We start from the raw sequence: 162,566 nt of genomic DNA, 5'->3' as shown, positions 1-162,566 counted from the left end.
CGATGGCGGTGTGGTCAACATTGAAGCAGGCTGGGGAGCTCCGGCTATCGTAAATGGTAAAATAGAGCAAAAAGTAACCTTATTGCCCGGTAAGTATCGTTTTTTTTGTAACTTATCCTGGACAAATTATGATCAACCGCCAGCAAAACTGGTTGTTAGCAAGGCAAACAGTGGAATTCCAGATCTTGAGCAGATTCAACAGGCAATGGCCCATGCTGATGTTAAATCAGATGGTGTTTATTTTGAAATCAAAGAAAAGGTTACTGTCAATATGGGAATGCTGGTCAATTTTCAACCTGATCATTACATGAAGATCAACGCTTTTCAAATCAATATACAATAATATCAAGCAGAATGAAGACAATTATTTTCGCGCTAAGTTTTATGCTATGTACCTTCATGTTATATGCGCAGCCTTTTCAGGTCAAGAAAAATGGCCTAACGTTGACCTATAACAAACAAGATGGAACATATTCACTAAGTAAAGATCAAGTCGCCTATATCCAACAAGCAAGTGCCTATCTGGCACTTGCTAATGGACAAAAAATTAGTACAGCTAAACTGACAGGAACCCGCAGCGTTACAGAAAAAACCATTCAGGACAATTTGGGCAAAGGTATACAGTATACCATTTCTGTTAAAACCCAGCAGGGCATCACATTGCTGCAGCATTTTTATTTCTACGACACAATAGATGGTGTCATCCTTGAACTGGAAGTTAGAGGTAAAAATATCGCCAGTAATGAACTTGTGCCGATCTGGTCAAATGCCTCAATTACCGGCCTGGGAAAATCCTTGTACCAGCTGGCTGTTCCTTTTGATAACGATACCTTTATTTCGTATGAAAACAATGTCCTTGCAATAAATAGTAAGCGCAGCGCCGAAGTCGGAGTTGTATACGATAAGGACAGCGGAAAAGGTCTGCTGATTGGTTCATTGGATCAATCCGTTTGGAAATCGGGTATTGCGATCAAAGGAGATCAGGGCCAATATACCCACTTAGCAGCACAGGCCGGATTTACAGATGTAACTATCACACGTGATTCCATGGCGCACGGGACGGTGAAGGGGGATGTCATTCGCTCCCCTAAATACCTCGTGTCTTACGACAAGGATTGGCGTACTGGGCTCGAAAACTATGCTAAAATCCACCGGAAGCTATCGCCGGCCTATGTGAAATCGTGGCAAGGAGCTACACCTGTCGGCTGGAACAGCTGGGGCGTGATACAGGAGAAACTTAATTTTCAGAATGCCACAGGCACAGCAGACTATTTCGCAAAAGATATTCCTTATTTCCGGAACGCAGATGGCGAGGCTTTTATAGATCTTGACTCTTTTTGGGATAATATGACGCCGGGAGGTATGTCAGGCGACTACACGCAGCTGAAGCAATTTGTTCGCTATTGTGATTCTTTGGGCCTCAAGCCCGGTGTGTATTGGGCTCCTTTTACAGACTGGGGGCATGGAAGTGGACCCGACCGCAAGGCGGAGGGAAGCCAGTTTACCTTTGGCCAACTGTGGACCAAAACCCAAAAAGGCTACCATAATTTAGATGGTGGACGTGCCTTGGATCCGACACATCCCGGTACCTTGGCCCGTATGGATGTGATCTTGGGGAAATTGGTCGACTGTGGCTTCCGAATGATCAAGGTTGACTTCCTTTCGCATGCGGCAATCGAATCCACAGGTTTTTACGACAAGAAAATTCAGACAGGTATGCAGGCTTATGCTGTGGGGATGAAACATCTCGTCGACGTGCTGCAGGGTAAAATGTTGATCTATGCCGCAATTTCTCCTTCCCTGGCGACAGCCCAATTTGCACACATGCGCAGAATAGCCTGCGACGCCTGGAAGACGATCGACCAAACACAGTATACCTTAAATAGTGTCAGCTACGGTTGGTGGCAGACCTACCTCTACGATTTTATCGATGCCGACCACCTGGTCTTTCATGATGAAAGTCCTGATGTCAATAAGGCACGATTGCTTTCAGGTGTGGTAACGGGTACCATTATCCTTGGTGACGACCTGTCGAAAAAAGAAAACTGGCAGCCTAAAATGAATCAATATCTACAGGATCCCGAAATTCTAAAAATTATAGCCGACGGTAAAAGCTTCCGGCCGGCAGGATTTGTAGAAGGAAAAGCAGCAAATACGTATTATTACAAAAAGATTGGAACCGAGCTGTATGTGGCCGTATTTAATTACAATACAGCCCCGGCAGCAATAAACATAGATTTTATACAGATTGGCCTGGCGCCAAATACAACCTATAAGGCGGTGGAACTGTTTGAAAAAACAGCGCAGGAATTTACTGCTAAAAATCCCATTGCCTTTGAGCAAGCAGGAGCAAAATTATTTAAGATTGCCCTGTTTTAATCACAACATATGAAGATAAGCAAAGAAGAACATTTTAAAGTATTGATCGACCGGATCAAACGGCTGGAAGCATTGAACACACTCTCTAAACATGAATGTATTGTGCAGGGCGTGTTGGATGCCATCGATGCCAACGAACTGGAGGTGCACGCCAGTTTACCTTCTGTCAATAACTTGATCCAATACCTCGGCTATGCACGCGAAACCTTCGCTAAGGCTTACCGTGATCTGATTGCCCATGGAGTCGTGGAATCGAAAAACAGGAAAGGATATTTTGTGGTGAGCAACAATACGCAGATGAAACAGAAAGTTGCGGTCCTGCTGTATGCTTATGATACCTTTCAGGATACCTTGGTGAATGAACTGCGGACCAATCTTCCGGAGGAAGTAACCGTGGACCTCTTTTTCCATCACAACAATATGGAAACCTTTGAAGATATTTTCAACCGTATTCAGGGGCGATATACCGTATATATTGTCGCCCCCATTGAAAATAAAGATTCCGAGATGCTGCTTCGTTCCATCCCGGCTTCCAAATTATTGATTATTGATCGCTTGATGGATCTCGGAGAAGATTATTCTTATGTATCCCAGGAATTTGAAGCAGCCACCTATGCCGTGTTTCAGGAGCTTTATCCAAAGATCAAAAAGTATAAAGAAGTAATCTTCTATTTTAGGGAAAATACAGCCGAACCCAATGAAATCAAAGATGCGTTCTTGCGCTTTCTGAAAGACTATAAGGTAAAAGGGCATATCGAAAAGCAATACCATGTGGGTGACCTAAAAAAGGGAAAACTGTATTTTACCATTCATAATCCGGAGCTCTATCAGATGCTGAAAGAGGTTTTGCAAAAAGGCTGGACCCTGGGAGAGGATCTGGGAATTCTATCGCATAATGATGATGTTATCAAAGAGATTATCAGCGGTGGTATTACCACCTTTTCGACAAGTTTTGCACGGATAGGATCGCAGGCAGCCAAGTTTGTGCTCGAAAGAACATTGATCAAGGAAGTGGTGCCAACGACATTGGCAGACCGCAATTCTGTCTAAAATAGGAAGTTTTGAAGATGATAGTTTTTAGTTTTTGTCTTTTTACCGGTTTGGTTGCTTTGGGATCCTTATGGAAGTTTAAAACCAACTATTCCAATACCTTAAACGGCTTTTTTCTTGCAGGAAAGAGCAATAGTTTTTGGATGGTGGGCTCGGCTTTGCTGTTGACCAACCTGAGCGCCAACCAGTTTATTGGTGAAAATGAATCGGTCTATATCAACAACCTATCGGTCATCGGCTGGGGCGTGAGCTCGGTGGTCGCCATGCTCCTGGTTTCGGAATTTCTGCTGCCTATCTATTTTAAACATGGTTTTCGGACAGTACCTGACTTCCTTGCGCTGCGGTTTGATCCGAAAACTAAAATGTTGGTATCTATCCTGATTCTGATCGGATACATCGTTAACTTATTGCCACCGGTATTATACGGTGGTGCGCTAAGTCTGGCCACGATGTTTGATGTGCCTGGACTGCTTCACATCGGTTATTGGCAGAGTATCTGGATACTGGTCTGGGCCCTGGGGATAATCGGGAGCTTATACAGCATATTGGGGGGATTGAAGTTGATTTCCCTGTCTGACCTGGGCTTGGGCCTCTGTCTATTTTTGCTCGCACTGCTGATTCCGATTTTCGCCTTTTGGCAGCTGGGCAATGGCGATATCTGGACGGGGGTGCTCCAGTTATTTCACGACAAAAAAGAACATCTCAATGCCGTGGGATCCAAACAGGATGCTGTACCCTTTTCGACCTTGTTTACCGGGATGCTCCTGATCAACTTTTACTATTGGGGAATGGAACCCTATATCGCACAGCAGGCATTAAGCGCCAAAAACTTAAAAGAAGCACAGAAAGGAATGACTTTGGCTGCGGGGGGCAAACTCCTGATGCCGCTGCTGATCAATTTACCGGGTCTTCTGGCCGTACACTTATTGCCGCATGTGCAGCCTACAGCTTCTGTTTTTCCAAAACTTATTGTACTTATCTTTCCGGATGTGCTGATTGGTTTTTCCTTGGCACTGGTCTTTGGTGCCGCAATGACGACCTATACTGCTGGCCTTCAGAGCTGTGGCAGCTTATTTATTTTTAATATTTATAAACCTTACCTGGAACGTAAAGAAAGAGCGCTCAGTGAAAGGGAACTGGTCAGAAAAGGGAAACTGTTCGAATTGATCATCTCTATCTCGGCCATGTTTATTGCACCTTTTATCCTATTTGCCCACGACGGGTTTTATACGTACCTGCAAACCGTATCGGGGCTGTTCAACATGCCGATCTTCACCATTATGATCTTGGGGATTCTATCACGTCGTGTGACGCCAAGGATGGCACAAATCGGCCTGTTCCTGTATATGTTCAGCTATTTCATTCTGGTGTTTGTCTGGAAAACAGAGCTACACTATCTGCACTTGTTCGCGCTGTTGTTTATCGCTGTGGCACTGGTCATCTTGGGAGGAAGTAAACTGAGCCGGCCCGACTATCTATCGGAGTATCAATTTGAATTTTCGGGCCAGGACAAAGGCACCTATTGGAAGGGAAGATACCGGATCGGCGCCTTTCTCATCCTGTTGATGATTGTCATCTATTTTGTTTTTTCACCATTGGGCATCGCCCAATAAATTGTATAAGTCGCTATGTTAATGCACAGAAAAATTAAATGCCTCATCTTTATATGCTTGACCCTCTGTTCGGCCACATCGTATGCACAACGCTATTACCTCTGGGATAATAAGCCCGCAACGGATTGGATGACTGAAGCATACCCCATCGGAAATGGACGAATTGGCGCGATGATCTTCGCGGGCGTAAATCAGGAACATATTCAATTTAATGAAAATAGCCTCTGGACAGGTGATGAACAGGAAACAGGTGCCTATCAGGCTTTTGGTGATCTTTTTGTTCGTTTTGACTCCGATATTAATAAATCCTTTACCGCCTATAGCCGGAAATTGAATTTGGATAAGGGCTTACATGAAATAGCCTATCAGCAGGATGGACAGCAAATCAACCGCCGGTATTTTGCGAGTCAGCCCGATCAGGTCATGGTATTTGAGTATGCGAACAGTAAAAAAGGGAAACTCAATGCCCAGATCGCACTTCAGGATGCACATGGGCAGGCGGTGCAGGCAGAAGATGGTCACCTGTGGTTTCAGGGGACGCTCGACAATGGCATGCGGTATGCCGCACAGGTACGCGTGCAGGTCGTCGGTGGTTCACTTTCCAAAACGACAGATGAAAAAGGACAGGCTGTCCTTACCGTAAAATCTGCCGATCGAATTGTTCTGCTGCTGAGTGCCGCAACAGATTATGCCAATACACGGGCTACCAAATGGAAGTCGGCCGAAGAACCGATGAAGGTCAATGAACGTTATCTGCAGCAAGCGGAAAACTATGGCGTAAATAAACTATTGGCACGTCACGTTGCAGATTATACAGCGCTGTTCAGCCGGGTGGAGCTTGATCTCGACCATAGCCAGCTGGACGCCAAGCAAACAACAAAAGCGCTGTTGGAGGCGTATAAAAAACAGCCGATCCCGGCTTTGGAAGCATTGGTATATCAATATGGACGTTATCTGCTGATCAGTTCCTCACGGAAAGGCGGTTTGCCTGCAAATCTACAGGGACTCTGGAACAACAGCAACAATCCACCATGGCGCTCAGATTACCATTCCAATATCAATGTACAGATGAACTATTGGCCTGCGGAAGTCGCTAATCTGCGTGAATCGGCCTGGCCTTACCTCGATTATATCAATAGCATGCGTGAGGTGAAAAAAATAAATACACAAAAGGAATTTCCGGGCGTAAGGGGCTGGACCGTAAAGACGGAAAATAATATCTTCGGTGGGGAGAGCTTCCTTTGGAATACCCCCGGAAGTGCCTGGTATGCACAGGCGCTCTGGGAGCATTATGCCTTTAACAAGGACGAGAAATACCTACGCGAATTTGCGTATCCGATTTTAAAAGAAATAAGTGAGTTTTGGGATGATCGTCTGGTTCGAAGAGCAGACGGAACTGTGGTGGCGCCAAAGGGCTGGTCGCCGGAACACGGCCCCACAGAGGATGCCGTGAGCTATGACCATCAGATTATTTACGATCTTTTTAGCAACTACATGCAGGCGAGCACAATTTTAAAGTTGGACGCCGATTACCGTAAGCATATCACGGCACTTCGCGATGCGCTGCTCAAACCCAAGATCGGTAAATGGGGACAGTTGCAGGAGTGGGAAACGGATCGTGATGATCCACAGGACAAGCATCGCCATGTCTCGCATCTGTTTGGTCTGTACCCCGGTAACCAATTCTCTGTTTTAAAAACACCGGAACTGGCCAAAGCTGCACGAGTTACGCTGACCGCGCGTGGCGACGAATCGACCGGTTGGTCCATGGCCTGGAAGGTGGCTTTTTGGGCCCGCTTGCAGGATGGGAATCACGCCTATAAAATCCTGACTAATTTCATTAACCTCGTTGGCGGCGATGGTATTGACTACAACAATGGGGGTGGCGTTTACGCCAACTTGCTCTGCGCGCATCCACCCTTTCAGATTGATGGCAACCTGGGTTATGTGGCTGCGGTGAGTGAAATGTTGCTGCAGTCGCAAACGGATGTGCTGGAATTACTTCCTGCACTGCCTGATCGCTGGTCGGCCGGAACAGTCAAGGGGCTCAAAGCCCGTGGCAATGTACACATCGAAAAAATGGAATGGAACAACAGCAGCATTAGGCAGCTTATTCTTTCATCGCCGCAGGATCAAACGATTCAGATGTTAAGTCCTTCCCCATTGGCAGGTCTAAGTCCACAGCAGGAAATCAATGGTAAATACCTTTATAAGATTCAATTGAAAGCAAACAAAATAGTCAAGTTCGTTAACAAATCCTAAATCTATTTATATATGCCAACCCATCATTTTAAACATGTTGTACTCGGGCTTTTGATGACCCAGGGGCTTGTCCATCTGGAGGCACAGGCGCAGTCCAAACAGATTCCTATTGAAACTAGATCGAATGCCCTAGTGTTGGAGTACGATTCCACGAAAACACTGAAAATGCTCTATTACGGTGAAAAATTGAGTGATTCTAAAGAGTACTCGACTATTGCAAGTGGTTATAAGCAATTGACCGATTATAGTGGCCTCTCCAATGCGGCGTATACCCCCTCAGGTTCGAAAAACCTACTGGAACCAGCCATCAGTGTTGTTCATGCCGATGGTAACCGTTCCCTGGACCTGCGCTATGAAAAGCATGCGGTGAAAAACCTGGATGCTAATGTCAAACAGCTTGATATCACCCTAAAAGATCCGGTATACGATATTTATGTCGTTTTACACTACAAATCGTTTTTGAATGAGGATATCATTGAGCAGTGGGCAACGATCCAGAATAAGGAAAAGAAAGTCGTCACGCTGGAAAAATTTGCTTCGGCCAATCTGACCCTGCGCTCCAACGCGTATTGGCTACGGCAGTACCATGGCGACTGGGCAAAAGAAATGCAGGTGGACGAGGCTCCGTTAACACATGGCATTAAAGTGCTGGACAGTAAGCTCGGAACACGCGCGAATTTATTCCAGCCATCTTCCTTTATGGTGTCACTGGGCAAGGCGGCATCCGAAGATGAAGGAACGGTACTGATGGCAAGCCTTGGGTATAGTGGGAATTTTAAGGTGGATTTTGAAGTGGATTACCTCAATAACCTACGTATCATTGCCGGCATAAATAACTATGCTTCCAATGTAAAATTAGCCAGCAACCAGGAATTTACAACACCCAAATTGATCTATACCTTGTCAACAAAGGGAAAAGGCACCGCCTCCCGAAATTTGCACAATTGGGCCCGTAAATATCAGCTGCTGGATGGAAATGGCGAACGCCTGACTTTACTCAACAATTGGGAGGCGACTTATTTTGATTTTAATGAACAAAAATTAAAAGGTTTGCTCCAGGATACCAAGAAACTAGGCGTAGATCTATTTTTATTGGATGACGGCTGGTTTGGAAATAAATATCCGCGTAACAGCGATCACTCCAGTCTAGGAGATTGGCAACCGAACCGGACAAAACTGCCCAATGGTATCGCAACACTTGTCGAAGAAGCGACCAAGCAGGGCGTTAAATTTGGAATCTGGGTAGAACCCGAAATGGTTAGCCCCAAGTCCGAACTCTACGAGCAACATCCGGACTGGGTCGTCAAACAGCCGCAGCGGGAAGAACATTACTTCCGCAATCAGTTGATCCTGGATCTGACAAATCCCAAGGTGCAGGATTTTGTTTTTCAGATTCTGGACGATCTGTTTACCAAAAATCCGGAATTGGCCTATATCAAGTGGGACTGTAATGCGGTCATTTACAATGCGCATTCCGCATTTCTAAAAGATCAGGGGGCTTTCTATGTGTCTTATGTGGAAGGTCTTTATAAAGTGCTGGAGCGCATTCGTTCGAAGTATCCGAAAGTGCCGATGATGTTATGTTCGGGCGGTGGTGGACGTGTGGACTATGCGGCACTTCGGTACTTTACCGAATTTTGGCCTTCGGATAATACTGATCCGCTGGAACGTATTTTTATGCAGTACGAGTATTCGTACTTTTTTCCGGCAATCAGCACCTCAAACCATGTGACAGACTGGGGAAAACAGCCCCTCAAATTCCGTACGGATGTAGCCATGATGGGCAAACTGGGTTTTGATATTGTGGTGAGCCATCTGAAAGAACAGGATCTGTTATTCTGCCAGCAGGCGGTAAAGAATTACGACGCGCTTAAAGGGACAATCTGGCATGGGGAGCAGTATCGTTTGGCCGATCCACGTGAAGGTGACTTTGCCGCCCTCAGCTACGTGAATAGCCAAAAAACCGAGGCTGTCATCTTCAACTACCTGGTCAATAACCGCTATGGTATCGGAACAACCGATCCTGTCCGTTTAAAAGGACTGGAAGCCCAAAAGCAATATCGGGTGGAGGAGATCAACTTGTATCCGGGAGCCAAGTCGAGCTTAGGCCAGGGACAAACCTATTCGGGCGACTACCTGATGAAAGTTGGCGTAAATCCAGACCTGAATAGCAACCGTACCAGTGTTTTACTAAAAATATCGGCACTCTAAAAAATAACTGTGGCACATCCGAAGCTCCGACTCTAACAGCCCGGACTTCGGATGCGCCAAATGTATAAACCCAATTGAGCAACAAACTCAAAAATCATGATAAAACCTAAACAATATAAACAGACTTTGTTGGCCCTGCTACTCAGCGTTGCCAGTGGATTTTCTGCCCTACAGGCCAAAGTACAGTTGCCGGCTTTTATTGGCGACAATATGGTGCTGCAGCAGAAAGAAAAGGTCAAGATATGGGGAACCAGTACCGCAGTCGGCAAGGAACTTAGCGTAAACAGCAGCTGGAACAACAAGAGCTATCAGGTTGAGGTCGATCAGCAAGGAGGCTGGCAAGTCTATCTAGAGACGCCGAAATACGGTGGACCCTACCAAATTACCATCAACGACGGTGATCAATTAATCCTGAAAAATATTCTGATCGGTGAAGTCTGGTTTTGTTCAGGACAGTCAAATATGGAGATGCCCCTGGCGGGCTGGGGTAAGATCAATAACTTTGAGCAGGAAATCAAAGCAGCTAACTTTCCCAATATTCGTATTTTGCAGATTCCAAAAGCAACCGCCAATCAACCTACCACAGCAGTGAAGGTGGAGTCTGGTGGATGGAATCTGGTGACGCCACAAAGTATTCCGGAGTTTTCGGCGACAGCCTATTTTTTTGCACGTGAGATCTACGAGAAAACAGGCATTCCCATTGGCCTGATCCATTCCTCCTGGGGCGGAACAATCATTGAAGCCTGGATGAGCCGGGAGGCACTTTCACCTTTTTCAACCTATACGGCGGCCATTGAGAAAATCCAACGTCCGGATGCACAGGAAATCTATGCGAAAGATCTGGCCGAATGGAATCGCGTCGCCGAACAGCAGGATCAGGTGAAGACAGCAACGCAGGGCGACTGGTTTGCGCCACAATTGGATAAAAGCAGCTGGTCTACGATTACTATTCCGAGCTTTTTTGACAAAAACCTGTTTCCTGGAATGGATGGCGTCGTTTATTTTGGCAAAGACGTTGAACTACCGGCACATTGGCAAGGTAAACCCCTCAAGTTGATTTTGGGAGCGATTGATGACAACGACATCACCTATGTCAATGGCACAAAAGTGGGCGAAACTGTCGGTTACGATCAGATTCGGAAGTATGCTGTTCCTGCAACGGCAAACAAAGGCAGCCTATTGCATATCGCCGTTCGCGTATTTGATGGAGCCGGCGATGGTGGAATATATGGCGGAACAGAACAGCCACGACTGGAAGGACCAAATGGTGAACAGATTTCCCTGGCCGGAGACTGGAAATGTAAAGTCGGTTATGATCTTGCGAAGCTGCCCGCAAAACCTAATGCGATGGAGGGCCCCAATAGGCCGACAGTGCTCTACAATGCGATGGTTAAGCCTTTTGTGGATTTTAAAATAAAAGGCGCGATTTGGTACCAGGGAGAAAGTAACGCGGATTCAAAAGACGCTCCCTATCAGCAACTGTTGCCCGCACTGATTCAGGACTGGCGCAAGCAGTGGAACAATGAAAAGATGCCTTTTTATTTTGTTCAACTGGCCAACTTTAAAGCGAAAAGCTTAACACCGCAGCCTTCTTCTTGGGCGAGATTACGGGAAGCGCAGCGCCAAACACTCAAATTGCCTTATACAGGTATGGCAGTCATTGCAGATATCGGCGATGCACAGGATATCCATCCGAAAAACAAGCAGGATGTCGGTAGAAGGCTTGGCTGGATCGCAACAGCGCAGCTGTATGGTAAGAAGATCCCTTATTCGGGCCCTGATCTTGAGCATTGGACGACAGAGGGAACAGCAATACAACTCAGCTTCAACCCCATGGGCAAAAAGCTGGTGCTGAAAGAAACGGATAAACGCAACGGTAGTTTTACAATTGCTGGTGCCGATCAGGTCTTTTATCGTGCAGAAGTCAAACAGGTCGGAAATAAGCTGATCGTATCTGCCAAAGAAGTACCGTCACCCGTCGCGGTACGTTACGGCTGGGCGGATAACCCGGACCTGACCTTATACAACGAAGCCGGGATACCCGGTTCTCCCTTCCGAACCGATGACTGGACAAAAAACTAAAACCACATGAATAGATCATCAAAAATAAACAGTAGGAAAGGTCAGTTACTTTGCACGCTTGTGGTTTTCTTTTTTTCGGGCAACTTATTTGGGCAAGTGCCGGGGGGCAAACTTTGGTATCGGCAGCCCGCAAAACAATGGGAGGAGACTTTGCCCCTGGGCAATGGAAAAATTGGCATGATGCCCGATGGTGGATTGAAGAATGACCATATTGTGCTCAATGATATCACCCTATGGTCGGGAAGTCCTCAGGATGCCAATAATTATGAGGCCAGCAGGTATTTGGATAGTATTCGAAATCTGATCAAAAGCGGGAAAAACGATCTTGCACAGGGCTTGATTGACCAGCATTTTATTTGCAAAGGTCCCGGATCGGGCGGCAAGCAATGGGGCTGTTATCAAATACTCGGCAATCTGATGCTTGCCTTTGACGGACAAACGGATCTCACCGCAGTGCAGAATTATCGCCGGGAACTGGATCTCGATAAGGCGATGGCAAAAACAAGTTATGAGCTCAAAGGAGTCAAGTATAGTCGTGAATATTGGACAAGCTTTGCTGATGACCTAGGCGTTATTCGCCTACAGAGCAGTAAAAAAGGACAGCTTAGCCTGGAAATCAAGATTGACCGTCCTGAAAGGGCAACTGCCAAGACCGAGGATGGTGAGCTTGTTTTGGTAGGACAATTGGACAATGGTGTTGACGGCAAAGGGATGCGGTTCAAAACACGTGTCCGTGCGCAAGTTAAAGGCGGAAAACAGCTTGTGCAGGGACAATCTATTGTTATTCAACAGGCTGACGAAGTACTGATTTACGTGGCGACAGATACTGATTTTAAAGGTAAGGATTTTGAGCGTACGACAGCGGAAACGCTAGCAAAGGCTTTGAAAAAATCCTATACCAAGCAGTATGGTGAACATCTGCAAAACTATTCGACAAAGTTCAACCGTTTGTCGCTCCGATTGGGGCACGCGAAAGATGACTTACCGACCGACGAGCGTTTGGTGGCTTTCGGTAAAGAACCGGATCAGGATCCAGGGCTGGCAGCCTTATTTTATCAGTATGGTCGCTACCTGAGTATCAGCAGTACGCGTTTAGGCCTGCTGCCTCCGAATTTACAAGGCTTATGGGCAAATCAGATCCAGACGCCCTGGAATGGGGACTACCATCTGGATATCAATGTGCAGATGAACCATTGGCACCTCGGGGCGGCCAATCTTGGGGAGCTCAATGAACCCTTGGTGGGTCTTGTGGAAGGCCTTATGGCCCCGGGAGCAAAAACCGCGAAAGCGTACTATAACGCACCGGGCTGGGTGGCCCATGTGATCACCAATGTATGGGGCTATACCGAACCGGGAGAGTCTGCTTCCTGGGGCATTGCCAATGCGGGCTCAGGCTGGCTCTGCAATAACCTCTGGGAACATTACCTCTATACCGAAGACATGGACTATCTAAGGCGGATATACCCGATTCTCTATGGAGCAGCACAGTTTTACTCCAGTGCCCTGACCGAACACCCAACCAAGGGCTGGCTGTTGACTTCGCCCTCTGTATCTCCCGAAAATTCCTTCAAGCTCCCGAATGGGCAGCAGGCAAATGTCACGATGGGACCAACGATAGATAATCAGATCGTACGCGAATTATTTGAAAATATCATCCATGCGGCTGGATTATTGGGCAAACAATCGGATCCTTTTTTAACGCAGGTTGCGGCACAACTGAAACGTTTAGCACCAGTGGTGCAGCTAGCCAAAGATGGCCGTATCATGGAATGGATTGAAGATTATGAAGAGGTTGATCCGCAGCATCGGCATATCTCGCATTTGTATGGCTTGTATCCGGGCTATTTGATCCGTTATGATGAACATCCAGACTGGCAGCTTGCCGCTAAAAAAAGCCTGGATGTGCGGGGGGATGATGGACCGAGTTGGGCCATTGCCCATAAACTGCTGTTTTGGACCAGATTGCATGAAGGCGAAAGGGCTTATAAATTATTTCGGCAGCTGATGACTCCACGTGTGGATACACATATCAATTATGGCGCCGGTGGTGGTGTTTACGCCAATTTGCTAACAGCAGGCCCCCCATTTCAGATTGATGGTAATTTTGGCGGAGCAGCGGGTATCGCCGAGATGCTGGTGCAGTCGCATAAAGACAGTGTATATCTCCTGCCAGCGGTCCCTGAAGCCTGGAAAAAAGAAGGCCGGGTGACGGGCATGCGCATCAAGGGAAATCACACGTTAGATATGGAATGGAAAGACGGTAAAATACTGAACTATCAGATTTATTCACCCAAATCGCAACAACTTATGGTATATCTAGATCATAACTGGATTGCCTATCGTACAAAAGAAAAATAACAAAACATAGCGTCCTCAACTGAATTGGATCATGCAATTTTTTGCATGATGGGGATGCTTTTTGTCAAAAATTTCAGGAGAAGAAACACTTTATAAACAACTACAAGTAAATATGAAAACAGAAAAGACAAGACAATGGCCTTTGATCAAGGTCCTGTCCTTCGGTCCTGAGGCCAGTATAATGGCACTCTGTCTTTCGATGGCTGTACCCTCTACAGCATCATCAGCATCACTGAGGACAACAGATCGTCGTTTTGACCCAACAGAAGAGGCGACTATTGCAGTCAGGGGCATTGCCACCCGTCAACAGCGTACAATAAAAGGAAAAGTGCTGGACAATACAGGGCGCCCGCTATCCGGTGTGACAGTACGGGTCAAAAATACAACACAGGAAACACAAACGGATCAGCAGGGGCAATTCGAGCTCAGCCTGACGGGTGGAACTGCTGTACTGACGTTCTCTTCGCTGGGATTTGAAACCAGGGAAATGTCCGTTGCTGCCAATGCGGGAACCGTGAATGTGCAGTTGAATGACGCTTCGTCAAGTTTGGAAGAGGTCGTTGTGGTCGGTTATGGTACACAAAAGAAAGTAAACCTAACCGGTTCCGTAGCCACAGTGACCGGTAGCGATATGGTAAAACGTCCGGTTGTCAACACAGCATCCATGCTACAGGGGAAGGTACCCGGTGTTCAGATCAACCAGGGCTCGGGTGAACCCGGCAATGAAGGCGTATCCATCCGTATCCGCGGTAAGGGTACTTTTAGTGGTGCCGGATCGGATCCCCTGGTGCTCATCGATGGTGTGCAGGGCAAATTCTCCGACGTCAATCCCAATGATATCGAAAATGTCAGCGTGCTGAAAGATGCAGCCTCCGCAGCAATCTACGGTTCGCGTGCAGCCAATGGTGTTATTCTGATCACAACGAAACAAGGGAAATCAGGAAATACAACTGTTCAGTATGATGGTAATGTGGGTATCTATAAGCCTACGAAAATGTTTGATCTGATCACCAATTCGGCGCAGTATATGGAATTATACAACGAAGCGCGTAAGAATTCCAATCTCAACGATGGCCTATATCCAGCGGATGTGATCGCAGCCTATCGCAATAGCAATGATCGTGTGAAATATCCAAATACGGACTGGTTGGGACTTATTTTTCAAACTAAACCGACTTATACCCATAATCTCGGTATCCAGGGCGGAAACGAGAGGACAACCTTTAATGTTGGCTTGGGCTACGTCAATCAGGACGGAATGATCAAAGGTTTTAACTACGACCGGTATTCCGCCCGACTCAACCTGACGACCAAAATCTCGGAAGGTATTAAATTCGGAACAAATATCTTGCTCAAGACAGGACATACCGAATCTATTCCGGGGGGATCCAAAGACCTATTCCTGTCGGCCATGTCACAGGCGCCAACCTATGGCCCATTTTTGCCGGATGGTAGCGGGCGATATACTTACAAAGCTTACGACTGGGAGTACAACAATAAAAACCCAATGGCGGTATTGGATCGGAAATTCACGTACAATACCGATGACTATGCGGCTAATTTACAGGCCTGGATGGAGGTACAGCTGTTTAAAGGTCTTTCCTGGTACACCAAAGGGGCCTATAATTTCAATATGGACAAGTACAAGGATTATAAATCAACGTTGGATGAATATTACTACCATACGGGCACGCTCGGAACAACATTGGATCTTGGAAAGGGCCTTACGGATCAGGATCAGCAAACGATATACACCAATTTATTTACTTACCTGAACTATGATCGCGCGTTTGGTGCACATCACCTCAAGGCTCAGGCCGGATATAGCATTGAAAAAAGCAAGTATACCTACCTGCAGGGCTTCAGACAGAATTTTGTCGACGATACACTAACGGAATTAAATGCCGGTGGATCGGATATTCAACGGGCAAACGGAACCGCAAACCAATGGGCGCTGATCTCTTATTTCGGCCGACTGAACTATGATTATCAAGGGAAATACCTCTTGGAAGCCAATATGCGTTACGACGGTAGTTCCAAGTTTTACGGTAAAAACCGTTGGGCAGCGTTTCCTTCTTTCTCTGCAGGCTGGCGTGTATCGGAAGAATCTTTTGTCAAGGAATTCGCTTCCGGTTGGTTGGATAATTTGAAGATCCGTGGATCCTGGGGCCAACTCGGAAATCAGAATACCGGCAACTATCCGTATCAGCCCGTATTGGGACTTACCGGAAATTATTCTTTTGACAATAGTACGCTAAATTCAGGTGTTGCTCAACAGGCATTAAACAACCCGATTATTAAATGGGAAACAACAACGATGACCGATGTGGGATTGGACTTAAGTCTGTTTAGAAATTTAGATATCACCTTTGACTGGTATAAAAAGAGAACGACCGATATTCTAAGACAGTCACAGATTACTGCAATCGTTGGTTTGGGAGCTCCTTATGTAAATGATGGAATTGTCGAGAATAAAGGTGTTGAATTGGGAGTTACTTATCGTAATCAGATTACTACGGGAGCATTGGAAGGTTTACGCTATCAGCTAGGTGCAAACCTCGATCGTTTCAAAAACAAGCTGGTCAAATTTGGTGAGCCTGAAATCGGCGGCTATACGATCAAAAAAAATGGCTATGCGATGGACAGCTTTTATACCTACGAAGTCATCGGCATATTTCAATCAGATGCCGAAGTAGCGGGGTCGCCGAAGCAGTTTAATGATAATACACTGCCAGGAGACCTCAAGTATCGGGATGTCAATGGAGACGGAAAAATAGATGCGAACGACAGAACAATTATTGCAGGTGTGGATCCAAAGCTGAACTATAGTTTTAATCTAAGTGCAAGTTTTAAGGGCTTTGACTTTTCGGCTCTATTACAAGGCGTATATGGCGTCAAATCCTATGTTTCGGGCTGGGGCGTAACCCCATTTGTACAGGGTAGCCCGCCGACAAAAGATTGGTTAGACCGTTGGACACCTGAAAACCCCTCGACAACGATGCCCCGTATTTATTGGGGTTGGAGTGCTCCGGAGAAATTCAGCCGTGCTTCCAGCTATTTTATACAGGACGCTTCATACTTCAGGTTGAAAAATCTTGTGTTCGGATACACTTTACCTGAAGGACTGTTGAAAAAATATAAAATTGACCGCCTACGGGTTTATTTTTCGGGTGATAACCTCCTTACTGCGACCAAATTTAAAGGCTTGGACCCTGAACGCTATGGAAATGGTGATCTGGTGCAGTATCCACAAAACAAGATTTATTCATTTGGTGTACAAGTTAACTTCTAAGTGCTATGAAAAAGAAATTTATAACAGCGTTGATGCTATCCGGACTATTTTTGGGTTCCTGTAACAGTGCCTTGGACCTCAATCCTTTGGATCAGATCGCTTCGGACAACTATTTTAGCAAAAAATCGGATTTTGATAATGCATTGGCCGGTGTATATGCCTCGTTGCAGAGTGAGACTTTCTCCTATGGGATGCCTTTCCGGGACTGTCTGACCGACAATGGCTACAATCAGTTCAACTCAGGTAGCGTCAATGAAATCGTAGGAGGGAATTTAAATCCGACCACAGGGGGTTATGAAACCGGAATTTATAACGATGCTTATGTGGGAATAGGACGTGCCAATCGCCTGATCGAGAAGCTTCAGGGCTATAACGGCTCCGATATGAACGATGGGGAGAAGAAAAATATGGAAGCCGAAGCCCGCTTTATCCGTGCTTTTGTGTATTTCCAATTGTACAGTATTTATGGTGAGGTGCCGCTTGTGCTGACTTCCCTCAGTCTGGAGAATCAGCGTCAGCCAAAGGAAAGTGCGGAGAATATCCTAAAACAGATTCGCGCTGATCTGGATTTTGGGATCGCTAACTTAGCGGCTAAACCTTATTTCAATAATGGGGGGCATGCGACCGCAAGTTCAGCAAAAGCCTTGAAAGCACGGGTTTTATTGTTTGCGGCTTATGGTGACAAAGGGGTACCCGATTTAGCAATCTTGAAAGAGGTAAAAGACTTATGCACCGATGTCATGAAAGAGTATACCCTGAGTACGGCTTTTGAAAATGTCTTTCGTGATGCAACACAGAAGAACAATACCGAGATTATCTTTTCGGTCAATTTTCTGGCACCTAATAATACAGCCCCTTGGGACATGTACCTAGGCGATTGGATCGCTGCTTCACCTTTGCAAAATCTCGTAGATACCTATGAATGCAAAGATGGTCTGCCTTATGGTGAATCACCCTTGACTGACCGAGCCAATCCCTTCAAAGATAGGGATCCGCGCTTGAGCAAAACAATTTTTGTGGATCATCCTGACTTTGGCGGCGGTAAGATCCATACTCCGTCCAATCCGCGGCCTACAGGTTATGGCGTGTTGAAATTTCTGGATCCGGCCAACCTACCTTTTGGCTTTTCAACATTGAGCCAACAGGACGCGGTGGTACTGCGGTTCGGGGAGGTATTGCTGATGTATGCCGAAGCACAAAATGAAATCGCCGGGCCAGATCCATCGGTCTACGATGCCATGAAAACCCTACGGAGCCGGGTCCAGATGCCTGCATTTCCTGCCGGTTATACCAAGGAAAAAATGCGCGACCGTATCCGCCACGAAAGAAGGGTTGAACTTGCTTTCGAAGGACTACGGCATTACGACCTGATTCGTTGGCATATCGCAGGCGAAGTACTCAATGCGGTCAAAGACAGTAAAGTGCCCTATCATTTTGAAGACAAATTTTACCGCTGGCCATTACCACAAACAGAAATTGAGAAAAGCGCAGGTGTGTTAATTCAGAATCCAAACTATAAATAATAAGATTATTGCCTTCTTTTAAATCGGCAATTTCCTAAACCAACCACAGCAGCGCGCACGGAGTCCTTTCGATGCGCGCTTTTTTTGCCGATAAAGATTACTGTAAAGGAATCAGGACATTCTGTTCCAAGCGTACAGGGACATGCTTCACCGAGGTAAAACCGTCTTCCTTGGAAATGATGTTGGAAAGATCCAGTCCTCTTTTGGAGAACGTACTGATCAAAGCAGTTCGAAAGGTTGCCTTGGCCGAACCCCAGCCTTGTCCTAAGATAGTGTCGTTGTTGAGCTGTATCAGTTCATCTGTTGAGTAATAACTGAATTTTTCCAGTAAGTGTTGGTAAAGATTTGTTGTTGTAGCCATACAATTTAAAAATTTAAAGGATTAAACCATAAACTGTATCCAGATCTTGTTGGGAAAATAAGCGTTGTGCAACGTTTATTTTGGTCGAAACCCGTATTAATTTACCACCGCGGTGCCTACACTCGGTTGGTATTGCATCATGCAATTCTGAATACTCTACAAATATAGTAGATTATTTTTTATATAAAAAATATTTTTGTTTTTAACGGTAAATGAACATTGATAAGAAGACTAGGGGAGATCAAAATTAGAGGCTGACTGTTGCCTGTGATTTAGTTAGCTGTTGTCTGTGATTTGGTTATGAAGCGGATCGCTGGACCGAAAATTTATCATGTTACTGTAATCTCATTGAAAATACTTTAAAAAACAGCGAGAAGACAATACTTTTGCGCCATGAATAGAATTGCGGAAATTAACGAATACATTGCTGCCGAACGCGAGGTATTATTGCAACACCCTTTGTATCGTAAGATCAAAACGATTAAGAATCTACGTTCTTTTACAGAAGGGCATGTGTACGCTGTATGGGATTTTATGTCTTTACTAAAAGCTTTACAGATTAAGTTGACCTGTACGACTTTACCTTGGTTTGCGAGCGAGCATCCATCGACACGCTATCTGATCAACGAAATTGTATTAGCTGAGGAGTCGGATGAATATATTGATGGCCGCCGTTTAAGCCATTTTGAAATGTATTTGGACGCGATGAGTGAAATGGGAGCAGATCTGCACCTGATCAATAAATTTATTGCCCATGCCAAGAAATCCAAAAGTATTTTCGATGCCATTGCTTTGACAACTTTGGACAAACGGATTAAAGATTTTCTGAATTTTACATTTGAAGTGATCGAAGAGGGACAGGTACATAAAATTGCCGCAGCTTTTACATTTGGTCGTGAGGATCTTATCCCGGGTATGTTTACTTCTATTTTACAGGAACTGAAAACCAACTTCCCCGAATCCGGTCTGGATAATTTTATCTACTATTTCCAGCGTCATATTGATCTGGATGGCGATGAGCATGGGCCTTTGGCAATGCAGATGATTACCGATTTAGCCAAGGAAGATGCGGAAAAATGGGAAGAAATGAAAATCGTGAGTAAAGAGGCGCTTCAAAAACGTATTGAGCTCTGGAATGCCATAGAAGATTCCCTATAGGGAGTCTTCTATTTTTGCTTGGCCTGTCTGTGGGGCAACGTCAAATAGTCTGCCACCGCCTGATAAGCAGGTAGGGAATACCCATCGTTGGCTGAATTGGACGCTATGGGATGAGAGGCAAACCGGACAATCACCATTTCTGCTTTCGGGTCTATATAGATGGTTTGTCCATGGACACCACGTGCACAGAAGGCTCCATCAGCATTATGGCTTATCCACCACATGTTTTTATAACTCCACTGTTTGAGATTGGTGTAGCCAGCTTTTGCAAAAGCAGTCTGACTGCCACCAGATCGGACGGATTCAACGACTTCTTTTGCGAGGATCTGCTTGCCGTTAAAATAACCCTTATTGCGCATCATCTCACCAAACATGGCCATATCACGAAGGTTGGCGCTAAGTCCTCCGCCTGCAAAGCATATACCCGCACCGTCGATCAGGTAATAGGCATCAAAATTGGTTCCCAATGGCTGCCAGATTTTTTCGGAAAGTACTTGCGACAGGGGTTTATTTAATACCCGCGAAATAATCCAGCCCATCACATCTGTATTGACTGTTTTATAGCCGAATGCTTCACCATGCTGACCTTTTTTCTTTACTGTCTTTAAATAATCAAAATAGTTTGCGGGTTCATCAGGGCTTCGTTGGAAGTGGAAGGGATCTCCCGCTTTGGAAAAAGCCCATATTTCTGCATTCGGATCAGCATAGTCCTCACTGAACTCCAGGCCTGTGGTCATGTCCAGTACCTGACGTACCGTAGCATCGCCAAAGGCAGAATGTGCAAGCTCGGGAATGTAATCCCGACAGTATTTGTTTTCATCCAAAACACCTTCGGCAATGAGTTGTGCTCCTAGTGTGCCGGTTAAAGTTTTACTGACGGACATAGCAGCATGCACAGCGTCCTGGGTTAATGCACCAAAATATTTTTCATAAATAATACGGCCCCGATGTAGGATGACAATGCCATCGGTATAATTTTTTTGCAATGAGGCCGCCCAGCTCATTGGTTTTTCATCTCCAAGGGGTTGAAAACTCAGGGCATCGATAGCCGGATCTTCGACTTTGGAAAAAGTATAACGGCTGATCGGATCCGAAGCGACAGCTTTCGAAGGAAAGAATTCACGCATATGGCAAACACTATAACGTAATGCCGGAAACTTAAAAAATGTACCGTCCAATGCTGAAATAATTCGATCCTGTGGCGGCGGAAATCCTGTCATCCACCCCAGTTTACCCGGATCGGAATCTGCCGCGGATGGAAATTCTTGTGCCTTGCTCATGTGTATGAGGAGTAATGGAAGTAATAAGATGGCTTTTTTCATGATTAATTTAGCATGTAAACGATATCATCTAAATGGCTGCTGTGCATACCATATTAATATAATAAACAAAGCCGTCGTAATGTTTTAATTTGCTTCTGTTTTTTGGCTGATTTTACTCTTTTGTTTAAAATTGATTGAAAAATGTCTCTTTTCCATAACATATTGGCGTTTGTGAAGAAATGCATATTCCAATTAGTATCTAAGTTTGCAACGCAAAATAACAGAAAGACATTGAACTTTTTTTCGCCGTATTGGGCAAAAGCAATAAGCACTATCGCAGTGCTCTCATGCTCGGTTTTAGAAACACAGGCCCAGGACTCGCTACGCATCTCGCTCGCTGATTTGATCAGTAAATCGCTGCAAAACAGTAAGTATATTGAACAGTCACATTTGCTGTTACAGGAAAAAGGGATCGCCTTACAGCAACAACGGATGGAATTATTGCCTAAAATCAGTGTCAGGGCTGCTGTAAGTTATGCGAGCAACATGCCTGTTTATGATCGCGGGATATTCGCCAAACCATCACAGCATGATGTTATCCATTATTTATATGACACAGGACTTGATTTTTACCTGAATCTCTACAATGGTCATCGGGACCTAATGAAGATTGAATCAAAAAAGCTGGAACTTGAACTGGCAAACATTGACTGGAAGAGTGCCACCGCAGCGATCAAGCTGGAAATCTCCAACTTATTTTTGGATTTGGATTTAGCCTATCGCAACAGGTCCCTGATCGAACAGGATATCGAAGATCAGCGGACGCAATTGAAAGAGATCGAACATCGTTATACCGCAGGGGTTGTATTACATAGTGATGTATTACGGATTTCTCTTGAATTGTCCAAGCGCGAACTGCTTTTGGTACAGATCACAAATGATATCAGGGCCATTAACCAAAAATTGCAGCTGATCACCGATATACGACAGGAAATTGTTCCGATGTGTATCCCGATGGAAAGTCATCCGCTGAACTATGCGGAGCTTGCGGCCATTGCGAGAAAGCAGGCTTTTGTACTGTTAAAATCCGAACAGGAAGTTGCGTTAAAAAAACTAGGCATCAAACATGCTAAATCAAATTATCTGCCTGAATTAGGGCTGACCAATACATTTACTTTTGCCAATCCGCAGGTGTTTTTATATCCATATAATGCGAGCTGGTACAACTTAAATATAGTAGGTCTTAAATTGAACATCCCGATATCCGCCTTGTACCTCAATAAAAATATTGTTCGGGGAGCTCAGATTGCTTTGAAACGGGAAGAGGTCAGACACCATCATGAAGAGGAAGAGGTGGAAAATGAACTGTTGCAGGCTTATTTGGATTATAATCTTGCATTGGAGCAACGGGCGGTCTGTCAAAAAAATCTGGCGCTTGCCAAGGAAAATGCCCGTATTATAAAAAATAGGTATTTCAAGTCTTCGGCACTGATTACGGATCTATTGGATGCAGATATGCAATGCCTCAAGACAAACTTTGATCTGGAATCCGCTCGGATCGCACTACAGAAACACTATTATTTTATTGAATTTTTGAAGGGTACTATCTAATGAAACCTAAATCAGGCCGGTCAATGACCGATGTACAATTGACCCGCATCACCAATTGGTTTGCTGGGATTGCTTTGTTGGCACTTTTACTATGGGGTGGAAGGGTACTCTGGTTGCGCATACGCTATACATATACCAATGATGCCCAAGTGACCCAGTACATTAATCCCATCATCTCCCGTGTAGGCGGTTACATCATTTCGGTTCACTATAAAGATCACCAATCGGTCAAGCGTGGCGACACCTTACTACTGATCGACAACCGGGAGTATAAATATGAAGCTGATCAGGCTTCGGCTTCAATAAACAAAGAAAATGCAGAAATCAGTGTGCTGGGCAGCCAAAAGGAAATATTGCAGGCCGAACATGAAGCATTGGAAAAATCCATTGCTGCTGCCGAAGCACGGGTGACGAAACAGCAGTTGGAATACGACCGCTACAAGTTTCTATTTGACGAAAGATCTGCTACCGCACAGCAGCTGGAAGATATAAAAGCAACGCTGGAGGTGTACAAAAGTGAGCTCGCCGCATTACAGCATAAGTTGGAGGCCTCGCGGGATCGGGTGAAAGATGTTGATGTGAAAAAAGGGGTGATCAATGCGGAGAAAGCACGCTTGTCGGCTGCAGCAAACCGAAGGCACCTTGATGTGGGCTACACCGTAATCCGTGCACCTTATAATGGCCGGGTAGGTAAGCGTACCATTGAAAAGGGACAAATGGTAAATCCGGGGGAGGTGCTGGGATTTATCGTCAATAGGGAGACACCGATATGGGTAACGGCCAACTTTAAGGAAACACAATTGCGCTATCTCAATCTCGGTGGGCGTGTAGAGGTTGTCGCGGACGCTTATCCAGATGATACATTTTATGGGAAGATAATCTCTATTTCCCCGGCGACAGGATCTTCTTTTTCACTACTCCCACCGGACAATGCAACTGGCAACTTTGTGAAGATCGTACAGCGTGTACCTGTCCGTATTGAACTGGATAAAGGCAAGGAGGGCGCAAAATTACTCTCGGGAATGAACGTCAATGTTTCAGTCTTAAAAAATCAATAGCAGTGAAAGGAATTTTCAAAGACTGGGTGCCCGAATGGCTAATTAAGCTGATTTTATTTAGTGGATTGATGCCGAGTATGGTCTTGTTTTTTCTGCCCGGGGCCAATGTCAATGTCACTGCAGGTTTTTACGGTGCGCAACCTACTGATGTCCAATTTCTCATTATTTTATTCTACGCGGGATTTGTGGGCTTCTATGTGCTGGAACGCCGCTTCTTTCAATATTTTCCGGTCAAACAATACTATATCATTTTTAACCTCCTGCAATTGCTCAATTGCTACCTGATGTACCGTATCAGGGAGATTGATTGGATATTTGGTTTACGTTTTTTTCAGGGTATGTTGTTCGCATCGGCTGTTAATCTCTCCATCTCCATGATATTTTCCAGGTTGAAAACCGAACGTGCAAAGGAGGGAAGTTATGCAATTTTTTTTGGTATGCTGCTTTGCAGTTCGCCTTTCAACACCTTTGTGACAGCAGAATTTATTGACTCATTCAACTTTGATGAACTTTATCTCTATGCTGCCCTCTCTTTTGTCCCCGGACTTCTGCTGATTATGATTACAATGAAGCCTATTCGACATAACAGGCCTTACCCTTTGTTTTCCCTGGACTGGGCCAGTTTCATCCTCTACAGTGTGATCGTCGTGAGTTTCGGCTATCTGATGGTGTATGGTCAGGAGCGCTACTGGTTTTCGGATACTTTCATGTTGAACGTATTGATCGGTGGAATTTTAGCGCTGGGGCTGTTTATAATTAGGCAGAAAGCGATCAAACGTGTCTATATCGAGCTGTCCATCTTCGGAAATAAAAAATTCCTACTTGGAATCCTTGTCCTGTATATGATGTATATTGAACGTTTTTCCCTGACGATTTCTAATCAATATTTTCTTCAGGTTATTCATCTGGATCCCATTCACCTCTCCTATATTCAATGGTTCAATATCCTTGGAATTGTATGTGGTGTGATGCTCTCCCTCTATTGGTTATTAAAACGGCGTACAGTGAAATGGGTCTGGATTGTGGGCTACTGTTGCCTGTTGGGCTTTCATCAATATATGTTTTTTTCATTTGAAAATGAGGGCAATGAAGATCATTTCTGGTTGCCGTTGATATTGCATGGGCTGGGTGTCGGCCTGATCATGGTTCCAACAATTTTATTCGTGATCGCCAGCGTACGGCCCCAATTGGGGGCCTCGGCGGCGGCGGCCTGTCTGGCGGTCCGTTATCTGGGCTATACCAGCAGTATTGGGCTGCAGAATTTCTTCAGATTATTTGAACATGCGCAGCACGGCGAGGTCTTTCGGGATCAGCTCCAGTCGAGCAATCCGATATTTGAAGATTATGTTCAGCAGGAGTCACACCGGCTAATGCATCAGGGACTGCTCTTTAGGGAACATACTGCGGCATTAAAACTCATCAGTGAACGGGTCAATATACAGTCTTTTGTCCGGTATGGCATGGACTACTATGAACTGATGTCCATGATCAGTATCAGCATCTTACTGCTGATACTGATTTCTCCTTCCTTGAAAAGCATGTATAAGAAGCTTAAAAATAATCAGATTTCACCCGTCTGACGGCTTAGAACTTACAGCTGGTCAATATCCCAAATGGCTGCTGCACGCTGCAATTCAACCAATGCAACTGCGTAATTGTAGCGTGCTTCATCGTAGGCCAGCTGGGTTTCATTGTAGGAGCGTTGCGCGTTGATCACTTCCAGCAGGGCGGTTTCGCCCCGATTGTAACTGTAGATCTTTCCTTCCAGGATAGCCTTGGCTTCCTGCAGCATGGTGCCGTTAAATTGCTGCACTTGTTTTTGTGTGGCTTTGTATTGTATATAGGCTTGATTTACCTCATTCTGGATATGTAGCTCCGCTTCTTTATAGGCAAGTTCATCCTGTTGAATCTTGAATTGTAACGACTTTATTTCGCCTTTATTGAAATTTGAAAATTTCAACGGCATGGCAATGCCGGCATTGATGGCATTAAACTGCGGTGTTGGTGCGGTTTCATTTCTGGCCTCCCCATTATAGGTGAAACCGAGGGAAATGCCGAGATCTAACACACGGTTTGCCTTTGCCAGCTGGAGCAAACTATGGGAGAGCTGTTTGTTCTGTAGCGAAGCCCTGAGATCACTACGTTGCTGCAATGCTGTAGCGAGCAGCGACGGTAATAGGAAATTGCGCGCTAAAGAAACATCGGACTCTTGTGGCTGCCAAAGTACTGCGCTGGTATCTCCCATAAGCAGTGCTAGTCCGGTAAGGGCGGAATTGGCCGTCGCTTCAGCGGCTGATAGTATATTTTGAATATGGGCGGCTTCCAATTTTGACTGGCGGTAGTCAATCTGTGGAATTACCCCCAGTTGATAGCGTATGCTGTCTGATGCGGCAAGTCGGGAGAGTTGTTGATAAGCTCGGCGGTAGGTTGCTACCAAAAGCTGATTTTGTCTGGCAGACAAAAAAGCGAGGGTGGCATCGGCACGTAAATTTCGGAAATAATCCTCAAGCAGCAGACGGGTCGTTTCGGCCTCATCGCTGGCGACCCGGCGACGTGCCCGCCGTTTTGCACCCAATTCTAATGTCCAGCTCAATCCGGCGGTATAACCGCGGCCCAGTTGTTTGCTGCTTTCACTGTTATCGAATAACCCAAGGGTGAATTCCGGATCCGGGAAGATACCGGCACTGATAATATTGGCTTCGGCAATCGAAAGATTGAATTTCTCAGCAGCATAATTGAGGTTGTTTTTTCCAACTTGGGCAATAAAGCTGCTGTAGTCCAATTTTTTTTGTACGAAAATTGAATCCATTGGTTGCGCAACTGCATTTCCAACGAGCAGCATAAAGCAAAGAAGAAGTCTGATCTGTGTTTTCATGGAAGTTTTTTCTTGTAATTCCGTTGAAAACAGCACAGCTGCTTTCAACGGAATTCGGTATGTGATTTCAGGAATTTGTCTCCGGTTGTGTTTGATCGGTTGATGGTCCGCCCCCACCTTTTTGCTGTCTCCGCTCCATCAGATAATACAAAGGTGGAAGCATAAACAGTGTCAGCAGGGTCGAAAAGAGCAGACCATAGACGATCACGGTGGCTAAGGGCCGTTGAACATCTGATCCGATACCAGTAGCCAGTGAGGCGGGAAGTAAACCAAGTATGGCCACCGTTGCAGTCATCAGTACAGGACGGAATCTGCTAAATGCGCCTTCGATGACAGCTTTGTCTAATGTCATTCCATTTTTTCGCAGCCCATTGAACTGGGAAAGCATCAATACACCATTTTGTATGGCGACACCAAAAAGCGCTATAAAACCCACTGCAGAAGATACGTTTAACGTCATACCGCGTAGGTTGAGCGCAAGCATCCCCCCAAAGAGCGCCAATGGTACGATACCGATAAGCAGTCCGGCCTGCCCGAAAGAACCGAAGGTACTGTATAGTAGGATAAAAATAATTGCCAGCGTCAGGGGGACGATGACCGCCAGTCGGCTGTAGGCGCGATGCTGGTTTTCGAATTGTCCACCCCATTGCAGCTTGATTTTTTGTGGATCGTATTTCAGCTTTTGCCCGATGGCTTGCTGGGCTTCGTTCAGGAAAGCACCTAAATCTCGTCCTCGTACGTTCAGTCTGACGGTGAGCTGACGGCTATTGCGTTCGCGTGAAATGGTGCTTTCCCCGCTGTTGAGTCTGATGGTGGCAACCTGCGATAAGGGGATGCGCGAGCCGTTATCGGGATACAACATTAGGTTTCCGATTGTTTCAGGTGAATTACGCTCATGCTCAGGATACTGACAGGTAATGTCGTATACTTTAATCCCCTGATAAACCTGAGATACTGGTTTACCACCAATGGCAATTTGAATCAGATCGGTGACGTCCGAAATATTCAATCCATATTGGGCAATTTTATCCCGGTCAACAATGATCTGTAACTGTGGAAGTGGTGGCTCTTGGTCAATGGCCAGGTCAACAGCACCGGCGACCCCTTTTAGTGTGGTGATGAGGTCTTCGGCGGTACGTCGGGTTTCTTTCAGATCATCGCCAAAAAGTTTGACGACGAGTTCGCTGTGTGCGCCAGCGATTTTATCCATGACACCGTCGATCATCGGTTGGGAGAATGCTACATTGTATCCGGGCATCGCGGTATATTCCGCTGCGAGTTCATTAATGAGGTCCGCTTTTGTTTTTCCCCATTTCCATCGGTTGTAGGGTTTTAGTCCCACACTGACTTCAAAATGTGAGGGAGTCCAGGCGTCGGTACCATCGTCATTGCGTCCGGCCTGTACCATGACATAGGAAATCTCCTCGTATTTCAGGGTACGCGCCCGCAGACTGTCGCTCATTTCTTTGGATTTCTCTACAGTGATCCCCGGTGGGAGGGAAACCTGTAACCAGATGGATCCTTCGTCAAGTGTAGGCAAGAAATCTTTACCCACAGTTACTGTCAGCAATCCTGTCGCTAAAAGAACAAGGACAAGGGGGACAAATACCTGTTTGGGGCGCAGCATTATTTTTTTGATCTGCTTATGGTAAAGCGCCGTTAATTTTTCCAGCCATTTATTGTGATAAACTTTTTGTGGCTTGCGATAGATGAGGTAAGCCAGTCCGGGAATCAATAACAAGGATACTGCTAGAGCCCCTAATAGCGCATAGCCGACGGTATAAGCCATGGGTGTAAACAGTTTCTTTTCTACCCGTTCAAAGGCAAAAAGGGGAAGGTAGGCCGTGATAATAATGATGGTGGCAAAGAAAATCGGTTTGGCAACTTCGGCAATTCTGGCTACCAGGCTAAGCTCGGCCAGCTGTACACCTGGTTTTTCTTCCCTTTTTTTTAGGATCGTTTCGAGCATAACAATGGCCCCATCCACGATAATTCCGAAATCGATAGCACCCAGAGACAGCAGATTGGCAGGTATATCTGTGAAATGCATCAGTATAAAGGCGATCAGCAGTGAAAGTGGGATGGTAATGGCAACCAATAGGGCTCCGCGCCAACTGCCCAGAAAAAGGATCAGTACAAGAATAACCAGTACCATACCTTCGAGCAGTGTTTTGGATACCGTATGCAGGGTATTATCGACCAAGCTCGTACGATCTAAGACGACGTGTATTTTGACATCTTTGGGGAGGATTTTACTGTTAAGCTCATCGACGGCAGTATTTACACCTGCGAGTACGGTGGAGGGATTTTCATGCTTTAACAGCAGGACAATCCCTTCAATATTATCGGAATAATTAGCTCCCCGTTTGTCGCTGTAGCCTAAGGCTCCTTTGCGGGCAAGATTGCCGAGTTTTACCCGACCCAGATCCCGCATGTAAATGCGATTTCCATTGACCGATTTGACAACAATATTAGCGAGGTCATCCAATGATTTGACAAGGCCGATGCCCCGGATCACATACGATTGGTCGCCCCGGTTCATCATGCTTCCGCCGGCATTGGCATTATTGGCTTCTATTTTTGCGGTTACTTCGCTTAGAGAAACTTCATATTGATCGAGTTTTTTAGGATCCAGTTCGACCTGAAACTGTGTTGTGATACCCCCAAAATTGGTTACATCGGCAACCCCTGCCACCTGTTTGATTTTGGGGATAATGACAAAGTTTTGAAGTTCGGTCAATTTCCGAAGATCTTGGGTATTGCTTTCAAGAATGTACCGAAAGATTTCACCCGTCGGCGAGGTAAGGGGATCTAGGCCCGGTGCCGCACCGCAGGGGAGGCTCAGATCCGCAAGGCGCTCCTGTATGCGGGCCCTGGCCCAATAGTCGTCAACCCCGTCTTTAAATACAATGGTGACCATGGATAGTCCAAATGTAGTTTTGCTGCGCATGACTTCCATTCCGGGCAGACCATTGATGGCCTGCTCAATGGGAATTGTTATCTGTTGTTCCATTTCTTCGGCGGCCAGGCCCGGCACCTGGGTGACGATTTGTGAGGACACGTCTGCAATATCGGGATAGGCCTCAACTGAAAGCTGTTTCCATGCATAATAGCCGAAAAATGCAATAAGGAGAAAAGCGGCGGCGATAATCCATCTCTTGGCGATGATCTGGCTTACAAGTTGTTTCATTATGATACGATTTTTGGATAAGGATTTAGTTGTTTGCCAGCAGATAAAATGCACCCTCACTGATGATCTGTTCGTCTTCGGACAATCCCTGTACAATCTGAATCTGCTCATTTTCGGTCACACCGGTCTGTACATAACGCTTTATAAATCTATGGGGTGCCAGGCGTACCCAGACGAAGCTTTTGTCGTTATATTGGAGTACGGCTTTGGCGGGAATAAATATACTGGCTCTTGCTGCCTGCTCAAATTGTGTATTGACATACATCCCGGGTTTGAGTAGCCGGTCTTTATTGTCACATTCAACCAGCACTTCGATATTGCGGTTTGCTTCGTCTACAAACTGATTGATATGGACAATTTTTCCTTGCCGCTTTTTGGCGGGTTGACTGTCAATGTGGACTTCCACAGTGCGGATCTGATCTATGGCACTCAGATCTTTTTCTTTGATGTAGGCTGAAACCCATACTTTTGAAAGCTCTGCAATTCGGAGTAAAGCGGGGGCATCTTCTTTATTGTATTGGCCTAGCACGATCGTATTGCTTAAGATTTCCCCCCGAATGGGTGAACGGACAAGTAAGGGCTGGCCAAGTATAGCCTGTGCAGGGTTGTTGTCATATATTCTTAAGGCAGCAGCTGCATTATTGAGCGTTGTGTTGCTGATGGCAAAATTGGTTTCCGCTTCCTCAAGTTCCTTTTGAATACCGACACCATGACTGAGCAAATCTTTTTGTCGTTTTAAGACACTTGCCGCCAGAGTATAGGTCTGCTTGGCATCGAGGTAGGCCCGTTGTGCTTCGAAATAATCGGAAGAACTGATCGAAAATAACGCTGTATTGACAGCTACCTCCTGTCCAAGATTGACATAGGATTTGACAACCCGCCCCGCAAAAGGCATGGGGATTTCAACATAACTGTTGGGAATGATTTTGACCATGGCAGCAGTTTTAAACTTCAATTGATGTGCTTGCTGGACGACAGCAGTACACTTAATCTTAGACAGTAGTGGCGCTTGCGCATTGATTGTCAGGGTATCTCCCGCAAAATGCAGGGCAGCAGAATCTTCTGCAGGCACTGTTGACTGTGGATTGCATGCTTGCATGATCATGAGGACAGTGATCCAACCCATAGATCTAAGGGGGCGGATAGGAATTTTGATAGCACGGTTAACCATTGTTTTTTTTCTAAAGGCCATCGTCTACCTGCTTACGAGTCGTTCATTCGGAAGGGTAGTAGATGACCGGCGTTTCTGTTTCTAAAAAAATATGGTGCAAAGCTATTCATGCCTTTGCTGGAAGGCCGTTAGAGAGGCTTTAGAAAAATATTAGAATTTTATTAGCGTGCTGATGAATGGGGGAGGTTGATCCGAAAGACGCTACCGATATGTTTTGTTGAACGGACAAGGACTTCGCCTTGATGAAGTAGAATAATCTTTTTGGTCAGCGAGAGGCCGATCCCGTTTCCTTCGCTGTACGCTTTGTTGTTGCCCCGATAGAAGGGGGTGAATATACGTTCAAGATCGTCAGGTTCGATGCCTATGCCGTCATCTTTAAATTCCAGCTGTATGGACGTTCCACTGGATTTAATCGCTATGGAACATTTTTGGTTGTCGGAAAATTTACAGGCATTTTCAATTAAATTCACAAAAGCGACCTGGAGCAGGTATTCATTACCGACAGTCGAAATCATGTGCTCGTCCTCCAATACCGGATCAACAAAAATATCGAGCTTATAATTTGGATTGGCCTGCAATATTTGTTGACAGGCGTCGAGCAGAATTTCATCCACACGTAGGGGCTTGAAGGAAATTTCTGAGCTATCGTAACTTGCCTTGGCAAAATCCAGTAAGCTGTTGAATAGTTTTTTGAGTTTTTGGGCGTCGTTTAAAATGTTGTCAATGATGGCTTTATATTCAGCTGTGCTGCGGTCTTTATTCGTGGAAATTTCGAGTTCGGTTATCATTGCGGCCAAGGGGGTACGCAGTTCATGTGAAATATTGGAGACAAAATGCTTTTGCGCGTCGAAGGAGTTTTCAAGGCGGTTCAGCATATCGTTAAAGGTGTTGGCCAGCTCGGATAGTTCATCTTTATTGCCTGTGCTGTGAAGTCTTGCATCTAGGCTGTTGGCCGATATATTTTTGACTTTTCGTGTCATTTCCTGAATGGGGCGAAATACTTTTTTTGAGAAAAATATTCCGGCGGCATAGCTTAAAAAGACCGCAAAAATAAAAACAATAATGATGGTCGATAACAAGTTTTGAAGTTTGTTATACCCATATTGATCATAAGCAGCTGCGGTGATGATAAAATTCGTGTTGTTGTACGCATAGGTGATGCCGATCACTTGCCATTTGTCCTGATAAAATCCAATTTCCTTTTTTTTAACAATATCCCGCAGCATGGTAGGTGTCTCCTTGACAAAATCAATGTCTACAGCATCGTGATACAATAGCTTAAAACTGGTGTCATAGATTGCTACTTCGACCTCATTGAGGATTTTTCGGTTGTTGTGGTAAATATCTTCTAGTGTTTTTTTGTCGACCCGTGCATTTAAAAAAAGATTTGCTTTGGTATAGGCTTCTTTTTTTAGCAGGGCATAAAATTCGTTTTCCCTATTCTCTACGGCAGAAAAATAGACCGTGCAGGCAAATACCATCAGGATGGTCGCCGTGACGACTGTAAACAGTATGGTAATTCGCGTTCTGATTTGCATTAGTCCTGTTTTAAAATAAAGCCCATTCCAGATTTGGTATGGATATATTTTTTATCAAAATCTCTATCTATTTTTTTTCGGAGGTAATTGATATAGACATCAATAAAATTGGTACCGGTATCAAAATGGGTCTCCCAAACTTTTTCGGCAATCTCCATTCTTGACAGTACACGTTCGGGGTGCAGTAACAGGTAGTGGAGTAGTTTGAATTCTTTGGGGGTCAGACTGATTTCAGTCTTATTACGCCTTACATCTTTGGTATGCAGATTCATTTCAAGATCTGCATAACGCAGTATGGTTCCCGTGGTGCTTTCTTGTTTCTGATAGCGTTTGAGCAGCACCCGTATTCGGGCCAATAGCTCACGCATTTCAAAAGGTTTGACCAGATAATCGTCCGCTCCGGCATCAAAACCCTCGATTTTATCATCTGTGGTACCGAGTGCGGTAAGCATGATAATGGGCAGGTCGGGTTTGATATGGCGGATTTCCTTGCAGAGATCGAGGCCATCCATCTTGGGTAATACAATGTCGGTAATGATCAGGTCGAAGTGGTGCTGTAAGGCCATTTTCTTCCCGGAAATCCCATCATAGGCAATTTCGGTCTTAAATTCATTCTCATCCAGGCCGCGTTTTATTAGTCCTGCGACACGGACATCATCTTCGACTAAAAGAATTTTCATACAAAGCGAAAGATTATTCGTTAATACCTCAACCTCAGTAGTGACTTCGACCACAAGATATGGGCCGTGCAAGACAAAGTTATCAAATTTACCTTGGTTTCGTTATTTGACGACTACTCTTTTGTTACCCCGGAGTAGAATTCTTTAAAATTGCCGCGTATAACTTAACCCAAATTGCCGGTTCTGATAAAAAGGCATGACCATGGAAGAGGAGTTCGTTTTATCTTTGAACAGCAGCTGATTGATTTTGGGATGGAGCCAATAGGCGAGTTCGGTCGATAATATGCCGAAGCCGGCCCCAGCGACAACGTCACCTACCCAGTGACGGTTATTGATGGTTCGGTAAATACCTGTAAATAAAGCGAAAGGATAGCCCGATATACTCAGCCAAAAGTTTGTGTCTCGATATTCGTGATACATAAATTGAGCGGAAGAGAATGCTGTAGCTGTATGTCCCGAGGGAAAAGATAGTGCATCGGAACTGTCTGGACGAACTTCTTTTACCAGGTGTTTTAACGGAATCACCATCGCTCCGGAAATCAATTGTGAGGTGAGGTAAATTACCGTTCTGTCTTTAAAATTGTTTTTACCTTTTACACCAAATGCATTGAGTCCGTAGACCATAAGTGCCGGGACATATTGGCTATAATTATCCAAGGTCAGATGGCTCAATCGATGTTCGGCAATCTCATCTTTGGTGGACGAATTTAGCTTTTTAAGGGCATCGCTGCCTAAACTGGCTACACCAAACCCGATGAAGACGGCCGGGACAATAAAATTCGTGTATCGGGGTTGATAGAACGAATTCGTAGGCATCTTTGACGCATTATTGACTATGCTATCGCCCTGTCTTGGCCATAAATTCGCGTTTGATTTATTTTTCCGGAAGGGGACATAGGGGTGAAAATCGTTGACCGTATTTACGTAACGGGGGGCTTTGACCAATGCCAACGTATCTCCAGGTTGTTCGATAATCGTCGTTTTGGGCTCTTTTAATATTTGAGTGATAGCACTGTTAAATGGGAAGAATGCTGCCACAAGCAACAATAAGGCCGGTTTGATCATAGATAAAGTGTTTAATTGATCCTAAAATTTGTAATTGTAACCGATGCGGATAACCTGAGTTTCGTAATAGTCGGCACTGGTATAGCGGAAGCCCATTCCCTGTATTTCGCGTTTGTTGACCATCGTATTGAGAAGGTCTGTGGCATTTAGGAATATTTCTCCTTTGTTGTGCTGTATACTTTTTTTGACTCCGGCATCGATGGAAAACCGTGCAAGCAACTTGCCTTGTGGGATCAGGTCGGGGGCAAGGTAGATCGCTGTCAATTGGGCATCCCAGCCGGATTTGAGGTGAAAGGTATTGTTCCACTTTAGGTTACCGGAAATCAGGGTCTGTTTCTCTGCCGAAAATAGACTGGGTTGGGGATATAGGTTTTCCACCGTAAAGGCATTGATCTGATTGCGGTAGAGATTACCGTTGATATTAAAAGAATAGCTATCACTGACCTTTTGGTTCCAGATTGCTTCCATACCGGTATTGTAGCTGCGACCGGCATTTTGGAATACGGCGTAAATCCAATTGCTACCTGGACTTGTCGTGGAGATTCTACTGATTGTTCCATCGGCAAAGCGGTGGAAAAGCGCTGTGTATAGGTAGCCTTTGGTCCAGTTGCGTTTGTATCCAAGTTCGATGGAATTGGTAAACTGAGGCCTTAAGGCTGGGTTTCCGACCTTGATAATTTCGGCATCATCATACTTTGGGAATATACGGATATCGACCTCATTGGGCCTGTCTACACGACGGTTATAGAAGATGGAAAGCTTATTGTTGTCATCCATTTTGTATGCCAGACGTACATTCGGAAAGGGCTGTGTGTAATTGTATCCATCGCTTTTATACGTAGGATGGTTGGGATTGACATCATATTGGATCCGCACGTATTCAAGCCTTATGCCCAATTCGGCTTCCCATTTCTCATTTTCATAAATGTAGTTTCCGTACCAGGCAGGGATCAACTCTTTATAAGTGGCCCAACCACCTGCATTGCTATCCAATACGGAATTTGTGCCGGGAATAAACTGCATATTGGTAGGTATTTTTCTGTCACGCAATTTGATTCCGGTTTCTATCCGTCCATATTTCAGAGGTTTGATGTAATCGAGGTTAAAATCATATACTTGTTCGTCAGAGAGCAGCTTGAATGCGTCTTTTCCGGTACTATTGGGGAGGTAGTTATCGTAGAAATACTTTTCGTCTTCGCGATGGAAGGTATAATTAAAACCTGCATTGAGCAGATGGCCCGCTTCTTTAAATTTATGCTGGAAAGAGGCTGTCGCCATTGCTGTCGTTTTTAGCTCGTCTTCCAAAAACTGCCAAAGGCGGTTGCGCTGGGATAAATCACCATTAAAAAAAGGTTGATCACCACGATCTATAATTTTTTCGCTACCATACATGCCTGAGATGGTTAGGCTATTTTGCGCATCTATGGTCCAGTCTACTCCGGCTTTTGTGGTCAGAAAATTGGTATTTCTGTTACGTTTTAACTGCGATTTGATCAGGGTGCCATCATCGTAGGTACGTGTCACGTATTCATTCTTGTTTAACGTATGTGTATACAGGTTGTCCGCCTGGACAAAGATGTTGACTTTATCTTTTCGATAATTCAGGGAAAGAGTGGGGTTGATTTTTGGAGTCAGGGTATACTGTGGCCGGATGGTTGGCAGGTTTTCCTTTCTCTCCCAGAGGGAGCCCAGCCCGGTAGTGAAGCCTACCTTACCATTGAATCCCAGCTGTTTGTTTTTCTTCAAAATAATATTGATAATTCCGGCATTTCCATTGGCATCGTATTTTGCTGAGGGGTTATTGATAATTTCAATTTTTTCGATAGCGGAGGAAGGTAAATTGTCGAGCCCTGTCTGACTACCAAACCCAGTCATGGCAGTCTGTCTGCCGTCAATTAAAATAGCGACTTTTTCATTTCCGCGTAACAGTACTTTGCCGTCCTGAACAGTGACTCCGGGCAGCGCTTGCATCTGTTGCAGCGCCGAACCACCACTTTGACTGATGTTGTCAGCGACAGTGTAGGTTTTTTTATCCAATTGTTGGCTAATTCCACTGCGTGGTGCATTTACTTCGACGGTTTCCAATTGTGTAGCAGTCTCCGATAAAACGATTGTGGGCAGTTCAAGAAAAGGAGAAAGTGTTCCGACAAAAACGGACTGTTTGACGGTTTTGAATCCTGTATAGGAAACTTCCAGCGTATAATGGCCACTGGCGACACTACTAAGTTTATACCGCCCTGCATCGTCGCTAACTGTTCCGGTCACGAAGCTGCTGTCTGCTGTCTGTTTGAGGACAAGGTTGACATAAGGTAGCGGGCTGTTGGCTACTTGGCTTTTGACGATGCCCGAAATCGTGGCTTTGTTCACCTGTGCTGTCGTCGGCAGGGATCCTACCAAACACAGTAATATGAAGAGAAATAAACAAAGTTGCGGTCTTGTGCGCGTAGTGGATTTCATAGCTTTCTTCTTAAATAGTACGGCGTAAAGCTGCGAAGCAATTTAGAAGATATTTGGAATTTTTAGAATTGGACAGAAAAAATGTGTCTTTTGTTGTCGAAACGATATTGGACCGTCCATCCTTGATATTGAGCGATTTCCAGCACAATCGCCAGTCCCAGTCCGCTTCCCAGTTTGTTTTTTGAAAGCTTGGAGAAGCGTTTGAATAGCATGTCCGAGTCGAGGGCGACTTCTCCCGGATTGCTGATTTCTAAATGGGTTTTGTTCAGTTGGATGGCGATCAAGTTATTTGATGGGCTATAACGAATGGCATTCAACAATAAATTGTTGATCAGGATCTCGGTCAGGCTGCTATTGCCGGTAGAGAGTACATCCGGCTGAATCTGTTTTTCAACTGTAAGCTGTTTTTGTTCAAAATGTTCGAGCATGGTCGCAATGGACTGTAATAACAGGCTGTCCAGCCGCAGTATCTCTGAATGCTCAAATTGACTATTGTCGATTTTTGCCAGCAAAAGGAGATTTCGGTTAATACGTGCACTCCGGCTCAGTGCCTTGTGCATATCTTCAATTTGTAGGTATTGTTCTGTAGTTAGGTTGGGTGACTGTAGTAGGATATCAAGTTTATTTTTGAGGATAGCCAGAGGAGTCTGCAATTCATGGGAGGCGTTTTCCGTAAATTCTTTTTGGGAGCGGTAAACAGCTACATTTTTTTTGAGCAATTTTTCCAAAGATTGATTCAGCTCATGGAACTCGATGGTATCGGTCTGTTGAAAGGTTATATGATGTTGACTGTTGAGGTTAAACGATTTTAATTTTTCGACAGTATCCCGAAAGGGGGCCCAAACTTTTGTCGATATCCTTCTTGAAAGGATCAGTAGCCCCAAAACAAGCATAATAAAGAAAAAGAGTGTGGTCGCTGCAATTGCGGCGATCGTCTCTATGGACTCTTCAATATTGGTTTCGACAGTAAAACGATAGGGGGCACCATTGATCTGCACCACCGTGGAGAGACATCGGAAACGATCTATATTTTCATGCGAAACATAAGATTTTTGTTTTTCTATCGTGTAAATACTGTCTTTGCCTGAATCGTTTGCCCCGGGCTTACGGATATCTGTGCTGGGCTGTATGCTATTCCAGATGGTGATGCTATGCTGCAATTTTTCGTCGGAAAGCCGTAGGCTGTTTAGTTCGAATGCCGTCTTTTCAACAATAATTTTATTGTGTTCATCTAGCTCGCTTTTCCAGATGCCGTCGATAACAACATAGTAAACGGGGACGCTAATGCCAAGTACGATCAACACATAGATTAGAAAGGGATTGGTTATTTTCCTGAGCAGTGGCTTCATATGCTGGTATCACTTTGATGTTCCCATTTGTACCCTGTACCGTATACCGTTTTTATATACGGATAGGTTCCGGCATCCTGCAGTTTTTTTTTGAGGTTTTTGACATGGGCATAGACGAAGTCGTGATTATCCAGCATATCGGCAATATCGCCCGATAAGTGTTCGGCCAAGGTGCTTTTGGAGATGACCCGGTTTTTGTTTCCGATAAAAAACATCAGCAGATCAAACTCTTTTTTTGTCAAGATCACAGGATGGTTGTTTGCAAGTACTGTTTTCGCTAGCAGGTTAATCTGTATTTCATTGATATTGACAATATTGGAGTTGTTGAATTGTTTCCGTCGCATCAAGGAATAGATCCTTGCGGCAAGTTCTGAAAGGTGAAATGGTTTGGTAAGATAATCGTCAGCGCCGAGCTGGAGTCCGGCAATTTTATCATCTAAGGCATTTTTTGCCGAGATAATAATGACACCATCTTGCTTGTTGTCTTTTTTCAGTTCTTCCAACAGGCGCAAACCATTGCCATCGGGTAGGCCGATATCGAGTAGGATGCAGTCGTACTGAAACAGCTGGATTTTATCCAATGCATCGTGCAGGGTGCTGGCAAACTCACATAAATACTGTTGCTCACAGAGGTATGTTGCTATACCTTCGGCCAGTTCTTCCTCGTCTTCGATGATCAGTATCTTCATGATGCTAAGATAAGCGTTGAAATTTGAAGAAATTTAGAATTTATCCTTTAAACCTACATAAATTCAACTTTATATGCAATGATAGGGGAAATCCATCACTTTTCATATTCTTGTCATAAGGCAAGCCTAACATACGCTAAATCAGCTAACTTTGAAATATAACCAGGTGCCCAGCACCTATAGATCAATGAGCGATGGATAAACCAAAATCAGCAAAATTAGAAGTCATTATTCCTGCGTATCGGATGCACAGTCAGAATTTTATCAATGTTCTGGATGGTATCACGGAGGAGCATGCACGTCAACGTATCAACGGGCAGACCAACCACATGGTGTGGATGGCCGGTAATTTTGTCAATGTACGTTATGGGATGGGATACGTCTTGGGGCTTCAGGATGAAGATCCCTACCACGACTTATTTTTTATGGGAAAAACTTTGGACGAAAAGTTTAATTATCCAAGTTTACAAGAATTGAAAGATAGTTTTTATGCCATTTCACCCAAAGTTTACCAGCGTCTATTAGAAGTGGACGATGCGGAATTGGCAGAAATTTTTAAAATTGACATGAACATTCCTTTTGTCGAGGAGAATAAGCTCAACTTTGTGGGGATGTGCATTGGACGGCAGGATTATCTCTGCGGCCAGATGGCATTGATGCGGCGTATATTCAATTATCCGGGCATGAAATACGAGATGAATGAAAATATGACCTATTAGGAATGAAACAGCCTAAGTGAACGTTTCGTGAAGACTGTGCTTCGCTTAGGCTGTTAACCGTTTTTTAGCTGAGATGTGTCAGAATCTCATCCATACGTTGGAGGGCAATAAACCGCTCGTGTTCTAAATTAATCTCATGCTGTTCATGTGTCCATGTGACGTGATAGGGAATGTGTACCCCAAAACCGCCGAGTTCGAGCACGGGAAGGATATCAGATTTGAGGGTATCGTCTGCATCAAAAGCGATGGTTGTTATCTTATTTTTCATTTGTGTAATTATTTGTCAATTTCGAAATATTCATTTGAACACTTCGAAATCGGTTCATTTAACTGTATAGCTATTTGTTTGTCATCTTTTTTTTAAACGGTATCCCTGATTCTGTGCGCTAGCTTATCCACTGATGGACTTCTTTTTCTGCTTGTTATTCGTGGCATCCATTCGTATACACGTCTCAGCCTGAATAAATCATGCTGGATTCAGCCATACTTTTGTATTTTTATGAAGCTAATTTCTCAAAAGCAAATCACTATTAAAAGGACATTTGTCCCAGATCGTTATGTTAAGAACAAATCAATCGTTTTTGGATCGTACGACAGCGCTTTACAGGCAGCAACAGCGGCAGGAAGATATTGTGATCAGAAAATATATCAAGGGGCAAAACGTATATCATCAAGGGATCGTATCTACCAAAGTCATGGTCATTAGTGAAGGGATAACGAAGTGTTATTTTACCGAAGCCAACGACAAGGAATATATCGTTGAGTTTCTTTCAGCCGGAGAAATTATTGGTGAGATCGAATGCATTCGTCCTATACCCAGCCTGTGCAGTATACAGGCGATGACCGATCTGACTGTGTATGCATTTTCCAAAGCATATTTTAGGATACTATTGGAAAGCGATATTACATGGAGCAATATGTTACTGGATGTTATGGCACAACGTATTGTGCATACCTCGAGCCGTGCGTCTTACCAGCAGTTATACAGCCTGGAACATAGTTTGCGCCGTTTATTGGAAATACAATCACGACAGAATATTGCAATTCAGAAAGAGGATATGGCTGCTTATCTAGGTATTTCAGTCAGAAGCCTCAATAGGGAGCTCAAGAAATTACTGTAATTATGGGAAAAGATCCATCCAGTCTTCTGAAAATAGATGTTGCTCAGAAGACTGGATGAATGGCTGCGTTATTCACTGCCTTTGATGGTGAAGATCACGCCGGAATAGTTATCGTGATCAGAACCTATATAAAGCAGGTCGACACTTTTTTTATTCGGTTCTTTGAGTTGTTCCAGAAATAGTTTATAGTTCATCCGCTCTATTTTTTCTTCCCAATCTGTTTCGGATTTCGGTTTGATGGAACTGATATTGTCCATCTCAAAAAGCGCTTTACTCGTTTCAAGTTGTTTGGAACGTTGAATAAATATTGTGTCAGCGACAATCTTATTAATTTTTATCCAGCCCGAAGGTAATCCGTTAATATTCCCACCGCTGCTGTTGGTAAAAAACGTTACACCATACAGTTGGCCGGCTTCCAGATGCTGTAGATTACTGAATAATTTTTCCTTTTCATTTTCACGTTGTTGGCCAGCGATTTTGTTTTTTACGCCATAAATGGCGGCCCAGATCAAGATAGCCGCAAATACGAAAATAAAACCTTTCCATAACTGAAAATAAGGGATCGGATATCCCTTTTTATAAGTCTTGATCTCTGCTTTTAGTTCGTCGGAGTAATTGCGGGCATGAATGAGTTGGCCGCGTTCATCATATAACCGTGAGATCTTGACAAGACCACCACCAAAGGGAAGGCCAAGGAATTTACGTGCAGGCGTAATAATCTGTAAAGTAAAAGTTCGGACTGAACTTTCATTCTTTAAGGTCGTTGTCACCGTCTTTTCGGCTAGTACAAAGTCGTAGATACTGTAAATAAATAACATAGTTGTTGTGATTTAAGCAAATGAAACAGCAGGATAGGCTGCTGTCCTAACAAAAACCTTTTGAGATAAAGGTGGATGGCAAATTTAAAAGAAAAAATAGAAAACTGGAAAAAGTAGGAACTTAAAACGGAGATTTGAGTATTGCCTAAAAAATGGGTAAATTGAAACCTTTTAAAACGATGTTTTTGACATAAAAACAAATAGAAATGCAGCACTTTAACATCAAGAACCTAAAACTCGTCTTATTTTTTATGTGTGTAACAAGCGGTGCGATGGGACAAAAAATCAATAAGTCCTTATTGGATAAAACCCTGTCCAACTATTATCCCAATGGAAATGAACCGGGAATCGTTGTCGCAATCAGTCAGCACGGAGAGATCCGTTACAAATATGCAGTAGGAATGGCAGATTTGAAAAGGAATCAAAAGATCACGGAAAAGACCCATTTTCGGATGGCTTCTGTCAGTAAGCAGGTGACAGCGCAGGCGATTTGTAGCCTATTTGACCAGGGGAAATTACATCCAACGGATCAATTAGGACTTTTTTTTAATAATTTACCGATGGCTCTGCGGGGTATAACCGTTGCTCAATTACTCCAGCACCGATCTGGGATCATGGACTATGAGGCATTGATACCCGAAGATCGAACAGCACAAGTGTCAGATCAGGATGTACTGGAGTATATCCGGCAGACAGATACGCTCTATTTCCCAATAGGGAGCCAATTCAGATATAGCAATACAGGTTATTGCCTACTGGCATTGATTGTGGAACAGGTGGCGAAGGAATCATTTACAACTTTTGTGAAAAAGAATTTATTTCAGCCGAATGGTATTGTGGAAGGAACCATCTATACGGCTGATGCGGACATCCCCAATCGGGCTTTGGGCTATCATCCTAAGGAGGATACCTTTGTGTTTGCAGATCAGAGTGTGACCAGTGCCACGCAAGGCGATGGAGGTGCCTACTTATCGGCAATCGAATATCATCAATGGGCCAATTTTTTACTTCATAAGCGTTTTCAGCAGGCCGGTATACGGGATTTGTTGGAAAAAGAGCGCTTTCAGGTAAAAGATGGTGTTTCCTACAATTTGGGCTGGTTTATCTATCCTTTCGATCAAAATACGGTATTCTTCCATTCTGGTGAATCAACGGGCTTCCATAATATCGTTTATTTAGACAAACGAAAAGAGCTTGTTGTCACCTTATTTAGCAATCGTGATGATCTTCGGATTGCAGAAGCATTTGACGCCCTGTTGGAGGAGATGAAACTGCGTAAACCAATGGATGAAAGTGGACAAAATGAACCGGTTTTTGGCTGGCTCAATGCGGTATATGCGAATTAACCTATCTTCTTGCTGAAAAAGCAAGACCGCCTATCCTTTTTGAAGGAATAGGCGATCTGCTATTAAGGCTGTTAAAGTGCCTGCTATTTCAAAAAGTCCGGAGCTTGATAGGCTGGATTGGGGTAAGTATAAAACCCTTCTCCGGTCGCAACCCCCAATTTATTCTTATCAATAAAATGTTCCTTGAGGTACGCTACAGTCTTTATTTTTAGAGGGTCTTCTGTGGCCTCGGCGGACATCTTGTTGATGTTGTATGCGGTGGTGATCCCGACGATATCTAAGATGCCGAATGGTCCTGTAGGTGCTCCTGTGGCCACCATCCAAGTTTTATCTATCGTCTCCACGTCTGCCACTTCATTGACCAAGAGGTCTGTAGCGGCCGAAAGTAAAGGGACCAACAAGGAGTTGACGATATAACCCGGTTGTTCTTTATTCAATGGAAGGGCCACCATGCCGATTGACTTCGCAAAATCAACTACTGCATCGAATATCTGGGGATCTGTGCCGGGATGCCCCATGATCTCTGCTGTATTATGTTTCCAGATTTCATTTGCAAAATGCAGGGCCAGAAATTTTGATGGTCTTTCAGTATCCTGCGCAAACTGACTGGGCAGCAGGGTCGAAGAGTTGGTCGCAAAAATGGTCTTCTCGGGGGCGACCTTCGCGAGCTCCTTATAGAAAGCAATTTTAATGGCCGGATTTTCGGGGACAGCTTCAATCAATAAGTCACTGTCTTGTACTGCTTGCGCTAAATCCGATGTATAGGATAAACGTTTGAAAGTCGCTTCCAGCTGTTCATCTGTTGCATGGAGATCTTGTCGGAAAGCTTTCTCCAGCATCCCAAATTTGGATTTAGCCTTTTCGAGCACTTCCTCATTGATATCGTACACAGTCACCTGATATCCATGGAAGGCGGTCTGAAAAGCAATCTGATAGCCTAACAACCCACTTCCTGCAATCGTTATATTTTTAAAATTCATGTTATTCTTTTTTATAAAACTTAATTGTTTACTGTCCAGGAGGCTAACTATCCTTTAATCCCTTTTAACCAATCTCTAAATTTGCCAACCTGCTCAGCGATAAAAGATTCATGATCTTCATTTTCTTCGTCCGCTCCGGGAAGAATATGTTCAAAATAAGATCCTTTCAGGATTTTACGCAATAAACCTTCTCCTATGAATGGTTTGTCGTCGTTCAATGTCCGTGCTGCTTTTAGCAAGTGACGGATATCATATTGTAAAGGATTGATATCTGGTACTTGTTTGTTGAGATTCAAGAGTTCGTACACGGCAATGCGTGCGGTTCTGACGGAGCTTTCCATGGTGAAGACGACGTCGTTGTTGGTTTCGACGAACTGTCCAACGAGACCAAGATTTTTACAGCCTTCAGGCACTACTCTTGGGCGGTCACCTTTCGCACGCGGCATAAACATGGAGGTGATATAAGGCATAAAAGTGGTACGAACAATCGTGTTTTTGATGACATCATCCAATTGGTCTATTATTCCAAGGTGATGACATAGTTCCGCTAAAATTTCATTTCCGGTACATTGGGGCATGGTCTTTTTAACATAATTTCCTTGCTTGTCCATAAATAGTGCATAGACCCAAAGTACAAGAACATCGTCGGGCTGACCGGGGAAGTGGGGTTGTCTGTTGCAGGTGAAACTCATTAGCCAATTGGAATCTGTAATTGTGATAATACCACCAGTGACTGTTTTTCCAGAGTAAGGGTCATTGACCGAATATCCTTTCAATTTTTCGATTAATGCTGAAGGTTTACAAGTCAGCGTAGCAGATTCCCATGCTGATTTTTCAATATTGCTACAGAATTTTTCTGGCTTACCGAAAATAGCTGACTTGGCGGCCAGATTTTTCCAAAGTTTCCAGCCGGCACTTTGTCCGCTTGTGCTATTGTCGATACCAATGATCGGTGCTTTGACATTATCACCATAGAAGGTATCTTCGGTCATTGAGCCGGTTGTGACAATTACAAAGTCATTTGAACTGAGGGGAATGCGTACTTCCTTGCCATCTTGTTCGGTAATGATACCTTCAACGGTTTTTCCCTCAGTATTGCTCTGTATGTCGAGATCCTTTACCAGCACATTGAACTGAATTTTAACGCCTTTATCTTGTAACACGCGACGCAATGGGGTGACGAAAGTATCATATTGATTGTATTTTGGAAATACAAGGGATGAAAGGTCATTTAATCCATCGATCGCATGAAGGAAACGATGCATGTATAGTTTCAATTCCAGTAAGCTATGCCAGTTTTCAAAAGCAAACATGGTGCGCCAAAAAGTCCAGAAATTACTGCTTAAGAAAGATTCACTGAAATAATCTTCAATCGTCAGGTCATCCAATTCTTCTTTCTTTTTCAGTAGGAGCTTGATGATCGCCAGTTGATCTTTTTTGGCCAGTCCAAATTTGCTGAAATCTTTTATTTCACCAAGATTGTGGATAAGCCGTGCTTTTGAATAGTTGGAATCGTTGTCGTTGATCAATCTATATTCGTCGAGTACAGTATAAGGAGCGGGCATTTCCAAGGCTGGAATATCCTGAAACATATCCCATAGATTTTCATAGGTCATGTCCATTTCACGTCCACCCCGAATGACATAGCCATCTTTAGCATTGCCAGCGCCATCCAGGGATCCACCTTCAACATGTAATTGCTCCAAAAAGGTGATATTTTCAGCTGGCACATGTCCGTCACGGATGAAATAGTATGCAGCTGACATGCCGGCGATCCCACTACCGACTATGTAGATTTTACTGTCCTTATAGGATTTGGTCGGGATTCCCTTGTTACGTTGATAGTTTCCTATTTGATCTGAAAAAGGCATAGCCTTTTTGGGGGTATTGCGTTGTTGTTCTGTACTTGAATCGGGTTCATGATTTACATTTCCATATTCAGCAGATGCATTTAATACTTTGTCGAATTTTGAGGTGATTTCTTTCATGATTCTTATTGTTTTTAATTCTTGAGTAAAGTTAGTCATACTCCTTAGATCATTTATGCCCTCAAATTCGCCATTGTTCTACCGAATTTCCTTTTTTTACATATTTTGTCTTTTCCGATATTCAGAAGGCGATAACATGGAGTATTTCTTGAAAAACCGGCCAAAAGCAGAGATCGAATTGAAACCTATTGTGTAGGCAATATCGGAAATGGTCTTTTCAGGATTTCCAAGTAGTGCATAGGCTTCTTTGAGTAAATTTTCGTCTATGATTTCATGCGGGGTCTTCCCAGATGCTTTCTTAACAATACTAATCAAGTATTTGTTTGAAATAAATAACCGGTCAGCGTAATATTTAACATCTTTGTATTGACTGCAATGCAACTGTACCAGTTCTGTGAACTTAAAAAAAAGACTGTTTGCTTCCTGAATTGTCTCAACAGCATCTTGATCCTCCACAGCCAGAACATCAGCTATTTCGAGCAGTAGATTAAATATTATGGTGCGAATAATGTCAGGGGTAAAACGTGTTGTCCGGAGGGTTACCTCGCTCAGGTATTCGAGAAGCTTTAATAGTTTTTCGACTAGTTTTGCCGTCCTGGGGATAATGGCAAAGGTCGATTTATTGAACAACCCCAGTTTTTCGATGAAAAACGGATTGGCAATATTTTTTAGTAGAAATAACTTGTCAAAGAAAAGCAGTTTCATTCTGAAATCCTTACTGACCGCTGTGAATTTAATGATAGTGGATGGGGCTGAAACAAGTAAGCTATGCTGGGCTAATGTATGTTCCTGATTGTCTATTTCTACTTTAATTGTCCCGGCAGTACAAATGCATATAGCATAAAAATCGATACGAAATGAATTTCTGGGGTACTCAAAAAGCGGATTGCCAGAGGAGATATAATAGGGACGATTACAATCTACACCAAAGAAAGATAGGGTATCCTGCAGACTATCGTGGGTATTTGAATTGATCTTGATGCGAAACTTCATATACGTGTATTTTGATGTGCATTGGTTTCTGTCCTTTCAAGGAAATGAAATAGTGGCTACGACCGTTTCAAAATGAGTTTTTCCGTGGCTATATCATTTTCTATACCAATGAAGTAACGTTGAAATCCAAATTTTATCAGTAATTGCCTGGAAGCAACATTGTTCGGATCAATTATACCCACAACATCTTTATTTGCATCGATATGTTTAGCCATTGCCAGCATAGATTCGCAGATTTTCGTGCCGAGGCCCTTGCGCCAAAATTCCTTTTGAAGCAAATAGCCGATTTCAAAAACTGTTGGATCTTTTTTATAATTGACCAATTTGCAGTCGCCTAAAAATAATTGGCTCTCGGAATCGATCACCTTAAAATAACCCAACAATGGATCTGTATTGATGTCGAGGATAGAAGTGAATTTTTTTTCGGCTTTTTTGGGCGTTAGTCCTTTACCTGAAATATATTTCATGATCTCATCCTCTTTGACAAGTTCTTTAAATAACGTGAAATCTTCAGGGGTATATTTTTTGAATTCTAGTGTGCTGTACATGGCTAATGTGTCGTTGTACACAAGATAAGGTTGTTTTTCTATTAAATCAAACTGTTTCGGTTCAAATCATCATTTTTATGTCTAATTTGTGATTGCCCCGATTAAGCTATCGGAATTTAAGCTACATTGTCATTACGCAATAAATACAGAAATTTATTTCCAATAATAGGTTGGAATAATCAATGCAAACAGGAACATATTTAATTCGAGAAACAATGAAGATAGCAGGATTATATGAAACCCATATTCAGGTACGTAATCTGGAGGAGTCTGTCAATTTTTATACGAAGGTACTTGGCCTGCGGATTGCACACCGTGATCCCAATCGACCTATCGTCTTTTTGTGGGTTGGTACAGGTAAGGAGTATATGTTGGGACTTTGGCAGGAGGAAGCAAATTTTCAACCGCGGCATTTTGCTTTTAGAGCCAGTAAAGAAGATATCTTGAATTACGCAATAGACTATCTCAAGGAACGGGATTTACAGCCTTATAATTTTTTGAAAGATGGGGTTGAAAAACCGATGGTATTTGGCTGGATGCCAGCGCTAGCAATTTATTTTAACGATCCTGATGGAAACCAGCTCGAATTTATTGCCCTACTGGAAGGGGAGGGGCGCGCAGAACTGGGCGTAATGTCTTATGAGGAGTGGTAAAAGCAGCGGTAAAAAAATAAGCGGCTATTTACTTGCCGCTTATTTTTTACGAAGCAACTGTTCACTGGACGGTCTTGAATGGATCAGGATTCGTAGTTAATATTTTGATAATCTGGCAATGGCTTCGTCACGGGAGGCAACAAAGTTGATCTTACGTCCCTTATTGCTTTCATAGATGAAATCATTTAGACTCTTACTGTTATAGACAGAGAAATCGCCAACAATAGCGATGTCAAAATCGTACTGCGTATATTTTTGAAGAATATCCCCGGCCAGCTTGGTTTTGAGTTCAAAAAAATCAGCCGAAATATTTTCTTGGTATAAGATCGCTTTATATGCTTCTTGTGCAGCACAGTCGATCATAATCTGTAAGCCGTCATCGAGATTGTTGATAAGTATGCTCGAGTCTTTTACCTCAGCAATATGTTGATCGTTTATTTTAAAAATGTCGATTTTCATGTTTTTTTTGAAATAGTGATTGTGCATGTTCTAGTCCGATAGACGGATTGAAATAGATCATTGGACTATGCTTATCCGGCAAAATCTTTCAGCATATCGATGGATGGACAGAAGTACAGTGTTCCGCTCTGGGCTGTACTAAAGTCCAGGATACGGTCATAATTACCTTCAGGTTCACCTATAAACATGCGCTTTAACATCTGTGTCACGGTACTGAATTTGCTGGCATAAGCAATAAAGTAGGTGCCCATCTGATTATTGGCGATATTGCCAAAAGGCATATTGTCCCTGACGATTTTAAGTTCGTCGCCTACATTGGCTAAGGCTGAATGCGAATTGGCCGGTTTGACATCATCGGTCATTTCAATATCGTTGGTTTTACTTCGCCCAATAACTTTTTCTTGTTCGGATACTGGTAAGGCCCGCCAACTGTTGATGTCATGGATGTACTTTTGAACAAAAAGATAGCTGCCACCTTTATAGGCTTGATCTTCATCGCCAATGATACCAAAGAAAGCACGGTCTTCACCTGTCGGGTTTTCGGTGCCGTCGACAAAACCTAAGATACTTCTTCCGTCCCAATAGCGAAAGCCGTGGATTTCTTCCTTGCACTCGGCAACTGACGCCAGGGCATTGGAAATTTCAGCGGCCATATCGATGCAGTAGCTTTGGTCATCAGCTCGAATATGAAAATGGAGGTCACCTGGGGTCGCTACAGCGACATGTTTTTGTCCCACAATGGGCTCAAAAGGAACCAATTCTTTTGGTAATGGCTCCTGTAACGCTAATTTTTTCCAAGCGTGGTAACTGATTCCCATAACGACACTCGCTTTTATGGCTTTTGAACGTACCTGGGCTGAATTATTCAGGTTGATCACCAAAGCACATATCCGTTGAAACGTTGATTCCAGTTCTTTATTTTCATGAAAATTCCATACCATAAAAACGGTATTGTTGCTTGGTGAATCGATAACATTCTGTGCTTGATTGTTCATAAAATATTGTGTTGATACGACATTGTCAATAGGACTAAGCTACAAATAAAATTATTTCTAATTATTCTGCTGAGGTTGTTTTTTTGTATAATGACTGGATTTCTTCGATCACTAAAGCCGGATTATCGTAAAAGATGTGATGTTGGGCGTTCGGCTCCAAGATATACTTTCTGTTGCCCTTTTCGTCTGCAAACTTTTTTAATGCGGCAACACATTTACTTCTATCCGGTTCTTCAAAAGGGGTAATGCCTGAGCCAATAATTGTCATTGGTATAGTCGCATGTGGCGCTACTTCATGTAAAATGGCTGTTGAATTCTCATAATTCATCGTCAAATGATAGAATCCCAAACTCTCTTTTTTGATCTCCTGAAGTCGGTCGGCATATTCTATCTTTAATGATTTTCCACGCTCCATTGTCATAAAATAAGGCGAGACAATATCTATCATCACTGCCCCAAGTACCTGACCCTTGTTTTCATCGGCAAATTTCAGCGTATAATTACCGCCAAAGGAATGTGCAACAAAGAAATATTGGTCGTTATACCCCAATTTATTTAGCGCCCTTTTTAGATCAGCGACTTCAGTCGATAGATTGACATTTACAGTATCTATACCACTTTTTCCGAAACCCGCCCGATCGTAGGTGATTAATGGTACACTTAATCTGGCTGATAGCGGCGCTAATAGCTGCTGCCATACAGAGGCATCGTTTCCAGCTCCTGATTCAAAGATGATGGGAACACCTTGCCCTTCCGTAATATTAAAATGTAAGCTATGCTGACCAACGCTGATCGTCGTATCTTTGGATTGGGCAAACAAGTCAAAAGCGGATAATAACAGGAAAATAGAAAAGAAAGCTGGGCGTATGCGGATCATATTGAATTCATTAAATCTTAGCTCTTACGTCATTCATTTTGAGTGTCATTGACAAGGCTTCTGTTTCGACCCAGTCGCTGTACTCTTCAATCGCTTTTAAACGTAGCTCATCTGTAATATATCCTTCTATTACCATTTGTCGTGATTGGGCAACCTTGATCCAGATCCCAAGATTGGTTTGAAAATCATCGTCGCCCTTGGTATAGGTCTGATCGGCGTTGATCGTTTCAATACCTGTAAATCCCTGTTGTTGGAGTAAAGTAGTGATTTCATCTGCTACACGATTGTTCATGCCCGCATCGGTACGCCAATTCAGAAAAGTTTGATAAAACTCCAGCATACTGGCCGGAGGTACCGGACTCCACTCGATTGCAATATGGTTATAATCTAGGATCGATAGCTGTCCTCCTGGTTTTAGCCAGGACTTGAAGCGTTTTAAGGCCGCAGGAATATCACTTAGCCATTGCACTGTTCTAGCAGTCATAATCAGGTCAAACTGATGTGGAGGCTCATAACTGAAAATATTATCACACACCAGGCTAAGATTGGCTGTGTCACCATACTGTTTATTTCCCATATCAATAAACGATTGGGTGTTGTCTAAACCAATGGCCGTTCCGCCAGCAATAAGCGATGCGGCTTCATTTGTTAGTGTTCCCGTGCCACAGCCCACATCGAGGATAGCTAAATCGGGTTTTAACAAGGGAAGGATAGTCCGATAGTCATTTGCTAATGTTCGTCTTTCAAATATTTTATTTGCCTGTTGGTCTTTTCTGTCAATAAATTTCTCTTTCATTTGATTGGTTTAGTGTAGTGTAAATATAATCTGCTTTGATGATAAAACAAACCTCTTTTTTCGACCGAAGAACCGCCTGAGGGTACCTTCGGGTCGATTAAATTTTTAACGGATGCGGTGTTATAATTTAAGCGGCTCCTTTTGATGGGCGCTATAAGGCCTCTTTGTAGTAAGCAACAAACTCCCGAAAGATGGAATAGGAAAGAGCGCTTTTTTGCGTGTCTGATGGAAATATTGGGAGATGGTAACCACCACTAACAAGGATCGTACGAATCCGGTTTGCCCTGTATAGCTGGATACTTTTGTTAAGTCGTTCCTGCAGCCTTTCCGAGGGACTGCCGTCGGGGTTGATGTTATTATGTAGGACAATACCGATAGACGCCTTGGTCTTTTTGTCATGTAAGCCATCGATGCAAATCAATATACTTTGGATCAGAAATAAGTAAGCCCAAGCTTCATTCCTGATTTAATGATCTTCAACATATCCTTTAGCAATTGATTTTTTAGTTAAATGACTCACCGTCGCTACATAGGTTGAAAATAGGAAAAAATAAGGTTAACAACTAAAAGACTCCTGCTAAGTCAAAAAAATGATATAACGAAGTTTCGGAGAATAAAGTCTTTCAAAGAATGAAACATTAAAAGTATTTATGGGGGGAATACTTTTAATGGTATTTTTTATTAATAGTTTTGTTTAAACAAAACTATTAAGTATTTGTTAATATACGAAACAACTATTTTATGAAGTATCTTTTTTCGATTATTTTAATTGTAGTGCTCTTGCAAGGTAAGACTGATGCCTGTACCCGGGTGGTCTATAAAGGACCGAACCAGACAGTGATTACAGCACGAAGCATGGACTGGAAGGATGATATTGCCGCTAATATTTGGGTGTTTCCCAGCGGTATACAGCGAAGTGGTGAGGTTGGTCCGCAATCGCTGACCTGGACTTCTCAATACGGTAGCGTGATTTCCAGTGCTTGGGATATTGCCACGGTGGATGGATTGAACGAAAAGGGATTAGTCGCTAACGTACTATGGCTAGTCGAATCTGCTTACCCCAAATTTGATCCTGCGGGGGCCAGAAAAGGGCTAGCAATCTCGGCCTGGGCACAATATGTACTTGACAATTTTGCGACGGTGGCTGAGGCGGTGAAGGTATTGCAGGACGAACCTTTTGTCATTGTGAGTGATTATATTCCGGGAACCGAAAAGTTTACAACGGTACACCTGTCCCTCTCGGATGCAACGGGTGACAATGCGATCTTTGAATACATTAATGGAAAATTGGTTATTCACCACAATGCGGCATATACCGTGATGACAAATTCACCGGTATTTGAGGAGCAGCTCGCTTTAAACAGATACTGGCAGGGAATTCCGGGGACAATTATGCTTCCGGGTACCAATCGGGCTGCAGATCGTTTTGTGCGTGCTTCGTATTATATAAATGCCATCCCACAAACAGCGGATACACGAACCGCTGTCGCGAGTGTATTTAGCGTCATTCGTAATTGTTCCGTCCCATTTGGTATCAGCTCGGAAACTGAACCCAATATTTCTTCTACCCGATGGCGGTCTGTCGCGGATCAAAAGCACAAAGTCTATTATTTTGAGAATGTGTTGACTCCGGGAACTTTATGGGTGGATCTTACTAAATTTGATTTGAAGAAGGGGGCTCCTACAATGAAGTTGGATTTAAAACAAGGAGTAGCAATTAATGGGATCTCAAATGGGCTATTTAAATCTGCCAACGCCTTTAAATTTATGGGTATATAGTAGCCGACTGGAAATATAAAAAGCAAATGGGGTGCCCGATATTTTTGGACGTCCCATTTGCTTTTTTATTGGCATTTCCTGCGGTCTTTTTTTCAAATACTCAATTCTCAGGAATGCTTTTAGGTATAGAATAACTTACCCCGCTTTTTATTTAACCGTAGTGCCGTCCGCGATTTCTTCATCGGCTTTGCTGACTAGGCGCATGGTCGGACTAAGGTTGCCAAAGACTTCTACCTGGCCGTCAATGCTACGCCCTTTTTGCACCGGAACACGGTTTGTTTTATTGTCTACAACGGCGATGACAAAACTTCCTTCACCGGAGGTAAAGACCGCTGTTTTGGGAACAACAAAAGTGCTATCCTGAGAAGTCAAAGGTAATTCGACTTCGGCAACCATGCCCGGAAGGAGCTTATTGTTTGTATTGGTAATGTCGATTTCAACTCTTTCGGATCGAAATCTGCTATCCAGTGCCCCCGATTTACGTGCGATCTTGCCTGAAAACTGTTGGCCCGGCAAGGATTTTACGGTAAATTGTAGCGGTTGATCTGTGGCCAGGAAGCCGGCATATTGTTCGGGTACAGCAACAGCCAAGCGGAGCTTGCTCTGCTGTTGGATCGTCATGATCGGCATTTCCGATCCTCTTCCGGCCGGCCCGACATAAGCCCCCTGATTGACATTCCGCGTGGCGATAACGCCGTCAAATGGTGCGCGTATTTCGAGATAGTTCAACAAGTTCTGTACTTCCGCATAGGCCGATTTTGCGGCCTGAAATTGGGCAAAATCAGCGTTCTTTTTCGCTTCGGCGACCTCAAGATCCAACCGGGCAACGGTACCTTCGACTTTACTGGTTTCAAATAATCTGTCGTAGGTACTTTTGGTCGCCATGTAAATTGCTTCCTGTGACTTTAGCCTTGATTTTGCTGCCGACAACTGTGAGCTTAATTCCGGTGCTTCTAGGACAGCTAATAGTTGTCCGGCCTGAACCCGACTACCGATATCAACTTTTAACGCCCGCACATAGCTGCTCACTTTGGCGTAAATTTCCACCTGCTGAAACCCGCTGATCTCGCCGGGTATTTGCATCTTGTTTGTTAGCTTCTGTTTGGACGGTACAAATGTTTCCAATGCCGGACTGGTTGTCTCTGCTGCTTTTTTGCCATTTTCTTCAGCAGCGGACTGACATCCGGTTAAGTAGACAAGTAGGCCGGCTGCGGATAATATTTTTAAGAAATTCTGTTTCATGATAAAGGTTTTAATGCTGCAATATAATGTTTACTTTCTTCATCTTCGGGATCTAGCGAAATGGATTGGGTGCTGCTTTTCTCTTGTGCCCAGGCAAATATCAGCGGTAAAATCACCAGTACGGCAAAAGTAGAGAATAGTAAGCCTCCGATAACGGCACGCCCCAAAGGAGATACCTGTTCACCGCCTTCGCCATGGCCTATAGCCATGGGCAACATCCCGACAATCATGGCCAAACTGGTCATAATAATAGGGCGTAGACGTAGTGAGGCTGCTTCGCGTGCGGCAGCCAAGGCGTTTTGATTGTGCTTGCGGATATGTTCGGCATTGGTAATCAGCAGCACTGCATTAGCGATGGATACACCAACGGACATGATAATACCCATATAAGACTGTAGGTTAAGCGTTGAACCGGTCAATAAAAGCATCAGCAGGGACCCAAGGACAACGGCTGGAACAGTGGTGAGGACGACCATGGAAACTTTAAATGACTGAAAGTTGGCCGAAAGCATCAGAAATATCACGATAATCGCTACAGCTAATCCAGCCTGCAAACTGTCCATTGTTTCGCTCAGCACTTTTCCTAATCCGATTTGCTCCACCGAAAGACCGCGGGGTAATTCACCTAACTCCTTAATGCTGCGTTGTACATCTTTAGAGGCTGTTTTTAGATCGGTATGATCAATATTGGCCGTGACAGAAATGTAAGGCATAGCACCTAAGTTGTCGTTTTCGCCATAAGTAAAGGAAGGTGTAATGGTCGCGATGTCACTCAGGATCGGCCGTGACGAATTTTTTAACAGCGGAATTTCACCGATCTCTTTCTCGTCTTTCATTTTATCAATGGGAACCTGTACCTGCACATTATAAGAGAGTCCGGCTTTTTCATCAATCCAGGTATTTTTTTCTGTGTAACGGGAAGAGGATGTTGCAGCAATCAATGAGCGGGTCACTTCAGCGAGGTCAATACCAAGCTGGGCAGCACGTACCCGGTCAATATTGATGTCATAGGACGGGTATTTGATCGATTGTGCGAGTTGTACATCCCTGAAATACGGAATGGCCTTTAGTTCTTCAATTAATTTGCCGGCGTATTTTTCATTATTCTTTTTGTTCTTACCCGCTATCCGTACCTCGATAGGTGTCGGCGAACCTTGGCTCAGGACTTTGTCGGTGAGTTCGATTGGTTCAAAAGAAACTTGCACATCAGGAAGAGCGGCTTTGAGGCGTTTTCTGTATTCATCGCGGAAACTGTCCATATCGTGGTGATAATCTTTGAGGGCGATTTGAAAAACAGCTTCATGGGGACCTGCCATAAACAGGTAGATCGGTGATACGGAGAACTGCCCAGGGTGTTGACCAATATAAACAGACGATATGCTAATATGTTCTTTACCTACCAGTTGTTCAAGTTCAGCTAATGCCCGTTTGGCCTTTTCTTCCGTACGTTCAATGCGGGTGCCTTCGACGGCGCGGAGTCGCATCTGAAATTGACTTGAGTTGACCTTTGGAAATACGTCCTGTCCAATCGTATTGAGCAAAACGAGTACCAGGCTTATTGCACCCACTAGGTAGACGACGGTGATAATTTTCTTCTGTTTGAACAGTCGATCGATCATTTTCATAAACCGATTTCTGAATCGTTCAAACAGGCTGATTTTACCATCGTTATTAAAATCTTCCCGTTCGACAAGAAGTTTCTTTTGATTCAGGGTATCTTGTTCGGATTCGACCGAAAGACCTGTTTCGGCAAATTGGACTTCATCGGCATTCAGGCCTTTTGGATTTATTTTATGTGCACCGGTTTTGTGGTGATCTTTCATGAGCCAATTGGCCATGATCGGTACGAAAGTCTGTGACAACAGAAAGGAGATGATCATCGAAAATCCGATCGACAGGGCCAGCGGTAGGAATAAGGATCCGGGAATACCTGTCATTGTAAAAGCTGGAGCGAATACGGCGAGGATACACAATAGAATCAACAGCTTTGGCAGGGCAATTTCCTTACAGGCATCCCAGATTGCCAATGCTTTGGGCTTGCCCATATCCAGGTGCTGGTGTATATTCTCTATCGTAACTGTACTTTCGTCAACGAGGATACCGATTGCCAGTGCCAATCCGCTCAGGGACATCAGATTGATGGTCTGGCCAAATAGTTTCAGGAAGAGTACACCCGAAATAACCGAGATCGGAATCGTTAGGATAACGATTAAGGCAGCTCTACGGTCACCTAAAAAGAGTAAAACCATTAAACCGGTGAGGATTGCACCGATAGCGCCTTCGGTAATCAAACTTTTGACGGAGTTGATGACATAGACGGATTGGTCAAACTCATAGGATAACTTGACATCTTCGGGCAAGGTATTCTGTATTTTTGGAAGTGCGGCCTTCAGGTTTTGTACGACTTCCCAAGTGGAAGCATCACCGGCCTTGGCAATACTGACGTAGACCGATCGTTTGCCATTGACGAGTGCATAACCTGCGGTAACATCGGCGCCGTCTTTCACTGTGGCAATATCACCCAGATAGAGATTTTGAACACCGCCTTTAAAAAGCGGGATTTTCTCAAAATCTTTTACATCCCGAATGGTGTTATTGGTGGGCGTAATATAGTTTTTGTCTTTTATACGGACATTTCCGGCAGGTGCGGTCTGGTTGTTGAGTTTTAATGCTTCGACGACCTGATCGGGGGTCATGTTGTGACTGCGCATGAGGTCGGGATCCACATTGACCTCGATGGTACGGGGGCTCCCTCCAAATGGTGGCGGGGAAAGTAATCCCGGTATGGAAGTAAATGAAGCCCGAACATACACATTGGCCAGATCCTGTAATTCGTTGTTAGACCGTTTATCGCTGCTAAGTACCAATTGACCAACAGGAAGCGAAGATGCGTCAAACCGGATAATAAAAGGCGGTTGTGACCCCGGTGGAAAGGAGGCCTGGATACGATTAGCCAATGCACTCAATTCGGCTGCCGCTTGGGCCATGTTGGTGTCTTCGTAGTAGGAGATCTTCATTAAGGTTAACCCCTGGATGTTTTTGGTCTCAATGGATTTGACGCCGTTGGCAAAAAGCAGGATATTGACGTAGTTTTTCGCAAAATAAGACTCCATCTGATCTGGAGAATAACCCCCAAAGGGGTGCGCAATATAAATAACAGGAAGGTTCATTTTGGGTAAAATGTCGACCTTGATCGTGCGTACTGCGCCAATTCCAAATACAATAAGTCCCATGACCAGTACAAGAATGGATATCGGCTTACGTAAGGCAAAACGTATTAAATTCATGCGGTGTTATTTATAATTCTTTGTTGAAAATATCGAAATCTCCAGCTGCAGCAGCTTTTAGTAAAAGTGACTGCCACAGGTTGATATGGACGATTTCGCGATCTGTTTCGGCTCTATTCAGGGTATATAAGGTCTGGGTGATATCTACAAGTGTTGCCAGGCCGTTTTTGTACATGGCCATCTTCTGATTGTAGGCCTGTAGGGCAGCTGACACCTGTCTTGGTGCTTCGATATCGCTCTGCTGAGCTAACTTGATTTTAACATCAGCGGCATCGAGCTGTGCGACAAATTGCGCCGCAGTAGTTTGATATTCCTCCCGCAAGGCATCGTTGGTGTATCGCTGTGCACTGATTTTTTTGTTGATACGTGCGATCGAGGTGATATTCCAGTTGATCCCTAGACCCAAAAGATAGTTTTGTCGGTTGGGACGAATACCCTCCCAATAATTTCTTGTAAAAGCTTGAAGGTCTGTGGTGTAATCGCTTTTGAAACCGGAACCCCTTGCCTGAAAAACTCCGAAAGCGGAGAGGGTTGGTAAAAATTCCTTGTTTGAAAGCTTCAGCTGTTGTTCGCCCACTTCAATCCGGCTTTTGTAATATTGAAGTACCGGGTTGTTGTCTACCAAAGCCGGGTCAGTGCTTAGCAGTTGAGCCGGTGTTTTTGTTACTAGGGCAGTGTCAATCTGAAGGTCTATCGAATTGATTCCCATCAATACCGTCAATTTGTTGTTTTGTTCCTTCACATTTTCCCCCGCTTGATTCAGGCTGATCTTGGCACGGGATACCTCTGCCGAAGCCAATGTTGAATCGACACCCGGTAAAATCCCATTTTTGGCTTTCGTCGCAGCGATGTTAAAGAAAACTAATGCACGATCCAGGTTTTTCTGTTGATTTTTTTGGAGACGTTGGCTCGCCAGAAGATTCAGGTAGGCTGCGGCAATTTTGATCTTATGTTGGAATTGTTCTTGTTGAAGGTCAATTTCCAATCGTTTGCTGTCCGCTTTGCTCAATTCGATGCGCTCTTTTTTGCGGCCAAAGGTGTAGATATCCCAATTGATGTTGGCAAGATAAAGCGCTCCAAAAGCGGAATTCCAATTTTGCTCCGGTAGTGCCGCACCCGAGGAAGCGACACCGAGTCCACCAAATCCATACAATGGGCCATTCTGTCCGTTGATGGTACCATAATCTTGTTGCGCTACAACGGTCAAATTGGGCCAGAAGTCACGTTTTACCTGTTCGTTGGTCTGTAGTGAAGATTGGAAATAATACGCTTTCGCCTTGATAATTCCATAATTTGCCAGACCTTGGTCTACAGCATCACGAATGGTAAGCTTTTGGGCAAATAAGGTTGAGGTCGCAAGTGATACAGCCAATGACAACACTAAATTCAATTTCAGCATAGGTTATATATCATTTTATGGAGACGAAGATAAGGAGCATGTCTGCTGTAAAGTCCGTTTAAAATGATCTATAGCGTTTAAAAGTGACCAATTTAATTCGTCATTTATTTTTCGGTGGTTATAAACTTAATACTTTTACTTTGTAACAGATTTTTAACAAAACAAGGGATTATGAGAAAGGTGCTGGAGAATAAGATCATACAGGAAATTACATTATTGATCTTTTCGTTTATCCTCTTTACGTTGAATGACTGGATCCTGATTTTAAGCTGGAAGGGTTTTTTAATGGGGGTGATCTATTTTCTGATCTTATACGTTCATGCGCAGGTGAATCGTTTTTTTCTGCTGCCGCTGCTGCTAAAAAAGAATAAAGCCATATTGTATGCGCTTTCTTCCATCGCAATACTGCTGGTTTTTGCCCTCATTCTAAAAGAAATAACGGAAAATGTAATCTACAAAAATTGTTTTCTGTACAAAAATCTTGCTCAGAAAACATTCCATTACCAATTGGGGGTATTATTAGGCTCGTTAATCTGTATTTTGGGCAGTATCCAATTTATCGAATTCTATCGCTTCCAGCGATTGAAAACACGCAGAGAATTGCTTTCCAACCAGACCCAATTGTCCAATTTAAAAAAACAGCTGAACCCTCATTTTTTGTTCAATACATTGAACACCATCTATGGTATCAGCCTCAAATTTCCGGAACGTACTTCTGAACTGATTATCAAGGTGTCTCAATTGCTACGTTATCAAATGGAAAGTAGCGATAGGGAATTTGTGTCAATGGATGATGAAATTGACTTTATATCGAGTTATATTGAATTGGAACGTGAACGTCTTGGTTATCGTACGAAGATAGATTTTGATTATCAGCGGGAGGAGGGAGTCAACTACCAGATTGCGCCGATGCTACTGATTACGTTTGTTGAAAACGCCTTTAAGCATGGTACCTGTAGTATAGAAGATTGTTACGTAGGGATTTCCATCAGGATTGAAAAAGGGAACTTATATTTGCATGTACGAAATTCCGTTCCCGTAAAAAAAAGGAACGTTTTTTCGGCAAAAATAGGTTTGGAAAATACGGTAGCACGATTGAAATTGTTATATCCCAACCGGTATCAGTTAAATACAAACGCCAGTAAAGAGGAGTTTGAGGTATCTTTAGTCATAAATCTTTAGCTATGGAGAAAAATCGCTGTATTGTGGTTGACGACGAACCAGCTGCACATTATGTATTGGTGAATTATATCGAAAGAAGCGCTGATCTGGAATTGGCTGCCCAATGTTACAATGCATTTGAAGCATTGGAATATCTGCGAAATAATAGGGTCGACCTGATTTTTCTGGATATTGATATGCCCGAAATCACTGGAATGGAGTTTCTGAAAATGCTGGACAATCCACCCAAAACAATATTGACCACTGCCTACTCGGAGTACGCACTGGAAAGCTATGATTATGGGGTTGTTGATTATTTATTGAAGCCCATATCTTTCCCCCGTTTTTTTAAGGCTGTACAACGTTTTCTTTCCTACACAAATAGTCTGGTGCCACAAGAGGAGGAACCAAAAGCAATTAGTATTCGCATGGATGGGCGATTGATTGAGGTGAAACTTGCGCAAATCGACTTTATTCAAAGTTTTGGTAATTATGTAAAAATTGTGACACCTGCCCAGACATACCTTACAGCCAGTACTACCCAACAGATTTTAAAACAAGTACCTGCTTCCAAATTTGTCCGCATCCATAAATCCTATATCGCTTCGATCAATAAGGTCAGTAAGTATGAGCATGGTATGGTGCAGATCAATGATATAAACCTGCCTGTGGGGATTACTTTTAGAAGGGAATTACAAGAACGCCTCGGCAACAGATAAGATTACACTTCAGATCGAACATGAGGCTGATGGAGTACCGGGAAATTCATTGAGTTTGCAATAAAGCAATATTCACTGGCCTTTTTGTGGAGTGCTATTGCTTTGTCGATCATTTCCGTTCGCTGGACACGAATAGAAGGGCTAAGTATAACCTCTTTAAAGAAGCCTTTGCCACTCTCTTCCTCGATCATTGTCCCTGTGGCATGGTCGATATACTCTTCAACAACAATATTGTTGACCGAACAGAAATGGAGATACCAGAGCATATGACAGGAGGATAATGAAGCAAGGAGCAGATCTTCGGGATTGTGTTTGCTGGGATCCCCACGAAATGCCGGATCGGATGAGCCTTGGATAATAACTTTATCTTTTACACAGATCAGATGGCTTCTTTCATAATTGTTGTAATGATCTGTACCACTACCCAAATTGCCAGTCCATTCGACAGTCGCTTTATATTGATGTTCTTTCATCGATGAATATATTTTTAATAGCTAATCCGCTATGAAGTTATAAAATATCCGAAACATATTTTCAATAAAATCCGATCGTCCGTGGAGTTGCGCCGGTGTTGGCGATCCTCTTATCCGAGCGGACTTCCTTAGCCTTCTTTTGGGTAATAATAAAAATATACTAAATGGTATTTTATTTTATATATTTGTCTTGTGTTATTAGTTTTTAAAATTAATATTCCTTCTTTTTTTTATGTTTTTGTTTTATTTTAATATACTGATTGGTATTTAAAGTAATAGCGTATTATGTTGAAATAATACGGTTGGAATTTGAGTGGAATGATAGTTAATAAGTGCATTAAATAATTTGAAATATGGAACAGTATGATCTAGTTATTATTGGTTCTGGACCTGGTGGTTATGTAGCCGCCATTCGTGGCGCTCAATTGGGGTATAAAACCGTATTGATCGAAAAATACAACACATTGGGCGGGACGTGTACCAATGTTGGTTGTATTCCGACAAAGGCTATTTTGGACAGTACCCACCATTATCACGATGCCGTGCATCATTTTGCGGCACATGGAATTACGGCCGATGGCTTGTCAGTAGACTTTGGACGGCTGTATGCGCGTAAGGATCAGGTGGTACTACAGAATACCCAGGGTCTTAATTTTCTTATGCGGAAAAATAAGATAACGGTAGTTCATGGTACAGCCTCTTTTGTGGATAATTCAACACTACGCGTTATCAAAGAAGACAACGAAAGTGAACTTATTCGGGGAAATAAAATCATTATTGCGACAGGATCGAAACCGGCTACTATTCCCGGAGTGACAATAGATAAGGAGAGAATCATCACGTCAACGGAGGCTTTATCCCTCAAAGCACAACCGAAAACCATGGTTATTATTGGTGGCGGTGTCATTGGGGTGGAGATGGCTTCTATATTCAATAGATTGGGAACTGAAGTTACGATCATCGAATATGCCGATCATCTCCTTGCGAATATGGATCATGAACTGGGAGATGGGCTCAAAAAGATCCTGTCGAAAGAAGGGATTCGTATACTGCTTCAGCAGGCTGTTTATAAAACTGAGCATCTCGGAAATGAGGCAAAAGTTTGGTTCAAAGACCGTTCTGGGCAGGAGCAGGAAATAAAGGCGGATTATGTTTTGGTGGCCGTCGGTCGCAAACCTTATACGGAAGGATTGGGGCTGGAAAATACGGATGTTCAGTTGGATGCTAAGGGAACGATTGTGGTAAATAGTCAATTGCAGACCGCTGCGCCCGATATCTATGCCATCGGTGATGTGATCGGTGGGGCGATGTTGGCCCACAAAGCGGAGGAGGAAGCGGTATTTGTTGTCGAACAGATCAACGGTCAAAAACCAAAAATACATTATGACCGGATACCTGCCGTTGTTTATACCTGGCCTGAAGTAGCCTCTGTAGGTCTCAGTGAAGAGGAGCTCAAAGCCAGAGGAATAAAATATCGCGTCGGTAGCTTCCCGTTTTCTGCCAATGCGCGTGCACGCGCAGGAATGGATACGCAGGGTTTTGTGAAAGTTTTGGCGGATCCGGTCTATGGTGAACTTTTGGGGGTACATGTGCTCGGCGCCAGGGCGGCGGATCTTATTGCACAGGCAGTCGTGGGGCTGGAATATGAAATTACGGCGGATAGCATGGCCCGGATCTCTTACGCTCACCCAACCTACTCCGAAGTCATGAAGGAAGCGCATACCATAGCATCGGGGCGACCATCGGTCAATATTTAGCTGTATTTGATTTGCAGAGGGTCATATGGGTGACTTTCTGCAAACAATAAACAATTGACGGAAACCTTGGTTCGGATTTAGGGATAAACTATATTTGCTGTATATCAATCAGCATTATCCTATGGAGCAACATCTATTAGCGGAGAGCATCCAGAATCAAATTGATCTTAACGCCCAAGAGAAGGAGCTTTTCTTTTCTTTTGTCAAATTGAAAAAGGTCAAGAAAAAACAGGTTTTATTGTTGGAAGGAGATGTGAGCCGCTATGCGCTATTCGTTGTTTCGGGCTGTTTGCGTAGTTATTGTGTGGATGAAAATGGCAATCCTTATATTCAGCAATTTGCTCCCGAAGGCTGGTGGATTGGGGATATGTATAGCCTTATCACAGGCAAGCCGGGGCATCTTGTTGTGGATGCCATATTCGATTCTGAAATCGCCATGATTGCAAAAGCGGATCTGAATAGGCTGTACCAAGAAATCCCGCAGTTGAATATCTATTTTAGGATACTGGCTGAAAATGCCCTGGTATATTACCAAAGCCGTGCGATGGAAAACTTACGTTTGACTGCTAAGGAACGTTATGAAAGATTTTGCACCCGATACCCTAGCTTGATCGCCTGCCTGCCCCAAAAGCAGGTTGCAGCCTATATTGGCGTGACCCCCGAATTCTTAAGTAAGATGCTGAATCAATAAATGCAGTTACCACTTTTCCTGTAGCAATGTTTCCAATTGACTGATTTCCTGCTGATACATTGTTTTCTTGCGTGTTCCAAAATAAAGGGTATTCTCCACAGGAGATTGTCCTTCCCAGACCAGTTTTATTTTACCGGAAGCAATAGCCTCCGCACATAAAAAATCAGGAACAATGGAAAAGCCCTTGTTATTGCTAAGGCATCGTATAATAGAGCTGATATTGGGTACAATGTAATTGGGACTGAAATCCGGATGTTCGCCAAAATGTGTTGACCAGAAATTCCTGAGGTGATCCATATCTGCGGCAGTGCTGTACCATAGCTGTTTTTTTAATAGCTCGGAAGCTTCTTTGATCTTATTGCTATGCAATAAAGATTCCAATTCGGTTGTATCTGTTTGGCAACCTGCGATCAGCACGATACGCTCTTTTGAAAAGGGCTGATAGACTAAATTCTGCTGATTGCCTTTTTGCGGTGTAATAATTAAGTCGAGTAATCCATTGTCCAGATCCTGTTGCATCTGTGGATATTCGCCGAATTTAATAATTAGGTTAAAGGGAAGCTGGGCAATATGCTCCTCAAGAGTGTATTGAAAGGTTTCAAAACACATACCAACGCTGATGGTAATACGTTCATCCAGGGCACGATTGTGAAAATGTTGTTCGCCTATTTCTAGCTTTTTAAGCGGATCAATAATATAATTATATAAAATTTTTCCTTTCTCTGTCGGTACCATCCGGCGTGCTGACCGATCGAATAGTTTGTGGCCAGTAAATGCCTCCAAAGAGTTGAGGTGCAGGCTCACACCGGGCTGTGAGATAAACAATTCCTGTGCAGCTGCAGACAGTGTACCGGTCTCATAAATCGCCTTAAAAGTACGAAGCCATTCTAAGTTCCATTTCATATCTATTATTTTAATGATACAAATATACAATTTAAATTATTTGTATTATCTATAATAATGATAGAAATTTGTGTTATCAATAATAAAAATAATAGAGATGAATATATTTATTATCAACGGCGGACAGGAGTTCGCACACTCAGGTGGCTCTTTTAATACCACAATTACAAATTGGACGGAGCAAACTTTGGTTAAGAATGGATTTGAAACCCGTGTGACCAATGTAAATGATGCGTTTGACGCGATGGTCGAAGCTGAAAATTTTAAATGGGCGGATATCATTGTGTATCATTTTCCTGTATGGTGGTTTCAGGTGCCTAATCGTCTAAAACTTTATATAGATGAAGTGTTTACAGCTGGACACAATAATGGAATCTATCGGAGTGATGGCCGTTCGCGTAAGAACCCTGCAATCAATTATGGTACCGGTGGATTGATGCATGGGAAAAAGTATTTTTTAACCTCAAGTTGGAACGCGCCAGATACTGCATTTACCATGGAGGGCGAGTTTTTTGACCAACATTCTGTTGACGAGGGGGTTCTTTTTGGTTTCCATAAGATGAATCAATTTGCGGGACTGGAAAGTATCGGAAGTTTTCATTTTCATGATATGGAGAAGGGTGCAACACAGGAACGTGTGGACAATTACGAAAAAGAGTATAAAGAATATCTGGAAGAAGTATTTTATTTTGAGAGCCAATTGTCATGAAAATTTATATAACCGCTATATTGAAGGTAAACCCCATCTATCGGGAGGAAGTCATGGCAGTATTGCTGCAGATGGTCGAAGAGAGTCGCAAAGAAGCCGCTTGTATTCAATATGACCTACATCAAACGATGGACGATGAGAATCAGTTTATCTTTTATGAAATCTGGACAGGCCGTTCTGGGCTGGATGCCCATAATCAGCAGCCTTATATCCAGGTTTTTGGACGAATGGCCGGGGAGAAGTTACAAGAGGTGCCGCAGATTTATTTAATGGAAAGAATAGCCTGATACTATTTTGTAAAGTCAGGGGACCGAGTGAAGGATAAAATGGGCTATTATTAAAAATATTCGGATCATTCGTGTTTGCGTTGTCAGCGACAAGCTGCTATTTATCAACACGAATGATTCTATTGGTCCCTTTTTCTACGCCGACGGTCAGCATATTTCGTTGATTCAGACTTTTTTGTAAAAGATTTAACTCATCTTTTCGTTCACCATTTTTGGTGTCCAACCAAAAAGAAGTGGCCATCATACCGATCTGTATCCTGTAAACTGAATCCTGATCAGGGACAACCTGTTCAATAACCTGATTTTCATACCAAATCAGATTATCATCATTCTTTTTGACAGAACAGGAAAATAGCATAAGACCTACGATTAATAAGATGCTTCTGCTCAAAAGATACCTAAGTTTAAAATCCATCTGCATGTTGTTTGATAAACTAAATCTACATTTTTTTCTTTACCTCGGCGCTAAAATATAGTATAAATCTGATGTTTGATACATTATCAATGTCTACGAGGTATTAAGTCAACGAGGTGAAAACAGATTCCAGTTGATGTCTATTGCATGGTTGGGCTCTTTACGTGTACGGTCTTTTTTTAAAGCTATTTTTTCTTGTATAGATATGTAGCTTCAAGATGATCAAGAAATTGAAATAGCTTATTGTTCATTTCGGTATAGTCGTAACCGCGGATTTGATCTGGGGGCTGAACAAACCTGTGCACTTGGCTTTTGTGCAAAAGATCTTTTTCCGCTTTGATCAGCAGTTCAACAACTTCTGAATTGAGTTCGATATGGCATTGAAAGCCGTAAACTAGTTCGGTGTACCTTACGATCTGTCTTGGGCAACCTGCACTGACTGCAAGAACTTGACTGGCTGCGCTAAGTCCCGGCATATCATTATGCCAGTGACCGACAGGAAGGGACTTGCCAAAATGCTGTATTTTCTCGTCTTGTAAACCATCTTCAGTCAGTTGGATCGCAAAGACGCCTATTTCTTTCTCCGGACTCGGTTCGTATCTTACTCCTAGCGCCTCACCGATCAATTGTGCTCCCAGACAAACGCCGACGACGGCTTTTCCAGCATGGATACATTGTTTAATCAGTGCAATTTCAGCAGCTGCATCATAATAGGGATATTCTTGTTGCGACGAATCTGGACTTTGGGGACCACCCATAATAACCAATAAGTCTATCATCACGCTATCTTGTGGTAGAGTTTCATTTTGATATACCCTAGAGAAACTCGTTTTATGTTGTTGTGATAAGGCCCATTGTAAATAGGCTCCTGGAGCTTCAAAATCTTCATGTTGGATAAAATGCACATTCATAAGTTATATTTATAGATCAGATTTCTATTACATCATATTCTCGTTCCAATAGTAATTATCGGGTGTATTTCGCTGTCCGAATATTGCTGTGCCTACCCGCACAATAGTTGCGCCTTCGGCAATTGCTATTTCCAGATCCCCACTCATTCCCATGGATAATTCTTGCATTGTCACGTTCGGGATGTTGAGTCTGATAATTTTTTGCTGAATCTGTTTGAGCAACTGGAAACACTTGCGCACTCGTTCAGCCTCGGCACTCAGAAGAGCGATCGTCATCAAGCCCTTTATGTGTAAGGTATGGAAAACCGAAATCTGTCTGACAAGATCAATGACCTGATCCGGAGCAACACCATATTTACTCTCCTCGTAAGATGTGTTTACTTGAATGAGTATATCTATTGTTTTATTTTCAGCTGTGAGTCGCTGGTGGAGCTTTTGAGCTAAATCGAAGCGATCTATAGAATGCACACAGGAAACATTATATTTAAGGATTTCTTTGATTTTATTGGTTTGCAAGTGTCCAATAAAATGATTGCAGTGTGGAAGCTCCTTCAAATCTTCGTATTTCTCCTTTAGTTCCTGCACCTTGTTTTCGGCAATTAAGGTCTGTCCAGCTTGTAGAGCTATTTTAATTCGCTCTGCTGTTACGGTTTTTGTTGCGAGTAATAATTTTACTTCTTGTGGATCTCTGCCGTTGTTTTGGCAAGCTTCTTTGATCCGGCGTCGTACAACATTTATATTGTCGATAATAGTTGAATTCATGTTTCTGAATTAATTGTTGGTCCAATTTTTTTTCATCATAATATCGGTTTGTTCATCATCACCCAATTTGAAAATATGTTTATCGAAGGCGACAAAACCATTTTTTTGATAAAAACTGATTGCACGAAGATTTTCCTCCCATACCCCCAGCCAGATAAACCCGACATTTTTTAACCTGGCGATATCCAATGCTTTTTCATAAAGAAGCTGCCCTACTTTTTTTCCATGAAATTCTTGTAGTACATAGATACGTTCTATTTCCAGTGCATGCTCATGTTGTAATTCAGTTTGTGCCTTTTCACTGTTTATTTTGAGATAGCCAATGACTCTATTGTCGAGTCGCGCAAAATAAAACTCCGACCCTTGATTGCTTAATTCAGCCAATAGTGTTTCCTTCGAGAATTTTTCCGCCATATATTTTGCCATATTAGCTGCTGCATTGGCTTCGGAAAATGCCTCGATGAAGGTTTGCTGACTTATATTCTGCAATAGATCAATATCAGTCATTTTCACTTTGAGAATTTTTATGTTTATTGAATTTTTGTCCATGTGGCTGTGTGTAATAAATTAAGACTGTAAGTTTCTGATAGATTTAGCGATGCTCTTTTCGACAGAATTGCCCCCTTTCTCTAAATGTGTAGCGATACGTTCCCTTTCGGCGGGTGCTTTGTTCTGACTAATCTTTTTTTGTCCTTGTAGATCCGTTACTTCCAACTCGAAGGCAACAATACCTCGCATCATGCCTTTTTTAAAACGATCTGACAGTCCTTGCCATTGGTTTAAATAAGCACTGTCGTAGGTCTTGATCATCTGTTCAAGCCCTGCTATTTTTTCGTCCTCATTGTTTATAATCCGTGCTGTTCCGTAGGCATGTACAGCGATATAGTCCCAGGTTGGGACGCTTTCCTCTTTGTCGTAATGCATCGGGGATATGTAGGCATGTGGTTCCGAAAAAATAACCAATGAAGTGTTTTCTACAATATAATTGGCTTGCTCATTTGCAACAGCAAAATGCGAGCTTAAAAAGAGCTTATCAGCATGTTCGTTAATCTGAAAAGGAAGCTGCGTCGCTATCGGAATATTGTTTTTAATGGATACAATCGTTGCAAAACTAAATTCTTTCATAAATGCGAGCTGTTCCCTGTAGTCTTCAAATTGAAAATGTTTGGGTACGTACATACAAAGGTGTTTTTGTGATCACAACAAAAATAGGGCTAAAGTGATTGGAGTAAATGGTCCAAATCCAAGAAAGTGGCTGGTCCAGTGACAATACCTATACACATTCCCGTGAGGTCGAATGGCCGGATAGTACGATAGCTGCTGAACTGATGAATGTATTGGTTTTATAATTGCCAGCTGACAAGGTCTGTTGTATTTCATTCCTTGTTATTTGGCAAATTTTTTAGCGCCACCCACACAGAGTATGACACCAATGGTAACGAATAGCATGCCGATATTCACGTCTTCATGAAGTAGGCTAGCAGCTAAGATTAGACCAAAGAAGGGTTGAAGAAGCTGTAGCTGTCCAATCGAGGCGATACCACCTTGGGCTAATCCTTTATACCAAAAGATAAAACCAATAAACATGCTAAAGAGGGAAACGTAGGCAAGACTTGTCCATGCTCCAATACCTACGTTTGCCACCGTAGTTGGAAGAAAAATATAAGTCAAGGGCAGAGCTACTGGTAATGAAAATACCAATGCCCAGGAAATTACTTGCCAGCCCCCCAATGTCTTTGAAAGCTTGCCGCCTTCGGCATACCCCAGTCCACAAAGAATAACGGAAAATAACATCAGAATATCTCCGGCGGGGGAGGAGGATATTCCTTGGCTGAGCGCATACCCAACTACCAAAAGACTGCCCAATATCGAAAAGATCCAGAACACCGGGCGAGGACGCTCGCCACCACGAATGATACCAAAAACTGCTGTTGATACAGGAAGTATACCTACAAAGACAATGGAGTGTGCGGAAGTCACATAGCGTAGGGCCAAGGCACTCAATAAGGGAAAACCAATGACTACGCCCAACGCGACAATACCAAGGGATAAAAACTGTTTTTTTTGAGGGAATTTTTCCTTGTTGATCAACAATACGATAAGCGCGAGTATACCTGCGATAGTAGCGCGGGCTACGGTCACAAAGAATGGATCCAAATCTAAGACGGCGATCCGTGTTGCCGGCAATGATCCACTAAATATAATGACGCCCAGTAAACCGTTTAGCCAGCCATTTGATGATTCCGTTACTTTTGTATTGATGCGCATTGTCAGATTATCTAAATTTTGATACAAAACTCGTGAATAGTTATGGATGAGTACAGTTACAGTTTTTGTTTAATTGATGGATACAGTTATATTTACAAAATGGGAAAAGACTTTCTGTACAGTGTTTTGGCTCAAAATATAGCAAGTAAAATAAAAAATGGTGTTCTCAGGCCCAATGAACGGCTGCCATCAGTGCGTATGTTGAGTAAAGAACATGGTATCAGTATGAATACAGCTAAGCGGGTATTCCTCGCTTTGGAAGCGCAATCACTAATTTATTCGAGACCGCAGTCAGGGTATTTTGTTAACGCATTGAATCAGCATAAATTGCAACTGCCCGAAACAGGTCAAATAAAGCTTATGGCGGATAGTGTGGAGCCCAATGAGCTGATCAGTAGCGTGTACGCGAATATGGGCCGTAAAGACCTAACCCTGTTTTCCATTGGTGTTCCCTCAGGGGATTTACTGCCTTTGGCGAAATTAAAAAAGGAAATCGTACTTGCAACCCGAGAATTAGATGCTGGTGGAGCTGAATATGAGTCTTTACAGGGAAATTTGAAATTGCATAGGATGGTGGCAGCCCGTTCCCTGGGCTGGGATGGTCGATTGACAGCGGATGATGTCATCACAACGAATGGCTGTATGCATGCTTTGTCGCTTTGTCTGATGGCATTGACCAAACCGGGAGATACCATTGCGTTGGAAAGTCCCTGCTACCCCGGTATTTTGCAGTTGGTTCTGAGTTTGGGATTAAAGGTTATTGAATTGACCTGCGATCCAATATCAGGAATTGATATCCATACGCTTGAACGTCTATTGCCCGAAATCAATGTTTGTCTGCTTGTGCCCAATTTCAATACCCCATTGGGCTATTGTATGCCCGATAAAAATAAAAAGGAAGTGGTCAGATTACTTGCTAAGTATGCTATTCCGCTGATTGAAGATGATACCTATGGCGATATCTATTTTGGGGGCGAAAGACCCAAATGTTGCAAAACATTTGACGAAGACGGTAATGTGCTATGGTGTGGCTCGGTCTCAAAAACATTGGCCCCGGGCTACCGCGTGGGCTGGGTCGCTGCGGGTAAATACAAGGACCGGATTCTCCGCCTGAAATTAATCCATGCCCTGTCGTCCACAACATTAATTCACGAGGCAGTGGGTAATTTCTTAATGACCGGAAGATATGACCATCATCTCTATAATCTTCGGAAAACATTGCTGGAAAACTATCAACGGTTTGCCAATGTGATCGCGGAATCTTTTCCGGAAGGAACGCGGATCAGTAGACCCCAGGGTGGACTAGCACTCTGGGTTGAGCTGCCAAAACGCATTGACACAACAAAGCTTTACAACTATGGATTAAAAAAGAAAATAAGTATTGCTCCAGGGAGAATGTTCACCCTGCAAAATCAATTTCAAAATTGTATGCGCCTCTGCTTAGGGCTACCCTGGACAGATGAACTACGTTTTGCGCTGGTACAGTTGGGAAATCTGGCCAAAATGATGCTACATGCCGATAAAACTGATCCAGAAATAGATCACGGATCTTAATGCTGTTTCTCCGGGTTTTTGTGCTGGTATTGTGGTACATGATCCACTTTTGCAAATAGGTGTGGGCCATTCATTTCAATGCCTGCGGCCAGAAAGTCATTTAGAATATGTTGATAAATTTCGGATTTGGCCAGCTCAATTTCCCCGGATTTGGAAATATAGATATTCAGTTCGTAGAGGACATAAAAGTCGTCTAGTTTTTTTTGTAATACAAATGGTGCCGGAAGTTGATTGACACGTGCTATACGTGGGGGAATATTTAAGAGCAATTCGTGTATACGTTGCCAAGGTTCTTCATAGCCCACTGTGAGTTCAACCTGAAAACATATTCCTTCTTCTGAAAAGGTAGAATAATTGATCGTATTACCTGATAGGATGGAGGAATTCGGAATGGTGATTTCCTCATTTTTAATTGTCCGTAGCCGCGTTACCAAGGGTGATTTTTCAATGACAACCCCTGTCTTATCCGCAATTGTGATCCGGTCACCGATACGGAAAGGGCGCATATAGGTAATGACAAGACCCGCAATAATATTTGAAATAGCTGATGATGATCCCAAAGAGAATAGTACTCCAATAAAAACAGATATCCCTTTGAAGATGTCCGAATTGGCGCCCGGAAGATAGGGGAATACAAGTACCAATGTAAAGGCCTGTAGCAGAAACCTGACAATGGTAAATGTAGGCATGGCAAACTCGCGGTGAAAGCCATTGATCTCCAATTTACCTTTATCAATCTCGTTAAAAATATATTTTACAAACCGTACCGCGTAACGCATGACAAATAGAATGACAAAAACGGTGATCAGATTTGGAATATAATCCCAAATGGCGATGACCGCTTTTTTTAGGGGTTTGGTAAAAAGTCCGATCAGATTGGAGGCCCAGCTTTGTGTAAAGGGAAAGACACTGAAAACAATGGGAAGCATGATGAAAGCGATCAACACAATCATTCCCCAACGGGCAATATTGATTGCGTTAATGAATATGCGGGTTTTCTGGACAGAGGTGACCAATACATAATTTTTTATTTTCACATCCTTGATCCGCTCTATACGTTCGGCTAGCAGGCGGTTCGTGCCATACTTTTTTAGTCTATTGATAAAAAATACCAAAATTGAAAAGATGATGAGGATAAGGAGGACAAGCCCTGTGCGGATCAGCAGTTTGGTTACGCTATTATCTGCTCTTTCCTGACTGATGGCCCTTTGGATACGCTTGAGGTATTGGTTGGCAATCTCTTCTTTGCTTTTACCCTCCAGTAGGGCGTCAAGTTCCGTAACGGACGTGATGACCAGGTCTTTGTAGACGATGTCGGCGCTGATTTCGTTGTTCTCGATTTTGAAGGAATCTACTTTTACAAAATCATCTTCATAGAGACTTTCAATTCTGTTGACCACATTATAGGCGCGATCTTTGGCCAGGGATGATCCCAATTTATTATAGATATAAAAGAGGGTATCATTAAACGGCGCGACGGCATAACGTTTGGTGTTTTTTTTGATTGAATCGACTTTGATTTTTAACTGTTGCTTGCGCAGGTTGTTTTCTTCGTCAAAGTTATTGAGCTGTTGTTTTAGATTTTCTTTCTTGGGACTATTTTGACTTTTGAGACTGGCGATTTCATTCTGTAGCTTCTGACGTTCGAGTGAATCGTTGATCTGTTGTTGTCGGATGTCATTTAACAAGGTGCTTAAACCAAGTTCTTTTTTATTGATTGAATCGGCTTCTTGTGCATAAAGCCCAACGCTTGAACAAAAAAATAGTATAATCGCAAAGAAAAAAATGTAAAATCTTCTCATATTCTCCAGGGTAAAATTGATTCCAGATCTATTAGCCTAACCAGTCTGATCCTGATCTGATAGCCAAAGATAATAATGTTTTTTGTGGAACCCCGTTATCGGATGTCTCAATCTTTTCCGATCGTCTTTTTATCGTCTAATCTATGGGGAACCGGCTGCAATTTGATATAAATTGCATATAAATTGATACGAAGAGGCTGCTGAATGTCAGTTATTCCAACGTTATTTGTTGTTAAGCATAATATTTCTTTTCATGCATTTTTAATGATTTTTTTTTATGCCTGAAAACAACTAAGTCGCTAATTTTATCAAAATATATGATTAAACCCTTTAAAAAACCTATTTTTAAGATGAACAAACTCGGAAAAGTGAGTTTTTGTTGCTTGCTGGCTTGTATATCAAGTTTTTTTGATGTGCAGGCACAACAAAGAAAAGCTCCAGCCTATCCATTGATTACCCACAATCCAAACTTTAGTATCTGGTCAATGACGGATCAGCTGAATGCATCGACGACCAAACACTGGACGGAAGCTGACCATTCACTGCTCGGACTGATCAATGTTGATGGTAATATCTATCGTTTTCTTGGTAAAGAGGAACCCAGTTATAAAACTATTCTTCCTACAGCAGAAGATCAGCCATTTACTGTACAATATACGGAGTCTAAACCTGCAGGAGACTGGCAGTCAACTTCTTATAAAGCCAGTGACTGGAAATCAGGCGCTGCTCCCATAGGAGATGACCAAAGACATGTCAAGACGCTATGGAAATCGGATGATATATGGGTGCGACGAGCCTTCAATGTGACCGACCCGCAACGCATCAACGAACTATTCTTAAAATTGAACCATGATGATAACGTGGTGGTATTTTTAAATGGAAAAAAAGTTTATGAAAAGGCAGGTTGGACAAATAGCTTTCAGTACCTGCCCATAAATAAGTCTGATCTTAAAGCCGGACAGAATCAGATCGCCATCCACCTAAGAAATACTGCTGGCGGCCGTTATCTTGATTTTGGCTTGGTAGATCGGCTTAAAGAGAGCGGGCCTAAAATACAGACTGCCGTACAGAAGGATGTGGAGGTAACAGCGACACGTACCATATACAACTTCCAGGCGGGCAACGTTGATCTGAAACTTACGTTTACATCGCCGCTATTAATGGATGATCTCAATCTATTGGCTAGACCTGTATCCTACATTACTTATCAGGTAAAGGCAAATGATGGAAAGCAACATGCTGTTAAAGTGTTTTTAAGCGCGGCATCCAATATCGCAGTGTATAAACCTTCACAGGAGGTCACTGCTGAAAAATATGAGACTGATCATTTAGCTATTTTGAAAACAGGGACAGTCGAACAGCCTATTTTGCAAAAAGGAGCTGATGATATGCGCATCGACTGGGGCTATTTCTATATTGCGTCACCAAAAAAGGACCAGGCCTGGCAGTTTTTAAGTCCAATGGCAACGGCAGTGGACGATTTTAGAAAAGGGCGTACCAAGTCAACAAGTACAAGGGGAACAGCATTATCATTGAATACAATCATTCCTTTTGGGACAGTGGGCAACAAAGAAGTCGAACGTTTTGTTGAACTTGGCTATGATGAAATTTATGCTATCCAATATTTCGAAAAAGATCTGCGGCCTTGGTGGAATAACTCCGGGAAGGAAACCATCGAAAATCAGCTCACATTAGCGGCCAATGAGTATCGCTCCGTGATGGATAGGTGTATGGCTTTCGACAAGGAAGTCTATGCAGATGCATTGAAATCAGGAGGCAAGGAATATGCCCATTTAACAACATTGGCTTATCGGCAAAGTATTGCTGCCCATACACTGGTAAAAAGTCCACAGGGTGAATTGTTGTGGTTGTCTAAGGAAAACAACAGCGGCGGTTTTATTAATACGGTCGATGTCACTTACCCATCTGCGCCCTTATACTTGATCTATAATCCGGAATTGTTGAAGGGGATGTTGACTGGTATCTTTTACTTTAGTGAAAGTGGTAAATATCCTCACCCGTGGGCAGCACATGATTTGGGGACATATCCATTGGCCAACGGGCAGACTTATGGCGAACCGATGCCTGTTGAAGAGTCTGGAAATATGATTATTTTAACGGCGGCGATTTCGAAAGTGCAGGGGGATGTGAGCTATGCAAAGAAGCACTGGAAGACGCTTACCACTTGGGTAGACTATCTTGTAAAAGATGGTTTTGACCCTAAAACGCAATTATGTACAGATGATTTTGCGGGCCATCTCGCCCGTAACGTAAACTTATCGGTAAAGGCTATTGTGGGGATTGCCTGTTATGCGCAAATGGCTGAAGCGATCGGTGAAACTGAAACGGCGAAGAAATATCGTGCCATAGCGGAGGAGATGGTGCCAAAATGGATGGAAATGTCAGATGCCGGAGACCATTACGCGCTGACATTTGACAATAAAAACACCTGGAGCCAAAAATATAATCTGATTTGGGACAAGGTGCTGGGACTAAATCTATTTCCACAGAAAGTCTACAACACGGAGATCAAGTATTACCTTACCAAACAAAGTAGATTTGGAATTCCATTGGATAGCCGAAAAGCATATACCAAAAATGACTGGATTTTGTGGACTGCAACTTTCGCGCCGACAAGAGAAGAATTCGAAGCTTTGGTGCACCCGGTTTACAATCATGCGATCCAAACAGAATCGCGTGTTCCACTAAATGATTTTTACGATGCGAATACGGGGATACGTGAGAATTTTAAGGCGCGTAGTGTTGTAGGCGGTTTTTATATGAAGATGCTATCGGATAAACTTCAGTAAAAATAGATATATGAATACCTTATAAAAAGTATTTCATTATAATATGAAAAATTAAGGGAACCAACGGGTTCCCTTTTTTGTGATAGACTATGGCTTTCTAATAAAAAAACAATTCCAGAAATTGAGGCTATCTGTTTTCAGATAATCGAGGATCAGATCAATCCGTTACCGTATACTTTGGGGCTTGTTACACAGTATAATTTTAAGTTTTTTACAATCAATTTCAATGTGATCTTTGTCTTTTATCTTATGCTTTTTCTGTAAATATTTTCGAGTTACCATGATTGCTTCTTGCGTGATTAGTTGATCGAGCTGTCTTGAGGAGAGGTTGAGACAGGTACGAATGAGGGATGATAACCTAAGTTGAAAGTCAAAGGGATAATCAACCTCAAATGTTAAGATCCTTTCATTCAAAGACAGCAATTCATCGCTTGAAATCTGATCATATTGTAAAACATAGGTTACTGTAGCTAAATCGGCTTCAACTTTATTCTTTCTTCTCATTTCTTCGGAAAATGCATATCTCCAAGCCAGTTCCGTATCGTTATTTTGAAATTTGTTGAACAATATACTGTCTATTGCAGTTGGTCGGGTACGTGAAAATATGGTTAAATTGTATGTGCTGTCACATTTAACACATCGGTAAATCAACCAGACATCGATGTTTTTTTTCTGTGCATTTATCCTGAATTTTTCACTGCAATAAAATTGTTTACTATCGCAGTGGCTACATGATTTCTTTAATAGTGGTGTATTGTTTGGACTGACAGCCCATGTATATTCCTTTTGCATTATTTATAGTCGTGCTTAATATTCTTTGTTAATTTTTTTGATATTATTCACGATGTTTCTGCTATTGCAACACGAGGGTATGGATAGCAGCTTGCGTAGCAAAAAAGAACTATTTGCTATAACAGTTGGGTGAATAATAAAATCAAATGAAAGCCTGTTTGGATAGGATTACCCAAATAAAAGAATGATTAGCCTGTGGTTTGTGAGGCTAATTAAGCAACTATAAATTTAAGAATTGTGTTCAAAACGTAATCGTTTGGTCTATAAACTAAGTTAAGTAATTTAATTGAAATTACTAAGAGAGGTTTTGTAAAAACAACATTTCACCGACAGCAATATGAAATACGCTGTGCCGGTGAAACGTATGAGTGGGATTTATTCGTCTTTTAAGCTATTGACCGGATTTATTCGTCCTATTTTTAGCGCGTGGTAAAATATGGTTCCAAATGCAATCACCATGCTGGCGGTTCCTGCGAGTATAAATATCCAAGCCTGGATACTGATTCTGTAATTGAAGTCCTGTAACCAAGTGTTCATTGCCCACCAGCCAATAGGACAGGCGATTAGAATGGCTATGAAAATAAGTTTTATAAAATCAGCGGATAACAATTTTATAATTTCTGGCAAACTAGCGCCAAGAACCTTCCGGATGCCGATCTCTTTTGTCCGTTGCTGGGTCACAAATGCGGCAAGTCCAAATAAACCCAAACAGGCAATAAATATAGCCAAACCTGCAAAGGTTGAGACAATAATCTGAGTCCGTTGTACATCTGCATATAACATGGCGAAGCCATCATCCAAGAAGGTGTATTGGATCTTTTGATTTGGAGAGAATTTGTTCCAAACGTTGGTAATTTCCTGAATGCTCTGCTCCATTTTGTCCGATTTAAGTCTGATGGATATCATATTCGGGCTACCACCAATAACCAATGCCAACGGTTTAACATCCTCATTGCGCATGTTTCCAAAGATAAAATCTTCGACCACAGCAATGATTGTATAAGTTGCATAATTTCGAATTTTTGCACCGATCGGATTTTTGATGTTCAACTCTTTTACCATCTTCTGATTGACTATTATCGCTGCGGAATCGGTTGGCATGTTCATGTTGAAATTACGGCCCTCGAGGATTTTGATCCCAAAGGTGGAGATATAATCATCATCAACAATCCAGTTTTGGCCGCCTACACCTACATCTTGATTTTGTCTACCATCGTTCCAAAATGAATTTCCGTTACGTTTTACACCGTCCATCGTAACTGGTAGGTAATCACCAATAGATACAGAAGCCACACTGGACAATTCCTTTAATTCGTTTTTTAGTAACCTTTGCTTTCCATCCAACGTGCCCGTTCCTCTTAATATGAGCACCTGTTCTTTGTTGAACCCTAGGTCTCTATTTAAAATATATTTTATCTGTTGGTTGATGACTAAGGTGCCAATGATCAGGATGATAGATGTTGCGAACTGAAAGATAACAAGTCCATTTCGAAACCAGTTGCGGCTAGATTTTAGATTTATGTTTCCTTTTAAAACAGCAATTGGTTTAAATTTAGAAAGATACATTGCAGGGTAAATTCCAGATACAATAGCTATCAATAAAGCGAAGACGACAAGGACTGGGATAAAATACCAGGTCGTCCAAGGAAAAACTAAGGATTTTCCGGCAATCTGATTGAAAAAGGGAAGTAGAAGCACAGCGAAAAATAAGGCAAATGCGATCGAGATTCCACTGTATAAAAAAGACTCCGTCATGAACTGTATAATGAGGGCCTTTCGACCGGAACCGATTGTCTTCCGAACACCAACTTCTTTTGCACGTGTAGCAGCATTGGCAGTAGACAGGTTGATAAAGTTGATCATTGCGATGATTAATATAAATGTCGCTATTCCACCAAAAATATAGACCAATCGAATATCACCACGATTTTGGCTTTCAATCTTATGAGTTTGGACATCATTGGAATATAGATGAATCTTTTCCAAGGGCTGTAAGGTCATTCTTGCAGTATTCCAAACCTCTTCATTGACCGTCATACCTGCTTTAATCACGGCGGGTTTGTAATGGTCCTGAATGTAAGATTTTGTGATTTTCTTTTCTAATTGTTGTATATCGGTACCTTCTCTGACTTTAAAATAGGTTGTATAGTTGGAGGCTAACCAATTTAATTGTTCCCCTTCATAAGGCTCATAACCCCTTAAAGTCATAAAGAAATCAAATCCATATAGATTGGAGTTTGTGGGAATATCATCGATGACTGCTGTAATGGAATATTCATTTGATTTATCATTATTTAGATAGATGCGTTTTCCGATCGGATTTCCGTTAAAGAGTTTCGCTGCTTTCCGCTTGGTGATTACAATAGTCTTTGGATTGTCGAGCGCATGGCTTAATGAACCAAAGATTGTTTTGGTTGGGAAGAAATCCATGATCGCTTGATCTGCAAAACAGAAGCCTTCTTCGGAAAATAGTTCAGCATTGCCAGTTGTGGCGACTTGATTGGTTCCAGCACCAAAAAGAGGGTTTGTTAATAATCTTCCGGAGCCAATAATTTCTGGAAATTCTTCTTTTAAAGTAGCGCCCGCTGGAGCAGGTAGCGATAACCCTTTTAGAACAGTATTGTCTTTATTGATGACGCCTACTACCCTGAAAAGTAGGTTAGCATCTTTGTAAAATTTATCATAACTCAACTCATGCTTTACATATAAAACAATAAGCATACAGATCGCTATGCTAAAGGCAAACCCGCCTATTTTTATTACCGAGAAGAAGCGTTGATTTTTTAAGCTTCTCCAAGCAGTTTTTATATAGTTTTTTAACATAACGGTATCAATTATAAATAGATGAATATTTTATGTTTAAATAGAATGGCAATTGATTTGCCATTGTTTTAATGTTTTGATTTTTAATTATTTATGTTTTGTTGTTGTATGGAGGGACTGTTCATATTCGAACATGTTTTTGTTCAGATGCGGACAATTATACGTTACAGTCAGCGCTGGCAAAATCTATAATTATTAATCACTATTGTTCGTCAATTTTGATGATATAAAAATAAAAGTGCTTGTATCTACTTGATCTACGATCGTTTGATCGTACACTGCTACCCATAGACAACGATATGATGAAACATGGATATAATTAATAGGGTCACTCGTCTCAGGATACGCATGGTAGATAATGTGATTGCATGATTCGTCAGGTTGGTTGCAGCTGGTAAAAAATAAACTTGCGGAGGAAACAGCTTTGCTGCCAAACTTATCTTGCTTCGATACTAACGGCTGTTTGGTATATTGACGCATATAGTGATCATCCTGATCCCTCTTTTTGTCATTATCCTCTTCGGACTTGCTGTATTGGAAATATTACAGTCGGTACAATGCCTCCTGCACAATTATATTCATTTTTCATTGCTAATATTTCAAACCAGCGTTTTTGCGTCGGGTCAACTTTGGATGCCACTGAGGTCACCGTACTGTCCGCAGATCGTCTTGGTTCTATCTTTGCCGGTTGGATGATAACGATTGACTTCTTGTGCCATAATATTTTTAGTTAAAAGAATAAGGATTGTGCAACTTATGATTTGTCTAATGCATGCGATATTGAAGAATGTATTTTCATGTACATACCATTGCTGATTTAGCGAAGCTACGAAAGGAATACCTGCTACAACAGTGATATTTACGAATCGTAAATAGTTTTTATGATTCGTAATATCATTCTTACAGATTAGACACGTGGTCTATATACCTATTTGTTGAGATAAACCAATTGTATCAATAAGCAAACCATTGCCTGATCACAGATAATCAAGATGTAACAGGTATTTGCAATTTGACAAGTGTCCCTCCTGCGGGATTTTTTAAGATTTTTATGCTCGCCTTTCTGCCTAGGAGTTGCATGCGTTCGTGGCTGATTGTTCCAGACAGCGAGCGATGTGGAGTTTCTTGGATATTTGGTTCAGACTTGCCACTATCAAGGATGTCCACAGCTAAAATATCTTCATCCAACTGAAAATGAATATCGATATTGCCTTGACAGGTTTCGAGGTCAATACCGTGTAGTAGGGCATTCTCAACATAAGGCTGTATCAACATTGGAGGTAACATGATGGCACTCAAATCCTGTTCGTCTGGCAGTGTAATGTGATAGGTAAAAGCATCTTCAAAACGCATTTGCTGTAAGATCAGATAGTTTTCCAGTGTTTCGATCTCTTCATGTAATGGCACTAGATTCTCTCGACTTAGCTCTAGATTGCTCCGCAACAAACGACTAAAGCGATTGAGATACTTAATGGCACTTTCTTTCTTATCTAATCGTACAAAACTTTGTACTGCTGCTAAGGTGTTGAAAATAAAATGTGGTTCCATCTGTGTGCGTAGCAATTGCTGTTGCAACAGGATTTTTTCTTTCTCCTCGCTTAGGCGTCGCTGACGGAAACTATAGTATAGAAAGAATAAAATAATAATCAATAAAATTAGACCCAAAGAGGATATGACCAGCCACAGACGATTTTGCTGTAGTTGTAATTTATTGATCTTAATGCTTTCATTCAATGTGCGAATGGACTGATCTTTGGACTGTAGTTGATACAATGCATTCATTTCGGCAATAGCCTGTGTGTTTTCCGAATGATAAACACCTTTCTGTAATTGAACAATGTTGTCTAAGACGTTAATTGCTGTTTCTTTTTTTCCCTGTAAACGATACAGTTCGGCTAGGCTTTTTTGAAAGAGTATTTCATTGTGTGGGAAGATCAATTTAGGGAATTGTGTTCTAAGCTGTTTGGCTTTTACTATATATTTCACTGCTTGTACGGGCTTTTTAAAGAGTACATAAATTGATGCGACATTACAGTAATTTACAAATAGATTATTCATCAGCACAGCGGACTCCTTAATATTGCCTAGCTGCTCATCAATTTTTATTTTCAGTAACTGATAATGTAATAGCGAATCTGGTTGTTGTTTCGTTTCAAAGTACTGTATTTTCGAATCGTATAAAAAACTGATGTTATACTTATCGGGAAATAGTCGGTGGAGTTGCTCTAGTTTGTGGAGGTATGGCGCTATTTCTTTGGCAGGCCTCTGCAACGAATTTAGTGTATAAATCATCTGCACGAATACACGTTGACGATTGATATGCTCCTTTGGAAGCGAATCTGAAAGCGCTAGAGCGGCGCGATTCATTTTTTCGGCAAGATTGTACTGAAAGGAGCTCAGATTATTTTGTGCAGCAGAGAGCAATATGGCCGACTTCGCTTCCGCAGAAAGTCCTGTGGTGCTGTCTGAGAGAACAATCGCAGCTGCTTTATTGTAGTAATAGCCTGCTTCTCGTTCCTTCGCTTCGGCACTGCGGATATTGCCAATGCCGTTATAGATAAGTGCCTTATACTTTAGATTACCAGTGGTAGGTTCGATCAATTCAAGTGCCTGCTCCACAAAAAAACCTGCGGAATCTTGCTGAAGCATGGCATATAGCCGAGCCGTATTGTATTTAACTTTTGCGAAGATTACAGTATCATTTTTTACATCAGGATTTTCGCCAAGCTGCCGCCACGCGCTTTTGAGTGAGTCACCGTTTGTGGGAGTCAACTTTTTGTCTTCGAGCTCCTTGAGCTGTGCTAAAACAGCGTCATGTTTTTGGGAAGAAAAAGTCGGTCTTTTGTCGCAAGCTACAATATGTAAAATAAGTAGCAAAAAGAAAATACTTCGTAACAGATGCCTCATTTCTCTGGGAAAAGCTGGGTTAAAATTATATTTCTCCGTCGTGATGAAATAGGTATTTCTTCTTTGTTTTTTAATACGATATACTCGGAACGGTTAACGCCAGTTATATACTTGCGATTTACCAAGTAGGACTGATGGGTACGTAGGAAATATGGAGCGGGTAATAGTTCCTCATAATATTTCAGCGGTTTGGATATAAGTTCTTTGGAACCGTCACTCAGAAAGAAAAAAGTATATGGGCCATCACCTTTACAATAGACGATGTCATGAACACCAACAATACGCACATTATGAATGGATGTCAAAGCAATACTTTCTGGTAAATCGCCATGGTGCATTGCATGCTGTGCCATATTTAACTGTTGCATCCATTGTGGATTATTATCACTACGACGGCGGTAGCGTTCTAATGCTTCTTTTAATTCAGTTTGGTCAACTGGTTTTAACAAGTAGTCCAAAGCTCCGTACTTGATCGCTTTGATGGCAAAATGATTATATGCTGTAATGAATATGACGTTCTGTGGGATAACATTGAGTTTTTTTAGAAGATCGAAAGCTGTACCATCCTTAAGCTGAATATCCATCATAATCACATCGGGCTGCTTTTCTTCAATTAGTTTTACAGCAGTTCGGACGCTGTCACTCCAACCGATTAGTTCTGTATCGGTTTCCTCTTGTATGAGGTAACTAATTTCTTTACGAACAGCGGGTTCATCTTCTATTATCGCTACTGTTATCATTTTTTTATTATTCTGTTCGGTAAAAATAATAATTGCGAGTAAAAAAATCTTATTCATTTACAATTTGTGCGATTTTTTTCAATCTGTGATACAGACCACCCAGCTTTAATATTTATTTGTTCCACGGATCATAAACGATTTTGACGGATTGTAAATACCTAACCTCGTTGGTTATCGTATTCTTTATATTTGAGTTAGGCATAAAAATAAGTAGCATGGAATTAACAATCGAGATCAATAGTGCGAAAGATTTGGATTTTCTTAAAGATCAACCCATCGATCAGATTGAGAAATTGGAACTGTTTTTTTATACGAACATTTCACTGAAATTTATTGAAAAAATTAGGAATCTGCGCTGCTTATCAATTGCGGGAAGTGTTAAGGATTTATCCCCGCTAGCCAATTGTCAATCACTTCAGCTACTGTCTATTAGTAATAGGGGAGCTGTAAATACATTGGATTTTGTACAGGGAATGGAGCTAGTGTCGTTGCGACTGGAAGGTTTTACTTCTAAAATTGATCATTTAAGCGTTCCTCATCTGCCCTCATTACGGAATCTCGAAATTTCCTCGGTATCAAAGATGGGGGATTTATCTTTCTTGCGTGATTTCTCGGGATTGGAACGCATTGCTTTGTTTGAACTCAATTCAAAAAAATTATTCGATTTTGCTAAATTGGATCAATTAAGTGAATTACGGTTAACGAATATGTTTCAGTTGAAAGATCTGGCCGAACTAAAGACAATTCCAAAACTGAAAACGCTTTATATTCATGAATTTTATATTAATAGGAAAATCAAAGTAGATAAAAAAGCCGAGTTGCTTAAAATAGTAGCTGATTTAAACCAGATTGATGAAATCGTTCTGACAATTAATGGGGAGAGCAGCAGAAAAGTTGAATTGTTGGCTGAATTAAAAAAATAGAGAAACAATTATGGGATTTTTAAACAAGCTTTTTGGAAAGGGAACTAAAACAGGTCAGAGTACCGAAGCAGAAGCTAAGGTAGAGCAAGTTATTACTGGAGCGGAACCTGCAGCTAAAGTGGAACAGGTTGCGCCTACAGAGAAGCCCGATGATAGCTTACCCTATCGTACAGAACAGGAACTGATTGAACGGTTTGGTGGAATTGCCTTTGATAAACAGTATGACTTTGCAACGGTCATCGGTCAAAATAATTGGAATATAGATATGACCAAAGAAGAGATCAGTTTTGGTCCAAACCTTGATTTTCCGATTCAGGTCTTAGGGACTTTCTCGCATTCGTCCGCAACTTGGCTTTGGGCATGGGCAAATACCAAATCTGGTCTTTCTGAACATATTATGCAACAGGCTCTTCAACTGAAAAAATATGGCGAAGATCAAGGGATTGATCTGCTCAGTAGGAGTAGCTTTGATTTTTCCAAAGACGAGTTGCACCGCATTGGTTTAATCGCTTCGGGAATGTTCGATGCAAGTGCTTATTACATTGCTGATTATGGACAGGGAGCAATGCTGGTGACGATCAAAAGCGATCTTATAGACCGTCAGCGTCAAGATGATCATCTGCGGATAATGTCTGTCTTTCCGAAGTTAATTTCCCAATTTGAAATGGATCATAAGATAGTTTTGCAGCAGTATCTAAATGAAAAAGGGTATAAAATATCGGAACAGGGATCAAGGCTTACAGCAACAAAAGGAGGGAACACGATCACCGCGGACTTTGATGAGTTATCGCGTCTTTCTAATCTCAACGGGTAGAAACTTTCTCCTGTTATCATGCTTACTTGTAACAAGAAAAGCAAAATACTTGCATGGCGGCTTTGTGATCAAAAGTTATGATGCAAAAATGTTTGATGAATAGGTGTGCATTGAAGCTTAAAAAGAGACAGTCAGTTTGCCATGGGCCTTGGGCGGGCGAATGCGAAAGCGGTTTCTGATCAAAGAAAAAAATAAGAAAACTCTTGCGCTTAATCCATTGTTATATGAACTAGAATAAGACTACAGATGAATTTGAGGTTAACACAACGATTTGTTTGGTTGATAGGAAATACATTTTATGTTTAAATTCAGCATCGATAATGCATGATTTTATTTAATTGAATTTGGGATGGTAATACGATTTTTTGTTTTTTTCTCTTTTATATTAAGCACAGTTTATTGTTTTGGTCAAATAAATGTAGACAAAATGCGGGCCGATTATGCTGCAGCAGTTAAAGATAAAAAACTCTGTGAGACCAATTTGAAAACACTGGAAGCTACAGCAAATACAGCAACAGAGAAGGGGTATCTTGCCGCTTATGAGATCCTTTGGGCAAAGCATATGGGGAATCCCTTTTCGAAGTTGGGGCAGTTTAAAAAAGGTAAGAAATTATTGGAATCGGTTATCATTAAATATCCTGACAATATTGATTTACGTTTTATCCGTTGGAGTGTACAGACACATGCGCCATCTTTTTTGAACTACAATAAGGACCGGTTGCGGGATAAACAGTTTTTGGTACATAACCTATATAAGTTGCCTAATCCAGAAGCCAGAAAAATAATTTATATCTACCTGAAGGATGCGAATAGTTATCTCAAGGGGGAGCATATATTCTCCCAGACCGAACTCGCCGAACTTTCCAAATAACTGATTTAAGCCAATAGAGGTTTTTGTGATGAATGACTATGATACCTACAGATCAATGATAATGCTTCTGACGGAAAGATATTTTGTTTGGATCAATACTACTTAAATTCTTTGCACTCGAACGCAAAATAACTCCCAAAGTTATTATGATCTCCTGTTTAAGAATCTAATGACCTCAATACTTCGATAAATATAGCTTTTGTAGCATCTTTTGCCAATTGACAGGGGACTTCAATTAGCTGCGAATTTTATTGTCTTATGCGAGGTGTTTATAGTTATGTGAAGATTATTTTTGTATAAATAGCGTAGATTAAAGTCTTAAATCTTATGACAATGGACAAAATTAGAGATAGCAATTATCGCACATTTATTGGTATCTGGAAAACATCAGGAGAAGTACGGGTAGGTGCAAAAACCGTATCTTTAGTCGGTGTTGATTCTTATGAGTTTATACTCGATCAAAACTGTATTTTACACAAAGCGAATGTTAACATAGGAGACGAACGTAGTGAAACATTTGAAATGATCACCATGCTACCAGGAGATAAAGTGAAGATGCAATATGCAAATTCGAGGGGGGAAAGCGGAGTAATGACCGGGAATTTGACCAATAGCATTTTTACTATTGAGGGGGATGGAATAAAGTTTAATGGGCGAATGAATAATAACTGTTCGATACTTGTGGGGAATTGGTATATGCAAGCAGAAAATGGTGATTGGGAACAATTTATTACACTTAAATTAGAAAAGTATTAAAACAAGAATCTCAATGCAGAGCATGTTTATAGAATCTTTAAATCTTGGCATAGGCCAAGATTTTTGTAAACCATAATGCGCAATTTTGTGTTATCAATAGCAATTAAAAATTTAAAAGATGAAACAGGTATTTATTAATCTCGCTGTAGCAGATGTAAACAAATCAATGGATTTTTATACTCAAATGGGTTTTGAGGTAAATCAACAATTTTGCGATGATGATTCTAAATGTATGGTATGGAGTGAGCATATTTTTGTAATGATCATGACACATGATAAATTTAAATCCTTTACCAATAAGCCTATAGCGGATACAAAAAGTCACATTGCCGCACTATTTGCACTTTCGGTGGAGAGTGTGGAGCGGGTAAATGAAATTGTTGAAAAAGGACTAGCAGCAGGAGGAATAGAGCCTATGCCAATGATGGATCATGGTTTTATGCAATTAAGAAAGGTGGAAGATTATGATGGCCATACCTGGGAGATATTTTATATGGATATGAGCAAATTTCCGGGTGCTTAACGACGAAAATAAGAGAGCTCACATGGTAACCAAGGAGATTGGATCATTTGAATTAGACTGAAGTCCCTTTGGTTCGTTCAAATCGTGATTTTAAATGTTGTCGCCGTGAACGACGTAATCATGATCTTTTAACAGGGTAGTGTCGATTTTTAGTGATATTATTAAAAATAAGTGCTACAATAAATAAAATCAGGCAACCGGAGAGTACGGGACTCAATACATACCAATATCCTAAAGAGGAAATTTTGGTTCCGCTACTTACAGCGATTAGCGCTGTCGCTCCTCCCGGGGGGTGTAATGTGCGGGTATATTGCATGCATACTATAGACAGGGCTACAGCAAAGGGGGCGGTGAGCCAAATGATATCGGGTAGTAGCTGTGCTACAGTAACTCCAGCTATTGCTGACACTGCGTGTCCGCCGATTAGAATTCGGGGCTGCGCAAGCGGACTTTGTATGGCTCCATAAACCAAAACAGAGGAGGCGCCAAATGATCCGATCAGAAAAACATTCTCCAATGGAGGGAAATGAAGTGATTGAATAAAAGCGATGATAAATATGCCCACAAATGCACCAATAAAAGACCAAAAATGTTCCCAGGGATCTATTAATGTTTCCCGATAGATAACATATCTGTAAATACGGAGTTGCCGATGAAGTTGATTTTTCATGTTGATCTGAGCAAAAATAAGGGATTTTAAGAAGTTCTTTTTTATATTTTTTATATTAATCCTTGTGATATTTATAACTTAAACATTCGGCAGCCTGTGCTATCTTCTATTTTGACGAATTTATTGAAGGGCCGTGCTTTGCAGAAGCTTAACCGGTAGGGGCACCCGGTTTGTCGTAACCTTTATCGGTTTTTTTGTAAACTATATCCGGTTTATGACCTATCCATTCCGATCTGACATAAGGAGGATACAGTTGTGATCATCGACCGTTTAAGTGATTTGCAAAAAAAGAGCGAATATGTATTGAATTCCATTGAATATGAATTGTTCTGTACTTATAATTCCATTTCTTATTACTTTTGGGTAAAGTTGTTCTTGTTTGTCAAATTTGGAATTTGGAGCGAAATGTAGACAAAGGACCGCTATATATTTATCAATAAATAATAAAATCCATATATGGTTCTTAAAGCTACAATCTCAGCCTTTGTTATTACTCTTTTGGGATTATTGGCCATGTTGTTAACGCAAGATGCTGATATGAATTTGGTTTATGCAGCATTTTGTATTTCACCCTATTTTCTTTTAATTACCATTATTTATTTTCATTTCAATAACCTTCGAAAAAAATTCAATGTATTTGACAAGCCAAGTATTGTTTTTGAAGGCATTTACAGTTTTATATTTTACTTTATATTTTCCACATTGTTACCTGTGCTACTATTTTTCAGTACGCTAGGCGACGAACATGAGCACAGGATATACGCTGATCTAGGCGGAGTAATTTCAGAAATGTTCCCTTTAATTTTAATTTTGAGTGTTTTTTTAAGCTTATTCAGTAGCATCACATTCGTTTGGGGCCTACGATCGTGGAAAGCTTTGATACTAACTTTTTTGGCCTATATTTTTTTCAGTGTGATCGTATCTATTTTTTCTACTGTTGGTCGTGAGATTAAGGAAGCTGAACGGGAGCGGAGAGATCAAGCAGATAATTTAAAAGAGGGACGATTTGAATGGGCTGGCGCAATGAGTAATCCTGCAGGCTATCCAGTACAACTATATAAGGGGACGTTCATCTTTCCGAAAGATGAAAATTATGAGTTCACATTTAGCGAGGGAAATACCGTAAATTATCATGCTAAATGGGGCGAGGCGGGTGCTGAAACCTATAAACGGATGATGTCATTGCCAAAAGCTATTAATATTACCTGGTATTCGTTCTCAGAGAATGCTTTTTACCAATTCCATGACGCAATAGACTACAACAAATTGCTCAATCTTTTTAAACATTCTTATATAGAACGAAGAGCAGCTAGCGACGTTGAAGAGCATTATGACAAGATTATTTTTGGGTTTGCCCCAGGTGGGAGGCTGGTAATATGGGCTGCTGGAACGGGTTATCGTCAGATCGAAATTGGTCGATATCAGGCGAAGAAAATTAGTGTTGATCAGAAGGTTTCTGACAGTAAGGAAATGGTGTATGGTGATTTATTCAATCAGGAGTGGCGCAACAAGGTATTGACGGATACCTTGATCGTTCCATTGGCAATACAGATGGCAAAAAAAGGGCAACCTGTTCCTGATGATTACTGGAATAAAATAGGAATGGCTTATACATGGTGTCCAAGGGTTGTGAGCGCTCCAGAAATAAAAGCGTATGATGTTATTTTTCAGTATTTTAATGGTGAACGTTTTGCTTTCGATGAAAGAATACAAAATATAACAGTTGAAAAAAGGGGAATTCCACAGAATATATATATCAAATGGTATGATCAAAATCAAAATCGTTGCGCTGTAAATTTTGAATTTAATGAAGCGGATATTTTTAAAAAATTCAATGCTTTTTTTGATCGCGATAAAAATATAGAGGCCAAAATGGAAATTACCGTAGATATCCAAAATGGCAAGGGAACGGCACAATTGAAAAGTGGTGAACACCAGCTTTTACTTATGGAAACCAACATCATTGAATATGGTAAGAAGTTTTGATTTCCCTGATATTATAATACCTTTATGATTTTAAAAGGTCTTTTGCACCTTGTAATTATAAAATATATTCATTTGAATAAATGATATAAAAATAATAAATCTATATTTTTTACATTGTCTGTGCTAACAATTTTTTAATATATCTGCCCGATCTCTTCCACAGATAAATTGTATATTTACAACAGTGAACGAGGAACAACAACCTCGTTTTATGAGTCAATATTAGCCATTTTGCTAAATCATTAAAAAATTATTCTGATAGCGGCTGGGGAATCCTACCGGTAAAATCAGCTTGTCAAATTTTGATTATGCCGTATTTATTATTGCGATCTATTGAGAGTTGACACATTATTAGCTCGCCATTTATACAAAAAATGACCTTTTGAGAATGAGAATTTATTTGCTTTTACTGTTTTTTCTAACCATCCTGACCATTAAAAATACGCATATAGCTGTTGGACAGTCTATAGAAAAAATAGTGCGTATGGAAGACCCCCTTCGTCAGCTTGAAGCTGTTTTGCAACTTCCCGTCAATTTTGGGAAGGATACCTTGGCATTAAAAAAATCACTACAGCCTGTATTAGAAATCGCCAACGAGAAAAATAACTTTATATTGAAGTGGGGATATTACATGCGTATGGCAGACGGGTATTCCATTGCATTTGATCGAACGAATGGTATTTCAGATCAATATTATCTCCTTGCAGAAGAATTGCTCCAAAAGCATCATAATATTGAATTGGAAATGACTGGCTATGCGCGGCAGGGATACTATAACTTTGTGTATAGGAAAGTAAAGGATGCTTTTCCATTCTTTTTGCGGGCAAACGATTTGAAGTCAAAAATTGATATCCGAAAAATGCCATTGGTCGTCAAACACTATCAATTCGTCGCTAATTTTTATAGTTACATTGGAGATCAGGGTAGTGCAGTTACTTACTTACAGGAAGCATTGCCTTTTTCGAAAAGTCCCTCCAGAGAGCGTGTTGATCTGACAAATGCCATTGCCGTTTATCTCGCAAAGGATTCGCTTAATCATCAAGCGCTAATTTATCTAAATCGTGCGATGGAAGAAGCAAAATTGGCTAAAGATTCTGTATGGATTGGTATTATTTCAGGCAATCTTGCTGATCAGGCATGGAAATCGGGCGACAGGCAAAAAGCAATTGCTTTGGTTCGGAAGAATATAGAGCTTTCTATGCGATATGATGAGCGAAAGGATGCCATGCGGGCACATCTGAATTTAGCAAGCTGGTATCTAGCTCTTAAAGAATGGAAATTGGCCCAGCAACACGTTGTATCGGGCATCAATTTGATGGAAGAAAAACCTTACTTTTTGAAATATAAGATGGATGCATCAAAATTGCTATCCGACATTGCTCATGGGTTGAATCATAAAGAAGAAGAACTTAAGCAATTGCATGTCTATCTTGCCTTGAAAGACTCGTTAGAAAAAAGGATAAATGATAAGGAGATACAAAAGATTATGTGGCAACGGGAGACAGAAAGATATAATCGAACTATTCAATCTACTGAAGAAAGAAGACTTCACAGTAAGCGTATATATCAATTTATCGGGGCTTTCTTGATTTTGGTCTTCACGATCATATTGCTGCTAATAAATAAATCAAAAACAAAGATAAAAATGAGAAATACTCTGCTGGAGAAGGATCAGCTCACTCTGGCGTATGAGAAACAATTACTTGATCAAGAACTTGTGATTTTAAAAGATTCCCTCAGTGAATTTACTGATACGATTAAGCAAAATGGTATAACTATTCAACAGCTAAGGCAAGAAATTATTAAAGTTTCCGAGCAAAATCCTGCCTATATGGCCCAGGTTTCCGATAGCCTAAATGCTATGTTGCAAACCCATATTATGACTGATGAAAGATGGTTTAAATTTAAACATGTTTTTGATAAAGTCTATCCGGGCTACCTGTCACAAATGAAGAAAAACTACACAAAAATAACAGATAATGATTTGCGTATACTTGCTCTTCAAAAATTAGATCTAAATAATAGCAGCATGAGTGAACTTCTTTGTGTTTCAATAGAAGCAATCAAAAAGGCAAAACAACGTCTAAAGAAAAAAATGGGGGCGCAAGATCAGCAATCAATCCCTATCGATCGCACCATTTCAAGCTGATTATTATAAACAATAGAAAAAAAATAATTATTGCGCAAAGGCAATAAACAAGCAAGCTCAGTGAAGAGCCTACTTGTTTATATTTAGGATCTTAGGAAGCTGTCGTAGCTATTAGAAACCTATTTTGTATTATTCGCTGTAACATTAAGTTCAATGTCAACATTTTGTGCGATCATCCAATCTTGAGGATTACCTTCAGTACCATAGGTAAGTCCCCAATCTTGTCTTTGAATCGTAAATTTAGAATAGAACGTAACTTCATTACCGTTGAAAGTGATTTTTGCAGGAAATGTTACGTTTACTGTTTTGTCTTTGATTGTCAAGTTACCGCTGACCGTATTTGTCGCATCAGCAACGACACTTTTTCCTTGAGCAGCATCAAATGGAGCAACTTTAGTGATTTCAAATTTAGCTGTTGGGTATTTTGCTGTATCAAAGAAATCAGCACTTTTCAAATGTGCATCCAAATCTGTTGACTTTTTACCACCGGCAGTTGTTGGATCCACCGAAGCGCTATCCGTTACGATCGAATTGACATCAATTGTGAAAGTACCACCTGTTATCGCATCGTTTTCAGCGGAAAGAGTCCCTTCGCTTTTTAAAACACCATATCTTGGATTCAAGCCACCTTTGTGGTAACCTGTCCATTTTAGTGTACTTTTGTCTGCGTCTACAGTATAAGTCTGTCCTTTTTGTTCAGTCACTTCTTGTGCTGATGTTGTCTTAGCTTTGTCGCCACCTGTATTCTGACAAGATGCGAATAACAAAATAAGAGCTAAACCCGAGATTAATTGTTTTTTCATTTTTTAATCGTTTTATTTTTATTATGATGTTTGCATTATTATACCTAGCCGGCATCAATCATGCCATTTCAATTATCAATACAAAGGTATAGTATAGATAGTTTATTTTTGGTATTAGTTTCCTTAAAGAAACTACTTTCCAAAAAGATAGTATGCTGTCACACTGTAATTCTGTATTTTTGTATATATAAGGAGATCAGATCAATGAAAAAAGAAGCGTTATCAAGTTCATCCAGTGGCTGCAAAACAAGGATACTAGCCATAAAAGATACCATGGAGATTTTGGCTGGTAAATGGAAATTTCACATAATAGGTTCGTTAATGTTATTTGAGAAGCTGCGTTTCATGGAATTATTGCGCGAGGTTGATGGAATTGGCGCAAAAATGTTATCTAAAGAGCTGCAGGATTTGGAAATGAACCATCTTATTAGAAGAACCGTATTAAATACTAAGCCATTGACGGTGGAGTATGAACTGACTGATTGTGGGCGTACACTCGGTCCTATTATCGACGAAATCGCAAAATGGGGGATCACCTATAGAAATACACTTTATCATAAAAGTGAGGCCAGCGAATCGGTTGTATAGCCTGTTTATTCTAAAAGTTTATTATAGCGTAGCAATTTGGTTAGATGAGAAGGACATTTGAACCAAAGAAAAATTAGCTTTTGGATTCCTTATTCTTTTTTGGAATATAGATGTAGGATTTTCTGTCTGTAAAGAACCTGATACGTTTGATCTGATTTTGGCTGTTGGTATTTTCGGAAAATATATAAATCGTATGTTTGTTAGAGAATTTACGATCTAACCTCTAAAAGAAGACAGGATGCGATTACAGCGATTTTTTTATTTGTCTCTTGGGATATTAAGCATAAGCAGTTGTGGAATAACCAAGAATGTGACAAAGCAGGAAACTTCCTTTGATGATGGAATCAAACAGATTAAATACGTGGTAGTGGTCTATATGGAAAATCATAGTTTTGATAATCTATATGGCGAATTTAAAGGAGCAAATGGTATTGCCAATGCAAAAAAAGGTAATTTTTTACAAGTTGATGAAAGTGGGAAAGTTTATCAATATCTACCAGAAATTCCAAGAAACAATTCATTCCCGACCAACCTTCCCAATACGTTTTTCAATATAGACCAATTTGTTCCTGCTGACAAGGCAACACCGGATGTGACACACCGTTTCTACCATAATCAATTGCAAATTAATGGCGGAAAGATGGATAAATTTGCCTTATATAATGATTCAAAAGGTTTAGCAATGGGGTATTATAATACGGAGAAACTGCCGCTATTTCCCTTTGCACAAAAATATACCTTATGTGACAATTTCTTCCAGAGTGTCTTTGGAGGCTCTTATCTCAACCATGTGTATATGATTTCTGCTGCAATACCTACTTGGCCAAATGCGCCAAAATCTTTGATAGCGGAACTGGATGCGCAGGGTAAGATGGTGAAAGACGGTATTGTTACACCGGATGGATATGCCATTAATCATGTCCTTTCACGAAATCAGCCCTATCCGGCCAAATCAGATACATCTAAACTATTACCTTCTCAAACCATGGTAACAATAGGCGACCGTTTAACAGAGAAGAATATCTCTTGGGCTTGGTATTCCGAAGGATGGGATGATGCTGTTGCAGGCCGCAAAAACAATTTTGCCTATAACCATGAACCCTTTCTTTACTTTGCCAACTATGAGGAAGGTACTGAGGGAAGAAAGCATATGAAGGATCAGAATGATTTTATCAAAGCTGCTAAAGAGGGCACACTTCCGAGTGTCTCTTTTGTAAAACCGGGCGGAGGGAATGACGAACATCCCGGAAGCTCCGCTGTTTATTCTTCAGAACAGCTTGCGGTAAATTTGATCAATGCAGTGTTGGAAGGGCCTAATGCAAAGGATGCATTAGTCATTCTTACATATGATGAATTTGGTGGTTTTTATGATCATGTTAATCCTCCGGTAGTTGATCGTTGGGGGCCGGGAAGTCGTATTCCGGCGATTGTCATTGGGCCATTCGCAAAAAAAGGATTCGTTGACCATACACAATATGAGACCGTGAGTATTCTTTCGTTTATTGAACATCGGTGGGGAATAGAACCGCTCGCTGAACGGGATAAAAAGGCGAACCCATTTAAAAATGCACTTGCGTTCAAATAAATGATCGTATAATTGACAAGAGGGGATGTATAGGAAAGTTGGAGTTATCGTGTTATTGTTAGCGGTGGTATTGACCTTAGGATTTAGTACGAGCCATTCGCGGTATTCGAAACAGACCCGTCCTAATTCCCGGGAACGAAAGGTCCAGAAGAAAATTCTGAATCAGATGCTTTCTTTCCGTCAATATATTAGCGATTCTCTTTCCTGTGAGGCACGCAAGGAGCGGGTAGATCTTGTTCGCCTACGGCAGATCTTTCTGAAAGCTAGGTTGCTTTTTAAGGACTTCGAATGGGCTGCGGAGTATTTTACGGCCGATTTGACAAGAAGGTTGAATGGTCCACCGGTAGATGAGGTCGAAAATGCTGATTTGCTAGACCCTGCCTTAGCTCGTGGTATAGATCCAATGGGACTACAAGTGATAGAGGAACTTATTTTTCCAAATTATGAAACTGTCAATCAACAGAAGCTGAGAAGTGAGATTGACCATTTGGTGTTAAATACCGACTACCTCATTTCGTACTTTGCAGATCATCCACTTGACGATTGGCGTATTTTGGATGCTGCTAAGCTAGAGATATTTCGGATCATTTCTTTGGGAATTACGGGATTTGATAATGCACTTTCTTTGAACAGCATGGTGGAATCGTCAAGATCATTAATGAGCTTGCAAGAAGTTCTTATGCGCTACGATGATAAAAGAGATAATAGTATCCTGTTTGGAGCCTTGAAAGAAGGGATAGCTTATCTTCGACTTCATAAGGATTTCGATACTTTTGACCGGGCAGTATTCATCAGGGATTTTGCAAATAAGATCAGTACAGGCATCGCCGATATCGAGCAGAGACTGGTAGGAGATAAGATTAGGTATAATAGGATGTTGCGTCAGGAAGTTAATACATTATTTGATGAGCAGGCATTTAATCCAAATGCCTTTTCTCCCGGACCGGAATTTCATTTGACCGATGAAAAAGTGATATTGGGCGAAAAATTATTTTATGACGTGCAATTGTCCGGTACGCGAACACGAAGCTGTGCTTCCTGTCATAATCCCAATATGGCATTTACAGATGGATTGGTTAAGCAGGAGGATATCCACGGTACCGGTCAATTACTCAAGAGAAATACACCAACATTACTGAATGCGGCCCTACAATCGAATTATTTTTATGATATGCGTGCACTGACGCTTGAAGATCAGATAAAAGAGGTGATTGTCAACAAACAAGAGATGGATGGGGAACTGGGGCAAATTCGTCAGTATGTTTTAGGGAATAAGCATTACCGCATGCTGTTTGATCGGGCATTTCCAAAAAACAAAGGTGCAATCAATCCCGATCATATCGCTAATGCGCTTGCCTCATATATTCGTAGTTTGACGAAATTGAATAGCCGATTTGACGATTATATGCGGGGAAAAGATGACGCACTATCAAAACAGGAATTACATGGCTTTAATCTATTTACAGGGAAAGCAAAATGTGCGACCTGCCACTTTGTTCCTTTATTTAATGGTGTGACCCCACCCAAATATGTTCAGAGTGAGGTCGAGGTATTAGGTGTTCCTAGTACACTTAAGGATTCTATTCTGGATGCTGATTTAGGATATTTTGATATTATTGGTGTCGATTCCTATAAATATGCGTTTAAAATTCCTTCTGTTAGGAATATAAAAAAAACCGCACCGTACATGCATAATGGTGTTTATCGTAATTTAGATGAAGTAATGGAGTTCTATAATACAGGTGGCGGTGCAGGTCTGGGGATTGAATTAGCCAATCAAACACTGTCCGATGAAAATCTTCACCTCACCGAAAGTGAGAAAAAAGATATTATCGCTTTTATGGAGAGTTTGGAAAGTCGTTAAAAATTTCTTGGATCTTGAACAACTCAGAAAATGTCCCTTTTTATAACAAAATTTACAGAGGCTGTGCAAGTGATCTTTTCGACAAATTCATTATGTTGCTTTATGCTATGCGTGAATATTATCCGTAATTGATTCCTAAGAACAACATAATAAGTCTGCAACCATATTTTCTAGATCTTCAAGATCAAACGGCTTTGCTAAGTAATTGTCAGCTCCTGCTTGTTTGGCTAACTGTTGTATATCAGTATTTGCGGAAAGATATATTACTGGAATATCCCGGAAGGAGGGATGAGATTTAAGCAGGCGTGTGGCTTGAACCCCACCAATTTTAGGAATCCAGTTATCCATTAGAATCAAATCAGGCTGTACTTCTTCAACTTTTTCAATGATATCATGGGAAGTCTCGGATACTTCGATACGATAACCGATGGTTTCGAGAATGATCGTACATACTTCAAGAACATGCTTGTCATCATCGAGCATGAGTATTGTTTTATTGGACATATAGTAGCTTTTTAAAAGGTAGGGCTAAAATAGATAAAAACAAATACGGAAGGTAGGGGGTAAATACTTGTTTTTTTTAGGGTAAAAAATACCCTTTTTGTTAATATAAGCTAATTTGTAGGCAGATATAAATTGCCATTCTAATTTGCTTTTCCATCTTTCATAAAATATACCATCTATATGAATGTCGACTTTTCCCTGTTGTAATTTTAACGATCGCTGTTTTTTGTAAATAAATTGAATTCGCCGGATTCATAAAAAGGGATCAAAGTCGTTGAACAGGATTAAAAGGGGGCTGGGGAAATTAGTTCGTGTAAGTTGTAGCGGTATTAAAAACTAAATGCTCGTCAAGATGTTAATGATATTTTTTCGGTATTCCTGATCTTTTTCCCTTAACTCAAGAATTCTATTTTTTAGGTCAATATTCACATACCATTCTGCATAATTCTCTTTTTTGTTGGTGTCGTCCAAGAAAATTTTGGTCTTTATATACTCTTCGTCAAAATACTCCGGTTGGCCACTGAGCACAAATGCCGTAGCGCCGACGGTCTCAATCATTTTGAAAGAGCTGCCTTCGGTTTTAAACAATGCACTCAAAGCCTTCATAAAATTATCACTTAATTCCCCCATAGAATAAAAACGAATCCCTTCTTGATAAAATCTTTTTTTGTCAACTTCTGTATTTACAATTCCTAATTTCATATCACGTCGAAATAAGACTTCGATGCCAACGGTCTCTTTTCCCCAAAGACCCTTTGCCTGAATAATATGATTTAGATTTTCATCGTTCCAGTTCTTTGTTATGGTTAATTGTAGATCAACAAAATCTTGGTCTTCACTGACGTCAATCTGTCTTAATCTATCCTGTCCTTTTAAGAAGTTTAAAAAGCTCATTTTGTATTGTTAATATATTTTCGAGTATGACCTTAACAAAATTGTGTCAGTTGCATCTGATCAGAACAGATCGCTCAATATTTGTCGTTATCGTAACTCTGGCTAAGTATAATAAAGATAGTAAAAGTTTTGATTCTATATATGGTGCTCGATGGAAGACGATGTTTTTTTCAATCATAATGATTTTTGTTGGGAAATGCATTTCCGATGAATGCAGTCATTAGGCATTGGAGGTTTGGGGATTCCCGAGTGAAATATTGGTTGTTCGCTGGGGGCCCTGGTAATGAGATGCAGATGCTTGTAGCTGAACAAAAAATGGGATGTATCAGGTATAGACCTTTGCCAGAAGTGATTCAGCAACCCCAGAAACTTGAGAGAGATACAAGCGTTGGGCTTATTGAAGCGTTAATAAGCTATATATGGGCTGGATGATAAGAAAAAAATAGGTCTTAAAAAGACGTAACAAAAAAGCCGCCCTATTGCGGGCGGCCTTACCTAATTTTTATGAAAGAAGCAATCATTGGGTATGTCTGTGACTTTAGAACCGTTAACACTATATTGAAGTTTTAGTGTAAAGCCTCCGCCGGCTTCTAAAAAGTCAACCGTTATCGGATGATATCCTGCTTCGAGAGCTATCTGTCCACTTTTCATGATTGGTGCATGTTGTCCGTCATTGTCTACGACCACCTGGTTATGAATGCGCAAGACGCCACCGTCATCACAAGTGAAATAAAAATTATAGACTCCCTTTTCTTTTACATGTAAATAACCACAAATTTTTGTGCCAAAGGCGGGCATTTTGATTGTATCGCTCAAATGGATATTCTCGATAATTTCTTTCCGCACTGTATCACCCGTTATTGACACTGTGTTTGCAAAAGTACCCTTAAAGAAAGTTGCGGTTAATCCTGGACTTATATTCTTTATCCCTTCAGATATTCCCTGTTTCCAGGAGTCATTTTTTAAGTTTACTTGATACAATTCACTTTTTGCTCCCGAAGAAGATATTGTTGCGAAACGTATGGTTCCTTCTTTTTTGACGATAAGTGAATCAGTTAATATCGGACTATTCTGTGTTGGTAAGCTTCCGTCAATCGTGTAATGGATAGCATTTTCCGGAAGTTCATTTTCAATTTTCAAGATGGATTGTCCATCAACAATCACCTGAGTATCGGCGAAGCCTTTTAAATCTGGCATACGGTAGTGTAGCCCCATCTTGTTCCAAAGCCCAAAGTGAGCGATTAATCTAGTTCTATAGCTTTCATATAACGACTTGTTAGTCCAGACTCGTTCCGCTAGAGCGCTCAACCTTGGCAGAATCATAAATTCTAACCGTGCTGTCGATGGGATCATTTCCGTCCATATATTTGCTTGTGCTCCTTGGATTAGACCTGATTTTTCGTTTAAGATGTCTGAGGGGATTACGGACATGTTATAGACGGCATCCAAGCTGCTGCTATTAGGCAGGTAGTCAAAATATAGGGGATTTGTCGGTGTCATGATTACCCGATGACCGCGATTAACCGCCTCCGAAGGTGCATTTTTAACCCACCCACGCCAATACATGACCGTCATTGATGTATCGGAGCTACCATCAAGTATTTCATCCCAACCTATACTACGTTTATTTTTCGAACGTATAAAATTATTAACACGTTTTACGAAATAGCTCTGTAGGTCATGTAGATTGGCGATGTCTTGTTCTTTCATAAATGCCTTGGCCCTTTCTGAGTTTGACCATGAATCTTTTTCTACTTCATCAGCGCCAATATGAATATAAGGGGATGGAAAAAGCGCAATAACTTCACTAAGTACATTTTCAATAAATGTATAACTGCTTTCTTTCCAGGGACTGATCGGTACAGAGAATTGTTTTCCCCATCCCGCCGATTGACTGTCCAACAATAATTCGGGGTAGGCTTGGGTCGCGATCATCATATGTCCGGGCATGTCTATCTCCGGAATAATTTCGATGTGTCTGCTTGCGGCGTAGGCAACAATATCTTTGATATCCCGTTGCGTATAAAAACCGCCATATTCTTCACGTCCATTATTGACGCGTTTGAATTCCTGAGGTAGATTGAAATCCGGATTCTCTTTCGCTTTGACAAAACATGCCGAATCTTGGTTGTTATATGTTCTCCACGCGCCCTGTGATGTTAGCTTTGGGTATTTTTTTATCTCGATACGCCAACCTTGATCATCTGTAAGATGCAGGTGAAGCTTGTTGAATTTGTAGGATGACAGGAGATCAATAAATTTGTATAGATAATCTTTTGAGAAGAAGTGCCGGGCCACATCTAATTCCACACCCCGCCATTGAAATGCTGGTTGATCTTTAATTGATACATAGGGTAAAACGATAGGATCGTTTTGCTTAGCGAGTAGGTAGAGCTGTTGTATTGTCTGTAATCCGTAAAAAAGCCCTTGATCGGTAGAACTAGAAATTTCGATTCCTCTTTTATTAATTGTAAGTTCATAACCTTCCTTGGAAATCTTACTTTTTTTAATCAATCTTAGGATTGCATTAGCACGTACTGTCTTTTTTTTCGGGATGTTTCCAAACAGCGATTGCCTTATCCAATGATCTAAAGAGTTTGGGGAGAAGCCGGAATCAATCGTATAGGAGAGTTCTCCCTTCGCTATTTGAAAGACCCCTGCGGATGTTTCCAGTTGTTCGGGAAAAGGGATCAGCTGAGGGATATGATTTTTTTCTTGCGCAAAATTGGTTCGAGGCCAATAGCATACAAATAATAAAAGGATCAGTGAAATAGCTTTAAACATGCAAGTTCTTTTTTGTGATTTCTTAATAGATTGTGTGTCTAGGAGTTTGCCCAATAGAATTTATCTATTTGGCATGAAAAAACTCGGAGCCAATATAGATATATTTTACGTAAAAGGAGGTAATAAAAAAGCTATACTAATAACACTATAATAAAGCCTATAAGCGTCCTGTTCAGCTTGTCGGTCGGACAGCACTGAATCACATTGACCAAGGTTTTACGTTGGCTCTGCTTTGGGAGGATCGAGACTAGTTTTCCGCTATCTTTTCAAATAAACTGGGATATGTGAGGACCAAACCGTTCTCATCTACCTGAATATGAGCGGTGAAATCACTAACTATATTTTCATACAGATACTCGTGTAAATCTGTCCTTGTATAACGTTGCCGAACAGGTTTGATATCGCTGTTGAACAGATCGATATAAATGATGTTTATTTCTTTTGAATCACCAATTTTAAGCTGTAGATTGTTTATTGGTAACGTATTCGTAAATGGAGTCAAAGAGATATCTATATATTGAAAACTCTTGAACCTTGGAGCATCGGAATGATTGATTTCCCAGTTGGTATCTGTTTTTCTCCCGCTGAGCGTGTTTTTGACAGCATTGACCTCGGAATCAATAAGAAACTCATTGATCTCCCATTGCTTATTTATAATCAGTCGATAGGAGGCCGAATAAATTTTTTGTTGGTAGGAACCTATTATTTTTGATGTCGCAACATAATAATCTTTATTTTCCTGTAAACTGAAATACTCGAGAGAGGGGAAAGCGATTCCCTGCCATAATAATGTTTTCATCTGATGGTCCTACATTAAGTTTTATTTAACGGGCAGCATATGTTGTCGTTGTTCTTGTTCGACCTCATTCTTGACACGTTGGTTGATATTTATTTTTGCATTGATGAATGTGAAAATCACAGTTCCAAATTCTCTTGCATAGCTGTTTGTAATAGAATCCGAGCGCATACTTTGTTCAAAGTAAGGAGCTGTTTTATTCATTTCAAGCTGGTTTTCCCAGGAATTTTTTATACGGATCAGATTGCGAAATTCATTACTGAAATCAAACCAGTTGATATAGTCAGCGTTGAAGGTTACTGCACGGATCCCAAATTTGGAATAATAATTTATTGCGCCCGCCTGACCGTAGTTGTCACAGAGCACGAGTGTGCATTGTGGGTTTGGAATTTTACCATAGATGCGATCTACTTTTTGGGCAAGCTCTCGCCACCCCAACATATCCGCAAAATCTTGTGGAAGTTGATGATCCTTACCATCTTCCCAGGTCAACATGCCAATTTTACGGTATTTTTCGGGATGATCCGCAATATATCGGGGACTTCTGTTGGGAAACGTCAGCATATAGACAGGAATAAAGAAAACGAGAGGTAGTGCAATTAAAAGAGGTCTCAGAATTCTTCCAGTTTTATGCTGTAAAAGTGTTGAAATATAAACTGAACCAAAGGCAAAGTAGATCGGATAGATACCGATTGCGTAATAATCTTTGGCCTTTAAAAATAGAAAAACTCCAATTGTAATAAAAAAAGACAAAAAGAATAAACGGTATTTTCTAAATGCGGGATAGCTGAATAAAGCATATAGTCCAAATCCGATAACAGGAAAAGTTCCGAAAAAAAATAACAACTGGGATCGGATAAAGCTCCATCGGTTGACATTGACGAGCTGGGTTTTTGCAAGTTCTTCAAAATGAAATATAACCGGAAAATTATTCTTGTATTGCCATATTAAATTAGGCAGGATCATTAAAAATGCAATTAGAATACTGTAATAAAAATGTCTATTTGATAGTACGCTACGTTCCGGAACAGCTATAATAGCCGGTATAAGACCGAGAATTAGAAAGGCGATATTGTACTTGTTTAAAAATCCCAAAGCGAAGGCGACTGCTATACAATACAACCATTTAAGATGTCCGCTGTTTAGATACTTTATGATAAAGTAATAAATAACTGTCCACGAAAGGACATCAAAAGAATTGGGCTGGTACAGTGTATTTAAACGAAATAAAACCGAAAATGTAACACAGCATGAACCAAATATCAACGCAAAAAGATTTCCTTTGAGTTCTTCAATGGTTTTCCAGACGACAAGAATGGTTAGTGCACCAAACAGTGCAGGGAAGAATTTGATCCAGAAGACAGAACCTCCTAAAATCTTAATGAGGTAGGAAAGCCAGGATGTCAAAGGCGGAACCGATAAATACCCCCAAGCCAAGTGATTTGCTTGATCTAAATGTAGAAACTCATCCCGATGTAACTCATATATTGGACTTATCAATTGATACTGGATGACAAATTTCAGCAGAATAAGGCTTACTAAAATAATGTGTTTTTTCATTTAAGAACGATTTGTCCATAACACCGTTTCTATTTTCTTTCTATTGTTGATATCCGATTATCAGCTTTCATTTTGGCCACCTCCGTACGTGCTAAAATGATCTTTTCTGAATAACTATCACCGCGTTGTTCTCTCAATTTACGAAGACCTTTTGTTCCTTCTGCCTCATAGTCATTGACATCGAAAGTAATGGAATCCATTGTCACATTGGCAATTCGGTATAAGGTGTATAGGGACTTTCCATTTTCTTCCCGTTTGATCTCATATACATCACCTGCGGCAGGGTTTTCTAGATATTTCTTTGTTTTAATGGATCCGGATATTCCCGCGGCGGCAGCAGATCCAAACAAAAGGCCAATTAGTATTAATCCAGAAAAATATCCAATAGGTGTCTTTGGTACGCCACCTGAACGGATTGTTGCAAGGGTCTGGGGATCAATCTCGCGTTGGTAATTCACCTTTTTACAATGATTACATACGCTCATAATCTCTGTACGATATGGAAAAATGGGGATCCAAAAGATGTGAAAATATTTTACGTGCTTGTAGGCATATATAGATCCGGCTGTATTGCAATACTTGCAATTTCCTACAGCTGTGTAGTCGCTGTTTTGTAATAACTTTGTTCTCGTTCCGAAAATAATCATAATCAAGGTCTAAATATACTATTTCTATATGCTGATTTAAGGGGCTTTTAACCCTTTTTCTGTATTATTTAATTGGTTTGTCGATATTTTTTTCAAAAATTATGCCATTATATTAGCTCCTAGTGTAGTTGATGAATACTGGAAAGCTATTCATTATATGAACTTGGCCCGACCCAAAGTAAATCTTATACTACGAGACAATTAATACATAAAACTCCGGACTTATTTGCTGTTCGGAGTTTTTATATATTTTAACTTCTTGTTTTCTTTAAAATATTAACGTTTTCACTCCCAAAGAATTCGTTTCAGGCAAGCGAGTCCGAGTATTTGGCCTATTTTCGGCAACTATTCGTAGGTCCTCCGTACCTGATTCGAGCTTTAATCACACCTGAAAGCAGATGTTTGGATGATCTTACCATCGTGCGTGCTTAGTTTTAGCGAGTCTGACACGGACTCAACACGGACTCAACACGGAAACATCATGGATTCATCCTGCCGCTGTCCCGACTGAGGCTCGATTCAGACTGGGATATAGCCCCTAGATGGAGGACTTACCTCTTTCTAAGAGCATAGTAAAATTACCTAAAAAAATGATCGTAGATTATAAATAGTTGCCGATTATGGGGTTATTTTCTATTTTGTTGGGCTTAACTTAAAAGTTTTGTGAATCTGCAGAAGGACCGTAACTGGACGGTAAGGGGATATTGTTAAGTCTATAGTAAACACCTAATTGCGCCCTGTGGTGTGTGATCTGATTTAAAGAATGACGAATTGCTTCATATTTTGTCCAGCTTGCCAGTTTTTGACCAGCGCTTTTGATTGTCCAAATAGGATTTAAATCGTCTTCGGTCGCATTTTCCAGTGCTATTTTACCTGTTTCAAAATCTTGATCGAGTTTGTGGAGTAAGTCTTCCCGTGTCGAAAGAATAGTGGGCGTGTAGCCACCATCTGCAAAATCCAGTTCAGACGTTTTCAAAATTGTACTTGGCCATTCGAACACCTCCACGAGATGGGTCGCAAGACGCATGATTTTCATGCTTTTCTCATGTGGCGCATAATCATTTTTGCCTTCCGGAAAAAGTTCGATAAAATTTTTGGTAATCTGGTACTCATTTTCAAGTTCAGATTTTAGTTGTTGAAGTGTGTTCATCGTGTTTGAAATTTATTGGTTTATTACTTTAATGCTTTTTTATACGGTGCTCTTGGTTTTTTACTCACTGTTTTTGAACAAATGACAGATCGTTCTGTTTTTCGTATCTATAACAAAGATAAGCCTGTGTATTGACAGCTCTATGTCAGTATGGCAAGAGAAATTAGCGTTGTTACTATTATTTTCGATGTTATTGTTTAAGAAATTTCTATGGTATTTTTGACGATTTTAACTATGTTTCTTTAATGAGCTGATTTCTTGGAATATCATGATATGACTGTTTTATGATACACCAAAAAAAACGCTTGAAGCGGGGAACTTCAAGCGTTTTAACCTAACCAATTATTAACCTAAATTATGAATTTTAAATAAAGCGATTTTTGTGCCAAAGGTCATTTTTGCCGTATCTTATAACGTAACAAATCTGTTGTGGCAAATTTTATGATCGCAATCGAGATCTTTGGTGGATATTACCTCAGTTGCTATCTATTTTTTTGGAAGACAAAAAAAATCAGGTAAGAAGATTGAAAATATAATATAGAAGCGTAGATTATGTTGTTTCTTATAGTGTTTTCAATAAAATTTTTTGATTTAGCTGTACATCGTTGTCTTTTATATTGTTTATGACGAATATTGTTGTGGATGTTTTTGTTATCTTATTGAATGTAAATATTTAATGTATCCGTCGGGAATTGATAAAAAGTGTGTAAAATATATTGGCATCTAGGAAGTAAACTTGGCGGATGCAGACAAGGAAATATTGCAAAATAAACCAAAATAAATATAAAAGATGAAAAAATTAGTATTGTTAATGACTGCGGTTATCTTTATGGTAACTGGAGCTTTTGCTCAAATTCACAAACCTGTAAAATGGACTGTGGCAAGTAAAAAGCTAAATGACAAAGAGGCTATAGTCTATGTCAAGGCAACAATTCAAAATGGGTGGCATATTTATTCGCAAAATGTAAAGGATGGGGGACCTATTCCGACTTCGTTTAATTTCACCAAAGCAGCGGATTATGCATTAACGGGTAAAACTGCAGAACCAAAACCAAAAGTAAAACACGAAGAGGTTTTTAAAATGGATGTTGGGTATTTTACAAATGAAGTAATCTTTCAACAAAAAGTTGCTTTGAAAAAAGGAGTAGCAACCGTAAAAGGTACCGTAGAATGGCAAGCATGTGATGAATCGCAATGTCTTCCTCCAGATGAATACGCTTTTGCGGTAGTAATCAAATAATAAATATTTGCAAGAAAAAATCCCGTTTGTAGATTTACAAACGGGATTTTTTATGATTATTGATTTTTTTTAATATTGTACAAAATAAGTCGTGCAGATAATACGTTATTAATTCAAATACTTTTCATAAAATAGGTTAATATATGGCTAAGACCCTAGAGTTCCCCGCTCTAGGGCTTTTTTATGTTCGTATTCTGACTTGGAAAAGGTATTTTACATGACAACAGTTTGTATTGATTTTGTGTTGCGTGAAAACTAATATTATCTGATGAGATATTGATGATCTGTTAACTTTAGAATGTCATGGACACAAACATTATCTTAAGTTTATTGTTTTATCTTATACTAAACAATATGCCAATAAATTATGATTGATTACACACTGAACCGAAGAAAATTCATTCTGGGGGCAAGTGCTTTTTTTACCTTATCTGCTTTAGAAGCTAAAGGATTACTTTTTGGGCGCCCGCCTAAAAATATCAGGGTCGGACTGATCGGGGCAGGATGGTATGGGAAAAGCGATTTATTCAGATTAATGCAGGTCTGCGATGTGAATGTTGTTGCGATTTGCGATGTGGATAGCAGACATTTGCAGGATGCGGGACGATTGGTCGGGGAACGCCAGCGCTCGGGAAAGATTCCAAAGCTCTACAAAGATTACAGGAAAATGCTTGCTGATGATCAATTCGATCTCATTCTGATTGGTACCCCTGATCATTGGCATGCCAGACAGGCGATAGATGCGATACGTTCGGGAGCGCATATCTATTTACAAAAACCCATTAGTGTTGATGTACTTGAGGGAGAAGCGATACTTCGATACGCGCGAAAATATAATAAAAAAGTACAGGTAGGAACGCAACGACGGAGTACAGCACATCTGATTGACGCTAAAAAGAATGTAATAGACCAAGGTTTACTTGGTAAGATATCGCATGTGGAAATGTGCTGTTATTATCATATGAGAAGGAATGGCAATCCGCCGCTGGAACCTGTGCCGGACTTTCTCGACTATGAGATGTGGACAGGTCCTGCTCCTTTACGTCCTTACGATGGCTTACCCCATGGGGGGTGGTGGCGAACCTTCATGGAATACGGCAATGGTATTACAGGTGATATGGGGATGCACATGTTTGACACGGTCCGTTGGTTATTACAACTCAAATGGCCAAAGAAAATTAGTGCAACAGGAGGGATTTACGTGCAAAAGGAAGGAAAGTCGACTATTGCGGATACACAGACCGCGGTATTCGAATATGATGAGCTTAGTTGTATATGGCAACATCGTACCTGGGGAAATCCTGTGGATCCCGAATATCCTTGGGCATTTATTATCTATGGCGATAAAGGAACTTTAAAGGGAAGTGTGATGAAATATGAATTTATTCCAGTCGGTAAAGGTACTCCTATTAAAAAAGATGTTGTTTATGAAAAAGAAAAATTTCCAGCAGATCTGGAAGAGCCTCGAATTGAACTGCATACGGCTCCAGCTACACGGCAACATCTATTGGACCTACTGTCTGCGATAGAGCATGATCGCTTGCCGGTAGCTGACATTGAAGAGGGCTATATATCAACGGCCTGTTGTATCCTGGCTAATATTTCGATGCAATTAAATAGACCATTGAACTATGATCCGGTAAAAAAAATATGTATTAATGATCCAGAAGCGACCAAGTTATTGAAAAGACCTTATCGAATACCTTGGCAACACCCCGATCTGCCCTAGTGTAGATTATGGCTACGGTCTAACGTATAGTTTTCGATTTTTTTAATTTTTTATACAGCAATTAGAAATGTATGCTTAATGATTTTGGACCACGCTTCTCAACGGTTGTTTTCTGGGGTAAAATAATTTTGATTTGCAGCTTCTTATTAGGGCTGGTTTATGGACAGCAGGAGGTACGAAAAATATATATTCATACTGATCGGGAGGCTTATTTTCCGGGGGATTCTGTGTGGTTTAAAAGCTATGTTGTGCAGCATGGTTATCTGGATTCTTCTACCGTCAATTTCCATCTGAATCTCGCGGATCAGCAGGGTAATATTGTGAGATCTATGCTTAGCCTACAACATGGAGGTATGAGTGATGGTGTATTTTTACTTCCATCGGATTGGAAGCAGACCAGTATCTATATAAATGCTTACGTGGGTGCAGATAGAGGAATAACTGATCGATATTATTTCAAGGAAATTCCAATTATTCAAATAAGTGACCAGAGCAAAAATGATTTGGACAGCGGAGCTGTAACTACAAATCACTCCCTGATTTTACGTCCTGAAGGTAATAGGTTCCTACAAGACAAAAATAATAGACTTCATTTGCAGACGATAGAAGCTGGAGAAAAGCCACTACTCGCCAAAGGGACTATTTTAAATAGTGATGGTAGGTTATTATCTGTTTTTCAGTTAGATAGTTTAGGTTATGGTGTTGTCAATATTCCCCCTTTCATTGGGAATTGTCGCATTGAATGGGAGTTGGACGGTAAGCGAAAAACTGACGTCATTTTAAAGACCGAACTTGGACGAAAAATATATAGCAGGGATATAGGTGACACTATCGCCGTTTACTTGGAAAGTAATCTTCCTGCTGAAAGGACAAAAATCATATTGACTTCGAATGACCGGTCGGTCATGATAGATACGATTACAATTAGACCTGATCGACGGACTGTTATTTATTTAAACCGCGATGATCTAGATTATGGTTTGCTGCGGCTTGAGTTACGCGATCAACAGGACAGCATACTCTCTCAATCCGCTCATTTTGTAGGCAGATTGAAAGATATTCAGGTTGTTCCCAATATCAAATGGTTGCTGATGACGCCAAAAGAGAGAGGAAAGCATAGTTTTCGATTGAGTTTGCCTCCAGATGAGGAAGGAGACTTATCTATCTCGATCACAGCTTTAGAAGTACCTAATGACTGTGTCCCAAATATTACTGAGGATATTTATTTTACGCCCTATTTCTTGCGTAAGCAATCGATCTGTTCGACACATTTACTCAAAAATGATAAATTGCGGTACGGTTTGATAGCCACCAGCGACTGGAGTTCTCCCTCCAATTGGACTTTTAAAAAGGTACAATTGATGAAGGATTCTGTTTATTACCTTCATGGCCAGATCTTAATGGAAGGAAATAAATGGGGCCATTTTTACAAGAAGCTTGTTGATCAGGTGACAAAAAATAATAGGAAAGGAAAACCCAGTGGACTGTCTTTTGGTTACAAATTTCCAGAGGATAAGGTTATGCGGTATAAAACAATTATGCCCGATCTCTCAGGGTACTTCATTGTGGATAATTTGATTATCCGGGGGACGGTAGCAACGAAGCTCTCTGCTATTGAAAAAAAAATGATGTTTGATAAATTTCAGGTTAAGTACAATTTTGGGCCTAGAAAGGTAGATTCTATCTTTTTTATTCCCCCTTTACAACAAAGGTTTTCAGCGCCCCACGAATGGAACGAAAGAAAGTGGGTCTACACACCATTGAGCTATCGCGATAAAAAAGGGGGGATCCAATTACAGGAAGTCAAAGTAGATCGAACTGTTCAGCAAAGGCATATTAATTATCTTGAGGGTAGATATGCCTTAGAAAAATTTAGAGGCCCCGCGGATGCGGTGCTTGATCCTCATAATGACCGCTTCGTCAAGACTCTTCCATTAAATTTTAGAGAATATGCTCATTTAAATTACACCAAAATCGCAGATTCAACCAGATGGGATCGAGTATTCGTCAATAACTATGAAATAAGAACAAATAGATGGAAGCTAGAGGATTTATACAATACATCAATGAATCAGATTCCTTATGTCAAATACTTTGAGAAATTAAACGTTGACGGTTTCGTAAGTTCTGTATTGTATGTTTATCAAAAGGATCCAAGTGAAGGGGATTCCTATGTAGGCAGAGCCTTGGACGAGCAAGAAGTTGAAGGATATATGCGAGAGGAACATTTTAAATTGGTGGCGTATAATGATGATTTAAAAAGTAATCAATTTGATGCGCGCCCCACCTTGTATTGGAATTCGAATGTCAAATTGGATAAGAGCGGTAAGGGAATGGAGATCTCGTTTTTTAATAATAGTAACCCAGAAGGGTTTGGTATTACTATTCAAGGTATAACCAAAAGCGGAAAGACCATATTCTTTCGGGATATCATAAAGACTTCGAAAAGATAGATCTAAAAATAGGTATAGCCTTGCTTCTGGGGTTAGCTAAAATTATTGCTGCAATAGGCAAGTTATTATTTTGGACCTGTAGCTGACAATTTTTCATCGGATAACTCCTAATGATAATTCAATATCTTGGCAAAACTATATAATTGGCTAATAGTGATAATGACTACACTATTGTTTTGAATTATTTATAAAATGGTATAAATCGGACACTACAGAAGGCAACAAGCTAGGGAGATTTTTATAGAAAATGGAATTAACAAACAAAGAGAAAGCGATTGCATTACTGAAAAGTATTGAGACAGGATCACAGGAATCTTTTGCATACATCGATGCGGATAATTATATCCAACATAATTTGGCCTACGCTAATGGACTAACTGGTATTCGCGTTTTATTACAGCAGCTGCCACCAAATTCTGCAAAAGTAAATATCGTACGTATATTCCAGGATGATGATTTCATATTTACACATAATGAATATAATTTCTTTGGGGCAAAAACTGGTTTTAATATTTTCCGTTTTGAAAATGGTCGAATTGTAGAACATTGGGATAATTTGCAGCAAACACCGGTAAACCCGAGCCCAAGTGGTCACACAATGATTGATGGTGTTAGGGAAATTGAAGATTTTGATAAGACTTCGGAAAACAAAAGATTGGTCAAAAGCTTTATAGATGATATTTTTGTCCATGGAAAGATACATAAGTTGGATAACTATTTTGACGGAGATAATTTTATACAGCATAATCCACATACGCCTGATGGTATCTCCGGGTTGAAGGATATATTTGAGAAACTTGCTGAGCAAGGAATTTTTATAAAATACCACACGATACATAAGATTTTGGGAGAGGGTAATTTTGTTTTGGTCGTAAGCGAGGGATATTTTGGTGTTGACTATGATTCATTTTACGATTTGTTCCGTGTCGAAAATGGTAAGATAGCTGAACATTGGGATGTTATAGAACCCATCACGAGCAGATTAACATGGAACAATAATAATGGTAAATTTTAGGTTTATTGTTGATCGTGAGCTATCTTCGGATTTTATTCAATCGTGATATCGAATAGCTGAGCTTATGTAGTGAATTATATAGTTTTACAAAGATAGTGGCTCCGAAAAAATGTGTTTCCAATACCCGTTAGACGTTTCAGCCTGCTTCACGCATAGACTGTCCTTTAAGCGGAGAATAGCTCGAACACTGAAGCCCATTCGTCGGGTACTGGATAGATCAAATATTGGCGAAATACCATCGAAAATTTAATCACGTGGCGTTTGATGTTTAGTCTGCAATTTATCTTATGGCTTTTTTACGATATTTAACTAAATATTGAAGCTATGCAATTAAATTTAAATAGACTACTTGTGTTACTATTGACCTTATGTATTAATTATGTCTGTGCACAACAAAGTGAACAGCATATTGATGGCGTATATAAATCTTCGGATGCTGTCTTTGTTATCAATAAAAACAACTCTTTTTTGATAATAGCCTACGGAACATTGATAAAAGGTACTTGGAAGGTCGAAAATGATCTTATTTATCTAAAACCTAAAAATCCCGACGCCCAATTTTATGTCTATGGGCGGAAAAATCCCACCATCAAAAACGGAATGCGCATTTGTTTCATGGGGGATCGTCTGAGTAGTGCAATTTTGATCGGAAAGTTTCCGGATAAGATGCAGCCACTTTTTAATGATGATGCGAATTGTCAAGACTTTCCAAGTGTTTGTCAGTTTGATGTAAAGATGGATACGATTACCTTATTGGAACGGCAGAACCAAGATAATGATCGTGGTATTGAGATCCCTAAATTAATGTATCATTTTGTCAGCGGCGATTGCAATGATTTTATTGTACAACATATGCAAAGTAGCTTGTATCACAATGATTTTATTCTCAAAATCGGAAAAGAAGGGTTATATGCAGTCAGTGACCAGTCGGATATACCCATCCGGAAATCCACAATAGAGGAAGAATTTTCCACAGCTGAAGAACTAAAATTTTTAAGCGAATCCTTTGATAGAGCCTTTGATGCAGATTTTAAATTGGTAAATAATGGGTATAATACCCATGACGATATGGATCATGAAATAGACTTGGAGGCTTACATATATGATAAGGTGAAAAATCTATATGTCAGTCGAGCAATACCTGCAAAACAACTCGACTATAAAAGCACTGAATACCATTACGATGGCATACTCATGAAGTTTGAACGGATTATCGGAACTTCACAGCCCCAAGAAGTCATAAAAATATTGCCAACCCCTTTATTTATTGCAAATTGTGATAATTAATGCAATAAAACATTTTTCTTAAACTGTTTAAATAATGACAAGAAATATCAGTATAGTCTCCATTTTGGCGCTAAAGTTAGCTTTCAGATATGCAAAGAAGGAAATAATAAAAAGTCTATTATTTTAGTAGATTTTTTTTTGTTTTTGTGCTTTTGATTTTTTATATTTGTACTATCATAATTTAGGTTTATAATTGGTTATTTAAAGGTTTTCATTCTCCCCGTTTGAAAACCTTTTATTTTGTTAAGGCAAAATCAAAATATTGAATTATCAATCCTTTAATAATTTTTTCTAACCGAGTACCCCATTATTTCTTTAGAGCTATTACTTAGTTTGCATCTTATGAATCTTATTTGACAGATAGGTGCTGTAATTCTATGAAACTTCGATCTCTTTCCTTTTTACAGAGTGCCGGATAACAATTGCTAGATCGCTTTCCAAACAAAAAACCGCTTTTTCGAATATTTTTGCAGTTTTTTTTCGTCACCCTCTTGTTTGCATTCGTCATTTCCGTTAATAAAAATTCCAGCACTTCCTATTTGTGCCCGTTCTTGTTTATAATTGGCCCTGTCATTGTTTACAGCTGCTGGATCATGATCAATAGACTTATCCAGGACAAAAGATAATTTTATTATGAAAAACTGGTTAATATCAGTATGACTTTTCAATAAAAAGTATAGCTCAGATCGAAGATGCGATCTTCAAAATATTGGCTCATTTTAGCAGTTTCGGATTTTCGCTGTATCGTGGTTAAAAAGCCCTTTTTATTATATTCCATAATTAGTTCGCTTACTTTTTGTCCATTCCGGATATTTTGCATCGAAAGCAGATTCCTATTTTTGTCATAACTGTATTTTTCGCCTTTAGATGCAATGTCTGTATCTATTTCATGAATTGCGAATAGGAGACCTTCTTTGAATTCATATTGTTCAGATGGTATTGTCTTAGCTGCGCAACCAAAATGGAGGAATTGAGCGATAGGATGATTATTTAAATGGTAATAAGTTATTTTTTGATAACAGGTGTCTTGACTATCCCCGTTTTTCATAAAATCGAAAAACTCAGTACGTTCCTCTACCTCAAATTTGTTCTCTGTATAATAACGATACCGCCACGAAGAGAATTTATTTTCGCGAATCAAGTTATTTAACAGATTTTCATCTGGCCATGAGCCTTTAAGAATAAGCTGAGCGACACCGGCAACTGGTTCGCCTATCCAATTATTATTCTGCACCTGATTAGGCATTTGTGCATTCAATGAAAAGATGCTGATGTTTTCAATGCGATTTTTTTCGTCGTAGCTGTATACCTTTATTTTTATAATACCACTGTGATAATCAATCCTCGCTTCTTTGGCTAAAAGTCCATTTGCCAGATAGCAATATGTTGTGTAAAAGACAGTATCCTTTTTCTCTTTATCGTACCGAACCATGCTTATGCTATTCAAAAGACCATTGGAATTAAAGGTATAACTATTAAAAATTCCATTCTCCCGACTTTTGAGGGTTATATTTTTTACCCTATTTGCCTTCATAAACGTAGGATTGAAAGGAAATATGGTCTTTGTGAAATAGCCTTCAATCGCCATCGGTGTGACATGATAGAAAGGTTCCATTTGTGCTATTCCCTTCATCGGAATAAGGTAAACCAAAATACTGATCAAAAAAGAAAAAACGCTACAATTTCGGTTTATCATATATGCCTATGTATTATTTTTGCTTGGATAGTTACCACCCATTTGGATTTATACAACTTCCTTTTTTGAAGAAAATCAGATTGAATATTTTTAAAGTGTATTTTCATAAAATACAACAACATCACTACCCATAGCGGAAATTGAAAGTGTGTTGTTAATACCATTATTCCAAATTATTTCAATAGATTTTATGACCTTATCTTCACTTTCTTCTTGCGCTTTGTGTGATATCTTCCATTTATATTCATTTCCCTCATTGTCCTTAACGATCGCGTTCTCTTCACGAAGGGCAGTATTCAATTTAAGGATGGGGTAGAAGCTCCTAATGTTTTTTATCAAATTATAAACAGTTAGTACGTCCGTATGAGGTATTTGTAAAGTTTCTGAAAAATTTATATCATACCCTGAGGTCACGGTCAAGAGCATTCCGTTTTGAAATATTTGTCTTGAAAGGTAATTGTCATGTTCACTCTCGCTTAGCGATTCGGATATTTTTCCACTTTCCCATTTATTTCCAGCGGGTCGAGATAGCTGTTTTATCCAATCAGAGAGCTTGCCTGTATTCTCCTCTGGTGGTTTTATACTAGCAAAATTGTTTTTAACAACATAACCGCTAACATTGTTGTAGATAACTTTCATCCAATACGTCCTTGTGTCATTTACGACCACCGGATTGTCTACCATTTCCAGTTTGTCTATATCCGAATTACTGAAGGTTACTTGTGAGCCATAAGCAACGGTCGTTAAGGCATTGGCTTGTGTACTAGGGTTTTCATAGAGATTTACTCCCTCGGATAAAATAGCATAGTAGATCTTTGGCATTTTTTGGGCAAATGTATTTATGCTAAGTCCATTTGCTAAAAGACCGACAAACAAAGCTTTTTTAAGTAAGAATACTGTGGACCTTGTCATAGAAATAATTTATTATAGGAAATATAGCAATAATTGTAATTTTATTGCATTGAATTTTATTTTTAAGCTATAAGGGCACCGCATAGTCGATTGATGCAATACAAACCGCTGGCAGATTTGAGCAGGAGAAGTTCGCTGAAAAGGAATATTTTGTTGGCACATCAGATAGCACAAGTCAATGTAATTTTATGTTACGATGATGCAGAGAGAAGGTAATTGTAACAATTTAAAGCTATTCTAACTTCGAAATGTACAGTGAATGGAAACATTTATAATGATTAAGATAGTTTTTTGTCGACAGCTCAAGCCAGACTTTTATACTTATAAAATTTGCCGTTATGATTAGAAAAATTGAATTGGAAGATTATCCGAATCTGATAGCGATCTGGGAGAGCGCAGTAAAGAGCACCCATGATTTTCTGAAAGAGGGGGACTTTATCTATTACAAAGAACAGTTACCCGTTTATTTTGAACATGTCGTATTATTAGGCTATGTAGAAAATGGGGCTTTAGTTGGCTTTATGGGAATCTCGGGAGATAACCTTGAAATGTTATTTGTTCACAATGATTTTCGAGGTAAAGGTATTGGGAAAATACTTCTTTCCTATGCAATAATGAACTTAAACGTGACGAGAGTAGACGTCAATGAGCAAAATATGCAAGCGCTGGATTTCTATAGGTATATGGGGTTCCATGTGATCAAAAGATCAGCTGTAGATGGACAGGGAAAATCATATCCAATCTTACATATGGGCTATAATTAACGATTGTGTTTATAAATAGGACAGGGAACTTCAATTTAAAGGGTACGATGTTAATTTAATTCAACTAAATTGGTAATATTCTTTATATAAAAAGTGCCAAATCGTTATTTCGGATTTTTGGGGTGAGCGGGTTTTATGATTTGGATCTCTTGTTGATTGGATTGTGCAGCCTGTTTCTTTAATTTCTGAATCTTCTTCAGACCTTGGATAATGCTCGATGCTGGAACCTCATATTTGGCCACGGCTTCATCCAATAATAAATAGCCATTCATAATTTCGGAAATTGCTAATTGAAGCCTGGTTTTCTTTGGCTCTGAATTTTTGTCATCAGTTTTTATTTTCATCGTTATTTTGATTTGGGGGATGTGTTTTATTTTTCGGGGCAATACCGACAACAAATATTACTTTTTTTTTAAATAGCGTAATTTTTTATTGAAAGTCATTTTTCAATTGTAGGTATATTTTTACATGATGTAGCTTGCCCTTTACAGTTTTTATCCGATTGGGTTACATAAATCAATTTCTTATTGATTAAGATATATCTGACCCTGATAGGGTTGCTAGTGAAGATATTGAAGCCCGTCGACGAAGGTATTTTGGATATTATACCTGATGAAATGGGGCAACGGATGTACAATGCCTGGCGGGAGGATCCTTCAAAACTATCAGAGATTTTTTCTGATCTGTATTATGCCGAAAATATCGGATAAAGAATTTATTGTTAGGGAAGAGCTGATGCGGAATTTTTTTAGGACAAATAGAAAGCAGCTATGTCTTTGGAGGAGAAGAATGCTGAATTAATTTCTGTATTTGAGAACCTTTTTATAGCTAGCAATTAATAAAAAGCCCTGGCATATTAATAAACCAGGGCATTCAAAAACAGGTAACTATGACTTTTGTTAAGCTTTAATAAATAAACCTGCAATATTAAGTACCGCTTCGGCAGAAAGTGGTTCATCAAAAGACTGAGTTGCCGCATTTGTTGAAATTTTTCCCATCGAACCGGATAAGGTTGTGATATCGACCCCTCCTTGTATAACATTGTTTTCACCAGCATATATTGGGTCTACTACTGATCCGATTCCAGTATCATTGCTTCCTGTAATCCAAGGTTTCTGATCGGTGGCACCGCCACCACGGGCACGTCGCATCTGACGAATATGTGATGCATGTCTAGCCTCAACAGAATGGATCTGCAATGCAGCAGTTAACACCACTCGATTCCCTAGTAATAGGCCTGCCTGTCCTTTATATGCACGTACTCCAGTGTCTTCAAAGGCTTGAGCAACAGCTAAAAATGTGTCGTAATCACTGAAAACATTGCCAAAGGTACCACCAGCTGTAAAGTCAAAAGTAGGTTTCGAGACAGCCTTATTGCCCAATACCTGTTTTAGAAAATTAACGTGGGCGACCTCATGATCACGGATCGTGGTAATTGCTCCAAGGGGTTTTCCAGACGGAATAAGACCTGCTTTAGCAACACCCATTGTATAATATTCAGCTTCAAGGTATTCTAACGTTAAAGCATAATTAAGAACACCATTGACATCTGTGGGGGCTGTGGCGCCATAAGCCTTTTTGAAGAGTTCACCAATCAAAAATGGTAATGCTGCTAAGCTTACTTTTTTGCTCACGGAAGCCAGATTTTTAATAGCTTCTCGACGCGGACTGATACGATCGCTGAATTCAGGATCTATCGTATTTATTTGTTCAAAAACGTTTAAAAGATTCATGATAGTCAAATTTTAGGTGCATTAATAAGTTGGTAGATCCTTTACATCTATTTTGGATTTGATAAATGGGGCTGCGGCACTCAAGACGACGCTTGGGCTCTTGGCTACATCAAGTCCGTTCGAATCTACTACTTCTTGGTTGGCAAAAGTGCCATTATCGATCATATCGCGAACCCATGCTGCATGTCTGGCTTCTACAGAAACGATCTTACCCGCCAATAACAAATAATTTGGATCTTTAATCAGCCAACCAGCGCCATTATAGGCAGAGACACCGAGATCTTCAAATGTCTTCGCCGTTGCTAAAACACTGGCGCGACTGCTGAAATTAATGCCGGCAAGATTAAATTCAAGACTGGATATCGCCTTAGCTCCCAGCGCTACTTTGAAAAACTCACGATGGGCAATTTCATGGTCGCGGATATCAGTAAAGAAGGCCTTTTCCAGATCTGTGATGCCTGAATAAGGATTATTGACCAACTGAATGTAGAAAGCAGCTTCCAACTGCTCCAACGCATAGGCGTAGTTCAATATCGCTATATCACCACTGCCAAAATACATACCTTTACCGCCATTGTCCATATCATCGTCATGGTCTTTTTTACAGCTCGATAGCCCGAGAAGAGCGAGCGATGCAGCACCTGCTCCTGCAAATTTTAGAAAATCTCTTCTTCGGAGATCTTTCATTTCAAGTTCACTACTACTATTCAGCAGTGTTTCATTGTGAGATGTTATCTTTTCCATAACAAAAGTCTTTAGTTTATAATTTTCTTTACTTATTATCATTTACGACTTTTTGAGATGCTTGGATTGCTAAATTTGATTTTTATTAAAATATTATATTTTTCCGCTTTCAGTAGCATGTTATCACAGCTGAAATGTATATGACCAGATCCGGTTGTTCAAATTTTTATTTTCAGTTGTTTGATTGGGCAGCGAAGGAAGGAAGAAGTAGATAAAAAGGTTTGTGGACATTTGTAATGAAAAAAAACAGATAAATGAGTTTTTTATTTAATTATGTCAACTAATCTCTTGTTTAATTCAGCGTAAAATACTATCTTTTTTATAATTTTTGAACTTAGAAACAAAGAATAGCAATGTCATTAATAGATTTATCAAAACGTGTAGCATTAGGAATAGATATCGGAGGAACGAATACCAAATTCGGGGTGGTCAATCATCGTGGGGAAGTTCTTGAAAAAGGAAGTATACGAACAGATGATTATGAGCATGTTGAAGAATTTATTGACGCTTTATATAAGAAGGCTCACCCTTTTATTGAAAAGTTCGGTGGTGAAAATAGCTTCGATGGAATTGGAGTTGGAGCTCCCGATGCGAACTATTATACTGGTACAATAGACCATGCTCCCAATCTTCCCTGGAAAGGTGTTATTCGATTTAGTGATTTAATGACTGCCAAGTTTAAAATTCCCTGTACCATTACCAACGATGCGAATGCTGCGGCCTACGGTGAAATGCTTTTTGGAGCTGCGCGGGGGATGAAGGATTTTATTATGATTACTTTGGGAACAGGCGTAGGAAGCGGTATCGTGGCTGGAGGTAAGCTTATTTATGGGCATGATGGATTTGCTGGAGAATTAGGCCATACTATTGTCAAGCCGGGTGGTAGAAAGCACTGGAGTACGGGGTCTGAAGGGAGTTTGGAAGCTTATGCTTCTGCAACAGGGATCACAATTACAGCCAAGAAAATGAGGGCCGAATTTCCTGAGTCGATGTTGAATCAATATCCCGAAGACGCTATAAATTCTAAAACGGTCCATGAATGTGCGGTGAAGGGTGATCCTATAGCCATTGAAGTATTCAGGTATACCGGACAAAAATTAGGTGAGGCATTGGCAAATTTTGTGATGTTCTCCTCTCCCGAAGCTATTCTATTGTTTGGTGGGGTGATTAAGGCTGGTGATTTTATATTAAAACCCGCAAAATTACATATGGAAAGAAATCTCTTCCCCTTATTTAGAAATAAAGTGAAGCTCGTTTTCAGCGAGCTTGAAGAAGCTGATGCCGCTATTCTCGGCGCCAGTGCATTGGTTTGGGAAAAATAATTTTATCAAAGGCATAGTATTTGCTTGTTAAATTCTTTAAAACTTAAAAATTTTCCATTGTAACTAAAAATAAAATTCAATAAATGAAAAAGACCATTTTACTTTTTGTATTGCTATGTACTGCTTTTTTTTCAAGAGCAGATCAACTCCATGCTTTAACACAAGCTCAGGCGGAGAAGGCGGTTGGGTACCTTAAAAAAGAAACTGTTGTTGTCTTGTGGTGCAGCTGCTGTGATAATGAAACACCTAAAAAAATCACCGTTAACGAAGTCTTTTATAAAAAATATCCCGATGGAAAATATTATTCCGTAGTATTGAAAGGTAGGGATGAGAATGGCAATGAAGTTGAAGAATCTTTAGACCTTGCTTATGTGTTTGTGAAAAAGGGAAAAAAAGCAAAGAGCTTGGGTAAGGTGTTAAAATTTGAGTGCGACCCCTGTACGAAACCATTTGACTGGTCTGCCTAAACGATGATACTGTAAGCTGAAGGGCGAAATTTAAAATATTTTGGTATAAAAAAACTCCCGAGATTTTAAAACCGGGAGTTTTTTTATGTGCGGAAGAAGGGACTCGAACCCCCACGCCTTGCGGCGCCAGATCCTAAGTCTGGTGCGGCTACCAATTACGCCACTTCCGCATTAGGATTTCTTTGATGTCGCAAATATATAAAGCTAAACTATATCTTGCAAGTATTCTATAAACATTCGCTGTACAGCGCACATTATGAGCTAGATATTTTCAAAATATTTTTATTATCAAATGCAATAGGCGAAAACGATGAATACAAAAGTGTATAAGCACTTTTTGCTTAATGGCTTTGGTATTGTATTAGAATAACAATTTTGAAGGTTTCCATATATTTTGAATGTAAATTGTTTTAGTCTTTGGACAGCTTTCCTTTAATTTTAGAAAATGTTCGGTGGTAAATGTATAAATGAAGCTAAAGGGAATATACGTATATTGGTCTCCAATTTAAACCAAATAGTTCACTTTTAAATGAAGCAATTAATCTATATGATTTTAGCCGTTAGTCCTATTTTTACAGGCTGTGCCAGAATGAAGGGACAGCGGGATAACGATGGCTGGAAAGCATTGTTCAATGGAAAAGATATTAAAAACTGGTTTGTAAAAATTCATCATCACGATGTCGGTGTGAACTTTGGCAATACCTTTAGGGTTGAAGATGGAATGATTAAGATCAGATACGATCAGTACGGTGATTTTAATGACCAGTTTGGACATTTATATTATAAAACGCCCTTTTCTTATTATCATTTAAAATTTGAATATCGTTTTGTCGGTGATCTTCAAAAAGGTGCACCTTCTTATACGCTTCGTAATAGTGGTGTTATGTTTCATTCTCAAGACCCTAGAACGATTTTGAAAGAACAGGATTGGCCAATATCCATAGAAATGCAACTCTTGGGAGGATTGGGAGACGGACAACCGCGACCTACTGGTAATATGTGTTCACCAGGGACCAATGTCGTCTACCAAGGCAGGATTGCATCATCACATTGTTTAAATTCAACTTCAAAGACCTATGATGGCGATCAATGGTTGCAAGGAGAATTGATCGTGCTGGGCGACTCGTTAATAAGGCATATTATCAATGGAGATACTGTCCTCGAGTATTCCAAACCACAGATCGGAGGTGACGTAGCAAATAGATATGATCCAAAAATTAAGATTAACGGTAAGTTGTTGAGCAGTGGATTTATTGCTTTGCAGAGTGAAGGGCAGCCTGTAGACTTTAAAAATGTTTGGATTAAAGAACTCCCTAAACCAAAGGAGTAAAAACAGATTATGGTATTGAAGGTAACGGGGCTATTCTTACAGCAGGTGGTTTGATATTTATTGCGGGAAACGACCATCAGAAATTACGCGCACTCGAAAAATCAACCGGAAAATATCGGCAATGGTAAATACGGCTGCACATACCTATGTGGTCCGTAACAAGCAGTATGTAATAATCTCCGTAGACGGAACAGATGAGAGACCAGCTACCAGCTTCCTAATTATACGTTCCCAATATTCCTATTATGAGAATGATAACAATGGATCAATTGTATAATGATATAGAGCATTTCTTAAATAAAAAAGCAGGACATAGATCCTGCTTTTTTATTTAAGAAATGTCTTGGTCAAAACAAAGTTATCATATAAATGAGTGTTTTTAGTTTATTTTTGCACTATTTTATGGTTTTTTAAAAATAATAAAACTAATATAAGTATATTTATGTTCTAATTCGAAGCGTATGAAATATCAACTTTTAAAAGAGGTCTTAGTGCTGATAGAAAAATTTGAAGAAGAGAATTCGACAAACAGGCACAGCAATCAAGTGGAAGGATTTAAGGAATGGATTGCAAAACAGGTGGCACAGCCAGTTGTAGAGCCCACTTGGGAGGGTAAGGAAAAAGGACGTAGCCCAGAAAGTGTTATCAGTACGTTAATTGTACATATGAATAGATTTGCAAAGAGTTATTCGAAAGCTGCTATTTGGGGCTCTGATTTTTCAACGCAGGAAGAGTTTATTTACCTGATCACCTTAAAATCATTTGGAGAGATGACTAAAATGGAATTGATCAAACGAAATATCCATGAGAAACCGGTCGGTATAGCAATCGTGAATCGATTGATCAAACAGGAATGGATAGCGCAAAAAGATTCGCAACAGGATAGACGTAGTAAGGTAATTAATATTACAGAAAAGGGACTGCAGGTATTAGAGGGACAAATGCAAAATATACGTCATGCGACTCAAATTGTTTCAGGGGATTTAACTCATCTCGAGAAAATGGAATTGATACGATTGCTCAATAAATTAAGTGATTTTCATCAAGTGATTTATGAAAAGAATTTTGCACCGGATAGATTGCTTGACGAACTAAAATAAATGGAGAGAGATTCAAAGAAAATGAAAAAAAAGATAGCTGTAATTGGTGCTGGTTTTTCTGGGCTTTCTGCCGCGGCATATTTATCCAAAGCAGGATATGAGGTTCATGTCTTTGAAAAGCATGAACAGGCCGGGGGCCGTGCCAGGCAGTTTTCGACTCCCGAAGGATTTCGTTTCGACATGGGCCCCAGCTGGTACTGGATGCCAGATATTATTGAATCGTTCTTTTCAGACTTTGGCTACAGTACTTCGGATTTTTTTGACCTTGTATCACTCAACCCACAATTTGAGATGATATTTGATTCGGCGAATTTGAGCATCCCCGAATCTTATGATGACTTAAAACTGCTATTTGAAGATATTGAACCCGGAGCAGCATCCAAGCTGGATAAATTTATGCAGTCCGCTAAATTTAAATATGAAGTCGGAATGCGTGATTTTGTCAACAAGCCCTGTCATAGTTGGGGAGAATTCCTTTCGCCCAAAATTGCCTTTAGTGCTTTTAAACTAGATTTACTTTCTAATTTCAGATCCTATGTGGCCAAATATTTTTTAGATAAACGATTACGCACCCTGATGGAGTTTCCGGTGATTTTTTTGGGGGCTTCACCAAAAGAAATTCCAGCGCTTTATAGTCTAATGAATTATGGGGGATATGCGCTAGGTACGCATTACCCTAAAGGAGGTTTCTATCAGTTGGTACTAGCCATGCAAAAGGTGGCGGAAATGAAGGGAGCTACCTTCCATTTTAACCACAATGTGGAGGCACTGGAAATTAAGAATAAAGCCATTTCTTCACTCATTATTGATGGCAAAAAGATAGCATTTGATTTAGTTGTTGCTTCGGCCGATTACCACCACATCGAAACAATGCTGCCTGAAGGTTTAAAAAATTATAATGCTTCGTATTGGAAAAGTAGAATATTTGCGCCTTCTAGCCTGATTTATTACTTGGGTATGAAATCAACTATCCCCAACTTAACCCACCATACACTTTTCTTTGAACCTGAGCTGGATGAACATATAGAGAGTATATATGGAGATAAAAAATGGCCTGAAAGACCATTGTTCTATGTGTGTTGTCCTTCAAAAACGGATCCAGATGTAGCGCCCAAAAATCAGGAGAACCTCTTTTTGTTGATGCCGATAGCGATAGGTATTGATGATGATGATAGAACACGAGAAGAGTACTTATTAAAAATGCTTAAGCGTATTGAACAGCATACCGGAGCACGCAACCTCTATGAACAGATCGTATATAAGCGAAGTTATTGTGTCAGTGATTTTGTTAACGACTATAATGCCTATGGTGGCAATGCATACGGGCTAGCAAATACATTAAGGCAAACTGCTGTTTGGAAACCGAAAATTAAAAATCGAAAAATCCATAATCTATTTTACACAGGACAGTTGACCATACCCGGCCCAGGGGTACCTCCATCCATTATCTCGGGAAAAATAGTTGCTAAAGAAATTATTGATCTAAATCCATAAAACCATGAAAAAGCTGTTTGATGAACTTGCGTACGAAGTAAGCAGAAAGACAACCGAAAAATATAGTACAAGCTTTTCGCTCGGCATTTTAGCCTTGAAGCCTAATATTCGCAACAGTATTTATGCGATCTATGGTTACGTGAGATTGGCTGATGAAATAGTCGACAGTTTTCAAGGCTATGATAGAAAGCGGCTTTTAAGTCGCTTGGATCTGGAGACAAATTTTGCATTGGAAGAAGGTATTTCATTGAACCCCATATTACAAGCATTTCAGGAAACTGTTCATAAATATGCCATTGACCGCGATCTCATTAATCAATTTCTCCACAGCATGTCAATGGACCTGAAAAAGTTGGATTATAATTCGGAACTGTACAATGAATATATATATGGCTCCGCAGAGGTGGTTGGATTGATGTGCTTACAGGTATTTACGGAGGGTAATAAACAACGTTACGAAGAACTAAAACCTTATGCCATGAAACTTGGTTCTGCATTTCAAAAGATAAATTTTTTACGTGATCTGAAAGATGATTATCATATTCTTGGACGCACTTACTTTCCCAATCTAAATATGGAAGTATTCGATAATACACTGAAAGGCCAAATTGAAGACGAAATCCATCAAGAATTTAAAGAAGCATTTTTGGGTATAAAAAAGCTGCCTAAGTCGGCCCGATTTGGCGTTTATCTGGCATATAAGTATTATCTTTCTCTTTTTGCAAAAATCAGGAAGAAATCTTCAAAAGAAATTTTGGAAAATAGAATCAGGATAGCCAATACAGAAAAAGCGTACGTGGCATTTAAAAGTTATTTGCGTTACAAAGTGGCATTTTTATAAACATCAAACAATGCGTATTATGAACATTTTAATCGTAATGATCATTTTTATTTCCATGGAGGGGGCTACTTGGTTGATTCATAAATATATTATGCATGGCTTTCTTTGGATACTTCATAGAGATCATCATGATCATAGTAATAATGGGTTTTTGGAAAAGAATGATTATTTCTTTGTGATATTCGCTCTTCCCACGATTGCGTTAATGTACTATGGCTCATTAGAGAATTATAATTATCTATTTTACATTGGCCTGGGTATTATGCTGTATGGTATGGCTTATTTCTTTGTACATGATATTTTTATACATCAACGTATCAGATTTTTAAGCAAAACAAAAAATAGATATTTCCTAGCACTCAGACGTGCGCATAAACAGCACCACAAGCATCTTGGAAAGGAAGAAGGCGAATGTTTTGGTTTTTTATATGTGCCAATCAAATATTTTAACATGTTTAGTGAAAAAGAAAAGTAATGATACAATATACGTACGCCCTGATCCTGTTTTTTACGGTATTTATCTGTGTTATAGCTTCATTCGATAGGCGAATTCAATTCAATCGAGCATTTGTCCCTTTTTTTAAAGCATCAATAATTGTTGCGGTTTTTTTTATTGCATGGGATATATGGTTTACCCATCGTGGTGTATGGTGGTTCGATACCCGATATACAATGGGATTAATTATTGCAGGCTTACCCTTGGAGGAATGGTTGTTTTTTATCTTTATTCCTTTTTCCTGCATATTTACCTACTTCTGTATCGATAAATTTTTTGAGTTGAAAGCGCTTAGTGCGTTCAACAATATTGTGGTTTTTGTAAGCATTATCGTTTGTGCTGTTGTTGCTCTTAAGTACAGTGATCGCATATATACATTAGTCACTGCTCTGGTTACCATGTTGACGTTGTTGGTTTTCCATTTTGTCTTACGAGTACAATGGATTAGTCAGGCCTCATTAGTATTTACAGTTCTTATGCTGGGATTTTTACCTGTTAATGGCATTCTTACTGGAACTGGATTGGAATCGCCTATCGTCAATTATAACCCTGCAGATTTTATAGGTTTCCGGGTGCTTACCATACCCATTGAGGATGCAGTATATGGATATACACAGTTTTTATTAGTTCTTTATTTCTTTAAAAAATTTCAAAACAGCTCCCATGTTCAAAATGCATAAATGTTGGATAAATATTATAACGATTGGTTTTACTATGGTGATTATGGCGGCATGTTCTTCTATTCCGCCCAATGCTGATCCGATCAAGAAATTTGAGCTGAATCGTTATCTTGGTACATGGTATGAGATCGCACGATTGGACTCACGTTTTGAAAAAGATCTCAATAATGTTTCTGCCCAATATAGTTTAAATACCGATCATCATGTTGTGGTATTGAATAGCGGATATAATACGATCAAAAAAGAGTGGGTAAAAGCGGATGGGCTGGCGAAATTCAGGGGGAATCAAAGCGAAGCAGCTCTGAAAGTTAGTTTTTTCGGTCCTTTCTACTCAGGTTATAATGTCGTTGCTTTAGATACGAACTATCGTTATGCCTTAGTTGCGGGAAAGGATTTAAATTATCTTTGGATTTTATCACGAGCGAAAACCATTCCTGAAGATGTAAAAACAAATTACCTGAAAATTGCTCGCGAGATTGGCTATAATACATCAAAACTGATCTGGGTGAAACATGATCTGAAAGACAATCCGTTTCTTCCACAATAGGGCAATGGAGAACACTAATTTCTTTCTTTTTGCTTGATTTGAGTAAAATCATTCAATTTGATAAATACCATTTATTCCACCTTTTAGACCAAAATCTACACTTGCGAATAGCGCTAATTCTAGTAGTTTTGATTTATAACTTAATTAAAGGGAAGCTGTTGACTAACATTCGACCTCATTTGATGAGTACGTCGAACAGATCTGGTTAGAGACGAAAGCCAATACCTAATTTTATACCAATAAAAGTAAATAAATGCCAATGTTAACTGAAATAAATGCGTATATACAGCTAAAGAAATATATCAGCTTGAATAGATTTGCTGATCTTGAAATGAGTATTTTCTATTTTAAGAAAAGACCGTTCATTGTTATTGATTTGTCCAATGAAAAGATCTATTTTAACGAGAGTGGGTTGGAGTGGCTACGTACTGATAAGAAAGTGGAATTGCCTTTACAGTGGGTCAGAAGTAAATATCTCCCCCGAAAAAACTGGATCGGAATTGCACTGAACAATGGAAAAGATGATTTGATTATACAGCTGATTGACGAGTTTTATTCAGCTACATCCGAGATATTACTCAGGAATTAACAAGAGCTAGCTAAAAAGTAAATGATCCAAAAAATATAAGAAGAAGATAAAAACAGTAGATGCTTATACTTTATTTCCTGTCAACGCACTGAATTTATTTCCCAGTTTGTCCTTATAGAAGTCACCGTCTTTCTTAAAGCTCTGCGCATCTACTCCTTTGAGCAGCTGTTTTTGATAGTAGACATTTTTCGCATCTTTTGCGAAATCACTACCAAGAAGGCGAAATGTCTTCACGTCAGCATCAGGAACTACTTCCTGATTATAGTATACATTGTTCCTATCTTTTGAATAAAGGTTACCTCTATAGAAATCAGTTTTTTCATCAACAGTAAATAGCTGAAAAGAGGGGGCGTCTACATGATCATATTTAAAATTTTTGCCTCGGACTAATATGTTTTTATTATTAACACGAATAATATCTTGATCAAGCACCTGGATTGTCTGTATGCTATTAAATGATTTTGCTACGCTAGATGTGCCTCGTTGAAAAGGAGGGTAATAAATTGTATTCCCGATTCTCATGTAGTACTTGTTGATGGCCTCGACATTTCCGGGATTAGCTACAACCGACTTAAAGTCTCCGATATTTGGAGAAACATACACGGAATCTTTATCCTTTAGAAAATAGTCATTGACGAAGCTGAAAGTTTGCCGATCAGCATGTATCATGTCATCCGCGTAGAAATAATGATCTTTGTCCCGAGCCCAGTTCGTGTGATTTTTTATGAGTTCATACGTTTTTGGGTCCGCTCCTTCAATGATATTAAAGCCTAAGACTTGATCAATATAATAGACGTGAAAATCATCTTTAGGGACCTGATTATCGACATAGAAGGAATTCTTATCTACCAGCTTTTGTATCATTCCACGAAAGTAAACTGCGTTTTTGTCCTTTGCAATATCCTCTGCCAATACCTCAAAAGATTCCGGATCGGCCTGCATTTGCGATACCCCCAGACTAAACCAATTCCCATTCTGACAATAAGCGATTTGTCCTTTTGAATCTATAAAATAAGAGCTCGATTTTTGTTTATCGACCAGTTTACCAATATCCCGGCAAGAGATACAAAAACTGAGTAAAACACAAGCCAGAAAAAAAGTATATTTTTTCATTTTTATATCAGGACGAAGTTGTGATATATCTTTTATAGTACGCATGTATATAAATTTACGCTGCCAAATTTAAAAAAGGGAATTTTCTTTTAAAATTGTAAATCGCCTACGGTGCTAAATAAACCAAAACGATCCAGGTATTCTTACATTTTGCACCTTTCTATTTGCGGTTAACTTTTTTAGGAATGAAATAAACGCTACAACCATGCCCGATGTATGGATACGCAAGCATAGAAAATAGGCCGTAGCAAACTTATTTCGGGATATATACTGTATTTATGTTTGGTTGCTTGACGTGAACTGCCGATTGCCGTCATAGTCATAAACGATTTTTAAATTTTTGGCTTAGATTTTTCATCCAATTCATCGCGATTTTAATTGGAGCTGAAGAATCTGAAGATGTTAGAAAATGCCCCATTTCAGGAAATAGGCAATATTCAAATGGTTTTCCTTCAATTTTAAGTAAATTGAGATGATCAATAGATAAGCCGACAGGAACTTGCACATCTTGTCCGCCAAAAAGCCACAGCCCCGGTGCCGTTGTTTTACTAAGGGCTACCTGAGGATCAGTTGTGATAAATTTATATTTATCTGGGGCATTTTGTATATGTGCCCTAACCTCTTTCTCAGTATAATGCGTCCAGAAATCTGCTTTTCCTTCTGTGAAGAACTGAAAACGGAGCTGTTCTATAGTTGGAACCACCGCCCCGCTAAATATGACCGTAAAATCCACCTCTTTTGACTTATTTGATGCCAAAGGAATAATCCACCCGGCCTGACTGAACCCCAAAAGACCAGTATGTGTTAATTTGTGTCCTAAATAATTTTTGAGTGCTAAAATTGCTTCCTTAGCATCCTCAGCTAGGAGATCGAGGTTTGCTGAGTCAATATTATTTGTGCCTACTTCTGGACCCGCATATTCCCCTTCAGATTTACCAACGCCACGTTTATCATATGTTAATACAGATATTCCATTTTTAGCCAAGAAAGTTGCAAATGCATTCAATCTAAGCTCCTGTCCAGATCCATGCACCAATACAATTCCGATTTTCGATCTTGGAGCGCTAAAAATTGTTCCTGCCAACTCTATCCCTTTACTTTTAAATTTTATCTCTTTTGTTGTGTATTCTGTAGTTTGAGCTATTATATTGGTCGCAAATACTAAAAAAAGTAATGACAAAATTGCTTTTATAAGTAATTTTTCTTTAACATATTGAGGCAAGGGCTTGTTGCAAGAATATGCTATATATAAATGTTTTTTCATCGGGATTCCATTTTCAAAATAAAGGTGTTTAAATACTTTTGCTGTAATTTATTTTCAGCATCTAACTTAAGTAATTTTGAGAGCTCGTCCTGATGTCATTTAGGTGAAGTACTGGTTTTTATCGGTGAACGCGCTGATGGATCGGTAAAATTTTCTAAAAAATAACCTAATCCAGTTTTCTTAGCGCTTTTGAATTTCGCAATAAAAACACATATTGAAAATAATCTGTCGTATGGGACTTATCCCTAGGTACAATACTTTCACCAAACATTCGCGACTTCACCGTTATCAAATCCTGAGAATCAGCGTACGGCGAATTCTGCGCGTTAAGCTTAAATAATGAAATGCTATTCGGCTGGCTCAATTCTTTTAGATCATTGATTCCTTTGACGAGCATAAGTGGTCCGTCAGCATTGATCCAATTTACTTTTTCGTAGGGTGGTGTTGGAAATTGGGGATTCTTAGGAAGATGCATCTCACTGTCAATAGTGTAGCTTACCATACATTTTCATAATATAAAATAGAAAAAGGGTAGATTTAGCTGTGGTTCTTTATGCAAAACTAATCCAGTTTATTGTTCCTTTGAAAATTTCATTTCAAACCCGTTTTCTCGCCTTATCACCTGTTTTAAATCTGGATTAAATTGCCATTCTATTCCAAGACCCATTTTGAAAAGATCGTTCCCGACATAATCTAGAGGGGTGCTATCTTGATCGGAAGACTGTAAAATTAACTTTCCATCCTTTTGTATGAAGGTCAGTTTAACTCTAGGGGATATTTCAGCAGTGTATACACCTAAATATCGCTCAATATTTTCGATGGCTCGTTTTTTTATTTCATAAGGTTGCATTGTGGCAATTCCCTCTAAATTTTCTAACCGGGCAATTATTCCCCAACCATAAAAGTCATTCGATACGCCTATTAATAATTGATTTTCCCCTTTCTTGAGTTTTAATTTAGTACTTCCGTTCTGTACCGAAATCCTCCCGTCCGGATACTTTTTCATATTCTGTCTAAAAATATTTTTGTCTGCATAAGTGATCTGATCATTCAGATAAAGCCATATTTCATCCGAGAAACCCAGTTGAAGATTAGTCTGAGTGGCTTCTTTTGCATTGATTGTAGCTTTTAGCCAAACTATCCTACGTTTTTCACTGCCGCCAAAGCGCCGTGTTAAGTTGACGAGCCCATATCTTTCGGCTGCTATTTTTTCTACAAAGGAGTCATCTTTCGGTAGGTCACTGACAGTAGTCGGCTCTCTTCCTTCGGGTAAAAGTGCGGGCTGAGCTACCGACCAGTTTCTGATATAATTTGCTTCGTGTCTGCTCAGGTCTGCGCCTTCAGTTTGCGCCAAGTTTTCGGTCTGACCGGGTTTTATCACAATATTGCTAATATAGGAGTCACCATCAAAGGCAATACTTCCAGAGCGTTCACGACCTTCCAATTTTGGTATCGTTAGTCTGAGACTATCATTGACAAAGACCTGCATTTGCAGACCTGATATGACCAGTTTCATATGATTCCATTCGTCTGTTTTAGCCTGCGCAGCAGTCTGATATTGTGGATACATGTCCCACATATTTATACCGTCTAAAATAGGGCAATACTGAATGCCTTCGTTAGCGAATGGATCAGTCATTTTGGGAACACGCAGATAGACAATTTCCTGCTCTTTCTCATTTTTTCGGTGGAAATAGATTGCACTTGCAAACTCTGTTTTTGCCGGAATTACATCATATTCGATAGTACCGTCTGAAAAAACCAAATCTTTTATGATTATCGGTCCCGATGCTGGCGCGATTTTCATCGTATTACGTCCTTTAAAATTTAAGAAATCAACTTTTCCGGATTGAAATATCCATTTTTCCGCGCTTAGTGCAATGTTTTGTGTGCCGGGGATTTTACTTTTCATTTCTTGGGCATAACTTTCGAACAATATGGCCAAAAGTGTGGCTACTATCAAAATTATTTTTTTCATGTTAATAAAGTTTTTTGATAAATTTAGTGCTTAGACATCTTCTTCCTGAAGTCAACCTTGCATCAAGTTGGTTCAAGTTTGTTCAAGATGGTTTTATGGTTTTAAGGTATTTGTACACAGTGAATTATGATAAATATAAGTCAATCGGAATTATTTCAATGCCTTAAGGAATCAATTGAAAGTCAACTTGAATGGGGTGCAACTTCCACTTGGAGCACTGCCGATTTTGAAAAACTTTCGAGTAAAATTCAGGAGAGAACAGGAGTAATGCTTAGCATCTCTACGTTAAAACGGATTTTTGGTAGGGTCGACTATCAAAGCGCACCATCGCTGACTACCCTGAATACCTTGTCACAGTTTATTGGTTATGAAGACTGGCGGGCATTTCGTAATACATATACCCAAAATCGGCCAACACAAATGGATGTACCGGAGGAAGCTGTTTATGGAAATTTTGAGACTGGCCGAAAAAAGTATGGACATTTATTTTCCAAGCTTATTTTGCCTGTTCTAGGACTGGTCTTGATGGGGTTTTTGACCCAAAAATTTGTTCTTAGTGGAAAGTCATCTCCTACTGGCGCTTTCCATTTCTCGTCGAAGACTATATTGACGCAAGGCTTACCCAATTCAGTCGTATTTGATTACGATGCTTTAGATGCGAATACGAAAGATACGATATTCATTGCTCAAAGCTGGGATACCCGCCGTAAGGTCGCTGTAGATAAAAATGGTAAACATCACTCTTCTATATATTATTATCCCGGTTACTTTCGGGCCAAATTGATGGTCGGAAATAAAGTTGTCCGCGAACATGATATACAGATTAAAACTGATGGCTGGTTGGGGCTGATAGAGGCGGATTGGGGAAAAGAGCCCCTATATTTTAGAAAGGCTGATATTATTAAGCCGAATGAAATTGCGGTTGACAAAGAGCTTCTAGAAAGATATAAAGTCGACCTTTTGGCAGATGCTCCACCCGTACGGCTTTACAACCAAAAGAATATAACCGGCGTAATGACGAATAATTTTAGTTTTGAAACGGAACTAAAGACAGGAATGGCTAATGGGGGAAATAGTTGCCAGCGTGTGGAAGTGCTGTTGCAATCAAAAAATGATATCATTATCGTACCACTCGTAAATCCCGCATGTATTGGTGATATCGCTCTTATTGCCGACGGTTTTTACACAGATAGTAAGCAGGATGATCTCAGTGGATTTGGCTGTGATCTCTCCAATTGGACCAAGCTGAAAATAGACTGTAAAAATCAACAAATTAGATTTTGTATCAATGACAAACAGGCATACATGGCCATGATCAAAAATGCGCCTACTGAAATTGTCGGTGTACAGTACCGATTCAAAGGACCAGGTTTTGTTAGAAATACCCGTTTATGGGGATCAGGCAATAAAGAAATTGTTTTTTGATCTAAATATATTACTCCCGGAACAACTGCATCTTCTGACCTTGCGTATAGGTTTCGTTCTCCCATAACATTTTTTTATTTTTTAAGGACAATTACTTCTCAGTCCCGTTTACCATAGTGTAAGACAATTTTATTTAATTAACTATTATAAGCAGGTAAACCTCATTATAGAACTATGAAATATTTATTATTAAACCTTTCTCTATCGGAGATTATTGCATCCCTAGTATTTATAATCATTATGTATCTACTTTTCCTGAAATTTTTTAGAAAAAAAAACGATTAATTTTTTTTGGATAGCAATACATTGTCATAGTTGACTTAACTAAATTAAACAGTAAAACGGTATTTCAATAAGTTGAAAATACCGTGATATTGCGAAGTCTGTCGTTCATGAATCGTATGTATATATGTTTTATTCCGATAATTCCATGAAATTTGCGCCAATGACTTTTAATGTGACACCGATGTCTGCATCGCCTGTAGTCGGTGTTTTGTGTCTTTTCAGCGTGACTTTCGGGGCTGTTATTGAACTTCTTGCTTTTTTAAATACTTATTTTTTTGCTGGTCGATTTCAATGGTATAACTCCCACGGAGTTCTAGTATCCATCCATCACCTTTGACTAAATTTTTATCAATGGATACAGGCAACGAAAGCGAAATTTTCTTCCAGTCTGGGCTGATTAAAGCGCCCTTTTCAACAGTCAAAATACCCCATACATCTGTGATTCGGGTCGAAGGATAATACGTGCCATCACTTTCGATTGGAACAATTGTTCTTGGGTCAAAAGAGTAGTTCATTTTTTCAAACATAATTTCAAAATGGGGCGACTCAACGAACTTACCTTTGTATTCTTTGATGATGCGTTTGTTTTCTGCGTCCCTCGCATTTTCTTCTTCGAAGATCCTTTTACCATTGTACTCTTTGGCTAAGTCTTTAAAGTGCTTTTCAGTAAGCGACGGGACTGAAATAGCAAATTTCTTAATAAAATAGTGCGTTAGATCGGTTGAATAATCAATGTCCTTATTCCAGCTATTATCTCGTTTAAAAAGTAGATAGCCATAGGAGGGAGTGGTTTGATAAGCAAATGACCTGACAAAAGTTCGGTTTTTTAAGGATCGTTCCATACCTCTGATTAGATAAGATTTTACAGACTCATCGGTGCGACCGCTGGCAATTATTCCTGTAAATTCAGCTATACCTTCATTGATCTCGAGTAAATTTTCATTTTCGGCTGCTTTTTCAAACTGCAATTGCCTATATTTTCTGAAAAATAGTGCGTTACCAAGGTGTTTTTCAATTTCTTTATTCTGCATTGACCCTAATGCTTTTTTTAATGCTTCATATTCAAGACGTAAGCCTATTCTTCCATCTTTTTCGTCAAGGTGATTGTTATTGGCATTATTTAATTCAAAGCCGAGTTCAGGCTGTATGCGATGAAATGACTCATGCGCCAGAAGATTAATACGGTCATCGCTATTTTCAGGCAGGGGCAACATAATCATGGCCCATCGCTTACCGTTCCACTCCAATGCCGTATTGGAAATATTGACATTTTGTGGAAGTATTCCAGTATATACACCAGCCGTATGCTGTAATACCCCTGTTTGATCACCCTCATTTGCATATATCTTGCGTGTTTTAGGATCAACTAATAAGGTAGGGCCATATAGGCTTTTATTCCAAAGTTTAACAGAGTTATCAGAGGTATGTTTTAACTCTGTGAAAAAAGTGTTTATCTGATCTTCATCGTAGCTTCTTGTCTGCGCATAAACCAGACTGATTGAACTAATAAATAACAGGAGAGCTGAAAGCCTTTTCATCATATGCAAGAGGTTATGTATACAAATATTATAAAAATTAGGCGGAAAGCTCGGTTTTATCATTCTAATTTTTTACGATTTATAAGATTATAATTAAACCGATTGCATATTTTGATTCCCGTGCTTTGATCCATGCTGGATATCTTAATGCGAACGAGCTGTCATCGGGAAGTATCTACAAGACAACGGGAAGTACAGATACCGTCAATTGCATGGGCCGAATTTACATTTGTAAAGTGATTTAAAATATTTCATTATGAAAGATAAATATTCAATTTGGTTAGGTATGACAGTATTGGCATTGATCTTAACTGCATGTAGTAAAGATGATGATATGCCGTCAACATCAATGGCGACTGTCACGATAGAGAACGTGCTGGATTCTAAATCATTAGTAGAGTCTGGCTCTTTCAAAAACACAGGGGCTTCTCCGGTAATTATGCCCGGAGAGTCAGTTTCCATTAAATTTTCGGCCGCCAAAGGTCAAGCGCTTAGTTTTGCCACCATGTACGGATGGTCAAATGATCTGTTTTTTGCACCTGCAAATCCGGGCATAATATTATATCAGGAAAATGGTACTCCTATCGAGGGAGATGTATCGGCACAGATCAAATTATGGGACAACGGAACCCGTATTAATCAGAAGCCCGGTGCAGCTGTCATGCATCCGGGTACCGCTGAAAGCACGCCAAAGGCTGTTACAGCAGTAAATGGAACTGATGCTCAAGGTAATACCTATGCCATGGCGTCATCACTTATGAAAACATCATTGCATTATGATGGTAATTCGTTTTTTACCTTGACAATAAGCAATGTTTCGGGGGCGACATCCAATCCTACTCCTTTTAGTCCCGGAGTATGGGCAATTTCATATATAGCGGGAGGTAATTTATTAAATCCTAATCCATTATTTGAAGCCGGTAAACTCAGTGCCAATGGCCTTACTAATATCGCGGAAATGGGTGACAACATTGTGTTGGCAAATTACCTGACTACACAAACAGGTATTTTCACTCCGCTATCTCCGGTATTGGTTGTTGTCTATAAAGGTATCGAAAATCCGATTTATAAAGTCGGTGAAAATGATCGTGGAAGGGGGTTAAAGGATTTGGCACAAAAAGGTGATGCGGCAGGCCTAGCAGCTTACCTTAAGACGGTGCCAGGGGTAAAAGCAGCGTATGTGCTTCCTGCAGCCAGTACAACGGTTTTATTACCCAAAATTAGCGGCCAGCCTGGGGGAAGAGTTTCACAACAGTTAAACGTGTCAAACGGAGATCGTCTTGCTATTACAACGATGTACGGGCTTTCCAACGATTGGTTCTTTGCGTCGAAAGATAACGGGATAGATGCAACAACCAAAGGAGATGTATCATCTTCAATGGGACTGTTTGATAACGGAACAGCAATCAACCAGTTTCCCGGAGCAGGTAATGCACAGGCTGGGTTGGGCGGAACGCCTGTGAGCGAAAGTAAGCCAATCGGAGAAGTACCTAATCCGAATACTTTCACCACGTTACCATCAATAGCTAATATGATTAAAGTGACCATCAACTAACATATTATAAATTTCTGAACAAAATGTCTATTGGGTTCTCCCTAGCAAAAAGTATTTAAAAGTTTGTTTGTCACCAAAAGGATAAATAAGTATTGTAAAAATGAATAATTTAATAAAAAAGCGACTCGTGGTGTTCATGGCTGTGGCTTTCTTCACGATCTGTTTGACAGCAAGAGGGAATGCACAGGAGAAAAGTTGGGGGATGAAATCTTCTGGCTTGGTAGATAAAGAAGAAATGCAACTGATATCTGGTATGATACCGCTGAAAGCAGAAGATATAAGTCCATTACTTTACGGTGAAAAAATACCTGGCGCAGTATTATCCGATGTTTCAGGAAAGAGTTTTGATTTGAATAAAGCTTTCTCTGAAAAGCCCACCGTTTTGGTGTTTTATCGTGGTGGTTGGTGTCCTTACTGTTCCAGACAGCTTTCTGGTCTGCAGGAAGCGCTCCCCAGGCTCGAAGAATTAGGGTACCAATTGATCGCCATCAGTACCGATTCGCCTAGCGGTTTAGCACAGTCTGTAGGAAAAGAAAAATTGAGTTATACACTGCTCTCTGATGCGGATCTGGCATTGTCCAAACAAGTTGGTATTGCGTTTAAAGCTCCCAAAGGGTATTGGGAGATGCTTCCGAACACAACGGGTGGTAAAGATACCGACCTTCTTCTTCCTGTCCCTTCGGTATTTATCGTCGATAACATGGGGATGATAAAATTCGAGTATATAAATCCTGATTTTAAACAACGACTGGACTCCAATCTTTTAATTTCGGTGGCGAAAAGTGTTAAGAAAGATCTTTAAGTGAAGGTAGGATTTGGTAAAAAGAATAAATTCGAAATAACGGTTGAGTATGGAGTAAAACAGCAGGGAAAATGGGGAGTTACTTATCAGAAAATGATTAAATTTAGGTTAGGAACACCTGAAAGGAAAATATAAAATGATTAAGGAGTATAACGATACCGCGACAGCAGCACGATTTGTGATGCATAATGATAATAAAATGCTTTCGGGAAAAGGACTCCGTCAACAAGGATCACAGCCTATCAACACGTTTATCTACAATAAAGGTGGTGAACAGAAAGTGCTGATAGATGAGATTACCTATACAATGCCGGCCAGATGTATTCTCCCTTTGGTTTCCAATCAACATTTTATATTTGAATATCCTGATAGCTTGACCGCTTGGCAGTTTAATCGGGAATTCTACTGTATCGTTGACCATGATGCTGAAGTCGGCTGTGTAGGATTTTTATTCTATGGTATCCGTCATCCTATGTTTATCACATTGAATGACGACGCAGCTGGAGAGATGTCCCATCTAGAGAAGGTCTTCTCCAATGAACTTATGGTGAAGGACAATTTTCAGGGAGAAATGCTTCGGACACTTCTTAAAAGGGTCATTATCAACACAACGAGGATTGCAAAGCTCCAAAGTGAAAGCTATCAGCAGTTTCCCGATGAAAAAATGGATATTGTTAGAAAATTTGCATTGCTATTGGAATGTAACTTTAAACAGGAACACGAGGTCAGATTTTATGCTGCTGCACTTAACAAGTCTCCAAAGACCTTGAGCAATGTCTTTTCGTTGTTAAAACAGCCGGCGCCATCCGTTCTGATCCGTAATAGAATTATGCTTGAAGCTAAGCGCTACTTCCATTATACCGATAAGTCAGCGAAAGAAGTGGCCTATGAGCTGGGCTTTGAGAGCCCAGCTCATTTTAGCCGATTTTTTAAAATGTATTCAGGAACAAATATTTCTGCCTTTAAAAATCTCACAGGATAAGATTTTAAATACAATTAATACGATGTTCATTGTCTTGGGTCAATTATTTCTAAAGTCTAATTCGTCAACTGTAATTTTCCGATAAAAGGCCGTTTGTCAATTGTACTGATAGCTTCCCGGATAGAATAACATAGCTGGTAATTCTCGTTGAGCATTTTTTTGTTTAATTCTATTTTTTCATCGGCGATCTTGTCAAAGATCCATGTGGGATATAGTGGATCTGAATTGAACTTCGTAATTAATACAGTATACCCATCATTTTGAGCATCCTTTAATCTCTCTTTAGTTATATCTACTATTTTCATAGTGAGATAATATACGAAAAAAAAATTAAGGGGTTTTTGTGTAATTCATGATATTTTCCCCACAAATGATTATCTCGTGGTCGTTTTAGGCTATTCCAGTCTTAATTTTCAAATGGGTCATGACTAGGGCATTTGTTACCAACAATCAATGGATAACAGGAAATCAAATGGCTTAAGCTCTTCTAAAACTAAGCGACTCAAGTATAGTCCCACCGGAAAATAGTCCATTTTCCATTAACTTTTTCCGGATAAAATCGTAGCCCTGACAACAGCCCCACAGAAATTGTCCAGTAATACAAAAGATTTTTTATCGTCTGGAACAAAATAGGGCAAGTGAAAAGTATATCCTGATAAAAATTGCTTCACCCTGTTTATCTTTTTATGGTTTGCAACGTTATACTTTCCGTGATCTGTATTGGAATGTATACGTACCTTTTCCCTCACAGAAATGAAAATCAGCTATTTTAATATTCATTTAGTTGAAATAATGGAAAGATCGATTTAATAGTGCAAAAATACTTAGTTTTGTTCATCATATGCGTTTAAGCCGATATGGACCAAAGTAAATGATAACCTAATACATGACAACACAGTGGCCAATTCCACAGCATACAATAGATAGAAACAAAAATTTACCTCGGCAAAACCTGGGGTTGGTATTTATATAAAACGTATGGATAGAAGAAGCTTTTTTAAGAAAACAAGTTTAATTGGTCTTGGTGTACTGGCAAGTCAGTTTAACGTTTGGTCAAAATCAATATTTGCCTGGGACAATCCGCTACACAATATCCCTGAACAGAAGGGTATAGATCAACAATGGCTCGCCTCTCTGTATCAGAGGGGCGAGAAAATTGCCTACCGAAAGAGTAAAAATGAACTACGTTATATTGGTATGCCGGTGGGTGGATTACATACAGGTACTGTCTATATCGGTGGCGATGGGCGCTTGTGGTTATGGCAGATATTTAATACTGCCTACGATGGTGAACGCGAAGGTATAGAACCCAAAAATGTGCAATGGAATAATGGAAAAGAGCTGGTGATTGTCCGCCCACGTGATGGAGCAGCTTATATCGAGCCTGCAATTGCGGACAACCTACGCGGCATAGAGCAAGGTTTTGCGCTATCAGTTAATGTTGGAGGAAAACAAATCGTCAAAGAACTTCGGGAAAATCATTGGGATGAGGTTGTATTTGAACCGACTTATCCGACCTGTCGGGTTACATATAGCAGCACGAACTACCCTGTGGAAGTTGTGCTGACAGCCTATTCGCCATTTATTCCGTTAGATCAAGACAATTCCTCCCTACCTTTAACAACTTTTCATCTTGAATTGCGCAGCAAAGTGAATACACCGGTTGAAATAATCCTAACGGGTTGGATGGAAAACGCTGTGTTTAAGGGGCGTAAGGATCTTAAAACAGTTCGTAAAGTATCTCGCCTTTTAGATAAAGCAGACCTAAAAGTCTTACATTACAGTTGTGAACAAGTGCCTGACAGTGCTTTGCAAGACGGAGACTTTGGTACGATGGCCTTTACATGTTTGGACCCGCAGGCACAGGTGCATACTAAAGTGCGGCATTGGCCCATCGCGCCGCACTTATTGAAATCTGATCATAACGATTCAGTCGTTGATTTTTCGGATTTACAAGTGGGAGCCTATTCGGTTCAGCGTATGATAGAACCCAATAGCACGAGTGAGATTTCGTATGCGATCTCCTGGCATTTTAACAATCCACATCCCCAGTTAAGGGCACATTTGAAAGATGCTCATAGTGGTTATTGGTACGGTGCAAAATTCAGCGATGCAGCAGCAGTCATGGACTACTATCTGACACATCGGGAACAGCTTGAAGGAGAAACTATAGCCTGGCAACAGACTTGGAATGATTCGACATTGCCCCATTGGTTTATGGACCGTACCTTTCTCAATATAGGGACTTTAGCAACAGCGAATACGATGCGTTTTGCTACGGGAAGGTTTTGGGGCTGGGAAGGTGTTGGAGCCTGCGCAGGCTCCTGCACCCACGTGTGGCAGTACGGGCAGTCCATGGGCCGTATATTTCCTGATCTTGAGCGTAATTTAAGGGAGGTTACAGACCTCGGTGTTGGTTTTCAGCCCGAAACCGGGGCAATTATCTTCCGTGCCGAATACGAAAAACGACCTGCCATCGATGGGCAGGCTGGTGTTATTCTCCGTTTCTATCGGGATCATCAGATGAGCAGTGATGAAAGTTTTCTAAAAAAAAATTGGCCAAAACTTAAACAAGCGATTCAATTTGTCCTCGATCAGGATAAGAATGGAGACGGTATGACCGATACACCAATGGAAAACACGTTGGATGCCGTGTGGGAAGGAGAGATCGCTTGGATTGTAGGACTTTGCCTCGCCGCCGTACAAGCCGCGGCATGCATGGCCGAAGAGGTCGGTGATAAGAAATTCCGGCAGGTCTGTATGGACTACGTTAGGAAAGGGGCTGTAAATATGGATAAATATCTTTTTAATGGAGAATATTATATCCATCGGCCAGATGCGGTACAGGGAAAGAGGAAGCTGGGTTCCTACAATACCTGCCATATAGATCAGGTTTATGGACAGGCCTGGTGTTTTCAAGTGGATATCCCGCGGATTAATAACAGAGAGAAAACATTATCCGCTTTAAAGGCGCTCTGGAAATATAATTTTGCGCTGGATGTGGGACCTTATATTAAGACACATCTTGGGGGAAGACCTTATGCACTGGCTGGTGAAGGAGGGATGGTCATGAATACCAATCCAAAAAATGAGGAAAATGCTTACGGCGACAATGCGACTTGGCAGCTTGGCTATTTTCATGAATGTATGAGTGGGTTTGAACATCAGGTGGCAGCGCACATGATGGCGGAGGGGATGATCGATGAAAGCTTGGTTATGACCAGGGTAATTCACGACCGGTATCATGCAGCAAAAAGAAATCCCTTTAACGAAATAGAATGCAGTGACCACTATGCACGAGCGATGGCGAGTTACGGAACCTTTATTAATGCCTGTGGTTTTAGTTATCATGGTCCAAAAGGTCAGATCGGTTTTGCCCCTAAAATAGGTGCTTCAGATTTTAAAGCACCTTTTACCACGGCGAGGGGGTGGGGGACCTACATTCAAAAACAACAAAGCAAAGGAAAATGTGTTTGTCAGTTGACATTAAATTATGGTGAATTAGATCTGAAAGAATTTCACCTGGGGGATGCCGGGCAGCTATCGCTCGATCACAAGCAGATTACCGTACTACAAAATAACAAACCAATATCACTTGATAAAGTGAAACGTCGCGACGGGCGTCTGGTGCTCAATTTTAAAGATAGCATAGATCTAAAAAAGGGCGATACACTACATATTCGATGGTCATGAAAAAAATAGTAAATACGCTTTTGTGATAATATGCCTTTTCTGGTTATGGGATGTATACCATCAGCTAACCAAAAGAAAAGATCTAAACCGAAATTCGGCTAGCAGAAGGTGCTTTTACATAACATATCCGTACTTAGACATCGTAATTGGATATTGATCGTTGACAAAGCCTATCCTGCAGCAGCGGGGGCAAACATCCTTGTCTTTAATTCCCAAAAGCAGAGTCCGAGGTACTTGACCGTGTATTTCAACTGTTCAGTCGGCAGAAGCACATCCGGTTTGTTTTTTTATCTGGATAAAGAGTTTGACTATTAAATGTATAACTGCATAAGCTACAGGAGTTCAAAGTAAGCATCTGATTGATAAATTTTGTTTGCAGCTTCAGCTGATATTCTAAATTTTCCTTTGCCTGCCATCATCGGTGCCGTAAACATAATTTCATCGGCACTCACCGGTATAGGTACAATTTGAAAGTCACCGAAACGGATTTTTTGTGCATATTTTATGCTCTTACCTTTCACATGGATTAATGAGCCCGGTAACCCACTCGAGGGGGCAAAACTGTCTAGTCCGATTCCCATTGCGTTGATTTCGAGTTTTTTGTCAGTGAATGTATATGCTCCTGCCGCGTTTTGGTAACCTATACTAATCTTATTGGATCCGAAGTTTGAAAGAAACCAGGTAAAAGTCGCTTCTCCATCTTTTTCGCATATAGCATCCCAATAGATGTTATTGCTGCCCAGTAGAGTATATATATTCCCTTTTGAAAAGTTTCCATAAAGGGTAATCAGATCTCCCTCATAAGCGCTGATTTTATCACTTGATAGCCAGTCGAAATTCTTGACCTTAATCTTTTGGGGTAGACTAATATCATAAAATCTGTCTTTGAACTGAAACGAATAGAGCCCCTCTTTTAAATTGCCGACTTCAAAATAGAAGTATTCATTTCCGGTTTGCCTAGGATCTACAGGTAGATCTCCAAATGTATAGTCAAAGTACATTCCCGATTGGAAATCCCAGAACCCGGGCCATTGGATCAAGCATTTCGCTCCGGGATGAACGAAAGACTGCTCAATCTTTATTTTCGCTAAATCTGGAGCATAAAACGTGATTTCCTCTTTGAAAATTACCGTTTCTACACCATTTGTATAGCCAAACCTGAAACGTGATCCCTTTAGATTCTCTATCTGACTAAATTGTAACTGACTAGTGAATGGAATCTGTAGATCGCCCAATATAATTTTAAAATCATCGTTCGGATGGCGGTAATCGGGCAGGTTGAGCCCCATGATGTCCATCACTTCCATCGGTGTAAAACTTGTTTTAACAGGCGGAATTAGCTGACCCAAAATATTGACCTGAGCAATATTATAATAAAAGTCTCCATATGGATATTCCCTGCGTTTAAAAGAAAAACTGATTTCCTGCCCATGATATAATCCGTTTGTTTTGGGAACCTTAAAACGAATAGATTTTTTATCTGGAGCCAATATATAGGAGGTTTCCAGGCTTTGGCTAGCGTTGGATTGGGCATCAGCGAAATACGAGAAAAATTTGTAATTTTTGTCTATTAAACTGAAATCACCATTGACTACTATGTCCTCGCCGGGTTTCGCTTTTACCTTTTTGACTTGGTCAATCGCAAAACCACCGATCTGAAACGAATTAAATTCACCTTTGTAGTATCCTTTTTCAGTTCTGACATAAAAGCAGTATGTATATTTAAGATCCACATCGAATGGTTCATTTGGCTGATACGTAAATTTGATCGTAGGATCGGTTGTATTTTTACCAACTTCGATCTCCTGTTCTTTCCGTTCGATCGCGTATTGATCAATAGTTTTGATAATGAAACCATAACTGAGGATTTTTTGATCCACGATGGAGTCTATCTGACCGAATAGGGTGACGCTATTTTTGCTCAGTTCGTCCATGTGTCCCGTCCGGACGACGATTTTCTCTTCGGCAGATTGAATATATTCTATCTCCTGAATCTTTTTGCAGGCAACAGTCAGTAGCGCGAGACCGGATACCATTAGAAAAAATAATATATTAGGCTGTTTTATAAAGCGGAGCATATCTCTGTTAAAATCTTAAATTAATTCAAAAGTTTCCTTACCCTTTATCCATTTATCACCAAAAAGGAGATTGATTTCTATCTTTCCTTTATAGGTGATATCCCGGGGAATGGTGAATTTGATTTCCTCTTCACCTGATTCCCGCCATACCAGTCTACCACCAAAATAGATCATACCAAAATAAATCCCTTTACCTACGATGGTGATCTGATCACCGGCTTTACCCTTTTTAGGGTAAAAGTCTGAAAAGACCGGTGCTAAGATTTCGAGGTTTAGATTTGTTTTGTCCATATATTCCTTCCCCTCACTTCCATGATAGCCTATAGAAATAGGATAAGTTCCGGCAGCAATAGGAGGTATAACAATACTGAATTGGCCATTTTGTAAGGAAACAAGCGAAGCATCTTGATCACCCAATTTAACCTGATAGGAGAGGTTTGGTCTAAAGTTGCCATTGATCCTGACAAGATTTCCATAGTAGCCTTTATTTTGCTCAATACCCGTCACTTGCAATTTTTTGACTCTTAGTTTTGCCTGGCTCGTAAATTTAAAAAACGGACTGCTTGCCGAAAGGGCATATTCACCTTCCGGAAGATCTCCGATAGTCAGTTTATGTATTCCTGTCCAATTAGAACTGACGTAGGCATTTTTGTTTCCTACCTTATAGGTTGTGAGATCCTGTTGCCCAAATGCTGAAAAATCCACTCCTGAGAAATTACCTGTGCTCCCCGGATGAAATTCAGCGTCATTAAAGTACAGCCCAGAGGGGAGGGGCTGTTTAATTTGAATCCTTTGTTTAAAAATGACGGTATCTTTTCCATTGAAATAACCCAATGTATAGTTGTCTGCAGGTTGTCCATAAGTCAAATGAATCAAATTCATTTCGGGTTCGTAAGGAAAGGACCGGTTGCCGAATAGGATATAGAAAGGTTCTTTCATAACGGAACCTATGCCCGGACCGGTCAACGTAATTTTATCATTGTACATGAAATTGTAGTTGGTCGGTTCATTCAGTTTGCCTATCACTTTTACAGTTGCTAACATCGTGCTTCCATACAGTCCGCTCGGATGTATCTTATTTTGGAGGACAAAACTTACACGGTTGCCATGCGTCTGATTGGCAGGCATCTGAAAGACTAAGGTTTTAAGATCTTTGCCCAGCGTAAAAGGAATTTCCTGTCGATTGTTATCATCATTAATATTCAGAGTATATTTATCCTTTATCTTTTCAAAATTTCCATTGATGGTAATTTTATCATCGGGAGAAGCGATAATATCATCTCTATAGTCGATGTCGTGCCAATAAAACAATAAGCTGGTCGATTCCCCTTTGTAAATCCCCTTTTCTGTCCTGATATAATAGTAATATTTAATGGAATTCGCATTTAGGATTTCGCTCGGTGTTTGGATGCTGTGTGTAATCTTGCCCGTTGTTACTTTGGGACCTAACGGATAGGCCAGTTCTCTTATTCTTGTATCGTAATAGTTTTGGTATTCGATAACAAAGCCATGATCAAGAATGCTTTCATCATTCAGGTATAATATGCGCCCAGAAAACGTGATTGTTGACTCATTCGCTTTGTCGTTAATCAGTGTTTCAATACGAATGGGATTGGTGTCAGGGATAGTTTCAACGACTTTTTCGACTTTTTTACAAGAAAAAAGAAAGCATAATGATACTAGCCAAAGGATATACGATTCTTTCATAAAAGGGTTAACTTGCCGGCAAAGATACGCTATGGGAATATTATATCAAAAGATATGAGCAAGTTGGGGCTGAGGGTTGAGAAATAGATGTTTTTTAGTTTTTTTTAATATTAAGGAATCGGACTTTTGAAAAGCATTCCGCAAATAATAATTAGTCACAATAGGCAATCAGTCCACTTTGTTTTTCGGTTGCTGTATTAAGGATGTGAAATAATTTTTGTACATCCGTATCTGTTTGCAAATGCTTTTGCAAGATGTTATTTACAATCTGTTTGATGAGTAAAGTCGTTAGCCTGAAATCTGAGTAAAAGTTGAATTCTTTATCGATTATGTTTTTCTTCTGAAGATTCTTAAATGTTCCATAATCAAGTTCTCCAACAAACTCTAATCCGATCTCAGTTGGATAATTTGGCTTCGCCTGATTATCATCAATAATATAAAAGTCTAACATTTTTAAGACGGTCTTTAAATCCGAAATGTAAAATTAATTTTTTGACCATTTGCATAGATTAATATTTTCACATACTGGTTATTTTATAAATACCGTTGAAAACCAAACAGCTAAAAAATAAAGATAGATGTCTGGATTAATAAATGCATGTTATTTCTTCTTCAATTTTACTCCAACTCCAATGGTTAAGACCAGGAAACTGCTCAGCCATAAAAAATAACCGGCCGCTAAAGATGTTATCGCAGATTCAGACCCAGATTCGCTGGCCATAATTTTGTCCATTTGAGTGAATGCAAGCGCGATTAAACAGGGAACGAGACTGATATAAAATGCAGCTTTTTTGTTACGGTTTAATACAGTACAGATAGAAAACAGGTATATTGGATTAGCACACCAAAATAGGAAAGGTATAATCGCTCCGCCCAATGGGTACATCCATCCCGTTAACACGATTGTTAAACTATCCATTGCTTCAGGTTTCGCATTAGGCCGATCTATAAAGAAAGCGGGCATGGCCAAGGAAGCAATAAACAGGATTATGCTCAAAAGGACGGCTCCTTTTTCAACTGAGGATAAAAAATTAAATCTATTATTGATTTTCTTTAGCATATTTACATTATCCTTTTTTATAAATCGTACTCGTGTTGTTATGCCAGAAACCGTTTGATAAAATTCATATTATAGGGCGCATTGGCTTGATCTCAAAAACATTCAGAAGCCTATCTCTAAGTTATTACTTCTTTTTCTCATATTCAAGGATTTTTTTTATCCGATAGGTTAATTGGGCGAGAATGTGTCAAAATAGGACGAACAATAGTGATCCGCTTTTTATGTAAAGAATAGCTTTGAGAAAATGATGGAAAAAATAAGTAATAAGGCTATAAAGTTGGCAGTGGATGTTGAGTCAAAAAAGATCCTCTAAAACAAAGTATAGCTGAGATTGGTTTTTAAAGTAGGCTTCGCATCGAGCGTAGTAATACCTGAGAATTTGTCGACAACATTTAAAGAACATAAGAATGGTAACACCTGAAAATTTAACACAAGAGAAACGGTTTCGTCCCAGTGATAAAGCTGGGTTTGGTGGGGTAGCCTTAGGTAATGGATTTCAGCAAAACTCGGATCTTGAATGTCTACAGGCGGTAGAGGCTGCGTGGAATGCAGGGATACGATTATTTGATACTTCCCCATGGTATGGCCTGGGCATCAGCGAACGTAGAATGGGCTTATTTTTAAAAGATCAGCCGCGAGACAGCTTCACCCTTTCGACTAAAGTAGGACGACTCATGGTGCCTGAGGAGGATTTTAAGATGGAACAATTGCTATGGAAGGGTAAAATGAATTTTAGCTATACCTATGATTACAGTGCTGGCGGTGTGCGGAAGAGTGTCGAAGATAGCTTACAGCGCCTAGGCTTATCATCCATAGATGTTGTCTTTATCCATGATCTTTCGCCTGACAATGGCGATATGAAAGATAGCTATAGCAGTTATTTCGAGCAAGCTGCGAAAGGGGCAATGCCAGAACTGACTAAAATGAGAGAGGAGGGAATAATAAAAGGCTGGGGTTTAGGTGTCAATACCATTGAGCCTATATTGCAGACATTGGATGTTGCAGACCCCGATATTTTTCTGTCTGCATGCCAATATTCATTGATTAAACATGACGATGATCTCAACAAGGTCTTTCCGAAAGTAGCTGAAAGAGATGTATCCATTGTGGTGGGAGCACCATTATGTGCTGGATTTCTGTCAGGCAAAGACCGTTATTTGTATGATGGTAAGTTTCCTGCTGGAGTTAGGGAAAAACTGAATGCTTTACAGCGTGTAGCAGAAAATCATGCGGTGGACCTACGTACAGCGGCTTTGCAATTTGCTGCTGCGCCAGACGAAGTTTCAGGCGTTATACCCGGGGCACATACAGCTGAGCAGGCGGTACAAAATGCATTGTCTTTTAAGACCAACGTACCCGCAGGCTTTTGGGAAGAATTAAAGCATGAAAAGCTAATTGCGGAAAATGCGCCAGTACCAAAAATTTAAGTACTGGCATTCCTTTTTCAGAAAAGTCAAATTTGCTAACGAGCTGCACATACAATTCTTTACTATTGTTTAGCTTCTCTAGAGGTGAAAAAAGCCGCTGTTCAATTGAACGCCTAAGCTGAGTAGATAGAAATTATATTACTTTATCGGTATCAGCAGTTTGAATGTGATCTTTTTTCCATCCGTTAGTACATCAATATCCCCTTGATGAAATTTCGCTATTTCTTTGGTCACATACAAGCCCAAACCGAGGCCCTTGCTAGCGGAACCTCGTACAAATGGCTTAAATAGATCCGGAATATTTGGTGGGTGGATGGCAGTGACCTGATTTGTTACACTGAAAACAAAATTGTCCTTCTCTATAAAAGCATTTATTTCAATTTCTTTATGAGGTTCGCCATGCTTTACCGCATTACTGATCAGGTTAACAAATGCTCTTCCCATTTTATTTTTATCACCATGCACATGTAGGGGGAGTTGCATATTTGTTATAACGGTATTCTGATGCATTACTTCAAATTCGTCCAATACTTGTTTTATTAAAGGTTCTATATTTACAAGCTCAGTGTACCGTTCAATATCACGCCCAAAACGGGTATTGCTAAAATCCAAAATATCATCTATTACACCCTTTATCCGGGCAGATGCATCTTCTATTTTTTTTGCAAGACTTTTTTGCGTTTCATTTTCAAGGTTCTCGCCTAGATATTGAGATAATAGTTTTATTATACTGACCGGATTGTGTAAGTCATGGGCTAGAGAAGATAAAACAAGGTCCCTGTTTCTGGAGTAGGAGCGTTCCTGCTCAAGGATACTTTTGAGGTGGCGCCTTTCTGTTGTTGAGCTGAAGTCAATGACAATCATATCACCGCAAAAAGGGAACAGTGTTTCCAGTTTAATCCGGTCAAACTGAACCGGTTCATCGTTCATAAAACTTAAATGACCGACAATAGTGTCATTTTTGTTAAGTATAGGGTAGGAAATATAGCTCTTTAATCCAAATTTTTGAAGAAGCTCGCCCCATTGCTGTTCTGCACATCGGTCGATATCGTCGATGAAAATTGGTGCCAAACCTTTTCTTATTTCCCGATAGATTTTTACATAAATATCACTATTTTGATCGATGATTTGTTGAGACTGATCATCATAAACACACCAATTGTTCCATTTATTTCCCTCTTTTTTGCGTATCATCCCGTACCTCATTTGGGTATGGCTGCACATCGTTTCCAGAATTTTTTGGCTAGCATTGATCTGGCCCAAGTCAGTATATCTTGTGTTCTGTTGGTTTTTCGTATTCTGGACTGTCATTTTTTGTCGTGTTTTATTTGTTCGAAAAGCGCAATATTCTAGCCCGAATGATAAGACGATCAAACTTGGTCTAGCACTTTTACGGCACGTAAAAGCGTAGTGATGATGGCGGCGGCTAAAAGAATATGAATTACCTCGCCTGTGACAAACCCGCCCAAAAAACTAATTGCCCAAATTAATACCAAAAGCACAGTGACTATGTACAATAAATCTCTCATATATGCTTATTATGAATAGTTATTTACTGAATAACAGTATATAGCCACAGATCGTTTCATAATTCTTGATTTATTATAATGAACATTTTAAGATCATACTATTTTCTCCTGTACCATTCTTAGATAGAATAGTTATAAACACTGTACAAAGGTGAGTCCATTTCAACCATGCATGAACTGAGTTTGGCGACCGGGGTAAATTATTCGTCAAGCAGTTTGGCAAGTTGGGTATCCAGTTCATCACCTGCATTGCCGATACCTTTCCAAATGATCTTTCCAGCCGGATCGATCAGGATTTTAGTCGGAAAAGCGCTGATATGATATTCCGATATTAGATCCTGTTTATCTTTCTGTAGGTTATTCAATAGGTGTATCCAGTCGATCCCATCTTCCTCAACTGCTCTTTTCCAGGAAGTGACCGGATCTGAACCCCGTTCTTTAGCTATACCTACAATTTCGAAACCCTTAGATTTGTACCTGTTATATAATGCCAAGAGATGGGGATGGCTTTTGCGGCAAGGCAGGCACCAGCTTCCCCAAAAATCCAGTAATAGATACTTTCCACGGAAATCTGCGCTGTTGATAACCTTACCTGTTAGGGTTTGTCCAGAAAATGGAATCATGGCCTTGCCTACGGCAGCACTTTCATTCTTCGTTATAAAATCTTTTACAGCAATGCCATAGACAGATTGCTGCAGATTTACAGGAAATTGATTGTAAAGACTGCTCAATTTATCGGAAGATAGACTGCCCATCCGCTGAGTAAATAAATAAAGAGCGAAAAGATTATCGGGATGGGCGGTAATATAATCCATAACGACATTTTTCTTGTCGCTGGCAAGCCCGCTTATTGTCTCTCTAACCTTTTTTACCGAATCTAGCAGGTCTTGATTTTTCCACTTTTGTTGTTGTCTACTCAATGCAAAAATTGCAGTGGTAAGTGGGATAAAAGATTGGTTGAACTGGGCCATTTGCTTAGTAAACTGTCCACCATTCGCGGTGGCAGTCCATAATTCCATCGCATCACCTTCTACAGTAATGTCATCTCCCGGTGCTACAAATAACATAAGGGGAGGAGCGATCAGATAGCTTTTACTTCCTTTAATCTGCACGGCATTGTCGAAGTACTTTTCGGGGTAAATGTTAATTTCTTGGGCATAAGCTAAGGGCAATATAACTTCAAACTGATCAGTTTTACAGGTAACGGTGATTTTTCTGTTTTTTCCATTTTCTTTATAATGGACTGAAATGTCATGGTTCCGTAGGTTTGTGATATGACCTTTTATGACAGCTGAATCCTGACCGTAGGCGACTGTTGCGCTGAAAACTAAAAGTAATATATTGAGTAAATATTTCATGGAGATATTAATCTATTTGTTGAATAAATATTTTTGTTGAAAAGCATTTTTTACCGAAACTGTAAACGGTATCTTGGGACCTTTCCAACCATGTCTTTCCGTCGGATAGATCATCAATTCGAATTTCTTGTTTTTGCGTTGCAATAGATCTACGAGTTGATAGGACTGTTGTATATGGACATTGTCATCCATAAGGCCATGCTCGATCAGTAACATTGATGAGCCATAACGTTGATAGTGGTCTATATGGGTCAACACCGATCCATATCGGTAGCCATCTGGGTTATTTTTTGGAAGTCCCATATAACGCTCTGTATAATGACTGTCATAGAGCCTCCAATCAGTGACAGGATAATCCGCTATGCCGTAATTGAAATGTTCGGCACCAAGCGTCAATGCCATGGCTGTAAGATATCCACCATAACTGCCGCCATTGATAAAAATGCGATCAGGATCTACCAAAGGATTTTCCTTGAGCTTTTTCACCCAGCTGATATAATCATGGATTTCCCACTTACCGAGATTGCCATAGAGATAATTGAGTGCTGATTTACCGTTATGTCCCGACCCTCGATGTTCAAACACTACCCGGATGGCCTGTTCGTCCGTACTATCGATCATTGGATTGACCCAGCTATCTGTTACCGTCTGGTATTTCGGACCGCCATATATACGAATGATGACAGGGTATTTTTTACCTTTGACCAGCTGTTTTGGCCAAGATACGCTTGCCGGTAACATAAAACCCTCATCCGTTTTTAACCAAAGAATTTCTTTCTTGCGAATTCGGGTTGTATCGAATTGCGTTGCTCTGGAGTCGGCTATATCGGTCACTTTGCCAGATTTGCTGTTCACCAAACCCACGCGTGTTGGTGTGGAAGCATTAGAATAATGTGTAATAAATTTATCCCCCGTTGGAGATAAAAGAATTTTATTGTGTGTATAATTGCCAAATGTTAGCCTTCTTTGTTGCCTTCCATCCCATCGCACTTTGTAAAGGTCTGTTCGGATAGCATTTTCTGCACTTGCTGTAAAATAAATCTCTTTTTTGTCCGAATCAATCCGTAAGATTTGAATATCCCAGTTTTTGCCAGCAGTGACCACATTTTTTAAGCTGCCTTGCAAGGAGTACTGATAGATCTGTTCCCATCCGGAAAAATCCCGTATAAGAAAAAAGCCATCTTTCGTCCAATAGATATTTTTGACCCAATCAACCCAGGTTTCCTGTTGCTCCTGATAGATTTGAGTGTAGTTGCCTGTAGTTGGATTTACATCCAGCAATCGCAATTGATCTTGGCGGCGAGGCATCCATTGCACCAGTAGGCCCTTGCTGTCAGGTCTCCAAAAAGGAGTTCCCAAATAATGGTCCGTCGCATTGTCGAGGTCTGACCAGTTTACACGTTGATCTTCTACCGAAGCGATTCCCAAGGTAACTGTTGGATTAGGATCTCCAGCTTTGGGATAATGTGTTATTTCGGTAGTACCATGCTGTCCTATCGGACTGTAAAGCGGCATTGTCGGAACCTTACTGTCGTCAAAGCGATAGAAAGCAATATATTTGCTGTCGGGCGACCACCAAAATGCACGGTAATGGCTATCCCGTTTTAAGATTTCTTCATAATAGACCCATGAGGCATAGCCGTTCATCAGCGTAGCTGTACCATCTTTTGTAAACTGGATATCTTCGTTGGTCGCTAGTTTACGCGCATATAGGTTGTTGTTTTTCAGATAAGCTATCCATTTTTTATCTGGAGACAGGAGAGGTAATATCGCTCCTTTAATCTTTAATGGCAAGGTGTCGGCCGTATCTGGCTGGTTGCTATTTGTTGCAGGTACTTCCGCTGTTACTTTTCCTGTTTTACAGTCAATGATCGCAAGTAGTCTTTGCTTTCCATTTGTTTTTGCCTGGATATAATGCTCGTTATCTTTCCAGCCAGTGATATAGGGGAGTGGTTTGACCAATGTGGTATCCAGACGGATCTGCCCCTGCGCGGTCAATCCAAAAATGACGATGCAGAAGATTAGCAGAAAACGATAAGTATTATGTTTTATTCCCATGAGTTTGATGTTAATCGTGGATCATTTTCTAGTGCTTTGCTCGGAAACGGTAAGATGTATAAAGGAGACTTTACCGGAAGGACAAAGTTTTGCTGCGGCACATTCGGTGTGGCTACAGGATCTGCGGGAAACAGTCTGCTGACTACTTTTTGATACGCCGATTCCGTATTTAGTCTGCGTAGGTCCAGAAAGCGATTAATACCCCGAACAAGCTCCTTGCGGCGTTCTCCGATAACAAAGTTAACGGTATTCTCTATGCTATTGGGCAAAGCAAAACGCGTATGGTCGTAGTTTTTGTAACGGCTCTGCAAGTAAGGCTTGAGGTATTCCTTGACGACTTCATTCTGTCCCTTACGTGCATAGCATTCAGCCAGCATGAGCAAAACTTCGGTTGTGGTCAATCCAACGTTGTTGGCTGAATACTCTTTACCATTAGGTACCCAGGAGAGTATAGACTTGTAGTCTTTGATTGTCGATGCGGGCTGTTTGTAAAGGTCCAGCCGGATATCCTTTACATTGCTAGCCTGTCCGTTTGCCTGCAAGTTGCTGCGATAAAGATCAATTAATTCCTGCCCGATATACGTATAGCTGGATGCAGTTGTTGCAAAGAAAAGGTTTTCCTCGCCTGTAGCGTAAATTGGTGTGTTGGGCTTATTGCTGGACGGATCGACCAGGTTTACCAGGTCATAAGTTTTATGGTTGAGCTGATAAGATTGCAGTGCAGCAGCAATACATTCATCGTATTCTTTTTTGAAGAGATGAACCTTGGCTTTCAGCGCATAGGCAGCAGCCTTATTGAAGCGATACGGTGTTTTAGCGCTGATATTCAGATCAGGGATGGCCTCGTTGATATCGGTCTCGATCTGCTGATACACTTCGGCGACGGTTGATTTGGCCAGTGTAGGTTGCGTTTCGATGTAAGGATCCAGTTTCAGAGCTACACCACCATCGCTCGCTGCCGTTGTTTTATCGTAAGGCTTAGCATAAGTATTGATTAAAATAAAATAGGCAAATGCACGTAACATCTTGGATTCAGCAATCACACTGGCTTTCTCTGTCGTTGTGCCAGACATATTATCCTTTTCGTAGATAATGGTGTTGGCTATTTTGGCGATACGTTGATAAAGGGTCTGATACATGGTCGTTCCATTTGTTCCAGAATTTCCACTTGCATTTAGGCTACGGTCGTATTCGGTCAGAAAAAGAAAGTTTGCGGTAGTAAGGTTCGGCGCGCCCCAGACACTGGAAACGGTCTGGGCGTTGACCCAGTTCTCGTCGCTAATGTAGGCGATATCGGCGATGTCATAAGAAGTAATGTTGTCGAAGAGCATACCATATTCTTCGGCTGAGTTCAACAGGATCTTTCCTTTGGGCTGAAGGTCGAGCCATTTGTTGCAAGACGTCAATAAGGTAAAGGCGATGATACTGCTATAAATAATATTTCTTGATTTCATGTGTTTTGTCGTTAAAATAAGATATCCAGTCTAATGAAGTAGCTTTTGGCGGTAGGCAGTGCCCAGTTACTCAACGAAGCAGCATTGCTTGCGGATGACTGTACTTCGGCATCAATGGCATTTCCGGCGGCACTCCATATCCAGGGATTGTTGATCTGCCCTGCGATTTTCACTCTTTCAACTTTAAGGGATCGCGCAAGGTTGTGAGGGAGGCTATAGCTGAGCGAAATATTTCGCAGACGGATAAAGTCGCCTTTGACTACATTTTCGGTCGAACGGATATACATTCCTGCTAAAGAGCCTAGGTTAACCACATTAATATTCGGCTCATAATAAATCGGAGCCTTGGGTACAGTACTGTTTGTGTTTTCCGGTGTCCATGCCTTGGCAATCCAATCCTCGTTACCATCTGTGGAATTGAAAGCAAAGCTAGGTTTGTACATTTTATGTCCACCATAGTATAGAAACATTGCTGACAGTTCGAAATCTTTATATCGAATATTCTGGACAAATGAAGCATTGACCAATGGTGTCTTTGTTCCCATATAAATCACGTCCTGTGGCGACATGGATGACGATCCATCCAAGAGGAGGGTTCCATTTTCCTGAAAGTGATGCATAGTTGTGCCATCTGCCCGTTCGATGATCGGCACACCATTCTGAAAGTCGGTACCACCGCTGCTGAGCCCGCCATAACGGTAAGCATAGAGCGCGTCATAAGGCATACCGTTGACAAGATAACCACCGATGGCCAAATGGGATGCCTGTGTCGGATTGTAGTATGTCTTAGTTACCTTATTTTTATTGTAGGCAAAGAGCAGTGTGGAAGAGACAAGCCAATCGTTGTTTTTAAACCAGGGCGAACCCACGGTCAGTTCTAGACCGGTATTGCGCATGGCTCCAGAATTGACACGCTGTGTAGTATATCCTGATGTAAAATGTACTTCTTTGGATCCCAGGAGATCCTCGCTGTTCTTATAGTAAAAGTCTAGTTTACCGGATAGTTTACCTTTTAGCAGACTGTAGTCAAATCCCATATTATAAGAAGTGGTTTTTTCCCAACGAAGCATGGGATTGGGGGCCGAACTGATACTCGCATAGGGGATGGACTGTGGCGTATAGGTCGACTGGTTGCTCAAACTAGCTACTAGGAAAGGTGTTGTCGTTTGATCGACATTTCCTGTCAGACCGTAGGAAGCCCTGAGATCAAGCAGGTCGACCCAGTTCAATTGTTGCATAAAGTCCTCTTTGGCCATATTCCATTTGAGACCCGCAGACCATAGGGGGCGATAGCGGTATTTTGGATCAGTACCAAAAAGATTGGTCTGATCTACCCGTACGCTTGCTGTTGTGCTATATTTTCCCTTATAGGTATAGCCTGCTACCGCATATAAACCGACATATCTGTTTTTTACCGCCGTCAGACTGGGATACATATCCGAATCTGCAATTTTGATGTTATTGCCGTCCAAGACTGCACCCGGCAAACCTGTCGCATTATTATAAATATACGAATTGCGATATCCCACATTATAGATGTCATAATTGTTGAGTTGTGTGTAGGTCAATGCAATCGGGTCGTACCCATAGTATAATGCATTTGTAGGTATATTGATGTTGATTTCGCGTAGTTCAAGCCCACCTGTTGCCGTTATTTGATGATCGTTTCCAAAGCTACGGTTATAATCTAGCTGATTACGCCATACCCAACTGTTTCGGGAAGTTTCCTCCATTTCCATGCGTCCTCCGATAGGGATAACCGAATTGATTGACTCTTTAGTCGCAAACTTATTGCGCAGGAAACGATAAAAGTATGAATCACGCGATCTGAATTCTTCCATCTTTGCTTTGCCAAATTCATACTCTCCACTTGTAGAAAAACGAATTCCCTTACCCAAATTGAAGTTTAATCTGGCAAAGCTTCTTACCGTGTAGTTATTTTGACTGATTTTGTTGTCATTCAGTTCGTCCAGAATATTAAAACGGTAAGACTCAAATTGGGGCAGGCCGTTTATTGCTGACAATACCTTTGGATTGATATGTAAACCGCCCTGCATACCGACGATATCCACGTAGTCGCGGTAGATTTTGTTACTATTTTCATCCAATATTGACGTGTAAGGTTCCAGTAGGTTCAGATTTCCATAGACACTGTTGATATTTTTGCGTCCGTTATATTGAATATCCGATCCGATATCAAAGGAAAACCAGTCATTGAGCACCTGCGTGGATTTGATATAACCTTTGATGTATTGATTGTTTTCAAATCTGTTCTGTTGTCCATCCTTGATATAGTTTAGTGAAGCGAAAGTACTTTGGTTTTTGCCCGAACTGTTGATGGAGAGGTTGTAGCTCTGGCGAAGTGGTGTTTGCCAGGCTAGATCCATATATTCTTGCCTATAATCGTTTTTGGACCATCTACTTATCATGTTATCATATTCCGTTTGTGAGGTTTCACCGTTCAGATACTGGAGCCGCGCCAATTGAAGTGGACTATAATAATTGATCGAATTGCTTGTTGAACCAGCCTGACCTATTCCTTTTAAGTTATTCGCCAGATGATCGCGTTCGGACAGATTCGCCTTTGTAGCATCCCGCTTGAACGTAGCGAGCTGATAATCTATAATCCCTTTTGTGGATGCATAATGGTAATCTGCCAGTGATGGATTTTCTGTCCAGCGCCAGTCCGATGTAAACTGCACTGACGTTTTATTGTGATCCGTTAGTTTACCACCTTTGGTCGTGATTACAACAACTCCGTTGGCAGCCCTTACGCCATAAATAGAAGATGCAGCCGCATCTTTCAGGACAGTGATCGTTTCTATATCATTTACATTGATATCATCGAGTCTGCGTTCGGTAGGGAGTCCATCAATGACTAGCAAGGGGTCATTTCCGATACTGCTGGAAAAGGTACTTATACCCCGTACGACCGGCGCTCCTTTATAGGCGCTTACCCCTGCGGCTTGTCCTTCGAGTATCTCGGTGGCATTGGTAAATATTCGTTTCTCGATCTTGCTTTTGTCAATAATATCATAAGCACCTGTAGATCGTTCGCGGCTAAGTGTTTGATAACCTGTATTGACTTCTACCGTGACCTCGTCGCCCAAGATCACTTTAGGCTCAAGGACGATATTGCCCAAGTTTTTTTTACCATCCGCGCGGAGCTCCCGGGATAGAATGCCTATTCCGGAAAACAACAGTACAGCATCAGATTTCACTTTTTTTAATACAAAATTACCATCGGCATCTGACGCGGTTGCATTTCGGGTTCCTTTTTCAAAAATAGTGATCCCAGACAGTGCCTCCCCCTTTGCATCGACTGTTCTGCCCAAAATATCCATTTCCTGAACCGCCGTATGGAGCTGTCCCGTATTGGTTTTAAGTTTGACTACGACCGTATTGCCAATAATGGAATAACTCAGTGGCTGATCTTTAAAACAATGGTCCAGTACTTCCCTGAAGTCCCTGTCCTGTATAGCCACGGAAATGAGGTGCGCTCTGTTAAGGATCTCCGGCTCGTAGAAGAATTGGTATTTGGTTTGCTTTTTAAGGGCGTCAAATACAGTTCTCAGGGAACTGTTTTTCTGATTGAGACTCACTTTTTGGGAAAATGCATTTGCATGGACAAATAGCGTCCCCGAAAGTAGAAATACTGCGGTTAGTTTCATTGCTAGCTTGTTTTTCGGTAATGGCACCCAGATGGGGGGCGCCAATTTCCATCCTACGACGGAAATATCCTTAAATTTCATAAATTTGTTTTGTTAGGGTTATAAATTCACTGTTGTTTGTAGACACCAAGTCGGATAGCCTTACATTATAGCTCCCTCGTCTCGCACACGAGGGAGTTTTTTGGATCTGTCCTCTTTAGGTTTATTCGTATATGATAAGTTTATTGTCTTTAACGGTACAATTGATATTGCTTTCTTTCAAAATCTGGATCACCTGTTCCAAGCTAGCCTGTCGTTCAAATCCACCGCTAAACTTGCGATTTGGAATCTGGCCCCGAAATACGACCGGAATATTATACCATCGGGAGAGCTGGCGGAGTACTTCGCTGATATCAGTATTATTAAATGAAAAGACTCCTGCTCTCCAGGCTGCTATAGCGTAGGCATCTACGGATAGTGGATCTTCAAGGTGAGCCTTGTTTTGGTTATAGCGGCTCTGCTGACCCGGCCTCAACAATATTGCACGATCTTTTGTGGTGACTTTGACAGCACCTTGCAAGAGCGTAGTTTCAATATTTGTCTCATTAGGGTATGCTTTTACATTGAAATGTGTCCCCAATACTTCTACTTTCAATTTTGGCAAGGCCACGGCAAAAGGTTGGTTTGTCCGATGCGCTACCTCAAAATATGCCTCTCCCGAAAGTTCCACCTGTCGTGTTTTTCCGTTAAAAACAGAAGGGAATTTTAGCGAAGAACCTGCATTCAGCCATACTTTGGTTCCGTCGGCCAGCTGTAATTTATATTGTGTGCCATTGGGCGTGGAAAGCGTGTTAAACGCATTTACAATACCGTCGTTCTGTTTAGATTGTACGGCTATAGTCAGTCCATCCTGCCCGTTAAGCATATCGACATTTCCCCCTTTACGGATTGTGTCTTGATTATTGGGTAATAGGACGATCTGTTTTCCATCGGCGAGTGTCAGTACGGCCCTGTCCGTTCCTGGGCCGAATTTTTTCATTTGTGGGGTCTTTGCAATGCTGTTTTCTTCCAGATTGTAGTGCTGCCAGAATAGAAGCCCTGTGATTGCGCAGACGATCAAGGCAGCTGCAGCCGCACAATATTTCCAATACCGGAAAAATCCGACGTTCTTACTGCTGCGCTTTGGTGATTGTTGTTCTGAATTTTGCAGCAGTGCCTCAAAATAACTGTCGGTATGGAAAAGCAACCTGTCGACCCTTTTTTTTAAGGCGGGATCTGAAAGCTCCATGTTTTCCTGTAGCGTTGCCGTAATCTTTGACCCAAGCAGGGAGCCATGCCCCTCGCTTTCAAAGTGTTCAAGTAGTATTCTGAGTTCGGCATCGGAACAAGTTCCGCCCAAAAATTTGCTGTATAATCTTTCTAGATCCATCGTATAATTGTACGCCCTTTGGAGACAAACTATTACTTAATACGGTCGAGTCCAAAAAAGTATCCATAAGACATTGATTTTTTTTATTTTTTTAATAAAATCCAGAGAAAAGAGGTACAGAATAAGGTTAAAGATAAGCTAGTATGATGGGAATAAAAATAACCCGGAAGAGATGCGGTGATTTCAATACCTGTTCCTTGATACTTTGTGAAGCTTGATAGATATGTTTGTTGATTGTTGTGGGCGTTATCCCCATGATGTCAGCAATTTCTTTATAGCTCTTTCCTTTTAGTTTGTGGAGTTCAAAAGCACGGCGCTGCTGTGGCGGGAGCTTATCCAACAATGAGTCGAAGATTTCTTTATTCTCTTTTTTTATCAGCTGTTCTTCGATGGGGCTATACCAATCGGTGGCCCTGAGCAGGAGATCGTGTAGCGTTTTGTCATGTGCAGCCTTGCGGTAGAAGTCGATTACCAAATTTTTCGCAATGCGGTAGAGATAGGCTTTGAATGACTGCTTGGCATCAATTGAGGCACGGTTGTTCCAGACGCGAGTGAATAAATCCTGAAGTGCATCAGTAGCGAGATCATCATCTTTGAGCAATTTAATAAAATTGACCGCAAGCTGTTGTTTATAATGGTGATAGATTATTTCAAATGCAGCATGATCACCATCTATCAAACGTTGGAGTAAGTCCTTTTCATTAGTTAATGGAATATGTGACATGCGGTAGAACTTTGTCACGAAGTAAAGAAATCTTTGGCAATTTGTCAAATTTGTTTCACCTATCTCCCTTGTGGTAAGCTTTCCATTTCTATCCCGTGATATGGAAATAACTGTATTTGCATGTGCTTAAAATCACAGGCGCAAAAATTAGATATCCAACTCCGATGGATGAAATAGTCAGGAAGATGCCTCATTACTTTTAGCACAATTTTTGTTTTAAACGATCATGAACTTTGAAAATAACCGATGTATAAACTATTCCTTTTGTTTGTTTTTGTTAGTTGCTACTATGAAAGAGTAGCGGGACAGGAACATGCTCAGCAGGCCTACCACTTCTTTCAAATCAATAACAAAGTAGGGATCGTAGATACTTTGGGGCGGGAGATTTTACCTCCACTGTATCAAAATAGAAATAGAAAAGAAGATCGCTATTGGGTGATGAAACAGAACGATACAAGTTTGATGTTGTTTGACAGCGCAAATGGTCGACGACGCGAGTGTAAACGTATCGAGCCTTATGCTGTCAGGTTGGAGGATGGGTACTATATGTACGTATTGCCGCGGCAAGGATTCACATTGTTTTTGAATGAAAAGACAGGCGATTCAATACCTGTCTTTCGGGAATATACCGCCGGTCTGCGCAGGGAAGGGGCTTATCTTTTTGCTGCTTACCTTCCGGATAAAACCGTAAATAATTATTATTCTCGACGGGTTGATGTACTCGATATAAAGCATGATATGCATGTAATTGCGACAGGAGTATATCCTTCCATACAATTGCTTTACAAAACAGGTAGAGTACAACAAAATGATGAGGTCTATGTGGATTTTGATGCCGTGCTATTCAGTTCAGGGCATGAGCATCAGTTATACGACGGAAAACTGAAACATGTCAAAAACTTTCGTTCCACCCTAATTGAACCTGCAGCGCTGGCCAAGACAAGCTCTACAATACTTAAATATTCTTTAACGCCACACTACAAAGAGTGGCCAGCCGAACCTCCCGGCTTAGCCGTATCATCATTGGATGGCGTCTCCCTGCCAAAGCCCCCGATAGAAAAATTAAGATCGAAAAAACTTGTCGACGGGACAACACTTGTGTACCTCGAACGTCAGAATGACGATGTGGTATCGTTGTTTACCGCGACCGCGGATCAAGTTTATATTGATGATAATGAAATAGAATTATATCGTGTCAATGCGCAGTTTAACAAAGAAGATACCGCCACATTTACCGTTGATTTTATTACAGGACGTTGCTTGCTCCCTGCCGCTTATTGGGCATCCTCTAATATGATTCCTATCACTAAACAATGATGAAAGTAGGATGATTGTGATTAGATACACATGCTTTTCCTCCCTTTTAAAATTAGGGATTCACTTCCGAATTCTCTACTTTTAAATAATCCATTTTCTTGGGGAGAGGTCACTTT

General features: G+C 40.7%; 131 protein-coding genes, 1 tRNA gene, 1 pseudogene and 1 riboswitch. Of the genes and pseudogenes, 61 read left to right on the top strand and 72 right to left on the bottom strand.

Annotation, left to right across the window (positions count from 1 at the left end):
* The 10 genes from HMAT_RS27065 to HMAT_RS13100 form a co-directional block, all read left to right on the top strand.
* On the top strand, window positions 1–343 hold a 343-nt coding region (locus tag HMAT_RS27065), incomplete at its 5' end, for a DUF5013 domain-containing protein (RefSeq protein WP_158655820.1).
* A gap of 11 nt (window positions 344–354) precedes the next feature.
* Window positions 355–2,379 (top strand): alpha-galactosidase, encoded by a 2,025-nt coding sequence (locus HMAT_RS13140; protein WP_158655819.1) that lies wholly within the window; start codon window positions 355–357, stop codon window positions 2,377–2,379.
* 9 nt (window positions 2,380–2,388) lie between these two features.
* Complete coding sequence (locus HMAT_RS13135; RefSeq protein ID WP_104383124.1) at window positions 2,389–3,429, top strand: GntR family transcriptional regulator; 1,041 nt, start codon at window positions 2,389–2,391, stop codon at window positions 3,427–3,429.
* 17 nt (window positions 3,430–3,446) lie between these two features.
* Complete coding sequence (locus HMAT_RS13130; RefSeq protein ID WP_104383123.1) at window positions 3,447–5,042, top strand: solute:sodium symporter family transporter; 1,596 nt, start codon at window positions 3,447–3,449, stop codon at window positions 5,040–5,042.
* A gap of 21 nt (window positions 5,043–5,063) precedes the next feature.
* On the top strand, window positions 5,064–7,304 hold the full coding sequence (locus HMAT_RS13125; protein ID WP_158655818.1) for a glycoside hydrolase N-terminal domain-containing protein: 2,241 nt from the start codon (window positions 5,064–5,066) through the stop codon (window positions 7,302–7,304).
* 12 nt (window positions 7,305–7,316) lie between these two features.
* Entirely contained in the window at window positions 7,317–9,515 is a 2,199-nt protein-coding gene (locus HMAT_RS13120; protein WP_104383121.1) for an alpha-galactosidase, read from the top strand.
* A gap of 96 nt (window positions 9,516–9,611) precedes the next feature.
* On the top strand, window positions 9,612–11,597 hold the full coding sequence (locus tag HMAT_RS13115) for a sialate O-acetylesterase (RefSeq protein WP_104383120.1): 1,986 nt from the start codon (window positions 9,612–9,614) through the stop codon (window positions 11,595–11,597).
* Between the two features lie 6 nt (window positions 11,598–11,603).
* Window positions 11,604–13,955 (top strand): glycoside hydrolase N-terminal domain-containing protein, encoded by a 2,352-nt coding sequence (locus tag HMAT_RS13110; protein WP_104383119.1) that lies wholly within the window; start codon window positions 11,604–11,606, stop codon window positions 13,953–13,955.
* 112 nt (window positions 13,956–14,067) lie between these two features.
* Window positions 14,068–17,247 (top strand): TonB-dependent receptor, encoded by a 3,180-nt coding sequence (locus HMAT_RS13105; protein ID WP_199768619.1) that lies wholly within the window; start codon window positions 14,068–14,070, stop codon window positions 17,245–17,247.
* 5 nt (window positions 17,248–17,252) lie between these two features.
* A complete protein-coding gene (locus tag HMAT_RS13100; protein WP_104383118.1) occupies window positions 17,253–18,770 on the top strand; it encodes a RagB/SusD family nutrient uptake outer membrane protein in 1,518 nt (505 codons plus the stop codon).
* A gap of 97 nt (window positions 18,771–18,867) precedes the next feature.
* On the opposite strand, the gene HMAT_RS13095 is transcribed toward HMAT_RS13100, so the two are convergent.
* A complete protein-coding gene (locus tag HMAT_RS13095; RefSeq protein WP_070567048.1) occupies window positions 18,868–19,131 on the bottom strand; it encodes a 5-oxoprolinase in 264 nt (87 codons plus the stop codon).
* A 66-nt stretch (window positions 19,132–19,197) separates the two neighbouring features.
* Window positions 19,198–19,291, bottom strand: a riboswitch (SAM-I-IV-variant riboswitch).
* A gap of 233 nt (window positions 19,292–19,524) precedes the next feature.
* On the opposite strand from HMAT_RS13095, the gene HMAT_RS13090 reads away from it, so the two are divergent.
* Entirely contained in the window at window positions 19,525–20,289 is a 765-nt protein-coding gene (locus HMAT_RS13090) for a DUF3050 domain-containing protein (RefSeq protein ID WP_104383117.1), read from the top strand.
* Window positions 20,290–20,297: 8 nt separating this feature from the next.
* On the opposite strand, the gene HMAT_RS13085 is transcribed toward HMAT_RS13090, so the two are convergent.
* Entirely contained in the window at window positions 20,298–21,611 is a 1,314-nt protein-coding gene (locus HMAT_RS13085) for a serine hydrolase (RefSeq protein WP_104383116.1), read from the bottom strand.
* Window positions 21,612–21,842: 231 nt separating this feature from the next.
* Here HMAT_RS13085 and HMAT_RS13080 point away from each other — a divergent pair, with 231 nt between their 5' ends.
* Genes HMAT_RS13080 through HMAT_RS13070 form a run of 3 tightly spaced genes read left to right on the top strand, consistent with a single transcriptional unit; the run spans window position 21,843 to window position 25,800 of the window.
* The gene (locus HMAT_RS13080; RefSeq protein ID WP_158655817.1) at window positions 21,843–23,162 is read left to right on the top strand and encodes a TolC family protein; all 1,320 of its coding nucleotides are present in this window, start codon (window positions 21,843–21,845) and stop codon (window positions 23,160–23,162) included.
* A complete protein-coding gene (locus tag HMAT_RS13075; RefSeq protein ID WP_104383114.1) occupies window positions 23,162–24,220 on the top strand; it encodes an HlyD family secretion protein in 1,059 nt (352 codons plus the stop codon). Before HMAT_RS13080 ends, HMAT_RS13075 begins: the two co-directional genes overlap by 1 nt.
* Before the next feature lie 2 nt (window positions 24,221–24,222).
* Window positions 24,223–25,800: a beta-carotene 15,15'-monooxygenase gene (locus HMAT_RS13070; RefSeq protein WP_104383113.1), complete on the top strand. Its 1,578-nt coding sequence runs from the start codon at window positions 24,223–24,225 to the stop codon at window positions 25,798–25,800.
* An 11-nt stretch (window positions 25,801–25,811) separates the two neighbouring features.
* Here the strand turns inward: HMAT_RS13070 and HMAT_RS13065 are convergent, their stop codons facing one another.
* The 9 genes from HMAT_RS13065 to HMAT_RS13025 form a co-directional block, all read right to left on the bottom strand.
* A complete protein-coding gene (locus HMAT_RS13065; RefSeq protein ID WP_158655816.1) occupies window positions 25,812–27,095 on the bottom strand; it encodes a TolC family protein in 1,284 nt (427 codons plus the stop codon).
* Between the two features lie 67 nt (window positions 27,096–27,162).
* Complete coding sequence (locus HMAT_RS13060; RefSeq protein WP_104383111.1) at window positions 27,163–30,285, bottom strand: efflux RND transporter permease subunit; 3,123 nt, start codon at window positions 30,283–30,285, stop codon at window positions 27,163–27,165.
* A gap of 25 nt (window positions 30,286–30,310) precedes the next feature.
* Entirely contained in the window at window positions 30,311–31,477 is a 1,167-nt protein-coding gene (locus HMAT_RS13055) for an efflux RND transporter periplasmic adaptor subunit (protein WP_104383110.1), read from the bottom strand.
* Between the two features lie 140 nt (window positions 31,478–31,617).
* Window positions 31,618–32,994 (bottom strand): HAMP domain-containing sensor histidine kinase, encoded by a 1,377-nt coding sequence (locus HMAT_RS13050; protein WP_104383109.1) that lies wholly within the window; start codon window positions 32,992–32,994, stop codon window positions 31,618–31,620.
* On the bottom strand, window positions 32,994–33,674 hold the full coding sequence (locus tag HMAT_RS13045) for a response regulator transcription factor (protein WP_104383108.1): 681 nt from the start codon (window positions 33,672–33,674) through the stop codon (window positions 32,994–32,996). Before HMAT_RS13045 ends, HMAT_RS13050 begins: the two co-directional genes overlap by 1 nt.
* Before the next feature lie 144 nt (window positions 33,675–33,818).
* Complete coding sequence (locus HMAT_RS13040; protein ID WP_233789243.1) at window positions 33,819–34,739, bottom strand: phosphatase PAP2 family protein; 921 nt, start codon at window positions 34,737–34,739, stop codon at window positions 33,819–33,821.
* A 21-nt stretch (window positions 34,740–34,760) separates the two neighbouring features.
* Complete coding sequence (locus tag HMAT_RS13035; protein ID WP_104383107.1) at window positions 34,761–37,196, bottom strand: TonB-dependent receptor domain-containing protein; 2,436 nt, start codon at window positions 37,194–37,196, stop codon at window positions 34,761–34,763.
* A 62-nt stretch (window positions 37,197–37,258) separates the two neighbouring features.
* Window positions 37,259–38,545 carry a HAMP domain-containing sensor histidine kinase gene (locus tag HMAT_RS13030; protein WP_104383106.1) on the bottom strand — a complete coding sequence of 429 codons (1,287 nt, stop codon included), beginning with the start codon at window positions 38,543–38,545 and terminating at the stop codon, window positions 37,259–37,261.
* A complete protein-coding gene (locus HMAT_RS13025; RefSeq protein ID WP_104383105.1) occupies window positions 38,542–39,234 on the bottom strand; it encodes a response regulator transcription factor in 693 nt (230 codons plus the stop codon). Before HMAT_RS13025 ends, HMAT_RS13030 begins: the two co-directional genes overlap by 4 nt.
* A gap of 194 nt (window positions 39,235–39,428) precedes the next feature.
* On the opposite strand from HMAT_RS13025, the gene HMAT_RS13020 reads away from it, so the two are divergent.
* Window positions 39,429–39,953: a hypothetical protein gene (locus HMAT_RS13020; protein ID WP_104383104.1), complete on the top strand. Its 525-nt coding sequence runs from the start codon at window positions 39,429–39,431 to the stop codon at window positions 39,951–39,953.
* 64 nt (window positions 39,954–40,017) lie between these two features.
* Here HMAT_RS13020 and HMAT_RS13015 read toward each other — a convergent pair whose 3' ends face one another.
* A complete protein-coding gene (locus tag HMAT_RS13015; protein ID WP_199768618.1) occupies window positions 40,018–40,221 on the bottom strand; it encodes a hypothetical protein in 204 nt (67 codons plus the stop codon).
* Between the two features lie 289 nt (window positions 40,222–40,510).
* Here HMAT_RS13015 and HMAT_RS13010 point away from each other — a divergent pair, with 289 nt between their 5' ends.
* Window positions 40,511–41,074 carry a Crp/Fnr family transcriptional regulator gene (locus tag HMAT_RS13010; RefSeq protein ID WP_104383103.1) on the top strand — a complete coding sequence of 188 codons (564 nt, stop codon included), beginning with the start codon at window positions 40,511–40,513 and terminating at the stop codon, window positions 41,072–41,074.
* Window positions 41,075–41,142: 68 nt separating this feature from the next.
* Here HMAT_RS13010 and HMAT_RS13005 read toward each other — a convergent pair whose 3' ends face one another.
* Entirely contained in the window at window positions 41,143–41,892 is a 750-nt protein-coding gene (locus HMAT_RS13005; protein WP_104383102.1) for a hypothetical protein, read from the bottom strand.
* Between the two features lie 206 nt (window positions 41,893–42,098).
* On the opposite strand from HMAT_RS13005, the gene HMAT_RS13000 reads away from it, so the two are divergent.
* On the top strand, window positions 42,099–43,238 hold the full coding sequence (locus tag HMAT_RS13000) for a serine hydrolase (protein ID WP_104383101.1): 1,140 nt from the start codon (window positions 42,099–42,101) through the stop codon (window positions 43,236–43,238).
* A gap of 83 nt (window positions 43,239–43,321) precedes the next feature.
* Here HMAT_RS13000 and HMAT_RS12995 read toward each other — a convergent pair whose 3' ends face one another.
* From HMAT_RS12995 to HMAT_RS12980, 4 genes are all read right to left on the bottom strand, one after another.
* On the bottom strand, window positions 43,322–44,218 hold the full coding sequence (locus HMAT_RS12995; RefSeq protein WP_104383100.1) for a 3-hydroxyacyl-CoA dehydrogenase: 897 nt from the start codon (window positions 44,216–44,218) through the stop codon (window positions 43,322–43,324).
* A 47-nt stretch (window positions 44,219–44,265) separates the two neighbouring features.
* A complete protein-coding gene (locus HMAT_RS12990) occupies window positions 44,266–46,206 on the bottom strand; it encodes an oleate hydratase (protein WP_104383099.1) in 1,941 nt (646 codons plus the stop codon).
* A 96-nt stretch (window positions 46,207–46,302) separates the two neighbouring features.
* Entirely contained in the window at window positions 46,303–47,199 is an 897-nt protein-coding gene (locus tag HMAT_RS12985; RefSeq protein ID WP_104383098.1) for an AraC family transcriptional regulator, read from the bottom strand.
* A gap of 56 nt (window positions 47,200–47,255) precedes the next feature.
* Complete coding sequence (locus HMAT_RS12980; RefSeq protein ID WP_199768617.1) at window positions 47,256–47,768, bottom strand: GNAT family N-acetyltransferase; 513 nt, start codon at window positions 47,766–47,768, stop codon at window positions 47,256–47,258.
* A gap of 194 nt (window positions 47,769–47,962) precedes the next feature.
* Between HMAT_RS12980 and HMAT_RS12975 the strand changes: the two genes are divergently transcribed.
* Complete coding sequence (locus tag HMAT_RS12975; RefSeq protein ID WP_104383428.1) at window positions 47,963–48,400, top strand: VOC family protein; 438 nt, start codon at window positions 47,963–47,965, stop codon at window positions 48,398–48,400.
* A gap of 96 nt (window positions 48,401–48,496) precedes the next feature.
* Here HMAT_RS12975 and HMAT_RS12970 read toward each other — a convergent pair whose 3' ends face one another.
* The 5 genes from HMAT_RS12970 to HMAT_RS27060 form a co-directional block, all read right to left on the bottom strand.
* Complete coding sequence (locus tag HMAT_RS12970; RefSeq protein WP_104383427.1) at window positions 48,497–48,859, bottom strand: DUF4180 domain-containing protein; 363 nt, start codon at window positions 48,857–48,859, stop codon at window positions 48,497–48,499.
* A 71-nt stretch (window positions 48,860–48,930) separates the two neighbouring features.
* The gene (locus tag HMAT_RS12965; protein ID WP_104383096.1) at window positions 48,931–49,854 is read right to left on the bottom strand and encodes a Dyp-type peroxidase; all 924 of its coding nucleotides are present in this window, start codon (window positions 49,852–49,854) and stop codon (window positions 48,931–48,933) included.
* Between the two features lie 61 nt (window positions 49,855–49,915).
* Window positions 49,916–50,731, bottom strand: coding sequence for an alpha/beta fold hydrolase (locus HMAT_RS12960; protein ID WP_104383095.1), 816 nt, complete (start codon window positions 50,729–50,731; stop codon window positions 49,916–49,918).
* Between the two features lie 10 nt (window positions 50,732–50,741).
* Complete coding sequence (locus tag HMAT_RS12955) at window positions 50,742–51,527, bottom strand: class I SAM-dependent methyltransferase (RefSeq protein WP_104383094.1); 786 nt, start codon at window positions 51,525–51,527, stop codon at window positions 50,742–50,744.
* 151 nt (window positions 51,528–51,678) lie between these two features.
* Window positions 51,679–51,948, bottom strand: coding sequence for a hypothetical protein (locus HMAT_RS27060; protein WP_158655815.1), 270 nt, complete (start codon window positions 51,946–51,948; stop codon window positions 51,679–51,681).
* Between the two features lie 320 nt (window positions 51,949–52,268).
* Here HMAT_RS27060 and HMAT_RS12950 point away from each other — a divergent pair, with 320 nt between their 5' ends.
* Entirely contained in the window at window positions 52,269–53,306 is a 1,038-nt protein-coding gene (locus tag HMAT_RS12950) for a linear amide C-N hydrolase (protein WP_104383093.1), read from the top strand.
* Between the two features lie 147 nt (window positions 53,307–53,453).
* Here HMAT_RS12950 and HMAT_RS12945 read toward each other — a convergent pair whose 3' ends face one another.
* Genes HMAT_RS12945 through HMAT_RS12935 form a run of 3 tightly spaced genes read right to left on the bottom strand, consistent with a single transcriptional unit; the run spans window position 53,454 to window position 59,234 of the window.
* Entirely contained in the window at window positions 53,454–54,548 is a 1,095-nt protein-coding gene (locus HMAT_RS12945) for an efflux RND transporter periplasmic adaptor subunit (protein ID WP_104383092.1), read from the bottom strand.
* Window positions 54,545–57,835: an efflux RND transporter permease subunit gene (locus HMAT_RS12940; protein WP_104383091.1), complete on the bottom strand. Its 3,291-nt coding sequence runs from the start codon at window positions 57,833–57,835 to the stop codon at window positions 54,545–54,547. The genes HMAT_RS12945 and HMAT_RS12940 overlap by 4 nt, the downstream gene beginning before the upstream one ends.
* A gap of 10 nt (window positions 57,836–57,845) precedes the next feature.
* Window positions 57,846–59,234: a TolC family protein gene (locus HMAT_RS12935; protein WP_104383090.1), complete on the bottom strand. Its 1,389-nt coding sequence runs from the start codon at window positions 59,232–59,234 to the stop codon at window positions 57,846–57,848.
* 171 nt (window positions 59,235–59,405) lie between these two features.
* On the opposite strand from HMAT_RS12935, the gene HMAT_RS12930 reads away from it, so the two are divergent.
* Together HMAT_RS12930 and HMAT_RS12925 are read left to right on the top strand one after the other, a co-directional pair.
* Window positions 59,406–60,416 (top strand): sensor histidine kinase, encoded by a 1,011-nt coding sequence (locus HMAT_RS12930; protein WP_104383089.1) that lies wholly within the window; start codon window positions 59,406–59,408, stop codon window positions 60,414–60,416.
* 2 nt (window positions 60,417–60,418) lie between these two features.
* Window positions 60,419–61,114 carry a LytTR family DNA-binding domain-containing protein gene (locus HMAT_RS12925; RefSeq protein WP_104383088.1) on the top strand — a complete coding sequence of 232 codons (696 nt, stop codon included), beginning with the start codon at window positions 60,419–60,421 and terminating at the stop codon, window positions 61,112–61,114.
* A 2-nt stretch (window positions 61,115–61,116) separates the two neighbouring features.
* On the opposite strand, the gene HMAT_RS12920 is transcribed toward HMAT_RS12925, so the two are convergent.
* Window positions 61,117–61,587 carry an OsmC family protein gene (locus tag HMAT_RS12920; RefSeq protein WP_104383087.1) on the bottom strand — a complete coding sequence of 157 codons (471 nt, stop codon included), beginning with the start codon at window positions 61,585–61,587 and terminating at the stop codon, window positions 61,117–61,119.
* Between the two features lie 353 nt (window positions 61,588–61,940).
* On the opposite strand from HMAT_RS12920, the gene lpdA reads away from it, so the two are divergent.
* Both lpdA and HMAT_RS12910 read left to right on the top strand, forming a co-directional pair.
* Window positions 61,941–63,344: a dihydrolipoyl dehydrogenase gene (gene lpdA / locus HMAT_RS12915; protein ID WP_104383086.1), complete on the top strand. Its 1,404-nt coding sequence runs from the start codon at window positions 61,941–61,943 to the stop codon at window positions 63,342–63,344.
* A 121-nt stretch (window positions 63,345–63,465) separates the two neighbouring features.
* Complete coding sequence (locus tag HMAT_RS12910) at window positions 63,466–64,035, top strand: Crp/Fnr family transcriptional regulator (protein WP_104383085.1); 570 nt, start codon at window positions 63,466–63,468, stop codon at window positions 64,033–64,035.
* Window positions 64,036–64,041: 6 nt separating this feature from the next.
* Here the strand turns inward: HMAT_RS12910 and HMAT_RS12905 are convergent, their stop codons facing one another.
* Window positions 64,042–64,938, bottom strand: a complete 897-nt coding sequence (locus HMAT_RS12905; RefSeq protein WP_104383084.1) for a LysR family transcriptional regulator — start codon at window positions 64,936–64,938, stop codon at window positions 64,042–64,044.
* Between the two features lie 97 nt (window positions 64,939–65,035).
* Here HMAT_RS12905 and HMAT_RS12900 point away from each other — a divergent pair, with 97 nt between their 5' ends.
* Together HMAT_RS12900 and HMAT_RS12895 are read left to right on the top strand one after the other, a co-directional pair.
* Entirely contained in the window at window positions 65,036–65,647 is a 612-nt protein-coding gene (locus HMAT_RS12900; RefSeq protein ID WP_104383083.1) for an NAD(P)H-dependent oxidoreductase, read from the top strand.
* Window positions 65,644–65,934, top strand: coding sequence for a putative quinol monooxygenase (locus HMAT_RS12895; protein WP_104383082.1), 291 nt, complete (start codon window positions 65,644–65,646; stop codon window positions 65,932–65,934). Before HMAT_RS12900 ends, HMAT_RS12895 begins: the two co-directional genes overlap by 4 nt.
* 97 nt (window positions 65,935–66,031) lie before the next feature.
* Here the strand turns inward: HMAT_RS12895 and HMAT_RS12890 are convergent, their stop codons facing one another.
* From HMAT_RS12890 to HMAT_RS12865, 6 genes are all read right to left on the bottom strand, one after another.
* Complete coding sequence (locus tag HMAT_RS12890; RefSeq protein ID WP_158655814.1) at window positions 66,032–66,349, bottom strand: hypothetical protein; 318 nt, start codon at window positions 66,347–66,349, stop codon at window positions 66,032–66,034.
* 185 nt (window positions 66,350–66,534) lie between these two features.
* Window positions 66,535–67,260 (bottom strand): GMP synthase, encoded by a 726-nt coding sequence (locus tag HMAT_RS12885; RefSeq protein WP_104383080.1) that lies wholly within the window; start codon window positions 67,258–67,260, stop codon window positions 66,535–66,537.
* A 27-nt stretch (window positions 67,261–67,287) separates the two neighbouring features.
* The gene (locus HMAT_RS12880; protein ID WP_104383079.1) at window positions 67,288–68,022 is read right to left on the bottom strand and encodes a YggS family pyridoxal phosphate-dependent enzyme; all 735 of its coding nucleotides are present in this window, start codon (window positions 68,020–68,022) and stop codon (window positions 67,288–67,290) included.
* 9 nt (window positions 68,023–68,031) lie between these two features.
* Window positions 68,032–68,529: a GNAT family N-acetyltransferase gene (locus tag HMAT_RS12875; RefSeq protein ID WP_233789239.1), complete on the bottom strand. Its 498-nt coding sequence runs from the start codon at window positions 68,527–68,529 to the stop codon at window positions 68,032–68,034.
* A 60-nt stretch (window positions 68,530–68,589) separates the two neighbouring features.
* On the bottom strand, window positions 68,590–69,201 hold the full coding sequence (locus HMAT_RS12870) for an FMN-binding negative transcriptional regulator (protein WP_104383077.1): 612 nt from the start codon (window positions 69,199–69,201) through the stop codon (window positions 68,590–68,592).
* A 207-nt stretch (window positions 69,202–69,408) separates the two neighbouring features.
* Window positions 69,409–70,290 (bottom strand): DMT family transporter, encoded by an 882-nt coding sequence (locus HMAT_RS12865; protein WP_104383076.1) that lies wholly within the window; start codon window positions 70,288–70,290, stop codon window positions 69,409–69,411.
* A gap of 99 nt (window positions 70,291–70,389) precedes the next feature.
* Between HMAT_RS12865 and HMAT_RS12860 the strand changes: the two genes are divergently transcribed.
* A complete protein-coding gene (locus HMAT_RS12860) occupies window positions 70,390–71,844 on the top strand; it encodes a PLP-dependent aminotransferase family protein (RefSeq protein WP_104383426.1) in 1,455 nt (484 codons plus the stop codon).
* On the opposite strand, the gene HMAT_RS12855 is transcribed toward HMAT_RS12860, so the two are convergent.
* A complete protein-coding gene (locus tag HMAT_RS12855; protein WP_104383075.1) occupies window positions 71,841–73,646 on the bottom strand; it encodes a mechanosensitive ion channel family protein in 1,806 nt (601 codons plus the stop codon). The two genes, HMAT_RS12860 and HMAT_RS12855, sit on opposite strands and share 4 nt — an antisense overlap.
* Window positions 73,647–73,996: 350 nt before the next feature.
* On the opposite strand from HMAT_RS12855, the gene HMAT_RS12850 reads away from it, so the two are divergent.
* Complete coding sequence (locus HMAT_RS12850) at window positions 73,997–76,456, top strand: glutaminase family protein (protein WP_104383425.1); 2,460 nt, start codon at window positions 73,997–73,999, stop codon at window positions 76,454–76,456.
* Between the two features lie 165 nt (window positions 76,457–76,621).
* Here the strand turns inward: HMAT_RS12850 and HMAT_RS12845 are convergent, their stop codons facing one another.
* The 4 genes from HMAT_RS12845 to HMAT_RS12830 all read right to left on the bottom strand — a co-directional run bounded on the left by HMAT_RS12845 (window position 76,622) and on the right by HMAT_RS12830 (window position 83,775).
* On the bottom strand, window positions 76,622–77,248 hold the full coding sequence (locus tag HMAT_RS12845; RefSeq protein ID WP_104383074.1) for a DUF1062 domain-containing protein: 627 nt from the start codon (window positions 77,246–77,248) through the stop codon (window positions 76,622–76,624).
* Window positions 77,249–77,623: 375 nt separating this feature from the next.
* Window positions 77,624–80,071, bottom strand: a complete 2,448-nt coding sequence (locus HMAT_RS12840) for an ABC transporter permease (RefSeq protein ID WP_104383073.1) — start codon at window positions 80,069–80,071, stop codon at window positions 77,624–77,626.
* A gap of 987 nt (window positions 80,072–81,058) precedes the next feature.
* Window positions 81,059–82,948: a sensor histidine kinase gene (locus tag HMAT_RS12835; RefSeq protein WP_199768616.1), complete on the bottom strand. Its 1,890-nt coding sequence runs from the start codon at window positions 82,946–82,948 to the stop codon at window positions 81,059–81,061.
* 26 nt (window positions 82,949–82,974) lie between these two features.
* Window positions 82,975–83,775 (bottom strand): LytTR family DNA-binding domain-containing protein, encoded by an 801-nt coding sequence (locus HMAT_RS12830; RefSeq protein WP_233789238.1) that lies wholly within the window; start codon window positions 83,773–83,775, stop codon window positions 82,975–82,977.
* 158 nt (window positions 83,776–83,933) lie between these two features.
* Here HMAT_RS12830 and HMAT_RS12825 point away from each other — a divergent pair, with 158 nt between their 5' ends.
* The 5 genes from HMAT_RS12825 to HMAT_RS12805 all read left to right on the top strand — a co-directional run bounded on the left by HMAT_RS12825 (window position 83,934) and on the right by HMAT_RS12805 (window position 87,605).
* A complete protein-coding gene (locus tag HMAT_RS12825; RefSeq protein WP_104383071.1) occupies window positions 83,934–84,641 on the top strand; it encodes a hypothetical protein in 708 nt (235 codons plus the stop codon).
* Between the two features lie 10 nt (window positions 84,642–84,651).
* A complete protein-coding gene (locus HMAT_RS12820; RefSeq protein ID WP_104383070.1) occupies window positions 84,652–85,455 on the top strand; it encodes a DUF6882 domain-containing protein in 804 nt (267 codons plus the stop codon).
* Between the two features lie 427 nt (window positions 85,456–85,882).
* A complete protein-coding gene (locus tag HMAT_RS12815; protein ID WP_104383069.1) occupies window positions 85,883–86,326 on the top strand; it encodes a hypothetical protein in 444 nt (147 codons plus the stop codon).
* 333 nt (window positions 86,327–86,659) lie between these two features.
* Window positions 86,660–87,082 carry a hypothetical protein gene (locus tag HMAT_RS12810; RefSeq protein WP_158655813.1) on the top strand — a complete coding sequence of 141 codons (423 nt, stop codon included), beginning with the start codon at window positions 86,660–86,662 and terminating at the stop codon, window positions 87,080–87,082.
* Between the two features lie 118 nt (window positions 87,083–87,200).
* A complete protein-coding gene (locus HMAT_RS12805) occupies window positions 87,201–87,605 on the top strand; it encodes a VOC family protein (protein WP_104383067.1) in 405 nt (134 codons plus the stop codon).
* Window positions 87,606–87,723: 118 nt separating this feature from the next.
* On the opposite strand, the gene HMAT_RS12800 is transcribed toward HMAT_RS12805, so the two are convergent.
* The gene (locus tag HMAT_RS12800; protein WP_104383066.1) at window positions 87,724–88,275 is read right to left on the bottom strand and encodes an HPP family protein; all 552 of its coding nucleotides are present in this window, start codon (window positions 88,273–88,275) and stop codon (window positions 87,724–87,726) included.
* A 456-nt stretch (window positions 88,276–88,731) separates the two neighbouring features.
* On the opposite strand from HMAT_RS12800, the gene HMAT_RS12795 reads away from it, so the two are divergent.
* Together HMAT_RS12795 and HMAT_RS12790 are read left to right on the top strand one after the other, a co-directional pair.
* On the top strand, window positions 88,732–90,261 hold the full coding sequence (locus HMAT_RS12795; RefSeq protein ID WP_104383065.1) for a DUF2931 family protein: 1,530 nt from the start codon (window positions 88,732–88,734) through the stop codon (window positions 90,259–90,261).
* Between the two features lie 550 nt (window positions 90,262–90,811).
* Window positions 90,812–92,410 (top strand): lipopolysaccharide assembly protein LapB, encoded by a 1,599-nt coding sequence (locus HMAT_RS12790; protein WP_158655812.1) that lies wholly within the window; start codon window positions 90,812–90,814, stop codon window positions 92,408–92,410.
* A gap of 119 nt (window positions 92,411–92,529) precedes the next feature.
* Here HMAT_RS12790 and HMAT_RS12785 read toward each other — a convergent pair whose 3' ends face one another.
* Window positions 92,530–93,213 (bottom strand): YceI family protein, encoded by a 684-nt coding sequence (locus HMAT_RS12785; RefSeq protein WP_104383063.1) that lies wholly within the window; start codon window positions 93,211–93,213, stop codon window positions 92,530–92,532.
* Window positions 93,214–93,417: 204 nt separating this feature from the next.
* Here HMAT_RS12785 and HMAT_RS12780 point away from each other — a divergent pair, with 204 nt between their 5' ends.
* The 3 genes from HMAT_RS12780 (at window position 93,418) to HMAT_RS12770 (ending at window position 97,250) form a co-directional block, all read left to right on the top strand.
* On the top strand, window positions 93,418–93,801 hold the full coding sequence (locus tag HMAT_RS12780; RefSeq protein ID WP_104383062.1) for a helix-turn-helix domain-containing protein: 384 nt from the start codon (window positions 93,418–93,420) through the stop codon (window positions 93,799–93,801).
* 310 nt (window positions 93,802–94,111) lie between these two features.
* On the top strand, window positions 94,112–95,386 hold the full coding sequence (acpA, locus tag HMAT_RS12775; protein ID WP_233789237.1) for an acid phosphatase: 1,275 nt from the start codon (window positions 94,112–94,114) through the stop codon (window positions 95,384–95,386).
* Between the two features lie 25 nt (window positions 95,387–95,411).
* The gene (locus tag HMAT_RS12770) at window positions 95,412–97,250 is read left to right on the top strand and encodes a cytochrome-c peroxidase (RefSeq protein ID WP_104383060.1); all 1,839 of its coding nucleotides are present in this window, start codon (window positions 95,412–95,414) and stop codon (window positions 97,248–97,250) included.
* A gap of 135 nt (window positions 97,251–97,385) precedes the next feature.
* Here the strand turns inward: HMAT_RS12770 and HMAT_RS12765 are convergent, their stop codons facing one another.
* The 8 genes and pseudogenes from HMAT_RS12765 to HMAT_RS12730 form a co-directional block, all read right to left on the bottom strand.
* Window positions 97,386–97,754 carry a response regulator gene (locus tag HMAT_RS12765; RefSeq protein WP_104383059.1) on the bottom strand — a complete coding sequence of 123 codons (369 nt, stop codon included), beginning with the start codon at window positions 97,752–97,754 and terminating at the stop codon, window positions 97,386–97,388.
* A gap of 336 nt (window positions 97,755–98,090) precedes the next feature.
* Complete coding sequence (locus tag HMAT_RS12760; RefSeq protein ID WP_104383058.1) at window positions 98,091–98,648, bottom strand: hypothetical protein; 558 nt, start codon at window positions 98,646–98,648, stop codon at window positions 98,091–98,093.
* 495 nt (window positions 98,649–99,143) lie between these two features.
* Window positions 99,144–101,432, bottom strand: a complete 2,289-nt coding sequence (locus tag HMAT_RS12750; protein WP_104383056.1) for a family 20 glycosylhydrolase — start codon at window positions 101,430–101,432, stop codon at window positions 99,144–99,146.
* A gap of 247 nt (window positions 101,433–101,679) precedes the next feature.
* Window positions 101,680–102,231: a putative glycolipid-binding domain-containing protein gene (locus HMAT_RS12745; protein WP_104383055.1), complete on the bottom strand. Its 552-nt coding sequence runs from the start codon at window positions 102,229–102,231 to the stop codon at window positions 101,680–101,682.
* A gap of 21 nt (window positions 102,232–102,252) precedes the next feature.
* Window positions 102,253–103,788 carry a glycosyltransferase family 39 protein gene (locus tag HMAT_RS12740; protein ID WP_104383054.1) on the bottom strand — a complete coding sequence of 512 codons (1,536 nt, stop codon included), beginning with the start codon at window positions 103,786–103,788 and terminating at the stop codon, window positions 102,253–102,255.
* A gap of 29 nt (window positions 103,789–103,817) precedes the next feature.
* A complete protein-coding gene (locus tag HMAT_RS12735; protein WP_233789236.1) occupies window positions 103,818–104,246 on the bottom strand; it encodes a hypothetical protein in 429 nt (142 codons plus the stop codon).
* A gap of 6 nt (window positions 104,247–104,252) precedes the next feature.
* A pseudogene (locus HMAT_RS27770) lies at window positions 104,253–104,435 on the bottom strand (hypothetical protein); the annotation flags it as partial.
* Between the two features lie 652 nt (window positions 104,436–105,087).
* The gene (locus HMAT_RS12730) at window positions 105,088–105,585 is read right to left on the bottom strand and encodes a DinB family protein (protein WP_104383052.1); all 498 of its coding nucleotides are present in this window, start codon (window positions 105,583–105,585) and stop codon (window positions 105,088–105,090) included.
* A 790-nt stretch (window positions 105,586–106,375) separates the two neighbouring features.
* On the opposite strand from HMAT_RS12730, the gene HMAT_RS12725 reads away from it, so the two are divergent.
* The 5 genes from HMAT_RS12725 to HMAT_RS12705 all read left to right on the top strand — a co-directional run bounded on the left by HMAT_RS12725 (window position 106,376) and on the right by HMAT_RS12705 (window position 113,309).
* Window positions 106,376–106,825: a protein-disulfide reductase DsbD N-terminal domain-containing protein gene (locus tag HMAT_RS12725; RefSeq protein ID WP_104383051.1), complete on the top strand. Its 450-nt coding sequence runs from the start codon at window positions 106,376–106,378 to the stop codon at window positions 106,823–106,825.
* A gap of 367 nt (window positions 106,826–107,192) precedes the next feature.
* Window positions 107,193–108,554: a Gfo/Idh/MocA family protein gene (locus HMAT_RS12720; protein ID WP_104383050.1), complete on the top strand. Its 1,362-nt coding sequence runs from the start codon at window positions 107,193–107,195 to the stop codon at window positions 108,552–108,554.
* A 71-nt stretch (window positions 108,555–108,625) separates the two neighbouring features.
* Window positions 108,626–111,007 carry a hypothetical protein gene (locus HMAT_RS12715; protein ID WP_104383049.1) on the top strand — a complete coding sequence of 794 codons (2,382 nt, stop codon included), beginning with the start codon at window positions 108,626–108,628 and terminating at the stop codon, window positions 111,005–111,007.
* 247 nt (window positions 111,008–111,254) lie between these two features.
* A complete protein-coding gene (locus tag HMAT_RS12710) occupies window positions 111,255–112,022 on the top strand; it encodes a nuclear transport factor 2 family protein (protein ID WP_104383048.1) in 768 nt (255 codons plus the stop codon).
* Window positions 112,023–112,346: 324 nt separating this feature from the next.
* A complete protein-coding gene (locus HMAT_RS12705) occupies window positions 112,347–113,309 on the top strand; it encodes a hypothetical protein (protein WP_104383047.1) in 963 nt (320 codons plus the stop codon).
* A gap of 664 nt (window positions 113,310–113,973) precedes the next feature.
* Here HMAT_RS12705 and HMAT_RS12695 read toward each other — a convergent pair.
* Both HMAT_RS12695 and HMAT_RS12690 read right to left on the bottom strand, forming a co-directional pair.
* Complete coding sequence (locus HMAT_RS12695) at window positions 113,974–115,005, bottom strand: hypothetical protein (RefSeq protein WP_233789234.1); 1,032 nt, start codon at window positions 115,003–115,005, stop codon at window positions 113,974–113,976.
* 90 nt (window positions 115,006–115,095) lie between these two features.
* Window positions 115,096–115,917: an SH3 domain-containing protein gene (locus HMAT_RS12690; RefSeq protein ID WP_104383044.1), complete on the bottom strand. Its 822-nt coding sequence runs from the start codon at window positions 115,915–115,917 to the stop codon at window positions 115,096–115,098.
* Window positions 115,918–116,255: 338 nt separating this feature from the next.
* On the opposite strand from HMAT_RS12690, the gene HMAT_RS12685 reads away from it, so the two are divergent.
* Entirely contained in the window at window positions 116,256–116,681 is a 426-nt protein-coding gene (locus tag HMAT_RS12685; RefSeq protein ID WP_104383043.1) for a GNAT family N-acetyltransferase, read from the top strand.
* Between the two features lie 104 nt (window positions 116,682–116,785).
* Here the strand turns inward: HMAT_RS12685 and HMAT_RS12680 are convergent, their stop codons facing one another.
* On the bottom strand, window positions 116,786–117,025 hold the full coding sequence (locus tag HMAT_RS12680; protein WP_104383042.1) for a hypothetical protein: 240 nt from the start codon (window positions 117,023–117,025) through the stop codon (window positions 116,786–116,788).
* 183 nt (window positions 117,026–117,208) lie between these two features.
* On the opposite strand from HMAT_RS12680, the gene HMAT_RS12675 reads away from it, so the two are divergent.
* Window positions 117,209–117,391: a hypothetical protein gene (locus HMAT_RS12675; RefSeq protein WP_104383041.1), complete on the top strand. Its 183-nt coding sequence runs from the start codon at window positions 117,209–117,211 to the stop codon at window positions 117,389–117,391.
* 189 nt (window positions 117,392–117,580) lie between these two features.
* Here HMAT_RS12675 and HMAT_RS12670 read toward each other — a convergent pair whose 3' ends face one another.
* Together HMAT_RS12670 and HMAT_RS12665 are read right to left on the bottom strand one after the other, a co-directional pair.
* Complete coding sequence (locus tag HMAT_RS12670; protein ID WP_104383040.1) at window positions 117,581–118,414, bottom strand: ferritin-like domain-containing protein; 834 nt, start codon at window positions 118,412–118,414, stop codon at window positions 117,581–117,583.
* A gap of 21 nt (window positions 118,415–118,435) precedes the next feature.
* Window positions 118,436–119,158 (bottom strand): ferritin-like domain-containing protein, encoded by a 723-nt coding sequence (locus tag HMAT_RS12665; protein WP_104383423.1) that lies wholly within the window; start codon window positions 119,156–119,158, stop codon window positions 118,436–118,438.
* A 353-nt stretch (window positions 119,159–119,511) separates the two neighbouring features.
* Here HMAT_RS12665 and HMAT_RS12660 point away from each other — a divergent pair, with 353 nt between their 5' ends.
* Window positions 119,512–120,480 (top strand): ROK family protein, encoded by a 969-nt coding sequence (locus HMAT_RS12660; RefSeq protein WP_104383039.1) that lies wholly within the window; start codon window positions 119,512–119,514, stop codon window positions 120,478–120,480.
* 83 nt (window positions 120,481–120,563) lie between these two features.
* Window positions 120,564–120,947: a hypothetical protein gene (locus HMAT_RS12655; RefSeq protein ID WP_104383038.1), complete on the top strand. Its 384-nt coding sequence runs from the start codon at window positions 120,564–120,566 to the stop codon at window positions 120,945–120,947.
* 88 nt (window positions 120,948–121,035) lie between these two features.
* On the opposite strand, the gene HMAT_RS12650 is transcribed toward HMAT_RS12655, so the two are convergent.
* Window positions 121,036–121,117: transfer RNA gene (locus tag HMAT_RS12650), tRNA-Leu, on the bottom strand.
* Between the two features lie 359 nt (window positions 121,118–121,476).
* Between HMAT_RS12650 and HMAT_RS12645 the strand changes: the two genes are divergently transcribed.
* The 8 genes from HMAT_RS12645 (at window position 121,477) to HMAT_RS12610 (ending at window position 128,024) form a co-directional block, all read left to right on the top strand.
* Entirely contained in the window at window positions 121,477–122,277 is an 801-nt protein-coding gene (locus HMAT_RS12645; RefSeq protein WP_104383037.1) for a DUF1080 domain-containing protein, read from the top strand.
* Window positions 122,278–122,738: 461 nt separating this feature from the next.
* A complete protein-coding gene (locus HMAT_RS12640; RefSeq protein WP_104383036.1) occupies window positions 122,739–123,377 on the top strand; it encodes a MarR family winged helix-turn-helix transcriptional regulator in 639 nt (212 codons plus the stop codon).
* A gap of 21 nt (window positions 123,378–123,398) precedes the next feature.
* Window positions 123,399–124,871 carry an NAD(P)/FAD-dependent oxidoreductase gene (locus tag HMAT_RS12635; RefSeq protein ID WP_104383422.1) on the top strand — a complete coding sequence of 491 codons (1,473 nt, stop codon included), beginning with the start codon at window positions 123,399–123,401 and terminating at the stop codon, window positions 124,869–124,871.
* Window positions 124,872–124,875: 4 nt separating this feature from the next.
* Window positions 124,876–125,712 (top strand): phytoene/squalene synthase family protein, encoded by an 837-nt coding sequence (locus HMAT_RS12630; protein WP_104383035.1) that lies wholly within the window; start codon window positions 124,876–124,878, stop codon window positions 125,710–125,712.
* Window positions 125,713–125,731: 19 nt separating this feature from the next.
* Window positions 125,732–126,187, top strand: a complete 456-nt coding sequence (locus tag HMAT_RS12625; protein ID WP_104383034.1) for a sterol desaturase family protein — start codon at window positions 125,732–125,734, stop codon at window positions 126,185–126,187.
* Window positions 126,187–126,888: a lycopene cyclase domain-containing protein gene (locus HMAT_RS12620; protein ID WP_104383033.1), complete on the top strand. Its 702-nt coding sequence runs from the start codon at window positions 126,187–126,189 to the stop codon at window positions 126,886–126,888. The genes HMAT_RS12625 and HMAT_RS12620 overlap by 1 nt, the downstream gene beginning before the upstream one ends.
* Window positions 126,889–126,922: 34 nt before the next feature.
* Window positions 126,923–127,435: a lipocalin family protein gene (locus HMAT_RS12615; protein ID WP_233789233.1), complete on the top strand. Its 513-nt coding sequence runs from the start codon at window positions 126,923–126,925 to the stop codon at window positions 127,433–127,435.
* Between the two features lie 259 nt (window positions 127,436–127,694).
* A complete protein-coding gene (locus tag HMAT_RS12610; RefSeq protein ID WP_104383032.1) occupies window positions 127,695–128,024 on the top strand; it encodes a hypothetical protein in 330 nt (109 codons plus the stop codon).
* Window positions 128,025–128,087: 63 nt separating this feature from the next.
* Here the strand turns inward: HMAT_RS12610 and HMAT_RS12605 are convergent, their stop codons facing one another.
* The 4 genes from HMAT_RS12605 to HMAT_RS12590 form a co-directional block, all read right to left on the bottom strand.
* Window positions 128,088–129,137 carry a DKNYY domain-containing protein gene (locus HMAT_RS12605; protein ID WP_104383420.1) on the bottom strand — a complete coding sequence of 350 codons (1,050 nt, stop codon included), beginning with the start codon at window positions 129,135–129,137 and terminating at the stop codon, window positions 128,088–128,090.
* Between the two features lie 319 nt (window positions 129,138–129,456).
* The gene (locus HMAT_RS12600; RefSeq protein WP_104383031.1) at window positions 129,457–130,401 is read right to left on the bottom strand and encodes a S9 family peptidase; all 945 of its coding nucleotides are present in this window, start codon (window positions 130,399–130,401) and stop codon (window positions 129,457–129,459) included.
* Between the two features lie 166 nt (window positions 130,402–130,567).
* The gene (locus tag HMAT_RS12595; RefSeq protein ID WP_233789231.1) at window positions 130,568–130,903 is read right to left on the bottom strand and encodes a hypothetical protein; all 336 of its coding nucleotides are present in this window, start codon (window positions 130,901–130,903) and stop codon (window positions 130,568–130,570) included.
* A 69-nt stretch (window positions 130,904–130,972) separates the two neighbouring features.
* The gene (locus tag HMAT_RS12590; protein WP_104383030.1) at window positions 130,973–132,379 is read right to left on the bottom strand and encodes a hypothetical protein; all 1,407 of its coding nucleotides are present in this window, start codon (window positions 132,377–132,379) and stop codon (window positions 130,973–130,975) included.
* Between the two features lie 126 nt (window positions 132,380–132,505).
* Between HMAT_RS12590 and HMAT_RS12585 the strand changes: the two genes are divergently transcribed.
* Window positions 132,506–133,804 (top strand): hypothetical protein, encoded by a 1,299-nt coding sequence (locus HMAT_RS12585; RefSeq protein ID WP_104383029.1) that lies wholly within the window; start codon window positions 132,506–132,508, stop codon window positions 133,802–133,804.
* 524 nt (window positions 133,805–134,328) lie between these two features.
* On the opposite strand, the gene HMAT_RS12580 is transcribed toward HMAT_RS12585, so the two are convergent.
* The gene (locus HMAT_RS12580; protein ID WP_104383028.1) at window positions 134,329–135,630 is read right to left on the bottom strand and encodes a hypothetical protein; all 1,302 of its coding nucleotides are present in this window, start codon (window positions 135,628–135,630) and stop codon (window positions 134,329–134,331) included.
* Window positions 135,631–135,883: 253 nt separating this feature from the next.
* Between HMAT_RS12580 and HMAT_RS12575 the strand changes: the two genes are divergently transcribed.
* From HMAT_RS12575 to HMAT_RS12565, 3 genes are all read left to right on the top strand, one after another.
* Window positions 135,884–137,182: a spondin domain-containing protein gene (locus tag HMAT_RS12575; RefSeq protein WP_104383027.1), complete on the top strand. Its 1,299-nt coding sequence runs from the start codon at window positions 135,884–135,886 to the stop codon at window positions 137,180–137,182.
* 100 nt (window positions 137,183–137,282) lie between these two features.
* Entirely contained in the window at window positions 137,283–137,984 is a 702-nt protein-coding gene (locus tag HMAT_RS12570) for a peroxiredoxin-like family protein (protein WP_199768614.1), read from the top strand.
* Window positions 137,985–138,120: 136 nt separating this feature from the next.
* Window positions 138,121–138,966 (top strand): AraC family transcriptional regulator, encoded by an 846-nt coding sequence (locus tag HMAT_RS12565; RefSeq protein WP_104383026.1) that lies wholly within the window; start codon window positions 138,121–138,123, stop codon window positions 138,964–138,966.
* A 56-nt stretch (window positions 138,967–139,022) separates the two neighbouring features.
* On the opposite strand, the gene HMAT_RS12560 is transcribed toward HMAT_RS12565, so the two are convergent.
* Window positions 139,023–139,271 carry a hypothetical protein gene (locus tag HMAT_RS12560; RefSeq protein WP_104383025.1) on the bottom strand — a complete coding sequence of 83 codons (249 nt, stop codon included), beginning with the start codon at window positions 139,269–139,271 and terminating at the stop codon, window positions 139,023–139,025.
* Window positions 139,272–139,944: 673 nt separating this feature from the next.
* Here HMAT_RS12560 and HMAT_RS12555 point away from each other — a divergent pair.
* The gene (locus tag HMAT_RS12555) at window positions 139,945–142,659 is read left to right on the top strand and encodes a GH116 family glycosyl hydrolase (RefSeq protein WP_104383024.1); all 2,715 of its coding nucleotides are present in this window, start codon (window positions 139,945–139,947) and stop codon (window positions 142,657–142,659) included.
* 332 nt (window positions 142,660–142,991) lie between these two features.
* Here the strand turns inward: HMAT_RS12555 and HMAT_RS12550 are convergent, their stop codons facing one another.
* The 4 genes from HMAT_RS12550 to HMAT_RS12535 form a co-directional block, all read right to left on the bottom strand.
* Entirely contained in the window at window positions 142,992–144,695 is a 1,704-nt protein-coding gene (locus HMAT_RS12550) for a hypothetical protein (RefSeq protein WP_158655811.1), read from the bottom strand.
* Between the two features lie 57 nt (window positions 144,696–144,752).
* A complete protein-coding gene (locus HMAT_RS12545; protein ID WP_104383022.1) occupies window positions 144,753–146,444 on the bottom strand; it encodes an IPT/TIG domain-containing protein in 1,692 nt (563 codons plus the stop codon).
* Window positions 146,445–146,595: 151 nt separating this feature from the next.
* Window positions 146,596–146,895, bottom strand: coding sequence for a hypothetical protein (locus HMAT_RS12540; protein WP_104383021.1), 300 nt, complete (start codon window positions 146,893–146,895; stop codon window positions 146,596–146,598).
* 150 nt (window positions 146,896–147,045) lie between these two features.
* Window positions 147,046–147,504 carry a hypothetical protein gene (locus tag HMAT_RS12535; RefSeq protein WP_104383020.1) on the bottom strand — a complete coding sequence of 153 codons (459 nt, stop codon included), beginning with the start codon at window positions 147,502–147,504 and terminating at the stop codon, window positions 147,046–147,048.
* A 407-nt stretch (window positions 147,505–147,911) separates the two neighbouring features.
* On the opposite strand from HMAT_RS12535, the gene HMAT_RS12530 reads away from it, so the two are divergent.
* A complete protein-coding gene (locus HMAT_RS12530; RefSeq protein WP_104383019.1) occupies window positions 147,912–148,931 on the top strand; it encodes an aldo/keto reductase in 1,020 nt (339 codons plus the stop codon).
* Window positions 148,932–149,069: 138 nt separating this feature from the next.
* On the opposite strand, the gene HMAT_RS12525 is transcribed toward HMAT_RS12530, so the two are convergent.
* From HMAT_RS12525 to HMAT_RS12490, 8 genes are all read right to left on the bottom strand, one after another.
* Window positions 149,070–150,242: an ATP-binding protein gene (locus tag HMAT_RS12525; protein ID WP_104383018.1), complete on the bottom strand. Its 1,173-nt coding sequence runs from the start codon at window positions 150,240–150,242 to the stop codon at window positions 149,070–149,072.
* 59 nt (window positions 150,243–150,301) lie between these two features.
* Window positions 150,302–150,460, bottom strand: coding sequence for a lmo0937 family membrane protein (locus HMAT_RS12520; protein ID WP_104383017.1), 159 nt, complete (start codon window positions 150,458–150,460; stop codon window positions 150,302–150,304).
* A gap of 200 nt (window positions 150,461–150,660) precedes the next feature.
* Window positions 150,661–151,818, bottom strand: coding sequence for a TlpA disulfide reductase family protein (locus HMAT_RS12515; RefSeq protein WP_104383016.1), 1,158 nt, complete (start codon window positions 151,816–151,818; stop codon window positions 150,661–150,663).
* Between the two features lie 12 nt (window positions 151,819–151,830).
* The gene (locus HMAT_RS12510; RefSeq protein WP_104383015.1) at window positions 151,831–153,876 is read right to left on the bottom strand and encodes a DPP IV N-terminal domain-containing protein; all 2,046 of its coding nucleotides are present in this window, start codon (window positions 153,874–153,876) and stop codon (window positions 151,831–151,833) included.
* Complete coding sequence (locus HMAT_RS12505) at window positions 153,867–155,330, bottom strand: RagB/SusD family nutrient uptake outer membrane protein (protein WP_104383014.1); 1,464 nt, start codon at window positions 155,328–155,330, stop codon at window positions 153,867–153,869. The genes HMAT_RS12510 and HMAT_RS12505 overlap by 10 nt, the downstream gene beginning before the upstream one ends.
* A gap of 11 nt (window positions 155,331–155,341) precedes the next feature.
* On the bottom strand, window positions 155,342–159,082 hold the full coding sequence (locus HMAT_RS12500) for a SusC/RagA family TonB-linked outer membrane protein (RefSeq protein ID WP_104383013.1): 3,741 nt from the start codon (window positions 159,080–159,082) through the stop codon (window positions 155,342–155,344).
* 121 nt (window positions 159,083–159,203) lie between these two features.
* Window positions 159,204–160,409, bottom strand: coding sequence for a FecR family protein (locus HMAT_RS12495; protein WP_104383012.1), 1,206 nt, complete (start codon window positions 160,407–160,409; stop codon window positions 159,204–159,206).
* Window positions 160,410–160,536: 127 nt separating this feature from the next.
* Window positions 160,537–161,133 (bottom strand): RNA polymerase sigma factor, encoded by a 597-nt coding sequence (locus HMAT_RS12490; RefSeq protein ID WP_104383011.1) that lies wholly within the window; start codon window positions 161,131–161,133, stop codon window positions 160,537–160,539.
* 246 nt (window positions 161,134–161,379) lie between these two features.
* Here HMAT_RS12490 and HMAT_RS12485 point away from each other — a divergent pair, with 246 nt between their 5' ends.
* Complete coding sequence (locus tag HMAT_RS12485; RefSeq protein ID WP_104383010.1) at window positions 161,380–162,450, top strand: hypothetical protein; 1,071 nt, start codon at window positions 161,380–161,382, stop codon at window positions 162,448–162,450.
* The last annotated feature ends 116 nt before the right edge of the window (window positions 162,451–162,566 follow it).

Origin of the sequence: Sphingobacterium sp. HMA12 (assembly GCF_002933815.1) — a bacterium.
In the GTDB taxonomy this organism is placed as follows: domain Bacteria; phylum Bacteroidota; class Bacteroidia; order Sphingobacteriales; family Sphingobacteriaceae; genus Sphingobacterium.
The sequence above is the reverse complement of the archived record's forward strand: the minus strand, read 5'-3'. Positions and strand labels throughout refer to the sequence as shown.

Excerpts from the sequence above, each read along its gene's own strand:
- HMAT_RS12940 (WP_104383091.1), bottom strand. The coding sequence starts at position 57,835 with ATGAATTTAATACGTTTTGCCTTACGTAAGCCGATATCCATTCTTGTA.
- HMAT_RS12890 (WP_158655814.1), bottom strand. The coding sequence starts at position 66,349 with ATGGATTTTAAACTTAGGTATCTTTTGAGCAGAAGCATCTTATTAATC.
- HMAT_RS12705 (WP_104383047.1), top strand. The coding sequence starts at position 112,347 with ATGCAATTAAATTTAAATAGACTACTTGTGTTACTATTGACCTTATGT.
- HMAT_RS12780 (WP_104383062.1), top strand. The coding sequence starts at position 93,418 with ATGAAAAAAGAAGCGTTATCAAGTTCATCCAGTGGCTGCAAAACAAGG.
- HMAT_RS12680 (WP_104383042.1), bottom strand. The coding sequence starts at position 117,025 with ATGAAAATAAAAACTGATGACAAAAATTCAGAGCCAAAGAAAACCAGG.
- HMAT_RS12885 (WP_104383080.1), bottom strand. The coding sequence starts at position 67,260 with ATGAATGTGCATTTTATCCAACATGAAGATTTTGAAGCTCCAGGAGCC.
- HMAT_RS13120 (WP_104383121.1), top strand. The coding sequence starts at position 7,317 with ATGCCAACCCATCATTTTAAACATGTTGTACTCGGGCTTTTGATGACC.
- HMAT_RS12645 (WP_104383037.1), top strand. The coding sequence starts at position 121,477 with ATGAAGCAATTAATCTATATGATTTTAGCCGTTAGTCCTATTTTTACA.
- HMAT_RS13075 (WP_104383114.1), top strand. The coding sequence starts at position 23,162 with ATGAAACCTAAATCAGGCCGGTCAATGACCGATGTACAATTGACCCGC.
- HMAT_RS12740 (WP_104383054.1), bottom strand. The coding sequence starts at position 103,788 with ATGAAAAAACACATTATTTTAGTAAGCCTTATTCTGCTGAAATTTGTC.
- HMAT_RS12895 (WP_104383082.1), top strand. The coding sequence starts at position 65,644 with ATGAAAATTTATATAACCGCTATATTGAAGGTAAACCCCATCTATCGG.
- HMAT_RS12490 (WP_104383011.1), bottom strand. The coding sequence starts at position 161,133 with ATGTCACATATTCCATTAACTAATGAAAAGGACTTACTCCAACGTTTG.
- HMAT_RS13085 (WP_104383116.1), bottom strand. The coding sequence starts at position 21,611 with ATGAAAAAAGCCATCTTATTACTTCCATTACTCCTCATACACATGAGC.
- HMAT_RS12725 (WP_104383051.1), top strand. The coding sequence starts at position 106,376 with ATGAAAAAATTAGTATTGTTAATGACTGCGGTTATCTTTATGGTAACT.
- HMAT_RS12855 (WP_104383075.1), bottom strand. The coding sequence starts at position 73,646 with ATGAGAAGATTTTACATTTTTTTCTTTGCGATTATACTATTTTTTTGT.
- HMAT_RS12590 (WP_104383030.1), bottom strand. The coding sequence starts at position 132,379 with ATGAAAAAAATAATTTTGATAGTAGCCACACTTTTGGCCATATTGTTC.
- HMAT_RS12505 (WP_104383014.1), bottom strand. The coding sequence starts at position 155,330 with ATGAAATCAAGAAATATTATTTATAGCAGTATCATCGCCTTTACCTTA.
- HMAT_RS12695 (WP_233789234.1), bottom strand. The coding sequence starts at position 115,005 with ATGATAAACCGAAATTGTAGCGTTTTTTCTTTTTTGATCAGTATTTTG.
- HMAT_RS12925 (WP_104383088.1), top strand. The coding sequence starts at position 60,419 with ATGGAGAAAAATCGCTGTATTGTGGTTGACGACGAACCAGCTGCACAT.
- lpdA (WP_104383086.1), top strand. The coding sequence starts at position 61,941 with ATGGAACAGTATGATCTAGTTATTATTGGTTCTGGACCTGGTGGTTAT.
- HMAT_RS13090 (WP_104383117.1), top strand. The coding sequence starts at position 19,525 with ATGAATAGAATTGCGGAAATTAACGAATACATTGCTGCCGAACGCGAG.
- HMAT_RS12485 (WP_104383010.1), top strand. The coding sequence starts at position 161,380 with ATGTATAAACTATTCCTTTTGTTTGTTTTTGTTAGTTGCTACTATGAA.
- HMAT_RS12570 (WP_199768614.1), top strand. The coding sequence starts at position 137,283 with ATGAATAATTTAATAAAAAAGCGACTCGTGGTGTTCATGGCTGTGGCT.
- HMAT_RS12630 (WP_104383035.1), top strand. The coding sequence starts at position 124,876 with ATGAAAAAGCTGTTTGATGAACTTGCGTACGAAGTAAGCAGAAAGACA.
- HMAT_RS12720 (WP_104383050.1), top strand. The coding sequence starts at position 107,193 with ATGATTGATTACACACTGAACCGAAGAAAATTCATTCTGGGGGCAAGT.
- HMAT_RS12840 (WP_104383073.1), bottom strand. The coding sequence starts at position 80,071 with ATGTTAAAAAACTATATAAAAACTGCTTGGAGAAGCTTAAAAAATCAA.
- HMAT_RS12495 (WP_104383012.1), bottom strand. The coding sequence starts at position 160,409 with ATGGATCTAGAAAGATTATACAGCAAATTTTTGGGCGGAACTTGTTCC.
- HMAT_RS12800 (WP_104383066.1), bottom strand. The coding sequence starts at position 88,275 with ATGAAAAATCAACTTCATCGGCAACTCCGTATTTACAGATATGTTATC.
- HMAT_RS12610 (WP_104383032.1), top strand. The coding sequence starts at position 127,695 with ATGTTAACTGAAATAAATGCGTATATACAGCTAAAGAAATATATCAGC.
- HMAT_RS12690 (WP_104383044.1), bottom strand. The coding sequence starts at position 115,917 with ATGACAAGGTCCACAGTATTCTTACTTAAAAAAGCTTTGTTTGTCGGT.
- HMAT_RS13025 (WP_104383105.1), bottom strand. The coding sequence starts at position 39,234 with ATGAAGATACTGATCATCGAAGACGAGGAAGAACTGGCCGAAGGTATA.
- HMAT_RS13040 (WP_233789243.1), bottom strand. The coding sequence starts at position 34,739 with ATGATCAAACCGGCCTTATTGTTGCTTGTGGCAGCATTCTTCCCATTT.
- HMAT_RS13135 (WP_104383124.1), top strand. The coding sequence starts at position 2,389 with ATGAAGATAAGCAAAGAAGAACATTTTAAAGTATTGATCGACCGGATC.
- HMAT_RS12880 (WP_104383079.1), bottom strand. The coding sequence starts at position 68,022 with ATGAATTCAACTATTATCGACAATATAAATGTTGTACGACGCCGGATC.
- HMAT_RS12615 (WP_233789233.1), top strand. The coding sequence starts at position 126,923 with ATGGTGATTATGGCGGCATGTTCTTCTATTCCGCCCAATGCTGATCCG.
- HMAT_RS13010 (WP_104383103.1), top strand. The coding sequence starts at position 40,511 with ATGTTAAGAACAAATCAATCGTTTTTGGATCGTACGACAGCGCTTTAC.
- HMAT_RS12970 (WP_104383427.1), bottom strand. The coding sequence starts at position 48,859 with ATGAAAATCGACATTTTTAAAATAAACGATCAACATATTGCTGAGGTA.
- HMAT_RS12990 (WP_104383099.1), bottom strand. The coding sequence starts at position 46,206 with ATGAAAGAAATCACCTCAAAATTCGACAAAGTATTAAATGCATCTGCT.
- HMAT_RS12660 (WP_104383039.1), top strand. The coding sequence starts at position 119,512 with ATGTCATTAATAGATTTATCAAAACGTGTAGCATTAGGAATAGATATC.
- HMAT_RS12930 (WP_104383089.1), top strand. The coding sequence starts at position 59,406 with ATGAGAAAGGTGCTGGAGAATAAGATCATACAGGAAATTACATTATTG.
- HMAT_RS12540 (WP_104383021.1), bottom strand. The coding sequence starts at position 146,895 with ATGTTAGACTTTTATATTATTGATGATAATCAGGCGAAGCCAAATTAT.
- HMAT_RS12960 (WP_104383095.1), bottom strand. The coding sequence starts at position 50,731 with ATGATCCGCATACGCCCAGCTTTCTTTTCTATTTTCCTGTTATTATCC.
- HMAT_RS12750 (WP_104383056.1), bottom strand. The coding sequence starts at position 101,432 with ATGTTTAAAGCTATTTCACTGATCCTTTTATTATTTGTATGCTATTGG.
- HMAT_RS12950 (WP_104383093.1), top strand. The coding sequence starts at position 52,269 with ATGAAGTATCTTTTTTCGATTATTTTAATTGTAGTGCTCTTGCAAGGT.
- HMAT_RS12955 (WP_104383094.1), bottom strand. The coding sequence starts at position 51,527 with ATGAAAGAGAAATTTATTGACAGAAAAGACCAACAGGCAAATAAAATA.
- HMAT_RS13110 (WP_104383119.1), top strand. The coding sequence starts at position 11,604 with ATGAATAGATCATCAAAAATAAACAGTAGGAAAGGTCAGTTACTTTGC.
- HMAT_RS12575 (WP_104383027.1), top strand. The coding sequence starts at position 135,884 with ATGAAAGATAAATATTCAATTTGGTTAGGTATGACAGTATTGGCATTG.
- HMAT_RS12845 (WP_104383074.1), bottom strand. The coding sequence starts at position 77,248 with ATGCAAAAGGAATATACATGGGCTGTCAGTCCAAACAATACACCACTA.
- HMAT_RS12595 (WP_233789231.1), bottom strand. The coding sequence starts at position 130,903 with ATGGTAAGCTACACTATTGACAGTGAGATGCATCTTCCTAAGAATCCC.
- HMAT_RS13140 (WP_158655819.1), top strand. The coding sequence starts at position 355 with ATGAAGACAATTATTTTCGCGCTAAGTTTTATGCTATGTACCTTCATG.
- HMAT_RS13000 (WP_104383101.1), top strand. The coding sequence starts at position 42,099 with ATGCAGCACTTTAACATCAAGAACCTAAAACTCGTCTTATTTTTTATG.
- HMAT_RS12745 (WP_104383055.1), bottom strand. The coding sequence starts at position 102,231 with ATGAAAACATTATTATGGCAGGGAATCGCTTTCCCCTCTCTCGAGTAT.
- HMAT_RS13050 (WP_104383109.1), bottom strand. The coding sequence starts at position 32,994 with ATGCAAATCAGAACGCGAATTACCATACTGTTTACAGTCGTCACGGCG.
- HMAT_RS13020 (WP_104383104.1), top strand. The coding sequence starts at position 39,429 with ATGGATAAACCAAAATCAGCAAAATTAGAAGTCATTATTCCTGCGTAT.
- HMAT_RS13100 (WP_104383118.1), top strand. The coding sequence starts at position 17,253 with ATGAAAAAGAAATTTATAACAGCGTTGATGCTATCCGGACTATTTTTG.
- HMAT_RS12625 (WP_104383034.1), top strand. The coding sequence starts at position 125,732 with ATGAACATTTTAATCGTAATGATCATTTTTATTTCCATGGAGGGGGCT.
- HMAT_RS12510 (WP_104383015.1), bottom strand. The coding sequence starts at position 153,876 with ATGGGAATAAAACATAATACTTATCGTTTTCTGCTAATCTTCTGCATC.
- HMAT_RS12910 (WP_104383085.1), top strand. The coding sequence starts at position 63,466 with ATGGAGCAACATCTATTAGCGGAGAGCATCCAGAATCAAATTGATCTT.
- HMAT_RS12975 (WP_104383428.1), top strand. The coding sequence starts at position 47,963 with ATGAAGATAGCAGGATTATATGAAACCCATATTCAGGTACGTAATCTG.
- HMAT_RS12900 (WP_104383083.1), top strand. The coding sequence starts at position 65,036 with ATGAATATATTTATTATCAACGGCGGACAGGAGTTCGCACACTCAGGT.
- HMAT_RS12545 (WP_104383022.1), bottom strand. The coding sequence starts at position 146,444 with ATGAAAGAATCGTATATCCTTTGGCTAGTATCATTATGCTTTCTTTTT.
- HMAT_RS13055 (WP_104383110.1), bottom strand. The coding sequence starts at position 31,477 with ATGGCCTTTAGAAAAAAAACAATGGTTAACCGTGCTATCAAAATTCCT.
- HMAT_RS12850 (WP_104383425.1), top strand. The coding sequence starts at position 73,997 with ATGAACAAACTCGGAAAAGTGAGTTTTTGTTGCTTGCTGGCTTGTATA.
- HMAT_RS12560 (WP_104383025.1), bottom strand. The coding sequence starts at position 139,271 with ATGAAAATAGTAGATATAACTAAAGAGAGATTAAAGGATGCTCAAAAT.
- HMAT_RS13065 (WP_158655816.1), bottom strand. The coding sequence starts at position 27,095 with ATGAAAACACAGATCAGACTTCTTCTTTGCTTTATGCTGCTCGTTGGA.
- HMAT_RS12665 (WP_104383423.1), bottom strand. The coding sequence starts at position 119,158 with ATGGAAAAGATAACATCTCACAATGAAACACTGCTGAATAGTAGTAGT.
- HMAT_RS13015 (WP_199768618.1), bottom strand. The coding sequence starts at position 40,221 with ATGAAAAATAAGATAACAACCATCGCTTTTGATGCAGACGATACCCTC.
- HMAT_RS12715 (WP_104383049.1), top strand. The coding sequence starts at position 108,626 with ATGCTTAATGATTTTGGACCACGCTTCTCAACGGTTGTTTTCTGGGGT.
- HMAT_RS13035 (WP_104383107.1), bottom strand. The coding sequence starts at position 37,196 with ATGAAATCCACTACGCGCACAAGACCGCAACTTTGTTTATTTCTCTTC.
- HMAT_RS12785 (WP_104383063.1), bottom strand. The coding sequence starts at position 93,213 with ATGAAAAAACAATTAATCTCGGGTTTAGCTCTTATTTTGTTATTCGCA.
- HMAT_RS12500 (WP_104383013.1), bottom strand. The coding sequence starts at position 159,082 with ATGAAATTTAAGGATATTTCCGTCGTAGGATGGAAATTGGCGCCCCCC.
- HMAT_RS12605 (WP_104383420.1), bottom strand. The coding sequence starts at position 129,137 with ATGAAAAAATATACTTTTTTTCTGGCTTGTGTTTTACTCAGTTTTTGT.
- HMAT_RS12730 (WP_104383052.1), bottom strand. The coding sequence starts at position 105,585 with ATGAACACACTTCAACAACTAAAATCTGAACTTGAAAATGAGTACCAG.
- HMAT_RS12515 (WP_104383016.1), bottom strand. The coding sequence starts at position 151,818 with ATGAAATATTTACTCAATATATTACTTTTAGTTTTCAGCGCAACAGTC.
- HMAT_RS12995 (WP_104383100.1), bottom strand. The coding sequence starts at position 44,218 with ATGAATTTTAAAAATATAACGATTGCAGGAAGTGGGTTGTTAGGCTAT.
- HMAT_RS12710 (WP_104383048.1), top strand. The coding sequence starts at position 111,255 with ATGGAATTAACAAACAAAGAGAAAGCGATTGCATTACTGAAAAGTATT.
- HMAT_RS12520 (WP_104383017.1), bottom strand. The coding sequence starts at position 150,460 with ATGAGAGATTTATTGTACATAGTCACTGTGCTTTTGGTATTAATTTGG.
- HMAT_RS12525 (WP_104383018.1), bottom strand. The coding sequence starts at position 150,242 with ATGACAGTCCAGAATACGAAAAACCAACAGAACACAAGATATACTGAC.
- HMAT_RS12555 (WP_104383024.1), top strand. The coding sequence starts at position 139,945 with ATGGATAGAAGAAGCTTTTTTAAGAAAACAAGTTTAATTGGTCTTGGT.
- HMAT_RS12530 (WP_104383019.1), top strand. The coding sequence starts at position 147,912 with ATGGTAACACCTGAAAATTTAACACAAGAGAAACGGTTTCGTCCCAGT.
- HMAT_RS13115 (WP_104383120.1), top strand. The coding sequence starts at position 9,612 with ATGATAAAACCTAAACAATATAAACAGACTTTGTTGGCCCTGCTACTC.
- HMAT_RS12535 (WP_104383020.1), bottom strand. The coding sequence starts at position 147,504 with ATGCTAAAGAAAATCAATAATAGATTTAATTTTTTATCCTCAGTTGAA.
- HMAT_RS12865 (WP_104383076.1), bottom strand. The coding sequence starts at position 70,290 with ATGCGCATCAATACAAAAGTAACGGAATCATCAAATGGCTGGCTAAAC.
- HMAT_RS12795 (WP_104383065.1), top strand. The coding sequence starts at position 88,732 with ATGGTTCTTAAAGCTACAATCTCAGCCTTTGTTATTACTCTTTTGGGA.
- HMAT_RS12870 (WP_104383077.1), bottom strand. The coding sequence starts at position 69,201 with ATGTACGTACCCAAACATTTTCAATTTGAAGACTACAGGGAACAGCTC.
- HMAT_RS12820 (WP_104383070.1), top strand. The coding sequence starts at position 84,652 with ATGGGATTTTTAAACAAGCTTTTTGGAAAGGGAACTAAAACAGGTCAG.
- HMAT_RS12920 (WP_104383087.1), bottom strand. The coding sequence starts at position 61,587 with ATGAAAGAACATCAATATAAAGCGACTGTCGAATGGACTGGCAATTTG.
- HMAT_RS12760 (WP_104383058.1), bottom strand. The coding sequence starts at position 98,648 with ATGAGCTTTTTAAACTTCTTAAAAGGACAGGATAGATTAAGACAGATT.
- HMAT_RS13030 (WP_104383106.1), bottom strand. The coding sequence starts at position 38,545 with ATGAAGCCACTGCTCAGGAAAATAACCAATCCCTTTCTAATCTATGTG.
- HMAT_RS12685 (WP_104383043.1), top strand. The coding sequence starts at position 116,256 with ATGATTAGAAAAATTGAATTGGAAGATTATCCGAATCTGATAGCGATC.
- HMAT_RS12600 (WP_104383031.1), bottom strand. The coding sequence starts at position 130,401 with ATGAAAAAACATTTATATATAGCATATTCTTGCAACAAGCCCTTGCCT.
- HMAT_RS12770 (WP_104383060.1), top strand. The coding sequence starts at position 95,412 with ATGTATAGGAAAGTTGGAGTTATCGTGTTATTGTTAGCGGTGGTATTG.
- HMAT_RS12655 (WP_104383038.1), top strand. The coding sequence starts at position 120,564 with ATGAAAAAGACCATTTTACTTTTTGTATTGCTATGTACTGCTTTTTTT.
- HMAT_RS12550 (WP_158655811.1), bottom strand. The coding sequence starts at position 144,695 with ATGGTATCCGGTCTCGCGCTACTGACTGTTGCCTGCAAAAAGATTCAG.
- HMAT_RS13005 (WP_104383102.1), bottom strand. The coding sequence starts at position 41,892 with ATGTTATTTATTTACAGTATCTACGACTTTGTACTAGCCGAAAAGACG.
- HMAT_RS12580 (WP_104383028.1), bottom strand. The coding sequence starts at position 135,630 with ATGATGAAAAGGCTTTCAGCTCTCCTGTTATTTATTAGTTCAATCAGT.
- HMAT_RS13060 (WP_104383111.1), bottom strand. The coding sequence starts at position 30,285 with ATGAAACAACTTGTAAGCCAGATCATCGCCAAGAGATGGATTATCGCC.
- HMAT_RS12810 (WP_158655813.1), top strand. The coding sequence starts at position 86,660 with ATGGACAAAATTAGAGATAGCAATTATCGCACATTTATTGGTATCTGG.
- HMAT_RS12905 (WP_104383084.1), bottom strand. The coding sequence starts at position 64,938 with ATGAAATGGAACTTAGAATGGCTTCGTACTTTTAAGGCGATTTATGAG.
- HMAT_RS12875 (WP_233789239.1), bottom strand. The coding sequence starts at position 68,529 with ATGACTGATATTGATCTATTGCAGAATATAAGTCAGCAAACCTTCATC.
- HMAT_RS12815 (WP_104383069.1), top strand. The coding sequence starts at position 85,883 with ATGCGGGCCGATTATGCTGCAGCAGTTAAAGATAAAAAACTCTGTGAG.
- HMAT_RS12965 (WP_104383096.1), bottom strand. The coding sequence starts at position 49,854 with ATGAACAATCAAGCACAGAATGTTATCGATTCACCAAGCAACAATACC.
- HMAT_RS12860 (WP_104383426.1), top strand. The coding sequence starts at position 70,390 with ATGGGAAAAGACTTTCTGTACAGTGTTTTGGCTCAAAATATAGCAAGT.
- HMAT_RS12985 (WP_104383098.1), bottom strand. The coding sequence starts at position 47,199 with ATGAAGTTTCGCATCAAGATCAATTCAAATACCCACGATAGTCTGCAG.
- HMAT_RS13105 (WP_199768619.1), top strand. The coding sequence starts at position 14,068 with ATGAAAACAGAAAAGACAAGACAATGGCCTTTGATCAAGGTCCTGTCC.
- HMAT_RS12620 (WP_104383033.1), top strand. The coding sequence starts at position 126,187 with ATGATACAATATACGTACGCCCTGATCCTGTTTTTTACGGTATTTATC.
- HMAT_RS12565 (WP_104383026.1), top strand. The coding sequence starts at position 138,121 with ATGATTAAGGAGTATAACGATACCGCGACAGCAGCACGATTTGTGATG.
- HMAT_RS12765 (WP_104383059.1), bottom strand. The coding sequence starts at position 97,754 with ATGTCCAATAAAACAATACTCATGCTCGATGATGACAAGCATGTTCTT.
- HMAT_RS13125 (WP_158655818.1), top strand. The coding sequence starts at position 5,064 with ATGCACAGAAAAATTAAATGCCTCATCTTTATATGCTTGACCCTCTGT.
- HMAT_RS12805 (WP_104383067.1), top strand. The coding sequence starts at position 87,201 with ATGAAACAGGTATTTATTAATCTCGCTGTAGCAGATGTAAACAAATCA.
- HMAT_RS12945 (WP_104383092.1), bottom strand. The coding sequence starts at position 54,548 with ATGAAACAGAATTTCTTAAAAATATTATCCGCAGCCGGCCTACTTGTC.
- HMAT_RS13095 (WP_070567048.1), bottom strand. The coding sequence starts at position 19,131 with ATGGCTACAACAACAAATCTTTACCAACACTTACTGGAAAAATTCAGT.
- HMAT_RS12830 (WP_233789238.1), bottom strand. The coding sequence starts at position 83,775 with ATGAATAAGATTTTTTTACTCGCAATTATTATTTTTACCGAACAGAAT.
- HMAT_RS12670 (WP_104383040.1), bottom strand. The coding sequence starts at position 118,414 with ATGAATCTTTTAAACGTTTTTGAACAAATAAATACGATAGATCCTGAA.
- HMAT_RS13130 (WP_104383123.1), top strand. The coding sequence starts at position 3,447 with ATGATAGTTTTTAGTTTTTGTCTTTTTACCGGTTTGGTTGCTTTGGGA.
- HMAT_RS12585 (WP_104383029.1), top strand. The coding sequence starts at position 132,506 with ATGATAAATATAAGTCAATCGGAATTATTTCAATGCCTTAAGGAATCA.
- HMAT_RS12935 (WP_104383090.1), bottom strand. The coding sequence starts at position 59,234 with ATGCTGAAATTGAATTTAGTGTTGTCATTGGCTGTATCACTTGCGACC.
- HMAT_RS12635 (WP_104383422.1), top strand. The coding sequence starts at position 123,399 with ATGAAAAAAAAGATAGCTGTAATTGGTGCTGGTTTTTCTGGGCTTTCT.
- HMAT_RS13045 (WP_104383108.1), bottom strand. The coding sequence starts at position 33,674 with ATGAAAATTCTTTTAGTCGAAGATGATGTCCGTGTCGCAGGACTAATA.
- HMAT_RS12640 (WP_104383036.1), top strand. The coding sequence starts at position 122,739 with ATGAAATATCAACTTTTAAAAGAGGTCTTAGTGCTGATAGAAAAATTT.
- HMAT_RS12825 (WP_104383071.1), top strand. The coding sequence starts at position 83,934 with ATGGAATTAACAATCGAGATCAATAGTGCGAAAGATTTGGATTTTCTT.